At 62.2% G+C, this 228,608-nt stretch carries 199 protein-coding genes, 3 pseudogenes and 1 riboswitch (2 of these 203 running past the window's edge); of the genes and pseudogenes, 122 read left to right on the forward strand and 80 right to left on the reverse strand.

Features of this window, described 5'->3' with window-relative positions; genetic code table 11:
* The 6 genes from THIDRDRAFT_RS00300 to THIDRDRAFT_RS23455 form a co-directional block, all read right to left on the reverse strand.
* Positions 1-699, reverse strand: partial view of an efflux RND transporter periplasmic adaptor subunit gene (locus THIDRDRAFT_RS00300; RefSeq protein WP_007038773.1) — the 5' portion only. 69 nt of this gene lie to the left of the window's left edge; 699 of the gene's 768 nt are visible here — the first part of the coding sequence; it begins with the start codon at positions 697-699; the stop codon falls past the left edge of the window.
* Between the two features lie 3 nt (positions 700-702).
* Complete coding sequence (locus tag THIDRDRAFT_RS00305) at positions 703-1,677, reverse strand: TolC family protein (protein ID WP_007038774.1); 975 nt, start codon at positions 1,675-1,677, stop codon at positions 703-705.
* Between the two features lie 196 nt (positions 1,678-1,873).
* Positions 1,874-2,815, reverse strand: coding sequence for a glycosyltransferase family 2 protein (locus THIDRDRAFT_RS00310; RefSeq protein WP_007038775.1), 942 nt, complete (start codon positions 2,813-2,815; stop codon positions 1,874-1,876).
* 5 nt (positions 2,816-2,820) lie between these two features.
* Entirely contained in the window at positions 2,821-3,084 is a 264-nt protein-coding gene (locus THIDRDRAFT_RS00315; RefSeq protein ID WP_040843508.1) for a hypothetical protein, read from the reverse strand.
* A 23-nt stretch (positions 3,085-3,107) separates the two neighbouring features.
* Positions 3,108-6,338, reverse strand: coding sequence for a glycosyltransferase (locus THIDRDRAFT_RS23450; protein ID WP_007038777.1), 3,231 nt, complete (start codon positions 6,336-6,338; stop codon positions 3,108-3,110).
* Positions 6,339-6,396: 58 nt separating this feature from the next.
* Positions 6,397-7,494, reverse strand: coding sequence for a glycosyltransferase (locus THIDRDRAFT_RS23455; RefSeq protein WP_007038778.1), 1,098 nt, complete (start codon positions 7,492-7,494; stop codon positions 6,397-6,399).
* Between the two features lie 332 nt (positions 7,495-7,826).
* On the opposite strand from THIDRDRAFT_RS23455, the gene THIDRDRAFT_RS00330 reads away from it, so the two are divergent.
* From THIDRDRAFT_RS00330 to THIDRDRAFT_RS00365, 8 genes are read left to right on the forward strand one after another with little or no spacing between them, the layout of a single operon-like run.
* Positions 7,827-8,672 carry an META domain-containing protein gene (locus tag THIDRDRAFT_RS00330; RefSeq protein WP_007038779.1) on the forward strand — a complete coding sequence of 282 codons (846 nt, stop codon included), beginning with the start codon at positions 7,827-7,829 and terminating at the stop codon, positions 8,670-8,672.
* 59 nt (positions 8,673-8,731) lie between these two features.
* Entirely contained in the window at positions 8,732-8,929 is a 198-nt protein-coding gene (gene lptM, locus THIDRDRAFT_RS00335) for an LPS translocon maturation chaperone LptM (RefSeq protein ID WP_007038780.1), read from the forward strand.
* Between the two features lie 29 nt (positions 8,930-8,958).
* Complete coding sequence (gene lysA, locus THIDRDRAFT_RS00340) at positions 8,959-10,206, forward strand: diaminopimelate decarboxylase (protein ID WP_007038781.1); 1,248 nt, start codon at positions 8,959-8,961, stop codon at positions 10,204-10,206.
* Positions 10,203-10,874, forward strand: a complete 672-nt coding sequence (locus tag THIDRDRAFT_RS00345) for a class I SAM-dependent methyltransferase (protein WP_007038782.1) — start codon at positions 10,203-10,205, stop codon at positions 10,872-10,874. Before lysA ends, THIDRDRAFT_RS00345 begins: the two co-directional genes overlap by 4 nt.
* Positions 10,871-11,701 (forward strand): diaminopimelate epimerase, encoded by an 831-nt coding sequence (dapF, locus tag THIDRDRAFT_RS00350; RefSeq protein ID WP_007038783.1) that lies wholly within the window; start codon positions 10,871-10,873, stop codon positions 11,699-11,701. The genes THIDRDRAFT_RS00345 and dapF overlap by 4 nt, the downstream gene beginning before the upstream one ends.
* 10 nt (positions 11,702-11,711) lie before the next feature.
* Positions 11,712-12,413, forward strand: coding sequence for a DUF484 family protein (locus THIDRDRAFT_RS00355; protein ID WP_007038784.1), 702 nt, complete (start codon positions 11,712-11,714; stop codon positions 12,411-12,413).
* A 16-nt stretch (positions 12,414-12,429) separates the two neighbouring features.
* Entirely contained in the window at positions 12,430-13,395 is a 966-nt protein-coding gene (gene xerC / locus THIDRDRAFT_RS00360) for a tyrosine recombinase XerC (RefSeq protein ID WP_007038785.1), read from the forward strand.
* Positions 13,396-13,409: 14 nt separating this feature from the next.
* Positions 13,410-14,072, forward strand: coding sequence for a sulfotransferase family 2 domain-containing protein (locus THIDRDRAFT_RS00365; RefSeq protein WP_007038786.1), 663 nt, complete (start codon positions 13,410-13,412; stop codon positions 14,070-14,072).
* A gap of 112 nt (positions 14,073-14,184) precedes the next feature.
* Here the strand turns inward: THIDRDRAFT_RS00365 and THIDRDRAFT_RS00370 are convergent, their stop codons facing one another.
* Positions 14,185-14,973 (reverse strand): DUF2189 domain-containing protein, encoded by a 789-nt coding sequence (locus THIDRDRAFT_RS00370; protein ID WP_007038787.1) that lies wholly within the window; start codon positions 14,971-14,973, stop codon positions 14,185-14,187.
* Positions 14,974-15,269: 296 nt separating this feature from the next.
* Here THIDRDRAFT_RS00370 and THIDRDRAFT_RS00375 point away from each other — a divergent pair, with 296 nt between their 5' ends.
* A complete protein-coding gene (locus THIDRDRAFT_RS00375; protein ID WP_007038788.1) occupies positions 15,270-16,238 on the forward strand; it encodes an MBL fold metallo-hydrolase in 969 nt (322 codons plus the stop codon).
* 16 nt (positions 16,239-16,254) lie between these two features.
* On the opposite strand, the gene THIDRDRAFT_RS00380 is transcribed toward THIDRDRAFT_RS00375, so the two are convergent.
* The 7 genes from THIDRDRAFT_RS00380 to THIDRDRAFT_RS00410 all read right to left on the reverse strand — a co-directional run bounded on the left by THIDRDRAFT_RS00380 (position 16,255) and on the right by THIDRDRAFT_RS00410 (position 24,308).
* Positions 16,255-16,452: a zinc-finger domain-containing protein gene (locus tag THIDRDRAFT_RS00380; RefSeq protein ID WP_007038789.1), complete on the reverse strand. Its 198-nt coding sequence runs from the start codon at positions 16,450-16,452 to the stop codon at positions 16,255-16,257.
* 141 nt (positions 16,453-16,593) lie between these two features.
* On the reverse strand, positions 16,594-17,517 hold the full coding sequence (locus THIDRDRAFT_RS00385; protein WP_007038790.1) for a branched-chain amino acid transaminase: 924 nt from the start codon (positions 17,515-17,517) through the stop codon (positions 16,594-16,596).
* Positions 17,518-17,582: 65 nt separating this feature from the next.
* Positions 17,583-20,462, reverse strand: a complete 2,880-nt coding sequence (gene glnE / locus THIDRDRAFT_RS00390; RefSeq protein ID WP_007038791.1) for a bifunctional [glutamate--ammonia ligase]-adenylyl-L-tyrosine phosphorylase/[glutamate--ammonia-ligase] adenylyltransferase — start codon at positions 20,460-20,462, stop codon at positions 17,583-17,585.
* Between the two features lie 2 nt (positions 20,463-20,464).
* The gene (locus THIDRDRAFT_RS00395; RefSeq protein ID WP_007038792.1) at positions 20,465-21,376 is read right to left on the reverse strand and encodes a D-hexose-6-phosphate mutarotase; all 912 of its coding nucleotides are present in this window, start codon (positions 21,374-21,376) and stop codon (positions 20,465-20,467) included.
* Positions 21,377-21,561: 185 nt separating this feature from the next.
* Complete coding sequence (groL, locus tag THIDRDRAFT_RS00400; RefSeq protein ID WP_007038793.1) at positions 21,562-23,214, reverse strand: chaperonin GroEL; 1,653 nt, start codon at positions 23,212-23,214, stop codon at positions 21,562-21,564.
* Positions 23,215-23,279: 65 nt separating this feature from the next.
* A complete protein-coding gene (gene groES, locus THIDRDRAFT_RS00405; RefSeq protein WP_007038794.1) occupies positions 23,280-23,570 on the reverse strand; it encodes a co-chaperone GroES in 291 nt (96 codons plus the stop codon).
* Between the two features lie 312 nt (positions 23,571-23,882).
* Positions 23,883-24,308, reverse strand: coding sequence for an FxsA family protein (locus THIDRDRAFT_RS00410; RefSeq protein WP_007038795.1), 426 nt, complete (start codon positions 24,306-24,308; stop codon positions 23,883-23,885).
* Between the two features lie 278 nt (positions 24,309-24,586).
* Between THIDRDRAFT_RS00410 and cutA the strand changes: the two genes are divergently transcribed.
* The 16 genes from cutA (at position 24,587) to THIDRDRAFT_RS00490 (ending at position 42,096) form a co-directional block, all read left to right on the forward strand.
* Complete coding sequence (cutA, locus tag THIDRDRAFT_RS00415; protein ID WP_007038796.1) at positions 24,587-24,910, forward strand: divalent-cation tolerance protein CutA; 324 nt, start codon at positions 24,587-24,589, stop codon at positions 24,908-24,910.
* The gene (dsbD, locus tag THIDRDRAFT_RS00420) at positions 24,895-27,288 is read left to right on the forward strand and encodes a protein-disulfide reductase DsbD (protein ID WP_007038797.1); all 2,394 of its coding nucleotides are present in this window, start codon (positions 24,895-24,897) and stop codon (positions 27,286-27,288) included. Before cutA ends, dsbD begins: the two co-directional genes overlap by 16 nt.
* A complete protein-coding gene (locus tag THIDRDRAFT_RS00425; RefSeq protein WP_007038798.1) occupies positions 27,285-27,866 on the forward strand; it encodes a TlpA family protein disulfide reductase in 582 nt (193 codons plus the stop codon). Before dsbD ends, THIDRDRAFT_RS00425 begins: the two co-directional genes overlap by 4 nt.
* 205 nt (positions 27,867-28,071) lie before the next feature.
* On the forward strand, positions 28,072-28,533 hold the full coding sequence (gene aroQ, locus THIDRDRAFT_RS00430; RefSeq protein WP_007038799.1) for a type II 3-dehydroquinate dehydratase: 462 nt from the start codon (positions 28,072-28,074) through the stop codon (positions 28,531-28,533).
* A gap of 2 nt (positions 28,534-28,535) precedes the next feature.
* A complete protein-coding gene (gene accB, locus THIDRDRAFT_RS00435) occupies positions 28,536-28,997 on the forward strand; it encodes an acetyl-CoA carboxylase biotin carboxyl carrier protein (RefSeq protein ID WP_007038800.1) in 462 nt (153 codons plus the stop codon).
* 127 nt (positions 28,998-29,124) lie between these two features.
* A complete protein-coding gene (gene accC / locus THIDRDRAFT_RS00440) occupies positions 29,125-30,465 on the forward strand; it encodes an acetyl-CoA carboxylase biotin carboxylase subunit (RefSeq protein WP_007038801.1) in 1,341 nt (446 codons plus the stop codon).
* 10 nt (positions 30,466-30,475) lie between these two features.
* Entirely contained in the window at positions 30,476-31,360 is an 885-nt protein-coding gene (gene prmA, locus THIDRDRAFT_RS00445; protein WP_007038802.1) for a 50S ribosomal protein L11 methyltransferase, read from the forward strand.
* Between the two features lie 115 nt (positions 31,361-31,475).
* Positions 31,476-32,531, forward strand: coding sequence for a tRNA dihydrouridine synthase DusB (gene dusB / locus THIDRDRAFT_RS00450; protein ID WP_007038803.1), 1,056 nt, complete (start codon positions 31,476-31,478; stop codon positions 32,529-32,531).
* Positions 32,528-32,836: a helix-turn-helix domain-containing protein gene (locus THIDRDRAFT_RS00455; RefSeq protein ID WP_007038804.1), complete on the forward strand. Its 309-nt coding sequence runs from the start codon at positions 32,528-32,530 to the stop codon at positions 32,834-32,836. Before dusB ends, THIDRDRAFT_RS00455 begins: the two co-directional genes overlap by 4 nt.
* A 46-nt stretch (positions 32,837-32,882) precedes the next feature.
* On the forward strand, positions 32,883-34,442 hold the full coding sequence (purH, locus tag THIDRDRAFT_RS00460) for a bifunctional phosphoribosylaminoimidazolecarboxamide formyltransferase/IMP cyclohydrolase (protein WP_007038805.1): 1,560 nt from the start codon (positions 32,883-32,885) through the stop codon (positions 34,440-34,442).
* Between the two features lie 107 nt (positions 34,443-34,549).
* Positions 34,550-35,326, forward strand: coding sequence for an acyl-ACP--UDP-N-acetylglucosamine O-acyltransferase (gene lpxA, locus THIDRDRAFT_RS00465; protein ID WP_007038806.1), 777 nt, complete (start codon positions 34,550-34,552; stop codon positions 35,324-35,326).
* 118 nt (positions 35,327-35,444) lie between these two features.
* On the forward strand, positions 35,445-36,728 hold the full coding sequence (gene purD, locus THIDRDRAFT_RS00470; protein WP_007038807.1) for a phosphoribosylamine--glycine ligase: 1,284 nt from the start codon (positions 35,445-35,447) through the stop codon (positions 36,726-36,728).
* A 136-nt stretch (positions 36,729-36,864) separates the two neighbouring features.
* The gene (locus tag THIDRDRAFT_RS00475; RefSeq protein WP_040843510.1) at positions 36,865-38,490 is read left to right on the forward strand and encodes a tetratricopeptide repeat-containing response regulator; all 1,626 of its coding nucleotides are present in this window, start codon (positions 36,865-36,867) and stop codon (positions 38,488-38,490) included.
* 5 nt (positions 38,491-38,495) lie between these two features.
* Positions 38,496-39,167, forward strand: a complete 672-nt coding sequence (locus THIDRDRAFT_RS00480) for a sensor histidine kinase (RefSeq protein ID WP_007038809.1) — start codon at positions 38,496-38,498, stop codon at positions 39,165-39,167.
* A 104-nt stretch (positions 39,168-39,271) separates the two neighbouring features.
* Positions 39,272-41,158 carry a vWA domain-containing protein gene (locus THIDRDRAFT_RS00485; protein WP_007038810.1) on the forward strand — a complete coding sequence of 629 codons (1,887 nt, stop codon included), beginning with the start codon at positions 39,272-39,274 and terminating at the stop codon, positions 41,156-41,158.
* Positions 41,155-42,096 carry a hypothetical protein gene (locus tag THIDRDRAFT_RS00490; protein ID WP_007038811.1) on the forward strand — a complete coding sequence of 314 codons (942 nt, stop codon included), beginning with the start codon at positions 41,155-41,157 and terminating at the stop codon, positions 42,094-42,096. Before THIDRDRAFT_RS00485 ends, THIDRDRAFT_RS00490 begins: the two co-directional genes overlap by 4 nt.
* 63 nt (positions 42,097-42,159) lie before the next feature.
* Here the strand turns inward: THIDRDRAFT_RS00490 and THIDRDRAFT_RS00495 are convergent, their stop codons facing one another.
* Positions 42,160-43,827, reverse strand: a complete 1,668-nt coding sequence (locus THIDRDRAFT_RS00495; protein WP_007038812.1) for a hypothetical protein — start codon at positions 43,825-43,827, stop codon at positions 42,160-42,162.
* An 81-nt stretch (positions 43,828-43,908) separates the two neighbouring features.
* Positions 43,909-45,753 carry a PhoX family protein gene (locus THIDRDRAFT_RS00500; RefSeq protein WP_007038813.1) on the reverse strand — a complete coding sequence of 615 codons (1,845 nt, stop codon included), beginning with the start codon at positions 45,751-45,753 and terminating at the stop codon, positions 43,909-43,911.
* 403 nt (positions 45,754-46,156) lie between these two features.
* On the opposite strand from THIDRDRAFT_RS00500, the pseudogene THIDRDRAFT_RS26615 reads away from it, so the two are divergent.
* A pseudogene (locus tag THIDRDRAFT_RS26615) lies at positions 46,157-46,555 on the forward strand (helix-turn-helix domain-containing protein); the annotation flags it as partial.
* Positions 46,513-47,295 carry an IS630 family transposase gene (locus THIDRDRAFT_RS26620; protein WP_245535753.1) on the forward strand — a complete coding sequence of 261 codons (783 nt, stop codon included), beginning with the start codon at positions 46,513-46,515 and terminating at the stop codon, positions 47,293-47,295. The pseudogene THIDRDRAFT_RS26615 and the gene THIDRDRAFT_RS26620, both read left to right, overlap by 43 nt.
* Before the next feature lie 225 nt (positions 47,296-47,520).
* Here the strand turns inward: THIDRDRAFT_RS26620 and THIDRDRAFT_RS00515 are convergent, their stop codons facing one another.
* From THIDRDRAFT_RS00515 to THIDRDRAFT_RS00525, 4 genes and pseudogenes are all read right to left on the reverse strand, one after another.
* A complete protein-coding gene (locus tag THIDRDRAFT_RS00515) occupies positions 47,521-48,549 on the reverse strand; it encodes a PDDEXK nuclease domain-containing protein (RefSeq protein ID WP_007038817.1) in 1,029 nt (342 codons plus the stop codon).
* Positions 48,540-50,681 carry an N-6 DNA methylase gene (locus THIDRDRAFT_RS00520; RefSeq protein WP_342610715.1) on the reverse strand — a complete coding sequence of 714 codons (2,142 nt, stop codon included), beginning with the start codon at positions 50,679-50,681 and terminating at the stop codon, positions 48,540-48,542. The genes THIDRDRAFT_RS00515 and THIDRDRAFT_RS00520 overlap by 10 nt, the downstream gene beginning before the upstream one ends.
* Positions 50,661-50,963 (reverse strand): annotated as a pseudogene (locus THIDRDRAFT_RS27205) (type I restriction-modification system subunit M N-terminal domain-containing protein); the annotation flags it as partial. The gene THIDRDRAFT_RS00520 and the pseudogene THIDRDRAFT_RS27205, both read right to left, overlap by 21 nt.
* Before the next feature lie 76 nt (positions 50,964-51,039).
* Positions 51,040-51,243, reverse strand: coding sequence for a type II toxin-antitoxin system antitoxin (locus tag THIDRDRAFT_RS00525; RefSeq protein WP_007038819.1), 204 nt, complete (start codon positions 51,241-51,243; stop codon positions 51,040-51,042).
* Positions 51,244-52,092: 849 nt separating this feature from the next.
* On the opposite strand from THIDRDRAFT_RS00525, the gene THIDRDRAFT_RS00530 reads away from it, so the two are divergent.
* A complete protein-coding gene (locus THIDRDRAFT_RS00530) occupies positions 52,093-52,329 on the forward strand; it encodes an RNA recognition motif domain-containing protein (RefSeq protein ID WP_425358419.1) in 237 nt (78 codons plus the stop codon).
* A gap of 92 nt (positions 52,330-52,421) precedes the next feature.
* The gene (locus tag THIDRDRAFT_RS24320) at positions 52,422-52,667 is read left to right on the forward strand and encodes a VF530 family protein (protein WP_083827415.1); all 246 of its coding nucleotides are present in this window, start codon (positions 52,422-52,424) and stop codon (positions 52,665-52,667) included.
* Positions 52,668-52,759: 92 nt separating this feature from the next.
* Here the strand turns inward: THIDRDRAFT_RS24320 and THIDRDRAFT_RS00535 are convergent, their stop codons facing one another.
* A complete protein-coding gene (locus THIDRDRAFT_RS00535) occupies positions 52,760-52,963 on the reverse strand; it encodes a type II toxin-antitoxin system antitoxin (RefSeq protein ID WP_007038822.1) in 204 nt (67 codons plus the stop codon).
* 612 nt (positions 52,964-53,575) lie between these two features.
* Between THIDRDRAFT_RS00535 and THIDRDRAFT_RS00540 the strand changes: the two genes are divergently transcribed.
* The 6 genes from THIDRDRAFT_RS00540 (at position 53,576) to THIDRDRAFT_RS00565 (ending at position 59,316) form a co-directional block, all read left to right on the forward strand.
* The gene (locus THIDRDRAFT_RS00540; protein WP_007038824.1) at positions 53,576-54,910 is read left to right on the forward strand and encodes a PocR ligand-binding domain-containing protein; all 1,335 of its coding nucleotides are present in this window, start codon (positions 53,576-53,578) and stop codon (positions 54,908-54,910) included.
* A gap of 423 nt (positions 54,911-55,333) precedes the next feature.
* Positions 55,334-55,981 carry a carbonic anhydrase gene (locus THIDRDRAFT_RS00545; RefSeq protein ID WP_007038825.1) on the forward strand — a complete coding sequence of 216 codons (648 nt, stop codon included), beginning with the start codon at positions 55,334-55,336 and terminating at the stop codon, positions 55,979-55,981.
* A 192-nt stretch (positions 55,982-56,173) separates the two neighbouring features.
* Positions 56,174-56,797 (forward strand): SCO family protein, encoded by a 624-nt coding sequence (locus tag THIDRDRAFT_RS00550; protein WP_007038826.1) that lies wholly within the window; start codon positions 56,174-56,176, stop codon positions 56,795-56,797.
* Positions 56,798-56,857: 60 nt separating this feature from the next.
* Positions 56,858-57,322 carry a copper chaperone PCu(A)C gene (locus THIDRDRAFT_RS00555; RefSeq protein ID WP_007038827.1) on the forward strand — a complete coding sequence of 155 codons (465 nt, stop codon included), beginning with the start codon at positions 56,858-56,860 and terminating at the stop codon, positions 57,320-57,322.
* A gap of 304 nt (positions 57,323-57,626) precedes the next feature.
* Entirely contained in the window at positions 57,627-58,253 is a 627-nt protein-coding gene (locus THIDRDRAFT_RS00560) for a c-type cytochrome (RefSeq protein ID WP_007038828.1), read from the forward strand.
* Between the two features lie 256 nt (positions 58,254-58,509).
* Complete coding sequence (locus THIDRDRAFT_RS00565) at positions 58,510-59,316, forward strand: endonuclease/exonuclease/phosphatase family protein (protein ID WP_007038829.1); 807 nt, start codon at positions 58,510-58,512, stop codon at positions 59,314-59,316.
* Here the strand turns inward: THIDRDRAFT_RS00565 and ftsX are convergent.
* From ftsX to ftsY, 3 genes are read right to left on the reverse strand one after another with little or no spacing between them, the layout of a single operon-like run.
* Complete coding sequence (gene ftsX, locus THIDRDRAFT_RS00570) at positions 59,313-60,278, reverse strand: permease-like cell division protein FtsX (protein ID WP_007038830.1); 966 nt, start codon at positions 60,276-60,278, stop codon at positions 59,313-59,315. The two genes, THIDRDRAFT_RS00565 and ftsX, sit on opposite strands and share 4 nt — an antisense overlap.
* A gap of 5 nt (positions 60,279-60,283) precedes the next feature.
* Positions 60,284-60,952, reverse strand: a complete 669-nt coding sequence (gene ftsE, locus THIDRDRAFT_RS00575) for a cell division ATP-binding protein FtsE (RefSeq protein ID WP_007038831.1) — start codon at positions 60,950-60,952, stop codon at positions 60,284-60,286.
* Between the two features lie 12 nt (positions 60,953-60,964).
* Complete coding sequence (ftsY, locus tag THIDRDRAFT_RS00580; protein ID WP_007038832.1) at positions 60,965-62,305, reverse strand: signal recognition particle-docking protein FtsY; 1,341 nt, start codon at positions 62,303-62,305, stop codon at positions 60,965-60,967.
* A 331-nt stretch (positions 62,306-62,636) separates the two neighbouring features.
* Between ftsY and THIDRDRAFT_RS00590 the strand changes: the two genes are divergently transcribed.
* The 8 genes from THIDRDRAFT_RS00590 to THIDRDRAFT_RS00625 all read left to right on the forward strand — a co-directional run bounded on the left by THIDRDRAFT_RS00590 (position 62,637) and on the right by THIDRDRAFT_RS00625 (position 75,836).
* Positions 62,637-64,016, forward strand: coding sequence for a M16 family metallopeptidase (locus THIDRDRAFT_RS00590; protein ID WP_007038833.1), 1,380 nt, complete (start codon positions 62,637-62,639; stop codon positions 64,014-64,016).
* Entirely contained in the window at positions 64,006-65,379 is a 1,374-nt protein-coding gene (locus THIDRDRAFT_RS00595) for a M16 family metallopeptidase (RefSeq protein WP_007038834.1), read from the forward strand. The genes THIDRDRAFT_RS00590 and THIDRDRAFT_RS00595 overlap by 11 nt, the downstream gene beginning before the upstream one ends.
* The gene (rsmD, locus tag THIDRDRAFT_RS00600; RefSeq protein WP_007038835.1) at positions 65,363-65,938 is read left to right on the forward strand and encodes a 16S rRNA (guanine(966)-N(2))-methyltransferase RsmD; all 576 of its coding nucleotides are present in this window, start codon (positions 65,363-65,365) and stop codon (positions 65,936-65,938) included. Before THIDRDRAFT_RS00595 ends, rsmD begins: the two co-directional genes overlap by 17 nt.
* Before the next feature lie 258 nt (positions 65,939-66,196).
* A complete protein-coding gene (gene coaD, locus THIDRDRAFT_RS00605; RefSeq protein WP_007038836.1) occupies positions 66,197-66,673 on the forward strand; it encodes a pantetheine-phosphate adenylyltransferase in 477 nt (158 codons plus the stop codon).
* An 85-nt stretch (positions 66,674-66,758) separates the two neighbouring features.
* On the forward strand, positions 66,759-67,013 hold the full coding sequence (locus THIDRDRAFT_RS00610) for a YfhL family 4Fe-4S dicluster ferredoxin (protein ID WP_007038837.1): 255 nt from the start codon (positions 66,759-66,761) through the stop codon (positions 67,011-67,013).
* 629 nt (positions 67,014-67,642) lie between these two features.
* Positions 67,643-69,091 carry a glycosyltransferase gene (locus THIDRDRAFT_RS00615; protein WP_007038838.1) on the forward strand — a complete coding sequence of 483 codons (1,449 nt, stop codon included), beginning with the start codon at positions 67,643-67,645 and terminating at the stop codon, positions 69,089-69,091.
* 273 nt (positions 69,092-69,364) lie between these two features.
* Positions 69,365-72,367, forward strand: a complete 3,003-nt coding sequence (locus THIDRDRAFT_RS00620; RefSeq protein WP_007038839.1) for a chemotaxis protein CheB — start codon at positions 69,365-69,367, stop codon at positions 72,365-72,367.
* Entirely contained in the window at positions 72,357-75,836 is a 3,480-nt protein-coding gene (locus THIDRDRAFT_RS00625) for an EAL domain-containing protein (protein ID WP_007038840.1), read from the forward strand. Before THIDRDRAFT_RS00620 ends, THIDRDRAFT_RS00625 begins: the two co-directional genes overlap by 11 nt.
* Before the next feature lie 25 nt (positions 75,837-75,861).
* Here the strand turns inward: THIDRDRAFT_RS00625 and THIDRDRAFT_RS00630 are convergent, their stop codons facing one another.
* Positions 75,862-76,905, reverse strand: a complete 1,044-nt coding sequence (locus THIDRDRAFT_RS00630; RefSeq protein ID WP_007038841.1) for a quinone-dependent dihydroorotate dehydrogenase — start codon at positions 76,903-76,905, stop codon at positions 75,862-75,864.
* Positions 76,906-77,084: 179 nt separating this feature from the next.
* On the opposite strand from THIDRDRAFT_RS00630, the gene THIDRDRAFT_RS00635 reads away from it, so the two are divergent.
* From THIDRDRAFT_RS00635 to THIDRDRAFT_RS00675, 9 genes are all read left to right on the forward strand, one after another.
* Positions 77,085-77,672, forward strand: coding sequence for a DJ-1/PfpI family protein (locus tag THIDRDRAFT_RS00635; protein WP_007038842.1), 588 nt, complete (start codon positions 77,085-77,087; stop codon positions 77,670-77,672).
* 7 nt (positions 77,673-77,679) lie between these two features.
* Positions 77,680-78,144 carry a gamma-glutamylcyclotransferase family protein gene (locus THIDRDRAFT_RS00640; protein ID WP_007038843.1) on the forward strand — a complete coding sequence of 155 codons (465 nt, stop codon included), beginning with the start codon at positions 77,680-77,682 and terminating at the stop codon, positions 78,142-78,144.
* Between the two features lie 38 nt (positions 78,145-78,182).
* Positions 78,183-78,644 (forward strand): OsmC family protein, encoded by a 462-nt coding sequence (locus tag THIDRDRAFT_RS00645; protein ID WP_007038844.1) that lies wholly within the window; start codon positions 78,183-78,185, stop codon positions 78,642-78,644.
* A gap of 73 nt (positions 78,645-78,717) precedes the next feature.
* Entirely contained in the window at positions 78,718-79,488 is a 771-nt protein-coding gene (locus THIDRDRAFT_RS00650; RefSeq protein WP_007038845.1) for a hypothetical protein, read from the forward strand.
* A 12-nt stretch (positions 79,489-79,500) separates the two neighbouring features.
* The gene (locus THIDRDRAFT_RS00655; RefSeq protein ID WP_007038846.1) at positions 79,501-81,237 is read left to right on the forward strand and encodes a RyR domain-containing protein; all 1,737 of its coding nucleotides are present in this window, start codon (positions 79,501-79,503) and stop codon (positions 81,235-81,237) included.
* A 6-nt stretch (positions 81,238-81,243) separates the two neighbouring features.
* A complete protein-coding gene (locus THIDRDRAFT_RS00660; protein ID WP_007038847.1) occupies positions 81,244-82,065 on the forward strand; it encodes an MlaE family ABC transporter permease in 822 nt (273 codons plus the stop codon).
* A 4-nt stretch (positions 82,066-82,069) separates the two neighbouring features.
* The gene (locus THIDRDRAFT_RS00665) at positions 82,070-82,807 is read left to right on the forward strand and encodes a cell division ATP-binding protein FtsE (RefSeq protein ID WP_007038848.1); all 738 of its coding nucleotides are present in this window, start codon (positions 82,070-82,072) and stop codon (positions 82,805-82,807) included.
* A complete protein-coding gene (locus THIDRDRAFT_RS00670) occupies positions 82,804-83,919 on the forward strand; it encodes an MlaD family protein (protein ID WP_007038849.1) in 1,116 nt (371 codons plus the stop codon). The genes THIDRDRAFT_RS00665 and THIDRDRAFT_RS00670 overlap by 4 nt, the downstream gene beginning before the upstream one ends.
* Positions 83,916-84,548, forward strand: coding sequence for an ABC-type transport auxiliary lipoprotein family protein (locus THIDRDRAFT_RS00675; RefSeq protein WP_007038850.1), 633 nt, complete (start codon positions 83,916-83,918; stop codon positions 84,546-84,548). Before THIDRDRAFT_RS00670 ends, THIDRDRAFT_RS00675 begins: the two co-directional genes overlap by 4 nt.
* 6 nt (positions 84,549-84,554) lie before the next feature.
* On the opposite strand, the gene THIDRDRAFT_RS00680 is transcribed toward THIDRDRAFT_RS00675, so the two are convergent.
* Positions 84,555-89,354 (reverse strand): nSTAND1 domain-containing NTPase, encoded by a 4,800-nt coding sequence (locus tag THIDRDRAFT_RS00680; RefSeq protein WP_007038851.1) that lies wholly within the window; start codon positions 89,352-89,354, stop codon positions 84,555-84,557.
* A 354-nt stretch (positions 89,355-89,708) separates the two neighbouring features.
* Here THIDRDRAFT_RS00680 and THIDRDRAFT_RS00685 point away from each other — a divergent pair, with 354 nt between their 5' ends.
* Together THIDRDRAFT_RS00685 and THIDRDRAFT_RS00690 are read left to right on the forward strand one after the other, a co-directional pair.
* Positions 89,709-91,685 carry an SEC-C domain-containing protein gene (locus tag THIDRDRAFT_RS00685; protein ID WP_007038852.1) on the forward strand — a complete coding sequence of 659 codons (1,977 nt, stop codon included), beginning with the start codon at positions 89,709-89,711 and terminating at the stop codon, positions 91,683-91,685.
* A 29-nt stretch (positions 91,686-91,714) separates the two neighbouring features.
* Positions 91,715-93,001: a BPSS1780 family membrane protein gene (locus tag THIDRDRAFT_RS00690; RefSeq protein WP_007038853.1), complete on the forward strand. Its 1,287-nt coding sequence runs from the start codon at positions 91,715-91,717 to the stop codon at positions 92,999-93,001.
* Between the two features lie 53 nt (positions 93,002-93,054).
* Here the strand turns inward: THIDRDRAFT_RS00690 and THIDRDRAFT_RS00695 are convergent, their stop codons facing one another.
* Positions 93,055-94,800, reverse strand: a complete 1,746-nt coding sequence (locus THIDRDRAFT_RS00695) for a PIG-L family deacetylase (protein ID WP_007038854.1) — start codon at positions 94,798-94,800, stop codon at positions 93,055-93,057.
* 19 nt (positions 94,801-94,819) lie between these two features.
* On the opposite strand from THIDRDRAFT_RS00695, the gene THIDRDRAFT_RS00700 reads away from it, so the two are divergent.
* The 7 genes from THIDRDRAFT_RS00700 to THIDRDRAFT_RS00730 all read left to right on the forward strand — a co-directional run bounded on the left by THIDRDRAFT_RS00700 (position 94,820) and on the right by THIDRDRAFT_RS00730 (position 106,057).
* Entirely contained in the window at positions 94,820-97,354 is a 2,535-nt protein-coding gene (locus tag THIDRDRAFT_RS00700; RefSeq protein ID WP_007038855.1) for an O-linked N-acetylglucosamine transferase, SPINDLY family protein, read from the forward strand.
* A 97-nt stretch (positions 97,355-97,451) separates the two neighbouring features.
* Entirely contained in the window at positions 97,452-98,399 is a 948-nt protein-coding gene (locus tag THIDRDRAFT_RS00705; protein ID WP_007038856.1) for a GNAT family N-acetyltransferase, read from the forward strand.
* A 422-nt stretch (positions 98,400-98,821) separates the two neighbouring features.
* Entirely contained in the window at positions 98,822-100,003 is a 1,182-nt protein-coding gene (locus THIDRDRAFT_RS00710) for a hypothetical protein (RefSeq protein WP_007038857.1), read from the forward strand.
* 666 nt (positions 100,004-100,669) lie between these two features.
* Positions 100,670-102,034 (forward strand): sialidase family protein, encoded by a 1,365-nt coding sequence (locus THIDRDRAFT_RS00715; protein WP_139058573.1) that lies wholly within the window; start codon positions 100,670-100,672, stop codon positions 102,032-102,034.
* 144 nt (positions 102,035-102,178) lie between these two features.
* Positions 102,179-103,342 (forward strand): glycosyltransferase, encoded by a 1,164-nt coding sequence (locus tag THIDRDRAFT_RS00720; RefSeq protein ID WP_007038859.1) that lies wholly within the window; start codon positions 102,179-102,181, stop codon positions 103,340-103,342.
* 85 nt (positions 103,343-103,427) lie between these two features.
* Positions 103,428-104,576 carry a hypothetical protein gene (locus THIDRDRAFT_RS00725; RefSeq protein ID WP_007038860.1) on the forward strand — a complete coding sequence of 383 codons (1,149 nt, stop codon included), beginning with the start codon at positions 103,428-103,430 and terminating at the stop codon, positions 104,574-104,576.
* 2 nt (positions 104,577-104,578) lie between these two features.
* Positions 104,579-106,057: a hypothetical protein gene (locus tag THIDRDRAFT_RS00730; protein WP_007038861.1), complete on the forward strand. Its 1,479-nt coding sequence runs from the start codon at positions 104,579-104,581 to the stop codon at positions 106,055-106,057.
* Here THIDRDRAFT_RS00730 and THIDRDRAFT_RS00735 read toward each other — a convergent pair.
* The 3 genes from THIDRDRAFT_RS00735 to THIDRDRAFT_RS00745 are packed head-to-tail and all read right to left on the reverse strand — an operon-like array spanning position 106,008 to position 108,265.
* Positions 106,008-107,171: a glycosyltransferase gene (locus THIDRDRAFT_RS00735; RefSeq protein WP_007038862.1), complete on the reverse strand. Its 1,164-nt coding sequence runs from the start codon at positions 107,169-107,171 to the stop codon at positions 106,008-106,010. The genes THIDRDRAFT_RS00730 and THIDRDRAFT_RS00735 overlap by 50 nt on opposite strands.
* Positions 107,172-107,180: 9 nt before the next feature.
* On the reverse strand, positions 107,181-107,552 hold the full coding sequence (locus tag THIDRDRAFT_RS00740; protein ID WP_007038863.1) for a DUF2304 domain-containing protein: 372 nt from the start codon (positions 107,550-107,552) through the stop codon (positions 107,181-107,183).
* Between the two features lie 26 nt (positions 107,553-107,578).
* On the reverse strand, positions 107,579-108,265 hold the full coding sequence (locus tag THIDRDRAFT_RS00745) for a glycosyltransferase family 2 protein (RefSeq protein WP_007038864.1): 687 nt from the start codon (positions 108,263-108,265) through the stop codon (positions 107,579-107,581).
* Positions 108,266-108,507: 242 nt separating this feature from the next.
* On the opposite strand from THIDRDRAFT_RS00745, the gene THIDRDRAFT_RS00750 reads away from it, so the two are divergent.
* The gene (locus THIDRDRAFT_RS00750) at positions 108,508-110,079 is read left to right on the forward strand and encodes a hypothetical protein (RefSeq protein ID WP_007038865.1); all 1,572 of its coding nucleotides are present in this window, start codon (positions 108,508-108,510) and stop codon (positions 110,077-110,079) included.
* Positions 110,080-110,561: 482 nt separating this feature from the next.
* Here the strand turns inward: THIDRDRAFT_RS00750 and THIDRDRAFT_RS00755 are convergent, their stop codons facing one another.
* Complete coding sequence (locus tag THIDRDRAFT_RS00755; protein ID WP_007038866.1) at positions 110,562-113,060, reverse strand: trypsin-like serine protease; 2,499 nt, start codon at positions 113,058-113,060, stop codon at positions 110,562-110,564.
* A 306-nt stretch (positions 113,061-113,366) separates the two neighbouring features.
* Here THIDRDRAFT_RS00755 and THIDRDRAFT_RS00760 point away from each other — a divergent pair, with 306 nt between their 5' ends.
* The 3 genes from THIDRDRAFT_RS00760 (at position 113,367) to THIDRDRAFT_RS00770 (ending at position 119,099) form a co-directional block, all read left to right on the forward strand.
* Positions 113,367-114,476, forward strand: a complete 1,110-nt coding sequence (locus THIDRDRAFT_RS00760) for a glycosyltransferase (protein WP_040843520.1) — start codon at positions 113,367-113,369, stop codon at positions 114,474-114,476.
* Positions 114,477-114,516: 40 nt separating this feature from the next.
* A complete protein-coding gene (locus tag THIDRDRAFT_RS00765; protein WP_007038868.1) occupies positions 114,517-117,966 on the forward strand; it encodes an acyl-[ACP]--phospholipid O-acyltransferase in 3,450 nt (1,149 codons plus the stop codon).
* A gap of 179 nt (positions 117,967-118,145) precedes the next feature.
* The gene (locus tag THIDRDRAFT_RS00770) at positions 118,146-119,099 is read left to right on the forward strand and encodes a 2-dehydropantoate 2-reductase (RefSeq protein ID WP_007038869.1); all 954 of its coding nucleotides are present in this window, start codon (positions 118,146-118,148) and stop codon (positions 119,097-119,099) included.
* A 111-nt stretch (positions 119,100-119,210) separates the two neighbouring features.
* On the opposite strand, the gene THIDRDRAFT_RS00775 is transcribed toward THIDRDRAFT_RS00770, so the two are convergent.
* Positions 119,211-120,785, reverse strand: a complete 1,575-nt coding sequence (locus THIDRDRAFT_RS00775) for a bifunctional GNAT family N-acetyltransferase/carbon-nitrogen hydrolase family protein (protein ID WP_007038870.1) — start codon at positions 120,783-120,785, stop codon at positions 119,211-119,213.
* Positions 120,786-121,025: 240 nt separating this feature from the next.
* On the opposite strand from THIDRDRAFT_RS00775, the gene THIDRDRAFT_RS00780 reads away from it, so the two are divergent.
* The 5 genes from THIDRDRAFT_RS00780 to THIDRDRAFT_RS00800 all read left to right on the forward strand — a co-directional run bounded on the left by THIDRDRAFT_RS00780 (position 121,026) and on the right by THIDRDRAFT_RS00800 (position 126,470).
* Positions 121,026-122,024 (forward strand): zinc-dependent alcohol dehydrogenase family protein, encoded by a 999-nt coding sequence (locus THIDRDRAFT_RS00780; RefSeq protein WP_007038871.1) that lies wholly within the window; start codon positions 121,026-121,028, stop codon positions 122,022-122,024.
* Between the two features lie 24 nt (positions 122,025-122,048).
* A complete protein-coding gene (locus THIDRDRAFT_RS00785) occupies positions 122,049-122,687 on the forward strand; it encodes a metallophosphoesterase family protein (RefSeq protein ID WP_007038872.1) in 639 nt (212 codons plus the stop codon).
* Positions 122,614-123,423, forward strand: a complete 810-nt coding sequence (locus THIDRDRAFT_RS00790) for a PP-loop family protein (protein ID WP_040843525.1) — start codon at positions 122,614-122,616, stop codon at positions 123,421-123,423. Before THIDRDRAFT_RS00785 ends, THIDRDRAFT_RS00790 begins: the two co-directional genes overlap by 74 nt.
* A gap of 93 nt (positions 123,424-123,516) precedes the next feature.
* Positions 123,517-124,872 carry a DUF58 domain-containing protein gene (locus tag THIDRDRAFT_RS00795; RefSeq protein WP_245535748.1) on the forward strand — a complete coding sequence of 452 codons (1,356 nt, stop codon included), beginning with the start codon at positions 123,517-123,519 and terminating at the stop codon, positions 124,870-124,872.
* 89 nt (positions 124,873-124,961) lie between these two features.
* Complete coding sequence (locus THIDRDRAFT_RS00800) at positions 124,962-126,470, forward strand: hypothetical protein (protein WP_007038875.1); 1,509 nt, start codon at positions 124,962-124,964, stop codon at positions 126,468-126,470.
* 129 nt (positions 126,471-126,599) lie between these two features.
* Here the strand turns inward: THIDRDRAFT_RS00800 and THIDRDRAFT_RS00805 are convergent, their stop codons facing one another.
* From THIDRDRAFT_RS00805 to THIDRDRAFT_RS00830, 6 genes are read right to left on the reverse strand one after another with little or no spacing between them, the layout of a single operon-like run.
* Positions 126,600-126,932 carry an ArsR/SmtB family transcription factor gene (locus tag THIDRDRAFT_RS00805; RefSeq protein WP_007038876.1) on the reverse strand — a complete coding sequence of 111 codons (333 nt, stop codon included), beginning with the start codon at positions 126,930-126,932 and terminating at the stop codon, positions 126,600-126,602.
* Complete coding sequence (locus THIDRDRAFT_RS00810) at positions 126,929-127,822, reverse strand: ATP-binding response regulator (protein WP_007038877.1); 894 nt, start codon at positions 127,820-127,822, stop codon at positions 126,929-126,931. Before THIDRDRAFT_RS00810 ends, THIDRDRAFT_RS00805 begins: the two co-directional genes overlap by 4 nt.
* A 56-nt stretch (positions 127,823-127,878) precedes the next feature.
* Positions 127,879-130,254, reverse strand: a complete 2,376-nt coding sequence (locus THIDRDRAFT_RS00815) for an ATP-binding response regulator (protein WP_007038878.1) — start codon at positions 130,252-130,254, stop codon at positions 127,879-127,881.
* A gap of 28 nt (positions 130,255-130,282) precedes the next feature.
* Positions 130,283-130,747, reverse strand: a complete 465-nt coding sequence (locus THIDRDRAFT_RS00820; protein WP_007038879.1) for a peroxiredoxin — start codon at positions 130,745-130,747, stop codon at positions 130,283-130,285.
* A gap of 55 nt (positions 130,748-130,802) precedes the next feature.
* Positions 130,803-132,149: an ATP-binding protein gene (locus THIDRDRAFT_RS00825; RefSeq protein ID WP_007038880.1), complete on the reverse strand. Its 1,347-nt coding sequence runs from the start codon at positions 132,147-132,149 to the stop codon at positions 130,803-130,805.
* Positions 132,146-132,862, reverse strand: coding sequence for a response regulator (locus THIDRDRAFT_RS00830; RefSeq protein WP_007038881.1), 717 nt, complete (start codon positions 132,860-132,862; stop codon positions 132,146-132,148). Before THIDRDRAFT_RS00830 ends, THIDRDRAFT_RS00825 begins: the two co-directional genes overlap by 4 nt.
* Before the next feature lie 223 nt (positions 132,863-133,085).
* On the opposite strand from THIDRDRAFT_RS00830, the gene THIDRDRAFT_RS26350 reads away from it, so the two are divergent.
* On the forward strand, positions 133,086-133,241 hold the full coding sequence (locus tag THIDRDRAFT_RS26350) for a hypothetical protein (RefSeq protein WP_007038882.1): 156 nt from the start codon (positions 133,086-133,088) through the stop codon (positions 133,239-133,241).
* A gap of 172 nt (positions 133,242-133,413) precedes the next feature.
* The gene (locus tag THIDRDRAFT_RS00835) at positions 133,414-133,971 is read left to right on the forward strand and encodes a tetratricopeptide repeat protein (protein ID WP_007038883.1); all 558 of its coding nucleotides are present in this window, start codon (positions 133,414-133,416) and stop codon (positions 133,969-133,971) included.
* A 22-nt stretch (positions 133,972-133,993) separates the two neighbouring features.
* Here the strand turns inward: THIDRDRAFT_RS00835 and THIDRDRAFT_RS00840 are convergent, their stop codons facing one another.
* Positions 133,994-134,581, reverse strand: coding sequence for a class I SAM-dependent methyltransferase (locus THIDRDRAFT_RS00840; protein WP_007038884.1), 588 nt, complete (start codon positions 134,579-134,581; stop codon positions 133,994-133,996).
* Between the two features lie 118 nt (positions 134,582-134,699).
* Between THIDRDRAFT_RS00840 and THIDRDRAFT_RS00845 the strand changes: the two genes are divergently transcribed.
* The 3 genes from THIDRDRAFT_RS00845 to hypD are packed head-to-tail and all read left to right on the forward strand — an operon-like array spanning position 134,700 to position 137,337.
* Positions 134,700-135,875 (forward strand): nickel-dependent hydrogenase large subunit, encoded by a 1,176-nt coding sequence (locus THIDRDRAFT_RS00845; protein ID WP_007038885.1) that lies wholly within the window; start codon positions 134,700-134,702, stop codon positions 135,873-135,875.
* A 50-nt stretch (positions 135,876-135,925) separates the two neighbouring features.
* Complete coding sequence (locus tag THIDRDRAFT_RS00850) at positions 135,926-136,201, forward strand: HypC/HybG/HupF family hydrogenase formation chaperone (RefSeq protein WP_007038886.1); 276 nt, start codon at positions 135,926-135,928, stop codon at positions 136,199-136,201.
* On the forward strand, positions 136,198-137,337 hold the full coding sequence (hypD, locus tag THIDRDRAFT_RS00855) for a hydrogenase formation protein HypD (RefSeq protein WP_007038887.1): 1,140 nt from the start codon (positions 136,198-136,200) through the stop codon (positions 137,335-137,337). Before THIDRDRAFT_RS00850 ends, hypD begins: the two co-directional genes overlap by 4 nt.
* 57 nt (positions 137,338-137,394) lie before the next feature.
* On the opposite strand, the gene THIDRDRAFT_RS00860 is transcribed toward hypD, so the two are convergent.
* The 6 genes from THIDRDRAFT_RS00860 to ubiK all read right to left on the reverse strand — a co-directional run bounded on the left by THIDRDRAFT_RS00860 (position 137,395) and on the right by ubiK (position 144,721).
* A complete protein-coding gene (locus THIDRDRAFT_RS00860; RefSeq protein WP_007038888.1) occupies positions 137,395-139,896 on the reverse strand; it encodes a glycogen/starch/alpha-glucan phosphorylase in 2,502 nt (833 codons plus the stop codon).
* A gap of 96 nt (positions 139,897-139,992) precedes the next feature.
* The gene (locus THIDRDRAFT_RS00865) at positions 139,993-140,295 is read right to left on the reverse strand and encodes a hypothetical protein (RefSeq protein ID WP_007038889.1); all 303 of its coding nucleotides are present in this window, start codon (positions 140,293-140,295) and stop codon (positions 139,993-139,995) included.
* Between the two features lie 48 nt (positions 140,296-140,343).
* A complete protein-coding gene (locus tag THIDRDRAFT_RS00870; RefSeq protein ID WP_007038890.1) occupies positions 140,344-140,907 on the reverse strand; it encodes a DUF2939 domain-containing protein in 564 nt (187 codons plus the stop codon).
* A gap of 14 nt (positions 140,908-140,921) precedes the next feature.
* Entirely contained in the window at positions 140,922-142,823 is a 1,902-nt protein-coding gene (locus tag THIDRDRAFT_RS00875; RefSeq protein ID WP_007038891.1) for an ATP-binding cassette domain-containing protein, read from the reverse strand.
* A 91-nt stretch (positions 142,824-142,914) separates the two neighbouring features.
* Positions 142,915-144,438, reverse strand: coding sequence for a YifB family Mg chelatase-like AAA ATPase (locus THIDRDRAFT_RS00880; protein WP_007038892.1), 1,524 nt, complete (start codon positions 144,436-144,438; stop codon positions 142,915-142,917).
* Between the two features lie 16 nt (positions 144,439-144,454).
* Entirely contained in the window at positions 144,455-144,721 is a 267-nt protein-coding gene (gene ubiK / locus THIDRDRAFT_RS00885; protein WP_007038893.1) for a ubiquinone biosynthesis accessory factor UbiK, read from the reverse strand.
* A 406-nt stretch (positions 144,722-145,127) separates the two neighbouring features.
* On the opposite strand from ubiK, the gene THIDRDRAFT_RS00890 reads away from it, so the two are divergent.
* The 5 genes from THIDRDRAFT_RS00890 to cowN all read left to right on the forward strand — a co-directional run bounded on the left by THIDRDRAFT_RS00890 (position 145,128) and on the right by cowN (position 149,575).
* Positions 145,128-145,856: a TorF family putative porin gene (locus THIDRDRAFT_RS00890; protein ID WP_007038894.1), complete on the forward strand. Its 729-nt coding sequence runs from the start codon at positions 145,128-145,130 to the stop codon at positions 145,854-145,856.
* A gap of 73 nt (positions 145,857-145,929) precedes the next feature.
* A complete protein-coding gene (locus THIDRDRAFT_RS00895) occupies positions 145,930-146,268 on the forward strand; it encodes a P-II family nitrogen regulator (RefSeq protein ID WP_007038895.1) in 339 nt (112 codons plus the stop codon).
* An 81-nt stretch (positions 146,269-146,349) separates the two neighbouring features.
* The gene (locus THIDRDRAFT_RS00900) at positions 146,350-147,603 is read left to right on the forward strand and encodes an ammonium transporter (RefSeq protein ID WP_050984617.1); all 1,254 of its coding nucleotides are present in this window, start codon (positions 146,350-146,352) and stop codon (positions 147,601-147,603) included.
* A 198-nt stretch (positions 147,604-147,801) separates the two neighbouring features.
* Positions 147,802-149,055, forward strand: coding sequence for an ammonium transporter (locus THIDRDRAFT_RS00905; RefSeq protein ID WP_007038897.1), 1,254 nt, complete (start codon positions 147,802-147,804; stop codon positions 149,053-149,055).
* Between the two features lie 229 nt (positions 149,056-149,284).
* Entirely contained in the window at positions 149,285-149,575 is a 291-nt protein-coding gene (gene cowN / locus THIDRDRAFT_RS00910) for a N(2)-fixation sustaining protein CowN (protein ID WP_007038898.1), read from the forward strand.
* A 6-nt stretch (positions 149,576-149,581) separates the two neighbouring features.
* On the opposite strand, the gene lipB is transcribed toward cowN, so the two are convergent.
* From lipB to THIDRDRAFT_RS00965, 11 genes are all read right to left on the reverse strand, one after another.
* Positions 149,582-150,256 carry a lipoyl(octanoyl) transferase LipB gene (gene lipB / locus THIDRDRAFT_RS00915; protein ID WP_007038899.1) on the reverse strand — a complete coding sequence of 225 codons (675 nt, stop codon included), beginning with the start codon at positions 150,254-150,256 and terminating at the stop codon, positions 149,582-149,584.
* Complete coding sequence (locus THIDRDRAFT_RS00920; protein ID WP_007038900.1) at positions 150,244-150,519, reverse strand: YbeD family protein; 276 nt, start codon at positions 150,517-150,519, stop codon at positions 150,244-150,246. The genes lipB and THIDRDRAFT_RS00920 overlap by 13 nt, the downstream gene beginning before the upstream one ends.
* The gene (locus tag THIDRDRAFT_RS00925; RefSeq protein ID WP_007038901.1) at positions 150,506-151,366 is read right to left on the reverse strand and encodes a D-amino acid aminotransferase; all 861 of its coding nucleotides are present in this window, start codon (positions 151,364-151,366) and stop codon (positions 150,506-150,508) included. The genes THIDRDRAFT_RS00920 and THIDRDRAFT_RS00925 overlap by 14 nt, the downstream gene beginning before the upstream one ends.
* 38 nt (positions 151,367-151,404) lie before the next feature.
* Positions 151,405-152,547, reverse strand: a complete 1,143-nt coding sequence (locus tag THIDRDRAFT_RS00930; RefSeq protein ID WP_007038902.1) for a D-alanyl-D-alanine carboxypeptidase family protein — start codon at positions 152,545-152,547, stop codon at positions 151,405-151,407.
* An 81-nt stretch (positions 152,548-152,628) separates the two neighbouring features.
* Complete coding sequence (locus tag THIDRDRAFT_RS00935) at positions 152,629-153,579, reverse strand: septal ring lytic transglycosylase RlpA family protein (protein ID WP_007038903.1); 951 nt, start codon at positions 153,577-153,579, stop codon at positions 152,629-152,631.
* 26 nt (positions 153,580-153,605) lie between these two features.
* Positions 153,606-154,625 carry a lytic murein transglycosylase B gene (gene mltB / locus THIDRDRAFT_RS00940; RefSeq protein WP_007038904.1) on the reverse strand — a complete coding sequence of 340 codons (1,020 nt, stop codon included), beginning with the start codon at positions 154,623-154,625 and terminating at the stop codon, positions 153,606-153,608.
* Between the two features lie 64 nt (positions 154,626-154,689).
* Positions 154,690-155,826 (reverse strand): rod shape-determining protein RodA, encoded by a 1,137-nt coding sequence (gene rodA, locus THIDRDRAFT_RS00945; protein WP_007038905.1) that lies wholly within the window; start codon positions 155,824-155,826, stop codon positions 154,690-154,692.
* Positions 155,816-157,687, reverse strand: coding sequence for a penicillin-binding protein 2 (gene mrdA, locus THIDRDRAFT_RS00950; protein WP_007038906.1), 1,872 nt, complete (start codon positions 157,685-157,687; stop codon positions 155,816-155,818). Before mrdA ends, rodA begins: the two co-directional genes overlap by 11 nt.
* A gap of 3 nt (positions 157,688-157,690) precedes the next feature.
* A complete protein-coding gene (gene mreD, locus THIDRDRAFT_RS00955) occupies positions 157,691-158,182 on the reverse strand; it encodes a rod shape-determining protein MreD (RefSeq protein ID WP_007038907.1) in 492 nt (163 codons plus the stop codon).
* Positions 158,179-159,003, reverse strand: a complete 825-nt coding sequence (gene mreC / locus THIDRDRAFT_RS00960) for a rod shape-determining protein MreC (RefSeq protein ID WP_007038908.1) — start codon at positions 159,001-159,003, stop codon at positions 158,179-158,181. Before mreC ends, mreD begins: the two co-directional genes overlap by 4 nt.
* A gap of 142 nt (positions 159,004-159,145) precedes the next feature.
* The gene (locus THIDRDRAFT_RS00965) at positions 159,146-160,192 is read right to left on the reverse strand and encodes a rod shape-determining protein (RefSeq protein ID WP_007038909.1); all 1,047 of its coding nucleotides are present in this window, start codon (positions 160,190-160,192) and stop codon (positions 159,146-159,148) included.
* Positions 160,193-160,441: 249 nt separating this feature from the next.
* On the opposite strand from THIDRDRAFT_RS00965, the gene gatC reads away from it, so the two are divergent.
* From gatC to gatB, 3 genes are read left to right on the forward strand one after another with little or no spacing between them, the layout of a single operon-like run.
* Positions 160,442-160,729, forward strand: coding sequence for an Asp-tRNA(Asn)/Glu-tRNA(Gln) amidotransferase subunit GatC (gene gatC, locus THIDRDRAFT_RS00970; RefSeq protein ID WP_007038910.1), 288 nt, complete (start codon positions 160,442-160,444; stop codon positions 160,727-160,729).
* Positions 160,729-162,183 (forward strand): Asp-tRNA(Asn)/Glu-tRNA(Gln) amidotransferase subunit GatA, encoded by a 1,455-nt coding sequence (gene gatA / locus THIDRDRAFT_RS00975; RefSeq protein ID WP_007038911.1) that lies wholly within the window; start codon positions 160,729-160,731, stop codon positions 162,181-162,183. The genes gatC and gatA overlap by 1 nt, the downstream gene beginning before the upstream one ends.
* A 48-nt stretch (positions 162,184-162,231) precedes the next feature.
* Entirely contained in the window at positions 162,232-163,761 is a 1,530-nt protein-coding gene (gene gatB / locus THIDRDRAFT_RS00980; protein WP_281054750.1) for an Asp-tRNA(Asn)/Glu-tRNA(Gln) amidotransferase subunit GatB, read from the forward strand.
* Positions 163,762-163,815: 54 nt separating this feature from the next.
* Here gatB and THIDRDRAFT_RS00985 read toward each other — a convergent pair whose 3' ends face one another.
* Positions 163,816-164,673 carry a DUF6920 family protein gene (locus THIDRDRAFT_RS00985; protein ID WP_007038913.1) on the reverse strand — a complete coding sequence of 286 codons (858 nt, stop codon included), beginning with the start codon at positions 164,671-164,673 and terminating at the stop codon, positions 163,816-163,818.
* 285 nt (positions 164,674-164,958) lie between these two features.
* Between THIDRDRAFT_RS00985 and THIDRDRAFT_RS00990 the strand changes: the two genes are divergently transcribed.
* The 10 genes from THIDRDRAFT_RS00990 to THIDRDRAFT_RS01035 all read left to right on the forward strand — a co-directional run bounded on the left by THIDRDRAFT_RS00990 (position 164,959) and on the right by THIDRDRAFT_RS01035 (position 172,596).
* A complete protein-coding gene (locus tag THIDRDRAFT_RS00990) occupies positions 164,959-165,930 on the forward strand; it encodes an SLAC1 anion channel family protein (RefSeq protein ID WP_007038914.1) in 972 nt (323 codons plus the stop codon).
* Positions 165,931-165,985: 55 nt separating this feature from the next.
* On the forward strand, positions 165,986-166,792 hold the full coding sequence (locus tag THIDRDRAFT_RS00995) for an OmpA family protein (RefSeq protein ID WP_139058574.1): 807 nt from the start codon (positions 165,986-165,988) through the stop codon (positions 166,790-166,792).
* Between the two features lie 120 nt (positions 166,793-166,912).
* Positions 166,913-167,518: an imidazoleglycerol-phosphate dehydratase HisB gene (hisB, locus tag THIDRDRAFT_RS01000; RefSeq protein WP_007038916.1), complete on the forward strand. Its 606-nt coding sequence runs from the start codon at positions 166,913-166,915 to the stop codon at positions 167,516-167,518.
* Positions 167,519-167,567: 49 nt separating this feature from the next.
* On the forward strand, positions 167,568-168,311 hold the full coding sequence (hisA, locus tag THIDRDRAFT_RS01005) for a 1-(5-phosphoribosyl)-5-[(5-phosphoribosylamino)methylideneamino]imidazole-4-carboxamide isomerase (RefSeq protein ID WP_007038917.1): 744 nt from the start codon (positions 167,568-167,570) through the stop codon (positions 168,309-168,311).
* A 39-nt stretch (positions 168,312-168,350) separates the two neighbouring features.
* Positions 168,351-168,746, forward strand: a complete 396-nt coding sequence (hisI, locus tag THIDRDRAFT_RS01010; RefSeq protein ID WP_139058578.1) for a phosphoribosyl-AMP cyclohydrolase — start codon at positions 168,351-168,353, stop codon at positions 168,744-168,746.
* 16 nt (positions 168,747-168,762) lie between these two features.
* Positions 168,763-169,080, forward strand: coding sequence for a phosphoribosyl-ATP diphosphatase (locus THIDRDRAFT_RS01015; protein WP_007038919.1), 318 nt, complete (start codon positions 168,763-168,765; stop codon positions 169,078-169,080).
* Positions 169,081-169,266: 186 nt separating this feature from the next.
* Entirely contained in the window at positions 169,267-169,500 is a 234-nt protein-coding gene (tatA, locus tag THIDRDRAFT_RS01020) for a twin-arginine translocase TatA/TatE family subunit (protein ID WP_007038920.1), read from the forward strand.
* A gap of 233 nt (positions 169,501-169,733) precedes the next feature.
* A complete protein-coding gene (gene tatC, locus THIDRDRAFT_RS01025) occupies positions 169,734-170,888 on the forward strand; it encodes a twin-arginine translocase subunit TatC (RefSeq protein ID WP_007038921.1) in 1,155 nt (384 codons plus the stop codon).
* 146 nt (positions 170,889-171,034) lie between these two features.
* Positions 171,035-172,018, forward strand: coding sequence for a LysR family transcriptional regulator (locus THIDRDRAFT_RS01030; protein ID WP_007038922.1), 984 nt, complete (start codon positions 171,035-171,037; stop codon positions 172,016-172,018).
* A gap of 200 nt (positions 172,019-172,218) precedes the next feature.
* Complete coding sequence (locus THIDRDRAFT_RS01035; RefSeq protein ID WP_007038923.1) at positions 172,219-172,596, forward strand: helix-turn-helix domain-containing protein; 378 nt, start codon at positions 172,219-172,221, stop codon at positions 172,594-172,596.
* A 109-nt stretch (positions 172,597-172,705) separates the two neighbouring features.
* Here THIDRDRAFT_RS01035 and THIDRDRAFT_RS01040 read toward each other — a convergent pair whose 3' ends face one another.
* From THIDRDRAFT_RS01040 to thiC, 5 genes are all read right to left on the reverse strand, one after another.
* Complete coding sequence (locus THIDRDRAFT_RS01040) at positions 172,706-173,164, reverse strand: cache domain-containing protein (protein ID WP_007038924.1); 459 nt, start codon at positions 173,162-173,164, stop codon at positions 172,706-172,708.
* A gap of 202 nt (positions 173,165-173,366) precedes the next feature.
* A complete protein-coding gene (gene hypE, locus THIDRDRAFT_RS01045; RefSeq protein WP_007038925.1) occupies positions 173,367-174,410 on the reverse strand; it encodes a hydrogenase expression/formation protein HypE in 1,044 nt (347 codons plus the stop codon).
* Positions 174,411-174,686: 276 nt separating this feature from the next.
* Entirely contained in the window at positions 174,687-175,583 is an 897-nt protein-coding gene (locus tag THIDRDRAFT_RS01050) for a GGDEF domain-containing protein (RefSeq protein WP_245535749.1), read from the reverse strand.
* A 53-nt stretch (positions 175,584-175,636) separates the two neighbouring features.
* Entirely contained in the window at positions 175,637-176,776 is a 1,140-nt protein-coding gene (locus tag THIDRDRAFT_RS01055) for a cobalamin B12-binding domain-containing protein (protein ID WP_007038927.1), read from the reverse strand.
* A gap of 438 nt (positions 176,777-177,214) precedes the next feature.
* On the reverse strand, positions 177,215-179,107 hold the full coding sequence (gene thiC, locus THIDRDRAFT_RS01060; RefSeq protein WP_007038928.1) for a phosphomethylpyrimidine synthase ThiC: 1,893 nt from the start codon (positions 179,105-179,107) through the stop codon (positions 177,215-177,217).
* A gap of 197 nt (positions 179,108-179,304) precedes the next feature.
* Positions 179,305-179,475, reverse strand: a riboswitch (TPP riboswitch).
* A gap of 103 nt (positions 179,476-179,578) precedes the next feature.
* Here thiC and THIDRDRAFT_RS01065 point away from each other — a divergent pair.
* A complete protein-coding gene (locus THIDRDRAFT_RS01065) occupies positions 179,579-181,696 on the forward strand; it encodes an EAL domain-containing response regulator (RefSeq protein WP_007038929.1) in 2,118 nt (705 codons plus the stop codon).
* 11 nt (positions 181,697-181,707) lie between these two features.
* Positions 181,708-182,310: a hypothetical protein gene (locus THIDRDRAFT_RS01070; RefSeq protein WP_007038930.1), complete on the forward strand. Its 603-nt coding sequence runs from the start codon at positions 181,708-181,710 to the stop codon at positions 182,308-182,310.
* 166 nt (positions 182,311-182,476) lie between these two features.
* Here THIDRDRAFT_RS01070 and THIDRDRAFT_RS01075 read toward each other — a convergent pair whose 3' ends face one another.
* Both THIDRDRAFT_RS01075 and phaE read right to left on the reverse strand, forming a co-directional pair.
* On the reverse strand, positions 182,477-183,544 hold the full coding sequence (locus tag THIDRDRAFT_RS01075) for a class III poly(R)-hydroxyalkanoic acid synthase subunit PhaC (protein ID WP_007038931.1): 1,068 nt from the start codon (positions 183,542-183,544) through the stop codon (positions 182,477-182,479).
* A gap of 56 nt (positions 183,545-183,600) precedes the next feature.
* On the reverse strand, positions 183,601-184,686 hold the full coding sequence (gene phaE, locus THIDRDRAFT_RS01080; protein ID WP_007038932.1) for a class III poly(R)-hydroxyalkanoic acid synthase subunit PhaE: 1,086 nt from the start codon (positions 184,684-184,686) through the stop codon (positions 183,601-183,603).
* Positions 184,687-184,830: 144 nt separating this feature from the next.
* On the opposite strand from phaE, the gene THIDRDRAFT_RS01085 reads away from it, so the two are divergent.
* Complete coding sequence (locus tag THIDRDRAFT_RS01085) at positions 184,831-186,015, forward strand: acetyl-CoA C-acetyltransferase (RefSeq protein WP_007038933.1); 1,185 nt, start codon at positions 184,831-184,833, stop codon at positions 186,013-186,015.
* Between the two features lie 142 nt (positions 186,016-186,157).
* A complete protein-coding gene (gene phaR, locus THIDRDRAFT_RS01090; RefSeq protein ID WP_007038934.1) occupies positions 186,158-186,634 on the forward strand; it encodes a polyhydroxyalkanoate synthesis repressor PhaR in 477 nt (158 codons plus the stop codon).
* A gap of 185 nt (positions 186,635-186,819) precedes the next feature.
* Here the strand turns inward: phaR and THIDRDRAFT_RS01095 are convergent, their stop codons facing one another.
* From THIDRDRAFT_RS01095 to THIDRDRAFT_RS01110, 4 genes are all read right to left on the reverse strand, one after another.
* Positions 186,820-187,332, reverse strand: coding sequence for a chemotaxis protein CheW (locus THIDRDRAFT_RS01095; RefSeq protein WP_007038935.1), 513 nt, complete (start codon positions 187,330-187,332; stop codon positions 186,820-186,822).
* Between the two features lie 9 nt (positions 187,333-187,341).
* Entirely contained in the window at positions 187,342-189,240 is a 1,899-nt protein-coding gene (locus THIDRDRAFT_RS01100; RefSeq protein ID WP_007038936.1) for a methyl-accepting chemotaxis protein, read from the reverse strand.
* A 148-nt stretch (positions 189,241-189,388) separates the two neighbouring features.
* Positions 189,389-191,491 (reverse strand): chemotaxis protein CheA, encoded by a 2,103-nt coding sequence (locus THIDRDRAFT_RS01105; RefSeq protein ID WP_007038937.1) that lies wholly within the window; start codon positions 191,489-191,491, stop codon positions 189,389-189,391.
* Complete coding sequence (locus tag THIDRDRAFT_RS01110) at positions 191,488-191,757, reverse strand: STAS domain-containing protein (protein ID WP_007038938.1); 270 nt, start codon at positions 191,755-191,757, stop codon at positions 191,488-191,490. Before THIDRDRAFT_RS01110 ends, THIDRDRAFT_RS01105 begins: the two co-directional genes overlap by 4 nt.
* 341 nt (positions 191,758-192,098) lie before the next feature.
* Between THIDRDRAFT_RS01110 and THIDRDRAFT_RS01115 the strand changes: the two genes are divergently transcribed.
* The 9 genes from THIDRDRAFT_RS01115 to THIDRDRAFT_RS01155 all read left to right on the forward strand — a co-directional run bounded on the left by THIDRDRAFT_RS01115 (position 192,099) and on the right by THIDRDRAFT_RS01155 (position 199,366).
* A complete protein-coding gene (locus tag THIDRDRAFT_RS01115) occupies positions 192,099-192,731 on the forward strand; it encodes a 3'-5' exonuclease (RefSeq protein ID WP_040843596.1) in 633 nt (210 codons plus the stop codon).
* Between the two features lie 240 nt (positions 192,732-192,971).
* Complete coding sequence (locus tag THIDRDRAFT_RS01120) at positions 192,972-193,340, forward strand: phasin family protein (RefSeq protein ID WP_007038940.1); 369 nt, start codon at positions 192,972-192,974, stop codon at positions 193,338-193,340.
* Positions 193,341-193,502: 162 nt separating this feature from the next.
* Positions 193,503-194,243, forward strand: a complete 741-nt coding sequence (phbB, locus tag THIDRDRAFT_RS01125) for a beta-ketoacyl-ACP reductase (protein WP_007038941.1) — start codon at positions 193,503-193,505, stop codon at positions 194,241-194,243.
* A 141-nt stretch (positions 194,244-194,384) separates the two neighbouring features.
* Positions 194,385-195,137 carry a Nif3-like dinuclear metal center hexameric protein gene (locus THIDRDRAFT_RS01130; RefSeq protein WP_007038942.1) on the forward strand — a complete coding sequence of 251 codons (753 nt, stop codon included), beginning with the start codon at positions 194,385-194,387 and terminating at the stop codon, positions 195,135-195,137.
* Positions 195,138-195,343: 206 nt separating this feature from the next.
* A complete protein-coding gene (gene petA / locus THIDRDRAFT_RS01135) occupies positions 195,344-195,937 on the forward strand; it encodes a ubiquinol-cytochrome c reductase iron-sulfur subunit (RefSeq protein WP_007038943.1) in 594 nt (197 codons plus the stop codon).
* Complete coding sequence (locus tag THIDRDRAFT_RS01140; RefSeq protein ID WP_007038944.1) at positions 195,937-197,181, forward strand: cytochrome b; 1,245 nt, start codon at positions 195,937-195,939, stop codon at positions 197,179-197,181. The genes petA and THIDRDRAFT_RS01140 overlap by 1 nt, the downstream gene beginning before the upstream one ends.
* Positions 197,178-197,909: a cytochrome c1 gene (locus THIDRDRAFT_RS01145; RefSeq protein WP_007038945.1), complete on the forward strand. Its 732-nt coding sequence runs from the start codon at positions 197,178-197,180 to the stop codon at positions 197,907-197,909. The genes THIDRDRAFT_RS01140 and THIDRDRAFT_RS01145 overlap by 4 nt, the downstream gene beginning before the upstream one ends.
* A 354-nt stretch (positions 197,910-198,263) precedes the next feature.
* Positions 198,264-198,857 (forward strand): glutathione S-transferase N-terminal domain-containing protein, encoded by a 594-nt coding sequence (locus tag THIDRDRAFT_RS01150; RefSeq protein WP_007038946.1) that lies wholly within the window; start codon positions 198,264-198,266, stop codon positions 198,855-198,857.
* Between the two features lie 11 nt (positions 198,858-198,868).
* A complete protein-coding gene (locus tag THIDRDRAFT_RS01155; protein WP_007038947.1) occupies positions 198,869-199,366 on the forward strand; it encodes a ClpXP protease specificity-enhancing factor in 498 nt (165 codons plus the stop codon).
* A 29-nt stretch (positions 199,367-199,395) separates the two neighbouring features.
* Here the strand turns inward: THIDRDRAFT_RS01155 and THIDRDRAFT_RS01160 are convergent, their stop codons facing one another.
* On the reverse strand, positions 199,396-199,710 hold the full coding sequence (locus THIDRDRAFT_RS01160) for a DUF3301 domain-containing protein (RefSeq protein ID WP_007038948.1): 315 nt from the start codon (positions 199,708-199,710) through the stop codon (positions 199,396-199,398).
* 23 nt (positions 199,711-199,733) lie between these two features.
* Between THIDRDRAFT_RS01160 and THIDRDRAFT_RS01165 the strand changes: the two genes are divergently transcribed.
* Positions 199,734-200,057 (forward strand): hypothetical protein, encoded by a 324-nt coding sequence (locus tag THIDRDRAFT_RS01165; RefSeq protein ID WP_007038949.1) that lies wholly within the window; start codon positions 199,734-199,736, stop codon positions 200,055-200,057.
* Between the two features lie 43 nt (positions 200,058-200,100).
* On the opposite strand, the gene THIDRDRAFT_RS01170 is transcribed toward THIDRDRAFT_RS01165, so the two are convergent.
* Positions 200,101-200,571 (reverse strand): hypothetical protein, encoded by a 471-nt coding sequence (locus THIDRDRAFT_RS01170; protein WP_007038950.1) that lies wholly within the window; start codon positions 200,569-200,571, stop codon positions 200,101-200,103.
* 225 nt (positions 200,572-200,796) lie between these two features.
* Here THIDRDRAFT_RS01170 and THIDRDRAFT_RS01175 point away from each other — a divergent pair, with 225 nt between their 5' ends.
* Entirely contained in the window at positions 200,797-201,999 is a 1,203-nt protein-coding gene (locus tag THIDRDRAFT_RS01175) for a TraB/GumN family protein (RefSeq protein WP_007038951.1), read from the forward strand.
* Here the strand turns inward: THIDRDRAFT_RS01175 and THIDRDRAFT_RS01180 are convergent, their stop codons facing one another.
* Both THIDRDRAFT_RS01180 and THIDRDRAFT_RS01185 read right to left on the reverse strand, forming a co-directional pair.
* Entirely contained in the window at positions 202,000-202,593 is a 594-nt protein-coding gene (locus tag THIDRDRAFT_RS01180; protein ID WP_007038952.1) for a YqiA/YcfP family alpha/beta fold hydrolase, read from the reverse strand.
* Between the two features lie 45 nt (positions 202,594-202,638).
* Positions 202,639-203,556, reverse strand: coding sequence for a hypothetical protein (locus THIDRDRAFT_RS01185; protein ID WP_007038953.1), 918 nt, complete (start codon positions 203,554-203,556; stop codon positions 202,639-202,641).
* Positions 203,557-203,709: 153 nt separating this feature from the next.
* Here THIDRDRAFT_RS01185 and THIDRDRAFT_RS01190 point away from each other — a divergent pair, with 153 nt between their 5' ends.
* Positions 203,710-204,480 carry a hypothetical protein gene (locus THIDRDRAFT_RS01190; RefSeq protein WP_040843598.1) on the forward strand — a complete coding sequence of 257 codons (771 nt, stop codon included), beginning with the start codon at positions 203,710-203,712 and terminating at the stop codon, positions 204,478-204,480.
* A 136-nt stretch (positions 204,481-204,616) separates the two neighbouring features.
* Complete coding sequence (locus THIDRDRAFT_RS27045) at positions 204,617-204,751, forward strand: hypothetical protein (RefSeq protein ID WP_007038955.1); 135 nt, start codon at positions 204,617-204,619, stop codon at positions 204,749-204,751.
* Here the strand turns inward: THIDRDRAFT_RS27045 and THIDRDRAFT_RS01195 are convergent.
* From THIDRDRAFT_RS01195 to THIDRDRAFT_RS01215, 5 genes are all read right to left on the reverse strand, one after another.
* Entirely contained in the window at positions 204,748-206,211 is a 1,464-nt protein-coding gene (locus tag THIDRDRAFT_RS01195; protein ID WP_007038956.1) for a sensor domain-containing diguanylate cyclase, read from the reverse strand. The two genes, THIDRDRAFT_RS27045 and THIDRDRAFT_RS01195, sit on opposite strands and share 4 nt — an antisense overlap.
* 177 nt (positions 206,212-206,388) lie before the next feature.
* Complete coding sequence (locus tag THIDRDRAFT_RS01200; RefSeq protein WP_007038957.1) at positions 206,389-207,837, reverse strand: bifunctional 2-methylcitrate dehydratase/aconitate hydratase; 1,449 nt, start codon at positions 207,835-207,837, stop codon at positions 206,389-206,391.
* A gap of 113 nt (positions 207,838-207,950) precedes the next feature.
* Complete coding sequence (gene prpC, locus THIDRDRAFT_RS01205; RefSeq protein WP_007038958.1) at positions 207,951-209,105, reverse strand: bifunctional 2-methylcitrate synthase/citrate synthase; 1,155 nt, start codon at positions 209,103-209,105, stop codon at positions 207,951-207,953.
* Between the two features lie 129 nt (positions 209,106-209,234).
* Positions 209,235-210,125 carry a methylisocitrate lyase gene (gene prpB, locus THIDRDRAFT_RS01210; protein ID WP_007038959.1) on the reverse strand — a complete coding sequence of 297 codons (891 nt, stop codon included), beginning with the start codon at positions 210,123-210,125 and terminating at the stop codon, positions 209,235-209,237.
* 73 nt (positions 210,126-210,198) lie between these two features.
* Positions 210,199-210,885 (reverse strand): GntR family transcriptional regulator, encoded by a 687-nt coding sequence (locus THIDRDRAFT_RS01215; RefSeq protein ID WP_007038960.1) that lies wholly within the window; start codon positions 210,883-210,885, stop codon positions 210,199-210,201.
* Between the two features lie 230 nt (positions 210,886-211,115).
* Here THIDRDRAFT_RS01215 and THIDRDRAFT_RS27250 point away from each other — a divergent pair, with 230 nt between their 5' ends.
* Positions 211,116-211,412 carry a DUF3096 domain-containing protein gene (locus THIDRDRAFT_RS27250; RefSeq protein WP_007038961.1) on the forward strand — a complete coding sequence of 99 codons (297 nt, stop codon included), beginning with the start codon at positions 211,116-211,118 and terminating at the stop codon, positions 211,410-211,412.
* Between the two features lie 15 nt (positions 211,413-211,427).
* Here the strand turns inward: THIDRDRAFT_RS27250 and THIDRDRAFT_RS25415 are convergent.
* Positions 211,428-211,583 (reverse strand): annotated as a pseudogene (locus THIDRDRAFT_RS25415) (IS5/IS1182 family transposase); the annotation flags it as partial.
* Positions 211,584-213,193: 1,610 nt separating this feature from the next.
* On the opposite strand from THIDRDRAFT_RS25415, the gene THIDRDRAFT_RS01235 reads away from it, so the two are divergent.
* Positions 213,194-213,955: a thioredoxin domain-containing protein gene (locus THIDRDRAFT_RS01235; RefSeq protein WP_007038963.1), complete on the forward strand. Its 762-nt coding sequence runs from the start codon at positions 213,194-213,196 to the stop codon at positions 213,953-213,955.
* Positions 213,956-214,216: 261 nt separating this feature from the next.
* On the forward strand, positions 214,217-215,230 hold the full coding sequence (locus tag THIDRDRAFT_RS01240; protein ID WP_007038964.1) for an IS481 family transposase: 1,014 nt from the start codon (positions 214,217-214,219) through the stop codon (positions 215,228-215,230).
* Positions 215,231-215,357: 127 nt separating this feature from the next.
* On the opposite strand, the gene THIDRDRAFT_RS01245 is transcribed toward THIDRDRAFT_RS01240, so the two are convergent.
* On the reverse strand, positions 215,358-216,161 hold the full coding sequence (locus THIDRDRAFT_RS01245; protein ID WP_007038965.1) for a hypothetical protein: 804 nt from the start codon (positions 216,159-216,161) through the stop codon (positions 215,358-215,360).
* A 148-nt stretch (positions 216,162-216,309) separates the two neighbouring features.
* Positions 216,310-219,462, reverse strand: coding sequence for a CHAT domain-containing protein (locus tag THIDRDRAFT_RS01250; protein WP_040843534.1), 3,153 nt, complete (start codon positions 219,460-219,462; stop codon positions 216,310-216,312).
* Between the two features lie 336 nt (positions 219,463-219,798).
* Here THIDRDRAFT_RS01250 and THIDRDRAFT_RS01255 point away from each other — a divergent pair, with 336 nt between their 5' ends.
* From THIDRDRAFT_RS01255 to THIDRDRAFT_RS01300, 9 genes are all read left to right on the forward strand, one after another.
* On the forward strand, positions 219,799-220,146 hold the full coding sequence (locus THIDRDRAFT_RS01255) for a nuclear transport factor 2 family protein (RefSeq protein ID WP_216725600.1): 348 nt from the start codon (positions 219,799-219,801) through the stop codon (positions 220,144-220,146).
* A 68-nt stretch (positions 220,147-220,214) separates the two neighbouring features.
* Positions 220,215-220,736 carry a YiiX/YebB-like N1pC/P60 family cysteine hydrolase gene (locus THIDRDRAFT_RS01260; protein WP_040843535.1) on the forward strand — a complete coding sequence of 174 codons (522 nt, stop codon included), beginning with the start codon at positions 220,215-220,217 and terminating at the stop codon, positions 220,734-220,736.
* A gap of 620 nt (positions 220,737-221,356) precedes the next feature.
* On the forward strand, positions 221,357-221,626 hold the full coding sequence (locus tag THIDRDRAFT_RS01270) for a hypothetical protein (RefSeq protein ID WP_007038969.1): 270 nt from the start codon (positions 221,357-221,359) through the stop codon (positions 221,624-221,626).
* An 87-nt stretch (positions 221,627-221,713) separates the two neighbouring features.
* Complete coding sequence (locus tag THIDRDRAFT_RS23460) at positions 221,714-222,553, forward strand: tetratricopeptide repeat protein (RefSeq protein ID WP_007038970.1); 840 nt, start codon at positions 221,714-221,716, stop codon at positions 222,551-222,553.
* 47 nt (positions 222,554-222,600) lie between these two features.
* A complete protein-coding gene (locus THIDRDRAFT_RS27255; protein WP_425358420.1) occupies positions 222,601-223,104 on the forward strand; it encodes a zinc-ribbon domain-containing protein in 504 nt (167 codons plus the stop codon).
* Positions 223,105-223,146: 42 nt separating this feature from the next.
* A complete protein-coding gene (locus THIDRDRAFT_RS01285; protein ID WP_040843540.1) occupies positions 223,147-224,379 on the forward strand; it encodes a hypothetical protein in 1,233 nt (410 codons plus the stop codon).
* Positions 224,380-224,518: 139 nt separating this feature from the next.
* Positions 224,519-225,838, forward strand: coding sequence for a hypothetical protein (locus THIDRDRAFT_RS01290; protein ID WP_007038972.1), 1,320 nt, complete (start codon positions 224,519-224,521; stop codon positions 225,836-225,838).
* A 103-nt stretch (positions 225,839-225,941) separates the two neighbouring features.
* Positions 225,942-227,732 carry a M48 family metalloprotease gene (locus THIDRDRAFT_RS01295; protein ID WP_040843541.1) on the forward strand — a complete coding sequence of 597 codons (1,791 nt, stop codon included), beginning with the start codon at positions 225,942-225,944 and terminating at the stop codon, positions 227,730-227,732.
* Between the two features lie 507 nt (positions 227,733-228,239).
* Positions 228,240-228,608, forward strand: partial view of a transposase gene (locus THIDRDRAFT_RS01300; RefSeq protein WP_281054751.1) — the beginning only. 858 nt of this gene lie beyond the right edge of the window; only the first 369 of its 1,227 coding nucleotides appear in the window; it begins with the start codon at positions 228,240-228,242; its stop codon lies beyond the right edge, outside the window.

Below are 228,608 nucleotides of genomic sequence, written 5' to 3' on the forward strand. Positions count from 1 at the left end.
GTCCAGGTAATAGACGGCCCCCTCCAGCTCGACGCGAACCGATTGAACTCCACGACTGTAGACCCGCCCGTTGCGGATCGAGCCATTCACCTTCAACTGAACCCTTTGGTTCGGCTTGAAGGTCCGTAGAACATTGGCCGTCACCAGCGCTCGAGCCAACATCTGGCCGTCCGGCGCGATGACGATGAGCGGCTCCTGCTGGAGCGTCTTGTAGATCACCGCCCCCTTCCAGACGTGACGGGCCACGATGATGCCATCGAAAGGCGCCCGCAACTCCGTGCGCTCCAGCGCGACCGATCGGGATTCCTCGGCCGCCTTCGCGGCCTCCATCTCGGCAACGGCCGCCACCTGAACCAATTCGGCGTCCTTCAGTTCCTCGATGGCGATCAGACCGCGATCGAACAGTTCCTGGGAGCGCTTCAGCTCGCGCTGGGCCTTCTCGCCGGCAACCCGCGCGCGTGCCACGCGGGCACGGGCCTCCAGCAGCTGGGCCTTGGCTTCGCGTTGATCCATGCGCAACAGCAGATCGTCCGCCTTGACGTGCTGACCAGGGGCAACCTGGACATCCTCGACGACGCCGCTCTCGACCACGCGCATCTCGACCTCATGAACCCATTCGAGCCAGGCCTTCAAGGGAGGCCCCGCATCGGCCTCAAGGGTCACGAACAACAGCAGGCAGGCGATCGACCAATGGCGCATAGCTTACGGATCCTCGGTGATTGCTGTCCAAACCGGCTCGCCGATCAGCGCCCGGATCTCGGCCCAAGCCAGGAATCGACAATAGTCGACACGCTGCTCCTCGAATCGCCCCTCGGTCTGCTGGCTCATGGAATACCCCAGATCCGCCGTGACCTCTTGCTCATAGAGGGTACGACTTCGGTCGAGCCGAAGATCGTTCCACGACGATTCGACGCGGACACGCCGCATCGCCGCGTCCAGCAACTTCAATCGAAGCAGCAGACCGAACAACTGCTGGTCACGCTCACGCTCAATGCGCAGACGATCGACCTCATCTAGCCCATTCATCAAGGGGACGGATTCACCGGCAGCAGACACCTTGGACCGGAGTTCATCGAATGTTGGCACCGCTTCGGGGATCGGTGGCAGGGTTGGAACGGCCAGATCGCGCGGCAGTTCGCCGACGTCACCCAGCGACGCAGCAAGCAAGGCACGGGTCTGCTGTTGCCCGATCTCGCTGGCCGTACGGCGATGCAGGAATTGTTGATACACGCTTTCCAGTTCCAAGACGCTCAACTCGGAATACTGCCCCAGTTCGGCACGCGCCCTCGCGCGATCGAACTGCACGTAGGCGACGGCCATCGCCTCGCTCTCGGCGGCAAAGCGCTCATCCGCAAGCAGCACATCGAGGAAACGCTCCATCACGTCCAACTGGCGTGCCGCAAGCGGCGCCAGCACGGCGAATAGCGGCTGACTTCGAGCGGGATCGATCGCAGTTGTTTCAGCGAAGGCCAAGCGATCGCAGTCCAGATACAGTGATTGGCGACGCGGGAAAAGCGCCGAGAACTCGCTTGAGGCCGATGCTCCAGTTTGGGCCGTCACCCCCTGCAAGACGCCTCCCAAGGTGAGCGGACCAGAGCCAGCCCAAGCGGCGCCAGCTGTCCAGAACAGCAAACCCCACACGCCAAGGATGGTCAGTCGGTAGGTGCGGAGCGCCATAGGATCAATTCGTCTCCTGGAATCGAAGGATTCGGATCAAAGGCTTTTGCGACGCACGACGCGCGGAACGAATCCCACTGTCGAGCAGATGCGGAGGAATCTCCTATACCAGAGGCCGGCGCAAAAGGCGACACCCGGATACACGCGAATAGGCCAACACATCGCCGCCCGGAAGCATCGCTGGATCAAACCAGCCTTACCGATCGTGAGGGAAAGGCCCCTGAACTCCACGCAACGCATCCCAAACAGCCAAATACATCATCCTCAGATTCTCCCGACGCGGCGAAATCATCAGGCAGAAATAGAGCAGTTTAAACAGCGCCCGCGGAAAATCCTGGATCTTCCAAGCCCAAGGGGCGTAATGACGCGCATAGAGCTGGAACCGATTGCGGGTCTGGTAATACTGACGCAGTGGTTCATGTATATGGATGGGACCGATGTTATTCAGCATCGACACATAACGCGTCTGACTGCCAATCTGATGAAAAAGCACGGCATCGCACACACCAAAGAGTCGCAATCCAAAGTGCTGGGCGCGAAAACACCATTCCAAATCGATATTATCGATAAAAAGCGCATCCTCCGGCATACCAACGCGCTCGTAGACCCAGGCTGGAGCCAACAGACCGGAAGAGATCAGGAAATCGGTCCGCAACAGCCCACCAGATCCAGAACAATATCTTTTGAGCGCGGCATGGATCCTAAAGCGCACGAAGGGGATGGATTGATCGGACGGACCGCAAATCTTGCGCGGACCAACGGCCGCGACCGGCTCGCCTGCGGCGGAAAGTTGCTCATAGGCCTGCCTCAGCCGCTCGACCATGTCTGGCGCGGGCAAGCTGTCCTGATCAAGCAGAAGAATAAAATCGGCACCAGCTGCGAGTGCGGCCTGGATACCGAGCCGTTGAGCCGTTGCGAGCCCGAGATTTTCTTCGTTGACAACCAACCGCGCATCGAACACAGCTGTCTGCCGGCAAATCGCCTCTCGCTCCGACTGGCGCGAAGCATTGTCGATCACCACCACGAAATCCACTTGGAACGCGATTCGCTCCATCAGATCCGCGAACTCCTCGGGATCGGGATTGTAACTAACGATAATGGCGGCCACCGTCCCCGGCGTCGCTTTCGGCTCCACCATAGAATTCAGCGGCTCAACCGCTCGCGGATCGTCGCGATGACCATGATGAGCCCGACCGCATGGTGGAGCAGCCAACAGAGCAGCAGCTCGCTCCAGCGCGGTCTCGCCGTCACGGCCTGTGGTCGACGCCGATTGGCCAGGAGCCAGATCAGCCAAACACTGGCGTGTTGTAGCGTGTTGCAGCGAGCCAGGTCATCCGCCGGAGTGAAATAGCCACCGTAGATACCGGTCCTCTGACCTGCGGACGTATCTGTGCTGCGGAGGATCATAGGTCGCTGCTCGGTCATTTGAGTCATGGGCGCCGCCGGGCTAGATCTAGATAGCGTAAAAGCGAATTGAGCCCAGGCATTCCCGTCAGTCGTCCTGAGCCATACACCCAATTCGAGGTGCGCAACCGTCTAACGAATCGACGTGGTCTCAGCAAATCCCAAATGCGAAGGCGGTCCTCGTGCAGAAACATGACCGAGTCGTACCCGAAGTCCTCCGAATGGGTAATCTGCATCAGAGTCCGGGCCTCTTCTCGGGTCGGATGCGCAACTAAACGATCGATCAGGGTCATCACAAAGGGCCTGATCTCCTCAAACCCGTAGCCGGTCAGGCGCACCGCATGGACGAAACCGTCAGCGAATGCAAGCGCCCCGGAGCGAAAGTCCTCAATGCGCGGATTCATGTCCAACTCGGCGCGACGATCTGCGGCTGTATCCTCTTTCAAAATCGGCTCCACACGTCCGTCATTGCCTCGCACATAACCGAGCGTGGTGGCATGCAACGCACGCGCGCCTTCCTCGAAGAGCTCTTCGAAGCGCGAGACGGCGTCTTCGAGCTGATTGCCGCGCCGCACATCATAGAGCAGGCCGAAGAGACTATTGCACTCTGGGTCGAAGCTGTGCCGGATCCCATGCACCCAGCCCATGTAGAGACCGAAGACATGCGGATAATCCGGCCGTTTCGAGAAGGCGTCCTGGAAATAGCGCTGACTGGAACCATTCCAGCCGATGTCCACCAGCCCCACCCGCGCGGCCGAGAAGAAGCCCTTCTGCTCCAGATACTCTTCCAAGAGAGCGCGACGTTCGCTGCCGAGTCGCTTGACCACCGCCTGAAAATCGGGATCCTCAATGAGCGCGCGATACTGCGGCGAATGCCAATCATGGATGGGCGCGTCGAGCACATAACCATGACGCGCGGCAACCGCCTCCAGAGACTCGGGCGGAATATCAAAGGTCCGACATAGACTGGAAAGCCCACGCTGCTTCGGGTTGTAGAGCGGCGCGAGGCTGGTTTCGTAGGACAAGCCATCGGCCAGAACGGCGGGCGCGGTGGATTTGCGCGAGACGCTCAGATACTCGACCGCCGGCATCTCTTCGGGCTCCATGAGCCGCGAGGCCAAGACCTCGAACAGACGCATGAACAGCTCGCCCTCGCGCGCCAGGAAGAAGAGCCGCTCAATTCGATGCTCGCGAACCTTTTCAATCACACCCAGGGTGAAGGCGCAGAACACGGGGCCGAGAAAGGAATAACCGAGGTCGAACGCGGCCCCGCGATCCGGTCCCGGTGGGATGAGCTGCAATAGATGACGGCCGCGCCAATAGGGATTGCGAATGGCCAGCCTGGCGTGACCACGCAGAATGGTACGACGGCGATTGTTGGCCCGGTCGTCCAGCCAGAGACTGCGGATGCCGAGCCGTGACGGCACGCCGACATCCGAATGCGCGTTATCTCCGATGTGAAGCACGCGACTGGCCTCGACCCCCTGCTCATCCAAAACATGATGGAAGAGCCGACCGGTATGCTTTCCGATACCCGTGTCGGAGGAAACGTAGATACGCTCGATGAAGGCCATGAGCCCCATCTGTCCGAGCAATGTCTCCAGATGCGCCTGATCCAAATACATGTCGGACACGGCGATGAGGCGCAACCCGCGCTCACGCAACCCCGCCAGCAGCGACATGATTCCAGGCTTCACATAGAGACAATCTGACTCGGCTCGCAGCTCCTCGGCGACAATCCAATCCGCAAGCGCGCGGTCCGGTTGCCCCACCAGCAAACGCGCCATCTCGGCGGCCAAATCCGAGAAACGGCACTCGTGATCGAGCGACTCGGCAAGACGCTCACGGCGCAGGCGCCCCTCCACCTCGTCGCGCAAGGAAAGCAGCTCGGCCAAAGAGCGCTCCTGACCGTAATGAACGCTCAGATGTCTGGCCAACCCTCGCGCGCCGATGATCTTGACGTGATCCGGCGGGTCGATCAGGCGCTCAAGAAGAGTGTCGAAGATATCGAAGGAGACCAGTTCGACGCCCGCCAGAGACTCCTCGATCATGCGCCCAAGCTCGGAAACGTCGCGCGCACGCGGTGCGCGCTTGACGCGCACCAGCGATCCCGCCCGGCGAGCCGCCCGCACGACGCGGGCCGCCATGCGCCAAGCCCGAAAGGCCGGATGCCGATGCAATCGCTCCAAGTCGCCATGGGCTCGCGTCAGGGCATCCTCCCGCGCCGCGAGCAACCCGCCAAGATGCTCCCGCTCGGCGTCCAATGCGCGATTGGCCGCGTCCAGCGACTGGTTCACCCGATGCAGGTCGGCGTTGGCATCCGTCAGCGAACGATTGATCCGGTTCAGCTCTTCGTTACCCGCGTGCAACCCCTGATTGGCCGCATTCAGCGCATCGTTCGCGTCGGCCAGGCCATCGATCGTTCGCTGCATCGTCTGGCGTCTGTGCTCGCGATCGAGCTTGACGATATAGCGCTTGATACGATTGAGATACTCAATGCCGGGACGCGTCTCCTCGCCAAGCACACGCGGCAAATAGCGACGCAACAGAACATCCGTCTCCAGATTGGCCAGAAGCGGCTGCTTGAGGATGGTATTGGCCCCATGCAACCGATAGTCGAGCAAAGGCTCCCCGATGAGGAAGCCCAGCTTCAATCCCGAGGTGGTGCTGGCGCGCAGTAGATACTCGTAGTCCAGCACGTAATTCAAAGGCCGAAAACCACCGAGAATCTCGTAGGCGCGTCGGCTCATGAAGCAGTTGGAGGTCGTGATCGACCAATTTCCGCATAAGAGCGCCCGCGCCGGATCGCCCTCCTCCAGGTAACGTCTCTTGAGATCGGCATACCAACGCAACCACCAGTGACTGGGATCACGAATCTCCTCGCCCTGGGCATCGATCAGCCGCAGATCGCTGAGCACAAGATCGAGCCCGTCCGCTCGACTCGCGTCCAAGAGCCGCACCAGACGTCGAGGGTGAAAGACGTCGTCCGAATTGAGTATCGCCAGATAGTCGCCGGTCGCCAGGGAAAGCCCTCGATTAATCGTACTCCAGGCGCCCTGGTTATCCTGGGTCTCGACATGCAGCCTCGGGTCTTCGATGCTGGAGAGGATTTTCAGCGTGTCATCGCTGGAGCCATCGTCGATCGCGATGACCTCGAGCCTCACATCCTCTTGCTCCAAAGCGGAACGTACCGCCGCTTCGACATAGCGCGCGTGCTCGAAGGCGGGGATGATGACTGAGATCAGCGGCGAGGACATGTCACACTTCATAAATCGATGAATAACGTGAAGGGCTCAGGTTCATAGCCTGAATGCATCAGTGACGCGCCCGATGGCTCCGAGATGGACCTACTGGCTGATCCAGCGGGGACGGGAGCATAACGGAAAACTCAGCCGGACCACCCCTTCCTCGACGCAAATACCCGAAAAGCCAGCGCAGCGGCGCGGTCAGGCGCCACGACCGCGAGCGCGTCAGTACACTCAAGGCATCCTGACAACGGCGCGCGGCCTGGGCATGCCGCTCCTGGCTGATCGACAAGTCCCGGCAGAACTCCGGGATCTGTACCGAGGCATCCTCGGCGTTCAGCGTCGACAACCCGAGCGCCGACAGCTCCGCTTGCAATCGCTCCATAAAGCGATGCTGTCGCGCCAGCTCCATCAATTCCAAGAACGACTCGGGGCTTATGCGCACGCACCATTTGGCAGCCAGAACGCGCGCATGGGCCTCGACCTCTGTGGCCGGCGCACTCACCCCGAATCCCGCGCCCGCATCGATTCGATAAAAGGCGGTCACCACCGACCGCTCGGCGAAATCCGTGTGCTGGGCGACTTGCAGCCAAAAATCCCAGTCCTCGAAACGATCCAAATCGGGGTCGAAGCGGCAACCGGCGTCCAGCAGCGAACGCGCGAAGAGCACCGTATGGATTGGCAGAAAGTTGCCCGCAAGCAACTTCGCGCGCCCGAAGGATTCGCCAAAGCGCTGCGGAAGCAGACGACCATTCGCATCGACCACCTGGCAATGGCTATAACTCGCCCGCGCGCCACTCGCGCCGATCGCCGCCCAAAGCTCCTCCAGATGGCTCGGAGCCACATAATCGTCGTCATCGAGTAACAGAAGCCAATCACCCCGCGCTGCCATGAGCCCATGGTTTGCCGCCAGCGACCGCTGTAGCGGCACGTCAGAATCGAGCAAACGCACCCGTAGGCCACGATACCCGCCGGGAAGCGGGCGATGCCCCGCCCCCTTGGCGTTGACGACCAGGCACTCGATTCGGGGATACGTCTGGGCGGCGATGCTGTCCAGTGCCTCGACAAGGGTATCTCGATCGATGCTGCGAATGACGACGCTGATCAGGGGCCGATGGAACCCGTCACCCTCCGATGTCGACGCCGCTGGATCTGAGCAATCAGTCACGCGAAGACGCCCTATATCGGAGCACGACGGCGAATGAGAAAGCGGCCAACGGCCGAACCCGAATTTTCTCCACCCATGCGCCATCCATAAGGAAAAGGAGGGCAAGTCTAGAGATCGGGCGGCCGTAAGACAAGCCAAGCGTCGACCTCTAACAACATCCGCCTGGGGCTGCTGGGGGCTCTCAATCACGCATTCCTGCAATAGACTGAATCCAACACTCGGCCAAGCTCAAAAATCGACTCGATCGTCGGATGCCTATCCGTCAACCAAACGTCTTGAGGCGCACCAACGACGCCTTGATCGAGCCCAACCCACAATAAGGAATCCGTCTCATGCATCGACCCTCATCTCACCTACTCATCGCCGCCGGTTTAACATGGCTCGTCCAGACCGCGCTCGCCGCCCCCCATTCAGCTCCGTCTCCTGCCCTTACCGAGTCGGCACTCGCGAACACCGCCTGGCAGCTGGTCGGCTATCGCTCGGATGATGGTTTCACCCAGATACCAGAGGACGCCAAACCGGCACTATTCCGTTTCGAGAAGCGCCGCATGTCTGGCAACATAGGCTGCAATCAGATCTCCGGAGCCTATAACGCAAACGGAGAGGACATGAGGTTCGATATCGGGATGGCCGCAAGCCGACGCGGCTGCTCCAAACCGCTCATGCGCCAGGAACGAGCCATCCTCTCCGCCTTGCCACAGGTCGTCTCCTACCGCATCGAAGGCGATCGGCTCCTGATGCTCGACGCCGCAGGTCAGGAGCTCCTGAAATTCCATGCTGCAAGCCACTCGCCATTGGTCGGGCACGTATGGCAACTGAAGGAGTACGACAACGGCTCTGGGAACCTCATCGCGCCACTCAAGGGCGCCGGAATCGACCTGACCTTTCTCGACACCGGAGTGCTGGGCGGCTCGGATGGATGCAACCGGTATATGAGCGGCTATCTCTCGGATGAGACCCATCTCCACATCGGACCCATCGCCACGACCCGCGTCGCCTGCCCCAAGACCGATGGACGGGCCGAGCAGGCAAGCGCCTACGCGGCGGCACTCGGCAAGGTGGCCGGATTCGAGATCGATGATGAACGCGGACTCACCCTACTCTCGACCGCGAGCACGCCGCTCGCACGCTACCGTGCGTTGGAGGCGAGTCCGTCCGCGACCAAGTCCAACCCCTGACCGCGTCTCGGGATGTATACTGCCGCCTTCGGTCACAACCCTCCAGCACGAGGTGCCCCATGTTCTGCTGGGCTCGTTACCTTTTCATCGCCCTCGTCACGGCGCTCGGAATCCTGAGCATGCTTGGCGCTTGCGGTCAGAAGGGACCGCTTTATCTGCCCGAGGACGCCCCCGCACAAGACGGCGGGAAGGAATCGGACGTCCCGGCCGCGCCTGCGGCACCAAGCACGTCCGAATCCCAGCCCGATCAACCTTAAGCCCAACCTTTGCTCCGACTCGACGCCGAATGGATCACTTCAACGAACGCGATGGCATCCTCCACGCCGAGGACGTACCACTCACCGAGATCGCCGAACGCTTCGGCACGCCATGCTACGTCTATTCCAAGGCCACGCTCGAACGCCATTGGCGCGCCTTCGACCGTGCCTTCCGCGACCATCCGCATCTGGTCTGTTTCGCCGTTAAGTCGAACTCCAACCTGGCCGTTCTGAATGTTCTGGCCCGACTTGGTTCGGGATTCGACATCGTTTCGGGCGGTGAACTGGAACGGGTCCTGGCCGCCGGTGGCGACCCAGCCAAGGTGGTGTTCTCAGGCGTCGGCAAGCGCGAGGACGAGATCCAGCGTGCGCTGCAGGTCGGCATCCGCTGCTTCAACGTCGAGTCCGAGTCCGAGCTGTTGCGCATCGACCGCATCGCCGGCGAACTCGGGCTCAAGGCGCCAATCTCGCTGCGCGTCAATCCGGACGTCGACGCCCAGACCCATCCCTACATTTCCACGGGACTGAAGGAGAACAAATTCGGCATCGACATCCGCGTCGCCGAATCCGTCTATACCCAGGCCGCATCGCTGGCGAACATCCGCATCTGCGGTATCGACTGCCACATCGGCTCCCAGCTGACCGACCTGGCACCCTTCGTCGACGCGCTGGACCGCGTGCTGCTCCTAGCCGACCGGCTGTGCGCCGCCGGCATCGCCATCGAGCATCTCGATCTCGGCGGTGGTCTCGGCATTCGCTATCGCGATGAGCAGCCGCCCGAACCGGCCGCCTATGCCGCCGCCATGAGCTACCGACTCGCCGAGCGTCCCTACGAGGTCATCCTGGAGCCCGGACGCGCCATCGCCGGCAACGCGGGTGTCCTTCTGACCCGCGTCGAGCATCTCAAGCACACCGATCATCGCCATTTCGCCATCCTGGACGCGGCTATGAACGACCTGCTGCGACCGGCGCTCTATCAGGCCAATCAGGACATCGTCCGGGTGGTCGGCGCAAGCGATGCCGAGCCGGCCCGTTACGACCTGGTCGGCCCCGTGTGCGAGACCGGCGATTTCCTCGGCAAGGAGCGCCTGCTCCCGCTGAACGAGGGCGATCTGCTGGCGGTGCGCGGCAGCGGCGCCTACGGCTTCACCATGAGTTCCAACTACAACAGCCGCCCTCGGGTGGCCGAGATCATGGTCGACGGCACCGAGGCCCATCTGGTGCGCGAGCGCGAGACGATCGCCAGCCTCTTCGCCGGAGAAAGGACACTGCCGTGAAGCGCCGCCCCGAACCCGAGCTGATGGACTCTGCCGAGCAGGCGCTCGCCTATGCGAAGGCCGATTTCGCCGCATCCAACAGCCTCTTCATCAAGCTTCTGAAACGTCTCGATCCGGGCGCGCTCAAGGGGGCGACCGCACTCGATATCGGCTGCGGCCCGGCCGACATCGTCACACGCTTCCTGCGTGCCTACCCGCACGCCAGATGCGACGCGCTCGACGGTTCGCAGCCCATGCTCGACCTGGCCCAGGAGACGCTCGACAAGCTGCCGGGCATCGCCTCGCGCTGCCGTCTGATCCACGACACCATCCCCTCGGCACAACTGCCGAGCAGGCATTACGATCTGGTGCTCTCCAACAGCCTGCTGCACCATCTGCCCGACCCCCAGGTGCTCTGGCAAAGCATCAAGGAAACCGCCAAACCTGGGGCGCCGGTCTTGGTCATGGACTTGATGCGACCGAGCTCGGCCGCCTGGATCGAGGCATTGGTTGCAACCTACGTCGACGGCGAGCCCGAGATCCTGCGCGCCGATTTCCGCAATTCGCTATTCGCGGCCTTCGAGCCCAAGGAAGTCACCGAGCAACTCGAAGAGGCGGGATTGCCTTGTCTTGAGGTCGCCGTCGTCAGCGATCGTCACCTAGCCGTGATGGGGCGACTGCCGGCATGAGACTACGTTTCACCAAGATGCAGGGGCTGGGCAACGACTTCGTCGTCTTCGACGCCATCTCCCAGACGATCGATCCGGATCCGACCTGGATTCGCCACCTCGCCGACCGCCGCTTCGGGGTCGGCTGCGACCAGATCCTGCTGGTCGAGTCGCCACGACTGCCCGACACTGATTTCCATTACCGGATCTTCAACGCCGACGGATCCGAGGTCGAGCAGTGCGGCAACGGCGCGCGCTGCTTCGCCCGATTCGTCCGTGATCGGGGCCTGACCGACAAGGACGAGATCCCGGTCGGCACGGCTGCAGGCGCCATCCGCCTCTATCTAGGACCCGACGATCAGGTCCGAGTCGACATGGGCGTACCAATCCTCGAGCCGGCGAAAATCCCCTTCGTCGCCGACACCCAGGCGAGCACCTATGAGCTGGAGGTCGATGACCACCAGCTGACCGTCGGCGCCGTTTCCATGGGAAACCCGCACGCGGTTTTGCTGGTGGAGGATGTCGATCGGGCTCCGGTCGAGCACCTAGGGCCGCTGATCGAGGTCCACCCGCGTTTTCCGCAGCGCGTCAACGTGGGCTTCATGCAGATCCTGGATCCGGGCCATGCCCGTCTGCGCGTCTTCGAGCGCGGTGCGGGCGAGACACTCGCCTGCGGAACCGGCGCCTGCGCAGCCATGGTCAGCGGCCAGCTGCGCGGATTGCTCGAAGACCGGGTCCAGATCAAATTGCCGGGCGGGACTCTTGTGATAGAGTGGTCCGGCCCCGGAGAGACACTCTGGATGACCGGACCAGCCGAATCCGTCTTCCACGGCGAGATCGAGCGATAAGAGGCCAAGCGTGAATCGTCAGCAAGCCGAGCATGCGGCACCGGAAAATCGTGACCTCGAACCTCTAGTCAGCGACTACCTGCTACGCAACCCTTCCTTCTTCGAGCGACGAACGGACATCCTCGCCGCGATCCAAGTCCCGCACCTCATCGACGGAGCCACCTCGCTCATCGAATATCAGGTTCGCGTCCTGCGCAAGCAATTGGAGGCCGACCGCAACCATCTGGCGCATCTGATCGCGCGTGCCCGTGAATACGAGACGCTCGCCAGCCGCCTGCACGCACTCGTGCTGCAACTGATCTCGGCCAAGGATTCCGACCATCTGTGCGATATCATCAAGGATGCCATGTTGCGCGAATTCCATGCCGAGGCGGTATCGATCCGTCTGTTCGCGATCGCCCCGAACGCGGAGGATGCGCTCCCGGATCCACTGATCGCGGCCTTCCATGAGTTTCTGGACTGCGAGCACGCGCTCTGCGGTCCAGTGGACACTGAGAAAGCGACCCTGCTCTTCGGCGAAGAGGCCGTCGACATCCAGGCGGCGGCCTTGGTCCCGATCCAAACCGCAACCCAATCTGGCGTGCTGGCGATCGGCAGCTCGGACCCGGAGCGCTTCCACCCGGACATGGGAACCGACTTCCTCGATCAGCTCGGCGAAATCGTCAGTCACAAGCTCCGCTCGCTGCCGTCCAGCGACACCGATCGACACTGAAACCAGCGACCCGCGCATGACTGCGCCAGACGTATCCAGCACAGGCCCCTCCGAACCGGACGATTCGACAGGCTCTCCAATTCGGGCGGAATCGCTCAACCGCATTGACGCCTTCATCGGCCATCTCGGCAGCGAGCGCCGACTCTCGCCCCATACGCTGACCAACTACCGGCGCGACCTGGAACAGATCGCGGGCTGGTCCGCCATCCATCTCGACCGACCGATCGACCATCTGCACGAGCCCGACGTGCGCCAGTACGTCGCCTGGCGTCACCGCAATGGCGTCTCGGGCAAGACACTACAGCGCGAACTCTCAAGCCTCCGCAGCCTCTACCGCTGGCTGCTGCGCGAAGGGCTCGCCAAGATCAATCCGGCGATTGGCGTACGCGCGCCCAAGACACCGCGCAAGCTGCCCGCCACGCTCGACGCGGACCAGCTATGCGCCCTGCTGAATCGTCCCGAGGACGAACTGCTGGCGATCCGCGATACCGCCATGATCGAACTGCTCTATTCCTCCGGACTGCGCCTGGCCGAACTGGTCGCCGTGAATCTCGGCGAGATCGACATGAACGAGGGCGAACTCTCTGTCCTCGGCAAAGGCAGCAAGACGCGCCGCCTTCCGGTCGGCGCCAAGGCGCGCGAGGCGATCCAGTCCTGGCTACGCGTGCGGGCCAACCTCGCGAATCCGGACGAACCGGCGCTCTTCGTCAGCAGTCGGGGAACGCGGATCAAACCGCGCACAGTGCAGAAACGCCTGGAGCAGTGGGCGCAGGAACGGGATGCGACACGCCATCTGCATCCACATCTGCTCAGACACAGCTTCGCCACCCATCTACTCGAATCATCGGGAGATCTGCGCGCCGTGCAGGAACTGCTCGGCCATGCCGACATCGGCACGACCCAGATCTATACCCACCTGGATTTCCAACACCTGGCGCAAGTCTATGACCAGGCTCATCCGCGCGCTAAGAAAAAGACCTGAACGAACCCATCCGCATGCTGCTGTCACCCAAACACCAATTTCTGTTCGTCCACATCGCCAAAACCGGCGGCACCAGCGTCCGCAAGGCGCTCGAAGGGATGCGTTGGCGCGATCCCTGGTACTACCCCATGTTTCTCTGCAGCCGGTTCAGCCATCTGAGCGGACATCGCCTCGGAACCAAGCTGCCGCGTCACGCCAAGATCATCGCCGCCCAGGAACTGCTGCCCAAGGACTACTTCGACGGCCTGTTCAAGTTCGCCTTCGTGCGCAATCCCTGGGACCTACAGGTCAGCTCCTTCCACCACATCCGGCGCGAGCGCCCGCATTATCTCGGCGGACGGGAAACCTTCGAGGATTTCCTGCGCTGGAAGCTGGATCCCAAGCGTCCCTACCAGTACCACATCGACACCTCCATCACCCTGCAAACCGACTATCTGATCGATCTGCGCGGACGCATTCTGGTCGACTTCATCGGCCGCTACGAGAATCTGCATCAGGATTTCGAGACCGCCTGCGCACGCATCGGCATCCAGCCACCCGCCCTACCCCACGCGCGTCAGGCCAAGGACCGCAAGCAGGACTATCGGGGCTATTACAATAACGCGACCGCCGAACTGGTCGCCCAGCACTTCGCCCGCGACATCGAGTTGCTCGGCTACCGCTTCGATCCGGACTGATGTCGAGTCGGACGATTCGGAATATCTGCACCGCAAAGGCGCAAAGAACGCGAAGAATATCAATGACTCCCCTTTGCGCCCTTCGCGCCTTTGCGGTTCTAATTCCACTTGGTCAGTCGCTCGGGACCAGATCCCGGTAGGCGTGCCAGGTGGCGTGCCCAACCAGCGGAACGGCGACGAACAGACCCAAATAGAAGGTAACGAGCCCGGCACCCACGATCAGCACGATCAGGCTCGCCCACAACAGCATCGCCGCCCAGTTCTCGCGCACGACCTCGACGCTCTTACGCATCGCGGTCAGCACATCGACCCGACGGTCGATCAGCATGGGGACGGTGATAGCGCTGATGCAAAAGACGCCTGCTGCGAACAGTGCCCCGAGCAGGGTCACCGCCAGCAGGATGAGATTGTGCTCACCCGAGAGGAAGAGCGCGGGAAAGAGATCGTCCAAGGTCGGGAAGGTGTCGTCATAGAGCATGAGCACCAGTACGACCGAAACCAGCATCCAGGTCTGAAGAATCAGGAACTGGATCCCCATCAGCATCCCCAACTGCCCCTGATTGCGCCTGAAGGCGTCCAGCGCCTGACAACGCGTCAGCGGTTGCCCGCACTCCAGGTTCGCGCTCATGCGATAGAGACCGATCGCCAGCAGTGGAGCGACCAGGAAGAACCCAGCGGCCAGGAACGGCACCAGAAAGGTCAGATGCCCCAGGACCATGACCGAGGTCAGCGCGATACTGAGCAGCACGATCCCAGCGCCATAGGTCAGACTGTAGACGGGAGCCGACTTGAGATCGCGCCATCCCTTGGCAAGCCATTGCCAGGGATGATCCAGACCGATGCGAGCGGATCTAGAAACACGAGAAAAAACGGGACGATAGGCGAGCCCGAGGCTGCTCATGATGGGTTTCCTCCTAACTGTATCTGCTTATTGTTGGAACTGCGGCGGGATGGGATCGAGCGCGACGGCTGCCGACCGCATTCTCAATCCTCAAGATTGAAGCCTAGAAGCAATCCGGAAAATAGCAAAATGAAAACGTCGGGTTTGCGCGACCAAGGAACCTTCTAGCCGGGAGTCACTCTCAAACGCCGCCGGAAAATGCCGCCGCCCCCATTCTTCGTTTAGACTGGCCGGCCCATTTCGGATGACCTCAGGGCGATCGCATCGCATCGCCCACACGCCTTGGAGCCATCGTCATGCAGCACGCACCTTTCGAGCAGATCGCCGACGGCATCTATTGCATCGAGACCGGTCTCTACCGGCACGGTCTCGCGGCCTGCTATCTCATACGTTCGGAGGATCGACTGGCCTTCGTCGACACAGGCACGGACCACACGGCCCCGGGCCTATTGGGCGTCGTCGCCGCGATCGGGCTAACACCCGAGCACGTCGACTATGTGATCCCAACTCATGTGCACCTGGACCACGCCGGAGGCGCGGGACGCCTGATGGCGGCCTGTCCGAACGCCCGCTTGGTCGTGCACCCCAATGGGGTCCGGCACATGGTGGATCCCAGCAAGCTGATCGCCGGGGCGACCGCAGTCTATGGCGAGGACGGCTTCAAAAAGGACTATGGAACGCTGATCCCGGTACCCGAGGAACGGGTGATCGCCGCCGAGGACGGCCAGACCTTCGCGCTCGGAAGCCGCACCCTGACCTTCGTCGACACCCCGGGACATGCCAATCATCACGGCTGCATCCTAGACTCGGTCACGCAGGGGTTCTTCACCGGAGACACCTTCGGCATCGCCTATCGCGAATTCGAAACCGCCAAGGGACCCTGGATGTTCGCACCGGCAACCCCGGTCGCCTTCGATCCAGACGCCTGGATGGCAAGCCTCGACAAACTGATGGCCTTCCAACCTCAGGCGATGTACCTGACCCACTATGGCCCGGTCAAGAACCCGGCTGCTCTGGTGGACAATCTGCGTCAGAGCATCCGCGATCTGGCGAGCTTGGCGCTCGTCGAGGAGGGTCGGGGCGACCCCGAACGCAAGGAGCGGCTCAAGACGGCCATCACCCAGTATCTGATCAAGGGCGCACAGGCGCACGGCGTCGACTACGAGAACGCACGGATTCGCGAACTCTTGACGCTCGACACCGAGCTCAATTCACAGGGATTGGAGGTCTGGCTGAAACGGCGCGAGAAACGCGCCGCAGCCTGAGCCGAATGACGGAGGCTCAGTCGACCAGCTGATACCGTGCCCCGCAATAGGGGCACACGCAGGTCTGGTCGACCTCATCCTCGATCGGCAGATAGACACGCGGATGCATGTTCCACACAGGCGCATCGGGCCGTGGACAGGACAACGGCAGATCCTTGCGGGCGACCTGGATCGGCGACTGCTCGGACTGCGTGGCAATGGCTGGATTGGTCATGGTCTTGGATCTCCCTCGTGTGTGCTGATGGTCGAACCCCCGAGCGGAACCGGCGCCGGCCGCATGCGGCGAACGGCGTCGATTCGGCATCCCGGAGGTATCAGTCGCGGAACAGGGCACATCCCACGATTCGGCATGGCGTCAGACCAGCGCCAGCCACTCCGGATGCTGATCGCGCCGGCCGTGGACCTGATCGAAATAGAGGGTCTGCAAGCGCTCGGTGATGGGACCACGGGTACCAGCGCCGATCGCCCGACCGTCGATCTCTCGGATCGGCGTCACCTCGGCGGCCGTTCCAGTAAAGAAGGCCTCGTCCGCGATATAGACCTCGTCGCGCGTAATACGCCGCTCGACTACCTTCAGGCCCAACTCCTCGCACAGCGTCATCACGGTTCGACGGGTAATGCCGTCCAGCGCCGAGGTCAGGTCCGGGGTGTAGAGAACGCCGTCGCGCACGATGAACACGTTCTCGCCACTGCCTTCCATCACGTATCCAGAGGCATCGAGCAACAACGCCTCGTCATAGCCATCGCGCTGCGCCTCTTGGAGCGCCAGCATGGAGTTCATGTAATTGCCGTTGGCCTTGGCCCGACACATGGTGATGTTCACATGATGACGGGTGAAAGAGGACACCTTGATGCGGATACCGTTCCGCATGTTTTCCTCGCCCAGATAGGAGCCCCAGGACCAGGCCGCCACCATGCAGTGGACGTTCAGGTTGTCCGCGCGCAGCCCCATGCCTTCGGCACCGTAGAAGCACATGGGACGAATGTAGGCCGACTCGAGACCGTTCTCGCGCACCACGGCACACTGGGCCTGGTTCAGGGTCTCGCGGTCCCAAGGCATGGGCATGCCCAGAATGTGCGCCGAATTGAAGAGGCGATCGGTATGCTCCTGCAAGCGGAAGATGGCCGCGCCCTTCGGCGTCTGGTACGCCCGGACTCCCTCGAAGACGCCCATGCCATAATGCAGGGTGTGGGTGAGTACGTGGGTCTTGGCTTCACGCCAGGGCACCATTTCACCGTCCAGCCAGATGAGGCCGTCACGGTCAGCCATCGTCGCCATTGTTCAACTCCACTTTGCCCGAGTCACTCTCGGGCTCGATAATTTCGAGAGGTTCTGCGGCGCAGTCACGCGTCCAGTACCGATCCGTCTTCCATCAGATCATGCCATAGGGTTCGAACCCGCTCGCGTTCGGCCAGCAGTTGGTCGACGGGGATGGTCTTGGGCTGCTCCTGCAGCGCGCCCCGATGATAGGCCGCGCGCAGTGCCTTGTAAGCCTCAGCGAGATCTTCGGCGGACTGACCCGGCAACAGATCGAGCTGCGCCAGTGTCTCCAACAAACGGATATTGTCGGTCCAGTCCACAAGCGCTGGGTACGCCGCCGCCCAACGCAGGACAGCGTATTGAACCATAAACTCGATGTCCGCAATACCTCCAGCGCCCTGTTTCAGGTCGAAACGGCCGTCGCGGGTCTTGTCGAGATTGGCGCGCATCTTGGCACGCATGTCGCGCACCTCGATACGCAGCCGCTCCGGGTCGCGCTCGCGACAGAGGATCGCGCGACGCACCTCGGCGAAGCGCCGCATCAGCGCCGGATCCCCCGCCACCGGACGCGCTCGGATCAGCGCCTGATGCTCCCAGGTCCAGGCCTCCGACTCCTGATAGGCGGCGAATGATCCGATCGAGCGCACCAGCATGCCCTTGGCGCCGTCGGGACGCAGACGCATGTCGACCTCGTAAAGGGCCCCAGAGGCCGTTTGGGTGGTCATCATGTGAATCATGCGCTGACCGAGCCGGGCATAGAACTGCTCGTTGCTGATCTCCTTTTGCCCGTCGGTCATAGCATTGATCGACTCGGTACCATGCAGGAACACCAGATCCAGATCGGACCCATAGCCCAGCTCGATCCCGCCGAGCTTGCCGTAACCCAAAACCAGGAACCCCGTTGTCTCGCCCAGGATGGACGTCGGATGGCCGTGGCGGACGCTCAGGTGCGCATAGGCCTGCTCCAACACACGCCCGACCGCCACCTCGGCAATCTCGGTGAGATAGTCGCTCACCACCATCAGCGGAATGACCTCGGTCAGATCGGCCGCCGCCACCCGCAGCATGTTGCCCTGGGCGAACTGATGCAGACGCTCCATCTGCTGCTCCAGATCCTCCGAGTCGACATGCGCGAGCAAGGCATCGAGTTCGGACTCCAGCTCATCGCGGCGCAGTGGCGCGTAGAGACGGCGTGGGTCGATCAGTTCGTCGAGCAGCAACGGATGATGCTGGATCTTGTCGGTGAACCAGGGGCTCATGCTGGCGAGACGCGCGAGCTGCGAGAGGATGCTGGGATGCTCGATCATCATGGCCAGATAGGCGGTCCGGCGCGCCACCGCCTCCAGCACCAGCAGCACGCGACCCAGCGCGGCATCGGGCAGATCGCATCCGGCGACGATCCGCAGCACCTGCGGCATCAGCTGGGCGAGACGATCGCGGCCGCGACTGCTCAAGCCCTTGCGCGCCGTGCCGTCGCGGAAGTGCTCGATCCGGGTACGCGCCGCCGCCGGGTCGACGAATCCGGCGTCCTCCAGAATCGACAGCTCCCGCATCTCGTCCTGATCGCCGTTCCAGAGCGCCACCCAGGCGGAACCGCCTCTGTCCGGCTCCTGGACGGGCGCGGCGAAGACATGATCGAAATGCCCCTGCACCACACGGCGATGCTCCTCCAGGACCACCGCGAACGCGGCCCAGTCGGAGAATCCCATGGAACGCGCAAGACGCGCCCGCCCCTGATCGTCCTCCGGCAGCGTATGGGTCTGCTTGTCGCGATGGGCCTGGAGGCGGTTCTCGACCAGACGCAGAAAACCATAGGCCGTATCGAGTTCGACGACCGCCTCGGCCGGCATCAGCTCACGCTCCGCCAGCAAGGCGAGCACCTGGAGGATGGGGCGCACCTGGAGATCGGGGTCGCGACCGCCGCGTACCAGCTGGAACGCCTGACCGATGAACTCGATCTCGCGGATGCCGCCCGGCCCGAGCTTGATGTTGCCCTCCATGCCGCGCCGATTGAGTTCCTTGACGATCATCTGCTTGAGATCGCGCAAGGATTCGAAGGCTCCGAAATCCAGATAGCGACGATAGACGAAGGGCCGCAGCATCCCCATCAGGGCGTCCACATCGTCCGGATCGCCCGCCACCGGACGCGCCTTGATCATGGCGTAGCGTTCCCACTCGCGCGCCTGAGACTGGTAGTAATCCTCCATCGCCTGGAAGCTCATGGCCAGCGGACCGACCTCACCGAACGGGCGCAGACGCGTATCGACGCGGAAAACGAAACCGTCGATGGTCTTGGTCGCCAGCGCCTGGACCAGACGCTGGCCCAACCGCACGAAGAACTGCTCGTTGCTCAAGACACGCGGACCACCCTCGACCTCGCCGCCATGAGCGAAGGCGAAGATGAGATCGATATCCGAGCTGAGATTGAGTTCGCGCGCGCCCAATTTGCCCATGCCCAGCACGACCATCCGCAGCGCCCGCCCCTCTGGATCGCGCGGGGTTCCAAGCTCGGCACAGGTCCAGTCGTGGAGCAGATCCAGTGTGCGACGGATGCAGACATCGGCCAGCTCGGACAGATCCTCCAGGGTTTCGGCGAGCGGCGCCAGCTGACCGATGTCGCGCCAGATGATGCGAACCATCTCGCGACGCCGGAACAGCCGCAGCGCCTTGTGCAGCGCGGGCTCACCCTCGACCTCGGCCAGAGCCGCCGCCAGACGCGCATCCAGATCGCCCGCCCCATAGGAGCGCGCCAGATCGCCACTCGCGATCAGCTCGGCGAATTCATCGGGATGACGCTGCACCGAGACGGCGACGTACTCGCTCGCATCCCACACCCGCTCACGGATTCGAGCGAAGTCACCGTCTGCGGACACCATGACGCCATTCTCATCGGCCCAAGCCAGCCAATCGCGCCAATGGGATTCCATCATCGGATCGACTGGATTGGTCTCGTTACTGGACATCTTCAGAGCTCCTCAATGCGGTAGTCGGCGGCCAGGGTGAAGGCGCCCTCGGGTGGAATCGCGATCACCTCGGACGCCGCATTGACCGTCTCGACACAGATAAACCGTCTGTAGTCGTCATCGTCCAGGTCCTCCATGGCGCGCGCCGATTCGATCCAGGGATTCCAGACCACGCAGGTACGGCTGTTGTGCCCCTGGATCCAGATGCGCCGCCCGAGCCCGGGATCCAGGATGCTCAGACGCGATGGCACCGACTCATAGATGCGATTGACCTCGCCCGTCACACCCAGATCGCCGGCCTGAACGACAACCCGCTCCCGAGCATCGGCGGCATAGTCCAGGTAGGAACAGCCGTCCAGGCCCTCGACCCGCAGCCGCGCCAGATCGCCGATCCGGAAATAGGCATGCAGCCCCTGGGTGACGTGCAACACCGAGGCGTCGAGATTGTGTGTGGTCAGCGCGACCGAGAGCGTCGCCCCAACCCGGATCTCCACCTCCAGCGCGAAGTCATGCGGCCAAGCCGAGCGCGTCCGCGCGTCCGAGACGAGCCGCATCCGGACCCGGGTCGATCCATCCGCGCATGTCTCGCAGAGCGTCGGCGACCACTCGAATAGACGGGCGAACCCATGAATGACCCGTTCGGGATCCGCCGGATCGCGACCGAACCAGGGCCAGCAAATGGGAACACCGCCCTTGATCTCCAGCCCAGGAGTGCGATGGGCGCGCTCGCCGACAAACAGCAGATCGTTCCTCGCCGTCCTCGGACGATAGGCCAACAGCTGACCACCCTGGGTCGTGAGCGTCGCCGTCGCCAACGGGTTGGCGATTTCGATCATCGTCAAACCACCCCGCCCTTCGACGAAGCGTAGCGTATCGGGGATGCCGAACTCGGCATTCAAGGCGGAGCAATCCAAGACGCCTCCTCGCGGCATGACTGCACGGTGGATATCGATAAGGAATCTCGATCGAGCGATTATAGGGTTCGGACGAAGACTCCCGAGTCGAGGAGAAGGCTCGAAGCGATCGATCGCCGTCGACATTCAAACAAAAAAGCCCCGCCGAGGCGGGGCTTTTCGACTTCAGGCCGAGAGACCTGGGCTTACATCATGCCCATGCCGCCCATGCCGCCCATGCCGCCCATATCGCCGCCCGGCATTGCCGGGGCGTCTTCCTTGGGCTCATCAGCGATCATGGCCTCGGTGGTGATCATGAGACCAGCAACCGAAGCGGCGTTCTGCAGCGCGGAGCGGGTCACCTTGGTCGGATCCAGGATACCCATCTCGACCATGTCGCCATACTCGCCGTTGGCGGCATTGTAGCCGTAGTTGCCGGTACCCTCGGAGGACACCTTGTGCATGATGACGGACGGCTCTTCGCCGGCGTTGGAGACGATCTGACGCAGCGGCTCTTCCATCGCGCGACGGGCGATCGCGATGCCGACGTCCTGATCGTGGTTGGAACCCGTGAGGTCCTTGACGGCAGCGATGGCGCGCACCAGGGCAACACCACCACCGGGGACGATGCCTTCCTCGACTGCGGCGCGGGTCGCGTGCAGTGCGTCCTCGACGCGTGCCTTCTTCTCCTTCATCTCGATCTCGGTGGCTGCGCCAACCTTGATGACGGCAACACCGCCAGCCAGCTTGGCCAGACGCTCTTGCAGCTTCTCACGATCGTAGTCGGAGCTGGTCTCCTCGACCTGGGCGCGGACCTGCTCGCAACGAGCCTGGATGTCCTGCTCGGAGCCGGCGCCATCGATGATGGTGGTCTCGTCCTTGCCGACCTGAACCTTCTTGGCGGTACCCAGATCGTTGAGGGTCGCCTTCTCCAGCGACAGACCGACTTCCTCGGAGATGACGGTGGCGCCGGTCAGGATAGCGATGTCCTGCAGCATGGCCTTGCGACGGTCGCCGAAGCCAGGAGCCTTGACGGCGCACACCTTGACGATACCGCGGATGGTGTTGACGACCAGGGTCGCCAGGGCCTCGCCCTCGACGTCCTCAGCGATGATCAGCAGCGGCTTGCCGGCCTTGGCGACGGCCTCGAGCACGGGGAGCAGATCACGGATGTTCGAGATCTTCTTGTCGAACAGCAGGATGTACGGAGCTTCGAGCTCGGCGCTCTGGCTCTGCTGGTTGTTGATGAAGTAGGGCGAGAGGTAGCCGCGATCGAACTGCATACCCTCGACGACGTCCAGCTCGTTTTGCAGAGAGGTGCCATCTTCAACGGTGATGACGCCTTCCTTGCCGACCTTCCCCATCGCCTCGGCGATGATGTTGCCGATCGAGTCGTCCGAGTTGGCGGAGATGGTACCGACCTGGGCGATCGCCTTGCTCTCGGTGCAAGGCTTGGAGAGCTTACGCAGCTCTGCGGTGGCGGCCTCGACGGCCTTGTCCATGCCGCGCTTGAGGTCCATCGGGTTCATGCCGGCGGCGACCGCCTTCAGACCCTCGCGCACCATGGCCTGAGCCAGAACGGTCGCGGTGGTGGTACCGTCACCGGCGATGTCGGAGGTCTTGGAGGCGACTTCCTTGACCATCTGGGCGCCCATGTTCTCGAACTTGTCCTTGAGTTCGATTTCCTTCGCGACGGAGACGCCGTCCTTGGTGACGGTCGGCGCGCCGAAGGACTTCTCCAGCACCACGTTGCGGCCCTTGGGACCCAGGGTAACCTTAACGGCGTTGGCGAGGACGTTGACGCCCTCCATCATACGGGCACGGGCATCGCCGCCGAACTTCACGTCTTTTGCGCTCATTCTCTAAATTCCTCGATTGGATTCGTTATCAGTGGGTCGGTGAATGTCAGACCGGGCGGAGGGCTTCAGCCCTCGACGACACCCATGATGTCTTCTTCGCGCATGACCAGGAATTCCTGGCCGTCGAGCTTGACCTCGGTGCCGGAATACTTTCCGAACAGGACGCGATCGCCGACCTTGACGTCGAGGGGACGGGCTTCGCCGCTCTCAAGGATCTTGCCCTTGCCGACGGCAATGATCTCGCCCTGAATCGGCTTCTCGGTTGCCGAATCGGGGATCACGATGCCAGCAGCGGTCGTGCGCTCCTCTTCCATGCGACGGACGACGACGCGATCATGCAAAGGACGGATATTCATGTTGGATCTCCTCGTAGCGTTGAGAAGTGGTTGGTATGGGTGCCCAAGATTTTAAAGACTTCGCAGCCCGACCTTGTTAGCACTCACCTGAAACGAGTGCTAATGGTAGAGCGAAATCTTCAGGTGTCAAGGCTTGAGTCGACGGACAGGTCGAGGGACTTGCAGAAACCGGCAAGGGAAGTAGGGAAGGAACGACGGCTCGGCACGCGCCAAGAGCCCCCACCGACAGCGACGTCGACGGAAAACCGCCGTGCAAACAAGACGAGGGAGCCGTCCACACTCGACGGCTCCACGTGCATCAGCCGCGAAACGTCAGTCCTCGCGGCGATAATCGCCCTCGATGACGCGCGGCCCCCGATCGGGACCCTGTCCGGGATAGCGCGAGGCGGGAGCCACTCGAACGAAACGAGCGACCACCCAGCGACGCAAAGGCGGTACGAGCAGAAGGAAGCCGAGGGCGTCGGTCATAAAGCCCGGCAGCAAGAGGAAGAGACCGGCGGCCAGAATGAGTGCGCCGTCCATGACCTCGAGCGCCGGCACCTCGCCCCGGTCCATCATGTCGCGCACGCGCAGCAACAGACCGAAGCCCTGGAGACGCACCAGCCAGGTGCCGATGATGGCGGTGAGGATTGACAGCGCGATCGTGGGCAGCGCCCCGATTTCGCCGCCGACCTGGATCAGGAAATAGAGTTCGATCAGCGGCAGACCGATGAACAAGGCTAAGATGATGAGCGGCATGAATGTCTCTCTAAACGATAGATTCGGCCGTGGAGGCCGCCGTTCCTTCAGAGTCGATCCGTCCGAAACCGTTCCCAACCCTCGGTGACGGAGATCGGGGTCGACCCGATGCATGATTGAGCCGAACCATACCCATCCGACCTGATAAAGTCCAAGGGCCGTCTCACAACGAAACCTCTCGCGGTGATCGCCATCAAAGCCCTGGTCGATTCTCGACTCATCCGAACAGGCGGCAATCCAGCGCCCACCGACAGCGACTCGAAGGAGGCTCACGGCCCATGCACTCACGACATCGCCTGATGCTCTGCACCTGTCCCGACCCGGAAACAGCGCGGACACTGGCCGAGCGACTGGTCGAGGAACGGCTCGCCGCCTGCGTCAGCCTGCTTCCCGGCGTCACCTCCGTCTACCGCTGGGAGGACACGATTCAGCAGGACACCGAAACGCAGATGCTCATCAAGACCTCCTCCGTGCGGGTCGCGGAGCTGACCGCACGGCTGCGCGAGTTGCATCCCTACGAGGTACCCGAGATCATCGCCATCCCGATCACGGAAGGACTCTCCGACTATCTGAGCTGGGTAGATTCATGCACAACACCCTGAACGCACGCCGCAGACATTCCGACACTCAGGCGTCAGCCCACCTGCCCGCCTGGGCCCACATCAGGAACTGGATTCCGGTCCTGCTGCTGACCGTGGCGCTGATGGCATCGATGCTGGCGCGAACCGCACTCGCCGACGAAGAGTTCCTTCAGCCCGACCAGGCGTTCAAGGTCTCGGCCCAGGCGGACGGACCGGATGCCGTCCTGATCCGTTGGGACATTGCCGAAGGCTACTACCTCTACCAGAGCAAATTCCGCGTCGACACCGACACGGTCGGCATCGCGCTGGGCCAGCCGCAGCTTCCGGAGGCCGAGATCAAGCAGGACGAGTTCTTCGGCGCCGTTCCCATCTATCACGAAACGCTCAGCGTTCGAGTCCCGGTCACACGCGATCCGGGCGCAGGGAATCGACTCGACCTCAAGCTGATCTCGCAGGGGTGCGCGGAGGCGGGGCTCTGTTATCCGCCGCATCGCCAGACGCTCTCGGTCGAGCTACCGCCCATGACCAAGGCGCACACCACGCAGCAGCCCCCCGCCCCTGCCCAGACGACCAAGCCCTTGGCCGCCAGCGCTCTCGGGCTGAACGACGCATTCGGCGTCGCGCGTGAAGACGCGCTGCCGACCGTCGAGGAGGCATTCCGCTTCCAGGCCGAGGTCGCCGCGCCCGACCGGCTGCAACTGACCTGGGACATCGCCCCCGGCACCTATCTCTATCGACATCTGATCCAGGTCGCCCTGGAAGACGAGGACGGCGTCCGACTCGGGGCCTTCGAGCTACCGCAAGGCGAGACCAAACGAGACGCCGTGCTACCGGACGGAAGCCTGGGCGACATCCAGGTCTACCACGATCGCATCGACCTGACGCTGCCTCTGTTGCGCGATACGCCCGAGCCGACCGAGATCACCCTGGTCGTCAAGTATCAAGGCTGCGCCGAACTCGGCGTCTGCTATCCGCCCCAGACCCAGCGGGTACGCCTCGAACTGCCAGCAGCCAGCACGACGGCATCGGCGCCAACCGCCACCACTCGCACAGCCGCATCCAGCGTGCCCGAACCGACCGACAGCCTGCCGGTCGCTGAGCAGGACCGGATCGCCGCCGTCCTTGCCGAAGGCAGTCTCTGGGTCATCATCGCCGCCTTTTTCGGCTTTGGACTGCTGCTCGCCTTCACGCCCTGCATCTTTCCCATGATCCCCATCCTCTCGGGCATCATCGCCGGTCAGGGGGCACAGATCACCACCCGCAAGGCCTTTATCTTGTCGCTGGTCTATGTCCTGGCGATGGCCCTGACCTACACGCTCGCGGGCGTTCTAGCCGGGCTGTTCGGCGCCAACCTCCAAGCACTGTTCCAGAACCCCTGGATCCTCTCCGCCTTCGCCCTGGTGTTCGTGCTGCTGGCGCTGTCCATGTTCGGCTTCTACGATCTGCAGTTGCCGTCGAGCCTGCAGACCCGACTGGCCGCGCTCAGCAATCGCCAGCAGGGGGGCACCCTCATCGGGGTCGCCATCATGGGCCTGCTCTCGGCGCTCATCGTCGGCCCTTGCGTGGCACCCCCGCTGTTCGGCGCGCTCATCTACATCAGCCAGACCGGCGACGCGCTGCTCGGCGGACTCGCCTTGTTCGCGCTCAGCCTGGGCATGGGCGCGCCGCTCATCGTCATCGGCACCTCGGCCGGCAAGCTGCTGCCGCGCGCCGGAGTCTGGATGGACGCGGTCAAGGCGATCTTCGGGGTCGCCCTGCTCGGGGTCGCCATCCTGCTGCTCGAGCGCATCCTGGCGCCCGCCATCGCCATGGTGCTCTGGGGTCTGCTAGCCATCTGCTCGGCGGTCTATCTCGGCGCGCTCAGCCAACTGCCGCCCGACAGCAGCGGCTGGAGCAAACTCTGGAAGGGGCTCGGCATCACCCTGCTCGTCTACGGCACACTCATGCTGGTCGGCGCCGCCGCCGGTGGCAAGGACACCTTGCAACCGCTGCGCGGACTCATGACGGGAATGCCCGCACAGGTCGCCGAGCACGCCCTATTCCAGCGCATCAAGACCACGGACGACCTGGAGCGGGCACTGGCCGAGGCACAGTCAGCGGGCCGTCCAACCATGCTGGACTTCTACGCCGACTGGTGCGTCTCCTGTAAGGAGATGGAGCGCTATACCTTCAGCGATCCGGCCGTGACGGCCGAGATGGCGCGCTTCAACCTATTGCAGGCGGACGTGACCGCCAACGACCCAGCCGATCGCGCCCTGATGCAGGAGCGATTCGGCATTCCCGGACCGCCGGCCATCCTCTTCTTCGATCCCAGCGGGACCGAGCAGGCCAACATGAGACTGGTCGGTTTCAAGCCTGCCGAGGATTTCGCCAAGCATCTCAAAAGGATCCAGCCATGAAGCCGATCAAGGTCGTTCTCGTGACTGTCCTCGCCGGCGGCATCAGCATCGGTACAGCCATCTTCGGGCAGAAATGGTTGGGCGAAACTCCGCTGGTCGAGGGGCTCGCGGATCACAGCCGCAACCGTCTCGAAACACTACCCGACTTCCGTCTGCCAGACCTCGATGGACGTGAGGTCCCGAGCAACGCCTGGGCAGGGAAGGTGCTGGTCCTCAACTACTGGGCCACCTGGTGCCCTTCCTGCCTGAAGGAACTGCCGCTCTTCGTCAGCACCCAGAAGGCACTCAAAGACTCGGGAGTTCAGTTCGTCGGTATCACGGCAGACCAACCTCAGGACGTCCGAGATTTCGTCGCGGAGCACCCCATCAACTATCCTCTGCTCATCGCCGATCCCGAGGCGATCGAGCTCTCCAAACGGCTTGGAAACCGGCTTGAGGGACTGCCCTACACCGTTATCTTCGACCACCGTGGCCGCAAGGTTTTCAGCCAGCTCGGCCCCATGAACGAAACCGAGCTGCAGACACAACTCGCGGCCCTCGTCGTCCCATCCGCCCGGCGCTCGACCCGCACCGACTGAGGCGATTTCCGGGTAGATAGCGATCGCGCATCAACGACCCCCGGTTGACCGACCGCTGGGGTCAGTCAATCGGCGCCGGATCGACTCTCACTCTACGACTGGACAATTTCTGGGGAAATCAGCACAATTCGATGCGATTTACCGCCGATTCCGACCGGACCGGCAAGCCCACGAAATCGACATCGTCTGGAAGACAATAGGCGCCATGGCCTCGATCCTGGTCCTCAACGGACCCAACCTCAATTTGCTCGGCACCCGGGAACCGGGACACTATGGTCACGCGACCTTGGCGGACATCCAGCATCTTCTGGAGTCGACCGCACGGTCCGAGGGGCATGAACTCGAATTCATACAGAGCAACGCCGAGCACATCCTGATCGAGGCGGTCCATCGCGCCCAGCAGCGCGGGGTAGATTTCATCATCATCAATCCGGCGGCCTTCACCCACACCAGCGTCGCTTTGCGCGACGCCCTGCTTGCCGTGGCGATCCCCTTCATTGAGGTGCACCTGTCGAACGTGCACGCCCGCGAGCCATTTCGCGCCCACTCCTATTTTTCCGATATCGCGGTGGGCGTGATCTGCGGGCTCGGGGCCGAGGGATACGCACTGGCATTGCGCGCCGCGCTCAGCCGACTGGCGCAAGGCACTAAGAACGAGAACAACTGACAATGGATATCCGCAAGGTTAAGAAGTTGATCGAGCTGTTGGAGCAATCCGACGTCGCCGAGATCGAGATCCACGAGGGTGAGGAATCCGTGCGCATCAGCCGCCACGGCAGCGCCTCCATGCCCGTCTACATGCCTCAGCCCATGGCGGCAGGGGCCGCTGCGGCCCCCGTCGCGCCAACGTCTGCGGCGGCCCCTGTTGCCGCCGATGAAGAAGATGAAGAGCTCAGCGGCGACATCGTGCGCTCACCCATGGTCGGCACCTTCTATCGCGCACCTGCGCCCGGCTCCAAGCCGTTCGTCGAGGAAGGGCATGCGGTCAAGGCCGGCGATACGCTCTGCATCATCGAGGCCATGAAGATCCTCAACCAGATCGAGTGCGAGCACTCGGGCACGGTCAAACGCATCCTGGTCGATAACGGTCAGCCGGTCGAATACAACCAGCCGCTGTTCATCATCGAATGACCACCGGATTCCGATTCCACTCGGATCGGAACCCGCGTTACCGCGCCCGACCGAAACCGCGCCGCATCTGGCACGGTTCCGGTCGAATCCGCCGTCCCCAACAGAAGACATTCCCATCATGGCTGCAATGATCGAGAAGGTTCTGATCGCCAATCGGGGCGAGATCGCGCTGCGTATCCTGCGCGCCTGCCGCGAACTCGGGATCAAAACCGTCGCTGTCCACTCCGAAGCCGACCGCGACCTGAAACACGTGCTGCTGGCGGATGAATCCGTCTGCATCGGACCGGCGGCCGCCCTTCAGAGCTATCTGAATGTCCCGGCCATCATCAGTGCGGCCGAGGTCACGGATACGGTCGCGATCCACCCAGGCTACGGCTTTTTGTCCGAAAACGCCGACTTCGCCGAACGCGTCGAGCGCTCCGGATTCATTTTCATCGGCCCCAAGCCCGACACCATCCGCATGATGGGCGACAAGGTCTCGGCCATCGCCGCCATGAAGGCGGCCGGCGTGCCCTGCGTCCCAGGCTCGGACGGACCGATCGACGACAACAAGAAACGCACCCTGGAACTGGCGCGCGAGATCGGCTATCCGATCATGATCAAGGCGTCCGGCGGCGGCGGCGGTCGCGGGATGCGCGTGGTGCACTCCGAGGCGACCCTGCTCAACGCCATCTCCCTGACCAAGGCGGAGGCGGCTGCGGCCTTCAACAACGACATGGTCTACATGGAGAAGTATCTGGAGAACCCGCGCCACATCGAGTTCCAGATCCTCGCCGACCAGATGGGCAACGCGATTCACCTGGGCGAGCGCGACTGCTCCATGCAGCGCCGCCACCAGAAGGTCCTGGAAGAGGCCCCCGCACCCGGCATCACCGAAGAGGAACGCAACGAGATCGGCGAGCGCTGCGCTGCGGCCTGCCGCGCCATCGGCTATCGCGGCGCAGGCACCTTCGAGTTCCTCTACGAGAACGGGCACTTCTATTTCATCGAGATGAACACCCGCGTCCAAGTCGAGCATCCGGTAACCGAGATGGTCACGGGCGTCGACATCGTGAAGGAGCAGATCCTGATCGCAGCCGGCGAGCCGTTGCGCTACACGCAGCAGGACATCCAGCTACGCGGTCACGCCATCGAGTGCCGCGTCAACGCCGAAGACTCCGAGACATTCATGCCGAGTCCGGGCAAAATCACCGAGTTCCATGCGCCGGGTGGACCGGGCGTGCGGGTCGAGACCCATATCTACTCGGGCTACACGGTCCCCTGCCACTACGACTCCATGATCGGCAAACTGATCACCCACGGCGAGGATCGTGAGGCGGCGATCGCGCGCATGTGCAACGCCCTGCGCGAAACCGTGATCGACGGCATCAATACCAACATCAAGCTCCAACGTTCCATCCTGCGCGACGGCGCCTTCCTCGCCGGTGGGGCGAACATCCACTATCTCGAAAAGAAGCTCGGGATGTAACGGCGATCACATGCCCTGGTTACAGCTTTCATTCAACGTCCCGCGCACCCAAGCGGAAACCTTCTCGCTCAATCTTGAGATCGCCGGCGCACTCTCGGTCACCCTCGGGGACGCGGGCGACGAACCGCAGCTGGAACCGGGTCCGGGCGAAACGCCGCTCTGGTCGGAGGTGACCCTCACGGCCTTGTTCGACAATGACCCCGAGAACCAGGCACTGGTCGAGCGGCTGGCGCAGCACATTGGCGGGCAGCTGGGTTCGGCCCCGCGCATCGAGCGGATAGAGGATCAGGTGTGGGAGCGCGTCTGGCTCGACACCTTCAAGCCGGCCCGCTTCGGCCGGCGTCTCTGGATCTGTCCGCACGGCCAGCCTCCGGAGGCCGACGACGCGGTGGTGGTCAACCTGGATCCCGGACTGGCCTTCGGCACCGGACACCACGCCACCACGGCGCTCTGTCTCGAATGGCTGGACGGGGCCGATCTCACCGGCAAAACCGTCCTCGACTTCGGCTGTGGCTCGGGCATTCTGGCCATCGCCGCGCTCAAGCTCGGGGCCGCACGCGCCATCGCCGTCGACCACGACCAGCAGGCACTGGACGCCACCCACGACAACGCGACCGCCAACGGCGTCTCTGAGCGCCTGGAGGTCTATCTTCCGGAACAGGCGCCCGAACAGGCGGTCGACTGCGTGCTGGCGAACATTCTCGCCGGTCCGCTGGTCAGCTTGGCACCGACCCTGATCGCGCGCCTGGACGTGGGAGGCGACCTGGTTCTCTCGGGGATCCTCGCCGATCAGATCGAGACCGTCAGCAGCGCCTACGCAGAGCGGATCCAGCTCGAACCCCCGCGTCTGCGCGAGGATTGGGCGCTGATCTGCGGACGACGCCCCCGCACCTGATCCGCGCCGAGGCACCACATCGGTCATCGCACCCTCGCCATCGGTCGCAGCCGGCTCGACCGCGACCGACCGATTCGTCATCATAGAGACACATTCCAGCCGCCCGTCGTTTGCCGTGGTCGAAACCCAATCTCCCCTGATCCGTCCGTTCAGCATCGGGCCCTACCGGCTTGCGAACAATCTGATCCTAGCCCCCATGGCCGGCATCACCGACCGCCCCTACCGCTCGCTCTGTCGACGCATGGGCGCTGGACTCGCCGTGGCCGAAATGGTCTCGTCCAACACCACGCTCTGGGGCCAGCGCAAGTCGCTCAAGCGACTCGACTACAGCGGTGAGGACGGACCGATCTCGGCCCAGATCGTCGGCTCGGATCCTGCCGAGATGGCCGAGGCGGCGCGCGTCAACCTTGACCTTGGCGCCGACATCATCGACATCAACATGGGCTGCCCGGCGAAGAAGGTCTGCAAGGTGGCGGCGGGATCGGCGCTGCTGCGCGACGAGCTGTTGGTCGGACACATCCTGGAGGCTGTGGTCGGCGCCGTGTCGGCACCCGTCACCCTCAAGATCCGCACCGGCTGGTCGCCCGAGAGCCGCAACGCGGTGCGTATCGCCGAGATCGCGCGCGACTGCGGCATCGCCGCGCTCACGGTGCACGGACGCACCCGGGCCTGTTCCTATGGGATCGCGGCCGAATACGACAGCATCCGAGCCATCCGCGAACAGGTCTCGATCCCGCTGATCGCCAACGGCGATATCGCGAGCTCCGAACAGGCACGACACGTCCTAGACTACACGGGCGCCGATGCTATCATGATTGGACGCGCGGCCCAGGGACGCCCCTGGATCTTCCGCGATATCGCCGCCGAACTGGCCTCGGACAGCCACGCCTCCGAGGCGGCGCATGTTGGAATCCACCGCCCGGACCGAATCCCGCCCGCCAGCTGGATCAGAGACATTCTGAGGGAGCACCTAGAGGCGCTCTATCTGTTCTACGGCCACCATGGCGGCGTGCGCATCGCGCGCAAACACATCGCCTGGTACTGCCGTCACCTGCCTGGTGCGGCAAAATTTAGAGACGACATCAACCGAACGGAGACCCCGTCCGAGCAACTGTCTCGGGTTCTCGCGTTCCTCGACCAATGCCCCGACACGGAGACGAAAGCAGCATGAAGACAGCGGCTGCGAAAGACGCATCGGCACACGAATCAACGGGGCTCCAACTCCTGGAGGCGAACCGCGCCGATCCGCTTGGGGTCTGCGTGCGCAACGCACTCAAGTTCTATCTCGAAAACATGGCGGATCACGAAGCGACCGGGCTCTACAGCCTGGTCATGGAGGAGGTCGAGCGGCCTCTCTTCGAAACCGTCCTCAATCACACCAACGGCAATTTGAGTCATGCCTCGCGGATGCTCGGCATGACGCGCAGCACCCTGCGCAAGCGGCTCACCGACTACGGGATCGAGCGCGACCTCTGAGCGTCGAGTTACCGCCCTTCAAGCACACAGAATCCGGACCATATAGATGCAAGCCATACAACGCGCCCTGATCAGCGTTTCCGACAAGACCGGCCTGGTCGATTTCGCCAAGGAACTCGCCGCCCGTGGCGTCGAGATCCTCTCCACCGGCGGAACCGCCCGTCTGCTCGCCGACCAGGGCATCCCGGTGATCGAGGTCTCCGACTTCACCGGCTTCCCGGAAATGATGGACGGACGCGTCAAGACGCTGCATCCGCGCATCCACGGCGGTATCCTCGGCCGTCGCGGCATCGACGATCAGGTGATGGCCGATAACCAGATCCAGCCGATCGACCTGGTCGTGGTCAACCTCTACCCCTTCGAGCAGACGGTCGCCAAGCCCGATTGCGATCTGCCGACCGCGATCGAGAACATCGACATCGGCGGTCCCACCCTGCTGCGCGCTGCGGCCAAGAACCACGCCAGCGTGACCGTGGTGGTCGACGCCTCGGACTATCCGCGCGTCCTGGCCGAAATGGCCGACGCGGGCGGCGTGAGCGACGCAACCCGCTTCGACCTGGCGGCCAAGGTCTTCGAGCACACCGCCCGCTACGACGGCGCCATCGCCAACTATCTGGGCGCGCGCGCCGAGGGCGAGAGCGAGAGCGGCTTCCCGCGCGTCCTCAGCCTCCAGTTCAAGCGCAAGCAGTCGATGCGCTACGGCGAGAACCCGCACCAGAACGCGGCCTTCTATGTCGAGCACGCGATCAAGGAGGCCGGCATCTCGACCGCCGAGCAGACCCAGGGCAAGGAACTCTCCTACAACAACATCGCCGACACCGACGCCGCGCTCGAATGCGTCAAGCAGTTCGACGAGGCCCCGGCCTGCGTCATCGTCAAGCACGCCAACCCCTGCGGCGTCGCCTTCGGCGCCAACCTGCTGGAGGCCTACGACCGCGCCTACTCGACGGATCCCGAATCGGCCTTCGGCGGCATCATCGCCTTCAACCGCGCGCTCGACGCCGAGACCGCAAGCGCCATCGTCGAGCGCCAGTTCGTCGAGGTCATCATCGCGCCCAGCATCTCGGACGCGGCCCGCGAGGTCGTGGCGGCCAAGAAGAACGTGCGTCTGCTCGCCTGCGGCGACTGGTCCAGCGAGTCCGTCCATCGCTTCGACTTCAAGCGGGTCAACGGCGGTCTCCTGGTCCAGGACGCCGACCTGCGTCTCACCGGTGACGTGCGCGTGGTGACCGAGCGCGAGCCGACGCCCGAGCAGATGGACGACCTGCTCTTCACCTGGCGGGTGGCCAAGTTCGTCAAGTCCAACGCCATCGTCTACGGCCGCGAGCGCATGACCATCGGCGTCGGCGCCGGACAGATGAGCCGGGTCAACTCCGCGCGCATCGCCCGCATCAAGGCCGAGCAGGCGGGCCTCGTGGTAGCCGGTTCCGTGATGGCGTCCGACGCCTTCTTCCCCTTCCGCGACGGCATCGACCAGGCAGCGGAGGCCGGCATCACGGCGGTCATCCAGCCCGGTGGATCCATGCGTGACGAAGAGGTCATCACCGCCGCCAACGAGCACGGCATGACCATGGTCTTCACCGGAATGCGCCACTTCCGTCATTGAGAGCGGTCAGCTTCCAGCCCCCAGCCTCCAGCTGTCGAGCCATTAGAGTGGCGAGGTTCCAGACAGCCACCGCTGGAGGCTGAAGGCTGAAAGCTGGAGGCTATCCCATGTCCATCCATCCCACTGCCATCGTCGAGGACGGGGCCGAGGTCGACCCCAGCGTCGCCATCGGCCCCTACTCCATCGTCGAGTCCGGCGCCGTCATCGGCGAGGGCTGCCGCATCGAGAGTTGCGTGCGCATCTTTGCCAATACCCGCATGGGCCGCGACAACCGGGTCTGCCACGGTGTGACGCTCGGCTCCGAACCGCAGGACCTGACCTTCACGCCCGAGAAGGCGCGCCCGCTGGTCATCGGCGACCGCAATCATTTCAAGGAAGGGGTGAACATCAGCTGCGGCGTCAAATCGGAGGAAGGCACGCGAATCGGCAGCGACAATTTCTGGATGGCCTTTTCGCACGCGGGCCATGACTGCGTCGTCGGCGATCACAACATCTTCGCCAACACGGCGACTCTGGCCGGTCATGTCGAGGTCGAGGACCGCACCTTCATCTCGGGGCAGGTCGCGGTGCATCAGTTCTGTCGCATCGGTTCACTGGCCATGGTGGCCGGGGTCACCGGCGTCGCCCAGGACGTACCGCCCTATGCACTGGTGGATGGGCACCGCGCGCGCATGCTCGGACTGAATGTCGTTGGACTGAGACGCAACGGTTTCACCCAAGAGCAGCGCAGCCGCATCAAGGCGGTCTACCGCCTGGTGCTGCGTTCGGGCCTGAAACAGGCCGAGGCGTTGGCCCGAGCTGAGCAAGACTATCCCGGCCCCGAAACCGACCACATTCTGAGCTTCATCCGATCGAGCCGACGGGGACTCGTCTCCTTCGACTAGGAGCGCCTTGTCGCACCCGACTTTCGCCAGCCGCCAGACGCGGCCGGCTCCCGATATTCGGCATCGGCAATGCCGACCCTCTTCCAAGTACACTAACGATTCAATCTGGAGACGTTCGATGAAGATTTTGATCATTGGCAGCGGTGGGCGCGAGCACGCACTTGCCTGGAAGGCTGCTCAGTCCCCGCTGGCGGAGCAGATCTTCGTCGCCCCGGGCAATGGCGGCACGGCATGCGAGCCCGGAGTCCAGAACCTACCGATCTCGGCGACAGACATTGCGGCGCTCGTCCGCTTCGCCCGCGAGGAATCCATCGGTCTGACCATCGTCGGCCCCGAGGCCCCGCTGGTCGCCGGCCTGGTCGATGCTTTCGAGGCGACCGGCCTACCCTGCTTCGGCCCCACGCAGAGCGCCGCACAGCTCGAAGGCTCGAAGGCATTCACCAAGGACTTCCTCACCCGTCACGGCATTCCGACCGCAAGCTACGGGGTCTTCACCGAGATCGAGCCCGCGCTCGACTACCTGCGGGTGATCGGCGCACCGGTCGTGGTCAAGGCCGATGGACTGGCCGCCGGCAAGGGCGTCATCCTGGCCGACGACCTGGCGACCGCCGAGGCCGCAGTGCGCGACATGCTTGACGCGGGCCGTTTCGGCACGGCCGGCGCCCGCGTGGTGATCGAGGAATTTCTCACCGGCGAGGAGGCGAGCTTCATCGCCATGGTCGACGGCGGCAACATCCTGCCGCTGGCCTCCTCTCAGGACCACAAGGCACGTGACGACGGCGACCAGGGTCCCAATACCGGAGGCATGGGCGCCTATTCGCCCGCCCCCATCGTCACACCCGAGATCCACGCACGCATCATGCGCGAGGTCATGGAGCCAACCATTGCCGGACTCGCCAGCGAAGGCATCCGTTATTTGGGTTTTCTGTACGCCGGCATCATGATTGACGGGGATGGCACCCCGAAGGTACTGGAATTCAACTGCAGAATGGGCGACCCCGAAACCCAGCCGTTACTGGTACGGCTCAAATCAGATCTGGTCGAACTCTGCCTCGCTGCGGTCGAGGGCCGGCTCGATACCGCGACCGCCGACTGGGATCCACGTGCCGCGCTCGGTGTCGTGATGGCGGCCGGCGGCTACCCTGAAGACTATGCGACGGGCGATCGCATCTCGGGGCTCGACGCGATTCCAGCGGATGAGGCCAAGGTCTTTCACGCCGGCACTGCGCTGGACGGCGATGAGGTCGTCACCAACGGCGGACGCGTACTCTGCGTGACAGCACTTGGACAAGGCGTTTACGAGGCGAATAAGCTAGCCTATAGAGCCGTTGATCGGATTCACTGGGACGGCTGCTTCTGTCGCCGGGACATTGGGTATCGAGCGATCGCACGGGAAGGCTGAGAACCCTCGCCGACCGCGACGTATCATGCTGACACGAGGAATCGGTCGCGCCGTGCGACCGGCTCACTGAGTCGACTTCATGTCCCGCGAGGAGCGCGCGGCTTCGATCATTCTCAGGGGCGTGGAGAACACTAGAATGCCAGCAGGACTTTTATCCAAGACCTATCTCGTCATCGACGATTTTCCGGATATGCGCGCGGCGATCCGCAGCATTATTCGCTCAATCGGCGCAACCCAGGTCGACCAGGCGCGTGACGGCAAGGAAGCCATCGATCTGATGCAGAAAACCCGCTATGACATCATCCTCTGCGACTACAATCTCGGCCCAGGCAAGGACGGACAACAGATCCTCGAAGAAGCGCGTTATCGTCAGCTGATCGGCGTCGACACCATTTTCGTCATGATCACGGCTGAAAATACACGCGACATGGTGATGGGCGCGGTGGAGCACATCCCCGATAGCTATCTCTCCAAACCCTTCACCAAGGAACTGCTGCAGAAACGGTTGGAGAAACTCTACGCACGCAAGGCCGATCTGCAAACGGTCAACAAGGCCCTGATGGCCAAAAACTATAACGCCGCGATCGCCGAGCTCGACCGCCTCATCTCCACCAACCCCAAGAACCTCTCCGAGCTTCTGAAGCTCAAGGCCGAGACCTGTATCACGACCAGCCGATATGATGACGCCAAGGAGATCTACGACCAGGTCCTCGACGCGCGCGAGATCCCCTGGGCGAGACTGGGCCTGGGGAAGGTTCAGTTCTACAAGACCGACTACCCTCAGGCCCGGGAAACCTTCGAGCAACTGATCGCCCAGGACCCGAATCTCATTCTCGCCTACGACTGGCTGGCCAAGACCCAGTCTGCGCTGAAGGAATTCACGGTGGCGGAGAAGACGCTTCAGACCGCCGTGAAGCTGTCGCCGCGCGGGCTTAAACGCCAGCAGCTTCTCGGCGACCTGGCACTTGGAAACGGCGACAGCGAGCAGGCCGAAATCGCCTACGAACACGCCGTGACGCTGGCCAAAAACTCCGTCTTGAATCATCCCGCGCTATTCGCCGGACTGGCGAAATCCAAGTCCGCGAACAACAAACACACGGAGGCGCTCAAGGTCATCGCCGACATCGGCAAGAAGTTCCAAGGCAGCGATGAGGCAGCCTTCTATGTCGCCAGCACGACGGCCTTGGTGAAACACTCACAGGGGGATACCGAAGGCGCGCAGGAGGCCATGCATGCCGCCGAGGCGGCCATGAAGGATCTTGGAGCGCGCGCCCAGGATCATCTGTTCGCCCTCGAAATGGCGACGACCTACTCCGAACTCGACGAAACGGACAAGGCCGCAGCCCTGCTTCATCAAACCATCGCCAACAATCACGACGAGCACGAATGCCTGGCGCAAATCGTTCAGATCTGCAGCAAGGCCGGCATAGAATACGATGCCGAAAAGGCCATCCGCGAAATTCGGCAGCACGTCGTCAAGACCAACAACGCGGGCGTTCGACTGATCAAGCAGGGCGACTTCGATGCCGCCATCACACTGCTACGCGAAGCGGCCGAAGAGATGCCGGCCAACAAGACCATCAACCTCAATGTGGCCAAGGCCATCATCATGAAGATGGAGCAAGCCGGCGCCACCAGCGAGGACATCCTGGCGGTGCGTCATTACGTGGAGCGCGTACAGGGGCTTGCACCCGGAGATTGGCGTGTGGCAGACATCCTCCTACGCCTTAGACAGCTTGCCCCCAAGGCCAGCGGAGAGTAGACACGATGGATTTTTCCGACATCCTCGCCTCATCCATTCACGACATCAAAAACTCGCTGGGGATGATCCTAAACAACCTCGACGACCTGATCACCAGCCCGGAAAACCACATCAAGGATCCGCGTCAAACCCGGTTGCTTCAGGATGAGGCACGTCGCGTCAACAGCAACCTAATCCAACTCCTGGCCCTCTACAAATTAGGCCACGCCGAACTGGTCGTACATGTCGCCGAGTACAACCTCGAGGACTTCCTCGATGAGGTGATCGCCGACAACCAGGCGGTCTGCAACGCGCTCGACATCCAACTCGATCAATCTTGCGCCCCGGACCTGAGCGGCTACTTCGACTCCGAACTCGTCAGGAGCGTGCTCGACAACGCGATCGGCAATGCCCGCCGTTACGCCAAGAGCCGTATTCTGTTGAGCGCCGATCACGAGAACGACGGCCTGGTGATCCGCGTCGAGGACGACGGAACGGGCTTCCCGGCACGATTCATCGGCCGATTGGACCCAACCCACCCGCTGCAACAAGGAGAGGGCGCCGGCCGCACCAAGTTGGGACATTATTTCTCGGCCCAGATCGCCAGCCTGCACAAGACATCCGACCATCAGGGATACATCCAGCTCAAAAACGGACACCAACTTTCGGGCGGCTGCCTCGAACTCTGGCTGCCCTAACGGCGTCTGGAGGAAATCACCGGCAGTGCACATCGAGTCGCCCGGCAGCTCCTCTGCCGTGCGAAAGGACTCAAGACAATGGACTTAGGTCCGAGACACTCAGTATGTTGCATCCGTTCAATTCGGCACGCTCCTTCCGTCTGATTCATGGATTCATCGTATCCAGCCTGCGACAGATCACCGGGCAGCGCGCCCTCCTCCTGATCCTGCTGGCCTGGTTCGCGGCAGCCGAGGCGAAGACCCCGGATATCCGCATCCTGATCGACGTCTCCGGGAGCATGCGCCAAACCGACCCCAAGAACCTGCGGATCCCCGCACTTCAACTGGTCAACGAACTGCTGCCAGTGGGCGCGAAGGCGGGCGTCTGGTTGTTCGCCGAAAAGACCGAGGTCCTGGCGCCCCCGGGAAACGTCGACGACAAATGGAAAGCCAAGACCCGCTCGCGACTGGACCGCATCCATTCGCGCGGTCTATTCACCGACATCGAGCGCGCGATCGCGACAGCGACCCTTGGGTGGGAGGCCCCCGACGAGGCCTACGACCGTCATCTGGTGCTGCTCACGGACGGATTGGTGGACGTCTCAAAGCAGCAGGAAAAAAGCACGGCCTCGCGTGAGCGCATCATTTCGAATCAGCTCATCAAACTACAGAACGCACGGATCCGGGTCGACACCATCGCCCTCTCGGACAATGTCGACAAGGATCTGCTGAAAACACTCGCCGAACAGACCAATGGCTGGCAGGAAACCGCCAAAGACGCGGATAGCCTGCAACGGGTCTTCCTGCACATGCTGGAGCAGACCGCAGCGCCGACGACGGTGCCAATTCAAGGCAACAAGTTCGGGATCGACGACGGGGTCTCCGAGTTCACCCTACTCGCCTTCCACGATGCCGATGTCGGCACCACCCTGATCGATCCCGACGGGAACAAGATCTCGGCCCGCCAGATGGCCCCAGGCGTCGTCTGGCGAGCCGAAGCTGGACACGACCTCATCACCATCGCCAACCCGAAGCCTGGCGAATGGTACCTGCAAGGCGTTTCGGACCCGGATAACCGTGTGGTCGTCATCACGGATCTCGGAATCGAGGTCGGCGAACTCGCAAATCGGGTGAGCGCCGGGACGGCCCTCAGAGTCGAGACCTGGCTGACCGACCACCGCCAACCCGTCACCCGACCGGATCTGCTCAAGCTGCTCTCGGCCACCGTGACGCGCACCGCAACCGGGACTCAGGAGAATGCCGCTCCCGCTCAACCGAAGATCGCCATGGAAGAGGTCGGAGAGATGCCCGAGACACGCGAGGTCGTGGACGCCCCCAAGACCCTGGAGGCGGCGCCACCGCCGTCGAATGAGGTGGAGATGGCGCTGGATTCGAAAACAGGTCGCTTCCAAGCCGCGCTGAGCACCAACAACCTCGCGCCCGGCGACTATCAGCTCGAATGCGTCATCGACGGCGGGACCTTCAAACGCCAGGCGGTGCGGCACTTCAAGGTCAGCGGACCGCCGATTTCGGTCGAATACAAGCAACGTCCGCCATCGGAGGAATTCCCCGCCCACAACATTGAGGTCACGCTCAACGCCGAGGCGGATCTGGTCGACCCCAAGAGCCTCGGCGGCTATCTTCTGCTGAAGGACCCCAAGGACAAAACGTCGGTACTCGAACTCAAGGGCACACAGAAACTTCCCATCGGTTTCCGTTTCCCGGCACTGCAGCCAGGGAGTTACGAACTATCGGGTAAGGTGTTCGCCCGCACCCCGAGCGGCGAACCGATCGTCTTCAAACCGGAGACGGGGCACTTCGATTTCGAATTCGAGGCTCCGCCCACTGCCGAAAAGAAAGAGCCTTCGGATTTCTCCTGGTTGGACCTCTCCATCGTGCTGGCCGGCGGCAACGTCATCCTGGCGCTCTTCATCGGGCCGACGCTCTGGTTCCTGAAACAGCCCAAGAAGACATCGAAGAAAGCAGCCAAGACGAAGGATAAGAAGCAATGACGGCCATCGAGCTCGGCAGCCTCATCCTCGCGGTGGAGTTCGGTTTCATCGCCTGGGGAACCCTTTTCCTGCTCCTGCGGCGCAATCGCAACCAACGACACACCGATCAAGACCATGCCAGCGCGGTCCTGGAAGAGCTGCAAGAGCAGGAGCTAGACCGCCGCGACGCCTTGTCGAACCTGTTCGCGGACACCTACAAACTGGAAGGAAACGAGCTGAGCTCGAAGGTCGACGAATATGTCGAGCGCGAAAAGGCCTTCTACAGCGCCATGCTGAGTCTCTACCTGGAGCGCGACGGCGCCAAGCTAAGGGATCTTCCGGCCGAGTTGACCAAGGTTCTGACCCCCTGGGCGCACATCACGCCGAGCGGCATGGTAGATGCCAGCGAAGTCGGGAGCCTTGAGGAAGAAAAGGCTGCACTGGCACTGGAGCTGGAAAACACCCAGCATACGCTCGAACGCCTCATGGACGAATACATGGCGGCCTTCGACAAGAACGAAGCGCCCGACGAACAGGCACCCAAGCCGGCGCCGCAACCCGAACCGGAAGAAGAGGAGGAAGCGTTCGAGGAGACATTCGAAAATATCTCCGAGGAAGCGAAGACTCAGACACCACCCACGGAGGACGTGGAAGAGGAACAACAGTTCGACGTGCTCGAAGAACCGGAGGATTTGGACGACATTGCACTGAGCGCGCTCGGAATCGAGCCCGATGCCCCGGCGACCGACACGCAGACGACGCCCCCCGATCAAGACGCGGCAGCGGTCGAGGAAGAGGATGCATTCGAACTCCCGCCCGCGCCAGTCGAGAAGCAACCGGCGGATGACGACGAACAGGCCGACAAGCCGCCAAGCGACGCCGACCTCGATGATGAGCAGGCGCGAGAAGAGCTGGAAGGGTTGGCCGACCTCTTCGGCGGTCCCTCCGATAAGAAATGAAGACGTCGAAACCGAGGCCGATCCCACCGGGAAAGGCCGATGAGACCCGAACCCCGGTAACGCTCAGAGTGTCGGCTCGGCGACACCGGTCGGCTGGTTCTGGATCAGCGACTCATGCACATTCTGCGGCGGAACGACCGTCGCATCCCGCCCCTGTCTGAACGACTGTTCCTCGACGATGACCCGATAGGCCTTGTCCAGCATCAGGGCCCGTTCGGCGGAAGGAAGAATCAGCGTCCCCATATCTTCGTGCAAGGACTGGATTGCCTCGGGACGCAAGGCCCCTTCGGCATCGAAGAAGCGCGCCATCACCTCGGTATTGGCGCGAAACTCGTCACCAGCCCCGTTGATCTCCAGATAGCGACTGTATTCATAGCCGCCGTCCTCCAGACGCGGTTCAGGAAGACCGGCCAGTCCGCGCTGACTCCAGTGGAACCAGCCGCCCTGATCGGTCTCGTGCCCGAGACGGCGCGGGAAGGAGAAAATGGTATCCGTGGTGGCACCGATCCCGCCATGACAGCCCATGCAAAACAGCGTCTCTTCCTGAGACTGCGGACGCAGACGACCGACGCGGTCCTCGATGAATCCCTGATAGACCCAGCCCTGAGTGAACATTCCGCGCTCGAAGTTTCCCGGCACGGACTTGAGGATGTCGGGATCCAACGCCCGCTCCGCCCCCTCGCGGTCATTGATACCCTTGAGCTCGGCATAGCTGTACCAGGTGTTCTTGCGTGCGTATCTGAGCTCCTTCATCCGCGCGGCTAGACGCGGCGCGCCCTCTTCATCCAGATCGATATAGCGGACGCTGTGCAGGAACTCGGTGCCCTCTGGGAAGAGACCGGCCGCCAGATGGACCTCGCCCCGCGCTTGCGACCTACCCGCCCGTCCGACATAGGACATGGTGCGACCTTCCAGCGGCGCCCAGTCGAAGACGATCCTGGTCGCCGTGCCCAGATGTCCGTCCTTGTCCAAATCCACCCCGAGGCCAATTTCGTCGACCGGATCGATGTGCACATCCTGACGCCGGACCAGCGACTCGACGATCGCCAAATTGATGTCATAGATGCGCGGATCGAATCGACCCTCGGCATCCTGCTGGAAGGCGTTCGCCAAACGGATGAGGACGTCGTCCGTCGACCCGTTGGTGGGCCAGAAGGTGCCGGGAAAGGGCGCGTAGCCGAACGCCCGCCAGCCGCTATATCCCTGCTCCGGGGTTCGATCGAATCCCTGGTCGTCGAACGCAAAATAGGCGTCTGGCACATAGCCGTCCCAGCGTCCGTTCTGGTCGAGATCCCAAGTCTCGGGAAGACTTTGGGTCAGGGTTTCGGCCAGGATCGGACGGCCCGAATCGTCGCGATAGTTGTCGGTACGAACATAGTCGAGGATCGCCATGTCGCTGATCGCCGCCACCTGGGCGCTGCGATCGACCCGCAGATTGCTCCAGGGATTCTCCAGCGCATCGCCCGGCAGGCTGTAGCTGAGCTGTAGATCGTTGTCGTCGAGATAGGTCGGAATGCGACCGCGCGTATGACAGACGAAACAGGGATTGAAGATCCGCCCAGCCGCATCCTCGGTCTTGGTATAGCACTGGGGGCTGATATAGGCGGTCAGATTGCCGATCCGGGCGTCGCTCAGGTCGACGATCGAATCGCCGGTCGCGACATCGTCGGCCAAGGTGGCGCCAACCAACACCAGGCCACAGAAACCGCTGGCATAGATCATATTTTTCATCGCAAGTTGCTCCATGAAGCGCACGAACGCACGGGAGCGCATCTATTCTGGATGCGCTCCCGTCGAGCTCGAGATCGCCGATCAGTCCAGCGGTGGGAAGGGGCCGATATAGCCGACGTGCGATTCCTTGTCGTCTGGGCTCAGAGCCTGATCCGCGTCAGACTCGCCGTAGGGATGCTGAGTGACCAGGGTCAGATAGCCGTGACCCTGGATGTTTGCAGCCCAGAAAGGCGAGGTCGTCTCCGCACCATAGGGCGTGGTGGCGATGCGGGTCAGTGCCTTGGCATCGATGTTGTAGCTCCAGACATAGTCGTTCTGGTGGGCGCTGGTGTCCTCGCCGATGACCAGAGTCCGATACTTGGGCAGATAGGTCAGGTTATCGGGCGAGGCGATGCCCTCTACGTCACAGGTGTTTGCGGACAGGTCGGTGCCGCTGTAGTCCTTCGCCTGACCGGCAATCAGGCCCCACATGTTGTGAGCGACATAGTCGCTGTCGATCGCATTCCCCTCGGTATCCGAGATCGCCCCCTGGACGTTCATACCGTAAACGGCACCGCACTTGTTCTTGGTGAGACGAATATGATTCGGCCCGCCTACGTCCTGAGAAGCACCGTCCTCCATGCCCTTGGCGACCTCGCTGATAGCGACATAGAGCACCTTGTCGTCGGGGTTGTAGGTCAGACCTTCCTCCTTGCGGAACTCGGTCGTTGCCCCCTTGTGCGCCGCATAGAGACGGGTTTCTAGACGCGAAGCGATTTTGTCCATGCCAGACTTGACACGTGTGCAGAGCAGACCCTCGTCGTAGGTGTTGGTGCTGGTGAAACCGTCCGGGCAGGTGCCGGCCTCGGCGTCGAGCGGTTCGACGCGCTCGAACATATCGGCGAAGGTGGTCTTGCCCTCGATGGCGGCACGAATCTCGTCGTTGCTGGCATGACCGAGATTGATCCATTCGATATCGGCGCGACCGGAGCCCTCCCCCGAGGTCTGAATCCAGCGCGCAGCATAGAGGGTGCCGGAGCTCAGCACCTTGGCGCGATCGGCGACGAAGAGGAAGAGACCCACGTTGGTGCCGTCGTCGGAGAGATAGACGGTCCGCGCGTCGGGCATCACGTAGGCCAATTCATGGGCGAAACGGCCCATGGCGAAATGCTTGGCGACCCGGTTCCGACCATTCGCCGAGGTGACCTTGATCTCGGGAATCCAGCCGAACATGTAGCCGAAATAGGCTGCGTTCTCGGCGGTATTCTCGATCTTGTTGTAATCGGCGATGGCCTGCATGTGAGCGTCGTGCCAAGTCGGATCGTCGAACCAGGCCTGGTTCTTGGCTTCGGCATTGAACACGGCCATCGGCGGCTCGTATTCCTCCGAACCAAGATGGCTGTTCCAGGGCGTAGTCACGCCGGCACAGTTGACGTAGGTCCCGTAGACCTCGGAGAAATCCACCGGGCGGGTGGACAGCGCCGTGAGATTGCCCTCGGCATCCTGATCCAACTTGGTGACATAGGCGCCACCGACACTGCATTCGAGCTGGGTCACCGCAAACAGACTGGTTCCATAGCGCAGCAGCGAGGTGTGATCCGGCCCCGAACCATTGGTGCAGACCCAGGGACTGGCGTCCTCTTGAAGCATCGGCTGACCGTCCTTGTCCTTGAGCAGCCCGAAGACGGCGGTCTCGCTGCCGCGACCGTCGAGCTTGCTCAAGGTCTGGTTGGTGCGCACCAGATCGTGATAACCAATGGGATAGGTCGTGCCGTCGATGGTCACACTGTCCGATGCGCGAATCGCTCGCTTCTCGTCCTGAGTGAGCGGAACCGAGACCTCGGAGAACTCAAGCGTTCCGAAATCGGCGGACGTCGTCTGGCTGCAACCGAGCGCCAGCATCAGCACCGGCAGGCTGCACATGGCTTTACTGAAGGCATGGGTCATGGGTCAGGCTCCAAAATCCTATAGTGGCGCCGAACGCCCTGGAGTCGTCATAGCGGACGTCGACGGAGGAGCGACGAGATTAAGGAAAAACCTTAGACCCTGGATCAGGGGAACATGAAGGTTGAATGAACACGAGATGACGATCGATCTCCATCGGTGCTCGCCGTCAGGCTTACCCCAGGAACGATCGCTGATACATCGGCATTATGCGCTTACTGCACGTGGATACCTGCCGCTCGGCTCGTTTCAAGAGGTGAAGCAAGCGCCCTAGGAGTTGACGCCCGTCTCATTGGTGCAAGCGACTTCTACACACGGATTGCGTGTCAGATTATACCCCTCTCATACGAATTTTCGGCTCAGGCTCCCTCGTTAACCGTCTGCTCACCATGGTAATCTCCAGCGCATGAACGACTACCGACTGAGCGATGAAGAGCTAGCTGAGCTGCGTGCGGTCCACCGCAGGGTGCGCGACATCCGCGAAGCTTACCGCATCAATGCGGTCATTCTGCTTGGTCAGGGTCGTGGGGTGAAGGACATTGCCGATGCACTGCTGCTGGACCCTGAGACGGTGCGCAGCTATTTCAAGCGCTACCAGAAGGGCGGCCTTGATGAGCTGCTGCGCATGAGCTATGTGGGCAGTGAAGCGTTGCTCGATAGCACCCAGTTGCGTGAGCTGGATGCGCATCTGCAGAGCACGCTGTATCAAACTGCAGCGGACGTGGCGCGCTACGTCGAGCAACGCTGGGACGTGCGCTACACATCCAGCGGCATGAACGCGCTGCTGCATCGCCTCGGCTACGTCTACAAGAAACCGACGCTGCTGCCAGGCAAGCATCAGCCGGTCGAGGTTCAGGAGGCGTTTGTCTCCAAGTACCAGGATTTCAAGGACAAAAAGTCCGAAAGGACGTGATTGTCTTCATGGACGCGGTTCACCCGCAGCACAATCCGGTGCTTGGCTGCGGCTGGATCAAGCGCGGGAAACAGCAGGCGATCCAGAGCAACACCGGACGGCAGCGGCTGAACATCAACGGCGCGATCAACATTGAGACGCTGGAACTCACGTACCGCATTGACAACACGATCAACGCGGTTTCTACGATTGCCTTGCTCAAACAGTTGGAGAGCGCTTACCCAGCGGCCTCTCGCATCATCGTGATTTGCGACAACGCCCGCTACTACAAATCCAAGCTCGTCGCGGAATATTTGAAGAACTCCCGCATTCAACTTGAGCCATTACCGGCGTATAGCCCGAATCTCAACCTGATCGAGCGATTCTGGAAATTCTTCAAGAAGCAAGTGCTTTACAATCGTTATTACGAGCGGTTTGCCGAGTTCCGAATAGCCTGCAAAGAGTTTTTGCGGAGCTGGATCTCTATGCGCCCCAACTGCGCACGCTGCTTGCTGAGAACTTCCAGATTATCGGTAATTGAGAACCGAAATCCTGCATTCGCTAGGTATAATAGCACTCTGATATGGGCGCTTCCCAAATTGCTGCTCGTCCAATTTCGCCACCCTCACAGACGAGAATATCGCCCTCGCTGAGGCGGTATTTTTCAATATCCGTGCGAGACAGAGGCACTGTAGGTAGCTCTGTGATGTCGATTCGATCCCACTGAACTGCTCTATTTCCGAGGTATGGTTTCGGAATCCCTACGTTCTTTTCGGCATCGAGCATCTTGCCAAGTTTGATCTCAAACTCCTGGCCGACCGTCGAAACCGCCCAATCCTCCGGAATAACTCCAACCTCGGTCTGCTTGTACCCCGTCTTCATTCCGCCACCCCTCCTTCCGCCGCTTCCCGCAAGGTGATCTCCAGCTCGCGACGCAGGTCCTCGCGCTCCGGCAGGTAGAGCTGGTACTTCTGGACGAAGAGCTGGCTGCTCATGCCGTAGGTGGCGTATTCGACCAGCAGCTCGTCCTTGTGGCGGCTGAGGATGATGCCGATGGGTGGGTTGTCGCCCTCGACGTTTTCCTCGTTGGCGAAGTAGCCCAGGTACAGATTCATCTGACCGATGTCCTGGTGACGCACCTCGCCCAGCTTGAGGTCGATGAGGACGAAGCAGCGCAGGATGCGGTGGTAGAAGACCAGGTCGACCCGGTAATGGGTGTTGTTGACCGTGATCCGGTATTGCCGCCCGACGAAGGTGAAGCCCTTGCCCAGCTCCAGCAGAAAGGGCTGCAGGTGATCGCAGAGGAGGGTTTCGAGCTGGGTTTCCGAGACCCGATAGGGCTCGGGGATCTTGAGGAATTCCAGGACATAGGGCTCGCGCAACAGGTCGGCGGGCTGCTCGAGGATCTGGCCCTGGGGCGCCAACTGCCGGATGCCCGCCTTGTCCTTGCTGGCAGCCAGGCGCAGGAACAGGGCGTTCTCCTTCTGACGGATGAGCTCTCGAACCGACCAGCCCTCGCGCACGGCCTGCTGCGCATAGAAGCTGCGCTCCAGCGGGTCGTCGATCTTCAGGATCTCGACGATATGGGACCAGGTCAATTGGTGCGACAGCGTCGCACCTTTTGGGTACGCCAGGTAGAACTGGCGGATTCGGATCAGGTTGCTGCGGCTGAAGCCCCTGCCGTGGCGTCGTCCGAGATCGGCGGCCAGATTGCCGATGAGCGCCTTGCCGTACTCGGCGCGGAGATTGCCCGCCTGCTCGTATTCGACGATATGCCGTCCGACCTGCCAGTAGGTCTCGATCAGCTGGGTGTTGACGGCCTGGGCCGCACGCGCTCGGCCTTGAGTGTAGGCATCGGAAATGGCTTCGAGCAGTTGCCGGTAGCCGTCGCCGTCGATCAGTTCCACGCGAGCCCCATCGTCTTCAGATGCGTCTCCACCCGCGCGGCGAGGCGGTCCACCTCCTCGGTCAGTTGCGGCAGCGGCTTCTCATACCGCTCAGCCAATTGCCGGACCCGCCCCGTGAGGGTCTGCGACACGCGGTCCAGCTCACCCCGCACGGCGTCGGACAGGTGCGCCATCCATTTGTCATCGACGACCAGGGTCTTGATTTCGGCCTCGCCGAGTTTGGGATACTTGGCGTCGATCTTGGCGTCCAGCGCCTCCTGAGCCGTCTTACGCTCGGACTTGGCGCGGGTCTGCCGGTCCAGCAGCTCGGCATAGGCTTGGAGCGCCTCGCGCTCTTCGGCGTAGAGCGGGTTTTTGCCGATCTCCCTGAGCCGTGCCTTCACCGCCTTGGCGGTGATCTTCTGCCTGTCACCCTCGCCCTCGATCACCTCGGCAAGCGGTCCGTCCTCGCCACCCTGCTCCTCGCGCCGTTCGTCGAGCTGCTGCTCCAGGGTGGCGATCTGGTTGTCCAGTGCCTCGATGGCGTCCCGCTCGGCGGTGAAGTAGCGCTCGACCAGGAGCGCGGCGGGAATCAGGTCGGACTTGAAGCGCCGCTTGCCGATCAGATAGTCGTGCAGTTCGGGCCAGACGAGCTTGTTGTCCCTGTTCTTGATCCGCACGATCTCGCGCGGCTGCGCGCCCTGCGTCCAGCCGTCGGCGCCGACCAGATAGCAGTCGTCCTGCATGGTCTCTGCCCAGTAGTCCATCAGGTGCTGATAGATGTCGTAGGGGTCGAGCAGGGGGAGCCGCTTTAAATCGGCGAGCAGGGTCTCGGAAAGGGCCTCGATCAGCTCCTTGGGCCGACCGTCCCGGTCGAAGCCGGTGAGCTTCGGCGTGCTGGACTGCCGCCACTGCTCGAAGCGCTCCGTCACCCGTGTCCTGAAGCCGGCGAACTCGGCATGGTCGAAGATAGCGGAATTGACCTCGGTCACCGGCATCTTGAGCTGGACGTAGCCCGCTCGCAGCGGTTCGAACAGGGCGGCGCGCACGCCGGGCAGGACCTCCCAGTAGTCGGCTAGGGCCTCCAGGTCGCGCTCGGGGATGCCGCCGTTGAGGTGGGCGTCGATGTCCTGGATGTCCTCGGGCTCTGAGGTGTCGATGTAGCGCGGCAGGTTGAGGTTGAAGTCGTTCCTGGGATCGGCGATCTCGTCGAAGGGCACCAGACGGGCATAGCGCGGCACGTCGACCTGCTTGCGGAAGGTGTCGACGAGGCGATGGATGTCCTGCTCGCGCAGCCGGTTCTTGTTGCCGTCCTTCATGAACCCCTGGGCGGCGTCGATCATGAAGATGCCTTTGCGACCGGCGGCGTTCTCCTTGTCCAGCACCAGGATGCAGGCGGGGATGCCGGTGCCGTAGAAGAGGTTCGCCGGCAGCCCGATGATGCCCTTGAGGATGCCCGAGCGCACCAGCTTCTCGCGGATGACGGCCTCGGCGTTGCCCCGGAAGAGCACGCCGTGGGGCAGGATGCAGGCACCCTTCGCGGTGCTCTTCATCGAGCGGATGATGTGCAGCAGATAGGCGTAATCGCCCTGCTTGGCCGGCGGTTCGCCCCAGGCGAAGCGCTGCCAGGGATCGTCCGAGGGCGTGAGGCCGGTACTCCATGTCTTGTCGGAGAAGGGCGGATTGGCGACCACGTAATCGTAGGTGCGCAGGTGCTCCCGGTTCATGAACTTGGGCGAGGTCAGGGTGTTGCCCGAGCGGATGGTCGCGGTCGGGAAGTCGTGCAGGATCATGTTCATGCGGGCCAGACCGGCCGTGGTCACGTCGCGCTCCTGTCCTTCGAGCGTGATGCGCCTCTCGCCCGCCTCGGCGGCGACCTTCAGCAGCAGCGAGCCCGAGCCGCAGGTCGGGTCGTAGGCGGTCGTGGATGCCTTGGCCTGCTCGGGCGAGATGCCGATCACCTTGGCGATGATGCGGCTGACCTCGGACGGGGTGTAGAACTGGCCTTTGCTCTTGCCCGAGTCCTGGGCGAAGTAGCGCATCAGGTACTCGTAGGCATCGCCCAGGATGTCGTCGTGCTCGGCGCGGTTCTTGGCGAAGTTCAGCTCGGGCTTCTGGAAAATGCCGATGAGGTTGGACAGGCGCTCGACCATCGCCTGGCCTTCGCCGAGCTTGTTGGGGTCGTTGAAATCCGGGAAGTCGCTCTTCGACAGCCGTTCGTTGCTGTCCACCAGGGGCGCGATGATGTGCTTGTTGATCCGGTCGCCGATGTCGCTCTTGCCCTTGAGCGCGACCATGTCCTTGAAGCTCGCTCCCTTGGGGATGGTCACCGGCGGGAAGAGATCGTCGGAGTCGGCGTACTTGTCGCTGATGTACTTGATGAACAGCATGAAGAGGACGTAGTCCTTGTACTGACTGGCGTCCATGCCGCCGCGAAGCTCGTCGCAGGATGCCTAGAGAGAGGAGTAAAGGTCGGACTTCTTGATCGCCATGGGGAATGTTCTGCTGTCGTTAGGATCGGGGTGCCTTGCCTTCGGGCGGCCCCGGCGGGCTTGGTGCTTGGATCGCGATGCCATTGCGTCCGCAATGGTCCCGGATCAGGACCTCGACCATGTTCGAGATGGACCGATGTTCCCGCTGAGCCGCGGTACGCAACGCCTCTTTCAGCGCTGGGTCGATACGGAAGGTCAGGGTGGCGGTCTTGGTGCTGGGCATCGCTCACGCGACGATTTGCTGAGGATGTACTGCAAGGTACAGCAAGGATAGGGTTCGACCAATCCTTTTGGTTTCAGGGGAAAGGATAGCTCCGTCGATTCAGATAATCACGCGGGACTTAATGCCTGTGCTAGAGCAACCATGAGTCACTGCAGTCGGCGGATCTCAGTAGCCTGCAAAGGCTCTGGCTCCACACCATCGATACGGTCGACCTTGTGCACGCGATGGTTCTGCGCATCAAGGCGCCGCTTCTGGCGATCCAGATTATGTGCTGCGGCGGGCGTTGATACGGCAAGCCACGGCCGCAAGGTCAGACGTACACATCAAGCATCAATGACACCAATATCCTGCGGCGGCTGGCCCAGGTATGACTCTGGCCGGGTCATGTCACCGATGCTTCAGCGAGAAGCCCTGTGCAAGGAGTTCAAGATGAATAGAGCGGTCGGATTTTCCTTACTCGCCTTGGGTCTGGCTTTCACCGCAGTACCCGCAAACGCCGTTGTGTATTGCAAGGCCGTGGGTGTACCGAAGGGGTGCGTAGTTCGACCTGCCAGGGTAGCGCCGGTCGTGTATTGTAAGAGCGCAGGCGTTCCTAAAGGCTGTGTGGTTCGACCGGTTGCGAATCCGCGTGTTGGTGTCGGTCCAACCAATCGAAATGGTGGACTAAACCGCCTTGGTCCGAATCGCTGAGGATTGTCGTCCTCAGGACCGCCCCAGCTCGGCCTTCGTCGCGTCACCAGCCAGCCGAGCCTGGCTGGATCAGAACAACATCCAGGATGCGCAAAACAGAAAATGAATGTTTGCGCATTCACTTGAAACTTAATGGCTTATTAACTGATGAAATTGATAGTGCGTAATCTTGACCGCAGTACGACTGAAGACGAGCTAAAGACCCTTTTCCAGGAATATGGTGCCGTACAATATTGTGATTTAGTCTTGGACAAGGCTACTGGCGGATCCAAGGGGTTTGCGTTTGTGGAAATGCCGAAGCCTGGAGAAGCCAAGGCCGCGATGAAAAACCTGAATAATATGACGGTTGCCAGCAACAAGATTCGTGTCAAAAAGGCTGAAAATAAAATGGAGTAATATGACCGTCAAAATCGATGCCGCAAGCGGCACCTTTTGTTCTCGCGTTATCGGTCAAAAACACTCAGCGTAATGTCGGTGCATTGAAAGTTATGAGTCGTCAACAATCGAATAATCCATTGCATGGTATCACGCTTGAGAAAATTGTAACGAGGTTGTTGGAGCATTACGGTTGGGATGGGATGGCTCGGAGAATCGACATAAATTGTTTCAAAAATGATCCGTCAGTGAAATCGTCGCTAAAGTTTTTGCGAAAAACTCAATGGGCTAGAGATAAGGTTGAAGATTTATATATTGCAACTTTTGAAAAGCAATCCCCCTGGGGGAATACCAAATAAACGGTAACGAACTCCAGCGCAGCCGGGTTGTTCAGCTTCGACAGCCGCGAAAAATGCCGATTCACCGTTGCCGGGGAGCACGCGGACTTGATCTATGACCGGGGCTCATCCCCTTGGGGCGGCCCCGATGGTCCAAGGGGCGGAATCGCGATGCCATTGCGGACGCAATGATCTCGGATCAACACCTCGACCATGTTCGAGACAGAGCGGTGCTCGTGCTGGGCGGCGGCGCGCAGCGCTTCCTTTAGTGCTGGATCGATCCGGAAGGTCAAGTTGGCGGTTTTGGTGCTGGCCATCGTTCGACTCACTGGCTGACTAAGGTGTACTGCAAATTACAGCAAAGGCCGCGTTCGACCAACGCATATGATTTGGCGAGTGCGTAAGAGGACGCGAGAACCTTGTGCCCTCGTTTCTTGACGGTGTCCCAATAGCTCATTAGGGGCAGACTCATATCTTTACCCATAAGTCGGACTGATCTGCTCGTTCAAGCATTTACGGCACCTATTTTCAATCTACTGTGTTTTCCTGATTCTCGCGGACAAGGAGCAACTCCCTCGGCGGTTCACCCTGCGCTAGATCAGGTTCTGAGCTGGGCTAGATGGCCAGGGCTTTGAAAGCGCGAAAACATAACATTATTAATCATTGTCTTACGTCAATTTCTCGCCGTGGTTTTGGCGCCGTTGACGAGATCAATGCCTCGTCGGTTGAGCCAAGTCAGAGTGTTGCGCGTGAGCACTTAACGTGACCTTCAAAGCCCTGGGCTAGATGGCTTAGAATCGTTATCGGAAACGGTTTCCGGGCGGTTTGCCACTGACGTTAGTGGTTTGGTGCCTTGTTCAGTCAACCCGAGGCTGTTCTTCTCCAGGATGGCGATTCAGTACCTTAAGCATGCGTGTGTAGAGGTCGAGATGAAATTCGTGGACCTGGTCGACATTGATGAGTTGCGGGGTCTGTGCGAGAGCTTCACGGCTTTGACTGGTGCGGTGACGGCGATTCTGGATCTAGAGGGTACGATTCTCGTTGCCACGGGCTGGCACCCGATCTGCACTCAATTCCACCGCGTGAATTCGCGGACGGCGAAGCGGTGTCATGAGAGCGATGTCCAGCTCGCTGTGCGCTTGAGCCGCAAGGAGTCCTACAACGTCTATCGCTGCAAGAATGGTTTGGTCGATGTTGCGGTTCCAATCCTCGTGAGCGGCAAGCATGTCGCCAATTTCTTTACCGGACAGTTTTTCTTCGAGCCTCCGGATATCGAGTACTTCCGAGGGCAGGCGCAGGAATTTGGCTTCGACGAGCAGGCCTATCTAGCTGCATTGGCTGAAACCCCGGTTTTCAGCGAGCAGCATGTACGCTCGATGATGGTCTTTTTGACCCGACTCGCGGAGATGGTTGGCGAGATGGGGTTGGTCCGTTTGCGTTTACTGGAAGCCAATCAGGAATTGCTGCAGCACCGCGAGCATCTCGAAGAGCTGGTTCAGGCCCGTACCGAGGAATTGCTCTTGGCCAAGGAGCAGGCCGAGTCGGCCAGCCGGGCCAAAAGCGCCTTTCTGGCCAATATGAGCCACGAGTTGAAGACTCCGCTCAATATTATTACTGGCATGTCCTATCTACTCCGCAGCTCTAGTCTCACGCCCCAGCAGTCGAAGCGGGTCGATCACATTGAAGATGCCGGATGGAACTTGGCCGGGATGGTCGATTCCGTGCTCGAACTGTCCAGGATCGAGTCGGGGGACGTCAGGCTCGATAAGCGGCCTTTCAGTGTGGCCGATGTTGTCGATCAGGCGTTCGACGAGGCCGCCTCCTCGGCCAGTGAGAAGGGCCTCTTGATGAAGGTCGAGATCGATTCGGTCCTGTCGCCCGCCCTGCTGGGCGATCCGTTTCGCTTGAGGCAGGCGTTGTCCAATCTCGTCTCGAACGCGGTCAAGTTCACCGAGCAGGGAGAGGTCCTCGTTCGGGTCGGTATCGAGAGCGACGCGCTCGATGAGGTCATTTTGCGCTTCGAGGTGGAAGATACGGGAATCGGTATCTCGCAGGAGTCCCTTGGACGGTTGTTCCGCCTCTTCGAACAAGTGGACAATTCAATGAACCGTCCGTTTGAGGGCTGCGGCACGGGCATCTTTATCACCAAGCGGCTTGCCGAGCTCATGGGGGGGACGGCCGGTGCCCGGAGCACACCAGGCGTCGGCAGCACCTTCTGGTTTACGGCCCGATTTGGGAAGCGATCCGAGGCGGTCGCCGGTTGAACGACAGGGACCGAGCGCTCCTGGTCTAGATCGATCGCTCCAGGGCAAACGGCACCTTGGCCTTGAAGTTTCGTCGGGGCCGCAATCTTTCGGTTGAGTGGCGGTCTGCGTCTGGGGTGGGGAATCGGGCCCCAAGGAGCCAACGATTTTGTCTGGTTGGGAGTCTGAAATGACCGGGCCGCTTCCCCGAGCGTTACCAGTCCAGTATTCTCAAGGCCATGGATCTCTGCGCGCTCAAGCGCATGGCTGAAACGTCGCCGCACTTCGCGACAGGAATCGACCGGTGCAATACGGTCCGGCCTGTGTCGCGGCCGTTGCCAGGTGGCCCTTCTGGTGCGAATGGCGCGCGGTGGTTCGATTCCCGTGAACTCCACCCTTTGGGGTGGTCATCTTCCAGCCAATTCGGCAAGCATCGGTATTTCCATGGCAACTTCTCTTTCCGCTATCGAGGCGCTGAAGCGTCTGCGCGATGGCAACCGTCGCTTTGCGAGCAACTCGAACACCTTGGACAGTCGCCTGTCGCATCAGCAACGCGCGGATCTTCTGGCCGGGCAGGAGCCGTTCGCCATCATTCTCGGTTGCTCGGACTCTCGCGTCCCGGCCGAGATCATCTTCGACCAGGGGATCGGCGACCTCTTCGTGATCCGCGTCGCCGGAAACATTGTGGCTCCGTCCCAGGTCGGGAGTGTGGAGTTCGCCGTATCGCGCTATCACACGCGTCTCGTGGTGGTGCTGGGACATTCGCGCTGTGGGGCCGTCTCGGCCACCATCGAAACCCTGCTCGACGGTGGGGATGCCGGTTCGCGCAATATCGACTCCATCGTCAATCGGGTGAAGCCCTCGGTGCAGGGACTGCTGGACACCGAGCTTCGCAATGATCGGGCGGCGTTGCATCAGGCGGCAGTGCGGGCGAACGTACGGGCCTCGGCCGATCATCTGCGGCATGGCTCCGAGATTATCGAGTCGATGATCGAGCAGGAGGATCTCATGGTGGTTGGAGCCGAATATGCGCTCGAAACCGGGCTGGTGGATTTCTTCGACGGTCTGACGGGCGAGGCTCTAAAGGTCTGACCGGGTTTTTTCGAGGCCGCAACGGGCGGGGTTCGTCGCGTGAAGTCGCTCGCCCGTTGCGGAATGGGGTTCGGTGTCGTCCAGATTCACGGCGTCTGCTGGTCGGAATGCGACCGGCGTACTCCGCTCAGGGTCTCGACACGAGCGGATTTCAATAGTTTCTGATCTCAACGGGTGTCTGTTTTCGGTTCTATGAGGCTTCGACCCTTCATCGCGATTCTGGTGTTGGCCCTGCTTCTGGCGGGATTCCTTCTGTTGTGGTTTTCGGGGAATTCCTTGCTCGGGCGTTTGGGTCTGGGAGCGGGTGCGTTGGACGTGGCGTCCCGGCCCACAGGGGGCGATTTCACCCTGCACTCGGCGAACGGGCCGGTGCGTCTGGTCGATCTGCGTGGGCGGGTTGTGCTCATCTACTTTGGCTATACCTCCTGTCCAGATATCTGCCCGACCAATCTGGCCTATCTGGGGTCGGCGCTGCAGGATCTGACCCCGAGGGAGCTGGATCGGGTGCTGGTGCTGTTCGTCAGTGTCGATCCGGCACGCGACAGCCTGGGCCATCTGGCCAGCTACGCCCGGTATTTCCATCCGAACATCGTCGGTGTCACCGGCACTCCGAAAGAGGTCGCCCATGTCGCGGCCCTTTACGGGGCCGCCTATCGGAAGGTGCCCCAGGGGAATTCGGCGATGGGCTATCTGGTGGATCACTCGGCCTATACCTACGTCGTCGATCCCAAGGGGCGTCTGGTGGAGACCTTGGATCATGCGCCTTCGCCCCGTTTGGTGACGAAGACGATTCGCGCATTGCTCGCGGAGGACTAGCAGGTCGTCCTCTTGTCCGTGTTCTTGTCCGTTCACAATCACACTGAGGAGACGTCGTCCATGTTTCGATCGCTGAGATCCATCACCGCCCTACTGGCCGCGAGTCTGTCATTCGCTGTTTTCGCCGCCGATGTCGAGGTGGCCGATCCCTATGCCCGAGCCGTTCCGCCCGGGCAGCCCAACAGCGCGATCTTCATGACCCTGAGCAATCCGTCCGAGCAGGATCGCGCGCTGGTCGGGGCGGAAAGCCCAGTCGCCGAGACCGTCGAGTTGCATACCCACATTAAGGCGGACGGCATGATGCAGATGCGGCGCATCGAGCGGATCGATCTGCCCGCTGGTCAGTCGGTCGAACTGGCTCCTGGCGGGCTTCACATTATGCTCATCGGTCTCCAGCATCCGCTCGATCCCGAGACCACCATCGATCTGACGCTGGTCTTCGATGACGGCGAGCGGATGGCGCTCAAGGTTCCGGTGCGTCGGATCGAGATGGGACAGATGCATCATTCGAGCATGGCCCACTGAGTTAGTGCCGCCGTGCGCGCCGCGTGTTCAAACCGGGTATTCGGCGCCTGTTGTCCCTGCCCGTTTCAGACCTCGGGTCCGCGATCGAAGCGACCTTGAGGTCGTTCGGGATATTTCCGCAAATATGCCTGTCTATGGCTCGGTGCGCGATCGGGTGGACGCGGTCATCAAAGGGGCATGCGGTTTGACCGAGATGCCAAATATCTGATATATATCGCCAGATTTTATGCACCCTCACTCCATCGGCCTTTCGTCAACGGATCAGGACGAGGCCCCGAACACGATTTAGATTTAGGCATTAGCGATGATGAAGACTTGGCTGGTAACGATTTCAGTGGCGGCTGCGTTGGCTGGTGGCACGGTTCAGGCTGCCGAGCAGCTCAAGCCGAACCCCGAGGCTGGCGCGGCAAAGGCCAATAGCATCTGCATGGCGTGTCATGGTCCGCAAGGCAACAGTATCGTGCCCACCTGGCCGAAGCTCGCTGGTCAGCACCCCGAGTACATCAAGAAGCAGCTGATGGACTTTAAGGCGGGCGATCGCTACAACGTTCAGATGACGCCTATGGCGTTGCCTCTGACCGATCAGGAAGTCGTGGACGTCGCGGCCTATTTCTCCAGCCAGAAGCAGACCGGAGGCAAGGCTGATCCCGAAGCGGCCAAGCTGGGCGAAAAGCTCTTCCGCGCTGGTAACCCGACCACCGGCGTTCCTGCATGCAGCGGCTGTCATGGTCCCGCCGGCATGGGGCAGGGCTTGTCCAAGTTCCCCCGTCTCTCCGGCCAGCATGCGGACTATGTCAAGCAGACCCTCGGCTATTTCCGTGACCAGGAGCGCGCCAACGATCCCAACGGCATGATGCGTATCATCGCCGCCAAGATGAGCGACGCCGAGATCGCGGCTGTGTCCCAGTACATTCAGGGTTTGAGCCAGTAAGACCGCTCGGCGCACTGATCGCGCCGAAGCGAGTCTAAATGACGCAAAAGGCGGCTTCGGCCGCCTTTTGCGTTGATTCGAGCGTGTGACCCTCACATCGTTGGTTCTTGGCGTTGCCCGCGTCTCCTGATCTTGGGTTTCGCTGCGCACCGGCTAGCCTGTTGTCGTTCCGTCTGGGCTTGGACGCTGGATGGGGCTGTGCTAGGGTCGCCGGCATTTGAGGGTTGACGATCCTCGGGGGATCGGTGTCTCCAGCATGCGGCAACTGAATCTGTTGAGCTATAACGTGCAGGCCGGGATCTACTCCCGTCAGTACAGCGACTATCTCACCAATAGCTGGAAGCACCTTCTGCCGCATCCTGAGCGTTTGGTGAATCTTTCCCGGATCGCGCAGGTGCTGCGTCAGTTCGATCTGGTGGGTCTGCAAGAGATCGATGCAGGCAGTCTGCGCAGCAACAACATCGATCAGGTCCAATATCTGGCCCGTCTCGGCAGTTTTCCCCACTGCTACCGTCAGATCAATCGCAATCTCGGTCCCTTCGCGCGGCACAGCAATGGCTTGCTGAGCCGGCTGAGGCCGGCGCGTATCGTCGAGCATCGGTTGCCTGGGCTGCCTGGGCGTGGTGCGGTGACCGCAGAGTATCCGCTGTCGAATGGCGAGCATCTGGCGGTGGCGATCGTGCATCTTGCCCTGGGCTGGCGCGCCCGCCGTCGCCAACTGGATTATCTCGCCTGCCTGGCCGAGCAGCATCCTCTCATGGTGGTGATGGGCGACTTCAATTGCGGCTGCGATTCGAAAGGACTGAACAACATGGTCCGTAAGGCCGGGATGCGCGGTCTGGATTGCGAACTCAAGACCTTCCCGAGCTGGCGTCCGCGCCACAATCTCGATCACATCCTCATCTCGCGTCCGCTCAAGCTGGTGTCCGCGCGGGTCATCGACTACGCCCTATCGGATCACCTCCCGCTCAGCATGACCATCGAGCTGCCGGATGGGGTACGTTTCGCCGAGACCATACCGAGCGCGCGCCCCGCTCCGGTTTCCACCGCGAGCTCGAGCTAGCTGAGCTCCGAAGTCTCCAGGTGCCGGTTCACCGCGACCCAGCTGCCGATCAGGCCGAGCAGGATGCTGCCTCCGAGGATGACCCCGGTCGCGGAGAGCCCAAGCCCGCTCAGGTCGAATTCGCTGCGGTAGAGGGTCGCCAGGCGCGAGACCGGTCGCTGGAGCAAGAGCACGGCGATGCTGACCAGGAGCCAGGCAGTGAGTCCGCCGAGCAGGCCGTACCAGGCGCCGGTGTAGAGGAAAGGGCGGCGGATGAAGGCGTGGGTGGCCCCGACCAGCTCCATGATCTCGATTTCGATCCGCCGGTTGAGGATCTCCAGCCGAATGGTGTTGCCGACGATCAGCAGTACTCCGAGCCCGAGGAGTCCGCCCAGTAACATGGATGCGCTCTGGACCAGATCCAGAATGGCCTGAAAACGCTTCAGCCAAAGCGTATCCATGCGGGCGAAATCCGATTCGGGCAGATTGAGCAGGCGTATGCGCAGTCGCTCCAGGTTCTCGGGCGATGCGTTGAAGTGATTGGGGTAGATGGCGAGCACGACCGGTAGCGGGTTGCTCTTGAGCTGCTCCAGCGCTTCCTCGAATCCTCCCAGCGCGCGAAATTCGGCCAGCGCCTGGTCGCGCTTGATGAGGTGAACCTGCGAGATCTCGGGCCAGGCTCTCAGTCGCGCGGCGACCTTTTCGGCGTCCTTGTCGCTGGTTTCGAGCTTGAGGAAGAGCGACACGGCCGCGCTCTGGTCCCAGCCGCCGGCCATGGTGCGGAGATTCTCCGTCATCACGTAGAGCGACGCCGGCAGCGAGAGCGAGATGCCGATGACGGCGATCGTCATTCCGGTCGGGAGCGGTGTATCCATCAGGCGCCCGAGCGTGGCGATGATGCTCTGCAGATGATGGTTGAACCAGATTCCCGGCCGGTCGAGCAGGCGTGGGCTGCGGTTACGAACGGCGCGCTTGTTGGCCATGGGTGTCACCAATCTCCGCTGTCGTCCACCACCCGTCCCTCGTCGAGTGTGATGGTGCGATGGCGCATGCTGCTGACCAAATTGAGATCGTGGGTGGCGATGAGCAGGGTGACGCCGACGTAATGGAAGCGCTCGAAGAGCACGAAGATCTCGCGTGAGAGGTCCGGGTCGAGGTTACCGGTCGGTTCGTCGGCGAGCAGTACGGGCGGGCGGGCGACCACGGCTCGGGCGATGCCGACCCGCTGTTGCTCCCCGCCTGAAAGCGCGACCGGCGTGGCCCGCTCGCGTTTGAGCAGACCGACCTGATCGAGTGCGGCGCGTACGCGCCGGCCGATCTCTTTGTGACCGAGTCCCATGACCACCAGCGGCAGGGCGACATTGTCGAAGACGCTGCGGTCCGGCAGCAGGCGGTGATCCTGAAAGATCATGCCGACCTGGCGGCGGTGGAAGGGGATCTGGCGTCGCGGCATGCTCGCGAGGTTGCGTCCGTTGACGAAGATTTTGCCGCGCGAGGGTCGCTCCAGCAGGCCGATCAGTCGTAGTAGGGTGCTCTTTCCCGCGCCCGAGTGGCCCGTCAGAAAGACCATCTCGCCGGGGCTCATCTCGAAACCGATATCGCTCAACGCCTCCCCGCGCTCGGGATAGCGTTTGAAGACATGCTCGAAACGAATCAAGGGTCGACCTCGCTATCCGAGCAGCGCGTCGAGGAATTCGTCGGGATCGAAGGGGCGCAGATCCTCGATCGACTCGCCGACGCCGATGAAGCGAATCGGCACCTTGAGTTTGTCGGCGATGCCGAAGAGGATGCCGCCCTTGGCCGTGCCGTCGAGCTTGGTCAGGGTGATCCCGGTGATGCCGACCGCACGATGGAAATGTTCCGCCTGGCTCAGGGCGTTCTGACCCGTGGTGGCGTCCACGACCAGCATCACCTCGTGCGGGGCCTCTGGGTCGATTTTCTTGAGGACGCGTGCGACCTTGGACAACTCGTCCATCAGGTTGCTCTTGGTGTGCAGCCGACCGGCGGTGTCCGCGATGAGCACGTCGGCCCCGCGCGCCGTGGCGGCCTGGAGCGCATCGAAGATGACCGATGCCGAATCGGCCCCGGTGTGCTGGGCGATGACCGGGATCTGGTTGCGCTCGCCCCAGGTTTCGAGTTGCTCCACGGCGGCGGCGCGGAAGGTGTCGCCGGCGGCGAGGATGACGCTGTTGCCCTCTTCTTGAAGACGCTTGGCGAGTTTGCCGATGGTGGTCGTCTTGCCGGCGCCGTTGATGCCGACCATGAGGATCACCTGGGGGCGTCCCGGCTGGGGTTGGCGGACCGGGCCGTCGGCCGTGCGCAGGATGTCGCGCAGTTCGTCCTTCAGGGCCTTGAGCAGGGCCTGGGGATCGGAGAGCGACTTGCGCTTCACCCGCTCGGCCAAGTCCGAGATGATGCGGCTGGTCGAGTCGACGCCGAGATCGGCGGTGATGAGCAGCGTTTCCAGCTCCTCCATGAGCTCGTCGTCGATCTTCTTGCGCCCGAGAAAGGCATTTCCGAGTCCGTCCCCAAGCTGGGTTCGGGTTCGGGTCAGTCGATCGCGCAGCCGGTTGAAGACGCCGCGCTTGCCGACTTCGGGCTGGTCGTCCGCCGGTGGTTCGACCGGGGTCGCCGAGGGTGCAGGCTCTGGCTTGCGCTTGATCGGCTCGGGACGTTTGGCCTCGACGGGGCGTGGCGCCGGAGTCGGAGCGGGTGGCGGTGTCGGTCGAGCGGTTGGCGTGGCGGGTTGAGTTGCCTTTGCCGATGTCGGATCGGCCGGCAGGGTCTCGGCTGGAGACGCTTTGCTCGGCGGCGCGTCTGCGTCGGCGACAGGTGTCGGCTGCGAGCGGAAGAGCTTGCCGAACCAGGGCTTCTTGATCTTGCCTGGGGCCTCCGGTTCCGCCGTGGGTTCCTGGGCTGGAGCCTGGGCCGAAGGGGCCGCGACCGGTTCGCTCTGTGGCTCCTTTTCAGGCTGGTCGGGTGCCTTGTTCTTCTTACCGAAACCAAACATAGAAGGATCGCTTGCGAGAGGTTGAGGGTCAGTGTTGGAGGTGCGTTAGGGAAACCGATGGATGGCCATAGATGGCGAATGCCAATGCTAACAGATCACCCGAGTGCGCGTCCGCGCTCATCGGGATCGGCCCCGAGGGAACTTACGGCGCTTTCGGCTTGCCCATAGAGGGCCCGTACCGCATCGCTCTGGGCACCGGCTCTCGCTTCGAGCACCTCGCGCCGTCCGCCTGGGATGCTGTCATCCGTTCTCTTCCGTGAGATCATCCGCGCCCATTTTCGTGGAGCGCAATCGGCCAGCCCTTCGCGCGGTCTAATGATTCGGAGTCTTCATGCAACGACGCTTCATTCCACTCCTGTTCTTGAGTCTTTTGCCGTTCGGTGTGCCGGCCGCTCCAGCGGTCTATGAGCACCAGCTTGCGAATGGACTCAAGATTCTGGTCAAACCCGATCATCGCGCGCCGATTCTGACCTCGCAGGTCTGGTATCGCATCGGTTCGAGTTACGAGCATGGCGGTATCACCGGCGTGTCGCACGTGCTGGAGCACATGATGTTCCAGGGCACGAAGCGCCATCCGTCCGGCACCTTTTCGCGCATCGTTGCCGAGCAGGGCGGCGAGGAGAACGCCTTCACCGGGCGCGACTACACCGCCTATTACCAGAACCTCGCCAGCGACCGGCTTGAGGTTGCCTTCGAGCTGGAGGCGGACCGGATGCGTAACCTGACCCTGGGCAAAAAGGAGTTCGCCAAGGAGCTGGAGGTGGTGAAGGAGGAGCGGCGTACGCGCACCGACGACGATCCCCAGTCTCTGGTGTACGAGCGTTTTTCGGCCGTCGCCTACGATGCCTCGCCTTATGGCAATCCGGTCATCGGCTGGGCCTCTGACCTGGATCAGCTGAAGGTCGAGGATCTGCGCGCTTGGTACCGTCTCTGGTACGCCCCGAACAACGCGATCCTGGTGGTGGCGGGCGATGTGGAGACCGAGAAGGTGTTTGAGCTCGCGGAGACCTATTTCGGTCCCTTGAAGGCGGAGTCCATTGCCCCGCCCAAGACCCGTGGCGAGCCCGAGCAGCTTGGAGAGAAGCGCCTCACGGTCAAGGCGCCGGCCAAGGAGCCCTATCTGCTGATGGGCTACAAGACCCCGTCGGCGGCGGATGCCTCCGAGCCCTGGGAACCCTATGCGCTGGAGATGCTGGCATCGATCCTCGACGGTGGCGACAGTGCCCGTTTCTCGCGCGATCTGGTGCGCGGGCGTCAAATCGCCGCCTCGGTCGGTGCCAGCTATAGCGCCTTCGAGCGTCTGCCCGGTCTGTTCCTGTTCGATGGTGTGCCGGCCAAGGGGCATGATCTGGACGATCTGGAGCGGGCGATTCGTGCCGAGATCGAGCGCATCAAGCGCGAGCCGGTCGCCGAGTCCGAGCTGGAGCGGATACGCACCCAGGTGGTCGCGGCCAAGGTCTACGAGCGCGACGAACTCTTCCATCAGGCGATGCAGTTGGGTCTGTTGGAGACCATCGGCCTCGACTGGAAGCTGGCCGAGACCTATGTCGACCACCTGGCGGCGGTGACTGCGGATCAGATCCAAACGGTCGCCAAGAAGTACCTGAACAGCGACCGACTCACGGTCGCCGTGCTGGATCCGCAGCCGCTCGATGGGCGGTCGCGGGTCACGACTCCGATGTCTCTGGGAGGACACGGCAATGTGCGTTGATCGGACATCCCTCCATGCCGCTCGAGAGCGCCGTCTTGTGTGGCCGCTGTGGATAGGGCTCTCGTTGCTGCTGGTCGGTGGTCTGGCCCAGGCGACCCCTGAGATCCAGTCCTGGCAGACCGCTAAGGGTGCGCGGGTGCTGTTCGTCGCGGCGCCCGAGATCCCAATGCTGGACGTCAAGGTGGTGTTCGACGCGGGCAGTGCCCGCGACGGCGATCGACCGGGTTTGGCATCCATGACCGCCTCGATGCTCGACGAGGGCGCAGGCGACTGGGACGCGGATGACTTGGCGGATCGGCTGGAGAATATCGGCGCCTCGTTGTCCGCTGGAGTCGATCGCGACATGAGCGCCGTCGCGTTGCGCACCCTGACTCAGCAGCCGGCGCTCGATACCGCCGTCGAGACCCTGGCTGGTGTGCTTGCCCAGCCGACCTTCGATCCCGACGCCCTCGAACGGGTGCGCAGGAACCGTCTGATCGGACTGCGTCAGCAGCAGGCGTCGCCGCGCAGCGTGGGACGTAAGGCACTCTATCGCGCCATCTATGGGACGCATCCCTATGCCTCCGACCCCTCCGGCACCCCAGAGTCGATCGGCGCGCTGACACGGGAGGATCTGATGTCCTTCCATCGGCGTTACTACAGTACCTCGAACGCCCTGATTGCCATGGTCGGCGATCTGACCCGGACCGAGGCCGAAGCGCTTGCCGAACGTATCACCGCCGATCTGCCGGTCGGCACGCCTCCCGCTCCGCTGCCCGAGGTCTCGGATCTCACTGCCGGTAGCCTGGAGCCGATCGCCTTTCCAGCGAGCCAGACCACGATTCTGGCCGGTCAGCCCGGTATGCGGCGTGGCGACCCCGACTATTTCCCGCTCTATGTCGGCAATCACATCCTCGGAGGCAGCGGGCTGGTTTCGCTCCTGATGGACGAGATCCGAGAGAAACGCGGTCTCTCCTACAGCACCTTCAGCTTTTTCATGCCGCTAGCACGATCGGGTCCCTTCATCCTGGGCCTGCAAACGCGCAACGATCAGGCCGAAGAGGCCCGAATCCTGATGATTCAGACCCTGAAACGCTTCATCGACCAGGGGCCGACCGAGGATGAGCTGACCGCGGCCAAGAAGAATCTGACCGGAGGCTTCCCGCTGCGTATCGCGAGCAACGGCGACATCATCCAGTATCTGGCAGTGATCGGTTTCTACCATTTACCGCTCGACTATCTCGATCGCTTCAATGATCGTATCGAGTCCGTTACCCGCGAGCAGATTCGCGACGCCTTTGCGCGGCGCGTCCATCCGGATCGGCTCGCCATCGTGACGGTGGGCGGCCAGACTCAGCGGGTGTCCCTTGCCAGCGAGCGTTAAAACCAATCAGCTGCGCATCATCGGCGGCCGGCATCGCGGTCGTCGTCTACCCTTTCCCGATCAGCTGGGGCTGAGGCCGACATCGGACCGGGTGCGCGAGACGCTCTTCAACTGGGTCGCGCCCATCATCGAAGGCGCGCGCTGTCTGGACGTCTTCTCCGGTAGTGGCGCGCTCGGGTTCGAGGCCGCCTCGCGCGGCGCGGGCGAGGTCGTGATGCTCGAGCGCGCGCCGAAGGTGGTGCACCAGCTGCGGTGCAATGCCGAAACCCTCGCCTTGGAGGCGGTCAGCGTCCATCAGGCCGACAGTCTGGAGTGGCTCGAAGGCTCGGGTCGTCCATTCGATCTGGTCTTCCTGGATCCGCCCTTTGCCGACGACCTGCTCGAATCGGCCTGCGCGCGTTTGGCGGGCAATGGCTGGTTGGCCCCTGGGTCCAGGGTCTATCTCGAATCAGCGGCCAAGCCGGGCTTCCCGGATCTGCCGGCCGATTGGGATTTGGTGCGAGAGAAGACGGCGGGACAGGTGCGTTATGGTCTCGCCATCGTGGCGGATAGGGGCTAGGGCGATAAGGCGATGCCCCCGTTGCTGGATGTCGCATGACGGACGCAGCGTTTCACTCGGGTTTGTGCTATGGTGCGCGCCGATAGTGGGACCGTAGGTCCTTGATGACGTATGTTGGTGTCATGCCTCGGTTGTTTGGGCCTACCGCAAGTCGGCTCGAATGTCTGATCGGGCCGCAAGGCCGGTCTCGCCGTGATCGTTTCCGGCTCCTGCGGGGGAATGGCGCGGCCGGTTTTTCATCGCAAGAGGATCCTAGATTTGCGTAGCGTGGTCTATCCGGGGACATTCGATCCCATCACCAACGGTCATGTCGATCTGGTCCATCGGGCGGCGCGTCTGTTCGACCGGGTCGTCGTCGCCGTTGCGGCCGACACAGGCAAGGCGCCCCTGTTTTCGACCGAGGAGCGCGTGGATCTGGTGCGTAGCAGTCTCGGGGACCAGCCGAACGTCGAGATCGTTCCGTTTTCGGGATTGTTGGTCGAGTTCACCCGCAAGCTGGGCGTGAGCGTCATCATGCGTGGTTTGCGGGCGGTGTCGGATTTCGAGTACGAGTTCCAGCTGGCTGGGATGAACCGCCACATGGCGCCCGATGTCGAAACGCTCTTTCTGACCCCGGCCGAGAAATACACCTATATCTCGTCCTCGCTGGTTCGGGAGATCGCCCGTCTCAAGGGTGACGTGTCTGCCTTCGTGACGCCGACGGTGCAGGCTGCATTGAAGGAGCGGTTTGGATAAGATCCGCGCGCTACAACATCATCACTGAACGAGTTCGTCAGCTCACGAACTCATCACTGAACGAGCAGATTTAAGGAGTAATTCCATGGCATTGATGATTACCGATGAATGCATCAATTGCGATGTGTGCGAACCCGAGTGTCCCAACGGCGCCATCTCCCAGGGCGACGAGACCTATGTGATCGAGGCGAGCCTTTGCACCGAGTGTGTCGGTCACTACGAGACCTCGCAGTGCGTCGAGGTTTGCCCGGTCGACTGCATCATCAAGGATCCGGATCACGAGGAGACCGAAGAGGCGTTGCGCGCCAAGTTCGAGCGCATCACCGGCGAGCAAGGCTGACCTCGGCTCGCTTCTGGATCTCGATTCGAAGGCCTCGACCTCCGCACGGTGACCCGCCGAAGGTGGTACCCTGCAGGTTCGCGGTATCGCCGATCGACGCGAGCGGAACGTATCCGTAGCCGTTCGTCGATCGGCCTCTTTCGTCAGTCCTCGTCTTACGATCGCGCCTGACCATCATTCTGGACCCAACGAGGCGACCGCTTTCTGTCACACGGGTGAGCGAGTCTCGATGGATATGGTGGAAACCGAGGTGCTTGCGCGCTGACGACGGACGAACCAGTTGCTACATCGCGCCATGGACGGCTTTATTCTTCGCTTGGCGCCGAGGCATCTCTCGGTTTCGTCGCCGACCCCGGCCCCTTCGCGGCCACCCTCCTGCATGCGCCTCGTTTTCGGGCCGCGAGCGTGCGGGATTCCGCTGTATATTCCCTCATGAGTGAGGGGGCTTGCTGTGCATATCGCACGGCCCTATGCTGTCACGCCTGTGATAACGCGCGGCATCGCAATCCGGCACTCGGAATCCGGCTCCAACTCGCGTTTCCAACTACCTCTCCGTTCAATGCGGCGCCCTGTTCGCGGTCCAGATACCCTCCTTCAACCATCTATTCAACTATACGGACACGCAACTCATGCTTGCGGCGGAACCTTCGATCGAGCTTTTCCTCACTTTCGGTCTCGCCATCTTGGCGATCTTTTCACTCAACCTTGCCTTGCTGACGCTGATTCGGCTGCTGGCGCCAGCGCGTAAGCTTCCCATCGCGACCCCAGCCGAATCCGATCTGCCCAAGGTTTTGATCCAGCTCCCGCTCTTTAACGAAGGAGAGCTGGTCGAGCGGATTCTGGACGCCGTCGTGGCGATCGACTGGCCGCGTGACCGTCTGGAGATCCAGGTGCTGGATGACAGCATCGACGGTTCGCTCGCCCTGAGCCGCCACGCCGTCGCCGAGCTGCACAAAGAGGGTGTGCAGATCGAACTGCTTCACCGTGTCGACCGGACCGCCTTCAAGGCCGGTGCGCTCGCCGCCGGGCTGGAGCGTTCGGACGCACCCTTCGTTGCCATGTTCGACGCCGATTTCATCCCGCCTCCCGATTTTCTGCGCAAGACGGTGGGCGCTCTGGTCGCCGGATCCGATCTGGCCTATGTCCAGACCCGCTGGGCTCACATCAATCGCGAAGAGAGTCTTCTCACCCGCATTCAGGCACGTCTGCTCGACTCGCACTTCTGCGTGGAGCAGGAGGCGCGCTGGCGTCTGGGTCTGCCGGTTCCGTTCAACGGGACCTGCGGCGTCTGGCGCCGCGCCGCCATCCTAGATGCCGGCGGTTGGGAGGGCGACACCCTGACCGAGGATCTGGATCTCAGTTTGCGGGCACGGCTGCGCGGCTGGCGTTCCGGCTATATGAAGGATGTGACGGTTCCCGGCGTGCTGCCGGTCTCGACGCGAGCCTGGCGGGTCCAGCAATTCCGCTGGACCAAGGGCTTCGTACAGTGCTCGATCAAGCTGACGCCCCGAGTCTGGCGCGCCAGTCCGCTTCCCTTCTGGCAGCGTCTGATGGTGAGTCTGCAGATGGGGCAGCCGCTCGCCTTCGTGATCGGCTCGGCCTGTTTGTTTATGGGGCTACCCTTCATGGCGGGTGCGGCGGTCGGTGGCGAGACGCTCGGACGGGTCGCTATCGTGACCTCGATCCTGGGCTTCGCCGCTCCGATCGGTTTCCTGGTCCTGGCCGGCCCGCGTAGCTCCCTGCGGCGCACAGCGACCGAGGTGCTGGGCGCGCTGGTTCTGACGAGCGGTCTGCTGCTCTCGAACGCGCGCGCCGGTGTCGAGGCACTGATGGGGCATCAGACCGAATTCGTCCGCACCCCCAAGGTGCGTCCTCGGCAGGGAGGGCTGGTGAAGATGCGCTGGCGCAACGGCGCCATCGAGTTGGGGGCCGGACTGGGTTTGCTTGGATTCGCGCTTCTGGAGCAGCCCCTGGCCGTCATCTATTTGGCGATGCTCATTGGCGGCCTGCTCGGCGTCGGGGCGATGCAGATGCTGGACGGCGTGCTGTTGTCCAAACCAGTCGAAACTCGCCACTGAAGATAAGGTAACGGCATCTACCGGATTCCCTGTGGTTCGGGGATGCCTCTTCCTCCATGGTTCGACGCGCGATCCCGCTCTGTTCTCTGCGATCTCCGCCTCGACTGGCTTGCGGTCGCGGTCGCGTTTGGCTAGATGATCTGGTTTTCACGCCATGCGTGTCCGAAATGCGGCCATGGGATTCTGGATCCGTTATGCTTTTATCTTGTCGCGGCGCCTAGCGCCACGCGTCCTATCGGCCCTAGATCAAGCAGTCACTGCGGAATTCATCCTATGTCAGAGGCGACAGAGACAGATCATCTTGAGGTGCAGCCTTCTGGGAAGGTGTACAACTCGTTCGATGGCTATGTCGTGGCCATCGGCGCATCGGCCGGCGGGCTGGATGCGCTAGAGCGCTTTTTTCAGGGGATGCCCGAGAAAACCGGGGCCGCCTTCGTGGTGATCCAGCATCTGTCACCGGATCATAAGAGCATGATGGCCAGTCTGCTCGCGCGCCATACCTCGATGCCGGTGGTCACGGTTGCGCACGATATGCGGATCGAGGCCGACCGGGTTCATCTGATCCCACCGGCCAGCCTGATGACCGTCTTGCGCGATGCGTTGCGGTTGAGCCCCAAGAATCCGCGCGGACTGACGCTTCCGATCGATCTCTTCTTCTGTTCGCTCGCCAAGGAGTTCGGCAATCGCGCGATCGGCGTGATTCTGTCCGGTACCGGATCGGACGGCACGCGCGGGGCCGTGGCGATCAACGACTCCGGCGGCTTTCTGCTCGCCCAGGATCCGGAATCGGCCAAGTTCGACGGCATGCCCAGAAGCGTGATCGCGACCGGTTTGGTGGATGCCATCATGGCTCCGGACGAGTTGGGACCGCGTCTGGTGGCACACATCCATCAGCTGCCCCAGGCCAAGACCCACACCCCAGTGCTCTATCACGAGATCGACAAGGAAAATGCCCATGAGGAGATCATGCATCTCCTCCAGCACTCGGGCGGTATCAACTTTCGTGACTACAAACCGGCGACGGTCATGCGGCGCATGGAGCGGCGCATGCAGGTGCGACAGACTCCGGATCTGCTCAGCTACGCCCGACTGCTGGAGTCCGATCGGGCTGAATTGGCCACCCTGCGTCGCGAGCTGCTGATCCCCGTCACCAGCTTCTTCCGCGATCCCGAGACGTTCGATACCCTCGCCGAAACGGCCATCAAGACCATCGTCGACGAGCGTGGAGACAATCAGCCGATCCGGGTTTGGGCTCCAGGCGTTGCGACTGGTGAGGAGGCCTATACCTTGGCGATTCTCTTCGCAGAGGCCTTCGAGCAATGCAGGCGCTGGCCCAACTTCAAGCTGTTCGCCACGGACGTCGAGCCTCAGAACATCGAGACTGCGGGAGCCGGCGTCTTCTCCGAGGCGATCACGACCGAACTCTCGCCCGAGCGTCTGGAGAAGTTCTTCACGCGTCGAGGCAACCACTTCATGGTGCGCCCAGAGATTCGCCAGAGCATCATCTTTGCCCGGCATAATGTGCTGGAGGATCCGCCGTTCACTCGGATGGATCTGGTGTCCTGTCGCAATCTGCTGATTTATTTTCGCTCAGAGGCACAGGAACGCGTCTTGCGGAGGCTGCAATACGCCATGGCGCCCGGCGGTTTTCTCTTGCTCGGACCGAGCGAGACGATCGCCAATCTGCAGACGGATTTCACGGCCGTCAGCTCGAAGCACAAGATCTATCGCATCCTGCGGCACGTTTCGCTTCCGCTTGACCTCGCCAACTCGCCACTGTCGCGCCATGCCATGAGCGATTCCAAGCCGCGCGCGTCGGTCCACCCGCCCTCCACGGGTAGCGATGCCGCCGTGATCGACGCGGCCCAGTCACTGTTGCTGCACACCTATGCGCCCACGAGCCTGTTGCTCAATCAGCGGCACGATCTGCTGCACGTCTTCGGCGACGTCGGCCACTACCTGAGGATCGGGGAGGGCAGCGTCAGCCTGGATCTCGGCAAGCTTCTACCCAATACCCTGGTATCGATTGCCAAGGCACTGCTCCACAAGGCGGCCCGCGATCGGGCGCCGCTAAGTTCGGATCTGCTCGGGGTCACCCTGTCCGAGCGTGGCGTCGAGCGCTTGCGTCTGGTGGCACGGCCGGTCGAGCCATCGTATGGCGAACTCCATCTGCTGCTCTCGTTCGAGCCGGAGGAGGGGGAGCTGGATGTCAAAGGAGAGGGTGGGGCGCGCGTTCAGCGCGGTCCCGTTGAGGTGGAGACCAAGAAGTCTCCAGCCGACATCGAGGTCATCAGTCTCGATCGCGAGACCGCCCAGCGTATCGAGAACCTGGAGCGCGAGCTGGCGGCGACCCGCGAGAGCCTTCAGGCCACGATTGAGGAGCTGGAGACGGCCAACGAAGAATTGCAGGCGACCAACGAGGAGCTCATGGCCTCGAACGAGGAACTGCAGAGCTCGAACGAGGAGCTGCAGTCCGTTAACGAGGAACTCTATACGGTCAATGCCGAGAATCAGGAGAAGATCGAGATTCTCAACCGGCTCAACGCCGACCTCGACGGCATGGCCAAGGCGGCCTCGATCGCGACCCTATTCGTGGATTCGAAGCTGCGTCTGACGCGTTTTACCCCCGAGGCCACGGCGCTCTTCAAGATCCGCGACTCCGATCTGGGGCGCCCGATCGACGACTTCAGCAATCTGCTGCAGTCTCCCGCTTTCATTTCGGAGTTGCGCCGCACCATCGACTCCGGCGAGATGCTGCAGCACGAGATCGAGGCCGCGAACGGTCGGCATTATCTGGCGCGGGTCCTGCCCTATTTCATGCGCTCCGGCGAGTCGCGCGGTGCGGTCGCGACCTTCGTCGACATCAACAGCCTGCGCGATGTGGAGCGGCTACAGGCAGTGCTGGACTCGCTGCCGGAGCATGTGGCGGTGCTCGACCGCGAGGGCGTGATCACGCTGGTGAACAGTGCCTGGCGCCGGTTCGCCGCCGAGAACGGCGATCCCGAGCTGCTGCGTTCGGGTGTGGGAGTCAATTATCTCGATGCCTGCGATCTCAATCTGGCGTCCGAGGATTCCAAGGCGGGCGAGGCACGCGAGGGTCTCATGCGGGTCCTGAGCGGCGAGGCCCCGTCGTTCTTGATGGAATATCCCTGCGATTCGCCCGAACAATCACGCTGGTTCCTCATGCATGCGGCACCGATCGCGCATTCGGCCGGTGGGGTGGTGGTGAGCCACATCGATGTCACCAAATGGGCGGGTGAGTCGCATGCGCAATGATCGCGTTGCGGCTCCGGACGACTTGGAGTCGCGCACGGCGCCCGATACCGACGATATGACCGAGGCGTCCGCCGAGCAGGTCCGTCGGCGCGCGGCGGAACTCCTGCGCGAGGGTCGTTTCAAGTTGGCCGACGCCCTGCTGGAACAGGGCGATCAGAATCTGGCATCGCTGCTCGAGAACCAGCGCATCTACCTGGCCGAGCTGGAGATCCAGAACGAGGAGCTGCAGCGCGGTCAGCATCAGATCCAAGAGGCGCTCGCGCGCTTCGCCGCCTTCTTCAACTCGCTGCCGGTGGCCGAACTGGTGATCAATCGCAAGGGGCTGGTGCTGGAGGCCAATCCGGCCGCCCAGTCGCTGTTTGGGCTGGCCGGCAACCATCTGCGGCAGCACTTCTTCGCTCGCCTGATCGAGGAGTCCGACCGAGCCGCCGTGATCGATGCCTGGTCCAATCTGCACGCCGACCATGGGCTGGAGCTACCGGAGACCCGTTTCCGCAGCGGTCGTCAGGGTGGCTTCATCGGGGATCTTCATATCGCCCCGCTGAGAACCTCGCTGGGCGAGATCGAACAGTATGTCTGTGCCGTGATCGACCGCACCGATTCGGTCGCTCAGCGTTGTGCCCTTGACGAGTCGAGCGCGCGTCTGCGTCGCAGCGAATCCAAGCTGCGTGAGCGCCTGAAGGAGTTGTCGGCGCTGCATGACATCTTAGCCGAGACCTCGCGTCTGGAGGCGCCGGTCGAGGAGGTTCTGCAGCGGGTCGTCGAGCGCTTGCGTTGGGCGTGCCGTTTCTCCGATATCGCCGAGGCTCGGATTCGGTTGCCGGATGGCGACGTCCAAACGGCCGGGTTCGTCGAGACCGCCTGGGAACGGCGAGTCGATCTGGTTCTGCCGGACAGCACCCGGGGCGACATCCGGCTCGTCTATCGCGAACGGCCGCCGCTCGTCGATGAGGACGTGCCCTTCCTTGACGAGGAGCTCCGTCTACTGGATGCGGTCGCGGCCCATATCGAGGGATTTCTCGGTCGTCGGTACGACGAGCGCCGATTGCGCGAGACCCGCGAGCGTTACCGCGTACTCGCCGAATTCAGCTCCGAATGGGAGTACTGGCTTGGGCCGAACGGACGCTATCTCTACGTCTCGCCGGCCTGCGAACGTATCACCGGGTACGCGGCGGCCGCGTTCGAATCCGATTCCTCGCTTCTGTCCCGACTGGTTCATCCAGACGATCGCACGCACTGGGAGGCCAAACGCGCGCGTCTGGAGCTCGATCATGGCGCGACCCAGGACGGATTCGAGTTCCGTCTGCTCGCGCGCGACGGCAGCGAGCGGTGGATCGAACAGATTTTCAATCCGGTCTTCAACGACACAGGCGACTTTCTCGGCTGGCGTGGCGTGAATCGCGATATCACGGAGCACAAGCGGGCCGAGGAGGCGCTCAAGCGTAGCGAGGCGTTCCTCAATGCGACCGGTCGCATGGCCAAGATTGGTGGTTGGGAGCTGGATCCGGCGAGTCAGGAGATGCGTTGGACGCGCGGGACCTATGAGCTCTTTGCGCTGCCGGAGGGGAGTGCGCTCTCGGTCGACCGCTGTCTTGAACAGTTCCATCCCAAAGATGCGGCCGTGCTGTGCGCCGCGCTCGACCGTGCCTCGAACGAGGGAATCGCTTTCGATCTGAGCGTACGCCTTGATGCCAGCAGCGATTCGCAGCGCTGGTTGCAGATCACCTGTCAGCCCTTGCAGTATGCCGGTTCAGTGGTCCGGCTGTTGGGCGCCATCCAGGACATCACTGCCCGAGTTGAGGCGGAGAAGGCGCTGCGTCAGGCCGCCCGCGTCTTCGAGAGCACCGCCGAGGGCGTCATCATCACCGATCCGGAGGCCCGCATTCTGGCGGTGAACCGCGCCTTCACCGAGATCACCGGATACAGCGAGGCCGAGGCGCTCGGCGGCACACCGAAGCTGTTGCGCTCCGGACGCCAGGGGGACGACTTTTACGACAGGATGTGGCGTGGGCTTTCGGACCATGGGCATTGGCGCGGTGAGCTTTGGGACCGCAACAAGAACGGCGAGATCTTTCCGGTTCTGCTGACCCTGAGCTCGGTCTTGGACGATGCGGGAGAGCTGACCCACTATGTCGGCGTCTTCAGCGATATCAGCCATATCAAGCGCGCGGAGGAGAGGCTCGAGTTCCTGGCCAACCACGATCCGCTGACCGAGCTGCCGAATCGTGCCCTGTTCCAGAAACGTCTGTCGGAGTGCATTCAGCGCGCCGAACGCTATCAGCGCCAGTTCGCCCTGCTGTTTATCGATCTGGATCGTTTCAAGGACATCAACGACACGCTCGGGCATCTATTCGGCGACGCGCTGTTGAAGCAGGTCGCCGCCATTCTGGGGCATCAGGTGCGCTCGGTGGACACCATCGCGCGTCTGGGTGGAGACGAGTTCGTCATTGTCCTCGAGGACATTCCCGCGCCCCGATTCGCTGCTCGATTCGCCGATCGCCTGATGGAGATCTTCGCCCAGCCGCTATCGGTCGAGAGTCAGGAGCTCTTCATTACCGCCAGCATCGGGATCAGCCTCTATCCGCAGGACGGTTGCGACATCGAGAGCCTGGTGCGTCACGCGGACATCGCGATGTACCAGGCCAAGAATGCTGGGCGCAACGCCTTCAGCTTCTTCGAGCCGCTCATGTCCGAGGGGGTCGCTCAACGTCTGAAACTGGAGCATGAGCTGCGCGGTGCGCTGAGCCGCGAGGAGTTCGTCCTCCATTATCAGCCGCAGCTGACGTTGGATGGCCGACGCCTGCGGGGCGTTGAGATACTCTGTCGCTGGCGTCATCCCGAGCTGGGTCTGCTTCCGCCTGAGCGCTTTCTGCCGATGACCGAGGAGTTGGGTCTGATCGATGCGCTCGGCTATTGGATCCTGGAGCAGGGCTGCCGGCAGCTCGCGCACTGGGACCAGAGCGGTGTGAAGGTGCCGCGCCTGGCCATGAATCTCAGCGTGCGCGAGCTGTCGAACGAGGATCTCGTTCCCCGTATCCGGGAGACCCTGGAGCATTACGGCATTGCGCCCGAGCGTCTGGAGCTGGAGGTGGCGGAGTCCAAACTGGTGCGCTGCTCGGAGGCGTCGCTTGCCAATCTCTCCGCTCTGAGCGCCATGGGCGTCACATTGGCGATCGACGACTTTGGGGTCGCAAGTCCGGCCCTGGCGAGTCTGCAGCGCCTGCCGCTCAAGAGGCTCAAGATCGATCGCTCCATCGTGGAGTCCCTAGCGGCCGATTCGGGTGGACGAATCCTGGTGCGCGCCATCTCCGGGCTGGCTCGCGGCCTGGGTCTGGAGATCTTCGCCGAAGGCGTCGAGACTGCCGAGCAGGCGGACATACTGCGTCTCGAAGGCTGTGACGAGGGACAGGGTTTTTTCTTCTGTCACCCGCTTCCGCCCAAAGATCTGCACCTGGTCTGGCCGCTCTGACACGCCGTCACGCCGCGCCTCGGGTTCAGCGGCCTTGTTGGGCCAAGGCCGAGAGCAGTTCGCGAACGAATCCCGGTCCTCCATAGATTAGACCCGTATAGACCTGAATGAGGTTGGCGCCCGCGTCGAGCTTGGCGGCCGCGCCCTCCGGATCCATGATGCCGCCGACGCCGATCAGGATCGGATCCGGCCCGATCTCGGCGCGCACCCGCGCGAGCAATTGGGTGCTGCGTTCCTGCAGCGGGCGTCCCGAGAGCCCGCCGCTCAGTCCCTCGGTCGCGCTTTTGAGTCCGTCGAAGCGAATGGTGGTGTTGGTCAGGATGAGTCCGGCGCAGCCGGCCTCGAGCGCGGCTCGGGCACAGGCGATGGCGTCGGCGTCGGCCAGGTCGGGCGCCAGTTTGACCAGGAGCGGTCGCGGTTGGCTCAGGCGCTGATTGGGCTCCTGGATGGCGCCGATGATGCGCTCCACCTCATCGACCCGTTGCAGATCGCGCAGTCCGGGCGTGTTGGGGCTGGAGATATTGACGACCACGTAGTCGGCCAGCTCGCCGAGGCGCTCGAAGCTGCGGCGATAGTCCTGGGCGGCCTCCTCGGCGGGCGTGACCTTGGACTTGCCCAGATTCACCCCGAGCGGAACCTGCAACAGCCCGCGTGCGCGCACCCGTTCCAGCCGGCGTCCCATCGCGTCGGCACCGGCGTTGTTGAAGCCCATGCGGTTGATGATCGCCCTGTCCTCGGGCAGTCGGAACAGACGCGGCTGCGGATTGCCCGGCTGTGCCAGCGCCGTGACCGTGCCCACCTCAATGAAGCCGAAGCCGAGACTCTGCCAGGCCGGGATCGCCTCGGCGTTCTTGTCCAGTCCGGCGGCCAGTCCGATCGGGTTTGGGAAACGCAATCCCATGGCCTCGACGGCCAGCGAGGGGCGACGGGCGATGTCGGTGTCGCCAAGTTTGCCGTCGAAGAGGTTCGACCAGCGTGACAGCAGTCCGAGCGCGTGCCGATGCGCGCGTTCGGGATCCATCTGGAAGGCAAGCGGTTTCAGGAGTGGCCAGAGGTCGGGTGTTTTCATGCGTGATTTCTGTCCGGAAGCGGGTGTTCGATCGTGCGTTCAAGGGGGGCGGTTAGCCCGCGTGTCATGGAGGCGGGAGATCGCGTGGGTGGCACTGCGATATCTTGTCCAAGCCTTCAGGGACTAAATGCTATAGTTTTGCCTTTCCAATCGATGCGATCCGATGGAGGCCTCATCCCATGGCTGCAAAAAAGATTCTGATGCTGGTCGGCGACTACGTCGAGGACTATGAGGCGATGGTGCCCTTCCAGATGCTACAGATGGTCGGGCACAAGGTCCACGCGGTCTGTCCGGGCAAAATGCCCGGCGACTTCGTGCGTACCGCGATCCATGACTTCGAGGGCGATCAGACCTACAGTGAGAAGCCCGGTCACCGGTTTGCCATCAACGCCGATTTCGCGACGGTCGATCCGGCCAAGTACGATGCCCTGGTCATCCCCGGCGGACGTGCACCCGAGTATCTGCGTCTGAATCCACACATCATTGAGATCGTGCGTCATTTCGCGGCTGGCGACAAACCCATCGCCTCCGTCTGTCACGGTCAACAGATCCTGGCTGCGGCCGGTGCGCTCGAGGGCCGCCGCTGCACCGCCTATCCGGCCGTGCGTCCAGAGGTGGAATTGGGGGGGGCGACCTGGTGTGAGGTGAACGAGACCTTCTCCAACGCCTATGTCGACGGTACCCTGGTCACCGCCCCGGCCTGGCCGGCACATCCCGAATGGATGCGCCGATTCCTTGAGGTGCTCGGCACCCGTATCGAGCCCTGAGTCGACCGTGCATCACCGTGTCTTCGTCTACGGCACGCTATTGCGTGGCGATGTGAACCACTATCTGCTGGATGGGGCCGAATTCCTTGGCCCGCACCGCACGGTCCCCTGTTTTACGCTCCATCTGCTCGGGGCCTACCCAGGTCTCGCGCGAGGCGGCTCGACGGCGGTCCATGGCGAGGTTTATCACGTCGATGGGGCCGGTTTGCGCCGCCTCGATCGGCTGGAGGACTATCCGCGTCTCTACGACCGGCGGCCGATTCCGACGCCTTATGGTCGAGCTTGGGTCTATGTCTATCGCGGTTCCTTAGAGGGGCGGCCACTGATCCCAAGTGGAGACTGGCGCGCCTTCGTGGCGGATCCCGACTCGTTTCGTGCCGCTGGTGTGCGCGGCGCTCGGGACTCCAAGACGCTCCATCGTCGCCAGGAGCGTTTGCTCGCCTTGGCCGACGCCGGGTCGTATCCATCCTGATCGATTTTATCGTCCAGGACCCGAATTCAGGAGGTCGCATGTCCGAAGAAGGTCGTTTCACCATCCATCTTGAACAGGGTGAAGGGTTCCAGATCAAGGCCGCGTTCGATTGGAAGCGGGTCCCGGATCTGCTGATGGACGAGCCACCTCCGCTCGGCGAGCAGCAGGGGCCGAACGCCTCGCGCATGCTGGCCGCCGCAGCGGCCAATTGTCTGAGCGCGAGCCTGCTCTATTGCGTCTTCAAGGAGGAGCCACCGGCCGATTGCCTGACGGCCGAAGCGACCTGCATCCTGGTGCGCAACGAACGTAAGCGATTGCGCATCGGCAGCCTGGAGATCAAGCTCATCGTCGCCGATGTCGTCAAGGAGGCCGCGCGTTTCAAACGCTGCAAGGCGTTGTTCGAGGACTTCTGCGTGGTCTCGGCGAGCATCCGCGAGGGGATCCCGATGCGGGTGAGCGTGGTGGATCGGCAGGGCGAGATCCTTCACGTCTCCGAATGATGTATCCGATTCCAGCGTTGTCCGCGATCCGAATGGCTCCATCCCGAATGGTCCCATCGAGGCGATACGCCTGATGGATGCGCCCCGCCAGCCCTCCGGCGATGCCGTCGCGGCCGAATGCCGGCCCGACCGCTCCGAGTTGGCGGCGGCACTCGCCTCGCTCGGTCTGGCCGGGCCGATGCCGGTTCTGGTGCTGGTCGGCGGCGCGGCCAATCTGGATCCGACGGTCGCGGATCCGCTGCGGCGGACGTTCGAGTCGATCCTTCCCTGTCTCGACCGTTTGGGCGCTGCCCTGGTCGACGGTGGCACAGCCTTCGGGGTCATGCGTCTGATCGGCGATGTGCGTCGACGGCACGCGGCACGTTTCCCGCTGATCGGGGTCGCTGCGTCCGGCACCATCGATTCCGAAACCCTGCCCGATTCGGCGCGGGTCCAGCATCTGTCCGCCACAGCCCCGGATCCGCGTCTGAATCCAGGCGCGCGGCTCGATCCCTACCACTCGCATTTCATCCTGGTGCCCGGCGTGCGCTGGGGCGACGAGTCCGCTTGGATCGAGGCAACGGCATCGGTCTTGGCCGCCGGTCGCCCGGTTCTGACCCTGGTCGCTGCCGGTGGACAGATCACCCGGCTGGATGTCTCGGTCGCGCTTCGCGCCGGGCGTTCGCTGGTGGTACTGGACGGCAGTGGCGGCACCGCCGACCTGCTGGCCGATGCCTGGCGGAGCGGTCGCGATATTCCAGAGATTCCCTCAGGTCCGCGTGAGCGGGCCCTGGTCCAGTTCCTGGATCTGGCGCAGGCGCCACGGCGTCTGCCCGAGATCCTGGCGCGCGCCCTCGGCGGTTGAGCGGGGCCTAGCGTGTTCGGCCCGCCCCCCATCCATGTGCTCGGCTCCGCCCCGCTGGTTGACCAGGTGGTGAGCGGACTGCGTGAGGGTGAGCGCGTGGCGGTCCAGATCCCCCAGGATCAATTGGAGACCATCCGTCCGAGACGCATGCGCACCCTGGTCCTGGCCGAACCGTCCGATCCGGCGGCGATCCTCGCGTGTTGCTCGGAGCGTCGGCGCGTTGGGCGCTGGTCTCGTGGCACCCCTCTGCGGGTCATCCTCATGCATCGGCGTGATCCGTCGCCCGAATTGCCGCCGCTCGATCCGCATCATTCATTGCGTTTGGAGACCTTCTCGGTCGAGACCCGGGCGGCGCGGGCCTTGCTGACGGCCTGGCCGTTGCACCGTGGCATGGATCCGCGCTTCGGACAGGTTCCGCATCTGCTTCTGGCTGGATTCGAGCATCCGGCGCCTGCCGTACTGCTCCAGGCGTTGCGCCTCATCCAATATGGCGAGGCCAGGCCGACCGTGACCATTCTCGACATCGATCCGCAGCGGGTGGCGGCGATCCTCTCGAAGGACTATCCCCAGGCCGGACAGATCGCCGAGCTGAGGTTCGACCGGCTCGATCGGCCCGCGCTGGAGGGACTCCCACCGGTGACCCAGGCGTTCGTCTGTCTACCGGATTCGCTGTATCGAGTGGTCGATACGGCCCGGTCGTTGGCGGCGACCATCGCCCAGGTTCAGGGTGTCTCGCCCGCGATCCTGGTCGAGATCGGCGACTCTGTTGCGGATGGCGAGGTGGGCGATTGGGACGGACAGATCGTCCCTGTGTCCAGCATCCGCGAGGTCTGTCGCCCGGGCGTCCTGCTCGATGGTGTCGGCGACGAGATGGCCCAATCCATCCATCGGCACTATCGCGACAGCATCGCCGCGCAGGGGCGGGATCCGGACCGCGAACCGGCCGGCCAACCCTGGGAGACGCTCCCTGTCTCCTATCGTCAGGCCAATCGGCACCAGGCGGATCATCTCTGGGCCAAACTGGCGCTCACGGATTGCGGTGCGGTGGCCGAGGAGATGGTCGAGTCGTTCGCCTTCACCCCGCTGGAGGTCGAGCGGCTCGCGGTCATCGAGCACCAGCGCTGGGCGGCCGACCGTTATCTGGACGGCTGGACCCATGCGCCCGAGCGCGACAATGCACTCAAGCATCATCCGCAGCTGATCCCTTACGCCGAGCTGTCGGAGTCCATGAAGGATCTCGACCGTTTCGCCGTGCGCGGTGTGCCGAGCCTGCTCGCGCGCTCCGGGCTGGGTGTGGTACGCATGCTCATCCTGGCCATTGCGGACGCACCTGGAGCGGCGCTCGACCGGCGCGGTCAGCGCCGTCTGCTGCGTCCGCTGTTGGAACGATTGGTTCGGCGCTACCCCGACCGGGCACTGGTCTGCGCCTCGACGCTCGGGTCTGCGTTGGCACGCCAACTGGTGCGCGCGGCCATGGAGCGCGCCGGGGCCGGGCTTTTCTGGCTTCTGCCCGAGCCGATTCCCGATCTGCTTGCGCGTCAGGCGGACAGCGCGTCCCGCGTGGATCTGCTCGACCTCGCCGCGCGGGCCGAGCGGCGCATCGGTTTCTCGGGTCCGGTGGAGCTCGAGCGCTGGCAGGCCGAGCGCGCCGAGATCCTGGTTGCGCTGGATAATCGGCCCGAGACGCCAACGCCCGCGAAGCGGGTTCGGATCGGCCGGCGCAGTCTCGTCTGGGATTTCGAGTACTGATCCGCGATGTTCATCCGCAAACGCCATGCGTTTCTGCGTCCAGATCGCGAGCCAGCCCCGCCGCTGAGCGGCCTGAACGGTTGGATCGAGCAGCTGGGACTGGCCTTTCTGGCGCTGGCGTCCTGTCTCGGGCTCTATGCGCGCATCCTCGTCGGTCGGTCGCGTCTGGATCTGCCGGCCTTTGCGATCGCGCTGCGTCAGGCCGGGCTGTCCATTCTGCCGGCGATGACGCTGGTGGCGGGTGCCGTCGGGATCATTTTGGGGCGCCAGGCCCAGTCCTTCCTGGCCCAGTTCGATCTGCCTGGGCTGGTCCTGCTTTCGGTCAGCTACGGTATCGTGGTGGAGGTGGTCCCCATTCTGGTCGGTATCCTGGTGGCCGGGCGGGCCGGTGTCGCACTGGCAGTGCGCCAGGCGACGCTGGCGGCGAGCGGCGAGATGGATGGGCTCCTTGTCAACGGCATCGATCCGATCCGCTTCACCCTGGGGCCGGTGCTGCTCGCCATGCTGCTCATGAGTTTCGCCTTCACCGTCTGGGGATCTCTCGTCACCTTCGGCGCCGCCGGGATCTGGTTGTGGGCGATGTCGGGCCTGCCGCCCGTGCTCTTCCTCGACGCGCTGGAGCGCGCGCTGAGTTCGGGTGATCTGGTCGAGGCGCTGCTCAAGCCCGTGCTGTTCGCCGTGCTGATCGCCTTGATCGCGACCGTCCACGGTACTGCCGCCGGTCGCGATCCGCAGGGGATCGCCCAGGCCGCGACCCGTACCATGATCGGCGCGGTGAGCGCCATCCTGCTCGCGGATCTCGCGGTCGTGCTGCTGGTCGGGGACTGAGGCCATGGCCGATGCACTGGATCTGGACGGGATCTTCCAGCATGTGAAGGGACGCGCGGCCCTGAGCGATATTCGCTTGCGGTTGCCGCAAGGCGACTGGCTGCTGATCGTCGGACCGAACGGCGCCGGCAAGTCGCTGCTGATGCGACTCGTCCTTGGTCTGGATTCGCCTTCGGCGGGTACAATCCGGGTTCTGGGGCAGGACCTTGCGGCCTTGAATGGGCGTGCGATGCGGGCCTTGCGCGCCCGCATGGGCGCTGTGCTCCAGGGTGGATCGCTTCTCGCCGGATACAGCGTGCTGGAGAACCTGCTGCTGCCGCTGCGCGATTCGCCCATGAGCCGCGATCAGATGGCCTACGAGGCGCGGCTGGTGATGACGCTGCTGCAGCTCGACGGCTTGGAGAATCATCCGCCGCGCGCACTCTCGCTCGGCCAGCAGCGCCGGGTGGAACTGGCGCGGGCGCTCATCCATCGGCCGAGCCTGTTGATCTGGGACGGCTTCTCCGATGGATTGGATCCGGCCGCCATTCAAGAGACACTGGCCGTTCTGGCCACCTTGAGGGAGAACACTAAGCTGACCCTGATCGCCACCGACAATCGACCCGACATCCTCGCCGGCGCCGACTATCGGGTGGCGGTGCTGGATCGCGGTCGTCTGCTGTTCGAGGGTTCCGCCGAGGCCGTGATCGCGGCCAGCGCGAGCCGGCTCGATCTGCGGGCGGCGCTCTGGGGTGGGATGTGAACGGCTCCGATCGCTCGACCTCCGGTCGGCTCGACCGGCTCTATTCGCCGCCCGAGATCGGCGGTCCGGGCAAGCGCCGGGCACGGGCGCAGCATCGCGATCTGCTCCTGGCCGGCGGATTCGTACTGGCGATGGTTCTGGTCGTGGCCGGGGCCTTCTATCTCGTGCTGCCGGGGCTCTTCGGCCGTGCCTATCATCTCGACGCCTATTTCCTCGACGCCGAGGGCCTGGACGCCGGGATCCAGGTGGTTCAGGAGGGGTATGTCATCGGCATGGTGGATCGGGTGACGCCCGTCTTTCCGCAGCGGGATCCGGATGCCGTTCGCTGTCCCGCGCCGCCGCAGGACGCCCCGCGTCGCCATGCGGCCCTGCCATGTTTTCGCGCCCGGCTTCGGATCAAGGACGGCTGGCCGGTGCCGCGCGACAGCCGTGCCCAGTTGGGGGCAGCGGGGCTGCTGTCGGGCGATGTCATCCGCATTACGCCCGGAGCCGCGTCCGCGCTGCTTGCCGATGGGGCCGTCATCGAAGCCGATGGGCGCGAGGTCGATCTGGCGGGTCGGCTCGGTCAGCTCACCGAGACGATCACGGCCCTGGTCGAGGAGACCATCGCCCCGACATTGGCCAGCATCCGCGACCAGATCAAGACTATCGAGTTGCTGATCGGCACCGGCGACGACCAGTCCGGGAATCGAGACCGGCTGGCCGGCGCCTTCGCCAATCTGCAGGCGCTCTCAGCACGGCTCAAGGAGTCGGTCGATCCAGCGGCCATCGCTGCCATACTGGGGTCGGTTCGGGTCATGTCGGACAATCTCGCCAGCATGACGACCGCGCTGAAGTCGAGCACCGGCGACATCCAGGGTGCCGTGACCAACTATGGGGCGCTGGCGTCCGACATCCGAGGACTGGTGCGCGAGAACCGGCCTGCGCTCCAGAAGTCGCTCGACGACACCCAATATCTGCTCCAGGAGCTGTCGGCGGCGCTGACCCCGATTCTGGCCAATATGGAGGAGGCGACGCGCAATCTCTCGGCCCTGTCGCGCGAACTGCGCGACGATCCCAAGGCCCTCCTCAAGAGCCGCGAACAGGAGGACAGGACACCCTGGTTCCAATGAGCCGTCTCATTTCGCCACTGTTACTCCTTGGCTGCGTCCTGTTCGTCGTCGGATGCGGATCCGCTCCGCCGGTCGAGCCCGATCGCTATTACCTGCTCGAATCCCCGACCCAGGTTCCGCAGGCGCGAACGCAGACCCCGGCCATTCTGCTGGTGAACGATCTGGCTGCGCGCGGTTTCCTCGGCGGACGCGAGATCCTCTACCGCACCCGCGAACAGCCCTTGATGATCGAGCGCTACCGCAGCCTGCTCTGGGCCGAGCCCGTGCCCCAGGCGATGGTCGGAGTGCTGGTCGGCGCCATTCGCAAGGCCGGACTCTTCCGCTATGTCGCCATCCCTGCGGATCGGGTCAGGGCCGATTATCTGCTGAACGGCGAGGTGGAGCGTTTCGAGCACTGGCCGACGGACCGTCCGCCCCGGGTGACTGCCACACTGAATCTGTCGCTGGTGGCGGCGGACGATCGGCGCTCGCTCTGGGCGCGTCAGTACAGCGGCGAGGAGATCGTGGAGGTCAGTACCCCAGATGCCATGGCTGCCGCCTTCGGTCGTCTCGCCGCGCGCCTGGCCGGGGAGGTGGTGCGCGATCTGGAGCGGGTCCAGCCTGTGCTGGTCTCCACCCCTCGGTCTTGATCGGGCTCAGGGTGCGTGCTCCTCGGCGTAGCGTATCGCCTCTTCGATCAGGGCCAGTCGGGCGCGGTCCCGACCCCAGGTTCGCGTTAGCCCCTTCGCGGGTTTCTCTCCCTCGTTCCACAGTCGCCAGAGCAGCGCGGCGTTTTCCCAATAGCCGGCGGCGATCTGACGGCCGTCCGGGCTGAAGGCGGCGTGGGTCACCCCGCCCAGATTGGCATCCAGCTTGAGAAAGGGCGCGAGGGTTTGATGCCGGGAGCCTGTCGGCGTTCTCCAGAGCCGTAGTATTCCGTCGCCCGAGGCGGTCAGGATCCAGCGTCCGTCCGGGCTGAACTGGGCCGATGAGACCCAGTTTTGGTGGCCGCTCAGCTCGGCGATCAGAGTCCCGTCGATCGACCAGAGCTGCGCCTTGGCCTCTGAGGCCGCCGTCACCAGACGCCGACTGTCGGGCGCGAACTGGACGTCGTAGAGACTGCCGGCCCCGGCGTCGAGATAGCTGGGCTCGCCGCATTCGGACTCGGTGAGTGTGATCAGCGCGGCGCGACCGTCCCGGCTCACGGAGGCGAGCCATTTGCCGTCCGGCGAGAAGGCCAGCTCCGTGATGCTCGCCGTATGCGCCTCCAGGCGACAGCGCCGCGACCAGTCGCCGCTGGCGTTCTGGCGCAGAACCTGGATGACCCCACCCTGGCTGCCGGTCGCCACCAGTGCTTGGTTTGCGTCTCCGTCTTCATGCAGCGTCAGGGCGCGGATGCGGCCCGCGAAGTGTGACAGTGCGTTCGGCAAGGGGAGCGCCGTGCAGCTTGCCGGGTCCCAGAGCCTGACGGGCTGGGCCGAGTCGCTGGAGGCCGTCATCAGCCAGCTCGCGTTTGGGGCGAACAGGACGCGATAGACATCCGGGCAGTCGGGGTCGCCGGCCGTTTGGCAGGATTGGATCTTGGATGCTGCGGGCAGGGCGCAGTCGTGATCGTCGGTGAGATCCCAGAGATGGCCGAAGCCGTCCGACCCGGCGCTCGCAAGCCAGCGGCCGGATGGCGAGAAGGCGACCTGTCTCACCCGGGCCTGGTGGGCGATCTGTGAGAACTGGCGCGTCGGTGGGTTCGATTCTTGGCCCCGTGCCTGGCGCCACAGCTCGACCCGGCCATCGTAATCGGCTGTGGCGATCAGCAGATCTGTTGCGGATTCGGCCATGGCGAGATGCCGAACGTGGTCCTCCTGATCCATGTGGAAGGCGAGGCGGTTGTTGGCCGCGACCGACCAGAGCCGCGCCGCGCCATTCTTGGACGAGCTGGTCATGAGGCGCTGGCCGTTACGGCTGAAGGCGGCCTGGGTGATGGCGGTCTGCTGGCTGAGGGTTGCGAGCTGGCGACCCGTTTCGAGCGCCCAGAGGCGTGCCGTGCCGTCCAGGGACAGGCTCAAGACCAGATTCTCGCCCAGCGTCGGGTCGACCTCCTGCGTGACGGCGATCTGATCGATCCCCTGCTCCTGCTGACCCAGGACCTCGGCCCTGCCGTCGAGCAGATCCCAATGCACCAACTGACCGGCCGAGTCGCCCGCGATCAGACCGGAGCCATCGGAGGTGAAGACGAGGGCGCGGACGGAGGATTGATGGATGCGCACGGTGCGTTTGCCGCGCTTGACGGTCCCCAGTTCCTGGGTCTTGTGGCCCTGGCGATCGTAGAGATGGATGCGCTCGTCGAGCGCGGCGACGGCGACGCGCTCGCCCTTGTCGTCGAAGATCGCTCGAATGACGGGACGGCCGAGGCGGCCCTCGGACGGCAGTCGCAGCCGTTCCTCTCCGGTCTTGGTGTCGAGCACCTGGGCGAATCCACGCAGGTTGGCGGCGACCAGGCGCTGGCCGTCCGGCGCGAAGGCGAGATCGCGGATGGTGCCGACGGACTCGGTGCTCCGCCACAGAGGTTCGCCCGGATGTTCGAGGTCGATCATGCAGAGTTGGGCGTTCTCGCTCCGATAGGCGCTGACCAGGGCGAGATGACGGCCTTCGGGATCTAGGATCAAGGGGGCGTCGGCGTTTGTGCCGCAGTCCCAGTCGGGCGGTCGATCGGACGCGATCGGCAGGCGCCAGACTCCGCCGGTGCCGATTCCGATGATGGTTGGATCGGCGTGCGTTCCGGCGAAGCGGACCCGATCGATCCGGTTTCCGGGTGCGGCGAGTTCGGCGACCTGTTCGAATTCCTGGTTCTCGCGTCTCCAGAGACGGATGCCTTGCTTCTGGGAACCGGTGATGAGCGCATTGCCGTCGGGGCCGAAGACCGGGGTGATCCAAGGCCCTGCGGTCGTTTGGTTCGGCGTTAACATCGCGAGAAGCCGGTTCGATGAGAGTGCGCGGCCGAGCGTATCGGTCGCCTCCTTGGGCAGATAGCGGCCGGCCTCGAGCGCGCGCGCGACGGCGGTTGGCGTGTCGCCGCGCCGGATGGCGAGATCGGCCTCCAGAAGGCTGCCGCGCACTTGGTTGATCTTGGCCTGATGGTTCGCATCCCAGAGGCCATAGAAGGCGATGCCGGCGAACAGGGTCAGGGCGGCGGTGATGGAGCCGATGGTCCAGCGATTGCGGCGTCGCTGCGTGCGCAGATGAATCCAGGAATGGTCCAGATAATCACGTTCGAGCGGGTCCAGTTCCTCGGCGTGGCTCTCGACGAACAGCCGTGCGGCGGCGTGGCCCAGTTCTCCGAGCAGATATTCCCGGTTGAAATCGGTCCGCTTCCAGAGCGCCGCTTGCCGTCCGATCTGATAGCGCAGATTGAGGTCGCGGCGATTGTTCGGCTGTGAGAGCCAGTCGCGGATCGGTTGCCACTGTTCGATCAAGGCCGGGTGGACGAGGGTCGCCACGGCTCGGTAGTCCTCCCAGCCCAGATCGGATTCGTCCTGGGTTGGTGTGGGGACCTCGTCTTGAATGAGCGTATCCAGCCCGCCCTTGGAGCGGCGCAGACGGCGCTTGGCCCGCCACTCCTCGCGCGTTTGGCTCAGGGCGTGACGGAGATAGGCGATGACCCCCTGTTCGGGCGGGGGCGGCTGGGTGCGGCTCGTCGTGTCCGGGACGGATTCCAGTACGATCAGGCGCGCCTCGGTGAGCGCTCCGATGAGGGCTGCGCATCCGGGATCGCGCTCCAGGGTCGCGAGATCGGCCGCGCGCGGGGTCGGGCGCGAACGCGGTCCGGCTTCGAGCGACAGCAGTGCCCTGCACAGTCTGGGCAACGCCGCGCGCGTTCGATCCTCAAACCCGTTCCAGAGTGCATCGGCGCGGTTCACCAGCGTTCCCGAGATGCCGCCGAGCTGGCGGTAGTCGGCGAATCGCAGCAGACGGCCGTGGCGGGTGCCCGGCTCCTCGCGTTCGGCGGCGAGTCGATAGAGCGCCTCCAGCGCAGGTTCCAGCAGTGTCGGCCAGTGTTTCAGGTCGCTGGCCTCGGATTCCAATGCATCGACCAGTCCGCCGCTGGCGCCTCGGCCCGCCTCCTCGTATTGGATTCCGGCGACGCGCCCCGGGATCTCCATCACCTGGCGGATCCGCGCGGGGGCGGGCGGCTCGACCCTGTACCAGCCTCGCTCGTCGAGCAGCGCGTTCAGCGCAGGCAGATGGGCCAGGCTTGGCAGCAGATGACTGCGCAGCGTGGCGATCACCCACACGGATGCGTGTCGGGCGAGCGCGGCGAGGATCGCGACGAACGCTTGGATCTCGGGTGTATCGATGCGCTCGGGCTGGAGGTAGGGATCCAACGGATCCAGGATGATGATCAGCTGGGTTCGGCCCGCGCGCGTTCCGGCGTCGCGGTCCGTTCTGCTGGCACGCTCCAGCGCTGCGCCGATCTGCTCGACCCCGACGTCACAGTCCGTTGCCAGGAGTCGGGCGAGGCGTTCTCCATCCAGCCCCTGTTCGCCGAGCGCGCCGCCCAGCACGCTTGGCGTGGCAAGCTTTGCGGCCAGCGCGACGAGCGGATCGTTGGGCGTGGGTTCGAGGAGACACCAGCGGCAGGCGCCGATGCTGGTGAAGAGAAAGGGGCGCAGCAGGTGTGGCAGCAATCCACAGCGGACCAGCGAGCTCTTGCCGGTCCCGCTCGCTCCGCTCAGAAGCAGCAGGCCGGGTTCGGATTCGCTCAGACGATCGAGCCGTGCGACTAGCTCGCGGCTCTCGGTCTCGCGCCCGGTGAAGATACGGTCGTCGCCGATATCGTATGGCGCGAGCGCGCGAAAGGGGCTGCCGAGCCAGTCCTCGCTGCCGGCGGCGAAGCGGCGCTCGGCGCTGATGCGGCGGTTGAGCAGCTTGCGCAGCTGGGCCTCGACCAGATCGCGAAAGCCCGCGTCGCTGTCGAACTGGCGGAAGGCGCGGCTGAAGCTGCCGTCGGGATTGTAGAAATGGCGTTGGAAAAAGGACGCGAGTCGCTCCCGATCCGCCATGGCGGTGCGGATCGCATCGGCGTCGTTGATGTCGATCAGACGCGGCGAGGTCTTCTGGTAGACCAGGACCTCGGGCGTGCCCTGCTGGGCCGATGCCTCGACCGCGTCCACGAACTCCCATTCGGTTCCGGTCATACCGCCGTAGGGATCCTCGGCGAGCGGCGTGCCCAGCCGAGTCCAGAACATCACCAACACGATCTCGCACTCGGCCGGTCTCAACAGGCCGGCCTGGAAGCTCTGGGCTGCGGTCAATGCCTCCTCTTCCCAGAGGACGGCCTGGAGCTTGAAATAGGGCAGGTACTCCTGAGCGAGCTGTTCGATGATGTCCTTGACGAGCGCGCGCTCGTGCTCGACGTCGGACGGCGATGAAACGAAAATGCGTACCTGGGGTTCGGGCATGGCGCACTCAGAGGATCGGCGGTGGAGATGGGTAGGGTGAGCGGCCGGGGCGCGAACCGCAAGCCTCCCGCGTATCGATGGGTTGCGGCCATAGCCGCGCTCTCGGGCGTCTGGCGACGTTGTGAAACGCGATGTCGGTCGCACTGGCGATCGACACAAATCGCGGGTCGCGCGGTACAATGACGTTTCCTGTGCGCGATGGTGCCCGTGTACTGCATGGATGCCGATCGGATCCGTTCGAGCGGAATGTTCCCGTGCTTGTTCGGGCCCGTGTGACTCGGGTCATTCGTCGACACTGATTTGCCGAGGTGGCCGGGCATTGCGGCGGCCTCACTATGAGCGGAGGAACCCGCTATGTTCCACCATGAGACCGTCGACGCCGAGCGTTTCGAGCAGGTCATCGTGCAAGCGATCCGTCAGATCCTGGAGCGCCCGGATCCGGAACGCTTTCTTCATTGGGCCAGGTCCAATATTCCGGGCATTCTTGGCCTCTCCGACGACTTTCTGAGCGATTTCGAGGCCCATCGCTTGGCGACGCTGCTTGGAACCGTCATCTGGAACGCCACACCCCAACAGGGTAACGGTTTTCGGCCCCTGCCGATCGATCCGCCCGACGCCGAGGCGGCCTGTCCCTGTGGCTCCGGGCTGCGTTACCAGGATTGTTGCGGCAATCTCGGTGATATGCCAATTCTTTCGACCGATCTCATCTGGGAGATTCTGCTCGACGAGATCTCGGAGCGCTCGTTGCGCGAGGCGCTGTCGCTGAACGCGATCCCTGGCCCCTTGTTGGCCAAGATCGCCGATCGCTGGCTCGACGAGGACCGTCCGGGGCGCGCGGTCGCCCTGCTCGAACCGCTCTTCTCCGGTTCGCTCGCCGACCTCGGTGCCGCATACGAGCCGGCGCTCGATATCCTGTGTGATGCCTACGATCGGCTCGATCACTGGCGCAAGAAGCTGCATTTTCTCGACCGCGTCTGTGCCGAGGGCAGTCGGTCGCTCCAGGCTGCGGCCTGGCAGCGCCGCAGCACCATCCATATCGACGAGGGTGATTTTGCCCAGGCCCAATCGGCCTTCACCTCGGCGTTGCGCTGCGACCCGGACAACCCCAGTACCGCCTTGCTCGAAATCACCCTGCTCGCAGCCCAGCACAACGATCGACTGGCCCGCGAGCGCGCGCGTTTCTGGTTGCATCGATTCCGCAGACAGGGCTATCGGGACGAGAGCTTCATGGATTTCCTGGAGCGGGCGGTCGCCGATCCTCAGGAGGCGATGGTCAACAGCCATGCCGATGCACTGGATCCGCAGTTGGTGGATTGGCACGATTGGGTGGGGGTGGTGTTGGGCCGTCCATTACCCGATTATGGTCTGGCGAGCGCTCGGATCGAGAGTCCGGGTCGCGACTCCACTCAGATGGAACTCTTCGTCGCGATCGAGGACGACTCATCCGACGCTGACGAGCCGGACGCTTCCCGAACTCCCGCTCCGGATCCCACCACGGTGGTGCCGGGTCTGGCGGTCGAGCTGCGTCCGTCCGCCGCGCTGCGTCGCATGGAGGCGATGTGGCGGGCGCTCTATCCGGGCTCCAAGCCCCTTTCGACACACCTGTCCCTGGTCGAGGGCGCCGATGTTTGGGGCGAGCCCGGATGGCTCGATTATGTTCTGGCCCACCCGGAGGTGACGGATAGTCTGGATGTTCTCGACGATCTGGCCACCGCGCTCTACGAGCATCCCGAGAGCGCCTTGCCTTGGGTCGCGCACGCGCTGATGCGTCCGTTGCTGGACCGTGCCTGGGCAATCTTGGAGCAGTTGTTGCCGCCCGAGGATCCGCGCATTCTGCCCTGGTCGGCACCGGTCAATCGTCCGGCCCTCAGACTCTTGTTTCGGCGCTACCTGAGCCAGGTACAGGAGGGCGAGCCCAAGGCGGCAGCCTTCACGCTGGAGACGCTTCTGCGGCTCAACCCCCAGGACAATCACGGTGTGCGCGCCGAACTCATGAACCATTATCTGCGTGATGGCGAGGACGAACAGGCGCTGATTTTGGCTCGGCGCTTTCCCGGCGATCTGCTTGCCGACCTTGCCTACGGCGAGGTGCTGGCGCTCTATCGACTGGGGCGCGAGGAGCGCGCGCGCTTCGTACTGAACACGGCGGTTCGGCGTTTGCCGAGAATCCCGTATTATCTGACCCGCAAGCGTATTAAGCAGCCTCGGCTGAATCCGCTCGGCATCACGCCGGGTGGCGACGATCAGGCATGGCTTTATCGCGAGGCCATGCGCGATGTCTGGGAAGCAGAACCCGGCATTCTGGCCTGGCTCAAACGATTCTCCGCGTAACGAACTCGGCCGAGAGGGGAGGCCAATCGATGGAAGCACAGTATCGGATTCTGTTTTCCGGCAAGCTGATGCCTGGCCAGGAACTCAATGATGTCGCGGCGCGTTTGGCCAAGAAATTTCGCATGCAGGAGAAAACGGCGCGCGAACTCATCCTCAAGGGCGGTGGGCGTGTGCTCAAGCACAATGTCAACGCCTCGGCCGCCGAGCGCTATCGGGCTGCTCTGACTGCGGCTGGTTTGGTGATCACCATCGAGCCGCAGGAGACCGACGCGGAAACCGAGGTGGAGTCCTTGCTGCGGCCCTATTCGATGCCGTCCACCGTGACCGCTCCTCCGCCTAGCCTCGCGAAGGCGAGCAGTACACCCAAGGCCCGAGACCCTGCAGAGGGCTGGTCGCGCTGTCCCAAGTGCGGAGCGCCGGAGGTGTCGGACCTCACTGGCGTCTGTCAGGCGTGCGGCGTGGTCGCCGAGCGCTATCGGGCGAACCACGGCATGGAACCACCTGAGCCGCCGGAGCGTCCGACTTCAGTCGACAACCCCTATGCGCCGCCGCGGGCCGACCTGACTCCGCCGCCTCTGGACGATTCGGGCGATGCGCTGCAGCCGCCCCAGTCGGTTTCGGCCGGGCGTGGTTGGAGCTGGATCCTGTCGGGCTGGGACCTGTTCAAGGATCAGCCGGGTCCCTGGATCGGGTCTGTGCTGCTGTTCTATCTCATGATGATCCTGCTCAATCTGGTCCCTGTTGTCGGTGGGCTCGCGACGACGATCCTGGGCCCGATGTTCACCGCCGGACTCATGATGGGCGCGCATGCCCAGTTCAAGGGGGAAGGTTTCTCCCTGAACCACCTGTTCGCCGGGATCTCGCGCAAACCGGGTCCATTGGCCCTGGTCGGTTTGGTCTATCTGGGTGCCGCGCTGGCGATCGGGCTGATTATGGCCGGATTGGTCATCGTCATGCTGGGCGCCTCCGGGGCCTTGATGAATTCCGCCTCGGGAGGTCCGGGCAGCCTGGATGTGCTGAGTCTGTCGAGCATCGCGCTGCCGGTGCTGGTCGCCTTGTTGGTGGGGATCCCGCTCGGCATGGCGATGTTTTTCGCGCCCGTGCTGGTTGGCTTGAACGATGTGCCCGTCCTGCGCGCCTTTAAACTCAGCTTCCTCGCCTGTATCAAGAATATCCTGCCGTTCCTGGTGTTCGGGCTCATTGCCATGGTCATGGTCTTCATGGCCATGCTGCCCTTCATGCTCGGTCTGCTCGTGGCGATGCCGATCCTGACGATCGCGGTCTATTTCTCCTATCGCGACATCTTCTATCGCTGAGAGCGTTCGATCGCTCGGGGCCGCGTTCGCGGACCCTGAGCGTCGGGCTTGTCTCACTTCGGCGTCGCGCCTCTGCGGAGGCGCGTGACCATCCAGCGGAGCGGGGCGGTGAGTCGCCAGGAGGTCGAGCGATAGATCGCCTCTAGCGCCAGGCGTAACGCTTCGCGTTCGGCGGTATTCCGTTGCGATGCCGCCTCCATGGCGGCGATCCGCGCCTGCAGTTCCTGCCGCTCCTGGTCCGTCGAGTCCAGATCGGATCGGAGTCGATCGCGTTCGACGCTCAAGGCGGCACATTGGTCGTCGCGTTCCGTAAGCTGGAGACGCGCCTCGTCGAGCGAGCCGTTCAGGCGGCGAGCCAGCGCCAGCATCTCCCGCCCGCCCCAGCGCGAACTCCATTTTTCGTAGGCTTGCGGCGAGGCTCCCCACGGGCGCGGGTCGTTCCGATTTCCCGTCTGTCTCGGTTGACGCCAGGTCAGGGTGGCTCGGTCCAGGTGGATGGGGTCGATGTGCTCGTGGATCTGAGCTGTCAGGTCCCAGACGTCCAGCGTGTCGAGTTGTTCGTCGAATCGGCAGTCGGCGGCGACCAACTCGCGTGCGAATAGCGCGGCTGGCATGGGGAGTCCGGTTCCGGCTTGCAGATCCAATCGGTCCAGTCGTTCGTTCTGGATGCGTGATTGGCCGGTGGCGTCGTCTCGGATGCGCAGGCCGCTGTAGACGCATTGGCCTACCGGGTCGCTGTTCAGTTGTTCGAGCAGCAGGTTCAGATGATCGGGATCTGGAAGGCTGCGGTCGTCGATGAGACAGATGTAATCGCCCCGGGACTCTTCCAGGGCTTGGTTGAGCGTCTTGGCTGGGTGCTCTTCGGTGTCGGCGAGGAGGGTTCGGACCGGAAAACGTCCACACCAGTCGGTCGATCCCTCGGCGATCTTCTGGGTTTGGGCGACGATCAGGATCTCGATGTTCGGGTGCGTCTGGAGCGCGAGCGCGTCGAGCGTGTCGGCCAGGCACTGAGCGTCCTCGGCGAGCAAAATGGCCGAGATCAATGGCGGCTGCTTGACGGTGTCCCTGTTGGTGCGTGTGTAATAGTCGCCTGGACGGATGAGGCGCAGCGGGTCGCGTTGCAGATCTGCTCGGCGCATCGTGCGCAATGCCTCCGCCGCTTGGATCTCCTCCGGCAGGGTGTAGGTCCGGAAGCGGTTCAGGGCCGAGACGTGCCGGTCGTAGGACTGCTGGCTCATCTGGCTCGCGAAGCAGGCCATCGCCGCCGATTTGCGTTCGAGCACGGGGGTGATGTCGACTAGATGCGAGGGATGCAGTGGCACCCCGACCTCGTACATGACGAGCAGAATGTCTCTCGGGCAACGTCTCACAGCCTCGGCGGCGGCGAGCGCGAGCACCAGATGATCCGGGTGGACCTCCCACCAGGAGGGTGCGTAGAGCAGTTCCGCGCGGTTGTCCTCAATCGCATCCAGGATGCGGCGGATGAGCGCCTCACCGTATTCCAGCCCTCGGTCCGGCAGTTCCCAGAAGTCTGGCTCGCCATAGCCGAGGAGGGTGCCGGCGTGGCGGCTTTCCGACTGGCGGGTCAAGGCGTATGTCGCCCGATCGCGATCCTGGCCGAAGGCGCCGTCGGTGACGATGACGACCCGCACCGGGTCTCCCGCCTCCAGATGACGCATAATGGCACCCCCACAGCCGAACACCTCGTCGTCCGGATGCGGTGCCAAGACCAAAACGGGTCCACGGCCGACCGAGCGTACCGCTTCATAGGGAACGAATTGGTGTTCCGAGAATTTCATTGATAGAAGGCCAATCGCTGTGAGCAATTATTCGATTTCATGGTCGTCCCAGGATACCGCACCGGTCGCACCCGATCCCTTCGCCACCGGGCTCGCCGCGCATCGGCGGGGCGATGTCGAGGAGGCGATCACCCAATACCTGAAGGTCTTGGGGCAGCATCCGAATCAGGCGGTCAGCTACTACGATCTTGGCGTCGCGCTCATCGATGCCGATTTGACGCTGGTCTCCATGCCCTTTCTGCGGCGTGCCTCGCTGCTGATGCCTAACTCGGAGACGCTGTGCTACGCCGTGCTGTTCGCGTTCATCCATTCGGGCCGGTTGGACGAGGCGGAACGCTTGATCGCCGAGGGCGAGGACACGGGGCTCTCTCCCGAGACTTGTGCACTTTGGCGCTCCTGGGTGACCGGCTGCAAGGGCGGGCGCGATCCGGCCGATCTGGGGCTGGCGTCTCCGCTTCCCGCGCAGGCGAACTCGCGTCTACCCGAGCAGCCGCCGACACCCATTATGTCCACCCTCGTTCACGCACGGCTTCAGGAGCCGTTCGCCAAGGCCGTGCAAGCGTATCAGGCCGGGCGGATGGAGGTCCTGATCTCCGATCTGGGGTGCCTGGTCGAAGAAAATCCCTCTTGGGGAGAGGGTCATCATCTGCGTGGTCTGGCCTTTCTGGCGCTCAACCGCATTGAAGAGGCCGTGGCCGCGTTGCGCCGGGCGAGCGAGCTGCTGCCGGGACGGGCCGAGCTTTGGGATCATCTGGGTGTTGCCGCCGTCCGTCTCGGGGACGAGGCGCTGACTCGATATGCCTTCGAGCAGGCGCTCTTGCTGAATCCGCTGCGCCCCGAGACCTGGAACAATGCGGCCGATACGGCCATGCGTCAGGGGTGGCTGGGCGCGGCCTATCAATATGCCTTCATGGCCCTGCAGCTGAAGCCGGATTTGATCCAGTCCGTTTTCTGTCTGTTGCAGGCGGCCTACAAGATCGAGGTCGAGGCCGGCTCGGTCGATTCGGATCGCGGCTTGCTCGCGCGCGCGACGCGTCTCGTCAAGCGCGGTGTTGGGACTTCGCAGCAGGCGTTGGAGGTTTCGGAGCTCTTGTCGCAGATCGGGCGCTATCCGGATGCCTGCGAACTGCTGGAGTCGAGTTTGGAGCGTTTCGGCGATCATGAGCCGGCCACGCTTGGAAGGCTCGTCATCAACCAGCGCCGAGTGTGCGATTGGCGCGCCTTGCCCGAACGGCAGGCGCGTCTCGTCGATCGGCTCCGGCAGTCGGATCTGCCCGTTGTTTCGCCTTTCGCCGCCATGAGTCTTCCTGGTCTCAGCCCTGAGGATCTGCGCAAGACCGCGCGCTGGCGTGCGAGCCGATTCCAGAAGTGGGAGAACCAAGCCGCAAATCTTCGGCCTGGTCCGACGAAGGCTACCGCTGCGCGGCTGCGTATCGGCTATCTGTCCGATGATTTCCAGGACCATGCCACCGCCTATCTGACCGCCTCGGTTTTCGAGCGGCACGATCGCTCGCGTTTCGAATGCTTCGCCTATTCGACCGGCGCGGACGATGGCGGGTTCATGCGCCGTCGCTTGAGCGATGCCTTCGAGCATTTCGTCGACATTCGCTCGCTGGGACATCTGGAGGCGGCCCAGAGGATTCGCGACGATGGCATCGATATCCTCGTCGATCTCAAGGGCTACACCAGCAATGCCAGGCTCGAGATTCTGGCATTGCGGCCAGCGCCCATTCAGGTCACCTGGCTTGGATTCCCCGGAACCCTTGGCACGTCCTTTATCGATTACATGATCGTGGATCCCGTCGTGGTGCCGCCGGAGCGTGCCGCTTGTTACGACGAGAAGCTCGCCTATATGCCGGGCGCCTATGCGCCGGTCGACGAACGTCGTCTGGTGGCGGACAGGCCCAGTCGGACGGAGGCGGGACTCCCCGAGCAGGGCTTCGTCTTCTGCTGCTTCAACGATCCCTACAAGATCACCTCCGAGATCTTCGAGCGCTGGTGCGCCATCCTGAATGCCGTGCCCGGATCGGTGCTGTGGCTCTATGCCAAGACCCGAGTGGTGGCCGACAATCTTCGGCGCGAGGCCGAACGGCGGGGGCTCGATTCCGAGCGGCTCTATTTCGCGAGCAAGGTTTCGCAGCCCGAGCATCTGGCGCGACTTGCGCTTGCCGATCTGGTGCTGGATACGCTGCCCTATAACGCCCATACGACGGCCTCGGACGCACTCTGGGTGGGAGTGCCTGTTTTGACCTGTCAGGGCGAAACCTTTCCATCGCGGGTCGCTGCCAGTCTGCTGCGTGCGGCCGGTCTGCCGGAACTCATCACGGGCGATCTCGCCGGTTACGAGGCTCGCGCCGTCGCTCTGGCCAAGGAAGCTGGCACGCTGTCCGCGCTCAAGAGCCGCCTGGCCGAGGCCCGCCGAACGGCGATCTTCTTCGACAGCGCGCGTTTTGCCGCCGATTTGGAGACACTCTATCGAGAGATGAGGGAGCGGCAGATTCGTGGATTGCCACCTTCGCATCTTGGTATGCCAGGTTCGGAACTGGGCGAGTGATCCCTATTTATCCGATGATAGGTTGCCGATCGATTGACCGCCGATGTCTCCTGGCCATAATGCGGTGTCATTGGGTGCACTAGGGTTTTTCTGAACGATGCTTGACTACAGAATCCGTGTTTGCGAGCCGGGCGATGAGCCCGAGTTGTGCGCGCTGTTCCGGCACGTATTCGGTAAACCGCGCTCGCTCGAAGAGTGGCACTGGAAGTTCGAGTCCAGTCGAGAACTGGGCGCCTCCCCTGTGTCGCATTCGCTGGTCGCCTTGACGCCGGATGGCGAGATCGTCGCTCATGCTGGCGCGGTCGTCTTGCCGGGCTGGTTTCGTGGACGATCGATCCCGATGGTTCAGGGATGCGACGTGATGATTCACCCGGAACATCGCGGCGGCTTTGGGGCGAACAATCTGTTCACGCTGCTATTGCGTGAATTGCTCGATCGGATTGCGGAGCAGCTTCCCAGCGCCTTTCGCTACGGTTTCGCCGGACAGGGACCCTGTCTGGTCGGTGAGCGAGCGGGAGTCTACGAGCGCATGGAACTTGCCTTGGACATCGACGTCGAAACCGGTTCATCCTCGTTGTCGCCTTGGCAAGCCGTGCCCTTGGGTTGGGACGACCCGAGACTGGATCGGCTTTGGGCGCGTCGGCGTCGCCAGTTATCGCTGGCCGTGGTCCGTGATCGCGCCTATCTGGATTGGCGCTATGGTCGTAATCCCTCTTATGTGTATCATCTGACCGGAGTCGCCTTCCTGGGGCGTTTGGTCGGTTGGGTCGTCTCGCGTTCGGACGGCAGTCGGCTGCTCTTGGTCGATGTGCTGCTTCCCACTTTCGGACTGAAAACGGCTCTTAAAGTGGCGGCGTCGAATGTGGTGACTGGCGATGCCTCGGCGGCAGTCGTTTGGCTGCCGGCGCCTCTGCGCGATAGACTCGGGTCGTCGGCGCGCGAGACGCCGGTGATGGCGACGGCCATGAGTCGCAAGAGTCCGATTCCAACGGCCGAGGCGCATCGGATGCTCTATTACACGATGGGCGACGTGGATATCTTTTGAGGGTCGCTTGTCTGGAGCGGATTTGCCGGGTGGCCGGTCGTTTGCTCGATGCAAACCACGGCAACCGTAGCCGGCCGTTTCGATGGAAGGAATCGGTTCGCGAGGTTTTTCCGCCAAATGTTGTTGTGGCGCAACAGTGGTGGCGGAGCAGGCTTCCGAAGCCGGTTGTATCAGGACTTTTGCGAGATTTTCTAATCTTTTGGCGTGGTTCGAAAGACGCCGCGAGGCGGCTCTTGCTCGTCAGATGTGGGTTGACAACAACAATTTGTGGTGTAGACTCCTGATCGAGCCGCGAGCCAGCGTGGCATGCGTTTCGGATGGGTCAGCGCCCCGCTTAAGAACCATCCCGGGTAGTCCACGAGATCCGGAATACTCAGTAATCTGTTAGTTTATCACGTGTGAATCACAGGAGAACTCCAGCGATGTTTGCAAAATCCACACTCGCATCCGCGGTCGCGGCAGCCATCGGCGTTTCTGCGGTCGGTATTGCCCAAGCGGACAGCGTCCTCTTCCCTCAGGTTGTGCTGAGTGACACCGTCACCACCATTGCCAGCGTTATCAACACCAGTGGCAATAACTGGACGAATGACGGAGCCCGTAACGGGTCTAATCTGCATTATCGTTTCTTCTACAAGGGCGCCAGTAACACTGATCCCTGCCAGGAATACAATGAATATCTGCCGACCAGTCAGAACGATATCCAGACCATTGATCTGAGCGGTTACTTCGGTTCTGACACCAAGGGCGTCCTTTTCAGCGATCCTAGCACCAATAACGATTGGAGTACTGCTACAGATTATGCTTTCGGTCGCTATGTTTCCCCTGCTCGTGGTTACCTCTACGTAGATAACGCCGACGACGCCAATGGCGCTGTAGGCGATGCAACACTCTCCGGTGAGGCTTTCGTTTTCGAGTTTGGTAGCGGTGCGGCTTGGGGTTATCAGGCCTATAGTAACGACACGACGACTGCCAACATGACGTCAGCTGATATTGGCAACAGCGCCGATTATCGGTTTGCAGCGTCCGCGAGCCCCTCTCAGGTTGCTTTGATGCCGTTTGATGAGATCGAGACGGCCTTCTTCGTGACTCCGGTGAGCTCCAACATGGCTTCCGATGTCAGCAATCCCTATGCTGCCCGCGTCGAGTTCTACACCTCAATGAATCGTGGCGATCTCTTTGATCGTGACGAAAATCTCATCTCCGGCGCCGTCCCGCAGGATGTTGTTTGCGTTGCTCGCGTCAATGCTAAGAGCTTGATGAGTGACGGTACGATGAACCGTGTCACGCATGGTGGCTGGGCACGCCTGCTCAACTATCGCTTGGACAAGGTGGGCGGTAACCCCGCTTATTCTGTTCCCTCGTCCTCAGTTGATGCTAATGGCTGGGCGCCGGCTTATGCCGACGCTGGCTCCACTGCCGATGCTTCAAGTGTCGAATTTAGTGAAGCTTTGGTGACCAAGGCAACTTCAGGTGGTGCTGGAATCTCCAAGACGACAGCTCCTGCTGGCGCAATCGTGATCAAGCTTGAGTACAATGTTGGTGGAACCTTCAATGGCGAAACCGTTGGTGGAGTCTACAACAATGCTGTTCTCCTTCAGCCCTAGCCCTGATCGCCTTCGCGATTTTGTTGGAAAGAGCTAACAGCTGGTGAGCGAATCGAATTCGCACTGATTTTATTCGATCAGCTCATCTAAAAGGCCGCCTTCGGGCGGCCTTTTTTCATCGTTATCATCTCTTCATTCCGTATTGGTAGGGTGTGTCTCCTCTTGCGGATCCTCTTCGAATAACGGGAGCCTTCAGTGAACCCCTTTTGGCTTGATTTTATCCGTCGTGTCGGTGCATCGGTCTTAGCTCTGGCCTCTTTTGGTGTTGGAATCGCGCTAGCCGCCGATGTTATACCCGACCCGTCTGTGTCCGGTATTCGGCTATCCTCTCAGCCTATGGATATTAATGGGTCCTGGGATTATGCCTTGGACAATGAGGGGCGGCTTTGGCTGGCATATTATGACCAAGCGCAGTTGCTTCATCTGATTGATCCTTCCCGTCAAGAACGCCTACTGGCCTCAGAGGGTCGAGGGAAGGCTCCCTCTGGTCTGGATTTGGTCTCCTTGAGGCGGGGCGTAGGCGTGCTGTGGCGTGACAAACTTCCATCTAAAGAACTTTATCTGCTTGATCTTGATGCGGCGCATGAGAATCAAGTTCCTTTAGGGGTCGGTGGAGATACGGAGCCCTTAGCTCGGTTCGTTGCCTCCGAGGACAAGGCAGGCCGTTTGCATTTGTTGTGGTACGGTGAGAAGAAGCTTGACGAGTCGAGCGAGCTGCACAACCTCTATTATCGCCAATTGGATTCCAAGACCCAGGAATTGTCACCGATCGAATGGGTGACGCCTGGCATCTATCCCCTGCTTTCGGTCGGCGACTCCGGGGACATGGTCTATAGCTGGATGAAGACGGCGCTGGGGAACCAGATCGTTTCGCGTTTCCGTCCCGAGAACGGCACCTTTGCCGAGGCAGTCCCGGTCGCGACCGTGCCTGAGATTTCACCTGTCTTCGAGGCGTTCCGTAGCGGTTCTCGCTGGTTTACCGTCTGGCTCGCGCAATATGGCGCGGATAAGCGCGACTTCCGGCTGGAGGGTGCGCATTCCGACGATGATGGTAAGACCTGGACGCGCTTCGAGATCTCTGGTCTTGCCGGTCGGGATATCGGGAGCCTACAGATCGTGTCTGACGAGGCCGGTCATATCCTGATGGCGGCGACCGGCCGTAAGCGTTTGCCGGGCGTTGAGACGAAGCAGGATGTCTTCCTGGTGCGCTCATTCGATCGTGGCGACACCTGGGAGACCATGTCTGAGATTCGTGGCGGAACGACGCTTGGCAAGACGGTTCCCGCCAAGATGGATCTGAGCCAATTCAGTGCGCGCAATCCTGTCGTCGCCTTCGGTGAAAAGCCTGGAGAGGTGCTCTTCGTGTGGGAGGATTGGCGCGACATTCGTGGCAAGCTCTATGCGAGTTTGTCGAATGACTATGGTCGTACCTGGGCGCTCAGCAACGTGCCCTTGACCGCCGATGACGGGAAGAGTTACGGATTGCGTTTCGAGCCGAATGCGCTCTTTTTCTCCGAGGGCAAATTCCATGTGATCGCCGAGCGCGCTGTTGATGACACCTTCACTCAGAAGGAACTGGTCGAGTTGAGCGTTACGGCGGAGGATCTGACGCGATTGGCGAAGGCCGGGCAGTCTCGGACTAGCTTGGACACGAAGGATAACCAGGACGCCTTGCGCGAGCGCGAGAAAGGCTTCTGGAAGGCGATGGAAGACAAGGATTTCGAGGCGACCTATGCCTATCTGGATCCCTTCTTCCGCGCACGTGTGCCGCTCCAGCGCTATCTGTCCATGATGGGCAAGATCAAATATGACGCATCCGAGGTCGAATCCGTCTCCATCGATGGATCGCGTGCCGAGGTCGTCGCCAAGATCAAGGCATCCATCCCCGCCTTCAAGGCGCCGACCACTGGCGAGACACTCAGCCAGCCGGAGCGCGAGGCGTCGGTGAAGAGTCACTGGCTTTGGGTCGATGGAAACTGGTACCGCGAGTTCCTGGTCGAGTCGAGAGGAATCGTCTTCTCGCGTTATTGATCGCGCCCGGAAGTGTCCGCCAAGGTCCATGGGTCGGCCTTGGCGGGCATGTCTCTCCAGGGGGAGATCGAGTCGCCACCCCACCGCGGATCGTCCTCCTGTCGTTTCGAGTCTGATTCGGACTCCTTGTCGAATGGAACGCCCATGCGACTCCTGATTTTGCACCTTGCCTCCGTCTTCGGCGGCGCGGAGCGTACGACGAGCAATCTGCTTCGCTATCTCGATCGCGATCGGGTGACACACGTCACCCTGGCCTCCACGGCGGCCCTGCGTCCCTTCCTGCCGGATCGTTTCGACGACTTCATCGATACTGCGCCCCACCTGCCGCGTGGCTGGTTCACCGACTCGAAGGATCTTCTCCGAGATGTTCGAATCGCGGGAACCTTGATCCGCGAGGCGGAGCCCGACCTGGTGCTCGGGATGATGCACTATTCGGCGGCACTCGCCGTTTTCGGCACCCGTCTGAGTCGCGTGCCTGCGCGCACGATCGGGAGTTTTCGTGGACCCGTCTTCGAGCATATGCGCCATTACGAGCGCGGTCTGCGTCGCCGGACCTTTCTGCGGTTCGCCGTCGGGGCGACGGCGCGCTTGGCGGACCGTATGATCGTGCCTTCGCAGGGCACGGCCGACGAACTGAGGCGCCATTTTCTGGGGTCGATAGAACGGACGGTCGTCATTCCGAACGGCATCGACAATGATGAGGTCGCGTTGCTCGCCGAGGAACCGATCTCCGGTCTGGAGCGTTTGGATCCCGCGCTTCCCTTGCTGTGCGTGGCGGCCCGTTTGTCTCCGGAGAAGGATATAGGTTTGCTGCTGGAGGCATTTCGCCGCGTTCAGGATGTCTGTCCGTCCGCCTTGGCCATCGTCGGAGACGGGCCGGAGCGTACTGCGTTAGAACGTTTGATAGACCGTTGGGGATTGGGAGGGCGCGTAGCCTTTGTCGGTCACAGGGAGAACGTTTATCCTTACCTCCGTCGGGCCGATCTCTACGTGCATACCTGTAAGTTCGAGGGATTCGGCTACACCATGCTGGAGGCGATGAGTTGTGGAACCCCGGTTGTCGCCACCGATTGCCCCTACGGACCGCGCGAGGTGATCGGAGACGATCGTTATGGGCTTCTGGTTCGCCCCGAGGATCCGGCCGCCTTGGCCGAGGCGATCCTGGCGCTGCTCCGCGATCCGGCTCGACGCCAAGGGTTGCGGGATCGTGGGCTGGAGCGCGCTCGGGACCTCTCCACGGCGCGCATGGCCGAGCGTTATCGGGCCGTCTTCGAGGATTTGATGCCACCTTCGGTTCAGGGTCTTTAGCGTCCATGTGATCGATCCGACTCCCAATCTATCCATTGTGACAACCGCGATTCGACCGAAACCACTGCGTCAGGCAGGGACATGGATGCTGGCCTTCATCGGCGCCTCGGTACTGTTGATTCTGGGCGTCTGGGGCTTCTATCGCTCTGGAGATCCAGTCGTCGCTCCAACCCTGATGTTGTCTGGCGAGTCGCTAAGTCTCACCAATGGCGAGGGGGCCCCGACGCCAAATGGCGTGCGTGTCGATGCACTCGCCCCGAATGGGAACGCCATTGTGCAGGCGGCCATCAAACCGTTCGATGCCGCGCTCTATCGCGACCTTCGCTGGCGAGTCGATGGTCTGGGTGCGGGGCAGGAGCTGCGTTTGATCTGGGCCAGTAAGAGTGATCCCAGATCCATTCAGGCGCGCCCGCTGTCCGGTGTCGTCGATGGAGAGGGCCGCATCGACTTGCGGACGGATCCTCACTGGCGGGGGCAAATCGTTGCGCTCGGACTGGTTGTGCTCGGTGAGCTGCATGGTCCGATTCTGGTGCGAGGCATGGACTTGCGCCCGCGCCTGCTGTCTTTTTCTGCCCTACGCGATGCCTTTCTTGCCGATTGGACCTTTTTCGAGGGCTGGACAGGTCGGTCGCCCCATTTCAATCGCGGCGCGCCCTTGGGCACGGCCTTTTCCCCGGTGGTCTTGGTCTTCCTTTGGGTCGGTCTGGCCTGCGTCCTCTACCTGGCGATCAACCCACCCTGGCGTTTCAAGCCGGGGATCCTGCCCTATGCGGCCTTTTTTCTGATTGGTTGGATCGTCTTGGATCTGCATTGGCAATGGGATCTAAGCAAGCGGCTCGATATCACCAAAGAGACGTACGCAGGCCTGTCCGATGCGGGTAAACAGGCGGCTGGGTCGGATAGCAGCTTCTATCCCTATTTGATGGAGCTTCGGCGTCGTCTGCCGGAGCAGCCGGCCCGGCTCGTTCTGGTCTCCGCCGATCCCTTCGGTTATGCCGCCATGCGCACGCGTTATCATCTGGCACCGCATAATGTGTTTGCGGGATTGAAAGGATTGCCCGAGCAATCGCAACTGAACCCCGGCGATTACGTTCTGCTCATGTATCCCTTGCCTCGCATTCGGTATGACGCGACGCGTCATCGGCTCATCGAGGGGAATCGGGCATTGCCCGTCGAGTTGATCGATGGGCGATCGAGTCTCGGTGCACTCTTTCGCGTCGGGAAGGAGGATTGATCGTGGGCTGGTGGGGTGTTGCGCTGGCGGTGATGATTCCCTGGCTCGCCGCAGTCGTGTGGCTGAGGTCGGCCTGGCCCGATGCGCGTCCGGGTGCCGGGGCCGCAATCCTGGGATATGCCTATCCACTGGCTTGTCTTGTGGTCGCTGCGGTGCTGTGGGTTAGCGGGCGGCTGGGTCTCCCCTTCGCGCTCTCCGGTCCGCTCATCTTGGCGATCGCCGCGCTCTTGCTGCTGATCGGTGCTCGCCGAATCTGGCCGTCCAGGATCGATTTCGAGTCGGTCAGGCCGGTCCGACCCGATTGGCGTCATCTCCTGGCGGCGATTCTGCTGATCTGGATGCTGGCCCGCTTCATCGATCTCCTGCTCGAACTCTGGTGGCAGCCACTTTTCCCCTGGGACGCCTGGACGACCTGGTTGCTGCGGGCGCGTGTCTGGTCCCAACTCGGGCATTGGGTGCCCTTCGTCGCCTCTTCGGAATGGCTGGCCGATTCCACCACCCAGGCCCAGACCATCGCGGCCTGGAACTATCCTAACGCGGTGTCTCTGATCGGGCTTTGGTCGACGTTGGGCTATGGCGAATGGAATGAAACCGCAGCGAAGATTCCCTGGATCGGTTGTGCCCTGGCGTTGGCTCTGGGCTTCTATGGTCAGGCGCGACTTTGGGGTGCCTCTAATTTGACCGCGCTGTGGTTTCTGTGGCTCCTTGCCACCTTGCCGCTGCTCGATAGCCATCTCGCGCTCGCCGGATATGCCGATCTCTGGTTGTCGACGCTGCTGCTGCTCGGCCTTGCGGCCGGGCTGCACTGGGCTCGCGACGGAGACCGTCGGCAGGGCCTGATGGCTCTCGGCTGCATCGTCGCCTGCGCCTTCATCAAGCAGGAGGGGATAGTCTGGTCGCTGCTCTTCATCCCGGCGTTCCTCGGCGCCCGATTGTCCAGGCGCTGGATGCTGGCGCTGGTCGTTGCCTTCGGTCTGACGGTTGCGGGTCTATGGGTCTCGGGAGGATTGGTCGCGGAGTCTCCTTGGGGGCATGTTGAGCTGAGTCTGCGTGCGATCGAGCTTCCTCTGATCGGGCGATTTGAGATCGCCTACCACGCCAGTTGGGCCGGGATCTGGCGCAACCTCTTCCTCTACGACAACTGGCATCTCTTCTTCTTCGGGTTCATTCCCGTTGTGGGCTGGGGATGCTGGAGGGTGGTTCGCCATTCCGTCGAGCCGTGGGAACGGGCGGGGCTGGTCTTCGTTCTGAGTGCCTTGGGTGCGCTCTATGTTCTCTTCTTCTGGACCGGCGCCTATCGCTGGGCCGAGGACTCGACCAGCGTCGCTCGGCTCTTCATGCATTTCATACCGGCCTTCACCTTCTGGGCGCTGGTCCTGTGGTCGGAGCAGTCCGCTCGGGCCGATCTCTCGGTTGCAGCCGAGGAGGAGCCTATTCACCAAACAGGATACGACGGTAAAGGTCTGCAGTCGCCGAGCTGATCGCCTCGATTCCAAATCGTTCTGCCAAGGCCAGACGTCCGCGCGCTCCCAGATCCTCGCGCAGTCGGGCATTCGATTGGAGTCGTCCGATCCGTTCGGCCAACTGAGCGGGATCCCCAGGCGATGTCAACAGTCCGTTCTCCGCCTCGCGTACCACCCAGCCGGTTCCCGATCCCGCGATATCGCTGACCACGACCGGTTTTCCAAAGCGCATGGCCTCCAGTTGGACCAGACCGAATGCCTCGGTGCGCTCCAGCGACGGGAGACAGAGTAGGTCGCAGCTTGCCACCAATGCTTGAAGTACGGCGTCGGGCTGGAATCCGGTCAGGGTGATTCGCTGCTCCAGTCCGAGCGCGGCGATCTTGGCCGTGAGCCGATCTTGTAGGTCGCCTGTTCCGACGATCAGGATCCTTGAATCGGGCAGGCGCGCGGCGGCATCGATCAGAACCTCATGTCCCTTGTAATAGGTCAGGCGTCCCACGGCGAGGATGCGTGTTCCGGGTTCGGCCCAAAGGCGTTCCGCCTGACCGAGCGTGTCGTGGTCTGGATTCGGGATGCGCTCGGCATTCAGGCCCAATGGGATGACGTGACAGCGATCGCGCCAGGGGCGGAGGGCGGTACTCGATTCGAGATAGTCCGGCGAGGTTGCGATGACGGCCTGCGCGCGCGCGAGCAGGGCCTGCTCGAAGGGGCGATAGAGTCGGTAGGCCAGGGCCAGTCGGCGATCGATATCCGAGGTCACCACATCCGAATGCCAGTGAACGACCCAGGGGATTCGGCGCGCTGAGGGCAGTGCGAGCGCGGCGAAGGCCGAGGTGTTGGGAAGATGCAGATGCAGCAGGTCGGGGCGGAAGTCGCGGATGAGTCGATTCAGCCAGATCGGGAAGGCGGGGCTGATAGGGGCGTAGAGGAGCCGACCGAGGCAAGGGGCTCGATAGACAGGGATCGGATCCCCGAGCGTCGGTTTTGGTCCCGGTGTCGACCTTCCATCCGCATGGACCAGTGCGGCGACGGCAACGCCCTGCGCATGCAGGGCCGGCAGCAGATCGCCGAGGAAATACTCCATACCTCCAGCGAATGGAGCGAAATACTTTCCGATATGCAGGACGCGCATCGACGGGACCTAGGACTCTTTGGGTGCCTGCGCTTCGGTCGTGGCCTCGGCCGGGGGATGGTGCGCCTTCATCATGGCGATCTGTTGCGCCAAACGCCGGATCTGACGCTCCTGGCGCGAGCGCTCCAGATCCATGGTCAGGATCTTGATAAGCAGCATCGCGAATCCGAGCAGGATCGCCAGCATGGGCGGATAGCTCACGCCGAGGTAGTGGGCGATGAGATCGAACAGATGTGGGAAGAATCCGAGCAGGGTGACGGTCGCGGCGGACCCGATCCACCAGAAGGCGTAGGGGCCGTGCAGATGATCGCGCCGAACCAGCCACAGGATGGTGGCTGCGAGCGCCAGCCCGATCGCCATTGAGGTCATTTGATGCGTCATGTCGACTCACGCGTCATTGGAAGAGATCACTCCTGATCGGATCGCGAGCCGCGCCCGTGTCCCACCCTGGCGATGCATAGAAGACTGGTCTGAAGCATGTATTTTCCCACTGTCCACCAGGAATTGAATACCCGGGACACGCCCTGAGTCCTCGGCTTCATGGGCACGGCGACCTCCAGCGCGCGCAAACCGCGACGGCGCAGGATCAGCAGCACGCCGACGTCCTGATAGTCGAGCAGGCTGGCGACGGGGGAGGCGAGTACGGTCATGGCTGCGCGATTGTAGGCGCGGAAGCCGGAGGTGATGTCCTCCAGTCGCATTCCGGTCAGACCCCGGAAATAGCCCCAGGCGATACGGCGCAGTGCGCTGGCCCGTTCCGGGAAGGCGCCGATAACGACATCCGCCTGCTGGGCCAGAACGGGTTCCAGAACGGCATCCAATGCCGCCGGCTCATGCTGTCCGTCGGCGTCGAGCGTGACGGCGAAGGGGCTGTTCGTCTGTAGCGCATAGCGCAGTCCGGTTTGAATCGCCCCCCAGGCACCCAGTTGGAGCGGAAGGGGAAGGACGATGGCACCAGCCGCGCTTGCCTCGGCGATCGTGGCGTCCGTGCTGCAATCGTCGATGACGACGACCGGCAGGTCGTAGCGTCGACGAACGTCTCTAACGACGGCCCCGACCGTGGCGGCCTCGTTGTGGGCTGGAATTAACACCATAAGGGGAGTGGAGCGCCTGCGAGACCTGACCCGATTCGCTGTCGCAGCATCGGTCGCAGGTCGGAGAAATTGGACGAATCTGTGAATAAGTGCGTTGCGTGAAGAACGAGACTGGGTTGTCTGCTTGATCGGTGCGTTCGTTCGGCTAAACTTGACCAGCGCCCGTTATCGGTACAGGTGTTCCGGCTGTTTCAACACGTGATTCAGGCCCCCTGTTGCGTCAGTCTACCAAGGAATGAAATATGAAGCTCCTCTTCCGTACAGCCCTCGCGTCATTGATCCCCATAGCCGCCGCCAACGCGCTCGGGCTTGGGGATTCCACCTTGGATACCACCTGCGAGTCCTATTGCGAGAGCCAATATGGCTATGGCTTCGCGGACGGAAGGACCGCTGGCATCGAGGTCGGTTTTGGCCAGGGTGTCGCCGCCTGTGTCGCCGATCCACTCGCCTATGGCGTGACCCTCGCGTCCTGTATCCCCGCCGCGACCTACGGCGAGACCGAGCCGAACGACAGTCTCATCACGGCGGATCCCTTGACGCTGGGGGTGGCTTTCTGGGGGCAGAATTACAGTAACGCCGACCAGGACTGGTACTACACCCAGTCGACGGCCGCAAACCAGAATCTGACTCTCAGCTTCGCCGTGCCGGATTGGATCGAGGGGGCCAATCTCGCAGATGGAACTCCCGGTATCTGGAACGTCTCGGTGCGGGATGCCGCAGGCAATGTCTTCGCCAATTTCAATACCGACGTGGTCGGTGCGCTCTCCTCCAACCCGAATGCCGCGACCTATACGGTGACCCTCGGGTTGGTCGGAACCTATTACGTCCTGGTCCAACCGGCGGATAAGGCGACGCCCAATCAATTTGCCTATTCGATCACGGCCTTCTTGCAGGACAGCTCGCTGGATAACGAGCAGCCTGTCGCGGGCTTCTATGACTCCGAGATCGAGCCGAACAATGTGCCTTCGGCGTCCAATCCGCTCGCTACTGGCGTGGCCATGTACGGACTCATCAACCTCACCTTCAGTAGCGTTGTCACCGATCCCGACGATGACACGGCCACTGTCTGGGGGCAGGGTGAGAACGATTGGTATGTCTACTACACGGACGGTAACGAACTGGTGACCCTGACCTTCTGCGCGCGCGAGGGCTGCGCCAACGGAGACTGGAACGTTCAGGTCTACGACAAGCCGACGGCCACTGCCTGGGAATCGCTGACGGGCGCGGGCGCGTTGACGACCAGCCTGACGCCTCTGTTGTCCTTCAACACGGATACGGCAGCGGACAAGTCCATCACCTACAGCCTCGGTTTGAAGGATCCCGGCTATTACTTTATGAAGGTCAACCACAAGCGTCTCTTCACCGCGCCCTGCAACGAGTATCGCTATGTCACCGATTCAGGGGTGTTCGGCGATGCCTGTACCTGCGATTCCGACATCGCCTCAGGCCGCAGCTCGACCGGCAACGCCTGCTACATCCCGACCGACAGCTGCAGTGACAGCGCCAGCAGTCTGCTCTGTCGTAAAGTGACGGAGGACTGTACCTTCGGCAGCGATCCGGGCTGTCTCTTCAACACGAGTTCGCCTCCCGGGTGCGTGACGACCAAACCGGACGCGGACGCGGAGGAAGAGCTCTGTTCGACCTATGTCACCCAGGCGCGCTGTGCCTGCTCTTCCTACGGTGGGGTCGTCGAGGTGCCTGAGAACGACACCAGCAGTCCCTACAACTTCACCTGGTATGGAACCAAACTGCCGACCAACACCATCGACACGGATGCCTATGAGGACTACCTGAATCGCCCCAGTCCTTACTGATCCATCCCAAGTCGCATGACCACGAGGGGCGACCGGCGCGTTACGCGCCGGTCGCCCCTTTTCATTGATGCTGTAGATGTGAGGTTTAGGTCGGGGACCAGTTGTGACCCCGCGTAGGGCGCAATAGCGATAGCGTATTGCGCCGCATGGCAGGCAGCGGTGAGGTTTCGATCCCGCTCGTCGCTCGCATACGGCGCAATACGGCCGCTCCAAGATCGAACGCTGGCCGTTCATGGAATGTATTTCCAGTGGGCTGCGGTGTAGCCACCTGTTCAAGGCGGCCTATTGCGCCCTACCTGAGGTCGGGCATTTGTCTTCGGTGGGTTTGGCTTGGTATCGAAGTGCTTGGAAATCGTCCAAGCAGGGAGGCAATCGATCGACGATAACTGCTGCGGAACAGCAGATAAATCGCTAGCGGGTACTGGATTTGGCTCGGAGCCCGAGTTGCGCTCGGGCTCCGTTCGCTTCGAGTGGTGATCGGATCAGGGCGTGCAGATCGATTGGCTGCTTGCCTGGGGCGCGTTGAAGATCGCCCTGACATTGCTCGCCTTGCTCATGGTCAGCTCGCAACTGCTATCCGTTCCCGTACAGTCGCCCTCCCAGCCGGCGAAGACCGATCCGGCCGATGCGCTTGCGGTCAGGGTGACCAGCGTGTCCTTGGCGTATTCCGCGCGACAGACGCTGCCGCAATCGATGATTCCGGGGCCGACATCCGAGGTCAGATCCAGGTCCGTCATCCGTTCCATCCAGCTCACATAATTGGCGACCCGCGTGTAGGCGGTCGGGGCGGATTGGTCGTCGCAACCATTGCCGAAGCTCACGATGCCGGCCTGGGCATAGCCGCCACGTCCGTTGCCGACCGCAAGCGGGCTGCCGTCGTCCGACTGACATTCCGTGGTATCCGTCGCCGCCGAGGAGGTGCAGATCATGTTGTTGCTGAGCGCGCCATAGACCGTGCCGCAGACGCTGGGCAAGACGATGGTGGCATCGACCTTGGAGAGCACTGTCGCCAGATTGCCGCAGGCCGTCGTTGCCGTCCAACCGGTGACCGCGCCCGCTGTGCCCAGACAGGCCAGCGTTTCTTCACGTTCCAGGGTGACCGGGCGGATCGGGTCGGCGTACACCGGGCTCTTGAGCTCGATGAGCGCGATATCGTTGTCGCGGGTCAGCGGATCGAAATCCGGGTGCTTGACGATCCGCTTGACCTTGGACTCCTGTCCGCCGTATTCGAAGCGGTTGGATCCGGCCCGAATCTGGATGTTGGACGGCGAGACCGTGCTGTAGCGTTCGGTGCTGTCGTCGACGATGCAATGGGCCGCCGTGAGGATCCAGTAGGGATCGATCACGGATCCACCGCAGGTCCAGGAGCTATTGATGCTCCAGGTTGTGACCTTCAAGGCCGCCTGCCATGACCAATCGCTCTGGTCGATCTCGGAGCCGCCCAGAAGCTGCGGCTGTGCGGTGCCGGTGCTTTGGCTGGCGGACTGGCTCGTGAGTGAGGACACCACGCGTCCCTCGCCGGTGCCGCGTTTCTCTAGCGTCAACGGCAGAGCCTCCTCGTCCGGGCTCAGCCATTTGGATACATCCGTGTAGTAATTGGCGAAGGCGCCGTCCACGGTGACGTTATTGGCCGAGTCGCAGACGTCATTGAGGTTGCTGCCACAGGCCCCGAACAGTTGACCGACCACCTGTCCGTTTTCCTGCATCACGGGGGAGCCGCTGCTACCGCCCTCCGTCGCCCCGATAACGTCACGACTGAAGATGAAGGCGCCGCGTGGCATGGTCGTGGTGCCGCAATAGAGCACTGGACTCACATAGGCGTCGATCTCTTGGGTGGAATAGGCCTGCGGCGAGCCCAGGGGGTGACTCAGCCGATAGAGCGGTGTGCCACCGATATAGGCGACTGGCGTGCTGCTCCAGCCGAGGAACCAGGCCTCGGCCGGCGGATCCTCGTTGAGGACCATGAGGCTGTGGTCGTCCACCGCCGAATGATCGAGCAGCGTGGCCCCGAGCGTGGCCGTGTTGTCGGAGAGCGACGGGCATTCCGCGCCGCAGGATTCGGTCTGGTAGTTGAACCAGGCCTCCACCGTGGCCGCGACCTCGGGGGTGCTGATGCAATGGTTCGCGGTGAGGAAATAGGGGATGGTGCTGGAGTCGTCGGTATCCGCGAGCAGACCGCCGGTGCACATATAGCTTCCGTCGCCTTCGACGAAGTTGATGTGGGCGATGGCCTTGCGGACCTCATCGATGTGCTCCCAATCCGAGCTGTCGTAGCAAGAGCCGTCCTGGATACAGGGGGCGTTGTCCGGGCAGAAGGCCTCGGTTTCGGAGTCGATCAGCATCATGGCGCCGACCTTGAAGCTGACTTTGTCGGAGTCCGTGCCGGTGGTGTCGACCTGGACGTAAAGCCTGTCGCCTGGGAGCGAATGGCTCCAGAAGCTGCGGGCCTTGCCGCTATAGGGGCCTCGAACCTCGCCAGCGTCGTTGTAGACGTAGAGGGAGGATCCCTCGGGCAGACTGACATCGTCGAAGCGGACCCGAGTCGCGAGAGAGCCGACCGTGTCCAGTCGAACCGTCCAGGCCAGCCGATCGCCGCTGCTCTTGACCGTGCCCTGCTGGAAGGAATAGGTCTGATCCTTCATGGCCGCGACATCCAGGGGCTGCAGGTCGACACCGAGCGCAACCGACTTCATGAGACCGATCTTCAGCGGCGTGCCGCTCGCGGCGCTTGCGTTCGCCTCCGCGATCTTCTCGCGATCCTCGGCAGTGAATTCCACCGTTGCCGCCGCCGAGGCCGGACGCTGGCCGATCATCCGCTCCAGGTGTTGCAGCGTCGTCTGCTGCGCCACCTGCCGAGCCTGATGCGTCATGCCCGTGGTTTTGGGTTGAGGTAGCACCTCGACCGCAGACACCGTACCGGACCAGGCCAGCAAGCACAGCGGAAGCATAACCAGTCTTGCGGTCAGCCGACTTCTCTCCATCGCGATGACTCCTGTAAGACAATCATTATCTTGGGGTTTGGAGAATAAAGCAGTGGTCGCCGATCGGCCAACCCGGTCGTCGACTAATGAGTGCGTCCGGATCCCGGTCCGGGGCCGGTTCGAGCGCGTCGAGTTTGCGCCGCCGATCCGCGCTAGCAACGGAGCGCTCACCGCTCTATGTCCCTCGAATCGCATTCTATTCTAGTTGTCGTGAAGGTTTAGGATACGCTTGTCGCTATCTGGGCGTTCGCTGTCGTCGCGCGATGGAGTCGCCTCCCTTGCAATCCGCTGGTATCCCCATCGCTCATGTCCCGATCCCAAGCCCCGCTTGCCGTCTTCGCCTCATTCTCCGGGACCGGAGGGGTCGAGCGTATGCTCGTCAATCTGCTGAGAGGCTTTGTCGATCTGGGGCAGTCCGTCGATCTGGTTCTGGTGCGCGCGGATAGCCCGCATCTCGCGCGGGTTCCAGCCGAAGTTCGGCAGGTGCGCCTGAATGTGAAGCACAGCCTGCTCGCGGCCCCGGCGCTGGCCCGTTATCTGCGCGCGCGTCGGCCTGCGGCGCTCTTGGCCGCCAAGGATCGGGCGGGGCGCGCGGCCGTGATGGCGCGTACGCTTGCCGGGACCGGGACTCCCATCCTGCTGCGCCTCGGTACCAATCTCTCGACCGCCATGGAAGCGCGCACGGCGCTCGAACGCTGGCTGCGGTATGCCCCCATTCGTCTGCTCTATCCTAAGGTCGATCGCATCGTCGCCGTGTCCGAGGGGGTCGCCGAGGACACCGCCCGGATCGCCCGTATTCCACGCGAGCGGATCGGGGTCATCCGCAATCCGGTGATCACGCCTGAGCTCTCGGTCCAGGCCTCGCAGCCCTGCCACCATCCATGGCTTGCACCGGGCGAACCGCCGGTTGTCATGGGTGCGGGCCGGCTGCAGCGACAGAAGGATTTCCCGACCCTGATTCGTGCCTTCGCCCGGCTGCGCGCCGAGCGCGACTGTCGCCTGATGATCCTGGGCGAGGGCGCCGCTCGACCCAAGCTTCAGTCGCTGATCCAAGAGTTCGGTCTGGATGATTCGGTGGATATGCCCGGTTTTCAGACCAATCCCTATGCCTTTCTGGCACGTGCCTCGCTTTTTGTGCTTTCCTCCGCCTGGGAAGGGTCGCCAAACGTGCTGACCGAGGCCATGGCCCTGGGTGTGCCCGTGGTCTCGACCAATTGTCCGAGCGGACCCTACGAGATTCTGGGCGCCGGGCGACAGGGGCGGCTGGTGCCGGTCGGTGACGCGGAGGCGCTGGCCGAGGCGATGGCGGCGACCCTGGATGCGCCGATGCCGGCTGAACGCCTCCGGCAGACGGTCGCCGAATATGAGCAGACGACGAGTGCCAGACGCTATCTGGAGGCGCTCGGTCACCTTTAGGTCCCATTCAGACGACAATCCGCCGAACGAGGGTGAACTCATGGGTCAGCTGTTCCGCATCACCGGCTTTCTGTCCTACGTAACGATGCTCTTCCTCAATGCCTTCGTCGATCTGGGACACAAGATCGTCATCCAGAACACGCTGTTCAAAACCTACGATGGCGAAGCCCAGATCCTGCTGACGGCGATCGTCAACGCCTTCATCCTGCTTCCGTTCGTCCTGCTGTTCACGCCCTCCGGGTTTATCGCCGACCGTTTCCCCAAGAACCGGGTGATGCGCACGACCGCCTGGGGTGCGATCGGACTCACGCTTGGCATCACGCTCTGTTATTACCAGGGCTGGTTCTGGCCGGCATTCGGCATGACCCTGCTGCTGGCGGCCCAGAGCGCCTTCTATTCGCCGGCCAAGTACGGCTATATCAAGGAGCTGGTCGGCAAGGAATCGCTGGCTGCAGCCAACGGCTGGGTTCAGGCGACCACGAGCAGCGCCATCCTGGCCGGCATCTTCTTCTTCTCGGTGCTGTTCGAGCGTGCGCTCGCCGGAACCGCCGGTCTGTTGGATCCGGACGCGATCATGCGTTTGGTGGCGCCGCTCGGTTGGGTGTTGGTGTTCTGCTCGGTGATCGAACTCCTTCTGGCCTATCGACTGCCCCAGGTCAGCCCACAGAGCCCATTGAGCTTCGACTGGCATCAGTACCGCAGCGGACGCTATCTGGTCCGCAACTGGCGGGCCGCTTGGGACAATGAGGTCATCTGGCTCTCGATCGTCGGACTCTCGGTGTTCTGGGCCATCTCTCAGGTGATCCTGGCCGCCTTCCCCGCCTTCGCGAAGGAGAGCCTGGGCGAGACCAATACCGTGGTGATTCAGGGCATGCTCGCCTGCGCCGGGGTCGGCGTCATCCTCGGGTCGGTCATCGCCGGGCGCGTCTCGCGCAACCATATCGAGACCGGCCTCATTCCGCTCGGTGCGATCGGAGTCGCGGCGACCTTGTTTCTGGTGCCCGGTCTGGATTCGGTCTGGGCCCATGGTCTGAACTTCCTGCTGCTCGGCGTGCTGGGCGGATTCTTTCTGGTGCCCCTGAACGCACTGATTCAGTTCCATGCCGGCGAGGCCGGACTGGGGCGCGTGCTGGCGGCGAACAACTTCATCCAGAACCTCACGATGCTGGCGTTCCTGGGCCTGACCGTGGCGGCCGCCTATGTCGGAATCGACGGTCACGTCCTGATGTTGGCGCTCGCCGTCGTCGCGTTGTTGGGGGCCGTCTATACCCTCTATAAGCTGCCGCAGTCGCTGGTGCGTTTCATTCTGGCGCGGGCCATCTCGACCCGTTACCGCCTCAATGTCATCGGTCTGAAGAACATGCCGGCACAGGGCGGTGTGCTGATGCTCGGCAATCATGTCAGCTGGGTGGATTGGGCCATGGTCCAGTTGGCCAGCCCGCGTCCGGTGCGCTTCGTCATGGAGCGCTGGATCTACGAGCGCTGGTATCTGCGCTGGTTCCTCGACTTCTTCGGGGTCGTGCCCATCTCGCGCGGCAGCAGCCGCCAGGCCATCCAGACGGTCTCGACGCTGCTCGACGCGGGCCAGGTGGTCTGTCTCTTCCCCGAGGGGACGCTGAGCAAGAACGGTCAGCTCTCCGAGTTCAAGCGCGGCTTCGAGCTGGCCGCGCGGGCCGCCAAGTCGGGCGTGATCCTGCCCTTCTATCAGCGCGGGCTGTGGGGCAGTCGCTTCTCCTATGCGAGCGATAAGCTCAAATCGAACCGGCGCGAGGGACGGATGCGCGACGTGATCGTGGCCTTCGGTCCGACCCTGCCGCTGGATGCCAGCGCCGAGCGTGTCAAACAGGCGGTCTTCGAGCTATCGGTGACCTCTTGGCGGACCTATGTCGAGACGCTGCCGACTCTGCCGCTGGCCTGGCTGCGGACGGTCAAGCGCGATCCGGGCGCACTGGCCGTGATCGACTCGATCGGCACTTCACTGACCAATCGCCGTCTGCTGACGGCCGTGCTCCTGTTCGCCGGGCGGATGCGACGTCTGGTGCCCGAACCTGCGGTCGGGATTCTGCTGCCGGCCAGCAGCGCCGGGGCTATCGCCAACCTGGCCGGGTTGCTGTGCGGCAAGCGGGTGGTGAACCTCAACTACACCGCGAGCGCCGAGTCGTTGCGCGCAGGCGTCGAGAAGGCTGGGATCCGGCACATCGTCACCGCCGACCGCTTCCTGGCCAAGCTCGACCAACGCGGCATCGATCCGAGGAGCGTGCTGCCAGGGGTGACGCTGCACGCGATGGAGTCGATGCGGGCCGAGTTCGGGCTGCTGCGCGCGTTCTCCGCACTGGCCATCGCCACACTCCTGCCCGTCGGGATGCTCCATGCGCTCTTCTGTCGCGCCGGTCGGCCTGACGACACGGCGGCGATCCTCTTCTCCAGCGGCAGCGAGGGCGCGCCCAAGGGGGTCGAGCTCACCCATCGCAACATCATGGCCAACGTGCGCCAGATCTCGGACGTGCTCAATACCGAGCGCGAGGACGTGGTGCTGTCCAATCTGCCGCTCTTCCATGCCTTCGGGCTGACCGCGACCACCTTCCTGCCGCTGCTCGAAGGCATTCCCATGGTCTGTCATCCGGATCCGACCGACGCGGTCGGTGGCGCCAAGGCCGTCGCCCGCTATCGGGTCACGGTGCTCTGCAGCACCTCGACCTTCCTGCGGCTCTATGTCCGCAACCGACATGTGCATCCGCTCATGCTGCAGTCACTGCGCATCCTGGTCGCCGGGGCCGAGCGTCTGTCGCCCGAGGTGCGCGAGTCCTTCGCGCTCAAGTTCCACAAGGCTATCTTGGAGGGCTACGGTGCCACCGAGACGACCCCGGTGGCCAGCGTCAATGTGCCCGATGCACTAGAGACGGATACCTGGAAGATCCAGTCCGGCTCGCGTCTCGGCACGGTCGGGATGCCGCTGCCGGGCACCAGCTTCCGGGTGGTGGATCCGGTCTCGCTGGAATCGCTGCCGCCCGGTGAGGACGGTCTCATCCTGATCGGGGGCGTTCAGGTCATGAAGGGCTATCTCGGCGACCCCGAGAAGACGGCGGATGCGGTCGTCGAGCTGGACGGCACGCGTTGGTACAAGACCGGCGACAAAGGCCATCTGGACGCGGACGGCTTCCTGAGCATCGTCGATCGCTATTCGCGTTTCGCCAAGCTCGGGGGCGAGATGATCAGCCTCAGTGCCGTCGAGGAACAGGTACGCAAGGCACTCGAACAGGATGACCTGGAGATTGCGGCGGTCAATCTGCCCGATGAGCGCAAGGGCGAGCGTATCCTGCTGTTGACCACCGAGTCGATCGATCCGGATGCGCTGCGTCGGCGCATGATGGAGCAGGGGGCCAATCCGCTGAGCATCCCCTCCGAATTGCGCGAGGTCGCCGAGATCCCGAAGCTTGGCAGCGGCAAGACCGACTTCGGCGCGCTGAGACGCTTGGCGATGGCCGGCTGAGCGGCGCTCTATCGGGCGGAACTTGTGCCCTTTGACCGACCGGGCATGAGTCCCCACATTCTCACCCTTAGCCGATGAAGCGGAAACGCTGGTCTAATCCTTCCGCTGGCCGCTGGCCGCTGGCCGCTGGCCGCTGGCCGCTGGCCATCCTCGAACATCCCAACCGCATTCCAGATTCCATGACCCTGAATACATCGACTCCGCACGACCTCAGTTTCACCATCTTCGGTACGGGCGCCCTGGGCGGCTTCTATGGCTCCAGACTCCTGGCGGGTGGTTCCACTGTCCGTTTCATCGCCCATAGCGATGTCGACTTCATCCGCCGCGAGGGGCTACGCGTCGACTCGCCCCTCGGTGACCAGCATCACCAACCGGTCGAGGTCTATCGCGATTCGGACGTCATTCCGCGCAGCGATGTCGTCTGTGTCGGTCTCAAGAGCACCCAGAACCATCGTTTGGTGGAATTGCTCGAACCCTTGATCGGAGAGGGAACCCTCATCCTCAACCTGCAGAATGGGCTGACCATGGAGGAGGAGCTGGTCGAGGCCTTTCCCCAGGCCGTCGTGGTGGCGGGCCTGTGCTTTCTATGCTCGAACAAGGTGGGGCCGGGACATATCACCCATCTCGATTATGGCCTGGTCAGCTTTGCCCCCTTCGATGAGCGCGGACGCGAGCAGATCCCGGCGCTGATGGCGGCCTTCTCGGCCGGCGGCGTGAAGGTGGAGTCGCAGCCTTCACTGCCCCAGGCACGCTGGCGCAAGCTGGCTTGGAATATCCCATTCAACGGTCTGTCCGTCCTGCTCGACGTGGATACGAATCGCATCATGGCGGACCCGGACGGTCGTGTGCTCGCCGAGCAGCTCATGGCCGAGGTTGCATTGGGGGCCGAGACCTGTGGTGTCCCCTTCGACGAGGGCTTTATGCCCAAGCTGATGCAGATCACCGAGGCGATGACGCCCTATGCCCCCAGCATGCGTCTGGACTATCTCGCCAAGCGTGAGCTGGAGATCGAGTTCATGTACGAGCGGCCCCTGCGTGAGGTGTCCAAGCGGGGCGTGCGGCTGCCGGCTGTCGAGGCCGTTGCGCGCCAGCTGCGTTTCGTGGATCGGCACAATCGCGATCAGGCACGTTGATGTTGGGGTAGACGGCCTGCTCGTGTGTCGCCGCAGATTTCGCGGAGGGTCGTCGCGTGCGCCATCCGTGGCACTCCGTTCGATCCAACTAACGTTGGTCCTCAGTGCGCCTTATTTCTCACGCCAGATGGTGGTGTAAAGATCGTGTCTGCGGTCCTTGAGGTTCTGCACCGTGCCGCCGTTGCGGGCGGCGCGCAGCGCCTCCAGACGCAGGTCGGCGAAGGCGACCGTCTCGACGTTGGGTGTGGTGTCCGCAGCAATGCCGTCGCGCGCGAATGGGAAGTCGCAGGGCGTCAGGACGCAGCTCTGGGCATATTGGATGTCCATGTTGTGCACGTTCGGCAGGTTGCCGACGTTGCCCGACATGACGACATAGCATTGATTTTCGACCGCCCTTGCCTGGCCGCAATAACGCACGCGCAGATAGGACTGGCGCTCGTCGGTGCAGAAGGGGACGAAGATGATGTTTGCGCCTTGATCGACCAGATGACGGCCCAGTTCCGGGAATTCTGAGTCGTAGCAGATGAGTACGCCAATGGGGCCGCAGTCGGTGTTGATGGCGTTGAGCGACTGACCGCCTTCGATGTTCCACCAGTAGACCTCGTTGGGCGTCGGGTGGATTTTGGCCTGCTCGTAGACCTCGCCGCTGCGCAGACAGACGTAACAGATGTTCTCGACGCGCTCGTTGGGCATGCGCGTGGGGTGCGAGCCGCCGATGATGTTGATGTTGTAGCGCACGGCCATGTCGCTCAACGCCTGTTTGAGCGGTTCGGTGTGTTTGGTGAGCGCCTCGATGGATTCGGCCGGCGAGAGCTCCTCGCCCTCCATGGACAGAAGCTGCAGCGAGAAGAGCTCGGGGAAGACGACGAAATCGGCCCGGTAGTCGGCGGTCACGTCGACGAAATAGCGAACCAGGTCGATGAACTCCTCGAACGAACTTACGCGCCGCTGCATGTATTGCACGGTTGCGACTCGGACGGTGTCGGGAAGTCTGGCACCATAGGTCTTGGCGCGCTTCTCTTCCTGCTCGTCCGGTGCGTTCGGGTTGCGCCAAAGCAGATGCACGCCGTAGCCGAGCGATTCCTTGTCCTCGGGCAGATAATCCGGAAGAAGACCCACCACCTCGAAACCATTGCGCATCTGGAAGGTCAATACCGGATCGCGCTGGCGATTGGCGCGGACCTCCGTCAGATAGTCTTCCGGTCCGTCGAAGCGGCGCAGGCGCTTGGCGAGCGTCGGCAGGCGGCCACCGAAGACGATACCCTTGGCACCCCAGGAACGGGCCAGTTTCTTGCGCTCGTCATAGAGCCTCTGGCCGATTCTCAATCCGCGATAGTCGGGATCGACCACGACCTCCATGCCGTAGAGATAGTCGCCGTCCGGGTCGTGTCGAGAGGCGTAGCCGCCGCCAGTGATCTCTCGCCAGGTGTGGGATTTGAGCGCATGCTGCCCGTCGATCAGAAAGGTGGCGCAGTAGCCGACGATGTTTCCCTGGTATTCGGCGACGAATTGGCCTTCGGAGAAGTTGTTGATCTGACCCCGTAGCATTGCCGGGGAGTAGGTGCCCATTCCTGTTGGCAGGTAGACTTTCGACACCAGCGCACGAATGGCGGGGATATCCTCGATACGTGCATTGCGTACCAGCAAGTGCGGTTTGCTGGAGGTGGTCTTGTGGTCTGAAGGCATGCTGGAAGACTCCGGGATTCGAGGTCGCTGTTCGGCCGGTCGCATTCGGCGGTCGGTCGCGCGCGGACTGTGGGGGTGGACGGTTGAAGGCCAGTCTGAAGACTTGCGGCTTGTGTCGCTAGAGGCCACGCCCCCACATGCTAAAGCATTGGCATTGCGCTTGAACCCTTTCCACTCGTTCGGTTCGATCGCCTGGCGCATGCCGGGCATCTCATCTGGCGATTACATGCGGAGCAACCGATGAAATCAATCGAAATACGCGAGACCGGAGGTCCATCCGTTCTCCAACTGGCTGAGCGACCCTGTCCGGAGCTGACCGGTCCGGACGATATCCTGGTCAAGCTCGCGGCGGCCGGGGTGAATCCGATCGACACCAAGATCCGGTCGAACGGGCCCATGCTGCCGGCCGGGTTCCCGGCCGTTCTGGGGTGCGATGGTGCCGGCGTGGTCGAGGCCGTCGGCGAGGCCGTCACCCGCTTCAAGCCGGGTGACGAGGTCTGGTTCTGCTACGGCGGGCTCGGCGGTCCGGTGGGCACCTATGCCGAGTACATCGTACTCGACAATCATCTGGCCCAGGCCAAGCCACGCTCCATCGAGATGGTCGAGGCCGCCGCCGCGCCCTTGGTGCTGCTCACCGCTTGGGAGGCATTGCATGATCGTGCCCGTCTCCACGAGGGCCACAGGGTCCTGATCCATGCCGGCGCCGGCGGGGTGGGGCATGTCGCCATCCAGTTGGCCAAGGCGGCGGGCGCGCGCGTCTGCACCACCGTGAGCAGCCCGGAGAAGGCCGCCTTCGCTCACGCCCTCGGCGCCGAATATTGCATCAACTACCAGGAAGAGGATCTGGTCGGAGCGGTGATGGAATGGACCGGTGGCCAGGGTGTCGACATCGCGTTCGACACGGTGGGCCCCGCCGTCTTCCGACAGACCATTCCGGCCATGGCCCACTATGGCGATCTGGTCACCATCCTGGATCCGGGTCCGGAACTCGACCTCAAGGAGGCGCGTATGCGCAATCTGCGCATCAGTCTGGAGCTGATGCTGACACCGATGCTCAGAGACGTGCCCAGGGCGAGGGTGCAGCAGGGCGAGATTCTGCGTCGTTGCGCCAAGCTCATCGATCGTGGCGATCTGCGCATTCATGTCTCCGAGACCTTTCCGCTCGAACAGGCCGCCGCTGCGCACGCCCTGCTCGAACAGGGCCATGTAACAGGGAAATTGGCCCTGACATCGGCCTGACCGGTGCGCGGGCACGAGGCTATCGTGGACGAAGTTGCAAGCATGGATCTGATTCGTATCGCCGTTCTGTCCGACACCCATGGGGCGATCGATGCCCGCGTGCAGGAGGTGGTGGCCTCCTGCGACCTGGCCGTTCACGGTGGTGACATCGGCGGTGCCTCGGTGCTGGCCCAGCTCCAGCCCCGCCTCGGGCGGGTGCTGGCCGTGTCAGGCAACAACGATGTTGCGCGCAAGTGGCCAGAGGAGGACCGCCGTCTCCTGGTCCATCTGCCCGAGTGGCTGGAGCAGCCCCTGCCTGGGGGCATCCTCGTTCTGATCCACGGCCATCAGACCGTTGCCCGCGATCGTCATCGGGTGTTGCGAGCGCGTTTTCCACAGGCCCGCGCCATCGTTTACGGCCATAGCCACTACATGGTGCTCGACGACGAGCACGAGCCCTGGGTGCTGAATCCGGGCGCTGCGGGGCGCTCGCGCACCCATGGCGGGCCATCCTGTCAGGTGTTGATCGCGACTCCGACCGAGTGGCGGGTCGAGTCGTATCGCTTTCCGCTCTCGGTGTCGAAGCGGGGCCTGAGATACACTGGCGCCCATGACGACGCCCAATCACTCCCCACTCAAACCGCCCAAGTCGCTGTTACGCCAGGTCGGACGCGCGATCGCTGATTTCCGCATGATCGGAGACGGCGACCGCATCCTGCTCGGCGTCTCCGGCGGCAAGGATTCGCTCTCGCTGCTGCAGGTTCTGAGTCATCTGCGCACCTATGCCCCGGTCCGTTTCGACCTCGCCGTCCTGACCGTGGATCCGGAGGTGCCCGGCTTCGATCCCCAGTCGCTCAAGGACTATTACGATGCCCTCGGCGTGCCCTGGCACTATGAGCAACAACCGCTGATGGAGCAGGCCAAGGTCCACATGGATGGCGATTCGTTTTGCGCCTACTGCTCGCGTATGAAGCGCGGCATTATGTACCGCATCTGTCGCGAGCAGGGCTATAACGTACTCGCGCTCGGACAACATCTGGACGACCTTGCCGAGAGTCTGCTGATGTCACTGTTCCACGGCGGTCAACTACGGACTATGAAGGCGCACTACATGAACCAGGAAGGCGACGTGCGCATCATCCGGCCGCTGGCCTATTGCCGCGAGCGCCAGACGGCGGACTTCGCGACCAAGGCGGGTCTGCCCGTGGTACCGGACTCCTGTCCTGCCTGCTTCACCATGCCGAGTCGCCGCGAGCACATGAAGGCGCTGCTGGCACGCGAAGAGGCCGATCACTCGCATCTTTTCGCCAGCATCCTGCACGCGATCCGCCCGATCATGACCGAGGGCGATCTGCCCCAACCCGGCTGGCCCGGAAGCGAGGAATCGAGCGGGATGCGCTATCTGGACGCCGAGCGCTGAGGAGGCGTTCCAGCACGCAATTCCCGCTTGTGTCCCACATCTCTTTCATCCATCCGGAGTGACCGCGATGCCGCGATTCAACGATCTGCCGCCGTGTCGGCCGCTTACTCCATTCCTTCCGGGATGCGGGCTGGGGGCAAGGGATTGATCCCGACCGGCCGTGCGACCTCGGCCCTTGCGATCTGGACGGGGCTTGGTGTCGCCATGGCCTGGCTGCCTGTGCTGGAGACCGTCTGGCCGTTCATCGGGCTGGCGCTGCTGGTGCTTGCCGGAGGCGATCTGCTTCTGTTGCGGGCGATCCCCTCGCCCAGCGTGTCCCGTCGCGTGGGGCGCGCCTTGCCGCAGGGTGTCTGGAGCCCGGTTCGGCTCCAGGTCGAGAACAGCGGGAAGGCGGTTCTCCGGCTCCGGCTTCACGATCTGCATCCCTCCGATTTCGCCGTCCAGGGGCTGCCCAGGGACCTGCGTCTGGAACCGAGCGCACGGGCGACTCTGGAATATCGGCTACGGTCGCATCGACGTGGCGACTTTCCCATGCCCGGTTGCGATCTGGCAATCTGGTCGCCGCTCGGGCTTTGGCGTCAGCGGCGCACTTTGGCGTTACCGGATCGGCTGCGGGTCTTTCCCAACTTCTCCGAGATCAGCCGCTACACCCTCCTGGCCACGCACGACCAGCTGGCCCAGCTCGGGGTGAGGCGGTTACAGCGGCGCGGCGTCGGTGCCGAGTTCCATCAGTTGCGCGAGTACCGCCAGGGTGACAGTCTGCGCCAGGTCGACTGGAAGGCGACCTCGCGGATGCGCAAGCTGATCTCGCGCGAATATGAGGACGCGCGCGACCAGCGGCTGGTTTTTCTGCTCGATTGCGGTCGTCGCATGCGTCACCAGGACGCCGGACGCGGTCATCTCGACGAGGCGCTGAATGCGCTGCTCCTGTTGGCCTATGTCGCGGTGCGGCAGGGTGATGCGGTCGGTCTCATGACCTACGGCGGCGTGCGGCGCTGGTTCGCTCCGCGCAAGGAGCCGTCCACCATCAACCGCCTGCTCGAAGCGGTTTACGATCTACAGCCGACCCTGGAGGCGTCCGACCCGCACTCGGCCGCGCGCGAGTTGCTTCAGGCGGTTCCGCGCCGCGCCCTGGTCGTCATCGTCACCAACAGTCGCGACGAGGATCAGGGCGAACTGGAGCAGGCGGCCGCATTGCTGCGCCGACGTCATCTGGTGGTGGTCGCAGATCTGCGCGAGTCCGTTCTGGATCGCTCCTTGGAGCGGCCGATTCGGGATCTGAAGGACGCGCTGCAATTCCATTCGGTCCAGGATTGGCTCGGTGAGCGTGCCCGCCATCAGGAGCGGCTGCGTCACATCGGGGTTCAGGCGCTGGATCTTCTTCCGTCTCAGCTGCCCATCGCGCTCGTCAATCGCTATCTCGCCATCAAGCGTTCCGGCGCGCTCTGATTTTCGGCTTCGGCGGCCGCTGGATTCCTCTCCTGACATGCCCTAGCCTAGCGTGGCTAGAGCAACGCCACCCAACTAGGATTTCTCTCATGCGTAAGCTATTGGGAGCGGTCGCGCTCCTCGCGTCCGCCAATCTCCAGGCCGCAATCCCCGCGACGCCGGTGATGACGGTCTACCAGTTCAACGGCCCGGACGGGCTGCCCTATTACGATGCCGACCGTTTCGCCCGTTCTGGCACCTCCAGGCCCGCAGGTACCCTGTTCCAAGGGACCTCGGTCATCCCCTGTCTCATGATCCGCGACGGCGAGCCCCTGACCGACAAGAGCGGTACGCCCTATGTCGGCTTCGAGGTCGTTGTGGATCCGCGCCGGGCCACGCGCTCGGCGATCGATCTCTTCAAGCGTACGGTCGCAAAACGTCAATCGCTCAAGGTCGAAAATCATCATTGTTCGTCCCGGGTCAAGAATGTCATCAGCGTCCGCAACCTCTATGCCCTGGAAAAGGCGCCCTTCTTCGATCCGCCGCGTTCGGGTCGGGGGCGTGGCGAGCGCGGAGTCAGCGAGCTGGACCGGATCGTGCGCTCCTTTCATGCCTCCAGCGATTGCGAGGACGTCAACGCTCGCCTGACCCAGCGACGCGAGGCACTGGAGCGGGCTTGGAACGCCTTCATCGGCAAGCACTCGGAGCTTGGATCCCTGACCACGCTCGCGCGCGCCAAGCACCTGGATTACGCGATGCGCACCGCGCTTTACGAGGGGCACATCGGTCGTGGATGCAGCGCCTACGGTGCCTGCGAGCGCAACATCATCGTCCTGTCCATCCGTAACCGTGCGGTCGGTCAGTGCTACTCGGGGCGGGGTTGCGATTTCCCGGGCGATTTCCAGGGGGTTTCCTCCAAGCCTTCGCAATACAACATCTGGGACGAGTACCTGACCCAGATCTCCGGCCTGACGTCCTGCTATCTCCGTCCCGACCTGGCCGGTAACGACTATTACGCCAAGATGCAGGCCATGTATGCCCAGACGGTTCCGGACGCCGAGCGCATCCTCTATGGGAACGACTCCGATCTGCGCGAGATCTTTCCGGGCAACAGCCTCTCAAACCTGAAGGAGATGCGGCATTACTACCATGCCCCGGCCATGGGCAAGTGCTTCCCGAATCACGACCGTGTCGAGTACATGTCCGGCGCCGTGGCGCGCAAGGGGCGCGATTTCGCCCTCATCGCCAACACCCGGATCCAGGTCGGCGCCAAGCGCGGCGACGGTTATCTGTTCAAGGAGTTCTTCTTCGACGAGAAGCCCGATCGGGATGTGGTGCGCACCGAGAACCGCTATCCGGGCTTCGTGGTCGATGGGCGTAAGGTTTCTCTGCGGATGCCCAGCTCCTGCCCGGCCTATGGCATTCCACCGGGTTGTCGCTTTGGCTCAGTCGGCCGCTATCGTAAGGTCCCGAACTGGCTCCACGATGGTCGTCCGATCGAGATCAACTGCCGACTGTCCGATCGGGGCGAGTCCTGTCGTGGTGGCGGCAAGCAAGTCCGCGTTTCGGTTGGCGGGACCTGCGACAAGGAGATGCGTCCGGTGACCGGGGTGCGTTGAGGCTGGACGCGTGATTGGAGCAGCAAAGACGCGAAGGACGCGAGGGAGCGCGTGGTTTCGCCAATCATGGAGTGACTGGCGTTCTTCGCGCTCTTTGCGGCTCGCTGTTTTCTGTCCGGATCGGCTGTTTCAGATCCGGTCGTCGAGGTTGGCGGGGCAGAGCACCTCGCGCATGATGCCGATCAGCTCCAGCAACTGGGGGTTGCGGATTCGGTAGTAGATGCGGTTTGCCTCCTTGCGCGCGACGACGATGTTCTTGTTCCTCAGCTGTTCCAGATGCTGAGAGATGTTGCTCTGCGAGGTTCCCGTGCGCTCGACGATTTCGCCGACCGACAATTCGTTCTTGCCGAGCGAGCAGAGGATCTTCCAGCGCAGTGGATGCGCCATCGCCTTGAGGGCGTTGGCGGTCAGTGTCGTGTCTTCCTCGTCCGAGAGGTCCTGTTGGCGTTCCTCGGTCATCATCCATTCTCCTGTGAAGCTTCATGCGCGGTCCGCTGAGGGATTGGGTCCGCGTCTTGTTCGATTCTGACGTAACCCGTCATGTCTTTTGCAATGCAAATGATATCGCTGATGTCGCCCTCGGCGTCCTTGATGGCGGTTCTGGAGAAGAGGATCGGTACGCGCCGGCCATCGCGGGCGATGAATCGCGCCTCGATCTTGTTCAGCGCGCCGGTGCGGATCAGCGCCTCCAGCCAGATCCCCATGAAGGCTCCGGCCTGTTCGTCGCCCTCCTCCTCGAAGACGTCGCCGATCGACATACCGCGCAGATCCTCCGCGCTGTAGTCCAGCATGCGTGAGGCCGCCGGGTTGGTCAGCGTGATGACGCCCGCTGGATCCAAGACCAGCAGTGCCTCGCCCATGTGGGAGACGATGTTCTCCAGATACTGGCGCGCCTCGGCGAGTTCTTGAGTGCGCTCCTCGACCTTGTGCTCCAGGACGCGATTCAGGTCCCGCTCCTTGGCGATCAGTCTGAAGTAGGTGCTGATCTTGTTGATCAGCTGATTGTCTTCGATCGGCTTGAGCAGATAGTCCGCCGCGCCCACCGCGAATCCGCGCTGCTGGAACTCCTCCGATTTGAAGGCCGCAGTGAGGAAGATGATGGGGATGTCGCGGGTGCGCTTACGCAGTTTGAGCAGGGATGCGGTCTGGAAGCCGTCCATCTCCGGCATCTGGACGTCGAGGATGATGAGGTCGATGTCCGGGTGCTGATGGGTCAGATCGATCGCATCCTGGCCCGAGATCGCCTCCAGCACCTGAACGTCCATGTGGGTCTCGATCAGGGTGCGTAGGGTGAAGAGATTGTTGGCGTGATCGTCGACGATCAGGAGCTTGAATCCGGCATAGCGACTCATTGCGTCCCCCTGTTTCGCTTCTTGTGAGCGCTCGATTCCATACCTCCGGTCCGCGGTTACCCTGTGGGCCGGTCAGGCTCCTCGGCCGGTTCGGACTCCTTCGTCAGGTCGTTCAGCAGGACTGCGAGCTGGGCCGGATCGATGGGTTTGGAGATGAGGTTGACCGCGCCGATGCCCGGGCAGCCATCGAGCTGGAGATCCGACCCGGGATCATGAAGGACGGCCACCGCAGGCGGAGATCCCTCTGTCTGATCCAGCAAAGCGCGGATCGTATCACAGGTCATCTCGGCGGACATCTGGGCCGCCAGCAGCACCAGCCGGCAGCCTTCCGACTCCTCCTGCAGGGTCTCCAGCGCCTCGTCCAGATCGACGGCGGTCTGGACACGCAGCCCGCGGTGGGTGAGCTCGGAGGTGAGTTGCACCAGTGTCTTGACGTCTCGCTCGATGACCAGCACCCAACCCTGTTGCGGATCCGTCGCGGTCTGGGTGTCGATCGAAGGGCTGTCCTCCGTGCCCATGTCCTCGGAGTTGGCTGAAGCGGGTGGCATGTGGTGATTGATGCAGGCATCGGTCGATTTGGTCGGCGTCGCCTCCGGGTAGAGCGGCATCGCCAGGGTGAAGCGCGCGCCGGCCCCCTGGGTGCTCTCGACCTCGATGGTGCCGCCGAGGAGTCCTGCCAGCTCGCGACTGATCGAGAGTCCCAGTCCGGTGCCGCCATAGCGACGGCGCGTGGATCCGTCCGCCTGCTGGAAGGCCTCGAAGATGATCTCCTGCTTGTCAGCGGGAATACCAATGCCGGTGTCGGTGACGCACAGCGCGAGCGGTCGGGTTGCGTCCTCGTGGACCTCGACGCTGACATCGACATGGCCCCGGTCGGTGAACTTGACCGCGTTGGACAGGAAGTTCTTGAGGATTTGGCGCAGTTTGTCGCGATCGGTGTAGAGCCGGGTCGGGGCGTTCGGTTCGACGGTGAGCGTCAGTTCCACGGGCTTGTCGGTCAGCAGTGGGGCGACCATCTCGATCAGTTCTTCGAGCATGGGCCGGACATCGACCCAGTCGAGCTTGATGCTGACATGCCCGGCCTCGATGCGTGAGATGTCGAGGATGTTGTCGATCATGGCGCGCAGATCCCGGCTGGCCTCGTGGATCACCTGCGCCTGGCGCCGCTGGGTCGGATTCAGCCCGCCCGTCTCCGAGCCCAGCATCTTGGAGAGCAGCAGGATGGAGTTGAGCGGCGTGCGCAGCTCGTGGCTGACGTTGGCCAGGAATTGGGACTTGTAGCGATTGGAGCGTTCCAGCTCACGGGTATGCGCCTGGGCGGCCTGAAGATGCTCGGCGTGGGTTTCGGCCAATGCGGTGAGCTGTCTGGCCAGCTCGCGGATCTCGCGCGGTCCGTGCCAGCTGAAGCGCAGTGGACGCCCCTCTCGCAGGATGAGGCCGATGCCTCCGGTGAGCTCCTGTCCGAAGTGCTCCAGCCGCGCGGCGATCCAGCGCGCCAGGACCATCACCACCACGACCAGCACGAAGATGATGGAGAGCACGCGCAGCATGAGCGCGTTGCGAAAGGCGTCGATCGGTGAGGGGTCCACCGGGCGTCCGACCCAGAGTGGGACACCGTCCTCGGTCATGAACATGGGCACCCAGAGCATCTGGCGCCCCTGCGGGCCTTTCCAGAGCGCCAGCTTGCCCTCGGCGAAAATCTCGGCCAGTCCGGGGAAGTTTTCGAACGCCTCGGGTTCGCCGCTCGCCGGCTGACCTGGACGCAGATAGCTTCCGCTCTGATCGACCCAGAGCGTGTCGCGATAGAACTGGGCCAGACCGCCGACATCGATGGTGAGTGCGACGATTCCACGCGCGTTCGTGGGGGCCTTCTCGTTACCGATAGGGCTCACCAGATTCAGCGTCATCAGTTGGCGCGGATCCTCGGTGCTCGGGTCGATGCGGATTGGGCTGACGATGACCGCGCCTGGCTGCAACTCCTGGCCTGCGGCCAGAAACTGGCGGTTGGGCGTATGGCTCAGACGCTCGGTGGCACGCCATTGATCGGTGTGCGGATCGCTCTCCAGCCAGAAGCGTTCCTTACCGTCCGCGCTGATGAAGAGGATCTGGATGAGGTCGCGTTGGCCGGCCAGGATCTGATTGATCCAGGTCGTATAGCGCAGACGTGCGGCCTCGATTTGGTCCGACTCGCCCTGTGCGCCGAGGATGAGTCCGGGCTCGGGTAGCTTGGCCAGCAAGCGGATCATCTCGTGACGGCTGGCCAGGTGCTGGTCGAGGTCGCGGAAGTCGGCTCGCAGGTTCTGCAGATAGGCCCGCTGGTAGAAGAGCGTCGTGCGTTCCAGCACCAGCGGCAGATTGATGACGACGGCCAGAATCAGCGGCGTGAGGCCGAAGACCAGCAGAAAAACCAGGATGTAGGCGCGCAGCTTCACGCCAGACCTGGGTGCCGTCGCGGCGTCCTCACAGGGCGCGGATCAGATCGAGGATCCGCGCTGCATGGCCCTTCGGCTTGATGTCGTAGAGCGCATGGCGGATCAGTCCGTCCTTATCCACCACGAAGGTCGAGCGCATGATGCCCATGCGTTTTTCGCCGTGAGCCTCCTTTTCGCGCCAGACACCGTAGGCCTCGCAGGTTTCCCCGTCGGTGTCGGCCAACAGCTGCACGCTCAGACCGTGCTTGTCGCGGAAGGCGCCGTGGCTGGCGCAGGAGTCCTTGCTGATACCGATGATCTCGGTGTTGGCGGCCTCGAAGTCGTCCTGCAGGTCGGAGAATTCGAGCGCTTCCATGGTGCAGCCGGGGGTGTCGTCCTTCGGATAGAAGTAGATGACACAATGGCGGCGATGCGTGAGGTCTTCCAGGCTCACCCGCTCCATGTCTGCGTTCGGCAATGAAAAGAGGGGGGCTTGATCGCCTGGTTGAAGCATCGAGTAAGGCTCCCGTCATTGGTGGATGTCGAGCGGGAATGTAGGCATCGCTTGGCTAGCCGTCAACTGTTGCGCCAGAGGACGCATCGGCGCGGCCCCCATCGACCACTCGGATGCTGGCGATGGTGCCGCCTCCGGGTCGCAGCCCGAGCCGCAACTCCATATGGTTGTCCTGGGCCAGCTGATGTGCGACGGCGAGCCCCAGTCCGCTGCCGCCCGCTCGTCGGCTGCGCGAGAGCTCCAGCCGGTAATAGGAACTCCGTATCGCCTCCCGCTCGGCCAGGGGGATGCCAGGGCCGCGATCCAGGACCGACACCCTGGGGGATGGAGGCCCTCGGTCGAGTCTGACTTCGACCAGACCCGAACTGTAGGTTAGTGCGTTCTCGACTAGATTTCCCAGAATGCGTCGCAGCGCCAGGGTATCGACTCGGCATGGGCACGGGTTCCCTCTGTGCCAGAGGACGCGAGCGCGTCCGGCGGTCACGTCCTCGACGATGGCGTTCAGATCGATCTCTTCGCGGCGTCCGGCGCCGAGGCTTTTGCCGAACTCGATCGCCTGGGTGATGAGTGCGTTCATCTCTTCGATGTCGCGTTCCATGCGAGCGACCAGCGAGGGCGGTCTGTCCGCCGGAAGCATGGCGACGGCGAGTCGCAGTCGTGTCAAGGGGGTTCGAAGGTCGTGTGAGATTCCGGTGAGCAGCAGTGTCCGGTTGGCGAGCAGCTCACGGATCTGACGGTCGGTTTCGTTGAATTGGCGGGCGAGGTTGGCGAGCTCGGCCGGACCGGTCTCCGGAAGCGGATGCGGAGATAGGCCGAAGGCGACCTGCTCGGCCGCCTCGGAGAGTCGCTTGAGCGGTGAGGCCAGACGTCCGGCCAGAACGATAGTCGTGCCTAGAATCAGCAGAACGGCGAGGGCGACGATGACCATCAGGCCCTGAAGCGGTCGGGTTCCGAGCCGGCCGCGCGGAAAGCCGGTCCAGAGAATCTGTCCCTCGACGTCGATTTCGACCCAAAACCAGCGGTCGCCGTTCGCCAGGCTGGTGATCATTTCGGCCGGACGACCGAGTCGCTCCGAGAGCGCCTCCTCCACCAATGACTGATAGGGGAAGAAATAGCGATGGACATCCGCGACAGGTCGTTCTTCGGCGAGCCGGATCTGGTATTCCCCGGCCAGTTTGGCCCGGTAGTCCTCGCGTAAATGGGGCGGGAGCTGCTGTAGCGTGCGTGCCGACAGCACCATGATGCTTGCCAGATCGGTGGCCGAGCGTTGTGCCACCGGGACCAAGGCGTAGATGGCGATGACGCCGAAGGTGATGATGGCATAGAGCCCGAAGGTGAAAATGAGCGTCAGCAGCGCGCGGCCGAACAGGGTTCCGGGAACCAGTCGTCGGCGACGGCTCATGCGTCTCCCATGGGCGTGAACATATAGCCCTTGCCCCAGATGGTGCGGATGTAGCGAGGATGCTTGGTCTCGGGCTCGATCTTGGCCCGCAGCCGAGCGATCTGGACGTCGATGCTGCGGTCGAACGGCGAGCGTTCGTAGCCCTTGAGCAGGTCGAGTAGGCGGTCGCGATCCAGGACTCGGTCGGGATGTTCGGCGAGTACGCGCAAAAGCTCGAATTCGCCGCTGGTCAGTCCGACCGGCTGGTCGTTGCGGCGCAGTTCGTATTGGTCCGGGTCGAGCCGATAGGGTCCGAATTGAATGACCTCGTGATCCGGCGTCCGCTCGGCGCGCTCGCTCGGGCGGTTGCGGCGCATGACGGCGCGGATGCGGGCGAGCAGTTCACGTGGATTGAATGGCTTGGACAGATAGTCGTCGGCGCCGACTTCGAGTCCGACGATGCGGTCGACGTCGTCTCCGCGCGCCGACAGCATGATGATCGGCAGGTCGATCTTGGTGCGCAGTCGACGGGTTAGCGTCAGCCCGTCCTCGCCAGGAAGCATGAGGTCCAGAATGATGAGGTCGGTCTCATGTAGGGCGAGCCAGGCGTCCATGGCGTGCCCATCCTCTGCGGACGCGACGTCGAACCCTTCTTGCGCCAGGTAATCGCTCAACAGGGCGCGTAAGCCAGGGTCGTCGTCGACAATGAGGATTCGCTGGGGCGTGTCGGACATGTCGTGGGCGCGTTCCGGAGAGGCCGAGAAGGAGGGCGTGAGTCTTGGATACAACTTGTTACAACATTAGCAGATACCGAAATACTCTGTTAATGCTCTTTCGCCATGATGGAGGCAGACCCATGAAACCATGGTCGTCCCAGATGGCCTGATTTGCTGCACAGGTTCGTGTTCGGAGGGTCAAGGAGCTGTTTTTCCACCCACGGATTATGGAGACGAACGCATGAGTTTCGATGCCTTGACTATCTTGGGAATCTTGTCCGCTATCCTCTGCGGTGGTTTTCTGGTCGCACTGGTGAACCGTAACGACGCCAGTGCGCGTTCCGCCCGGCGTTTGTCCGATTCAAAGGACGGGAGTCCAGTCGAATCCCGTCCGTGACAGGATTCGGCAAACCGAGCAGTAAGCAGCCTAGCAGCAAGCAGTTGGGTCGTCGCGGCAGTTGCACACCCTGCCGTCGCGGCCTCTTTTTCGCGAGCGAACGATGGTTTGACAGGCGTCGATCGGATTTCTAGGATCGCTCGATCCTCATACCTTTTTGTGATATCCGCTCATGCCCAGACTTTCGCCGCTGCACTGGATTGCGCTCGTCGTCTTTCTCTTCTTCTACGGTTTCACCGTTTTTGCACTGACCCGCGACTATTATCTGCGCCACCCTTCTCGGCCGGTGGCCGCCCAAGGCGCGACCGCCACGTCTGGCTCCATGCCCAAGGTCGCGACCAGCGCCATTCCCGAGACCATCACCGAGACCAACCCCGAGCTTCTGCATCAGCGCGCCGACGAGCTCTTCATGCAGCGGCACTATGCCGAGGCGGCGCGTGTCTACCAGCGGATTCTCGAACTGAATCCGGACGACGCCGAGGCCCATAACGACCTTGGACTGGCGCTTCACTATACCGGCGATACCGCCGGTGCCATCGCCCATCTCAAGGTAGCCGTCGCCAAGGGGCCACAGCTTCAACGTCCTTGGCTGACCCTGGGATTCGTCAATCTGCAGGCCGGCAATCGGGACGAGGCCCAGAAGGCGCTTGAGCAGGCCCGAGACCTGGATCCCGACAGCAACATCGGCAAGGAGGCTCAGCGCCTGCTTGGGGTTCTACAGGGCTCCTGAACCGGGTCGCACGCGTCTTCTGTCAGCGCAGCGCCAGGGCCACTGTGTAGTGTGGCCCCTGCTTGAGCTTGTCGTAGTTGCCGAAGACCTCGGTCAGGTTGCGCTTCATGTACTGCCGCAGTCCGTTGACGGTCACCAGGTACAGTCGACCGCCCGGCTTGAGGCGCGCATGGGCGTCGTGCAGCAGCAGTGAGAGGAGTTCCTTGCCGACCTTGGCCGGGATGTTGCTCGCGATCAGATCGAACCTGCGTTCTGGCTCGATTTGGTCGAAACCGTTGCTGAGCTGGGCCTCGGCATGGTCGAGCCGGTTGAGTCGCGCGTTGCGGTTGGCGTAGTCGACCGCGACGAAGTCCTTGTCGACCATCAGGGTTCGACCCTGAGAGGCCATGGCCGCCAGGGTCAGACCGACCGGACCGTATCCGCACCCCAGGTCCAGACAGTCGGCGTCGGGCGCGACCTCGATGTAGCTGAGCAGGAGCCGGGTTCCCTCGTCGATCTCGCGTGGAGAGAAGATGCCCCAGGTGCTCTGGAAGTTCAGGATGCGTCCGCCAAGTTCGGCGGAAAAATGGATGTCTCGACGCAGTCCGTCGAGTTGTTCGGGTGTCAGCATGATGAGGCGGCGAATGGCTCGGGGTTGGGGAGTCGGAAGGAATGGTTGAAACGTCGATCGCGGCCTGGTCGCGGCGTGAAGCCTTGAATTCGATCCAGCGAGCGTTAGCTAGACAAGCATGTCCGATCCGGCCGGAAGGCTCAACATCCAGTTAAGGCGAACCCCCCATGGGTTCGCGTGCGACATCGCCTCGACCCGCCCGGTCGCCGCGTCCGGGCTCTTTCGCGGTCGCGCCCCGACCGAAACCGCCTCCCTGCTCCCGCTGCTCTATTCCATCTGCGCCAAGGCGCAGGCGTCGGCCTGTGTCGGCGCGCTGGACCACGCCTGTGGCATGGATCCGGATCCCGAGGCGAGACGTCTGCGTCAGTCCCTGGTAGCGGCCGAGACGGTGCGCGAGCATCTATGGCGGATCCTGCTCGATTGGCCCCTGCTGTTGGACGAGGAGCCCGACCGTCACGCCATGATCGGCACCCAGTCCCTGGTCAAGCGGATCTTCGGCGCGCTGGATTCCGATGGCGTGTTGTTGTCGCCCGGATGCGAGAAACCGACCTCGTCTCGGTCCGCCTTGGCAGAGGCGGCCTCGGCACTCGCGGATCTGACGGCCGAGCGTGTCCTGGGTCTGGCCCCGGACGCTTGGCTGGAGCGCGTGACGACACTGGGCGCGTTCGACGATTGGTGTCGTTCGGTCGAGACTCCGGCGGCACGCCTGTTGGCCGATCTGCACGATTCGGGCGATGGTCGGCTCGGACATACGGAGGCATCCCCGCTGCCCGATCTCGACGATGGGACGCTTGCGGCCGAGCTGCGCGGCCCTGAAGCGGCGGCCTTCGTCGCTCGACCCCACTGGCGCGGCGTCCCGCGCGAGACCACCCCGCTGACGCGATACGCCGACAGCGCCTTGGTGAGCGCCCTGGTCGCCGATCAGGGGCGGGGGATCCTGGCGCGGCTCGTGGCCCAAATCCTGGAGACGGTGTCGCTGCTTCGCGCGATACGGACGGACGAGTTGGACGCGGGCTCGACGGCGCCGTCCGATACGCTGCTTCCCGCCGGGGTCGGGCTTGGTCGGGCCGATGCGGCGCGCGGTCTGCTCGTGCATCTCGCCGAGGTGGATCGGGGACGGGTCGCCGAGTACCGCATCCTGGCCCCGACCGAGTGGAATTTTCACCCCGATGGCGTTCTGTCGTCCGCGCTCGCGACGCTGCCGGACGCCGAGGAGACTCTCCTGCGACGACGTGTTCAACTTTTGGTCATGGCAATCGATCCTTGCGTCGCCTTCGATCTCGTGATCCCGTAGGTGCTCGCAGCCATCCCTTTTCATTCACGATTTCCAGCCGAGGCATCCCCATGTGTCTAGCCATCCCAGCCGAAATTATTGAGGTCGACCCGGACAGCGACACCGCGCAGGTCGCGCTCGGCGGCGTGGTCAAGGAGATCTCGCTCGCACTGGTCACGGACGTGACCGTCGGTGACTATGTCCTGGTGCATGTGGGTTATGCACTGAACAAGATCAGTCAGGACGAGGCCGAGCACACCTTGGCGCTGATTCGCGAGATCGGCATGCTGCAGGATGAGTCGGGTGCCTCCGATGCGTCAGACGCGGGCGCGGGGCGTTCGGCATGAAGTACGTCGACGAATTCCGCGATCAACACTTGGCCCGCCAGTTGGCGAGTGCCATCGCCTCGGCGGCCCGTTCGGACCGCGAATATCGGCTGATGGAGTTCTGCGGCGGCCACACCCACGCCATCTTTCGCTACGGCGTCCAGCATCTGATGCCGCCCAACGTCCGCTTCATCCATGGTCCGGGCTGCCCTGTCTGCGTCCTGCCCATGGCGCGCATTGATCAGGCGATCGCGCTCGCCACCGAGCATGGCGTGACCCTCTGCACCTATGGCGATCTGATGCGCGTTCCGGCGAGCGAGCGCAAGAGCCTGCTCAAGGCCAAGGCCGGGGGTGCGGATGTCCGCATGATCTACTCCACCCAGGACGCGCTGCGCATCGCTCGTGACAACCCGGAGCGTCAGGTCGTTCTCTTCGCCATTGGGTTCGAGACCACCACGCCACCGACGGCGGTTGCCATCAAGGTGGCACGCGCCGAGGGGCTCGCGAATTTCTCGGTCTTCTGCAATCACGTCCGGACCCCGGCCGCGTTGCGGACCATCCTGGCCACGGCCGGGCCGGATGGCGTGCGGCTCGACGGCATCCTGGGTCCGTCGCATGTGAGTACCCTGATCGGGAGTCGGCCCTATACCTTCGTGCCGCGCGAATTCGGCGTGCCGGTGGTGATCGCGGGCTTCGAGCCGCTGGACGTGATGCAGTCCACGCTGATGCTGATCGATCAGATCAACGATGGGCGACATGAGGTCGAGAATCAGTATGCGCGCGCCGTCACCGAGGGCGGGAATCCCAAGGCATTGGCCCTGATGGACGAGGTGTTCCAGGTGCGCGAGCGTTTCGAGTGGCGAGGGCTCGGTGAGTTGCCCAACAGCGCACTGGCATTGTCCGAAGACTATGCCGATCTCGACGCCGAGCGGCGTTTTCCGGTAGAGGTCCCCGAATCCAAGGAGGCGCGCGGCTGCGAATGCCCGGCCATCCTGCGCGGAGTCAAGGCGCCGACCGACTGCCGTCTGTTTGGGACCATCTGCACCCCGGATAATCCAATGGGGTCTTGTATGGTGTCGTCTGAGGGTGCCTGCGCTGCCTATTGGAGCTACGGGCGTTTTAGAGAGCCTAAGCCGTCCCCTTCGGTCGTGGCCTAGAGCCTGTTTTTCCCTCGTCCCCAAGCGCCGAGCTTGGGGACGAGGGGTAGGGTCGCGTTAGCGGCTCGGTTGGATGGTTGGAAGGTGCCAGATGTCCTGGTTGTATTCGGCGATGGTGCGGTCCGAGGAGAAATAGCCGCTGCTGGCCGCGTTGAGGATGCTCATGCGCAGCCAGCGTTCGCGATCCCGATAGGTTGCGGCGGCCTGTTCCTGGGCCTCGACATAGCTGGCGAAGTCCGCCGCCGTCATCCAAGGGTCGTGCGGGTTGCGGATCGAGTGGATGATGGCGTCGAAGATGCCAGGCTCGAACTGATTGAAGTGCCCGCATTCCAGCAGAGTGACGACGTTGCGCAGGGTCGGATCCGAGGCGATGATGCCGTTGGGGTCATAGTGGTTCCGCAACGATTCGACCCCGGCGGCCGTCAGCCCGAACAGGAAGAAGTTCTCCTCGCCCACCTGTTCGCGGATCTCGATGTTGGCGCCGTCCAGTGTGCCGATGGTCACGGCCCCGTTCATCATGAACTTCATGTTTCCGGTGCCGGACGCCTCCTTGCCGGCGGTTGAGATCTGTTCAGACAGATCGGTTCCGGGTGCGATCACCTCCATCAGCGAGACGCGATAGTCCGGGATGAAGGCGACCCGCAGCAGACCCTCGGTGGCCGGATCCTTGTTGACTACCTTCGCTACATTGTTGATGAGCTTGATGATCTGCTTGGCCATCACGTAGCCGGGCGCGGCCTTGCCGCCGAAGAGGACGCAACGGGGTGTCCAGTCCTGAGTGTCGCCCTGCTTGATTCGGCTGTAGAGATGGATGACGTGCAGGATGTTGAGCAGCTGACGCTTGTATTCGTGGATACGTTTGACCTGGACGTCGAACATGGCATCGACCGGGAGGTCGACCCGGCAGATCTCGGCGACCTGATCGGCGAGGCGCTGCTTGTTCTCCCGCTTGATCGCATGCCAGCGTTCGCGGAAGGAGGCGTCGTCGGCATGGGGGGCGAGGCGGGACAGCTGGTCGAGATTGCACACCCAGTCGCTGCCGATGGTCTCGTCGAGGAGACCGCGCAACCCCGGGTTGCATTGGGCGAGCCAACGACGCGGCGTGACCCCGTTGGTCTTATTGTTGAACTTGTGCGGCCAGAGTTCGTGGAAATCTCTGAAGAGACCCTCGACCAAGAGTTGCGAGTGCAGCGCTGCGACCCCGTTGATCGAATAGCTGCCGACAATGGCCAGATAGGCCATGCGGACCTGGGGATCGTCTCCCTCCTCGATCAGCGACATGCGCCGCAGACGGTCGGTGTCGCCCGGCCAGTGCTGCGAGACCTCGTCCAGGAAGCGGGCGTTGATCTCGTAGATGATCTCCAGGATGCGGGGTAGGAGCAGTTGGAACAGCCGCACCGGCCAGCGCTCCAGCGCCTCGGGCAGCAGGGTGTGGTTGGTGTAGGCCATGGTGTGGCTGGTGATCGCCCAGGCCTCGTCCCACTCAAGATGCTGTTCGTCGATCAGCTGGCGCATCAGCTCCGCCACCGAGACCGCCGGATGGGTGTCGTTGAGCTGGAAGCTGTTCAGTTCGGCGAATTGGCTGAAATCGCGCCCGTGCAGTCGGATCCAGTCGCGCAGCACGTCCTTGATGCTGGCGCTGGCGAGGAAGAACTGCTGGCGCAGGCGCAATTCCTTGCCGTTCTCGCTCGCGTCGTTGGGATAGAGCACCATGGTGATGTGCTCGGCGTCGTTCTTCTGGGCAACCGATTCCGGATAGCTGCCGGCATTGAATTCACCCAGGTCGAACTCGTCGGTGGCCGCCGCCTTCCACAAGCGCAGGGTGTTGACCGTGTTGTTGCGATAGCCCGGCACTGGGATGTCGTAGGGGACCGCCAGCACGTCGTGGGTGTCCACCCAGCGTATCGCGAGCCGTCCGCTATGGTCTTTATAGGACTCGGTCCGGCCGTAGAACTGGATGCGTTGGGTGAACTCCGGGCGTTCTTGCTCCCAGGGATTACCGTCGCGCAGCCAATGGTCCGGTTCCTCGATTTGAGCGCCCTTCTCGATCAGCTGACGGAACATGCCGTATTCGTAGCGTAGGCCGTAGCCCCGCACCGGCAGTTGCAGGGTTGCACAGGAGTCGAGGAAACAGGCCGCGAGCCGACCGAGGCCGCCGTTGCCGAGCCCGGGGTCGGGTTCGTTCGATGCGATCTCTTCGAGGACCCGGCCCAATTGATAGAGTCCCTGCTCGGCGGCCTGGTTCAGATTCAGGTTGAGCATGGCGTTCGACAGGGCGCGTCCCATCAGAAATTCCAGGGACAGGTAATAGGTACGCTTGCACTTGGAGTCGTCGTAGGCTCGGCGCGTCTGATTCCAACGTTCCATCAGACGGTCGCGCAGGGTCATCGCCAGCGCCTTGTAGGGGTAGTAGGCCGACTGGCAGTCTTGGTCGCGTCCGAATGTATAGGCGTAGTAACGACTGAAACCCTCCGCGATGCCGTCGGCGTCCATCGGTAGCGGCGGAAGGTCGAGGTGAGCGTTCGAGGGGTTCTGGGGTGAATTGGTCAGAGAAGACATGCGCCGGGAATCCTTCTGTGTTCGTGGGGAACGTCAGCCGATGATACGCGTTTCGGGTGACAGGAGAGGGTATGCCGCCAGCGGCGACTTCATCCTTTATTTTGTTCTTCTTTTCACCGACCTCAAGGTACCCATGGGGGAGCGTTCGACCTGGAAGACCTGGCGCAACTGCTTGAGCAGCTCGATTTGTTCATCCTGCGGCGAGACCATGAGCGCGGTGAAGGCTGCCCGCCATTGGGCCAGATATTCGCGATCCTCGTGTGATTCGGTGTAGTTCATGACCGCCGTGCAGTAGTCGGCGGCCCTCAAATAGTCCTTGAAGGGGGCCTCGCTCGGTACGAGCAGCGGGGCGATGAGCTGTCGTGCGCGGGGCGAGGCGGTGAGCTTGGTGACGGGCATGCGAGGCTTCCAGGATCCGTGTGTCGCCCGATGGGATGGGCTTCGCTGTCAGTAATAAAGCATGACGACCCGCCAGCCAAGCCCCTGAAGATGCATTCGCATAATCACGGGGTCGGCATCCTTCGATCCGATACGGACGTCGAAATCGCGCGGCCCCCGAAAGAAGGCGTAGCTCAGGGCAGAGAGAATGCCTTGGTTTGCCGGTGATCTTGCGTTGATCTGGTTGCGCATCCAGTCGAGTGTGACGCGTTCGTCGAGGAGCAGGTCTGGGCCGCTCTGGCGCAGCCCTGCTTCGAGCCAGGCGATGAAGGTTTCGGACACTGGACCGATGTCGCTCTCTCGATTCTTGTTCAAACGGTGTCCTATCTGCTCGCGCACGGCCTCCAAGTCGACCAGCTCGGAGAATGTCCGGCGGTCTCCGTCGACGAGCGCTCGGTCCAGCCGCCACAGCGTGGCGTAGGGCCAGGCGGCGAATATGAGCAGCAGCGCTAGGGCGGCCAGCGACCAGCGCTTCAGTGGGCGCTTCCAGCGCTTCCAGCGCCTCCAGGCCTGCGGCCAGTTGAGGCGTGGCATGCCTGGCGTGGGGCGTGCGCGTCGCATGATCTGTTTCACCGACGGGGGCCTCCTCAGCCAAGCTCGCTCTGTAGCCGCTCGATCGATTCGCCGACCTCCAGCCAATCCTCCTCAGCGGCCTCCAGGTCGGCCGCGACCTGGCGCTGTTCGGCCAGCATTTGCAGCAGCCGATCCTTGTTCTCGGCCTCGTAGAGTTCGGGGGCGCTCAGTGACTGTTCGAGTTCATCGCGACGCGACTGCAGCGCGCTCATGCGGCGGTCCAGCTCACGCTCGCGGTTGCGCAGCGGTTGCAGCGCCTTGCGGACCTCGGCGGCTTGACGTCGCTGTTGCTTGCGCTCATTGCCGTCGCGGGTTTGTGTTTCCGCGTCCGATTGCCGGCTGGCCGTGTCATGTCCTGCCAACCAGGCGGGATAGTCGTCCAGATCGCCATCGAATGGCGCCACCTGACCGTCGTCCACCAGCAGCAGCGTATCGCTGGTGACCCGCAGCAGATGCCGGTCGTGCGAGACCAGGACCAGCGCGCCATCGAAATCCTGCAGCGCCTCGCTCAACGCCTGACGCATCTCCAGGTCGAGGTGATTGGTCGGCTCGTCGAGCAACAGCAGATTGGGACGCTGACGGATGATGAGGGCGAGCACCAGCCGCGCCTTCTCGCCGCCCGAGAGTGGTGCGACGGGCTCCAGCGCGCGGTCGCCGGCAAAGCCGAATCCGCCCAGATAGTTGCGTAGCGTCTGCTCGGTCGCCTCGGGATCCAGCCGCCGCAGATGGTCGAGCGGGGTGTCTTGCGGGCGTAACTGGTCGAGCTGGTGCTGGGCGAAATAGCCGATCTTCAGGTCCTGGGCACACTCGCAGCGGCCGGATTGGAGCGCCAGTTCGCCGGCCAGGACCTTGATGAAGGTCGATTTTCCGGCGCCGTTGCGTCCCAGCAGTCCGATGCGTTCTCCAGGTTCCAGGCTCAGTCGGACCCCGGACAGGATGGAGCGATCACCATAACCGACCGCCGCCTGGTCGAGCCGCATCAGCGGGCGCGGCAGGTTGAGCGCGGGTTCGAATCCGAAGCGGAACGGCGAGTCGACGTGTGCCGGAGCGATCAGCTCCATGCGCTCCAGCGCCTTGAGTCGGCTCTGGGCCTGGCGCGCCTTGCTCGCCTTGGCGCGGAAGCGCTCGACGAAGCTATGCATGTGGGCGATTTCGCGCTGCTGGCGTGCGTAGGCCGACTGTTGCTGGGACAGTCGCTCGGCCCGTTGGCGTTCGAAGGCCGAGTAGTTGCCGGGGTAATGGTTCAGCCTTTGATGCTCCAGATGGAGGATGTGGCTGGCGACGGCGTCCAGGAAGTCGCGGTCGTGCGAGATGAGCACGAGCGTGCCCGGGTATGACTTGAGCCAGCCTTCGAGCCAGATGACCGCGTCCAGGTCCAAGTGGTTGGTCGGTTCGTCGAGCAACAGCAGATCGGATCGACACATGAGGGTGCGCGCCAGCGCCAGGCGCATCCGCCATCCGCCCGAGTAGCTGTTGACCGCCCGACGCTCGTCGCCCGACGCGAAGCCCAGTCCGTGCAGCAGGCGGGCGGCGCGGCTTTCGGCATCGTAACCGCCGATGGACTCGAAGCGACCGAGCAGTTCGCCGTGACGGAGACCCTCCCCTGCGGCATCGGCCGCCGCCAGGTCGCGCTCGATCTCACGCAGCTCACGATCGCCGTCCAGCACGAAATCGATCGCCGAACGCTCGGTGTCGGGCGTGTGCTGGGCGACGTGCGCGATCTCCCAGCCAGAGGGAATGGAGACCTCTCCTGTATCGGCGTGCAGGTTGCCGAGAAGTAGGGCGAAGAGGCTCGATTTGCCGCAGCCGTTCGATCCCACCAGACCGACCTTTTGGCCGGGATAGATGGTGACCGAGGCACTCTCCAGTAGGAGGTTGGGACCGCGACGGAAGCTCAGATCTTGGAGTTGAAGCATGATGATCTGCTGGTGGTGCGGTGTTGAACCGCGACGTTTGCACGAAAAAGGGTGGGGTACTGGGGGCCGAGTGTTGCGCGCGTGGCTCGGTTCATCCGTCGGCGGATGCACCGCGATCCAGCCGTCGATAGCCAATTGCCTCGCCGAGGTGCACCTGGGTGATGGTCGGTGCGCCCTGCAGATCGGCAATGGTGCGTGCGACCTTGAGGATTCGATGATACGCCCGCGCGGACAGCGCGAGACGCGTCAGTGCCTGCTCCATCAGCCGTTGGCAGGCGTCGTCCAATACGCAGTCGCGCTCGACCTCGCGAGGAGCCAGGAGTGCGTTCGAACGGCCCGCGCGGGCGAGCTGACGCGCGCGCGCGGCGGCGACACGCCCACGCACGAGGGCCGAGTCTTCGGGTTCGGCCGGAGCCGATCCGGTCAGATGGGAAATCTCCAGGCGCGGAACCTCCACATGCATGTCGATCCGGTCGAGCAAGGGGCCAGAGATCCGTGCGCGATAGCGCGCGATCTGTTCCTTCGAGCAGCGACAGCGTCCGGTCCGATCCCCGAGATAGCCGCACGGACAGGGGTTCATGGCAGCCACCAGTTGGAACTGGGCTGGAAAGCGTGCCTGGCGGGCTGCGCGCGCAATGTCGATCGAGCCCGACTCCAACGGCTGCCGGAGTACCTCCAGCACCTTACGGTCGAACTCGGGCAGTTCGTCGAGAAAGAGCACGCCATGATGCGCTAGCGAGATCTCGCCCGGGCGCGGATTGCTGCCTCCGCCGACCAGCGCGACGCCGGATGCCGTGTGGTGTGGCGATCGAAAGGGTCGCCGATTCCAGTCGACCGGGTCGAACGGGGCGCGTTCGCTGACCGAGCGGATGGAGGCCGTCTCTAGCGCCTCGGACTCGGTGAGCGGCGGTAGCAGCCCCGGCAGGCGGTTGGCCAGCATCGATTTACCCGATCCCGGTGGTCCCAGCATCAATAGGTGATGCTGTCCTGCCGCCGCGACCTCCAGGGCGCGCTTGGCCTGTTCCTGTCCGCGCACCTCTGCGAGATCCGGGTAGCCCGGGTCGTCGGTGGGTGAAGGTTCAGCTCGATAGGTTGCGAGCGTCTGGCCATTGTTGAGGTGATCGCAGACCTCCAGCAGATGGCGTGCCGGGCGCAGGGTCAGTCCGCCAACGAGTGCCGCTTCGGCGGCGTTGGCGAGCGGCAGGACGAGTTCGCGTCCCGCGTCCCGTGCCGCGAGGGCGGCCGGGAGTACACCCGCGATGGGGCGCAGCTCGCCCGAAAGGGCCAACTCGCCGACGAACTCATGCCGATCGAGCGCGTCTGCGGCGATCTGTCCCGATGCGCCGAGAATACCAAGCGCGATCGGCAGATCGAACCGCCCCCCCTCCTTCGGCAGATCGGCTGGGGCCAGATTGATGGTCACGCGACCATCGGGGAACTGGAACCGTCCGTTGAGCAGGGCGCCGCGCACGCGGTCCTTGCTCTCCTTCACCGCCAGTTCGGGCAGGCCGACCATCGACAGCGACGGCAGACCGTGCGTGAGGTGGACCTCGACCGTCACCTGGGGCGCGTGGATGCCGACCCGGGCGCGGCTATGGAGGACGCAGAGGGCCAAGTCGCCTCGCGCGCAGTCAGTGGCTGTCCGGCCGATTGGCCGCGAGCGTTTGCTCGAGCGCGGCCACCTGGGCCTCCAGCTTGGAGATCTTGGCGCGCGACCGGGCCAGCACGGCGGTCTGGACGTCGAATTCCTCGCGCGTCACCAGGTCCAGTCGTGCGAGTCCTGACTCGACCGAGGTGCGGACGTTGCGATTGATATCTTCGTGCAACATCTGCAGCCCTTTCGGCATGGCCGAGGACAGGCGGTTAACCAGGTCCTCGAAGTGTTTTGGATCCAACATAGGAATGACCTCTCCGGGGGGCCGATAAGGCCCATGAATCGATTTTGAGTGACTTCCGTCCAGGGCGCGCGCGGATCAGGCCGACTGGATGCCCGGCGCCCTGTGCGAGGGGATTGAGTGTCCATTATAGGGACCCGGGGTTGCGGCGTCTGCGCCTAGAGAATCGCCTCTTTTTGGTGCTCGGCTGGAGTTGGTCGTGCCTCGGTGCATTATTTTGGTGCGTTCGTCTGTTGTGGCTTTGGTACATGAGGTCGAAAACGTCGCGTCTCCACCAAAAATATGCTTCTGGCATGCTACCTGCAATTGACGGCATTACGACATCAGGGGCGGCCGGGTTTTTCCGGGCTCTGGCTTGCCTTACCGACATCCTCGAACGCTGCCCGGATCATCGAGAGGTAGAGACCCAATGAACCCAAATCGTATCCGCGCCACCGCTGTCATCGGCGCGTTGGCCATGAGTGCCGGCGCTTTCCAGGCCGCTCAGGCCGAGGATCCCAACTCGGTCAGTGCAAACATCGGCGTGGTCAGCAACTACCTCTGGCGTGGCCAGACCCAGACCGACAATCAGGCGGCGGTCCAGGGCGGGCTCGACTATGCGCATGCCAGCGGTTTCTCGGCCGGGACCTGGGTGTCCAACGTCGATTTCGGCGACGGCGACGAGACCAACTACGAGCTCGATCTCTACACCGGCTTCGGCGGTGCCATCAACGATGACATGAGCTACGCGCTCAGTCTCATCTACTACGCCTATCCGGATGCTCGCGATTCCGACTTCGCCGAAGTCGGTGCCAGCGGCACCTTCAAGTGGATCACTGCGGGCGTCTCGTACACCTTCTATGGTCAGGCCGACGACGCCAGTGGCGTGCCCGACGACGAGGCAAACTATATCCAAGGCGACCTCTACTACCACATCAGCGCGGATGTGGATCTGCCGTATCAGCTCGCACTCAGCGTTCGCGGCGGCTACTACGACTTCAAGTACAACGACGGTGGCAACGACTACGCCCACTGGGGTGCTTCCATCAGCCGTGACGCCGGCGATTTCGGCACCTTCAGCCTGAACTACGACCAGATCGGTCGTGACACCTACGACGAGGATCCGAAGTTCTGGGTCGGTTGGAACAAGGAATTCTGATCAGGGCGCAACCGCGCGATTCGAAATCTGGCCAGGGATGCTCGATCCTGGTCCAACTAGGAGCTAATACGCAATGAAATTGGTTGCAGCCGTCATCAAACCCTTCAAGCTCGACGACGTGCGCGAGGCGCTCGGAGATATCGGCGTCTCCGGCATCACCGTCATCGAGGTCAAAGGTTTCGGTCGACAGAAAGGTCATACCGAACTCTATCGCGGCGCCGAATACGTCGTGGATTTCCTTCCGAAGATCAAGGTCGAGATCGCTGTCGACGATTCCATGGTCGACAAGGTCATTGAGGCCATCAGCACCGCCGCCCGTACCGGCAAGATTGGCGATGGCAAGATCTTTGTGTTCGACCTGAATCAGGTCATCCGCATTCGGACCGGCGAGACCGGCTCCGATGCGCTCTGATACGGATTGGGAGACGTAACGGTGAAATCGAATCGCAACCTGAGCCTCGCAAAGCCGCTGTCCGCCGTTTTGCTGACCTTCATGCCCTTGTTGGCCTTCGCCCAGGACGAGCCGGCGCTGAGCAGTGGCGACACCGCATGGATGTTGACCGCGACCGCCCTGGTGCTCTTCATGACCATCCCGGGTCTTTCGCTCTTCTACGCCGGTCTGGTGCGTTCCAAGAACGTGCTGTCCGTGCTCATGCAATGCTTCGCCATCACCTGCATGATGAGCATCCTCTGGGCGGTCTATGCCTATAGCATGACCTTCACCGACGGTGGATCCATGAACGCCTGGGTCGGCAGCCTGGAGAAGATGTTCCTCTCCGGGGTCACGGTCGATGCCATGTCCGGGAGCATTCCCGAGTCGGTCTTCATGACCTTCCAGATGACCTTCGCCGTCATCACCCCGGCGCTGATCGTCGGTGCCTTCGCCGAGCGCATGAAGTTTTCCGCCATGCTCATCTTCATGGCACTCTGGGTGACCCTGGTCTATGCCCCCATCGCCCACTGGGTCTGGGGCGGCGGCTGGGTCGGTGAGATGGGCGCGCTGGACTTCGCCGGCGGTACCGTCGTTCACATCAACGCGGGCATTGCCGCGCTCATGGCCGCGCTGGTGCTCGGCAAGCGCAAGGGCTATCCGACCACCGCCATGCCTCCGCACAACCTGGGCCTGACCGTGATGGGCGCCTCCATGCTGTGGGTCGGCTGGTTCGGTTTCAACGCGGGTTCCGAGCTGGCCGCCGACGGCACCGCCGGCATGGCCATGGCGGTCACTCAGCTCGCCACTGCCGCTGCGGCTCTGACCTGGATGTTCGCCGAGTGGATCAGCCACGGTAAGCCGTCCGTCCTGGGCATCGCCACCGGCGCGGTTGCCGGTCTGGTCGCCATCACCCCCGCCTCCGGCACTGCCGGCCCCATGGGTGCTATCGTCATCGGCTTCGCCGGCGCGCTCTTCGCCTTCATCGCCTCGACCAAGGTCAAGCACTGGCTCGGCTATGACGACTCGCTCGATGTCTGGGGCGTGCACGGCGTTGCCGGTGTCGTCGGCGCCATCCTGACCGGCGTCTTCGCCGATGCCAGCCTGGGTGGCTCGGGTCTTGCGGAGGGTATGACCATCGGTGGTCAGGTCTGGATCCAGTTCCTGTCGGTTATGGCGACCCTGGTCTACGGCGGCGGCGTCAGCCTTGTCATCCTGCTGATCCTCAAGGCCACCATCGGCCTGCGCGTGACCGAGGAGCAGGAGACCGAGGGTCTCGACCTCTCGCAGCACGACGAGCGCGGCTACATCCTTTGATGTGACGCACATGTCCGCTGTGTGACCTGAGTGGCGATCGAGTATCCTCGATCGCCACTTTTTTTTGGGCGGCCGTCAGCGCGGGGCAGGGCACGCGGTTTACCCGGTCGCGGGCGGACGGACATGCCCTGTTCGTTGGGCGGCATCCTCATCACGCAAGGCGTTCCGGCAAACCGATCACACCGACGGGAGACATCCGTGGAAGCGACCATTCAGCTCACCTACGCGCTCGACACCTTCTATTTCCTGGTCACGGGGGCCTTGGTCATGTGGATGGCCGCCGGCTTCGCCATGCTCGAAGCGGGGCTGGTCCGGGCCAAGAACACCGCCGAGATCCTCACCAAGAACTTCGCGCTCTTCGCGATCGCCTGCATCATGTATATGCTGGTCGGTTACGGAATCATGTATCCGTCGGAGGGAAACGGGTTGATTCCGGTCGTCGATTTGGGCTTCATGTTCGGTGGCGATCATGCTTTGGCCGATGTCGCTGCCGGCGGCATCAATCACGCCAAGATGTCCGATTTCTTCTTCCAGGTCGTCTTCGTCGCAACCGCCATGTCCATCGTCTCGGGCGCCGTGGCGGAGCGGATGAAGCTCTGGTCCTTTCTGCTCTTCGCCGTGGTCTTGACCGCCTTCATCTATCCGGTCCAGGGCTATTGGAAATGGGGCGGCGGCTGGCTGCAGGAGTTGGGGTTCAACGACTTCGCCGGATCCGGCGTGGTCCATCTGTGCGGCGCCTCGGCCGCCCTGGCCGGTGTTCTGCTGCTGGGCGCCCGCAGGGGCAAATACGGCAAAGACGGCTCCATCAACGCGATTCCGGGTGCCAATCTGCCGCTGGCGACGCTCGGCACCTTCGTGCTCTGGCTCGGCTGGTTCGGCTTCAATGGCGGTTCTCAGCTGGCGTTGACCGGATTCGAGAATACCAATGCCGTGGCGGCGGTGTTCGTCAACACCAACATGGCTGCGGCCGGCGGGACCTTGCTGGGCCTCGTCACGGCCCGGTTGCTGTTCGGCAAGGCGGATCTGACCATGGCGCTCAACGGGGCGCTGGCCGGTCTGGTCGCCATCACGGCCGAGCCGCTCACCCCGTCGCCATTGCTCGCCACCGCCATCGGCGGAATCGGCGGGATTTTGGTCGTTTTCGCCATCGTCGCGCTCGACAAGCTGCGTATCGACGATCCGGTCGGGGCCATTTCGGTCCACGGCGTAGTGGGCATGTGGGGGTTGATGGCCGTTCCACTCACCAATGATGAGGCGAGCTTCGCCGCTCAGGCCATCGGACTCGGCGCCATCCTGGGATGGGTCTTCACGACCTCGCTGATCGCCTGGCTCATCATCCGTCTGACACTCGGGCTGCGGGTCACCGAGGACGAGGAATACGCGGGGGTGGATCTCGCCGAGTGCGGGCTGGAGGCCTATCCGGAATTCGTGGGCTCGCGCCGTCCGACCTGATCTATCGTGTTGCGGGCGGCGTCAGCGGATGCCGCCCTCATGCTTTCGTTCCATTCTGGCAAATATCCTGCATGCCTCACCTGTGTCGAGCCATCCTGGTTTGGCAGCATCCATAAATTACATCTAAATCAGCTGTTTGCATTGTCTGCCCGCCGATCGAAATGGACGCGTCGCGGGGGCCTTTGTCGGGTCTCTGACATGACAGCTTCCAAAGGAAGAGGTATCCGAAGTGCAACCCACCGCCGCAAAAGCCGATCGCTATATCAGTTTCGAGGGGATCGAGTGTGACGATTTCGCGCGCCAGGTCGTGAGCTACATCCGCGACTGTATCGCAGAGGGGCAGAACCCCTCGGATTGGCAAGCCTATTTCGAGCGGAAACTGGTCGAGATCGCCGGGATCGGTCAGGACGAACTCTTCTTCGTCGGCAGTCAGGTCAACTATATCCGCGAGCTGTTCGAGCACCACGAGCATGCCGATGGCTTGGCCCTGCTCGACAAGATTGAGGACGAGTGCTGCTGAGCGCACTCACTTCATGCGGATCTGGCTCAGCATGCGCAGATTGAAGACCTTGCCGAGGGTTTCGATCAGTGTGTTGCCGGCGTCCGCGACCGAGACCCCGGACGCCAGGTCCGAGACCTGGGTCATCGCCAGTCCGGCATAGCCGCAGGGATTGATGCGCCGGAAGGGCTCCAGGTCCATGGCCACGTTCAGTGCGAGTCCGTGATAGCTGCAGCCGTTGCGGACTCTCAGTCCCAGCGAGGCGATCTTGGCGCCCGCTACGTAGACCCCAGGCGCATCCTGGCGCCGAGCGGCATCGATCCCGTAGGTATCGAGCAGATCGATGACCGACTCCTCCAGCAAATTCACCAACCGCTTGACGCCGAACCCGATGCGTCTGAGATCGAGCAGCAGATAGGCGACCAGCTGTCCCGGACCGTGGTAGGTGACCTGTCCGCCGCGATCGACCTGGATGACAGGAATGTCGCCGGGATCAAGCAGATGCTCGCGTCGTCCGGCCTGGCCCAGCGTGAAGACCGGCGGATGTTCGAGCAGCCAGATTTCGTCCAGCGTCTCCCGGTCGCGATCGTCGGTGAAGCGGCGCATCGCTTCCAGCGTTGCGCTGTAGTCCTGGAGTCCGGGCAGTCGCCGGAGCAGGAACGGATGCGGCGCGATGGCCTGTGCCTCCGTCACAGCGCCCATACCACCAGTTCGTGGGCCGTGAGTTCGCCATAGATGGCGTCGAGCTGAGGCTTGCTATGGGCCTCGATCACCACCGTGACCGCAATCCACTTGCCGCCCCGGCTGGGTCGGGTGCTCATGTGTTCGGGTTCGAAGCCTGGCGCGTGCCGGCTCAGGATTTCGGCCACCGCCGACTCCAGTCCACTCTCGGCCTTACCCATCGCCTTGATCGGGAAGCGGCAGGGGAACTCGAGTAGGGTCTCCTCGGTTTCAGATTCGGCCATTGCGCACCTGCGTCTTGTAGTCTTGATAGAGTGCGTCCATGCGTTGCCACATCGGCCCAGGGCGCCCGCTACCAACCGCTTGGCCATCCAGCCGAGTGACCGGAAGGACCTCTCGGGTCGAGCTGCTCAGCCAGATCTCGTCTGCCTGTCTCAGGTCCTCGATCGGGAAGGGTTCCTCGCGGAAATGCATACCGTGCCCCTCGGCCAGCGTCAGTGCCAGCTGGCGCGTGATCCCAGGCAGCAGCAGATGACCCGTGGGCGGGGTGACCAGATTGCCATCGCGCACCATGAAGACGTTGGAGACCGCGCCCTCGGTCACCATGCCATCGCGCACCATGATGGTTTCTAGCGCGCCGGCCTCTTCGGCCTCGCGGCGCATCATGACCGCCGCGATCAACGAGATGGATTTGATCTCGCCACGCAGCCAGCGGATATCGGGGCGCGTGATGCAGGCGACCCCGTGGGTCGCGATCTCGGGTTTGCGTGGTTTGAGCGGTTTGGCGACGGCCATGACCGTCGGCTCCACGCCGTCGGCGCAGAGATGATCGCGTTCGGGCGCGACGCCGCGCGTCACCTGCAGATAGATCGACTGATCCGGCGCGGGCGGCGTACCGATGAGCCGCTCGAATACCGAACGCCATTCCTCGCGGGTGAGCGGATTCGCGATCCCGGTGGCGGCGAGACTCGCGTCCAGACGGTCGAGATGGGGGTCGAGTCGCAGACAGTGACCGCCGTAGCTCGGGATCACCTCGTAGACGCCGTCTCCGAAGAGAAACCCCCGGTCCATGACCGAGACCTTGGCCTGATCGGAGGGCAGGAATTGACCGTTGAGATAGATTTCGTTCACTGGGGATACCGCATGGGTGCGATTGGCTTAGGCCGATCTCAGAACATCTGCAAGACGCTGTCTTTGGCCTTGCGCCAGAGACCGCCCTCGGGCATCTCCTGGAGCGCGACCAGGGGCACCCGGACGATCTCATTCTCGCCCAGGGTGACCACCACGTCGCCGATGCGCGCGCCCTGGGCGATGGGCGCCTTCAGCTGCTCGTTGGATTTCTCCAGATGGGCACTCAGCTTGTTATAGGCGCCTCGCGGAATGGTCGCGACGACATCCGTCGCGGGTCCAACCGGCAGCATTTCCTGTTCTCCGAACCAGACGCGCAGGTTCTCGATCGGCTGGTTGGCCGGGTAGAGCTGATGGCTCTCGAAATAGCGGAAGCCGTAGTTCAGGAGCGCCAGACTCGCCTGGGCGCGTGCGTTGGGACTCGTGGTGCCCATCACTACCGACACCAGTCGCATGTCGTCGCGTTTGGCCGAGCCGACCAGGCAGTAGCCGGCCGCATTGGTATGGCCGGTCTTGACACCGTCGGCGGAGGGATCGCGTTTCAGCAGGGGATTGCGGTTGGGTTGGGTGATGTCGTTGTAGGTGAACTCGCGGGTTCCGTACCAGGGGTAGTACTGGGGAAATTCGCGGATCAGGGCCATGGTGACCTTGGCCAAATCGCGCGCGGTGGTATGCAGGTCGGGATCCGGCAGGCCGTTGGGGTTGGTGAAGTGACTGTTCGTCATACCCAGCCGCTTGGCGTTCGCGTTCATCAGTTTGGCGAAGGACTCGGTCGTGCCAGAGACATGCTCGGCGAGGGCGACGCTGGCGTCGTTGCCGGATTGGATGATCATGCCCTTGAGCAGATCCTCGACGCTCACCAGCGTGCCGACCTCGATGAACATGCGCGAGCCCCCGGTTCGCCACGCCTTCTCGCTGACCATGACCTGATCGGTCAGGTTGATGCGCCCGGCCTCGATCTCGCGGAAGATCACGTAGGCGGTCATGATTTTGGTCAGGCTGGCGGGTTCGAGCAATTCGTCGGCGTTCCGCTCGGCCAGCACCTTGCCACTGTTGAAATCGAGCAGGATGTAGCCCTTCGCGGGCACTTCGGGTGCCATAGGAGTCGAGGTCGCGGCCATGCCCGAGAGCGGTAGCAGGCAAATGAAAAACGACAACAGCTTAAGCTTCAATGCTGATTTCATGGGCGATCCGGGGGTTGGTATGGCGGGAAAATACGGGGCTATTCTAACGCTCCGACTAGGGGTTTGGCATCCGGGGCGGCGTCAGTTGCCGATCCAGTGCGGCGATTCGAGCCCGAGACTGGTGATTTGCTGGGCCAGCCGGTTCGCGTCGTGCGCTGAAGGGATGGGGCCGATGCGCACTCGGTACAAAGGAGGGCCGTCTGACTGCGGGCTCAGTATGCGGATCTTCTCGGTGACCAACTGGCTGGTGAGGCGTGTGCGCAATTTCTCGGCATTCTTGGGATCGCCGAAGGCGCCGATCTGCAGATAAAGCGGTTGCCTGGTGCCGCGCGAAGCGGTTGTCTTGGTCTGGCTCGTCGGTGGCCGGCGTGTCGTCGAGACCTTCGTAGGCTTGGGCGTTGCGGCTTGCTCGGCCAGGAAGGGACCTCGATCGGAGTCGCGGTCCGATTTCGGGTGTCTCGGGTCGATGGCACGCACCTCGACCATCGCGGTTCCCTTCTTCGTTACGCCCAGCTTGACCGCCGCCGTGTAGGAGAGATCGATGATGCGCGACCCATGGAAGGGGCCACGGTCGTTGATACGGACCACGACGCTACGTCCATTCTCCGTATTGGTGACGCGGGCGTAGGTCGGTAATGGCAATGTCTTGTGGGCGGCGGTCATGGCGTGCATGTCGTAGATTTCGCCCGAGCTGGTCTTGCGTCCGTGGAAGGGCTCGCCGTACCAGGAGGCGAGGCCGCGCTCGACGTGACCAAGGCTGTTGCGGAGGGGGAAGAAACGCTTGCCGTGGACTACGTAGGACTCTGGATTGCCGGACTTGGCGAGCGGCTCGACCTTGGGAACGGCATCGGGGATACGGGCGATCTCGGGTGGGATCTCGTCGCCGTCGACCAGCTCGCCCTTGCTGGCACATCCGCCGAGCGTGGCAAGGATCGTGAGGCCGAGTAGCCAGAGCGTGAGTCCCGATCCGAATCGGCTAGCGGCGCTTTTCCTCACCGGGTTTCGCTGTATGGCGATTGCGATGTCTTGCATCCTGGTCTCTTTCGGTCGTGGCACGATCAGGATCCGTCGAGATGGCGGGCGCGGATCGACTCGCTCAGTTGGTGCACGGCCATTGCGTACAGATTGCTGTGGTTGTAGCGGGTGATGACGTAGAAATTTGTGAGTCCGATCCAGTATTCATCGCCATCCTCGCCATGTCGGCCGTCCCCATCGAGTCGCAACAGGGTCAGCGGCGTCTCCGCTGGCAATGTGGCGTCCCATTCGACCCCGGCGTTGCTGAGTGCTCCGGCGGTCAGGTTGGGGGCGAGCGGGGCCTTCTCGGCGATCGCCAACGTTTGCGGCGAATCCTGTGGTGATCGGGCCGGGTAGGCGACGGCCTCGCCGGAGCGCCAGCCATGTTGGCTGAAATAGTTGGCGACGCTGCCGATGACGTCGGCGTCGCTGTTCCAGAGATCGCGCCGTCCATCCCCATCGAAATCGACGGCGTAGGCACGATAGCTCGATGCGATGAACTGGGGCTTGCCCATGGCACCGGCATAGGATCCGACCGCGCGGAGCGGATCGATCTCTTCCTCTCGGGTCAGCCGCAGGAAATCCTCCAGTTCTCCACGGAAGAAGTCCGCGCGCGGCGGATAGGCGAATCCGAGCGTGCTTAGGGCGTCGAGCACCGGATAGGTGCCCACATTGGCCCCATAGTTGGTTTCGACTCCGATGATGGCGACGATGATTTCCTGCTTGACCCCGAAGGTGGCCTCGGCGCGCTCCAGTGTCGCTGCGTTCTCGCGCCAGAAGCGTGCGCCACCGCGAATGCGTTCGGGGGTGATGAATATCTTGCGGTAGTCGCGCCAGGGCTTGGCCTCGTAGGGGCGCTGGATGGCGTCGATGATGCTCTGGCGGTAGCTGGCCTGGGACAGCAGGCCCCGAAGCGTCTCGGCGTCGAATCCCTGCTCGCCGTCCATGTCGGCGACGAAGCGTTCGATGCCCGTCCGGTAGGCGTCGGGTGGCTCGGCGCTCGCGGCGAAGGAAAATCCTATGGCCAGTGCAATTCCAGCGACTGTCTTGCAACGCGGGGACATGAGGGCTCCAGGCAAGGCGCGATTCTAGAATTCACTCGCAGTATATGTGCAAGGCGATGCAAATTCAGCGCGATTGCGTCCGTTTATGGGTCTCGATCGACATGAGTATCCCGAATCCGGCCAGCAGCGTCACCATCGAGGTTCCGCCGTAGCTGATGAGCGGCAGGGGCACCCCGACCACCGGCAATAGACCCGAGACCATCCCGGTGTTGACGAAGACATAGACGAAAAAGACGAGCGTCAATCCGCCAGCCAGAAGTCGGCCGAAGTTGTCCTGGGCCTGGACCGCGATGAAGAGGCCGCGCAGGACGATGAAGAGATAGAGCGCCAAAAGGGCCAGGATGCCAGAGAATCCGAACTCCTCGCCGATGACGGCGAAGATGAAGTCGGTATGGCGTTCGGGCAGGAATTCGAGATGGGATTGGGTGCCGTTGAGCCAGCCTTTGCCCGAGATGCCTCCGGAGCCGATGGCGATCTGCGATTGGATGATGTGGTAGCCGGTACCCAGGGGGTCGGACTGAGGATCGAGGAAGGTCAGCACGCGCGCCCGCTGATAGTCGTGCATCCCGAACCACACCAGGGGGGCGATGGCGGCGGCCAGGAGCGCGAATCCCAGGATCATGCGCCAGCTCAGTCCGGCCACAAAGAGCACCAGGATTCCGGCGCTGGCGACCAGCAGCGAGGTGCCCAGATCGGGTTGTTTGGCGATCAGCACGACCGGAATCAGGGTCAGGGCGAGCGCCAACAGGACGTTCGTCGGTCGCGGCGGCAGGGGTCGCGAGGAGAGCAGCCAGGCCAGGGTCATGGGAACGGCCAGCTTGAGCACTTCCGAGGGTTGAAAGCGGAACACCCCGAGATCGAGCCAGCGTTGCGCGCCCTTGCCGATCTCGCCGACGATGAGGACGGCCAGCAGCATGAGGACCCCGGCCACGTAGAGTCCGGGCGACCAGCGACGGAGCGTTTCTGGTGAGATCTGGGCGATGGCGACCATGATGCCGAAGGCGAGCCCCAGTCGGGCGAGCTGGCGCTCGATGAGGCCCGCGTTCTGATCTCCGGCGCTGTAGAGCACGACCAGGCCGAAGCCGCAAAGCGCCAGCAGGGCGACCAATAGGGTAAGGTCGATGTGCAGACGTCGGAAAAGCCCGACATCCGGTATTGCGGTGTCGGCGCCGAGTCGCGACGAAACGGGTTTAATCGCCACCTTCGGCGTCTCCGGATGTCGTCAGGCGCGAGCCGCCCAGGAGGACGTCCATGACCTGCCGTGCGATGGGCGCGGCGACGGAGCCTCCGTGTCCGCCGTTCTCGACCATCACCGCTATCGCGATGCGCGGATCCTCTACCGGAGCGAAGGCGATGAAGAGCGCATGGTCGCGCATGTGCTCCGGCACCTTCGAGCCCTGGTAGGACTCCTTCTGCCCGATGCTGAAGACCTGTGCGGTACCGGTTTTGCCCGCGATCCGGTACTCCTTCGATCGGATACGCTTGGCCGTGCCTCGCGGGCTCTCGACCACCAGGCTCATGTCCTTGATGAGTTCGTCCCAATTGTTTGGCTCTCCGGCATCGATCTGTCGCGACACCACTGGAAACTCATCCTCGCGTGTCTCTCCCGGCAGACGCTTGGCACGCGCCATACGCGGCTCGATATAGTGACCGCTATTGGCCATGGCGGCCGTGGCCACGGCAAGCTGAACCGGTGTCGCCAGGAAGGCCCCTTGGCCGATGCCGACGATGAGCGTTTCGCCCGGATACCAGGGTTTATGGCGCACCCGCTCCTTCCACTCGGGCGAGGGCAGCAGTCCGGGCAATTCGCCCGAGATGTCGATGCCGCTGCGCTGCCCGAAGCCGAACTCGCTCAGGAACTCGTGCAGTCGTCGGATTCCCATGTGGTTGGCGAGCGCATAGAAATAGACATCGCAAGACTGCACGATCGCCTGCTGTAGGTTGGTGCTTCCGTGCCCGCCGCGTCGCCAGCAGCGAAACTTATGGCTCTGGCCAGGGAGCGAGAAATAGCCGGGGCAGAAGGTATTTTTTTCGGGCGAGGTCATGCCGGTCGCCAGTCCGCCGAGTCCGATGAAGGGCTTGACTGTCGAACCGGGCGGATACTGACCGCGCACCGCGCGGTTATAGAGCGGCTTGTCCGGGGCGTAGAGCAGTGCGTCGTAATCCTTCTGGCTGATTCCCTGCACGAAGAGATTGGGGTCGTAGCTCGGGTTGCTGACCAGCGCCAGCACGCCGCCGTTGCGCGGATCGATGGCGACCACCGAGCCCTTGAATTCCCCGAGCGCCTCGGTCGCGGCCCGCTGCAAGTCCATGTCGAGGTAGAGCAGCAGGTCCTGTCCGGGCACCGGCGGGGTGCTTTCGAGCGTGCGCAGGATACGTCCGCGCGCATTGACCTCGACCTGCTGATAGCCGACGCGTCCGTGCAGCACGTCCTCGTGCGCCTTTTCGACCCCGCCCTTGCCGATGAAGTTGGTGCCGGCGTAGTTGCCGGCGTCGATGTTGTTCAGGTCGCGCTCGTTGATACGTCCGACATAGCCGAGCGGATGCGCCGTCAGATCGGCGAGCGGGTAGGTGCGGATCAGCTCGGCATGCACCTCGACGCCTGGGAAGCGGTGGGCATCGACGGCGAAGCGCGCGACTTCGGTCGGAGTCAGGTTGAGTCGAATAGGCACGCCCTGAAAGCGCATACGCTGGCGCTTGAGTCGCTGGAAACGGGCGCGATCCTTGGCGTCGATCGGGATCAGTTCCGCGAGCGCCTCGATCGTTTCATCGAGGTTCGGGACCTTCTCGACCGTGATCTCAAGCGAGAAGCTCGGGTGGTTGTCGGCCAGCAGTCGCCCCTTGGCGTCGTAGATGAAGCCGCGCGTCGGTGGGACCGGAAGGATCTTCACCCGGTTGCCCTTGGAGAGCACCGAGAAGTGTTCGTACTGCTGGATCTGTAGATGCGCCTGGCGTAGCAGCGTCACCCCCAGTCCGAGGGTCACCAGCACCCCGGCGACGATGGCTCGTGCCTTGACGATACGCTGATCGCGCTTGCGGTCCTCCAGGCTGCTTTCGAGCATGGCTCAATCCGATCCGATGCGCCGCCCGGTGATCCGCAGCACCAGGAACAGCCAGGGCCACACCAGCAGGCTGCCGAAGGTTGCGCTCCAATAGCTTAGTGGCGGCATGGGCTGGCCGGTGGCACCGATAACCCAGAGCGACAGCAGGCGCTCGACCAACAGCAGAACCCAGATGAAGAATGCCTGCTGCCAGAGCGGGAACAGCAGGATGCCCGAGCGTAGCATGCCTGTGAGATAGGCGACCACGGACAGACCAAGGGCGTGCTCGCCCAGCAGGGATCCGGTGAGGACATCCAGCGTCAATCCGGCGAAGAAGGCCCAGAAGACGCCGATGCGTTGCGGCATGGCCAAGCACCAGAAGATGATCGCCAGCGTGACCCATTGTGGACGGTAATCTCCGATCGACTCGGGCAGCGGCAGGATGGTCAGCAGCATCGCCAGGACCAGGCTCAGGACCACGGGCCAGAGCCTGAGCGGTCGCCTCGCGCGTTTCACTCGGCGCCTCGCCTTTTGGGCGGTGCACCGGCCAACGCCTTGGGTTGGGCCTGGTCGCCGAGGGTCCATACCAGCAGGACCTCGCGGCTGCGGTCGATCTTGGCCGTTGGTGCGGCGATCACGGTCGTGAAGGGGTTCGCTGGATCTTGGCGGACCTTGGTGACGCACGCGACCGGATAGCCGGCAGGGAAGCGGCCGTCGAGGCCGGATGTGACGAGCAGATCGCCGACTCGGACGTCGGCGTTCTTGGGGATGTAGAGCAGCTCCAGTTCATCGCTCAGCCCGGTGCCTGCCGCGATGGTGCGCAGGCCGTTACGATTGATCTCCACCGGGAGCGCGTGGTCCACGTCCGTGATGAGGAGCACGACCGATGAGAAGGGTGTGGCCTGGATCACCTGGCCCATGACGGCGTTCGCATCCAGTACCGGTTGTCCGACGAAGACCCCGGATTTGGTTCCCTTGTTGACGACGACCTGCTGGCGATAGGGCGCCAGCTCGACTGCGCGAATCTCGGCAATCAGGACCCGCTCCCCGACGTCGAGCGAGGAACCGAGCAGATCGCGCAGACGCGAGTTCTCGGCCTCCAGCGCCTCGAATTGCTGCAGCTGGGCCTTGAGCACCAGATTCTCGCGATGCAGTCCATTGATGGTGTGGCGCAGCTCGCTGCCACTCGCCAGGAGGCCCTCGACCGTTTCGAGCAGCTGGGCCGGTTCGCTGGCCGCGATCAGCATCGGATGGATGGCGACCGAGACGGTGGAGCGGATCTGGTCGAGACGGTGATAGCGGTGGTCGGCGATGATCAGCCCAAAGGCGAGCAACACCGCCGCGATGACGCGGAAGGTGGGAGAGGGTCCTTTGGCGAACAGGGGTTTGATGATGTCCTTCCTCGACTCGGTCTCGGAACGAATGGGTGCTGTGAGGCTGCTGGCAGCTGGCTAGATGCCGTGCCGGCTCCCCCTCTTCTCACTCGGTGGCGAATAGACCCGTTTCCTGGGCGTCGAGCAGTTCCAACGCTCGTCCGCCGCCTCGCGCGACACAGGTCAAGGGATCATCGGCCACCACGACCGGCAGTCCGGTCTCTGCCTCGATGAGCCGGTCGAAATCGCGCAGCAGCGCCCCGCCGCCGGTGAGCACGATGCCGCGCTCGGCCACGTCCGCGCCGAGTTCGGGAGGCGTCTGTTCGAGAGCCATCTTCACCGCCTCGACTACCACGGACAGGGGTTCCTGGAGCGACTCCAGGATCTCGTTGCTGTTGAGCGTGAAACTGCGCGGAACCCCTTCGGCGAGGCTGCGTCCCTTGACGTCGATCTCAAGCACCTCGCTGCCGGGAAATGCGGAGCCGATGCAATGCTTGATGCGCTCCGCCGTCACCTCGCCGATCTGGGTGCCGTAGTTGCGTCGGACGTAATTGATGATGGCGTCGTCGAAGGTATCGCCGCCCACGCGCACCGATTCCGAATAAACGATGCCGTTGAGCGAGATGACCGCAACCTCCGAGGTGCCGCCGCCGATATCGATCACCATGCAGCCACGCGGTTCGTGAACCGACAGCCCGGCGCCGATCGCTGCCGAGATGGGCTCCTCGATGATATAGACCTCGCGGGCGCCGGCTCCAGCGGCGGACTCCTTGATCGCGCGTCGCTCCACCTGGGTCGATCCGCAGGGCACGCAGATGAGTACGCGCGGCCTCGGTTGGAGCATGCGCGACTCGTGAACCTTGTGAATGAAATATTGGAGCATCTTTTCGGTGACCGTGAAGTCGGCGATGACGCCGTCCTTCATGGGCCGGATTGCGGTGACGTTCTGCGGTGTGCGGCCGAGCATCTGCTTGGCCTCCTCGCCGACCGCTAGCACGGTTTTGCCGCCGCCGGTTTTGTCATGACGAACCGCGACAACCGAGGGCTCGTTTAGCACGATACCTTGTCCTCGGACGTAGATGAGCGTGTTGGCGGTTCCAAGATCGATCGACAGATCGTTGGCAAACATTCCGCGAATGCTTCGGAAAAACATCTGGTAGTAACCTTCCAGTTGGAGGCGGACGCCAGGCCCACGGTGGCGTCCGGGACCAGCTTGGGAGTCGAGATGCAGGAACGGCAAGGCAATTGGGCCGTTAATCTAACAACGCGGCTGAGGATCGGCAAGGAGGAGGGAGCGCGGCATACCAAATGGGTGGTGGCGTGCGGCGCCTGAGTGCGTGAGTTTTCGCCTTCCTCGGCCCTATGCTATTTTGACCGGATTTCAGCACACGGCAGGATCGCAATGGCATTGGACCGTTCCGACATCGAGAAGATCGCCCATCTGGCACGTCTGGCGATCGCACCCGAGCAGACCGAGCGTTACGCGTCGGATCTGAGCAACATCTTGGATCTGGTTGCCCAGATGGACGCCATCGACACCAGTCATGTCGAGCCCATGGCGCATCCATTGCACATGGCTCAGCGGCTGCGGCCCGATCAACCCACCGAATCGAACCAGCGCGAGCACTTCCAGTCCATCGCCCCGCTCACCGAAGACGGACTCTATCTGGTTCCGAAGGTCATCGAATAATGCAGAACAAATCGATCGCCCAATTGGCCGCCGACCTGCGGCTGCGCACCTACTCCAGCGTCGAACTGACCAAGCACTATCTGGAGCGTATCGCGCGGCTCGACCCGCGTCTGAACAGCTTCGTTACGGTCGCGGCCGACTCGGCCCTGGTCGCCGCCGAGCGCGCCGACCAGATGTTGAAGTCCGGCGAGGCCGGCCCGCTCACCGGCATCCCGATCGCCCATAAGGACATCTTCTGCACCCAGGGCATCAAGACCAGCTGCGGCTCGCGCATGCTCGACAACTTCGTCGCGCCCTATGACGCGACCGTCGTCGAGAAATTGGCCGCCGCTGGCGCCGTGGTGCTTGGCAAGACCAACATGGACGAATTCGCCATGGGGTCGAGCAACGAGACCAGTTTCTACGGACCGGTCAAGAATCCCTGGGACGAGACCAAGGTGCCCGGAGGCTCCTCGGGCGGTTCGGCGGCAGCCGTCGCCGCGCGTCTGTGCGCCGTTGCCACCGGGACCGACACTGGAGGCTCGATTCGTCAGCCGGCGGCGCTGTGCGGCATCACCGGCATCAAGCCCACCTACGGGCGTTGCTCGCGCTGGGGCATGATCGCCTTCGCCTCCTCGCTCGACCAGGCTGGCGTCATGGCGCGCTCCGCCGCCGATGCGGCCTTCCTCCTCGACGAGATGGCCGGCTTCGACAGCCGCGATTCCACCAGTGCCAACGTCCCGGTGCCGGACTATGTCGATGCGCTCGACGACGGCATCAAGGGCCTGAAGATCGGTCTGCCCAAGGAATACTTTGGGGACGGACTCGACAGCCGCGTCGCCGCCGTCATCCAGGATGCGATCAAGGAGTACGAGCGACTCGGTGCCGAGATCGTCGAGATCAGTCTGCCCAACAGCCCGCTCTCGGTTCCCGTCTATTACGTGGTTGCGCCGGCCGAGTGCTCGTCCAACCTGGCCCGCTTCGATGGGGTGCGCTACGGGCATCGCTGCGAGAATCCGGAGGATCTCGAAGACCTCTACAAGCGCAGTCGCGCCGAAGGCTTCGGGGCCGAGGTTCAGCGTCGCATCATGATCGGCGCCTACGTGCTGTCCGCCGGGTACTACGATGCCTATTACCTCAAGGCGCAGAAGATCCGTCATCTCATCGCCGACGATTTCAAGCGCGCCTTCGAGCAGGTCGACGTCATCATGGGACCCACCAGCCCCACCACGGCCTTTCCTATCGGCGACAAGATGGACGATCCGGTGTCCATGTACCTCAACGACATCTACACCATCGCCACCAACCTCGCGGGCCTGCCGGGGATGTCGATCCCTGTCGCGCCGGTCGACGGCATGCCGGTCGGATTGCAGATCATCGGCAACTATTTCGACGAGGCCCGGTTGCTCAACGTCGCGCATCAGTTCCAGCACGCGACGCATTGGCACCAGGCTGCGCCGGCTGGGTTCGAGTAAGGATTCATCGCTGTAGGGCGCAATAGCGCAGCCTATTGCGCCGTATGAATGCCGCTTCGGCGGCTTCAATTCGGCCTTTCGACTCCATGCCTTGGCGCACTTCGCGTCTTTGCGGTTCATTTTCAGATTCAGGCAGGCCAAGCCATGCAATGGGAAACCGTCATCGGTCTCGAGATCCATACCCAGCTCGCGACCCAATCCAAGATCTTTTCGGGTGCCCCGATCGCCTTCGGTGCCGAGCCCAACACCCAGGCATGCGCCATCGATCTGGGGCTGCCGGGCGTGCTGCCGGTGCTCAATGAGCAGGCGGTGACGTTTGCGGTGCGCTTCGGCAAGTCGATCGAGGCCGAGATCGCGCCGCGCTCCATCTTTGCGCGCAAGAATTACTTCTATCCGGACCTGCCGAAGGGCTATCAGATCAGCCAGTACGAGTTACCGGTGGTCGGTAAAGGGCAGGTCGAGATCGTCCTCGACGACGGCACGGTCAAGACCATCGGCGTGACGCGCGCCCATCTGGAAGAGGATGCGGGCAAGTCGCTGCATGAGGATTTCCAGGGTTTCACCGGCATCGATCTCAATCGTGCCGGCACGCCGCTGCTGGAGATCGTCTCGGAGCCCGATATGCGTTCGCCGCAGGAGGCGGTGGCCTACGCCAAGAAGATCCATCAAATCGTGCGTTACATCGGTATCAGCGACGGCAACATGCAGGAAGGCTCCTTCCGTATGGACGCCAACGTCTCGGTGCGTCCGGTCGGTCAGGAGGCGTTCGGCACCCGTGCCGAGATCAAGAATGTCAACTCGTTCCGCTTCCTTGAGAAGGCGATCCAGTTCGAGGTCGAGCGTCAGATCGACCTGATCGAGGGCGGCGGCACCGTGGTCCAGGAGACCCGTCTCTATGATGCGGACAAGGACGAGACGCGCTCGATGCGGACCAAGGAAGAGGCCAACGATTACCGCTATTTCCCCGATCCGGACCTGCTGCCGGTCGAAATCGACGCGGACTTCCTGGCGCGTGCGATCGCGGATCTTCCAGAACTGCCGGACGCCAAGCGGGCGCGTTTCCAGGCCGACTATGGTCTGTCCGAGTACGACGCGGGTCTGCTGACCGCGAGCCGCGAACTGGCCGACTATTTCGAGACGGTCGCGCGCGACAGCGGCGAGCCCAAGCTGGCGGCGAACTGGGTCAGCGGGGAGCTGATGGCGGCCCTCAACAAGACCGAGGTCGAGCTCGATGCGAGTCCGGTGAGTGCGTCCATGCTGGCTGGTCTGATTCGTCGCATCCAGGACGGGACCGTTTCGGGCAAGCTGGCCAAGCAGGTGTTCGAGGGGATGTGGAACGGCGGTGGCGACGCCGATCAGGTGATCGAGTCCCAGGGGCTCAAGCAGATCACGGACACGGGGGCCATTGAGGCCATGATCGATGCCATCATCGCGGCCAATCCGGCCCAGGTGGAGCAGTATCGCTCGGGCAAGGACAAAATCTTCGGTTTCTTCGTCGGTCAGACGATGAAGCAGAGCGGCGGCAAGGCCAATCCGGCCCAGGTCAACGAGATCCTCAAGCGCAAGCTGCAGCGGTGAGGTCGGACCTGGATGCCGCAGCGATTTCGTCTGCGGCGTCCAGGTCACGAGTGCTCAGGGTGCGAACTTGTAGAGAACGTCGGTGAGTTGTCCGCGCCAGTAGGCGTGGCGACCCTCGGGCAGCATCCAGGCCGCCTCGGCACGTGTCGGGACACGGATCCCGGTGCGGGTCTCGTAGTCCCAGAAGCGGGCTTCCCAGGGCGTTTCGATCATGTCTCCATGATCGAAACGATGACGCGCCTTGGCCCGCACGCTGCGGATCATTCCGTTTTCGTCGAATTCGAAGACCAGCGACACGCAGTTGTCGCCGTCGGACAGGGTCGCCTGGGCCGATTCGTCGTCGATCGGTTCCCAGGTGACGCCCTGGCTGGGCAGCAGCTTGGTCGGGTACCAGGCCGCTTCGGCCAGGAAGCGCATGAGTTCGCCCTGCGCCATTCGGGGGCTGCCGCCTTGTTCGTTGACCTTGAACAGTCCGAGGACGGCAGCCTTCATGAGGCCTTCGCCGGCGATGTAGGCGTCGTGCACGAAGACTTGGACGCCGGGTGCGCGGCGGATGCGGGCGTCCCAGTCGAATCCCGGCCGGTGGGTACTGACGACCTGATTGGATCTGAATGGAGCCCAGCGTTCGCCATGCTCCGCCATGTTGAATTGGCCGACGTGGCCGAGTTCGGCGACCGCGATCAGGGGTTGTCCGGGCATGAGCACCGTATCGAAGAAACGCTGCACGGGTGGCGGCAGGCCCTCCAGTTCGTCGGGGCTGAAGACCCGGCTGGGCAGTTGGGATCGCGTGCCTTCGAGACGGTTGCGCAACAGGCTCGTTTCCGATTGCCAGCGTGTGATCCCGTAGAGCAGGACCACGACCGGGACGAAGGTGAGGACGAAGAGCAGTGGTAGAACGACGCTGAGTAACATAACCGCTCCTTGGATCGAATGACTGCTTGAGGCCGCATTCGAGCCGGCTGGGTCTGTGTCTGGTTTGAAAGCGGGCAGCCTAAAAGACGAAACGTTCGTCCGTCCAGTCCTCGACGCGATCCTTGGGGGTCGGTTTTGGCGCCCCGATCCGGGGTCGCGAATTCGCATGCAAGCCGCGCCTGCTCGGGATTACACTCTCGTCCATCATCCAGCCGTTTCGGATCGCTGGCGGCGTCGGCTCTATCGAGCGTCGCTCAGGCGGAGGGCGGCCGCATCGGAGTCAACATGACAGCGCAGATCGCCAGCCGTTCGAGGCTGGAACATTTCCCCATCGCCTTCTTCGCGATGGTGATGGGGTTGACCGGGCTCACCATCGGCTGGGAGAAGGCTCAGGTCATACTGGGACTCGAATGGCCGCTCGCCGATGGACTGCTCGTCTTTGCTGCGACTGTCTTTGTCCTGCTCGCGACCCTCTATCTGGGCAAGCTGCTGCTGCGCCGTGCGGCCGTACTCCAAGAGCTGCGGCATCCGATCAAGCTCAATTTCTTTCCGACCATTTCCATCGGCCTGCTGTTGCTCGCAGCGGCCTTTCTCGACCGTCAGCCCTCGGTGAGTTTCGCGCTATGGGGTGCTGGCGCGTCGCTGCATCTGGCCTTGACCCTCTACATCATGAATGTCTGGATTCATCGCGAGCATTTTCAGGTCCACCACATGAATCCGGCCTGGTTCATTCCGGTGGTCGGAAATGCGCTGGTTCCGATTGCCGGGGTCGGTCTGGGGTTCGTCGAGGTCTCCTGGTTCTTCTTCAGCATCGGGATGCTGTTCTGGATCGTCCTGTTGTCGATTATCTTCAATCGGGTGCTGTTCCATCATCCGATCGAAGAGCGCCTGATGCCGACCCTGTTCATCCTGATCGCGCCGCCATCGGTTGGGTTCGTGGCCTACATGCAACTGGTTGAGGGGCTGGACAGCTTCGCTCGGGTGCTCTATTTCAGTGCGCTCTTCCTGACCCTGCTGCTTTTCACCCAGGCGCCGCGCTTTTTGCGCCTGAGTTTCTCGCTGACCTGGTGGGCCTACTCCTTCCCGCTCGCGGCCTTCAGCATTGCCAGTCTGGTGATGTTCGAGCGCACTGGCGTCGATTTTTACCGCTATCTCGGGGTCGGGATGCTCACCCTGTTGTCCGGCATCGTGCTGTGGCTTTTGGCCGCGACCGGGGTCGCGGTGCTCAAAGGCCGGGTTTGTCTCCCAGATCAATGAGCGCCAGCGCGGAAACCCCATTCATCCAAATGGGTCGACGGAAATCACTATGTCCATGACCAATCGGCCAGCCAGATCGAGAACCCTGTTTGCGATCGGCTATCTTTTGCTGACCTTCTGTGCGGGGCTGCTGCTCGTCTATCGCGTTGATCATGGGCGGGGCACGGATGCCGAACCAGCGCGGTTTCCGGAGCCTGCTCGGCCCGAGATCGTCGAGCCGATGGCGAAGGTGACAGTGCCGCCCGCCGCCGCTTCCAGGAAGGATGGCGGGTCTGTTGCTTCCGACCCTTTTGGTGAGATGCAGCGGAGACTGCAGCGCCTGGAGGATGAAATGGCCTCGCTGCGGCGTCAGCAGACCGCTTCCTTCGAGCGCGAGCATGCGCTCATCCTTGAAGAGCTGACCTCCATCGCCAAGGCGCACCAGGATCGACTGAACCGAGCCCGCGCACTGTTGCGCGAGACCAAAGACAATCAGGCCCGGTTGGACGCGGACCTCGCCTTCCTGCAGGCCCGTTACACGGAGGAGGGCTTGCGCGTCTCTGTGTCGGAGGCCGAGCTCGAGGCGGGGCCGGCGGGCGGCGTTTCCGAGCGCATCGCCCGGCTCGCGGATGTCCTTGCCCACAATCCGCGTCTGCGGCTGTCGTTGCGGGGGCGGGTCGATGGCGCTGGTTCAGCGTCGGGCGATCCGGTCGCGTTGGAGGCTGCCGCACGCGGGCTCCGCGATCGGCTGGTCGCCCAAGGGGGCGAGGCCGATCGGATCGAGCTGGAGACGTTGGGCGAGGGCCGACCGAATGCCGGGGACTCGGTGTCCGAGGGGCGTGCGCGCGGTGTCTCGGTCGATGTCTATTTCATCTCGCCCTGAGCGGTGCCTCTGTTGGGCGGGTGTCAGAGGGGAAAAAACGCGAGCCCTGGTGGCGCGGGTCTTATGATCGTCGGCCCGGCTGTGGTTTAATGCCGCTTTAAGGCCGCAGACGATCAACCGATGGCTTCCGAAATCTCCAGCCGCCAGGCTCGGATCGAACGCAATACCTTGGAGACCCAGATCCAGATCGAGATCGATCTCGACGGTAGCGGGTGCTCCCGTTTCCAAACCGGGGTTCCCTTCCTGGACCACATGTTGGATCAGGTCGCGCGCCATGGTCTGATCGATCTGGATATCCATGCCGTCGGCGATCTTCATATCGATGCGCATCATACGGTCGAGGACATCGGCATCACGCTCGGCCAGGCCTTGGCCAAGTCGCTGGGCGACAAGCGCGGGATCCGTCGCTACGGTCATGCCTACGTCCCCTTGGACGAGGCGCTGTCGCGCGTGGTGATCGATCTCTCGGGCCGCCCCGGGCTGGTCTACGAGGTCGACTTCAGTCGCGCCATGATCGGGGCCTTCGACGTGGATCTGTTCCAGGAGTTCTTCCACGGCCTGGTCAATCATGCCGGTATGACACTGCACATCGACAATCTGCGCGGCACCAACGCCCACCACCAGGCCGAGACCATCTTCAAGGCCTTCGGGCGTGCGCTGCGCATGGCGGTGGAGCCCGATCCGCGCATGGCGGGCATGACGCCATCGACCAAGGGGGCCTTGTAGGCCCATCCACACTGATCCGATTTTTCACGAACCGCGAGAGACCCATCCGGTGCTGTTGATCCCCGCAATCGATTTGAAGGACGGGCGCTGCGTGCGCCTGCGTCAAGGCCGCATGGACGACGAAACCATTTTTTCCGACGATCCGGTCGAGATGGCCGGTCGCTGGGTGCGCGAGGGCGCGCGTCGGCTGCATCTGGTCGACCTCAACGGTGCATTCGCCGGCGAGCCGGTGAACGGCGAGGCCATCCGTGGCATCGCGGCGGCCTATCCGGATCTGCCGATCCAGGTCGGCGGGGGCATCCGCGACGAGGCCACCATCGAGGCCTATCTCAGTGCCGGCGTGTCCTACTGCATCATCGGCACCCAGGCGGTGAAGGAGCCCGAGTTCGTCGCCCGCGCCTGTCGCGCCTTCCCCGGGCATGTGATGGTCGGGCTGGACGCCAAGGACGGTCAGGTCGCCATCAAGGGCTGGGCCGAGATTACCCCCTATCGGGTGGATGAACTGGCCAAGCGTTTCGAGGACGATGGCGTCTCGGCCATCGTCTATACGGACATCGGACGCGACGGCATGCTGAGCGGTCCCAATGTCGAGGCGACGCGCGCCCTGGCCGAGGCCATTCGTACGCCGGTGGTCGCTTCTGGAGGCATTACCGGTATCGAGGATATTCGGGCGCTCGCCGAGGCGGCTTCGAGCGGTATCTCTGCTGCTATCACCGGGCGCGCCATCTACGAGGGTACGCTCGATTTCGCCGAGGGTCAGCGGCTCGCCGACAGTCTCCGTCAGACCGGCTGAGCCCACCTGCGATCGATCCCATCAGGAGCTTCCATGAGCATGACTGACACCTGGCTCGATGCCATCAAATGGGACGCCGACGGGCTGGTTCCAGCCATCGCCCAGGAGGAGGGGACCGGGGTCATCCTGATGATGGCCTGGATGAATCGCGAGTCGCTATGTCTGACGCGCGAGACCGGTCACGCGGTCTATTGGTCGCGCTCGCGTGGGCGTCTATGGCACAAGGGCGAGGAATCGGGCCATCAGCAGATCGTGCGCGCGCTCCGTGTCGACTGCGATGGGGACGTCGTTTTGTTGCGGGTGGAACAGAAAGGCGGGATCGCCTGTCATACCGGGCGCCACACGTGTTTTTTCCGCGAACTGGATGCGAACGGCGACTGGGCGGAGGTTTCGCCCGTGCTCCAGGATCCGGATAGCATTTATCGCAACCCCTGATCGGAATCCTCAGAATATGACAGATGTCTTGACGCGCCTGGCCGAAGTCCTCGAAGAACGCAAGGCTGCGGACCCGGAGTCGTCCTATGTCGCGAAGCTCTATGCCAAGGGCTTGGACGCTATCCTCAAGAAGGTGGGCGAGGAGGCGACCGAGACGGTGATGGCGGCCAAGGATGGGGTTCCTGATAAGATTGTGTACGAGGTCGCGGATCTCTGGTTCCACACTTTGGTACTCTTGGCCCATCAGCAACTGGGGCCGGAGGCGGTGCTGGCCGAGTTGGATCGCCGCTTCGGGTTGTCCGGCTTGGAGGAAAAGGCGAGTCGGACCAAGTAAACTTGGATGCCTGTGGCGGTTCGAATCGCGAATAGAGTAGTATTACGCATTGGCTGCGGAACGCTTCGGTCGTCTCTGCGTGCCCGAACCCGCAAAAATGCGCCGGCGGGCGTGACCGACCAGTCTTCCAAAATCGACACTGAACGACAATCGACCGCCGTTTGCCGGCTGGTCTGGAGATAAAGCATGGGTGCGGGTGGAATCAGTATCTGGCAGCTTTTGATCATTCTGGTGATCGTGGTGTTGCTGTTCGGCACCAAGCGATTGAAGGGTATCGGCTCGGATCTTGGTAGTGCCGTCAAAGGTTTCCGCAGCGCCATGTCTCAGCAGGACTCTGAGGAAGAGAGCGCCCCGCGTGCAGAGTCCTCGGTGCAGGGGGATTCCGCCAAGCCGAAGACCGAGGACAAACCTCACGTCTGAGCACCTCTTGGAGCACGCGGGCATCGATCGGTTTAGGCCGTCGACGCCTACGGTGTCGCGATGAAGTCGTCTTTCCGGCGACGGTCGACGGAATGCCGTATCCGGCACGATCGCCATCCGGCGATGGTTGCTGACCGGCGTCTCGTTCGATACTCCCGGCTGTTCCGGCCCACCGTCTAGCGCGTTCCAGAAGGTTCCGCGTCCACTGCTTCCTAATCGAAAGAGCGACACCCATGCCCTCTGCGATGCAGCCCGACGATCCGGGCGCTGAACAGCCCTTCCTTTCCCATCTGGTCGAATTGCGTGATCGCATGATCCGCATGTCGATCGCGGTCGGCCTGGTGGTGCTGTTGGTGTTTCCCTTCGCCAACGACCTCTACTCCTACGTAGCGGCACCCTTGCTGGCACAGCTTCCGGCCGGAAACACCATGATCGCCACTCAGGTGGCCTCCCCCTTCCTCACGCCGTTCAAGCTGGCGTTGGTTGGGGCCGTGTTTCTTTCCATGCCCTATCTGCTCTATCAGCTCTGGGCCTTCGTCGCGCCTGGGCTCTATCAGCATGAGAAGCGCCTGGCCGTGCCGCTGCTGATTTCGAGCATCCTGCTTTTCTACGTCGGTATGGCGTTCGCCTACTTCGTGGTGTTCCCGCTGGTCTTCGCATTCATGGCCGGGACTACGCCCGCCGGCGTCGAGATGATGACCGACATCTCGTCCTATCTGGATTTCGTGCTGACGCTCTTCTTCGCCTTCGGTCTGGCGTTCGAGATTCCCATCGCGACCATCCTGCTGGTGGCCATCGGCGCCGTGACGCCTGATGTGCTCGCCAGCAAGCGGCCCTACGTCGTCGTCGGCGTCTTCGTTGTCGGCATGCTGCTGACCCCGCCCGACGTCATTTCTCAGACCCTGCTGGCCCTGCCCATGTGGCTGCTGTTCGAGCTCGGAGTCTTCTTCTCGCGCATCCTGTTACGTCAGCGCGAGAAGGAGGGGCGGGGGCCGGGGCCGGACTCGGGTGGAGCCTTGACGACTCCCTCGGTGTCCACGTCTAAGCCTGGCGCGACCTCCGGGCCGGCGGCTGGCGGTGCGGGTCAGTCGGTTGCGGCCGGATCTTCCGAGGGCTGGCATCCTCTGAGCGAGGACGAAATGGAGGCCGAGCTCGACCTCATCGATGTCGCCGAGGGCGAATCCCGCGATCAGGACGCACCCGTCGCCGCACCGGCTGCTGGCGGATCCGTCAATTCAATCGAGGAGAAGATTCGTCGCGCGAATCGGCTGCGAGAATTGGACAACGAGTTCGCCGCCCGCCAGGTGCTCTACGAGGTCTTGGAGGAAGGGGACGCGGATCAACGCCGGGTCGCGCGCAACATCCTGCTTCAGCTGGATCAAGGCTGATTGGATGTGGCTCGACCCGTTGATGGCTATTTCGGTGCCCCAGGTCGCACTTTCGCCACCTGTTTCCTGAACCTATGTGCGTATTGCTGTTATCAATGTCTTTGCTGGGATACTATCAATCGTCATTATTGGGCGAAAGGTAGGGTATGACCGTGGGAGCTGGATCTCAGATTCATTACAAACAGAACCGGTTGAAACAACTGCGGGCGTTCTGTCATGCCGCGCGGACTGGTAGCGTCAGTGCCGCAGCGGAAAAGATCTTTCTCAGTCAGCCGACCGTGTCCCTGCAGATCCAGGCCTTGGAGCGTGAATTCGGGACCGTGCTCTTCGAGCGCCGTGGACCGAAAATCAAGCTGACTCCAGAGGGCGATCTGCTGTTCCAGATGGCGGAGCCCCTCGTCGAGGGTATGGATAAGCTCCATGAGACCTTCGCGACCCAATGTGGTCGCGTGGATCAGGGGGTGCTCAACATCGCCGCCGGCGAATCGACCATTCTCTATATCCTGCCCGACCCAGTGCAGTCATTCGTCGACCAGTATCCGGGGATCGAGCTCAAGCTTCACAACGTGACCGGGCGCGATGGTCTGGCGATGTTGCGGGCGGATGAGGTGGATCTTGCCGTGGGCTCCATGCTGGAGATCCCGGATGACATCACCTATCGGCCCTTCGTCACCTATCAGCCGACCCTGATCACGCCCAAGGACCATCCGCTCGCGGAAAAAAAGTCCGTCACCCTCGATGAGATCACGCCCTATGGGCTCATCCTGCCTCCGCGCCATCTGAGTACCTGGAGAATGGTGGATCTCGTCTTCAAGCAGCACAATCTCGGCTACCGGGTCACCATGGAAGCGGGTGGCTGGGAAGTCATCAAGAAATACGTCGAGCTTGGTCTAGGCATCTCGATCGTGACCGACGTCTGTCTCACAGGTGACGAAAACCTGGGAGTCATCCCCATCGGACAGTATTTCCCCAAGCGCAGCTACGGTATTGTGCAACGCCGAGGGAAATTCCTGTCACCTCAGACCAAGTGTTTTATCAAGACGCTTGATCGGGCCTTTGCGGACCGGATCGTGGAGCCGCAACCCCAAACCGTCGGCGATGCCGAATGGGAAGATGCCTTTCTGGGCTGAGAATCTCGGAAGTCATCTCTGAAGCCAACCACCGGAGACACGGATCGAGCGTTCCGTGTTTTGCGCCGGACGGCAAACCGACGGTTAAGTTCCCGCATATCGGACGTGTGGCCTGCTTGCGCTGGCGAACTTAACCGCCGCCTATTGTACTAACTCTTTGTACCACCAACGAAAGAAGGCTTTTTGAAACCTTACCTACTATGGACCTGACAAAACAAATTGGCCAACGTCTGCGTGCGGCCCGGCAGGAGCAGAAGCTCAGTCTTTCTGACCTTTCCGGTCGTACCAACTCCCTCTCCAAGTCTCGCATCAGCAACTACGAGCAAGGAATTCGCCGGATGGGGCTAGAGGAGGCCCATGAGTTGTCGGTCGCCCTCGGAACTGTAACGCCAACCTATCTGTTGTGCCTCGACGACAAGGATCCGCTGTCGCCGCAGGAGCGTCAGCTGGTGGAACTCTGCCGCCAGACCGACGATCGTGGACGGGAGACGCTCATCAAGCTTGCCGAAGCTGAGGTCGTACTCGGCGTCGTGTCGGAGGAGCCCGTCAGCGAGGACTTCGAGGTTTCGGAGTCCTGATCTAGCGCGCGATTTCGGGCGCATCCGAGTGAGAAGCGTCTGGGACCGGCATCTGAAAACACCCGTCGAGTCGACGGGTGTTTTTTTGCCCTTTTTCCAGTCAAGGTGCTTATTTGTAGGCGCCCACACCGCAGAAGAAGCCGCCGTCGTTGGTCATGACGTAACTGGTCTTTTCGCGAATCTCATCCGAGCCCGGATAGGGCCACTTGTAGTCGACCCAGCCTTCGCCGGAGGTTTTTGCGACCTCGATCATGTTCTTGAACAGGGTATCGCCGTATTTGTTGAAATCCAGCAGGTTCTTGCCGACCAGTTCGGGTTTCATGGCGTGCGAGAGCATGACGCCGTCCATATCCATGCAGAAGACGTAGAGATCCTTCTCCTTGAAGCCACCATCGTCCGCCGCGAAGGCGGCGAACGCCTTGTCCTGTCCCATCGTGTTGACGGCGGTTTGTGCCTTCTGTGACATGGCCTTGGCTTCGTCGGGGGTTGCCATCTCTCCGGCCAGGGCGAGGTTGAAGGTGCCGCACAGGAGCGCGCCGGCCGCAATAGCGGTCAATCTTGAGATCATGCCTGGTTCTCCTCGTCGTTCTTATGTGAGTTCTTTGATGCCCGAAGGCAGAGCGACCTTAGTATAAAAACCGGGCCAGATCTAGCCCGGTGGGGACGCTCCGTGTCGGGGATGGGCGCATTGCTTCCCGCTATCTGGGTGCCGCAGACGTTTCGGAAACAGGGCCGCTACGAAAATCGGACAGCTGTTGTTGGACGATTCCTCAGCAGATACGCGGCAGCTGCTCGCCTGCGAGCCAGTCGACGATTCGGCTTCCGCCGAATCCTGTCTCCATTTGCACGAAGTGCAGATCGTCCTCGACAACCGCGCCGATGATCGCGGACTCAGAGCCCAGGGGGTGAGCGCGCATCGTTGCCAACAGATGTTCGGCGCGGTCGGCGGGACAGATGGCGATCAGCTTGCCTTCGTTGGCGACGTAAAGCGGGTCGAGTCCCAGCAGCTCGCAGGCCGCAGACACCTCCGCCTTGATCGGAATGCACTCCTCGCGGATCTGCATGCCCACGCCGGACTGGAACGCCAGTTCGTTCAAGGTCGTTGCCAGTCCACCTCGGGTCGGGTCGCGCAGACAGTGGATTTCGGGCACGCTGGCGACCATGGCTGCGACCAGATCGTGCAGGGCGGCCGTGTCGGAGTGGATTTCGGTCGCAAATCCCAGATTCTCACGTTTCGAGAGGATGGAAACGCCGTGGTCGCCGATGCTGCCGCTGACCAGGATGGCGTCGCCTGGGCGTGCCAGGTCGCCGGATATCTGGATCCCGTCTGGTACCACGCCAATGCCTGTGGTGGTGATGAAGACGCCATCGCCCTTGCCGCGCTCGACGACCTTGGTGTCACCCGTGACGATCGGTACGCCGGCGGCCTTCGCCGCCTCGCCCATGCTCTGGACGATGCGGACCAGATCGTCCAGGGGGAACCCTTCTTCGATGATAAAGCCGGCGGACAGATAGAGCGGTCGGGCGCCGGCCATGGCGACGTCGTTGATGGTTCCGTGCACGGACAGACAGCCGATGTCGCCGCCGGGAAAGAACAGGGGAGAGATGACATGGCCGTCGGTGCTCATGACCAGTCTTCCGGCGGGCGGAGAGAACAGCGCCTGATCGTTGCCCTGGGCGAGTAGGCCGTTGTCGAGCGCGGCCTGGAAGACCTCTGCGATGAGTTGCGCTGTGGCTCGGCCGCCGGCGCCGTGACTCATGTCCACGGTGCCGCGTTTCAGGTCCAGTCGGAGAGGGAAGCGTCGGTCTGTCATGGGTGGAAATGTGTCGCCGTGGTCTGGGTGAAGGAGGCTCGCCAGTTCGGTCGTTCTGATCGAGCGCATGCGTTCGCCGTGGGGCGATGGTTCGGTTCAGGGGCCGCGTCGGGGTTTATGGTTTGAGCGATGGCCGTTCAAGGCGAGCGCTTCCTGTCGTCGAACGCGACGATCGCAATCTGCCAGCCGCTTCGCAACCGCGCAAGTCGAGTCCGGGAATCGGGGGCGCCGCTTGCTGGCATGATGCCTTTGGCGCGTTGGGGTCAAGACCTTCGGTCAGCCTTTCGGCTCGGCGATCACGCGGTTGCGTCCTTCGGATTTGGCGCGGTAGAGCAGTTGGTCGGCGCGCTGGATCAGGGATTCCGCCGTGTCGTCGGGCACGAGTTCCGTTACGCCGATGCTGGTCGAAATCCTGCATTCCTCTCCGCAGGGTCTCAGTGTGCCGATCTCTTTGCGCAGACGTTCTGCGGCGTCGGTCGCGGCGAGGAGCGGGGCGTCCTGCATGTAGAGAATGAATTCCTCGCCGCCGAAACGCCCGGGCAGGTCCGCGCTGCGAACCTTGGCGACCAGCAGTGCGGCGACCGCGATCAGAACTGCGTCGCCGCCGGTATGTCCGAACCGGTCGTTGATGCTCTTGAAGTGATCGAGATCCATCATCAGCAGCGACAGTTGGCGGTTGCGCGTCTGCGCGTGATCGATGCTCTGACGTAGCCGTTCCATGAAATAACGCCGATTGGCGATTCCGGTCAGCGGATCCGTGCGCGCCAGTTTTTCTGCGCGCGCGTTGGCCATGAGCAGATCCTGATTGGTCTTGCGCAGATCCCGCACCAGTCTCGACATCTCGATCGCGAGGTGTCCCATCCGCTCGATGATGTCGCTGTCCTCGGCGTTGGCGAGTTCGCCGATGAGCAGCGCCCCGTCTCCAAGCTGGTAGGCATGGAACAGAAAGGTTTCGCCCGATCTGCGGTCGATCAGGACGTGCGTGATCGCCGTGCGTTGAGCGATACCGGCCTCGATATCCGGCGATTCACCGCTCGTGCTGGTGAAGAAGCTTGCGACCGTTTCACCGTCGGGCCGGTTGAAGCCGGCGAAACGTGAACGAAAGGCGATATTGGATTCTCGGATTCGGCCCTCCGCGTCCAGCTCGATGACGAGCAGGCGACCGGAGCTCATCACGTGGCGCTTCAGCGCCCACAAAAGATCCTTCTCGTGAGCATGGTCGAGATTCATGCGGCGGAGGGCAGGGTGCGAGCCCAGTCGACAGCCGACTCGCAGTCCGGGAGTGAAAGGTCGGCGCCGAGCCATTCGGCCAGTGACGGTGCCGTGAGCAAGGCGCGGCCCCCGACCAGGATGTGGGTGTTCGAGTCCGCCGGGAGCGACGCGCGCAGAGTCTCGATGACCTTGCGTGCGATCGGAACGTTGCTGGGCAGGCTGATCGACAGGGCAACGAAGCGCGGGGAGACGCGCCGAGCCGCCTCGGTGATGCCCTCCAGCGTGGTGTCGCCCGGGAGCAGGGTGACGTTCCAGCCATCCAATTCGAGACAGGCCGAGACCATCCAAGCGCCCAGTTCATGGAACTCGTTGGTGACGGGGGCAACGATCGCCTCGCCTCGGTGGGCCGCCGGGAAGGGCTGGGCGTAATAGAGGGTCGATAGCATCAGATAGGCTGTGGATGTTGCCTGGTGCTCCATGGCAATGGAGACGTCGCCGTTCTCCCAGCGCTCGCCGATCTCGAACATTGCGGGGTAGACGATGTATTGGAGCAATTTGGGAAAAGGCAAGCCGTTGTCCAGCAGACGATGGCAGTGCTCCAGTGCGTTGAGGTAATCGCCCGCGATCAATGATTCGAGAATCGCGGCATAGGCCTCGTGCAATTCCTGCGGAATTCCTGGTCCTTCGATGCGATAGGCCTCGGCGGCATGGATGATGTCTTGATGCGCACCGAGTATCCAGTCGTAGAGGTCGAGCAGGCAATGGGCCTCAAGCGCGGGCAATTGCGCCTGAATCGCTTCCTTCCAGGCCAGGTTCCGGGCGAGGAAATATTCGTAGGGAACGCCTTGCCCATGGTAGGCGTGGTAGGACCAGGACAGAACCTTGGCCAGGAGTTTGAAATCGTTCGTGCGAAGGATTCCCGCAATGAGCGCGGCGTGATTGCGGTGGTTGATTTCGAGCAGACGGAAGGGATTGCCGTTGAGAAAAGCGGCGATCTTCGGGTGGTGTGCCAGCCGGCTCGAAACCTGAGAGGCCAGTGCATCGGCGCGTTCGGCGTAAAGTTGCGCGGCGACCGGTGGACACGGGATCAGGGCCGCGATTCTGTTGGTGAGCGCGTTGGTCCGATCGGTGTTGATCGAGTTTTGAGTGGGCATCGTAAACGCGGATCATACAGATGAGAGTTCATATGGGATCCCTCCAGCGGCGTGTCACGACGGCGCGACTACTGCGCAGCTCAATCCATTCGTTTCGTTTTGGCACATCCTGATGTCGCGGACCGGATGTCGGTCGAGCCAGCGGCATGATCCTTCCACGATCGGCTTCAAGTTTCGTTGCCGTGAGCGACCGCCAGCTTGCAATTATGCGCCGAGTTGTCGGATCGCCAAAACCGTTGGTCCTATCATCCGGTTCCAACGGCGTCTTCCCGATGGTGCGAGGAATAGGCTGTTGTCCATGCTGGGAGGCTGGCTGGGATCCCCAAGTTGCAGTGGGCCACAGCGCCGCGAGGATAACGCAAGCCACTCCGGGCATGTTCTGTCCGGGAAACGCCGACGTACGTCGGCGATCCCAGGTTACATCCAATTTTTCGGCGACTAGACGGCTCGGTAGATGGCTGCGCCATCCTGCCGGAACTCCCGCGCCTTCTCCTTCAGCCCCTCTTCCACCGCCGTCTCGACGTTCTCGATCCGATGGCTCTCCGCATAGTCGCGCACATCCTGCGTGATCTTCATCGAGCAGAAGTGCGGGCCGCACATGGAGCAGAAGTGGGCGACCTTGTGCGACATGTGCGGCATGGTCTGGTCGTGGTATTCGCGAGCGCGTTCGGGATCGAGCGAGAGGTTGAACTGGTCCTCCCAGCGGAACTCGAAGCGGGCCTTGGACAGGGCGTTGTCCTGGATCTGGGCGCCCGGCAGGCCCTTGGCCAGATCGGCGGCGTGGGCGGCAATCTTGTAGGTGACGATGCCGTCGCGCACGTCCTGCTTGTCGGGCAGACCCAGATGCTCCTTGGGCGTGACGTAGCAGAGCATGGCGGTGCCGTACCAGCCGATGTTGGCGGCGCCGATGCCCGAGGTGATGTGGTCGTAGGCCGGTGCGATGTCCGTCACCAATGGCCCGAGTGTGTAGAAGGGCGCCTCATAACAGTCGGCCAGTTCCTTGGTCATGTTGTCCTGGACCATCTGCAGCGGGACGTGGCCTGGGCCTTCGATCATGACCTGGACATCGTGCTCCCAGGCGACCTTGGTCAGCTCGCCCAGGGTTTCGAGTTCGGCGAACTGGGCGCGGTCGTTGGCGTCGGCCAGCGAGCCGGGGCGCAGTCCGTCGCCCAGACTGAAGGCTACGTCGTAGGCCTGCATGATCTCGCAGATCTCGGCGAAATGGGTGTAGAGGAAGTTTTCCTGGTGATGCGCGAGACACCACTTGGCGAGGATGGAGCCGCCGCGCGAGACGATGCCGGTGAGGCGGTCGGCGGTCAACGGCACGTAGCGCAGCAGAACCCCGGCATGGATGGTGAAATAGTCGACGCCCTGCTCGGCCTGTTCGATGAGCGTATCGCGCACGATCTCCCAGCTCAGCTCCTCGGGCTTTCCGTCCACCTTCTCCAGCGCCTGGTAGATGGGCACGGTGCCGATCGGCATGGGCGCGTTGCGCAGGATCCACTCGCGCGTTTCGTGGATGTTCTTGCCGGTAGAGAGGTCCATCAGGGTGTCGCCGCCCCAGCGCGCCGACCAGACCATCTTCTCGACCTCCTGCTCGATCGAGGAGGTCAGGGCCGAGTTGCCGATGTTGGTGTTGATCTTCACCCGGAAGTTGCGCCCGATGATCATGGGCTCGACCTCGGGGTGGTTGATGTTGGCCGGGATGATGGCGCGTCCGCGCGCGATCTCCTCGCGCACGAATTCGGGGGTGATGGTTTCGGGGAGCGCGGCACCGAAGGATTGGCCGGGGTGCTGGCGCAACACCTTGGCGTAACGCGGGTCGGCACGCAGCTCGTCGAGACGCATGTTCTCCCGGATGGCGACGTATTCCATCTCGGGCGTGATGATCCCCTGACGCGCATAGTGCATCTGGGTCACGTTGCGGCCGGACTTGGCGCGGCGCGGCGTGCGCAGATGTTCGAAACGCAGATGGGCCAACTCGGGGTCGTGCTGGCGCGCGCGTCCGAAGGCCGATGAGGGGCCGTCCAATAGCTCGGTGTCGCCGCGCTCTTCGATCCAGGTGGTGCGAACGTCCGCGAGACCGGCGAGCAGGTCGATTCGGGCGTTTGGATCCGTGTACGGCCCCGAGGTATCGTAGACGAACACCGGCGGGTTCTCTTCCTCACCTTCATTGGTGTGGGTCGGGGTCAGGGAAACCTCGCGCATGGGCACGCGCAGATCGGGTCTGGATCCGGTGACATGGATCTTGCGCGAATTAGGGAAGGGCCGCGTGACCTCCTCTGAGAGCTGGGTGGTCTTGCGGACGAAGTCTTGCGGAATGGCGCTCATCTGGTTTCCTCAATAACGAATCGGGCGCGTCATGGCGCCAGGGGCCCATCGGTGGCTCGTTAACTGCCGGATGTCGGGGCGGAGGCCAGGCGCGGCGAGCGGGCGGGGGAGAGTCGATCGGGCGGAACGCGCGAGGATGGCGGGGACGATGCCGTGCGGTCCGGCAACGATATGTCCCGCGATCCCGATCATCTGGGATGCGCGTCCGTCTGCTTTCCTGCGCCAGCATGACCCGGATCAGGTTCGAAGGGTCTTCTCTCAGCCCTGTATCGGTGCGCCTTCTCGCGAAAGGGTCGGCTGAACGTGGAATGTTCCGCCACCGACCATCCGCTGATGGCGGGTCGACACGGACACCCCCAGCAGTATGACGAGTTTTGAAACTAGCGAAAGGAGGCGGCGATTTCAACCGCAAATCGAGGCGTGTGATTTGCGAAACGGCAACGTGCACATCATGATGGGTTTGGGTGTGGCATGACACTGACACAGGTTACCAAGGACATGAAACCGCCAGAGCAAGCGCAACCAGAGACGGCCATCCTCTTTCTGGGCATCGATTCCCAGCTCCTGCAGGAGCTGAAGCCCATGCTCGAGCCCAAGGGGCTGAGCCTGACGGACGTCGACGATCCAGAGGGTCTAGCCGCCCTGCGCGCCCGGATATCGCCGAGCGTTCTCGTCGTCGATCTTCCGTTCATCGGCGGGACCGAGAGACTTCCCGGCCTGATCTCCGGGTTGGTTTCGGAAGAAGGAGCCTGCCCGGTCGTGCTCTGTCTCTCCCGCCGCGAGCGTGGCGACGACACCTTGGAGCGCCGTTTGGCGGCCTTGCGCGCCGGGGCCGACAGTTATCTGCCGCTGCCGGCTTCCTCGCGTCGACTGGCCGACCGCATCGTGCGCCTGAGTGGTGTCTTCGACAGCCGCCGATATCGGATCTTGGTTGTCGAGCCTCAAGCCGATCAAGCGAAGAATATCGCGATCACCATCGCTGGCGCGGGCATGGACGTGCTGGTAGTTGAGGATCCCATGAAGACCCTGGATCGGCTCCAGGCATTCCGGCCCAATCTGATTCTCATGAGTCAGGACATGCCAGCTGTCTCCGGGGCTGAACTGGCGGCCATCATCCGCGATCATGATATGTTTTTTGGGTTGCCTATCCTCTTTTTCTCCGCTGAGGACAATCTGTCGGGACAGTTGGATGCGCTTCGGGCGGGGGGCGATGGCTTCATTCCCAAACCGGTTCGTCGTCACCAACTGATCGCTGCGATCGAGCAGCGCGTGCGCGGATCTCGCTGGTTCCACGATCGGCGCACCCTAGAGAACCGGCGCGAAAGCACCAAGGGGTTTCTGCCGCGCGATGTCTTTTTGCGCTATCTGGAGGTCTTCGTCGACTCGGGGAAGGTCGCGCGGGATGGTGTCGGGCTGGTGGTTTTGGGGCTCGATCAGCATGCGCGGGCCTTGGAGCGCCTGGGTATCGGCGGCTTCGAGCGCCTGCTGCGGCAGATGGAGGTGATGATCGCCCAGTGCATGGGACCCGATGAGGTTGCGGCTCGGCTGGACGAGCACCGTTACGGCGTACTCGCCTCGCGTCAGCAGCTCTCGGAGATCGAGTCCTTCGCCTCGGAGCTTTGCGCGCGCCTGTCCGAGGGGCTGGGGTTTCGCGGTGGCTCGAAGCTGACGGGTGTGACCGTCAGTATCGGCGTGGGGTTGCCGACGCCACCGCTGGAGGATGCGGGGACCTTACTCGCACGTGCCGAACAGGCGCTGAAGTGGGCCGATGAGGCCGGTGGCAACCAGTTTCGGTTGTGGTCGTCCACGGGCGGGCAGGACGAGGTGCCTGGAGGCTTCGGGGTGATTCGGCGATTGGTCAATGCCGCGCTCAATCACGATGGTCTCCTGCTGCTGCATCAACCCTTGGTTCCGGTCGCCAAACAGGGCGAAGAATTCTACGAGGCCCAGTTACGGCTCAAGACCCTGGATGGTGAGCTGGTGACGCCCACGGGGTTTCTCGCCTCGGCCGAGCGCGGTGGTCTGATGGTGCGGATCGATCGTTGGGTGCTGGCTCAGGCGCTGGAGGTGATGAACCAGCATCGCGCCAGTCATCCCCGTATGCGCTTGCTGGTTCATCAGTCGGTCGAGACGCTGACCGCTCCAGACTGGTTTCCCTGGTTCCGCGAGCAGATCGTGCAGCGCAATCTGGTGCAGCTCTATCCAGTGCTTCAGTTCCAACTCGCCGATGTACGCCAGAATCGCTTGGAGGCCAAGTCGCTCATGGATCGACTGGGAACCTATGGCATCCATGCCTGTGTTGCCAACGTCATGGGCTCGCGGGAGGATCTCGCGCTCCTGCCGGGGCTTGGGGTCAAGTACGCCAAGCTCTCGATGCAAGTGCTCGCGCGGGGCGATCAATCCGAGCTGATGGGGCTCATTCAGGGGCTGCAAGAGCGCGGGGTGATCGTCATTGTGGCCGGTATCGACGATAAGGAGAGCCTGGAGCGTGTCTGGACCTGTCGCCCGGACTTCATCCAGGGTAGCTTCATTCAGTTGCCGGGGGCGGATCTGAATTTCGACTTCAGGCGAGCGACCGCCGAGGTTTGAGGATCGATTCCATGGATAGATCCATGATTCTCGACGGAACGGACGCCACCTCAGCGGCGCACACGGGACGGCTGGTCCTGACGCCTTCCGATCCGCATGTCTGTCCCCATGCCCCACTGTTGATCGAGGCGTTGGTCGAGGAGGGCTTCATCGGCGAACGCTTGGGCGATGAAGGGGGCGCGTCCTTTCGCACCGGGCCGGGATTCCTGAGTCTGGTGGCCTTTACCGGCTGCGCGGTTCAGATCCGCGATGTGCCGGGCTCACGAGGGCCCTTCTGTCACGTCCGCATCTCGTCCGCCTTCGAACATCCGCGTCTGCTGTACGGGCGCAATACGCGTGCACCGCGCTGCAATGCGTGTCGGCATCGATTGGGCGATTGGCGCGATCATGTGAGGCATTGGATGTCCCATGCGCATGCGGGCGTGACCTGTCCGAGTTGCAGGGAAACGCGTCCGCCTTGGCTGTGGGATTGGAAGCAGCAGGGTGGATTCGGACGGTTCTTCGTCCTGATCGAGGAGGTGTTCCCGGGAGAGGCGACTCCCTCCCATGCGTTGCTCGACGTCCTGACCCGCGCGAGCGGGATGGGCTGGCGTCACTTCTATGTGCAGGATTAGGCCGCCAGCCGCCAGCCGCCAGCCGCCAGCACTATAATCTAGCTGGTAGCTGGTAGCTGGTAGCTGGTAGCTGGTAGCTGGTAGCTGGTAGCTGGTAGCTGGTAGCTGGTAGCTGGTAGCTGGTAGCTGGTAGCTGGTAGCTGGTAGCTGGTAGCTGGTAGCTACATCAACCCCGTTCGTTCAGCCATTTGCCGATGGCGGGGGTGACTTCCTTCTGGGCCTTGCCGCTGACGTAGATGCCGATGTGCCCGCCGGGGAAGGCGAGTTCGGTGTAGTCCTTGGAGCTGATCAGAGACTTGAGCGGTTTGGATGCATCCGGCGGAACCAGGTGGTCCTGGAGCGCATAGATATTGAGCACCGGGCAGGTGATGTTTTTGAGGTTCACCTCCTGTCCGCCCAGCATGACGCCGCCTTCGATGAAGCCGTTCTTCTGGTAGAAATCCTTGGTGAACTGGCGGAAGGTCTCGCCGGCCTGATCCGGGCTGTCGAAGATCCACTTTTCCATGCGCAGGAAATTCTTCACCTTGTCCGGGTCGTCCAGCAGATCGACCATGTTGACGTACTTCTGGCCGGTCAGGCTGAAGGGCTTGAGCGACAGGAAGGTCCAGTTCAGCAATTCGCCCGGGATATTGCCCATGGTGTCGACGGCCAGATCGACGTCGATGTTCTGCACCCAGGAGGACAGCATGTTGTCCGGGGTCTGGAAGTCCACTGGCGTGACCATGGTCACCAGGTTGTTCACCTTCTCCGGGTGCATGGAGGTGTACATGAGGCTGAAGGCACCACCCTGGCAGATGCCGAGGATGTTGACTTTGTCGACGTCGTGCGTCTCGCGCAGATGGTCGACGCAGCGGTCGATATAGCCGTTGATGTAGTCGTCCAGGGTCAGGGCGCTGTCGGCCTGATCCGGATAACCCCAATCGATCAGATAGACATCCTGGCCTGTTGCGAGCAACCCCTTGATGGTGGAGCGGTTCTCCTGGATGTCGGTCATGTAGGGGCGGTTGACCAAGGCGTAGACGATCAGCAGGGGCGTTTCCTGCGTTTCGACGCCCTCGGGGGTCTCGTAGCGATAGAGGACTAGCTTGTCCTCGCTATAGACGGCTTGCTTAGGGCTGACTCCGGTGTCGATGGCCTCTGCGTTCAGCAGGTTCTCCATGCCCTGCCCGAGCTTGCGGCTGTAGTCGAACATCTCCTGGGCGAGCCTGTCCGGTCGGATATCGATGGGTAACATGTGTGTGGTCCTCGCGGTGTTCGTCTCTGTTGCGGTGCCGGATATCGCCATTCAGCTCATTCGCTGGGCGTCGTCTTGGCGGTCGTCTTGCGGCGCGTGGTCGTCTTGGTGGCCGGGGCCGTGCTTTTGAGCGCCGTGGCCGGCTTTGCGGTTGCCACCTTCGCGGGCGTCTTGCCGGCGAGTGCGTCGACCTGCTTCTCCAGCGCCCGCAGTCCCTGGGACAGCCGCTTGTTTTCGCGACGGGTCTCCTGGAGACGATCCTGGAGGGTGCGTACCTCGCTGCGGGTGGGCATGTTCATGGCGCCGAGGTTCTCATCGACGATGAGCGCGAGGCGCTTCTTGAGGGCCATCTGAGCATTGACCAGGCGTCCGTGGATCCGGGCGTACTCCGGGGTTGCGACCTCGTCGGCGTAGACGGATTCGCAGCAGCTCACCCAGTTGTCATAGAGTGCGCGGGCCGAGTCGATGGTCTTGCCGCTGTCGACGACGCCTTGGATGTAGTCGCCCATGCGCTCGACCGATTTCATGCCGAGCTTGGAGTAGAAGGCGCTGTATTCCTGGAGCGCGGACTGATACTCCATGGAGCTACGCATCAGCTCTTGATATTGGCCCTGTTCCTCGCGAGTGTAGCCGAGTCCGGGCGCGGAGAGCGCGCGGTCCAGATTGCCCTTGAAGCTCTCGTGCGGCATGTTGCGCAGCATGTCGCCAGGCATCGGCGACATGGAGGACACCATGCGCTGCCAGTTGTCGAGCGGCATCTCCCAGAAGGACATCATGCGCTGTAGCGTGTTATCGCCGTCGTTCAGATTGCCCGAGAAACGCTGTTGCATGTCTTCCAGGGCCTTGGTCCAGAAGGTCATGCCGTTGGTGGCGGAGCCGTCGTTGGACTGGGTCGAGAAGGTCTCCGCCATGCGGAAGAACGTCTTGCCTTGCTCCATCATCTTCTCCATGAACGACTTGGAGAGGTCGGGGGCTGCGGGGGCGAAGGCCTTCCACCAATGGTCGAGCGCACCCTCCCAGGGCGCGGTCATCTTGGCTTCGCCGTCGAGCCCCATCGCTTTGCGGCTCATGTCGGACCAACTGTCCCAATACTTGCGCTGGAGATCCATCCAGTCGTTGTTGAAAAAGCTGTCATTGCTCATGCTTTTGCCCTCCTCGGGTTGGTATTGTGCAGACGTTAGCATGCCGATTTGTGCACTGCAACAAAGGTGCGTAGAATCCCGTTCAAATAGGCTTCGATCTATACTCGACCACTCCCCAATGATGCCAGAGAGGACATGCTTAACATGAGCGAGAACATCGTCATCGTCGATGCTGGACGCACCGCAATCGGAACCTTCGGAGGTTCCTTGTCGTCCCTTCCCGCGACCGAGCTGGGTACCACTGTGCTCAAGGCGCTGCTGGCGCGTACTGGAATTGCGCCCGACCAGATCGACGAGGTTATCCTCGGTCAGGTGCTGACTGCGGGTGTCGGCCAGAATCCCGCTCGACAGACGACCCTCAAGGCCGGTTTGCCACATGCGGTTCCGGCCATGACCATCAACAAGGTCTGCGGCAGCGGTCTCAAGGCCGTTCATCTGGCGATGCAGGCGGTCGCCTGTGGGGATGCCGACATCGTCATCGCCGGCGGCCAGGAGTGCATGAGCCAGTCCAGTCATGTGTTGCCCCGCTCGCGCGATGGTCAGCGCATGGGCGACTGGAAGATGGTGGACACCATGATTGTCGACGGCCTCTGGGATGCCTTCAATCAGTATCACATGGGTGTTACGGCTGAGAACATCGCCAAGCAATTCGGCTTCACCCGCGAGGCCCAGGATACCTTCGCCGCCGAGTCCCAGCAGAAGGCCGAGGCTGCGATCAAGGCCGGTCGCTTCAAGGATGAGATCGTTCCCGTCTCCATTCCGCAGCGCAAGGGCGATCCGCTGGTGGTCGACACCGACGAATTCCCGCGCGCCGGGACCACGGCCGCGGGTCTGGGCAAGCTGCGTCCGGCCTTCGACAAGGAGGGCACCGTGACTGCGGGCAATGCCTCCGGCATCAACGATGGCGCCGCCATGGTGGTGGTGATGAAGGAGTCCAAGGCGAAGGAGCTGGGTCTCAAGCCGATGGCGCGTATCGTCGCGTTCGCCAGCGCCGGCGTGGACCCAGCTATCATGGGCACCGGTCCCATCCCGGCCTCCACCAAGTGCCTTGAGAAGGCGGGCTGGACGCCGGCCGATCTGGACCTGATCGAGGCCAACGAGGCGTTCGCCGCTCAGGCCATGTCGGTCAACAAGGAGATGGGTTGGGATCTGAGCAAGGTGAACGTCAATGGCGGCGCCATCTCGCTCGGTCACCCGATCGGTGCCTCCGGCGCTCGCGTGCTGGTGACCCTGCTCCACGAGATGCAGCACCGCGATGCAAAGAAGGGTCTCGCGACCCTTTGTATCGGTGGTGGCCAGGGCGTCGCCCTCGCCGTCGAGCGTCTCTGATCGCGGTGGTGGCGCGCCGAGTCATCGGCGCGCCACTCGTCGCCTTGCGTCACGAACGCGCCTCGTCGGCGACCGCCGACGAGGCGCGTTCGTGAGTGGAGTACACTTGCATCATTCCTCGCCCACGCAGACCCAGGTGCCCATGAACAGCGAGCGCATCATCAAGAAGTATCCGAACCGCCGCCTCTATGACACCGAGGTCAGTCGTTACATCACGCTGTCCGACGTGCGCGAGCTCGTCATGGGGCGTGTCAGCTTCAAGGTGGTCGATACCGCCAACGACAACGACATCACCCGCTCGATTTTGCTGCAGATCATGCTGGAGGAGGAGGCCGGCGGCGAGCCGCTGTTCAGTGCCTCCATGCTGGCGCAGATCATCCGTTTTTACGGCGGCACGCTGCAGGGGATCTTCGCTCGCTATCTTGAAACCTCGCTCAATCTCTTCGCCAAGCAGCAGCAAGAGGTGACTCAGGCCTGGACCGATACCCCGTTCGACACCGTGACGCGTCTGACCCAGAAGAACGTCGAGATCTGGGCCGAACTCCAGGACGATCTCCTGCGTGCCGCTGGATTCGGTCTTTCAGGCGAGCGCAAAAAGAAGGATGAGGATCCGTCCTGATCTGAGCCCTTCGGTTCATCCGTGACGTTTTGACTGCGTTCAGCCAAAAATGAGCTGCATCCGGGGCCAGCCCCGGAGCCATTGGCAACCGCGATCTCCGTGTGAACAGATCGGCGCTCGGCGTTTCCTCTTGGTCGTCAGGGCGATGCGTGCAAGGTTGGTACGGTGCTGGCCCGTTCTTTCCTTCACGCCATCTGAGTGTCCTCGACCAAGGCGGCGAGCTGATTGATTTCCTGCACCGACAGCACCCGCGCCTGGTCGAGCACGATCACGAAGCGGTCTTGGGACTTCCACATGCCCTGGATGAAATCGACCCGGATCTTGGCGCCGAACTTCGGTGGCGGTTCCAGGTCGCTCGCCGGGATATCGCTGACGGCGTTGACGCCATCGACCACGATGCCCATGTCCTGTACGCCCGTCTCCTCATGCAGTTCAACGATGACCACGCAGGTGCGCTCGCCGATGACGGTGGGGGGCTCGCCGAAGCGCGCTGCCAGATCGATCACCGGCACCACCCTTCCGCGCAGGTTGATCACTCCTCGAATGAACTCCGGCATGCCAGGGATAGGGGTCACACTGCCGTATTCGATGATCTCTTTGACCCCGAGCAGGGGGATGGCGAATGGTTCTCCGCGCAGATTGAAGATGAGGTACTGAGCCTTCTCCTGTCCGCTCTCGGTTGAGGTTTCACGTGTCATGAGCGCCTCTCAGAACGGGATGAATTCTTCATTGCCCGATTTGTGCTCGTCCGCTCCGACGCGCAACGCGGGGGCGGATGCGGTCGAAGCCCTTGTTGGAGCCGGTTTCGTCACCATCGCGTGCGTGCCCGCGACCTGGAAGAAGTCCATCAGCTCTTGCAACTGCTTGGCTTGACCGGTCATCTCTTCGGCTGTGGCGGCCAGCTCCTCGCTTCCAGAGGCGGTGCTTTGGGTCGCCTGATTGACCTGGCTGACTGCACTGTTGATTTGGGACACTCCAGTCGTTTGCTCGTTGCTGGCCGCCGCGATTTCCTGGACCAGATCGGCCGTCTTGATGATGGAGGGAACCATCTCATCCAAGAGTTTTCCGGCACGCTCGGCACGGTCCACGCTGCTGCCGGCCAGATCGCCGATCTCCTGAGCCGCACTTTGGGAGCGCTCGGCCAGGTTGCGCACCTCCGCCGCGACCACCGCAAATCCCTTGCCGTGCTCGCCCGCGCGGGCCGCCTCGATGGCCGCGTTGAAGGCCAGCAGATTGGTCTTGTAGGCGATGTCGTCGATGATCTTGATCTTGACCGCAATCTCGCGCATTGCCTGCACGGTATCGCGCACCGCCGTGCCGCCTTCCTCCGCCTCCCGCGCGGCCTGGGTCGCGATTCCATTGGTGATCTGGGCGTTTTCGGTGTTCTGGGCAATCGAGGCCGACATCTCTTCGACCGACGCCGAGGTTTCTTCCATGCTGGCGGCCTGTTCGGACGCCCCTTGCGAGAGGCTCTGCGAGGTTGCGGATACCTGCCCCGCCGCGCTGTTGAGGGCGTCGGCCGAGGTGCGGACCTGACCGATGGTCTCACCCAATTTGTTCACGGTGGTGTTGAGCGCGTTTTTGAGCTCCTCGAAGTCGCCCTGATAGCGCGCATTGATGGTCTGGCTCAGATCGCCCTCCGACATTGCCCCTAGCACGCGCCGGATTTCAGTGATCGGAAGGACGAAGGACTCCATCGTTTCGTTGATGCCTTGAACCATGGCGCGGAAGTCGCCTTGATGGACCTCTGCGTCTGCGCGCGCGCTCAAGCGTCCCTCGGCCACGGCTTGATTCAGCAGCCGGGTGTCGGCGGTCATGGCTCGCAGACTGCTCTGCACCGTCTTTAGCGCCGCCAATAGGCTGGCGTTGTCATTCTCCCGCGTCTTCAACTCCTGCGACAGATCGCCCACCGCGAAGCGCTGGGCGACTGCTGCGGCCTCAGACGGATCGGCGCCGAGCTGTCGCATCAGGCTGCGCACGATGACGACGCCGATGATAATACCGAGCAGGGCCGCGATCAGGATGGCACCTATGATCCAGTTCCTGGCCTGCGCGTACATGACGTCGCCGTTCTCGCTGGCGGCGTTGCCTCCGGCGATGTTCAGTTCCACCAGCTTTTCCAGAGTGGCCGAGTAGGCGTCGAACAGCGATCGGGATTCGCCGTTCATGATGGCCATCGCCTCTTCGGTCCGCATGGCGCGCGACAGAGGAATCATGCGCGCGTTGGCATCCATGTAGGCGTCGAACTGATTTGCGAACGAGTCGTAGAGCGCTCGCTCCTCTTCGGAGGAAATGAGCTTGGCATAGGCGTCGCGATCCTTGAGCAGGGACGCCTTAATGTCGCTCATCTGCTTTTCGAGGTCGTCGAGCTGGGTCGAATTCTCCGAGATCACGTGCATGAGTTCGGCGATGCGGAAATCCGAGGTCTTGGTGTTCATCGACTGGATATAGCGGATGCTGGGCATCCAGTTGACGGTGATTTCGGTGGAAGCCTCGTTGACCTTGCCCATTTGGAGGATGGCAAATCCCCCCGTGGCGGCCGTCAGCAGAATGAGTAGGCCAAAGCCGATCGCGAGTTTGGTGCGTAGTTTCATCGTCTTGAACATGGGGCTTTCCATTCCTCTAAAAGGCGCTGAATCAAAGCGTGTTTTGGGAGTCTGTTCGTGGTCCCGTTCTTGTCTTGCTGCCGGCTAGGTCAGGTGTTTGCTGTCCCGTCAGCCTGTTTGCGTTTCGACGCGCGTCGTCGTTACCTAATCACCTCAAAGCGGCCGTGAGATGGCCACTCGTCGCTTCCCTGCGCTCCGCCTGATCGACCAAGACGGGTACATCCAGAATCAGGCCGACCTGTCCGACATCCAGGACGGTGCAGCCACTGATCCACTTGAGCGCGGAGAACACCTCTCCCAGCGGTTTGATCACGGTCTGCAATTCGCCCAACAGCCTGTCGACCACCAGGCCGGCCTTCTTGCCCGCGTAGCTCACCACCACCACGCTCTGGCGCGCGGGCGTCTCCGTGGTGTCGCGCAGCAGGTCTCGCAGACGCAGGAATGGCAGAACCTCTCCCCGCAGATCCAGATAGTCCCGCCGCCCCACCTCGCCGAGCTCCATGCATTCCTCCACCGTATCCAGAGGCACCACGTAGCGTGCGTCGCCCACGGACACCAGGAACCCGTCGATGATGGCCAGGGTGAGCGGCATGCGCAGACGCACCGTCGCACCCTGTCCGGGCCGGTTTTCGAGTTCGACCGTTCCACGCAGGTCCTCGATGGTGCGCTTGACCACGTCCATGCCCACGCCACGTCCGGAGAGGTTGGAAACCTGCTCGGCGGTGGAGAATCCTGGGGCGAAGATCAGCTGGAAGACATCCTGATCCGAGAGTCCGTCGGCGCTGTCGATGAGTCCGCGCTCGATCGCCTTGTTCGCAATGCGTTGTCGGTCGAGGCCGCGCCCGTCGTCCGAGAGTTCGATGAGGATGCTGCCGTTTTCGTGATGGGCGTTGAGCTGCAGGCGTCCCAGTGGATTCTTCCCAGCCGCCTGGCGCTCCTCCGGGGACTCGATGGCGTGATCGATGGCGTTGCGCACCAGATGGGTGAGCGGATCTCCGATGCGGTCGACCACGGTTTTGTCGAGTTCCGTCTCGCCGCCGCTGATGACCAGTTCGATGTGTTTGCCCAGCTCTTGCGACAGGTCATGGACCACCCGCTGGAAACGGCTGAAGGTGCCGCCGATCGGTACCATGCGCAGACCGAGGGCGGCGTCCCGCACCTCTTCGATGAAGCGGGAGCTGGTGGCGACCGCTTCCTGCAGGGCGCGGTCGTTGGAGTGGCTGGCCCTGAGCGTGGTCACGGTGCTCGAGATCACCAGTTCGCCCACCAGATCGACCAGGCGGTCCAGCTTGTCGGCCTCCACCCTCACGTAGCGCTCTCCGGCGGTTCGACCGGCATGCATCTGTCGGCCCAGCGCCGCATTCACCGCCTCGCGCGGGGCGAGTCCTTGTTCGACCAGAATGTCGCCGAGCGGCTTGGCCGGCGAGTCGATCACCTGGATCCCCATGGCGGCAGCCAGTTCATGGCGGGTCAGCACCCCGGTGCTCACCAGGATTTCGCCGAGCTTGTCGTGGCCCTCGGGCAGCGCCTGGATTAGTTCTGCCCATTGCGCCGGCTTGCTGCCGGGGGGGATCAGGTGGACCTGGCTGCTCTCGCGGATGAACTCGAAGGCGGAGTCGATCTCCTGCTTGTCAGCCTCGGTCTTGAGGTCGATCTCGAATCCCAGATAGCAGCTCGTGGGATCCATCCGCTCGGCGTGTGGAAGGGCGTCATCAAGCGTGGTGACGCTGATCAGCTCGCCGAGCGTGCCGAGGTAGCGCAGGATGGACAGCGGGTCCATGCCGTCGCGGAAGAGTTCTTGGCCGCAGCGTAGTGAGATGTGCCAGGCATCGTCGCTGGTGCGGTTGTCGCCAGGAGCGCCGCCGAGCCACGCGTGCAGCTGTGCGGTGAGGGCGTCTCCTTGGGCCAGAAGATCGGCAGGTGCATCCTCGTCCAGCGTGCTGTGCACCAAGGCTGCGATATGGTCGTGGCATCGCAGCAGTAAGGTCACCAGTGTGGCGTCAATCGGTTGTTGGCCTGAGCGCACCGCTTCGAGCAGGGTCTCTACCTCATGGGCGAAGGCGACCACTGCGTCCAGCCCGAACATGCCGCTCGATCCCTTGATGGTATGAGCGCTGCGAAAGATCGCGTCGATCAGATCGGGATCCTCTCGCCCTGCCTCGAGCGCCAGCAAGGCGCGTTCCATCTCCTCCAGAAGTTCTTGGCTCTCGACAGTGTAGGTTTGCAGGGCTGCGGTCAGGTCCAGGGTCATGACGGCTCCTCGGCCAGATGGGACAGGCCGCACAGGTGCAGGATGTCGGTGACAGCATCGCTCGGAGCGGTCAGGCGGGTGCCGGCGTCGCGATGGATGAGCATCAAGAGCTGTAGGCCAGATCCGTCACATTCCGTGACGCCCGAGAGATCGAGTGTGACTCCGGGCTGGGCCAGCAGGCGTTCCTTCACCTCGTCCACCTCGTAGATGGTCAGCGGTCCGCTTAGATGCAGCCGATGGTGTTCGTCGTCTTCTAGGATACTCATCACGTTCCCTTTTTAAGATGGCCTCAATTCGCCTGGGAAGCATGCGAACTTTCGGCCTGGTCGCTGATGTGCGATCCGAGATCTGGGGTATGGCTTGTCGGGTGGTTGCGGTGGCCAGAATGTGTTTTCAGCCGCCGATCTATCCGTGATTTTTGGTCATGTTTCGTGTTCGTCCATTGTGGATAAAAATTTGGGTGTGTGCCGAAATCGCGACGGTAATTCCATTGGGGGAGGACTTGGTGTTTGGGCGGTCGGTCATCAAGACCCCTGTTGGTGGAGCAGGCCATGGCGGGTCATAATCGTCGGACGCAAAAGGCCTGTTCGACTGGGGGGTGTTGGGCGTGGATACCGTTGCCGTGATCGATTTCGAGACGACTGGACTGTCGCCAGCGCGGGGTGATCGACCGACCGAGATCGCGGCGGTTCTGGTGGCGGAGGGGCGGATCGTCGACCGCTATCAAAGTCTCATGAACGCGGGGCTTTTTGTGCCGCCTTTCATCGAGCGTCTGACCGGTATTTCGACCGCCATGCTGCGCCGTGCGCCACCGGTCGAGCAGGTGATGGCCGAAGTGGCCGATTTCGTCGGCACGGTTCCGCTCGTCGCGCACAATGCTGCATTCGACAGCAAGTTCTGGGATGCCGAGCTGAGCCGGCTCGGCCGTCAGCGCAGTCAGTCATTCGTCTGTACCCTGCTGTTGGCGCGGCGGGTTCTGCCTCGGGCGCCGAGTTACAAGCTCGGCGCCCTCGTCGACTCATTCGGTCTGCCCGCTGCGGAGCCCGCTCACCGGGCGCTGGCCGATGCGGAAATGGCCTCCCACCTGATGCTTCGTCTGGAGCAGGAACTGATCGAGCAGTTTCAGTGCGCTGCGGTGACGCACGACTTGCTGAGACGGATCCAGCGCATGCCCAAGAGTCAGTTGCAGACCCGTTTGGCCGGAGAGGGCAGGGGGCTGCCGATTCGCGCAGAGCTTTAGCGGCCGGGCACGGAGGTGCCATGAATGATGACGCACATCCTAAGGTCTCCTCGTCGAGACAGTCAGACGTCTTTACTGAGCGATGGTCGTCTTCATCATGGTTGGGAATGCCTTGATTCGGATCCTTATATTTTGGTAGCTCAATGAAAAAAATTGCGAAATCGCTGTTGACTCGGCTGGTCTAGACGAATATTGTGCAACGCAACATTGCTGCACTGCACAAACCACGGAGAGATTGCGATGAGCACCAACGATAGCATCAAGACCATGAACGATTTGACCAACAAGACCGTTGAGCGCTTGACCAGCCTGGGCGAGCTGAACGTGCGCATCTTCGAGAAGATGGCTAGCCGCCAGATGGATGTCGTGAACCTGTACATGGATCACTCCATGCGCATCATGAACCTGGCTACCGAGTCCAAGGGTTACAACGACTTCTTCAAGGGCCAGGTCGAGGCGACCAAGGAATTGAGCGAGCGCGTGATGGCTGAGGGTAAGACCACCATGCAATTGGCCAATGAGGCTCGTGATGACTACCGCGCTTGGTTCGAGAAGAACCTGGCCGAGGTCAGCTCTGACCTGCAGAAGAGTGTTCCTGCGAACGCTTAAGTCAGTCGTGGTACCGACGTCCAGGGACGGACTGTCATTTGCAATGACTCCTGTTGACAGGAATCATTGCAAATGGATGAGGGGCTTCACCCTGTGTAGGGGTGGTAGTAAGGTACAGCTCTCGTCGTTTCAATCGTAAACGGTATCTTCTGGAGGAATTGCATGGCTCGCATCGCTCTCGTCACTGGTGGCATCGGCGGTCTCGGTACCGCGATTTGCACGCGCCTCGCGAAGGAAGGCTGCACTGTTGTGGCGAATCATCATCCGTCGGAGGCCGAGGCCGCCGAAGCTTGGAAGAAAGAGCGGGCTGCTGAGGGCGTCGACGTTGCGACCATCGCCGCTGACGTTTCCTCCTACGAGGATTGCGTCCGCATGATCCAAGAGATCAGCGAGCAGCAGGGACCGGTCGACATCCTGGTGAACTGCGCGGGAATCACGCGCGACAAGACTTTCAAGAAGATGGAAGCAGCGCATTGGCAGGCTGTGATCAACGTCAACCTCAGTAGTGTGTTCAACGTCACACGTCCGGTTTGGGAGGGGATGTTGGAGCGCGGTTTTGGGCGTATCATCAACATCTCTTCCGTCAATGGGCAGCGCGGGCAGTTCGGCCAGGCCAACTACTCGGCAGCCAAGGCGGGTATGCATGGCTTTACCATGGCCCTCGCTCAAGAAGGCGCGGCCAAGGGCATCACGGTGAACACCGTCTCTCCGGGCTACACTGATACGGCCATGACCTTGGCGATGGACGACAAGGTCCGTAACAGCATCATCAGTGGCATCCCGATGCGTCGCATGGCTCAGCCGAGCGAAATCGCGGCTGCGATCGCCTTCCTGGTGAGCGATGACGCGGCTTACGTGACGGGTGCGAACCTGCCCGTCAACGGCGGTCTCTTCATGCACTGATTTGCCGGTCGGTCAGTCCCTGAGGCTGGCCACCAACAGAACGTTTTTTCGAGTCCTCCTCGTCTCTCTCATCATGAGACGTTTCCAGCCCGGCTCCCCGCCGGGCTTTTTTTTGCTTTTGTTTTGCCCGAGATTCCGAAGATGATCGAATCCCATGATTTGGTCGCCTATTGCGACCGTCTGCTCGATGCCGGACGTTTCTCCGACTACGCCCCCAATGGCCTGCAGGTCGAGGGGAATCGTCCGATACGCTCTCTCGTGACTGGCGTGACCGCGAGCGCCGCGCTCATCGACGCCGCTATCCAAGAGGGCGCGGATGCCATCCTGGTGCATCATGGTTGGTTCTGGAAGAATGAGAATCCCTGCTTGACTGGAATCAAGGGGCGGCGCGCACGTGCCATACTGGAGGCCGGGATCACTCTGCTGGCCTACCATCTTCCGCTCGATGCCCATGCTGAACTTGGCAACAATGCGCGGCTTGCGGTCGAGCTCGACATCCGTGGTGCGGAACCATCGGGAGTTGGTAACGGTCTAGTGTGGGTTGGTCGGCTATCCGCTCCCATGACCGCCGAGTCGTTCGCCAGCAAAGTGACGCAACGGTTGGGGCGGGAGGTCGTGATGGTCGGTCGACGCTCGGGGCAACTCGAGCGAATCGCATGGTGCTCCGGCGGGGGGCAGGGATATCTGGAGCAGGCGGTCGCCTTGGGGGCTGACGTCTTCTTGAGCGGCGAACTCTCTGAGCAGACCGCGCATGTGGCGCGCGAGTCGGATGTCTGTTATCTCGCCGCCGGTCATCACGCTACGGAGCGTTACGGTGTTCAGGCGCTCGGTACACATCTAGCCGAGCATTTTGGTCTGCGGCATCGTTACATCGAGATCGATAATCCAGCTTGATTGGCCACGGTAATAGCCTATAGACCTACAGTTTTTAGGTTTTTCCCTTGACCTATCCTGCTGGAATCGAAGAGAATGCGCGGTCGATTTTATAGTCAGTCGTCATATTCTCAACCCTTTCCACCTGAACGTTTCATCCAAGCTGCGTGGGGTGCTTGCCTGGGATGCCTTGGGCAGTGCTCGCATCAGCCGGGGGATATTGGCCTATGAGCGCGCAAGGCGTGAATACAAGTAGGCGACGAGTGCTCGTCGCCGCGACCAGCGTGGTCGGTGCCGTGGGTGCCGGTTACGCGCTCGTACCGTTCGTCGCATCAATGAACCCGAGCGCCCGTGCTCGGGCAGCCGGTGCGCCGGTTGAGGCGGACATCAGTAAACTGGAGCCGGGGGCGCTGCTGCGCGTCAAGTGGCGCGGCAAGCCGGTCTGGGTGGTGCACCGTACGCCAGAGATGATCGATGCGTTGCCGAGCAACGATCCCAGACTGGTCGACCCCACGTCCGAAGTGGATCACCAGCCGTCCTATTGCAAGAACCCCTCGCGCTCGATCAAGCCAGAATATCTGGTGGCCATCGGTATCTGTACCCATTTGGGCTGTTCGCCGACCTACCGTCCCGAGTTCGCTCCCGATGATCTCGGACCCGAATGGAAGGGTGGCTTCCACTGCCCCTGCCATGGTTCGCGTTTCGATCTGGCGGCTCGCGTGTTCAAGAACGTGCCGGCACCGACCAACCTCTGGATTCCGAAGCACGTCTATCTCAACGATAACACCATCCTCATTGGTGAAGATCGAGGAACGGCCTGATGAGTGCTGAAAAGACCGAAAACCTCAGTTGGATCGACAAGCGATTCCCGCTCACGGAGACCTGGCGCGCCCACCTCTCCGAATATTTCGCTCCGAAGAACCTCAACTTCTGGTCCTTCTTCGGCTCGCTGGCCATCCTGACGCTCGTCATGCAGATCGTCACCGGTATCTGGCTGGCCATGAACTACAAGCCGGATGCGACCCTCGCCTTCGCATCGGTCGAATACATCATGCGTGATGTCGACTGGGGCTGGCTGATCCGCTACATGCACTCCACCGGTGCCTCGGCCTTCTTCATCGTCATCTATATGCACATGTTCCGTGCCTTGCTGTGGGGTTCCTACCGCAAGCCACGCGAGCTTTTGTGGATGATCGGTGTGGTCATCTATCTGGCGATGATGGCAACCGCCTTCTTCGGCTATCTGCTGCCCTGGGGGCAGATGTCCTACTGGGGGGCGCAGGTTATCGTCAACCTCTTTGCCGCAGTGCCGGTGATCGGCGATGACCTCTCGGTCTGGGTGCGTGGCGACTACGTGATCTCCGACGCGACCCTGAACCGCTTCTTCGCGTTCCACTTCCTGCTGCCCTTCGTGCTCGTCGGTCTGGTGTTCCTGCACATTGTCGCGCTGCACCACGTCGGTTCGAACAACCCCGACGGTATCGAGATCAAGCAAGGTCCGAAAGGCAACCGCTGGAGCGACAAGGCCCCGGCCGATGGCATTCCCTTCCATCCCTACTACACCGTCAAGGATCTGATGGGCGTCGTGGTCTTCCTGGCGCTGTTCTCGGTGGTCATGTTCTTCATGCCAACCTTTGGCGGCATCTTCCTCGAAGCTCCGAACTTCCAGCCTGCCAACCCGATGCAGACCCCGCCGCACATCGCGCCGGTCTGGTACTTCACGCCCTTCTACGCCATGTTGCGTGCGATTCCGCCGATGTGGAACTCCCAGTTCCCGGGCGTCGTCGTCATGTTTGGCGCGATCCTGATCCTGTTCGCGTTGCCTTGGCTCGATCGCAGCCCAGCGAAGTCGATGCGTTACAAGGGGCCGATTTTCAAGGTGGCTACCGCCGTCTTCGCCGTGTCCTTTGTGATGTTGGCCTGGCTGGGTATGCAGCCTGCATCGGACTTCTATACCCTGCTTTCGCAGATCTTTACTGGGCTGTACTTCGCCTTCTTCCTCTTGATGCCGATCTATAGCTCGATCGATAAGACCAAGCCCGTCCCAGAGAGGGTGACCTCATGAGAAAAGTGATCATCGCCGCCCTGTTGCTCTTGGCTCCGGGCTTGTTGCTGGCTTCAGAGACCGCTCACCTCGAGAATGCCGACATCGATCTGCGCGATCAGGCCTCGTTGCAGCGTGGCGCGAAATATTTTGTCAACTACTGCATGGGCTGCCATTCGCTGCAGTACATGCGCTACAACCGTCTGGCAAAGGACTTGGGGATCGACACGGTCTCGCTGCGTGAGAATCTGCTCTTCGGCGACGCCAAGGCGGGCGACCTCATGACCAAGTCCATGCGTGACGAGGACGCACTCAAGTGGTTTGGCGTGGTTCCGCCGGATCTGACGCTGGTCACCCGCTGGCGCTCTCCGGATTGGGTCTACACCTATCTGAAGAGCTTCTACTTGGACGATACCCGTCCGTACGGCGTGAACAACGTCCTCTTCCCTCTGGTCGGTATGCCCGATGTGCTGGGCGATCTCCAGGGCAAGCAGGAGGCCATCATGTCTCCGCCGCACGAGCCGGGTGGCGAGCCCATGGTGACCGGCGTCAAGCTGATCGAGCAGGGTTCGCTGTCGCCTGAGGAGTTTGACTCCATGGTGCGGGACATTACCGCCTTCCTGACCTACGCGGGAGAGCCGATCCAGCTCGAACGTCAGCGTCTGGGCTTCTATGTCCTGCTGTTCCTTGGTCTGCTCTTCATCCCTGCGTATCTCCTGAAGAAGGAATTCTGGAGAGACGTTCACTGATTGGATGAGCCCTGACACGGCCCTTGTTTCGGCAAGGGCCGTTGTGTGTGTGCCGACCTTTTTTCAGCGTTTGATCCTGGTATTTCCGCATCTCAATGCGGATCGCGCGTAAAATTCTTTATGCGCTGTCGTCTTGGAAGGTATATCCTCCAGCCCCGAGTGGCCTGATCGAATTGACTGGTTCGGCATCGGATCGGGGATCCTCGACCAGTGTTGTACCGCCGTACCGAACGGCGACTTTTTCGAAGGCCGACAGGGATAGATCGGCATCAGCAATCCAATCGAGCCCTGCCGGGCTCAGCCTCAGTGCTGGAGAAGGGACGAATGGCAGTGGCTGCAAGCAGACGAGCTGTGATGACCTTATTTTCTGATCCCGTTTGTCCCTATTGCCATCGGGTCAGGATGGTGCTTGCCGAGAAGGGAATTGCCGTCGAAGTCGTGGATGTCGACGCGCACGCATTGCCCGACGAGGTCATGGACTTCAATCCCTATGGCACGGTTCCGACCTTTGTGGACCGGGATCTGCGTCTCTACGAGTCGCGGATCATCATGGAATATCTTGACGAGCGTTTCCCTCACCCCCCCTTGCTTCCGGTCGATCCGGTCTCGCGCGCCAACGCGCGGCTCTTCATGTACCGCGTCGATCGCGATTGGTACTCCCTGATGGGACGTATCCGCATGGGCAGCGACGAGGAGGCGGCTCAGGCCCGCAAGGAACTTCGTGAGAGCCTGACTGTGACGGCCCCCATTTTTACCGCTCACTCCTTCTTCATGAGCGACGAATTCTCGCTAGTCGATTGTTGTGTGGCCCCCCTTCTGTGGCGGCTTCCCTTGCTCGACATCGAGTTGCCGCCTCAGGCGGATGCGGTGCGGGCCTATATGAAGCGGATCTTTTCCTGGGATGCCTTCCGTCAGAGTCTGACCGAGGCGGAAAAGGAGATGGTTTAGGGTCCGAACTGATGATTGACGATACCGATAGCATGACTTCCAGCAAGCCTTATCTGATCCGGGCGATCCACGAGTGGATCCTCGATAACCAGATGACGCCCCATCTGGTGGTGGATGCCAACTATCCGGATACCTGCGTGCCTGTGGAGTTCGTAGATGGCGGGCGTATCGTGCTCAATATCTCCCCGGGTGCGGTTCGCGGTCTCGTGATCGGTAACGATTGGATTCAGTTCAACGCGCGCTTCAACGGTATCGCCCGCGAGATCATGGTCCCCTGCGAGGCCGTGGTCGGGATCTTCACCCGCGAGAATGGTCAGGGAATGGTGTTTCCCGATCCGCACTATCCCGCAGAGGGCGAGGACGCTGCGACTGATGCGCCACCCCAAAGCGCCGGTCCGACGCTCAGGCCGGTCGAGGCATCCACCAGCGTGGAGTCCAAGGGCGGTCCGGATGACGACGGTGGTAAGGGAAAAGGCAAGGGCGGGCCGACGCTCAAGCTGGTCAAGTAATTCGCCGAAACGGATCGGATCGCGCGCGATCAGGCGTCGCCGATCCGGGTTGGCAGCCCGAAGCTCAGCTCCTCCAATTGCAGGCCTCGCATCACCAGATACCCGTTGCGCCGGCCGGTTCCTTCCTCGCTGAAGTCGAAGCGGTAGACACGGCGTAGCCGCAGTCCCTCGGATCTCCAGGATAGACCCAAATGGCGCAGTGCGATGGCCTGGTCGAGCAGCTGCACCTCGTGTCGCGCGCAGGCCGCCTGGCAGATTCCCACCGCGATCTCACGCGCCCGCAGACTATCCAGCCAGAACCAGCCGATTAGCAGTAACAGAAGAATCGCGAACAGGTTATCCATATCGGCAGCATTGAGGGGGGCGAATGAGTCGGACCAGCCGTGGTTTGTTGTCGCTTTTCATCACTTTTGCCATTTCGGCTTGCAACCAGGGCGATGAGGCGAAGCCGACGTCTTCGTCGGCTTCGGCCCTTTCTTCTTCCCATTCGCTGGGCAGCGAGACCAACGCCGATATCCGTGCCATCAAGGACGCGATCGCCGAGGAGCGTCTCGGGCATGCGGAGGGCCTTCTGAACGCGCTCGAGCGTCGCTCCGGCATGCTGTCCGAGGACCAGAGGGCCGAGTTGGAGCGTGTCTCGGTCATGCTCTCCACGGAGAAAGAGATCAGGGGCATTCCGGGCGCCGACTGACCGCCTTGGCTGGGTTCGGGCACCCGGTGGCGCGATGTCCGCGTCACTCGAAGGCGGGGAGTCCGGATGTGAGCCACCAGGTCTTCTTCTCCGCGTCCCAGCGCCAGATCTGACGGTCAATGAGTGATTTGACGACCTGTCGATCCTCGTACAGATACTCGATCTGTACGATCTGGGTGGCGATGGCGGCGTCGTCGTCCTCGTCATCGTCGTTCTTCTTCTGGACGCCCGGTGGCTGGACGACGTCGTAACCGGTGAGACGCAAGCCGGTCAGACTGGGCGGCATTGAGGTGTTCTCGCGCTGATCCGGGTCGACGAAGGCATAGGCGTTTTCGAAATAGCCCCAACGCAATGCCGACTGATAGCCGTGGGTGGCCGCGCTGAGAGCGATCGCCATTTTGTCCTTTTTGATGCTCCCGCAGCCGGTTGTCACCAGCAGGATCGCCAGCGCGCAAGTGCCGACGGTCAGGGCGTGACGGCGTAGGCGCGCCGATCTAGGTGTCGGTCCTTTCATCGAGACCTCTGTGAAGGTATGCGTGGCGTCAAGGTGAAACAGCATGCGGCGCGATGATACGGCATCCTCGCCGGAGCACCAACGCGGGAGGCGGGCGGCCTTCGTTCGGTCGCGTCAGGGCGATCGATCGCGATGCCCGTCCGCTCAACCGTTCGATCCGTGGGGTATGATGCCGCCCTTTGTGTTCCAATCCCCGCACCGGGGATGCCAAATGACAGGATTTTCATGGCTGAGTCAATCGAACCGCGGCGTGAAATCGTCCTCGACGACGTCCATTTGACCCTGCTCGGGACCGCTCATGTGTCCCGTGTCAGTGCCGATCAGGTGAAAAAGCTGGTCCAGACCGAGAACTTCGACGCCATCGCAGTCGAGCTCTGTCGCAGTCGCTTCAATGCGCTGATGGACCCCAAATCCCTCTCTCAGATGGATCTCTTTTCGGTCATCCGCCAGAACCGGGTCTACATGGTGGTGGCCAATCTGGCGCTGTCGGCCTACCAGCAGCGACTCGCCGACCAGTTCGGCATCGAGCCCGGGTCGGAGCAGCGCACGGCGCTGCGTCTTGCCAAGGAGCGCGATCTGCCGGTCATGCTGATCGACCGCGAGATCGGTATCACGCTCAAGCGCATCTCGGCCAGCCTCGGATGGTGGAAGCGCTACGGGCTCTTCGCCGGTTTGGTCAGCTCCATGGTGACTGCAGAAGAGGTCACGGAGGACGAGGTCGAGCGGCTGAAGGAGGGAGACGTTCTGGAGACCACCTTCGCCGAGTTCGCGAGCGATCGCCGCGACCTCTATGTGCCACTGATCGAGGAGCGGGACCAGTACATGGCAGCGAAGCTGCGGCGCGAGGCGGCCCGGATCGGTGCCCACCGGGTGCTGGCGGTGGTCGGCGTCGGTCACCTGAAGGGAATCGCCGATTCTCTGGAGTCGGAGCGCTCGGATCCTGCCGTCGTCCTAGAGCGGCTGGAGGAGATTCCTCCGCCAAGCCGCTGGCCCCAGGTGCTGGCCTGGGGCCTGCTCGCGCTGATCATGGCGGGGTTCGCCTACGGTTTCGCCATCAGCCCCTCCTTCGGATTCGACCTTCTGGTCTCCTGGGCGCTGATCACGGGCAGTCTGTCGGCCCTCGGGACCCTGCTGGCAGCGGGACATCCGCTGACCATCGTCTCGGCCTTTCTGGCAGCGCCCCTGACCACACTGAATCCGACGTTGGGCGCCGGAATGGTTACCGGGGCGGTGGAACTCTATCTGCGCAAGCCGAGCGTCGGTGACTTCAGTCGCCTGCGCGCCGACGTTTCCAACTGGAGCGGCTGGTGGCGTAATCGGGTCTCGCGCGTCTTGCTCGTGTTCCTGCTGAGCACGCTCGGCGCTGCGATCGGGACCTATGTCGCGGGCTTTCACGTTGCCGGACAGCTGCTGCACTCCGGATCCTGATTATTCCGCGTCGTGGCCCTTCGCGGTCGCTGTGGAGCTCAGATGGTCGCGGAGGATCTCGATGGCCGCGTCCATGTGCTGGAAGGCGTGATCGCCGCCGTCCCAGACCAGCAGCCGCCCACAGTCTGCATAGAGCCGTTCGGCAATGCGGTAGTCGATCACCTCGTCGCCCCGGTCGAGGAAGAGGGTCGTCGGCGTGCCGTCGCAGGGCGTCTCGATCCCATACGGGCGAAGGCGTTCGGCGAGATCGGCTGTAAGCACATAGTCCTCGCCGTTCGCGGTGGTCTGGGTCTCCCCGAGTCGCTCGCCGATGAAGGTCCAGGGGGTGAGCGCCGGATTGATCAGAAATAGGTGGGAAAACGGGAACCGGCGCGCGAGATACTGTCCATAGAAGCCGCCCATGGAACTGCCGATGACGGCGGGCCGTTGCGGTCGCAGATCCTCGAAGAAGCTCGACAGCCGTGCGATGGCCTCGTCCGGTCGGTGAGGCCTGTAGTCCACCGCCAGAACCTCGAACGGGGCGAGATGTTCCCTCAATAGGCCGGCCTTGACGGATCGGCTCGAACTGTTGAGGCCGTGAAGATAGACGAGCACGCGGGTCTCCTGGGCAGGTCTCTGAAATGGACGTTGTTTGGACGTTTAGGGTTTCCTGGATTTCGCGAGGAAGGTCCGGTGAAACTGTTCGCAGCGGTCGATGAATTCCCGGGTGCTTTTGGGCATGGGGACACGCGCGCGGACGATGAAGCTCACCAGGTCCGTGCCCTCACCGAGCAGGCGCGTGCCCTCGACCGCCTCGCGAATGTCCTCCGTTCCGTGGTTGGCGGGAAGGATGGGCTTGAGGTTGCGGAGTCGCTCGCTGGCGACCACATAGGCCGGCCAGACGTCGAATACGGCCGGATCGGTCCGCAGGATTTCGCACTTGCGTTTCGCGGCGTCCGTGAGTTCGTCGATGCGCGCGTCCAGGCCGACGATTTGGGTGCTGTCGGCGAAGGTGACCTTCAGCGCCGAGGCGATGCGATCGACGTCTCGCATGGTCATGGCGATCTTCAGATAGCGGCTGGCGTAGAAATCCTCGATCGGCATCGAGAATGCCTTGAAGGGTTCGCCCCAGAGTTCGTCGATTCCCTCGTCGCCACCTCGGTGACGCACCATCTTGCCCAGTTCCAGCGCCTCCATCAGACAATGACCGCACTCGCGCATGAGTGGGTGCTCCGGTGTCACCTCGAGACCGGCGGTCTGCAGATCCACCAGACAGCGGAAGAGGTCGGCGGCGCGGTTGAAGAGTGCGCCGGCCAGCATAGCGCCGTTGACCCGCTTGCGTTCGGTATCCGTCTCGGCCGCATAGGCGGCTCGGGCCTCCTTGAGACGGGATCCCGGGATGTTGATTCCGTGCTCGACGTGGTTGAACAGCCGGATCGTCAGAGCCTGGATCAGTTGACGTCGGACCTCGAAGGAGTCCTGAGGCGGGTCGTAATAGTTGATCCAGTACCCCTCATAGTAGATCTGAGGGACGCCGTCGAAGACGCGTTTGGCGCCGTTGCTTGGGGGTTGATGCATAGGTTACATCGAATTCGCGCACGCGATTGAATGTGGCAAGAGGTCGATGGGTCGATGGCCTCTTGTGCCCACCGAGCCCGATGGCATGGATCCGGCTGGTCGCGGACGGGTTAGACTATGAGCCACTGACCACCGAGTCGTTGGAAGATGCGCATGTTTACTAAGGATCAGTTTGCCGCGATCGTGATGACTGTCTTCATCTGGGGATTCGCGGGTGCCCTGTTTGGAGCCCTTTTTGCTGGTCTGTATCAAGTGCTTGGGATGCTCGGGCTATCGGGATGGCAGCCGCTCATCATCGCGGCTGCGGCTGCAGCCATGACGACATCGGCTTTTTATAGCGCGATGCCGGTCGCTCTGGTAGGCGCTATGGCGGGTGTGCTGGCGTCTATCGGCTATTTGATTGCCTCGGGTCAAGAAGTCGAATTGGCGATGATCGTTTCCATTGCGGGGGCGCTAGGGGTGATCGCCGGCGGATTCTACGCCTGGATCGTCAAGGGAGGGGGACGTCCGCTGGCCGAAACCCTGACCGGGTTGATCGCCGGTCTGCTGGCGGGTGGTTCGCTGGCCTTGATCTTATCCTTTACCGGGCACCGGGTCGGCATGTTCGTGCTGGCCGCAGGTGTCGTCGCCCTGGTGGGGACCTTCTTTCAGATCTCCGAGCGCTGGCTGGTGACGCGCAGCGCCGGTTGGCTGCCTGGCGCGCTTTCGGCCCCGATGGTGGCGGGGCTCATCGCCTCGGTCGTCGGAGCCAGCATCTGGATCGTCGGTGGAACCACGGCCGTCATGCCGGATGGGAACGCACGCGGAATCATGGAGGCTGTGGTGCACGACATTCCTCCGGGTCTGCTCGGCGGTCTGCTCGGCGGTGCCATGACCGGCATTTTGCTCGAACTCTTCGGCTTCCATATCGAGGAGCACCCCTGATCCGGACGCAAAGCCCTCGATTCTGGAACCGGTAAAAACCCTATCGTCGACTCATGTCTTTAGGCGAATGGTGGCGGTCTCTGCCGGGAGGATCGCTGGGTACGTTTGTCATCAACTCCAACTGGAGGTAAGACACATGCTCGTATTGCTGTTTGGGGTCGTCATTGGAGTCCTGATTGGTTGGAACTGGCCACAGCCCGAATGGGCGCGAGACATTCAGCGGCGTTTCGTGAATTTCGTCCGCTCGACGGCCAGCAAGACCGACCGTTAGCCGGATTCCGCCCGCCCCTCATCGTCCAGCGCCTCGGGCGGGACGGAGGCAGGCGCGGGCGGACTTGCCGAACGTGCCGTGTCCCAGGCCTCGACACGGTTTCGTCCATTCTTTTTCGCGACATACAGCATGCGGTCGGCATAGTCGAGTAGGGTTTCGAGCGTCAGCATGCTGTCGGGTGTCAGCGCCGCAATGCCGAAGCTGGCTGTCATGGAGATGGATCCCGGCTCGGTCTCGACGGCTTGTGCCGCCAGGCCGAGCCTCAACCGTTCGGCCGTGCCCTTGGCCGTGGCCAAATCCGCTTCAGGCATTAGGATCGCGAATTCCTCGCCGCCGTATCGACAGAGGATATCCGAGCTGCGTAACTGCTCGCGCATGACCTTGGCCGAGGTTTGCAGCACCGCATCGCCCGCTATGTGACCGAAGGTGTCGTTGATCCGCTTGAACTGATCCAGGTCGACCATGAGGGCGGCGACCGGATACCGATAGCGACGGACGCGTTCCAATTCCTCCTCGGCCAACTGATAGAAATGACGCCGGTTGAGCAGTCCGGTCAGCGGATCCGAGATCGCCAGATCATGTAGGGCGGCCTCCATGCGCTTGCGGTCGGTGATGTCGGCGGCCATCGCGAGCAGACCATTGGGGCGTCCGTTTCCATCGGTCAGTGCCTTGACGGAGAGCAGGGCCCAGATTTGGGTGCCGTCTTTGCGCAAGAGGCGCACGTCGTGCTGCTCGGCTGCGTCTTGCAGGCCCCGCCCGAAATTGTCCCGGGTCGTTTTTCGCCAGTCTTCGGGCATGAAGTCGTAGAGGTCGTTGCCCAGCATCTCCTCGACCTCGTAACCGAGCATCGCGGCCATGCGCGTATTGACGAAGGTGGTATGGCCGTCTGTATCGAACATCCAGATCCCTTCGTGACTGCTCTCGACGATGTGTCTGTAGCGCTGTTCGCTGTCGCGCAGTGCCTGTTCGGTGGTCTTGAGGGCAGAGATGTCGGTGATGAATCCCTCAAGCATGAGGATCTCGCCGGCATCCGAGTAGATGCCCCAGCCACGCTCCCAGACCCATTTGATGGCACCTTGGCGTGTGCGGATGCGGTAGACGAGCTCGAAGCAGCGATCGATATCCAGTGCCGCTTGGACGTGCTTCCACACCCGTGCGCGATCCTCCTCCAGGATGAGGTCGGCATAGGCGAGCCGCTGGTATCTGAGGTTGTCGGGGTCGTAGCCGGTGAGTCCTTCGGCACCCGCACTGACGTAGTGCATGCTCCAGCTCGGATCGTTGCGGCAGCGATAGACCATTCCGGGAAGGTTGTCGAGCAGGAGCCCGATGTGCGGCGACTGCTCCGGGGGCGGGGCGATCTGAGGGGCGCGCTGCGCGGCGCATGCTTCCAGTTCGTTGATGCGCTGCTGAAGGGCCGCGTTGGTCGCGACCAGTCGTTCGAACGCGGCTGAATGGGTCATCGAGAAGCGCTCACTGATGGGTCTGCTGTCAGCCGTTACGGCCTCTGAGAGCATACACCAAGTGAGTCGACCGATTGGCGGATGGATCGCAAGCGGCGACCTGGTTCACGCACTCGGGGCACTCGTTTCGGACGAGGCCCCGGTTGCGTGATGGATGGAGCGGTCCCCTATGAGGGATCAGATCATGAAGAGATCCATGAACTGGTTGACCGGGGTGGCCATCAGCTTCTGCTCATCCTGGCAGAGGTCGTAGATGCGCTGGGCCTGCCCCTTGGGGAAGCGGGTCTTGAGCGCGTCGATGAACTTGGCCTCCAGGACCGGGATGCCCTCGGCGCGACGGCGGCGATGGCCGATCGGATACTCGACCTCGACCTTGTCGGTCTTGGAGCCGTCCTTGAAGTAGACCTGCACCGCGTTGGCGATGGAGCGCTTGTCCGGATCCAGGTATTCCTGGGTGTAACGTGGATCCTCGGTCACGGTCATCTTCTCGCGCAGGGCGTCGATGCGTGGATCCTGGGCGACCGAGTCCTCGTAATCGTCGGCGGTGAGACGGCCGAAGATCAGCGGCACGGCGACCATGTACTGCAGACAGTGATCGCGGTCGGCCGGGTTGTAGAGCGGGCCGTCCTTGCTGATGATGCGGATCGCCGACTCCTGGGTGGTCAGCTCGATGCGCTCGATCTCGTCGATGCGGTCCTTGACCTGGTCGTGCAGGGTCATGGCGCACTCGGCGGCGGTCTGGGCGTGGAACTCGGCCGGGAAGCTGATCTTGAACAGGATGTTCTCCATCACGTAGCTGCCGTAGTCGCGCTGGAAGGCGAACTTCTCGCCCTTGAACAGCACGTCGTAGAAGCCCCAGCGCGGTGCGGTCAGGACCGAGGGCAGGCCCATCTCGCCCTTCTGCACCATCATCGCCAGACGCACGGCGCGCGAGCTGGCATCGCCCGCCGCCCAGGACTTGCGCGAGCCGGTATTGGGCGCGTGACGGTAGGTACGCAGCGACTGGCCATCGACCCACGCCTGCGACAGGGTGTCGATGACCTGATCCTTGTCGGCACCCAGCATGAGCGCGGACACGCCGGCGGAGGCGACCTTGACCAGCAGCACGTGGTCGAGACCGACCCGGTTGAAGCTGTTCTCCAGCGCCAGCACGCCCTGGATCTCGTGCGCCTTGACCATGTAGTGGAGTACGTCACCCACGGTCAGGGGCGCGGCGCCGTCGGCGACGGCCTTGCGCGAGAGATAGTCGCCCAGGCCCAGGATGGCGCCCAGGTTGTCCGACGGATGACCCCACTCGGCGGCCAGCCAGGTGTCGTTGAAGTCGAGCCAGCGCACCATGGCACCGATGTCCCAGGCGGCCTTGACCGGGTCCAGGCTGTGCTGGGTGCCGGGCACGCGGGCACCGTTCGGTACGCTGGTTCCCGGAACGATGGGGCCGAGGTGCTTGGTGCACTCCGGGTACTGGAGCGCCAGCATGGCACAGCTCAGCGAGTCCATCAGACAGTGACGTGCGGTGGTGATCGCCTCCTGGGAGGTGATTTCGTAATCGCAGACGTAGTCGGCGAGTGCGGCCAGTTCCTGGTCTGGTTCGGGACGCATGTTGGCGTCGGCGATATGTGCGCTCATGGTTTGGATCTCGTTTGGTCGTTAGAGGAAACCTCCAGCGTCCAGCGGTCAGCGCTCCAGCGCTTTGGCGGAGTGCTTTCGCTGGCAGCTGGGGGCTGGAAGCTGAGCGCTGTCTAGCGCTTTTCGATCGGTGTCCACTTGAGGTTTTCGACGCCGACATAGTTCGCGCTCGGGCGGATGATCTTGCCGTCCTTGCGCTGCTCGATGACGTGGGCCACCCAGCCGGAGGTGCGTGCGATGACGAAGATGGGCGTGAAGAGGGCCGTCGGAACGCCCATCTGGGCGTAGGACACCGAGGAGAACCAGTCCAGGTTCGGGAACATCTTCTTGAGGCCCCACATGACGGTTTCCAGTCGGTCGGCGACCTCGAACATCGTCATGTTGGCGTTGGCCTCGGAGAGTCGCTTGGCGACCGCTTTGATGACCTCGTTGCGTGGATCGGCAATGGTGTAGACCGGGTGTCCGAACCCGATGATGATCTCCTTGCGGCCGACGCGCTCGGTGATGTCGGCCTCGGCCTCGTCGGCGTTGGCGTAGCGCTGCTGGATCTCGCAGGCCACCTCGTTGGCGCCACCGTGTTTGGGACCGCGTAGCGCGCCGATCGCACCGGTGATGGCCGAGTACATGTCCGAGTTGGTGCCCGCGATCACGCGCGAGGTGAAGGTCGAGGCGTTGAATTCGTGCTCGGCGTAGAGGATCAGCGAGGTGTGCATGGCGCGCACCCACTCGGGACGGGGCGTGTGGCCGTGCAGCAGGTGCAACAGGTGTCCGCCGATCGAGTCGTCGTCGGTCTCGACATCGATGCGCCGTCCGTTGTGCGCGTAGTGATACCAATAGAGCAGCATGGAGCCGAAACTGGCGATCAGCCGATCGCCGATGTCACGCGCCGCAGCAACCGGCATGCTGTCCTTTTCGGGTTCCAGTGCGCCGAGAACGGAGCAGCCGGTGCGCATCACGTCCATCGGGTGCGCCGAGGGCGGCAACTGCTCCAGGGCCGTCTTGAGCGCGGCCGGAAGGCCTCGCAGCGACTTGAGCTTGTGCTTGTAGGCGACCAGTTCGCTGTGGCTCGGCAGACGCTCGTGGATCAGCAGGAAGGCGATTTCTTCGAATTCGGCCTGATCGGCGAAGTCCAGGATGTCGTAACCGCGATAGTGCAGGTCGTTGCCGGTGCGGCCGACGGTGCAGATGGCGGTGTTGCCGGCGGCGGTACCCGACAGGGCGACGGATTTCTTCGGCTTGGGCAGTTGGCTTGCTTGATTCTCAGCCATCGGATGTTCTCTCCTCATGCTCGAGTGGATATCGAGGAATCTGGCCTCGGCAGTGACCGATCGATCGGGATGCGTCGGGGTCCGCGATCCGTGCGTTCGCGGCGCGGATCGGGACGGACGCGTTCGACGTTAGCTCTCGGACTTTTCCTGGGCGAACAGCACGTCGAGCTTCTTCTCGAAGCTGTGATAGTCGAGGTAGTCGTAGAGATCCATGCGGGTCTGCATGGTATCCAGCACGTTGGCCTGAGTGCCGTCGCGGCGGATGGCCTGGTAGACGTTGAGCGCGGCCTGGTTCATGGCGCGGAAGGCCGACAGCGGATAGAGCACCAGCGAGACGCCGACATCGGCCAGCTCGTCGGTCTTGAACAGCGGCGTGGCGCCGAACTCGGTGATGTTGGCGAGTACCGGTACCTGCACCGCAGCGGTGAACTGCTTGTACTGAGCCAGCTCGGTCATGGCCTCGGGGAAGATCATGTCGGCGCCGGCCTCGACGCAGGCGATAGCGCGCTCGATCGCCGCGTCCATGCCCTCGACGGCGAGCGCGTCGGTACGGGCCATGATGACGAAATCGTCGGTGCGCGCGTCCACGGCGGCCTTGATGCGATCGACCATCTCTTCCTTCGAGACCACGGCCTTGTTCGGACGATGACCGCAGCGCTTGGCCGCGACCTGATCCTCGATGTGGCAGCCGGCTGCGCCGTTGCGGATCAGATGCTTGACGGTGCGCGAGATGTTGAAGGCGCTGCCCCAGCCGGTGTCGGCATCGACCAGCAGCGGCAGATCGCTTGCGTAGGTGATGCGGCTGACGTCTTCCAGCACGTTATCCAGGCTGGTCATGCCCAGATCGGGAATCCCGTAGGAGCCCGCCGCAACGCCACCGCCGGACAGATAGAGCGCGCGATAACCGGTGCGCTCGGCCATTCTGGCGTGATAGGCATTGATCGCGCCCACCACCTGCAAGGGATGTTCTTCCTGAACGGCAAGGCGCAGCTTGGCGCCGGGGGTCATGGTGTCGGTCATGGTGTTGCCTCGTCTATGGAATCCGACGCCCTGCGGCGGGGATTCACTCTGTTTGAAACTCGGTGTCGGCCGTTCAATCCTTCATGGCGGCGAGCCGGCGCTCGGTCGCTCGGCGTGATGTGCGGATGTGGCGGCGCATCAGCCATTCCGCCAATTCTCCGTCGCGCTCCGCGATGGCGTCGACGATCAGTTCGTGTTCCTTGAGCGCGTCACGTGCGCGGTCGCTCTTCATGCCGAACTGGCAGCGGTACATGCGCGCCAGATGGTAGAGATCGTTGCAGAGGATGTTGTTGAGCCGCCCGTTTCCGCTGCCCTGGACGATGCGGAAATGGAAGTCCAGATCCCCTTCCTCCTGGAAATAGGCCTGCCAGGCCTCCTGCGCGACCTCGTTGCGGTGCTGATCGAGCAGGCGCTTCAGGTCCGCGATGGCCGCATCGGACATCTGCTCTGCGGCCAGGCGCGCCGCCATCCCCTCCAGCGCTTCGCGGATCACATAGATCTCAAGCAACTGCGCGCTGGTGAGTGTGATCACGCGCGCGCCGATGTTCGGCTTGCGCTCCACCAGGCTGCTCGACTCCAGCCGGCGCATCGCCTCGCGCAGCGGGCCGCGACTGATGCCATAGCGGGCAGCGAGGGCCGGTTCGCTGATCTTGCTGCCGGGCGCGATCTCACCGACCACGATGGCGTGGCGGATCTGATCGAACACACGATCGGCGATCGTACCGTTGGCGTCGGAAAGCGCTTCAGCTGGAACAGGCATGGAGACTGTCGACACATTTGGCTTCGTTGACCATAAATTAGCGCCTTTGACGCGTAAGTCAAGCTTGGATTGTCGACAATGTTCGGCGTGAAGCCGGGTAACGCGTTCGAAAGGTCGGATGGTCGAGCGGACGGAAAGGCCGTCTATAATGCGCTGGGCGCGCGTTGGCGTTTCCTCGTGCCGCGCGCGGGTAGGGTCTCGACCTCCTTCATCATCAAGGACATCTCTCAATGGATATTCCAGCCATGCTGCAGCAATGGCCGATGGAGGCGGTGGTCGCCATCATCGCCGGAGTCGTCATTCTGCTGGTGCCGCGCGTGCTCAACTACGCCGTCGCCGCCTATCTGCTCCTCATCGGCGCGCTCGGTCTCATGCACTACTTCCACGGCCAGCCGATTTCCCCCATGGCGGTGATCTCGATCGTCGCCGGCGCCCTCATCCTCATCAAACCGGCGATCCTCAACTATGTCGTGGGGTTTTATCTGATCCTCGCAGGTCTGTTGCAGGCTGGAATGCTCAGGTTTTAGAGGGTGTTTACAAAATTATGTCGTTAATCGCCGAGCCAGCAAGCGCGCTTCTGCGAGCCAACCCCAGGTCTCGGAGACCTTCAGCAATCGATCGTGATGCATGATCAGGCGTCGAGCATGCTCGTTCCAGGCATGGGTGCGTTCGACCACCCACCGCTTGGGGAAGATGACGACCGCTATTGACCACAATGGCCTCCGGCGGCAGCGGGACGGGCGCCGGGACAACTGCTCCCAAAACGCCTCGACCTGCGCGCTCAGTCGCGTTTGGTCGCGCTCAATCGTCTGCTCCGATTGGCGCACGCCCAACAGGTGCTCAAGGAACTGCTCGGCCTGGGCATAGGACATCGCCTGCATCAGTCGGGCATTCCACTCCTGCAGCAGATAGGAGGTGCACTGGGCGGGGGCAGCTGCAGGCGTGCATCCAAGGGGGGGCGCCTCCAACGTCTGCTCCTCGCGCTGGCCATAGACGAACCGCTCAATGGTGTACTCGCCAAAGAGGTTGCGGTAAGGACGTGGGCGCGACGCCAAGCGCGTGACTGTGCGCCCATCCTCCAGTTTCAACGGTTCCCCGACATCACCCGGACCGCTCAGGGTCAAGAAGCTCTGAAACAAACTGTGGCCGAGTCGCAGCAACTGGCTCAACAGCCCCTCCCTGCTCTAGGTTATGCGCCGCCGTTCCCGTTTCCACCGCCGCCTGCACCATCGTGATCATGGCTTCGAATTCGCGACGGACAGGGGGGGAATCGCTTCAGGGACAGCAGGCAGCAGACGCGACATCGCAAGATCCTCAAGGCAGCAAAACCGTGCCGATCAACACCGACCAACGGGCTCTGTTACGCTCGCTCTGACGCGCAGACTTGCCACGTCACCCAGATCAATTATGCCTCCTTTGTGTACGGCTCGGGGCGCGCTCGGCAGGTTGCACCCACCATGGACGGCTCGAATATCAGAAGGGTCGCATTATCTTCGTCGATCACAGCACCAATGGAGCCCCGGTTCAGGAGCAAACCTCCGCCGAGTCTGTTCTGGTCCATCGTGAACAGCGCTGGTTGCGTGGCGAGGGATGGTTGCGTTTCGGCTGCCGCGAGGATGCATCGGGAGAGGTGACGGTGGGCTATTGCTGCGAAAATTCAGAGCATAGCCTGACCTAAAAGTCGGATCCGCCAGCCTGATCAGGCACTTGAGGTGCCTGTTTTCGCTCTCTCCGAGCAAGACATTTCTGGCGGCAGGTCTCTCGGTCTGACACTCGAGTAAGAGTCCATCAACTATTTCGCGATTGGATTTGCAGAGGGTTCCTGGGATGACCGAATTGCAATCGGCCCATTGAGGCCAAGGGTCGTGGTGAGATGTTTCGATTGGACTCCGACCATGGCGGCATTGCCAAGTACAATTCGGCGATCCTGGGAACGACCGGCCGAGAAGTTGATGGTAGAGATTTTCTTGCGTCAACGCACACCAGTATTCGCTCGAAATATTTTTATGTGCGACAAAATGTCTGAATCCTCCCGTCTGGAAGAGTGAATGTTTCCTGGAGACAGAATTGGCCGGTCTGATTTTGCTCCTTTATTAACTCTGAGCTTGGAGAGATTCAATCCAATGACAGTCAGTGTAATGATTCGGGAAGAGGCTTCCTTGGGGACCGATCATGACAGGATTTGCTTAGGGCAGAGTGTCGCAACGGTCGTCAACATCTTGCAGTCGCGATCCTTTCTGTTTGGTATCACGTTCGTCGTGGTAGTGGTTGTCGATTATGTAAAGAGAAGCTGTCGAGTAAAGGCGCTATGAAAATGAATACAATGCTCGATGTCAAAAGATATTCTATTTTCATTGTCGCTGCCAGCTTGTATGTCTTAGTGCTGCCTGCACTTCTATCGTATCCTGTCACTTCTGTTGCAGCTCCGACAGTAAGGGAGTTCAGCCGGCTGGCTCATTTGGATGTGCCGAATGGTACTCGGCTGGAGGAAACTATCGTTCCAGATATCTACGCCTTTCGTTTTCGAAGCAATGTGCATCATAAATGCGCCCAGTACCTTTCAGGTGATTATCAGTTCATCGCGAATCAGGGAGGTAAGGGATGGAGATACTTGAAGACACGTTCGCCTGTCTCGCAAGCTGATGCAGCGACTATCGGAAAACGGATCGCCTCGGCAGCGCGTCCTCTTACCATTAAGATGGGGCCTGCAGGAAAGAGGGATGCATTCATTTTGATTAGCGGTGTGGATTGCGGTTTTTGCCGGAATCTGGAGAGGCAGCTCCACCAAGAAGATATCGCTTATCGTGTAGTACCAGTCATGCTATCGGATGAGAATCGCGATCTGGTTGAAGCTGTATGGTCTGCGGTTGATCCAAGCGTGGCTTGGTCGACGATCATGTCAGGTAAGGAAGCCAATTTTCCCAAATCGATGGAACACCGAAGATACCCATGGGAGGCATTCCATGATATGAACTGCATGATGGGCGGTGGGGCTCCGATAGCCATATTTCCTAACGGTGACATGGTTTTCGGCAAAGGGATTTTGCCGCGTATCGCGCATCAAAGGTAGACGTGAGCGAGTCGGTCTGGCCATTGGGTCCAGCCGGCTCGATATCGGATCGAAGACGATCTTGTGTTGAATGAGGATGAACCCATCAATCCCAGGGCGTTGAAGGTCACGAAGGGTGCTCACGCGTAACAGTGTTACGTCCCGTGTGATTATCTGCCTCGACGGAGCTATCCTTTGTTCCGAGCCCGCGAGGTGCTAGAGCACGTGGTCCACAAAGCCAGCGCTCGCGGAACAGCCCACAGCCCGGGAGCCTGATTGCCGATGGAAATCCGCCTGCACAAGAATGCCCGCACCACCCCAGCGATTCGTCGCGATTTGCAAGCATCCACGTTGCCGAACAAGGTCCTCGCCGCCCAGTACAACCTCTCGGTGCAGACGGTGAGAAAGTGGCGGCGACGCACGGTGGTCGAAGATGCTTCGCACCGCCCACACCGGCTCTCAACGACGCTCTCGCCCGAGCAGGAAGTCCTCGTGGTGGCCCTGCGTGAAACGCTGTTGCTGCCGTTCGACGATCTGTTGGCGGTTACCCGCGAATTCATCCACCCCGAGGCCTCGCGTTCGGCACTCGATCGGTGCTTGCGGCGCCACGGGATCTCCAACCTCAAGTCCCTGATCCCGCAGGAGGCGGACACCGCGAAGCGTCCGGTGAAGACCTTCAAGGACTACGCCCTCGGCTTCGTCCATGTCGACGTCAAGTACCTGCCCCAGATGCTCGATGAAGACCGCCGAAAATACCTCTTCGCGGCGATCGACCGTGCCACTCGCTGGGTCTACGTCGAGATCCTCGACGACAAGTCGGCGGCCTCGGCCAGTGGCTTTCTCGAGCGCCTGATCGCCAAGGCGCCGTTCACCCTCACCAAGATCCTCACCGACAACGGCAAAGAGTTCACCGACCGTTTCTGCGCCACGGGCGAGCGCTCGCCAACGGGGCAGCATCGCTTCGATCAGGTTTGCGCCCAGCACGCTATTGTGCATCGCCTAACCAAACCCAGAACTCCACAGACCAATGGCATGGTCGAGCGTTTCAATGGGCGCATCGCCGAGGTGCTGGCCACCACACGCTTCGACTCTTCACAGAGCCTGGAGCAAACCATCACCCGCTACGTCCAGGTCTACAACCAGCACATTCCGCAAAAAGCACTCGGGCATATCGCTCCGATTCAAGCCCTCAAGGATTGGGCCGAGAAGCGCCCCGAATTATTCAAAAAGCGTGTATATAATCTTCGGGGACTTGACACAAGAAATGTGTACGAAACTGGTTCGAGATATGGGTAAAGGGATGGGCTCAACATGGCGATGTCTTGATCTCGTCAACTGCACCAAGAGCACGGTGAGTAATGAGCGTAACTCGCTGATTGTAAATGTTATATTTCCGCGCCTTCAAAGCCCTGCCCATCAATCCCTAATCAGAACGACCCTGGCTCTCCTCCGGATCAATCCATTCGGATCCATTGAAGATCAATACGGTATCGAAATCGCAGATTAAATCGTGATACCCGTTACTGATATGAGGTAGAATACCAACCCTCCTGCACAAACCGAAAAAAGACTGAGTTTTCCCGTCAGGAAGCGGCAATTCACAACTGGAATAGTAGCCCCAACTCCAGTCCTTTTCGCAGGCGATACGTTCTTTATGGCCGTCGCCATTGAGGTCGAAGGCTAAGATTTCGTATCGTTGATCATCTATGTAGCTATATACATGAGTCCTAATATCTTTAAGGGTCTTGGGTGATACTATCCTCTTGGTGACACTGATTTCATGGCCGTCGAACGCATAATAGAGCTTGTGATCGATTTCCTGTTCGACCAGGAGAAGACGTTTTCCATCTTGTTCCATCTCGGGGTTGGTGATCTCTGGCTTGGGATCTGCGACGATTATCTTGCCATCCTTGAGGGCGGCGATTCGATAGTAGTCTAGGCATCTCGATCCAGGACATTTGTTGTATATCAGTAGCGCCTCCTGCTTTCCGTCGCCGTCGAAATCCTCGGTGAGATAGATGCGTCCTTGGATAGGACCACTGCGATACTCCCGTCCAGACTCGGTATCCTGGACGACAAGTATTTTCTTGTGGAAGTAGTTACTTTCATCCTTGATGTCGGTTTCAACCTCGGAATAGATGTGGTCGGCGAACAGTGCGGAGTTGTGAGCCATGAAGATAATCGGGGCGATTTTTGGCAGGATTCGCGATATCAGTCGCTGGGTCATGCTTCGTGGTTCCTCAACCGTGTTGTCTTCATCGGTTCCTTTTCAATCGTCATCATGGCGATGATGGTTGCCGGTGATGTGTAAATCTCGATTGGACGGCCAAATGACTGGATCTCGTCGTTTAATCCTCGTCGTTGCTGGTTGCAGCTCAGAGCCAATCCCCCATTAGGATGAAGGGAGCCCAATAGTAGGGGTGACGATAATCGGCTTGCCTCGACGTCAGTCCGTCTTCCGATGGTCGCAAGCCGAGTGGCACGCGTTTCCGCACAGCGGCATGCACCAGCTTGCCGCTGGTGTCGATCAATTCCATTTGGGCACGACGCAGGGCTTCCGCCTTGTCGAGCCCCTGCTCCTGGCGCAGCGCATAGAAGCGCTGCATCAACCAGGCGGTTGAGGTATCGGCGACGGACCAGAGGCTGGCGATTACACCGTGCGCCCCTTGGCGTTGGATGATGTCAGCGAGACCCTCGATTTCGATTCCGTCGGCATCCGGCCCCCCAAGCGCGGTCTCGCAGGCGGAAAGGGTGAATAGATCGACATGGGTGAGATCGAGAGCGCTTCTGCGCAGCTCGCTCATGCTGAGGAGCTCGCCGGTACCAAGCAGCAGGGCAGACTCCAGCTCATTGCCCGGTTGGAGGTTGAAGTGACTGGCGATGTGCACGATGGCATAGTCGCCGGCGGCAGCTTGGCGTAAGGCCTTTTCGGTGAATGCCTCGTTCAAGTGCACCGTGCCGGGGAGCAGTCCTTGATCGTTCGGGTCGTCCTGGCGACGCACGATGCTCTCCAACTCCTCCTCGACCGCTGGGAGCGCCGCAAATGCCCCGTGAGGCCTACTGGTGCCCAGACCTGCGATCCGTCGCTCTCGTCGATCCGTGGCAGGTGGTGGCGGCGTTGAGATGGTCGTGTCACGGACTACCGCGAGTCGTTCGGCTAGCCATCCCTGTCCATCGTGCAGCGCAGCGAGGGGAAGATAGCGCAGACGCCCGTCGAGCTGGCTCATCAGTGTCTGGATACCTTGTTCGGACAGGGTCGCTTCGAGTGGGCCAAGAATCCGCTCGTAGACAGCTTTGGCGGGTGGTTTGGGGTCTGTACCCGGATCGCGCAGCGCCTGGACGAGCGCCGAGATCAGCTTGTCCAAAGTCGATGCGTCGAGCGTTGAGACCGCTGTGCTCCAGCCGGACGGCGTCGTCAGCAGGAGTCGCAGGTGATCGCGTAGGATCAGCGTCTGGAGCAGGGCGGTCGGGCGACCGCTGCGGCTCGTGAGTGAGGCGAGTCGATGCGCTTGGCCACCATGAATTTCGGCCATCTGAGCGTTGATTCTAGCCTGCTCTGTGGGTGTGATCAGGGCTAAACGTGCTGGAAGCGCATCTAGGGCGGATCGGAGATCGGATTCGAGGGCCTGATGCTGTTTGGTCAGCACATTGATCGCAACCTGTTCTGTATCTGAGCGGACCTGCTCCAAGATGCGCTTCAATGGGATCAGCTTCGCTTCGACCGCCCGCAGATCCGCGGTGGTCTGATCGACCGCTTGGCTCCAATCGGTTTCGACAGGATTGAGACTGGCTCGCGTGCGTCGCGGATCGGACGCTGGATCTTTCACGAGCAGGTAGTCGTAGAGTTCGACCTCCCTGAGCATCTCCAGGATCTGCTGTGCTTCGGCATAGCGTCCCTGCTGGATCAGTCGCTCGGCGGTATCTCGGTAGACGAAGCGTCGACTCGTCAGGAGACCCTCCTGCATTCGTTGGTCGAGCTTGCGATTCGTGGCGCGCATTTCCTGGAGGAGATTCACCGCCAGCTTGCCCGCGGCGATAGCTGCGCGGTTTTGATTCCGGGCTGCGTAGACGTTGCTCACGGCTTGCCATAGGCGCCATGACAGCTCGGGCGTATCCAGCGTGGCGGTCAGGGTCAGGCCTTGGTTGAAATGCGCGAGTGCCTCCTCGGAGTCACCCTCTATCCAATGCACCAAGCCGAGATTGAGCCGGTCACTGGCCTCGGCTGCGCGGTCGCCGACCTCCCGGTCGATCGCAAGCGCCTGCTCCAGATAGCCCTGGGCTTGGCGGTTGCGGTCCATGGCACGGTACAGGTTGCCGATGTTGGCTAGGCTCGTACCCTCTCCAGCGCGGTCTCCCATTTCTCGGTGGATGGCGAGTGCCTCTTTGAATCGGCTCAGCGCGTCTTGATGACGGCCTTGGTGTTGGTCGATATTGCCAAGGTTGTTGAGACTGGCGGCTGCAGTGTCGCGATCGTCGATGCGCCGCTGGATGGCCAGTGCCTGTTGGAGATGATCGCGCGCCTCTTGTATCAGACCGAGATCGAATTTGACGGCGCCGATGTTGGTGAGTGTCTGACCCTCACCTCGAAGGCTGCGGAGTTTTCGATGAATGGCCAGCGCCGCTCGATAATGCTTTAGGGCATCCTGATAGCGGCAGCTGAGCTGGAAGACCAGGCCCATCATGGCGAGTGTCGCACTCTCACCCGATGGTTTTCCGATTGAGTGGAAGATGGTGCGTGCTCGGCCAAGCTGCTCTAGCGCCACGTCGTAACGACCTTGGATCTGATTGAGGATGCCGAGGTGGTGGAAGCTCAGGGCCTCACCCCTGCGGTCTCCGATCTCGTGGCGAATGGTGAGCGCCTGTTGGAAATGGCTCATTGCCCCCGGTATGTCATCAATCCGGGTCTCGACGATGCCAATGTTGTCGAGATCATTGGCTTCGGCGGCGCGCGAGCCGAGTCTGCGGTGGATGGCGAGCGCCTGGCGGTGCAGAGTCAATGCCTGAGGGTAGCGTCCGAGTCGCAGATAGACGACTCCGATGTTCGTGAGCGTGTTTGCCTCGCTGTCCAGGTCTCCAGCCTCACGCAGCAGGGGGAGCGCCTGATCGTAGTGGTCCAGGGCGTCCTGGTAGCGGTCGAGCTTCTCCAGCACGATTCCGAGATTGGTGAGCACCTTCCCCGCCTCGCCGAGCGCATCGAGTCGCCGGTTGATGGCGAGCGCCTGTTGCAGATGGCTCAGTGCCTCAGGGTAGCGGTCGAGTGCTTGGTACAGATTGCCCAGATTGCTGAGGTCCGCCGCCTGGCCCCACTCGTCGTGGATGCGGCGGCGAATTCCGAGCGCCTGCTCGTGGTGCTCGAGTGCCTGGGAATATTGGCCGAGGCTTTGCTCGACCAGGCCAAGATCAGACAAGAATGCCGCGATGGACCATTCATCCCCCCGCTGCCGCGCCAGCCCGAGCCCCTCCTCGAAGCAATCGCGCGCCTCGGGGTAGCGGTCGTGATTCAGGGCATCCATACCGCTGTCGAGCAAGAGCCCAATCCGTTGCCCTACCTCGTCCGTTTCAGGCGAGTCTGCGGCCGGGGCGTCGCCTAGCACACAGAGGGTCAGGCAGAGGCATACGGCCAGATAGATTCCCTGCGCCCTCACTCGATCCCAAGCAACACAAGCTGCGACAAAAATTCTCGGCATGTCCGTCTCTTCTGGTTGTGGTCGTTTGGAAGTCTGGTCAGCGTATCGGACTCGGCACTCGTTCCGGATCGGTCCCGATCGAGTCCTTACGACTATTCTGCAGGCTACTCGTGACTCGGCGGGCAGACTTGGGCAGACCTTCAAGACATACGACTGATCAATTCAAGGGTAAGCATGATGTCTCGAATCAAATATGGTGTCGTTTCGTTGCTGATGTGCGGCTTGACTGCCTGTAGCGATGGTCCAGCGGATACGGCCGAGCAATTTCTATTTGAGCTCTCCCATTGCAATTTCGAAAATGCAAAGAAATTGAGCACAGACCTGACGGGGCAGATGATCGACGTCATGAAAATGACAGGATTTCCTTGTGATCCAAATGCTGAGTTCGAGATTGTCGAAAAAAAAATCGACGGCTACCAGGCGGTCGTCTCTTTCAGGGAGGGTACCAATAAGGATTCGGAGCTCCAGGTCATTCATCTCGTGAAACACGATGGAGTATGGAAAGTCAACGAACAAAAACGCTAGTTGTTGCGACGATACTGCTTTTCGCCTCTGTTCTCCTGCTTAGATGGTATCACCTGACGACGAGACCTGTGGGCACGGTAGTCACATTCGATGTGAAAAGTGTTTCCGTCGGAGATCTCATTTTTCGGCGCGGCCGGGGATTGGCTTCCGATGTTGCAAGAAGATTCTCCCTGCAGGAGCAGCGTTTCTCGCATGTCGGCATCATCGTGGAGACCGAGGATGGTCTGGGAGTGGTTCACTCCATTGCCGATGATGCGAAAGGGTTCGACGGGGTGGTCGTAGAATCTATTTCGGGTTTTCTGGAGGATGCGCGTGATTGGTCGGCCTATCGACTCGCCGTGTCTCAGGAAGAGCGGAATGAAATTGGTAACGTGGCGTTGAGTATGGCGACGAAAGGTATTCGATTCGACAATGAGTATGACCTGTCGACGTCAGATCGACTCTATTGCACAGAGCTTGTCAGATCCGTCGTCAATAGCGCGTTGAGGGCAGAGTTCTTCACGGCAAAGACACACAGAATGGGACGGGATTTCGTCTCGATCAGTGATCTTTATGTCGATATGTCTGTGCAGGTTCTCAAAGTAAAGTGATGATGTCCACCATGAGCGTCTTTCAAGATGCCTGGCTAACGTTATCTAATGTCACGATCTCTATAGATATTGCCGTGGATTCAATTAATGGCGCATGAAAGATGTGGAAACTGCGGAGGCAATGGCCGCTTTCGTTGCAGTAACTGTGGCGGACAAGGTCAAAGTACTTGTTCTAATTGCGGAGGGCGCGGCCTGCAGGGTTATGGCGCCGATGCTACACTTTGCAGTACCTGTGGCGGCGGAGGAACGATCAGGTGCAGCTCCTGCGGAGGCAGCGGTGAAGTTAATTGTGGCACTTGTGGCGGTTCGGGAATGGTCTATGTTGGCTAAATCAGTACTGATTCAAAGGTCAAGGTTGCTGTCATAACCTGTTTTTAGGTGTTGCAATAAGGTAGGGAAACGCTGATTTATGGCGTTTCCCGTTCGGGCCAAGGATGGCCCGACATTTCCAGGCACGTAAGTGCTTGAAAATGGAGCGAACCGGAAACCGCATTTTCGGCCCACGAGCTGATTGAATGCCAGGAAGGCATTTAATCAGCATTTCCCTAGAGGTCGGATTACTATCAGCTATATGCGAAATTAAACAAAATTATTCCAAACTCTGAACGGAGATGATTCTTATGGCTGGTTCTGACCAATTATTCGCTGCTATTTTTGCTTCGGTTGGCGCTTTGCTATTCGTGATAGGGTATTTCGGAGACCACTGGGTCGATAGACGTCAGTTTTATCGAAGAAACGACAACGGAGTAGAAGAATTCAAGAGTTATGGCTCGGCCGTGGCGACAAGCTATATCGAAGGAATCGTTGGCTTCTTATCCAAAATTATAAAAATAATCGGGGGGATGCTCTTTGTCTTGGGGACGTTGGGTTTGGTGTCCCCTTATTTGTAGAAAAGAACAGCAGTTGGGATAGGGCTGGCGTCACGATACTGTGCTATGCCCAATTGACACGCTTAATGAATATGTGAGACGAAGACTATGATCGGATATCAGGAAAATACGCTGCCAGTAAACAGAAAGCGAATCGGTGTGGATACGATGTTCGCTCTGTCATGTGTAGTTGCAATCGTAATGGCCGGCATTTCCGGAGAGGCGGAGTCCGCTTCAGGAAAGGATCGGCGCACAATGGCCGAAAAACGCTGCGATGCCCTTGCTGCCTCGCCTGATGCCCCAGGAGTACGTGGTGAACAGGTGAATTTCGAGCGGATTAACGTCGCCGCCGCCTTTTCTGCGTGTAAAGAGGTCGTTCAGGATACATCCAAGCCGAGATACTGGTATCAGATGGGTCGCCTGCTTGATAAGGGAAAGTATTACAGAGAGGCTCTGCCCTGGTACCTCAAGGCCGCAAGGCAGGGTTTTGTTCCGGCGCAATATAATTTGGGTGTCAAGTACCGTGATGGCCAAGGGGTACAGAGAGACGATTCCATAGCAGCTGCCTTGTTTAGAAAGGCAGCTGAGCAAGGTGATGCGGATGCCCAGTTCAACTTGGGGTTATTCTACGCGGATGGGCAAGGTGTCCCCCGAAACGACGCCAAAGCGGTCGCTTGGTATCGTAAAGCTGCATCCCAAGGGTTGGCTGTTGCCCAATCTAATTTAGGATTTATGTACGAGCATGGTCGAGGGGTTCCCCGGAGCCTTAGAGAAGCGGCTGCTTGGTACGGCAAGGCTGCCGCCCAGGGAAATTCTATCGCCAGACGCAATTTGGCAAACCTACAAGGGGGCGGATCGTCCTATTCCTATGACGATGAACTGATGCAGCGCCAACAGACGCGTGATCTATATCGGAACGCCGGCGACCCTAATTGGAACATGCGGTAACAAGGTTTGACATGAGCGCTGAGAAACCGATGCTTTGATCGAAAGGGATGCTGATTGGCTGCCGCCATGGAAGGCAATCAGCTTACCGAATAGGAAGCCAGCCTCTCGGCTCGCACAACAAATGTGCTAAGAGATATTGTTTTTCGATTTTTATACTCTCGTGGGGAACCATTCTTCACGCTGGGATTTCTTTGAGGATTATATTTGTGGCTCTCGTTAAGTGTAAAGAGTGCAACTCCGACGTATCCGATTCTGCAGTTTCGTGTCCCAAGTGCGGTGCACCCGTAATCGGAGCTGACCAATCGCAATGTCCCCACTGCAGGACAGTTATCCACGAGAAAGCGACTAAGTGCCCAGGATGTGGCGCAGTGAAGGGCTACATTTATGACTCGAGATGGGGAGCTCTCGGGAAATTTGGCATGATCTTCTTTGGGTTCATTGTTCCTCCAATTGTGATTTTGTTCTTTCCGCCTGCAATGATTATATTTATCCCCTACGCTCTTTACTTTGCGTACCGTTATTTCGTTACCGGGCCACGATGGTTTGTGTAAATTCGTTGATCGCCTAGGTAGGTATCAGTGTCGGGTGAGCGCTTGCAGCTCAAGCGGTTCATCAATCGTCATCCATGTCTCGTTGAGTCCCTTCAGCGCTATTGCCCATTCGACGAGGAATTGATCGGGCGATTTTGCCCAAGCTTCGATTTGCTCTCGTCAAACAAGGCGGTGGAATGGACTCCTGAGCTGATCGATCGCTTCATCGGCGACTGGGATTGGTATGAGCTCTCGGCGAACCCAGGCTTGCCATGGAGCACTGAACTGATCGAGCGGTTTGCCGACCGCTGGTGCTGGGATCGGCTTCCCTCGCCCGCAACGCGAGCCCTGGATTGGGATTGGATCGGCCATCGTAATGATCCAGAGCTGTTCCGGTCTCTCTCCAGAAACTGGAGTTTGCCTTGGACTCAGTCGCTGATTGCAGGCCATGCGAATCAATGGGATTGGGATGCCTTGTCCTCTAATCCCTCGCTGCCCTGGACCAGCGATCTCATCGCAGATTATGAGAATCGGTGGTGTTGGGGGCGGAGTTGCAAACCTGAGTCTGCAGATGGTGGGCTCTCCGTGAATCGAGCTCTTCCCTGGAGTCTCGAGCTCATCGAGCAATACCGCGACAAATGGTGCTGGATTGACTCGGGGCTCTCGTCAAACCGTGGATTACCCTGGAACGATGAGTTGCTCGAGGTTTACGCCAGCCGGTGGGGCTGGGGTTGTTATGGACTCTCGCTCAACCCGGCTTTGCCCTGGACCTCTGACTTGATCGAGCGTTACTCCGAGCGCTGGTGCTGGGGAAATTGGGGGTTATCCGGTAATCTCGCCTTGCCATGGAGCATTGAGTTGATCGCGCGCTATGAGGATCGTTGGGGGTGGGAGGATCTGGTTGGCCGCTCCCCAAGCTATGGAGATGCATATTGTGTGTCGCTTTCCAGCAATAGCGGCCTTCCCTGGAGCATCGAGCTAATCGAGCGTTTTGCCTCGCGCTTTTGCCGGGTAGATCTGGCGACGAACCCCTCGCTTCCTTGGAGTTTCGAGTTTATCGAGCAGTTCGAGCGCTATTGGGGACGCAGCGATCCCGGTTCGTTTACCACCGAGACTGATGGCAAAGCCAGCCGTTGGCTCTGGTTCTTCTTGACGCAGAACCCGGCTTTGCCCTGGAGCACGGATTCGTTGCTGTATTTCGAGGATCGCTGGAAATACGATGATTTGTGCCTGCCGTCTGATCTCTGTCGGCTGCTACGGCGCGAGGATCTCATGGATTTTGCACTGGCTCGTTGACGATCTCAGCTGGTATCAACCCACTTCCATTCAGATCCGGTCGTCGGTTGTGGCGCGAGCCAGTGCCGCTTTTGTTACAGCAGAAGGCCCGTTGACCTCGATCGTGCTGGATTCGTGAGCTCCTCTACCAGGAGTCGAAATGAACAATACAATCATCGCCCTAACGTCTCTGGCACTGGTTGTCGGTTGCTCAAATAGTCAGGGTGTCACTGACGGCGATGCCGAAAAGGCCGCCGGTTCAAGCGTGGCGATCCAACAGTTGCCGTCCGATATGTGCGAGCGGCCAGCCTTGAAGGTGCGCGAGGTGCGTGGTCGGACCCTGATCCTAGATGCTGGTCGATTGGCCGGTGTGACCGTCGGCAGTCTCTATCTGTCATCGACGAACGGGGTGCGGGTCCGAATTCGAGAGACCGGTGCGACTTGGAGTCGCGGTGAGATCGAGTCCGGCTCTGTGGGGGTTGGCACCCTGCTCGTAGAGCACAGGCATGTCTACGAAACATTGCCGCTGAGGCTCTTCGTCATGCCGGTCTCTGGTGTCGACGACCAGCGATGGAAGGAGGAACTAGGCTCCAGGTTAGGACGCGTCCCTGGTTACCGCTGGACGAATTCCCGTGCCGATGCGGATCTGCTCCTGGCTCTGGTCAGTCCGCGACGGACGGAGGCCGTCATCCAAGACTGCGAGGGTCAGCGGAAGCATGATCGGCGATCAGTCGAGGATTCCGCTGTGGCCTCGGAGCTTCGGGTTCTGATGCCCGACGAACGCCTGTTGCACGAGGGATTCGTGATTTCTCCGGCGTCCGGTCAGGACGAGTGGGAGCGTCTGGCGCTGAGTCTGACCCGCTACCGGCATCTCATCGAGCTCAGGCGCCTCGTGAGCGATGCGAAGGGGCGGGCTGAGGTGAAGGTTTCCCTCATCCAGTTCGAACGCTGCGATCCCCAGCTCGATGGCGCCTTCCGCTTACCGGCAACCGGCGACTGGTATCGGCGTCTCCCCGGCATCCTTCCCATGGAGCAACTGGGCGCGCATTCCTGGCCCCAAGGAACGCTCATGAGCTTCGTGTTGGAGAGTTCAGCCCCTGGTGATCGTTATGTTTCATTGATCGAACTCGCTGCAAATGGAGCGGTTCGGCCGATTTTTCCGCTACCCGCCGATGATCGGTATCTGAAAGGCGGGGGCCGGGTCGATCTCACCGCCCAGGACATCGGGTTGTTGTTCGATGAGCCCGGCGACAATTCCTTGCTGATTCTAGTGACCCGCGAGGCGCTTGATCCCCGCCTAATGAGCCAGGAGGGTTACGGGCAGCGACGCGGTCCTTCGAACCCTGGCGGGCCAGGGCTCGGTCGATTCGCGTCGGTCCTCGAAGCGACCATGCAAGATCTCGGCACGGTGGGGTGGGCGGGGAGATTGATCGACTATCACGTCGATCCGGTAGGGACGAGACATGCGGATCTGCGTTGAGTCACTACAAATGATCTGGTTCCAGCAGAATACTAGGGCGTGGCGACGCCGACTTGTCGGGAGGTGCCGCAAGAGGAGCTGGCTGGCGTGCCAATATCTGATCGTGGCGCTCTTTTTGGTTTTCGAGGTACGCGCGGCGGATGATAGGCTCACCAATCATGCGGCCTTTTTCGTCGATGCCTATGGTTTGGCCGACGCCTCCACAGAGCCGCTGGTGGCGCGCGCATACCAGATCTTCTCGCAAATCAAGGCTGTGGCTGCTGTGCAGGGACGGCATACACCCCGGCTCAAGGTCCTGGGCACATCAGGCTCGCCCTGGGCACTGGCGCTTCCGGATGGCGCGGTCTTGCTCTCGCGGGGGGCGCTGGACATCTGCTATCGCGCGGCCGATGAGGATCTTGGGGACACGCGTTTGGCCTTCGTGTTCGGTCACGAGCTGGCCCACCTGGCCGACAACGATTTCTGGAGCGCTGAGGTCTATCGTTCCTTGGCCGACGACCAACTTGCGCCGCTCAGACGTCTATTGCACCAAACGACAGAAGTCGGTCCCGGGCGCCTGGCCGAAATTCAGCTCAAAGAGACCAAGGCCGATGATGGGGGCTTCTTTTATGCGGCGGTCGCAGGCTACCCGGTGCATCGGCTGTTGGGCGATCCTGCCTCTGATCGGTCGGATTTCTTCCAGTTCTGGAGCGAGCAGACCGAGGCCGGTTTCGTGGGGGATGGCACCCACCCGCCGCCGGAGGAGCGTGCCGCCTGGCTGCGTCAGCGGCTGAGCCAGATGCTCGGGGCCATCGAGCTGTGGCGTTTCGGAGTCAGGCTGCTGCAGGCGGATCGCTTGGACGACGCACGCTATTTCCTCGATGCCTTTCAGGAGCATTTTCCTTCTCGAGAGGTGTACGGCAACTTGGGCTATCTGTCGCTGCGTCAAGCCATGCAGCGCATGCCGCAGAAGGTGGCGACACGTTTTTGGATGCCGATCCAATTCGATCTCGATACCCGCGCAGACTCGTTGGGTGGAGCGTCGGTCACCCGCAACGCCGCAGGACTGACCTCCGAGGTCATCGATCTGCTTGAGACCGCCAGGAGTGCCTTGGAGAGGTCGGTCGAGCTCGATCCGGATTACATGCCCGGCTGGAGCAATCTTGCGGTGACCCATTTCTTCCTTGGCGATATCCACCTGGCGCGTGATGCCGTCGATCGAGCCCTGGCTAGGCGTCAAGAGAATGGCGCACTCTCGGCCTTGCAGGCCGCCATCATCGCCGAGACCGACCCGACCCTGGATCTCTGGCCTCAGGCGATCGAGCGTTTGGAAACACTGCTCGCACATCAGCCGCAGGCAGCGGCCGCTCATTACAATCTGGCGCGTTTGCTCGATGAGCGCGGCCGCGCGGCCGCAGCCGCGCCGCACTGGGCTTGGCTGCGCGCTCGTGCGGGTGAGCTACCCACTATCTATGCCGATGTGGTGTGCAGGTTCGAAGGCGGGGCGCGACACGCGGAGTGTCCAGCCACGAGGCCGAGGTCCAGGGGTCTGTTCCCCTGGCCGTTACCCATACAGCCTGGCGTGGATCTATACCAGGACACTGAGGTGGCGGAGCAGCTCACAGATTCAGCCTGGCAGCGGCTGACGCTTCGGTTTGGCACCGCGAAGATGGATGGGGCACTCTTTTGGCAGCCGGATCGTTTTGCAGTGCTCGTGCTCGGTGGCTATGTAGATACCTTCGTCCTCTATGGCGCCGATCTAGGAACGGCGGTGGAGCTGCGAAAACGTGTGGGTGCGCCTCACTCGATCCGGACGCTGCCGGGCGCGGAGATCTGGCAATACGGCGGCTGGGCCGCTGTGATCCGGAGCGGGCAGGTGACCGAGGCTTGGGCCATGAACGCGTCGCCGTACTGAGGTCATGAGTCCTGGAATATGCAATCCATCATCGATCGGGGGGCAAAATGAGAGACTATTGCGGCCTGTGCTATGAGGGCTATGACGAAGGCAATCTCGGTACCTGCAAGCAGTGCGGAGCCAGCTACTGTTACCGCTGCGGGAGTAACGGGCTCTGCGATCGTTGTGCCTCGTCCCTCAAGCCGTCGGTCGTGAAGGATATGGCAGGCGACGCGTCGCCATCGATCATTAAGAGGATCTGTACACGTTTGTGCGGCAAATAAGGAATAGTCGGGCTGAGGTTATGCACTGCTTGGGTGTGGGCGGCTCTTCATCGAGAGGGGTATTCCTAACTGCGGGGGAAGTGAAAATATTACTCGATCTTCGAGTTTTTATTTCAAAAGGGCGAGAATGGTTGTCGTTACCTGATAAGTAACTGCCGCCATTTTTTCTGCTGCTCTGCCGTTCATTGATGGCTATCTCGAAGACTTGGACACAGCCCTGAGGGAGCATGCGCCTGGGCGGGGCTTGACCTGCAGCCAGCGGCGCTGGCTGACGTTCTGTCTGAGGGGTCTGTTGCTGACCAATACGGTGAGCTGGGCACAGTTTGAGCGCTGTGGCTTGGGGTGGTATCGGTTCAGTGCCTTGTCGTGGATGTTTCGCCACACCAAGCTCCTCTGGGAGGGACTGTGGCAGGCCAGTGTCAGCGTGGTCGTTGCGCAGTATGGCGTGAGCGAAGGCGTGTTGGGCATTGATGACAGTGACCATCGCCGCGCCAAGCGCACCAAGCGCATTCACCGTAGCCACAAGGTCTACGACAAGAAGACGGGCGGCTATTTCAATGGGCAGGCGCTGGTGTTTCTCGTCCTGATCACGCCGCAGCTGACCCTTCCGGTG

The organism is Thiorhodococcus drewsii AZ1 (genome assembly GCF_000224065.1).
Lineage (GTDB): Bacteria > Pseudomonadota > Gammaproteobacteria > Chromatiales > Chromatiaceae > Imhoffiella > Imhoffiella drewsii.

What these genes read in the sequence shown, in the direction of transcription:
- THIDRDRAFT_RS00475 (WP_040843510.1), top strand. Translation starts at nt 36,865, where the DNA reads ATGCCAGCAGGACTTTTATCCAAGACCTATCTCGTCATCGACGATTTT.
- THIDRDRAFT_RS00615 (WP_007038838.1), top strand. Translation starts at nt 67,643, where the DNA reads ATGCTTGCGGCGGAACCTTCGATCGAGCTTTTCCTCACTTTCGGTCTC.
- THIDRDRAFT_RS00745 (WP_007038864.1), bottom strand. Translation starts at nt 108,265, where the DNA reads ATGGTGTTAATTCCAGCCCACAACGAGGCCGCCACGGTCGGGGCCGTC.
- THIDRDRAFT_RS01130 (WP_007038942.1), top strand. Translation starts at nt 194,385, where the DNA reads ATGATCGAATCCCATGATTTGGTCGCCTATTGCGACCGTCTGCTCGAT.
- THIDRDRAFT_RS00630 (WP_007038841.1), bottom strand. Translation starts at nt 76,905, where the DNA reads ATGAAAACACCCGACCTCTGGCCACTCCTGAAACCGCTTGCCTTCCAG.
- THIDRDRAFT_RS00780 (WP_007038871.1), top strand. Translation starts at nt 121,026, where the DNA reads ATGAAATCAATCGAAATACGCGAGACCGGAGGTCCATCCGTTCTCCAA.
- hypE (WP_007038925.1), bottom strand. Translation starts at nt 174,410, where the DNA reads ATGACAGACCGACGCTTCCCTCTCCGACTGGACCTGAAACGCGGCACC.
- THIDRDRAFT_RS00490 (WP_007038811.1), top strand. Translation starts at nt 41,155, where the DNA reads ATGACGGCCATCGAGCTCGGCAGCCTCATCCTCGCGGTGGAGTTCGGT.
- hisB (WP_007038916.1), top strand. Translation starts at nt 166,913, where the DNA reads ATGGCTTCCGAAATCTCCAGCCGCCAGGCTCGGATCGAACGCAATACC.
- tatA (WP_007038920.1), top strand. Translation starts at nt 169,267, where the DNA reads ATGGGTGCGGGTGGAATCAGTATCTGGCAGCTTTTGATCATTCTGGTG.
- accC (WP_007038801.1), top strand. Translation starts at nt 29,125, where the DNA reads ATGATCGAGAAGGTTCTGATCGCCAATCGGGGCGAGATCGCGCTGCGT.
- THIDRDRAFT_RS00845 (WP_007038885.1), top strand. Translation starts at nt 134,700, where the DNA reads ATGTCCGATCCGGCCGGAAGGCTCAACATCCAGTTAAGGCGAACCCCC.
- THIDRDRAFT_RS00835 (WP_007038883.1), top strand. Translation starts at nt 133,414, where the DNA reads ATGCCCAGACTTTCGCCGCTGCACTGGATTGCGCTCGTCGTCTTTCTC.
- THIDRDRAFT_RS00720 (WP_007038859.1), top strand. Translation starts at nt 102,179, where the DNA reads ATGCGACTCCTGATTTTGCACCTTGCCTCCGTCTTCGGCGGCGCGGAG.
- THIDRDRAFT_RS23450 (WP_007038777.1), bottom strand. Translation starts at nt 6,338, where the DNA reads ATGTCCTCGCCGCTGATCTCAGTCATCATCCCCGCCTTCGAGCACGCG.
- THIDRDRAFT_RS00760 (WP_040843520.1), top strand. Translation starts at nt 113,367, where the DNA reads ATGTCCCGATCCCAAGCCCCGCTTGCCGTCTTCGCCTCATTCTCCGGG.
- THIDRDRAFT_RS01110 (WP_007038938.1), bottom strand. Translation starts at nt 191,757, where the DNA reads ATGAGTATCCTAGAAGACGACGAACACCATCGGCTGCATCTAAGCGGA.
- THIDRDRAFT_RS00620 (WP_007038839.1), top strand. Translation starts at nt 69,365, where the DNA reads ATGTCAGAGGCGACAGAGACAGATCATCTTGAGGTGCAGCCTTCTGGG.
- ftsX (WP_007038830.1), bottom strand. Translation starts at nt 60,278, where the DNA reads ATGGCCAACAAGCGCGCCGTTCGTAACCGCAGCCCACGCCTGCTCGAC.
- THIDRDRAFT_RS00990 (WP_007038914.1), top strand. Translation starts at nt 164,959, where the DNA reads ATGACAGCGCAGATCGCCAGCCGTTCGAGGCTGGAACATTTCCCCATC.
- THIDRDRAFT_RS00380 (WP_007038789.1), bottom strand. Translation starts at nt 16,452, where the DNA reads ATGACCAATCCAGCCATTGCCACGCAGTCCGAGCAGTCGCCGATCCAG.
- THIDRDRAFT_RS01185 (WP_007038953.1), bottom strand. Translation starts at nt 203,556, where the DNA reads ATGCATCAACCCCCAAGCAACGGCGCCAAACGCGTCTTCGACGGCGTC.
- THIDRDRAFT_RS00500 (WP_007038813.1), bottom strand. Translation starts at nt 45,753, where the DNA reads ATGACCCATGCCTTCAGTAAAGCCATGTGCAGCCTGCCGGTGCTGATG.
- THIDRDRAFT_RS01155 (WP_007038947.1), top strand. Translation starts at nt 198,869, where the DNA reads ATGATTGACGATACCGATAGCATGACTTCCAGCAAGCCTTATCTGATC.
- THIDRDRAFT_RS00710 (WP_007038857.1), top strand. Translation starts at nt 98,822, where the DNA reads ATGTTTGCAAAATCCACACTCGCATCCGCGGTCGCGGCAGCCATCGGC.
- aroQ (WP_007038799.1), top strand. Translation starts at nt 28,072, where the DNA reads ATGGCCTCGATCCTGGTCCTCAACGGACCCAACCTCAATTTGCTCGGC.
- THIDRDRAFT_RS00680 (WP_007038851.1), bottom strand. Translation starts at nt 89,354, where the DNA reads ATGCCCGAACCCCAGGTACGCATTTTCGTTTCATCGCCGTCCGACGTC.
- THIDRDRAFT_RS00590 (WP_007038833.1), top strand. Translation starts at nt 62,637, where the DNA reads ATGCAACGACGCTTCATTCCACTCCTGTTCTTGAGTCTTTTGCCGTTC.
- xerC (WP_007038785.1), top strand. Translation starts at nt 12,430, where the DNA reads ATGACTGCGCCAGACGTATCCAGCACAGGCCCCTCCGAACCGGACGAT.
- glnE (WP_007038791.1), bottom strand. Translation starts at nt 20,462, where the DNA reads ATGTCCAGTAACGAGACCAATCCAGTCGATCCGATGATGGAATCCCAT.
- THIDRDRAFT_RS01255 (WP_216725600.1), top strand. Translation starts at nt 219,799, where the DNA reads ATGTCTCGAATCAAATATGGTGTCGTTTCGTTGCTGATGTGCGGCTTG.
- THIDRDRAFT_RS00920 (WP_007038900.1), bottom strand. Translation starts at nt 150,519, where the DNA reads ATGGCCGAATCTGAAACCGAGGAGACCCTACTCGAGTTCCCCTGCCGC.
- THIDRDRAFT_RS00900 (WP_050984617.1), top strand. Translation starts at nt 146,350, where the DNA reads ATGCCCTTGTTGGCCTTCGCCCAGGACGAGCCGGCGCTGAGCAGTGGC.
- THIDRDRAFT_RS00770 (WP_007038869.1), top strand. Translation starts at nt 118,146, where the DNA reads ATGACCCTGAATACATCGACTCCGCACGACCTCAGTTTCACCATCTTC.
- mltB (WP_007038904.1), bottom strand. Translation starts at nt 154,625, where the DNA reads ATGTCCCCGCGTTGCAAGACAGTCGCTGGAATTGCACTGGCCATAGGA.
- phaE (WP_007038932.1), bottom strand. Translation starts at nt 184,686, where the DNA reads ATGAGCAATGACAGCTTTTTCAACAACGACTGGATGGATCTCCAGCGC.
- THIDRDRAFT_RS00565 (WP_007038829.1), top strand. Translation starts at nt 58,510, where the DNA reads ATGCGGCAACTGAATCTGTTGAGCTATAACGTGCAGGCCGGGATCTAC.
- THIDRDRAFT_RS00635 (WP_007038842.1), top strand. Translation starts at nt 77,085, where the DNA reads ATGGCTGCAAAAAAGATTCTGATGCTGGTCGGCGACTACGTCGAGGAC.
- THIDRDRAFT_RS00860 (WP_007038888.1), bottom strand. Translation starts at nt 139,896, where the DNA reads ATGTCTTCTCTGACCAATTCACCCCAGAACCCCTCGAACGCTCACCTC.
- THIDRDRAFT_RS00520 (WP_342610715.1), bottom strand. Translation starts at nt 50,681, where the DNA reads ATGGTCGAGCGCCTGTCCAACCTCATCGGCATTTTCCAGAAGCCCGAG.
- THIDRDRAFT_RS00935 (WP_007038903.1), bottom strand. Translation starts at nt 153,579, where the DNA reads ATGCAAGACATCGCAATCGCCATACAGCGAAACCCGGTGAGGAAAAGC.
- THIDRDRAFT_RS01035 (WP_007038923.1), top strand. Translation starts at nt 172,219, where the DNA reads ATGGACCTGACAAAACAAATTGGCCAACGTCTGCGTGCGGCCCGGCAG.
- purD (WP_007038807.1), top strand. Translation starts at nt 35,445, where the DNA reads ATGAAGATTTTGATCATTGGCAGCGGTGGGCGCGAGCACGCACTTGCC.
- THIDRDRAFT_RS01150 (WP_007038946.1), top strand. Translation starts at nt 198,264, where the DNA reads ATGACCTTATTTTCTGATCCCGTTTGTCCCTATTGCCATCGGGTCAGG.
- THIDRDRAFT_RS00555 (WP_007038827.1), top strand. Translation starts at nt 56,858, where the DNA reads ATGTTTCGATCGCTGAGATCCATCACCGCCCTACTGGCCGCGAGTCTG.
- lysA (WP_007038781.1), top strand. Translation starts at nt 8,959, where the DNA reads ATGGATCACTTCAACGAACGCGATGGCATCCTCCACGCCGAGGACGTA.
- THIDRDRAFT_RS01165 (WP_007038949.1), top strand. Translation starts at nt 199,734, where the DNA reads ATGAGTCGGACCAGCCGTGGTTTGTTGTCGCTTTTCATCACTTTTGCC.
- THIDRDRAFT_RS00875 (WP_007038891.1), bottom strand. Translation starts at nt 142,823, where the DNA reads ATGCTTCAACTCCAAGATCTGAGCTTCCGTCGCGGTCCCAACCTCCTA.
- THIDRDRAFT_RS01240 (WP_007038964.1), top strand. Translation starts at nt 214,217, where the DNA reads ATGGAAATCCGCCTGCACAAGAATGCCCGCACCACCCCAGCGATTCGT.
- THIDRDRAFT_RS01120 (WP_007038940.1), top strand. Translation starts at nt 192,972, where the DNA reads ATGAGCACCAACGATAGCATCAAGACCATGAACGATTTGACCAACAAG.
- prpB (WP_007038959.1), bottom strand. Translation starts at nt 210,125, where the DNA reads ATGACCGACACCATGACCCCCGGCGCCAAGCTGCGCCTTGCCGTTCAG.
- THIDRDRAFT_RS27255 (WP_425358420.1), top strand. Translation starts at nt 222,601, where the DNA reads ATGCTGATTGGCTGCCGCCATGGAAGGCAATCAGCTTACCGAATAGGA.
- lipB (WP_007038899.1), bottom strand. Translation starts at nt 150,256, where the DNA reads ATGGGCGCTGTGACGGAGGCACAGGCCATCGCGCCGCATCCGTTCCTG.
- THIDRDRAFT_RS01190 (WP_040843598.1), top strand. Translation starts at nt 203,710, where the DNA reads ATGTTTACTAAGGATCAGTTTGCCGCGATCGTGATGACTGTCTTCATC.
- THIDRDRAFT_RS00810 (WP_007038877.1), bottom strand. Translation starts at nt 127,822, where the DNA reads ATGAGTCGCTATGCCGGATTCAAGCTCCTGATCGTCGACGATCACGCC.
- gatC (WP_007038910.1), top strand. Translation starts at nt 160,442, where the DNA reads ATGGCATTGGACCGTTCCGACATCGAGAAGATCGCCCATCTGGCACGT.
- THIDRDRAFT_RS00610 (WP_007038837.1), top strand. Translation starts at nt 66,759, where the DNA reads ATGGCATTGATGATTACCGATGAATGCATCAATTGCGATGTGTGCGAA.
- THIDRDRAFT_RS00540 (WP_007038824.1), top strand. Translation starts at nt 53,576, where the DNA reads ATGAAATTCGTGGACCTGGTCGACATTGATGAGTTGCGGGGTCTGTGC.
- THIDRDRAFT_RS00965 (WP_007038909.1), bottom strand. Translation starts at nt 160,192, where the DNA reads ATGTTTTTCCGAAGCATTCGCGGAATGTTTGCCAACGATCTGTCGATC.
- purH (WP_007038805.1), top strand. Translation starts at nt 32,883, where the DNA reads ATGCAAGCCATACAACGCGCCCTGATCAGCGTTTCCGACAAGACCGGC.
- gatB (WP_281054750.1), top strand. Translation starts at nt 162,232, where the DNA reads ATGCCGCTTCGGCGGCTTCAATTCGGCCTTTCGACTCCATGCCTTGGC.
- dapF (WP_007038783.1), top strand. Translation starts at nt 10,871, where the DNA reads ATGAGACTACGTTTCACCAAGATGCAGGGGCTGGGCAACGACTTCGTC.
- hypD (WP_007038887.1), top strand. Translation starts at nt 136,198, where the DNA reads ATGAAGTACGTCGACGAATTCCGCGATCAACACTTGGCCCGCCAGTTG.
- THIDRDRAFT_RS01065 (WP_007038929.1), top strand. Translation starts at nt 179,579, where the DNA reads ATGACACTGACACAGGTTACCAAGGACATGAAACCGCCAGAGCAAGCG.
- THIDRDRAFT_RS00740 (WP_007038863.1), bottom strand. Translation starts at nt 107,552, where the DNA reads ATGACGCATCAAATGACCTCAATGGCGATCGGGCTGGCGCTCGCAGCC.
- ftsY (WP_007038832.1), bottom strand. Translation starts at nt 62,305, where the DNA reads ATGTTTGGTTTCGGTAAGAAGAACAAGGCACCCGACCAGCCTGAAAAG.
- lpxA (WP_007038806.1), top strand. Translation starts at nt 34,550, where the DNA reads ATGTCCATCCATCCCACTGCCATCGTCGAGGACGGGGCCGAGGTCGAC.
- THIDRDRAFT_RS01175 (WP_007038951.1), top strand. Translation starts at nt 200,797, where the DNA reads ATGGCTGAGTCAATCGAACCGCGGCGTGAAATCGTCCTCGACGACGTC.
- THIDRDRAFT_RS00995 (WP_139058574.1), top strand. Translation starts at nt 165,986, where the DNA reads ATGACCAATCGGCCAGCCAGATCGAGAACCCTGTTTGCGATCGGCTAT.
- THIDRDRAFT_RS27045 (WP_007038955.1), top strand. Translation starts at nt 204,617, where the DNA reads ATGCTCGTATTGCTGTTTGGGGTCGTCATTGGAGTCCTGATTGGTTGG.
- THIDRDRAFT_RS00410 (WP_007038795.1), bottom strand. Translation starts at nt 24,308, where the DNA reads ATGCCGCTCATCATCTTAGCCTTGTTCATCGGTCTGCCGCTGATCGAA.
- THIDRDRAFT_RS24320 (WP_083827415.1), top strand. Translation starts at nt 52,422, where the DNA reads ATGAGTCGTCAACAATCGAATAATCCATTGCATGGTATCACGCTTGAG.
- THIDRDRAFT_RS00305 (WP_007038774.1), bottom strand. Translation starts at nt 1,677, where the DNA reads ATGGCGCTCCGCACCTACCGACTGACCATCCTTGGCGTGTGGGGTTTG.
- THIDRDRAFT_RS00660 (WP_007038847.1), top strand. Translation starts at nt 81,244, where the DNA reads ATGTTCATCCGCAAACGCCATGCGTTTCTGCGTCCAGATCGCGAGCCA.
- THIDRDRAFT_RS00735 (WP_007038862.1), bottom strand. Translation starts at nt 107,171, where the DNA reads ATGCGCGTCCTGCATATCGGAAAGTATTTCGCTCCATTCGCTGGAGGT.
- THIDRDRAFT_RS00550 (WP_007038826.1), top strand. Translation starts at nt 56,174, where the DNA reads ATGAGGCTTCGACCCTTCATCGCGATTCTGGTGTTGGCCCTGCTTCTG.
- THIDRDRAFT_RS00310 (WP_007038775.1), bottom strand. Translation starts at nt 2,815, where the DNA reads ATGGTGGAGCCGAAAGCGACGCCGGGGACGGTGGCCGCCATTATCGTT.
- THIDRDRAFT_RS00485 (WP_007038810.1), top strand. Translation starts at nt 39,272, where the DNA reads ATGTTGCATCCGTTCAATTCGGCACGCTCCTTCCGTCTGATTCATGGA.
- THIDRDRAFT_RS00385 (WP_007038790.1), bottom strand. Translation starts at nt 17,517, where the DNA reads ATGGCGACGATGGCTGACCGTGACGGCCTCATCTGGCTGGACGGTGAA.
- THIDRDRAFT_RS01245 (WP_007038965.1), bottom strand. Translation starts at nt 216,161, where the DNA reads ATGACCCAGCGACTGATATCGCGAATCCTGCCAAAAATCGCCCCGATT.
- THIDRDRAFT_RS00650 (WP_007038845.1), top strand. Translation starts at nt 78,718, where the DNA reads ATGGATGCGCCCCGCCAGCCCTCCGGCGATGCCGTCGCGGCCGAATGC.
- THIDRDRAFT_RS00840 (WP_007038884.1), bottom strand. Translation starts at nt 134,581, where the DNA reads ATGCTGACACCCGAACAACTCGACGGACTGCGTCGAGACATCCATTTT.
- THIDRDRAFT_RS01085 (WP_007038933.1), top strand. Translation starts at nt 184,831, where the DNA reads ATGAGCGAGAACATCGTCATCGTCGATGCTGGACGCACCGCAATCGGA.
- THIDRDRAFT_RS01235 (WP_007038963.1), top strand. Translation starts at nt 213,194, where the DNA reads ATGAAAATGAATACAATGCTCGATGTCAAAAGATATTCTATTTTCATT.
- THIDRDRAFT_RS01140 (WP_007038944.1), top strand. Translation starts at nt 195,937, where the DNA reads ATGAGTGCTGAAAAGACCGAAAACCTCAGTTGGATCGACAAGCGATTC.
- THIDRDRAFT_RS26350 (WP_007038882.1), top strand. Translation starts at nt 133,086, where the DNA reads ATGAGTTTCGATGCCTTGACTATCTTGGGAATCTTGTCCGCTATCCTC.
- groL (WP_007038793.1), bottom strand. Translation starts at nt 23,214, where the DNA reads ATGAGCGCAAAAGACGTGAAGTTCGGCGGCGATGCCCGTGCCCGTATG.
- THIDRDRAFT_RS00685 (WP_007038852.1), top strand. Translation starts at nt 89,709, where the DNA reads ATGTTCCACCATGAGACCGTCGACGCCGAGCGTTTCGAGCAGGTCATC.
- THIDRDRAFT_RS00535 (WP_007038822.1), bottom strand. Translation starts at nt 52,963, where the DNA reads ATGGCCAGCACCAAAACCGCCAACTTGACCTTCCGGATCGATCCAGCA.
- THIDRDRAFT_RS00800 (WP_007038875.1), top strand. Translation starts at nt 124,962, where the DNA reads ATGCGTAAGCTATTGGGAGCGGTCGCGCTCCTCGCGTCCGCCAATCTC.
- THIDRDRAFT_RS00850 (WP_007038886.1), top strand. Translation starts at nt 135,926, where the DNA reads ATGTGTCTAGCCATCCCAGCCGAAATTATTGAGGTCGACCCGGACAGC.
- THIDRDRAFT_RS01070 (WP_007038930.1), top strand. Translation starts at nt 181,708, where the DNA reads ATGGATAGATCCATGATTCTCGACGGAACGGACGCCACCTCAGCGGCG.
- THIDRDRAFT_RS01055 (WP_007038927.1), bottom strand. Translation starts at nt 176,776, where the DNA reads ATGCCCACTCAAAACTCGATCAACACCGATCGGACCAACGCGCTCACC.
- phaR (WP_007038934.1), top strand. Translation starts at nt 186,158, where the DNA reads ATGAACAGCGAGCGCATCATCAAGAAGTATCCGAACCGCCGCCTCTAT.
- THIDRDRAFT_RS27250 (WP_007038961.1), top strand. Translation starts at nt 211,116, where the DNA reads ATGGATATTCCAGCCATGCTGCAGCAATGGCCGATGGAGGCGGTGGTC.
- THIDRDRAFT_RS00865 (WP_007038889.1), bottom strand. Translation starts at nt 140,295, where the DNA reads ATGCCCGTCACCAAGCTCACCGCCTCGCCCCGCGCACGACAGCTCATC.
- petA (WP_007038943.1), top strand. Translation starts at nt 195,344, where the DNA reads ATGAGCGCGCAAGGCGTGAATACAAGTAGGCGACGAGTGCTCGTCGCC.
- THIDRDRAFT_RS00455 (WP_007038804.1), top strand. Translation starts at nt 32,528, where the DNA reads ATGAAGACAGCGGCTGCGAAAGACGCATCGGCACACGAATCAACGGGG.
- tatC (WP_007038921.1), top strand. Translation starts at nt 169,734, where the DNA reads ATGCCCTCTGCGATGCAGCCCGACGATCCGGGCGCTGAACAGCCCTTC.
- THIDRDRAFT_RS01075 (WP_007038931.1), bottom strand. Translation starts at nt 183,544, where the DNA reads ATGTTACCCATCGATATCCGACCGGACAGGCTCGCCCAGGAGATGTTC.
- THIDRDRAFT_RS00805 (WP_007038876.1), bottom strand. Translation starts at nt 126,932, where the DNA reads ATGATGACCGAGGAACGCCAACAGGACCTCTCGGACGAGGAAGACACG.
- mrdA (WP_007038906.1), bottom strand. Translation starts at nt 157,687, where the DNA reads ATGCTCGAAAGCAGCCTGGAGGACCGCAAGCGCGATCAGCGTATCGTC.
- THIDRDRAFT_RS00645 (WP_007038844.1), top strand. Translation starts at nt 78,183, where the DNA reads ATGTCCGAAGAAGGTCGTTTCACCATCCATCTTGAACAGGGTGAAGGG.
- groES (WP_007038794.1), bottom strand. Translation starts at nt 23,570, where the DNA reads ATGAATATCCGTCCTTTGCATGATCGCGTCGTCGTCCGTCGCATGGAA.
- THIDRDRAFT_RS00625 (WP_007038840.1), top strand. Translation starts at nt 72,357, where the DNA reads ATGCGCAATGATCGCGTTGCGGCTCCGGACGACTTGGAGTCGCGCACG.
- THIDRDRAFT_RS00775 (WP_007038870.1), bottom strand. Translation starts at nt 120,785, where the DNA reads ATGCCTTCAGACCACAAGACCACCTCCAGCAAACCGCACTTGCTGGTA.
- THIDRDRAFT_RS00480 (WP_007038809.1), top strand. Translation starts at nt 38,496, where the DNA reads ATGGATTTTTCCGACATCCTCGCCTCATCCATTCACGACATCAAAAAC.
- THIDRDRAFT_RS00790 (WP_040843525.1), top strand. Translation starts at nt 122,614, where the DNA reads ATGACGACGCCCAATCACTCCCCACTCAAACCGCCCAAGTCGCTGTTA.
- THIDRDRAFT_RS01215 (WP_007038960.1), bottom strand. Translation starts at nt 210,885, where the DNA reads ATGCCTGTTCCAGCTGAAGCGCTTTCCGACGCCAACGGTACGATCGCC.
- THIDRDRAFT_RS01290 (WP_007038972.1), top strand. Translation starts at nt 224,519, where the DNA reads ATGAACAATACAATCATCGCCCTAACGTCTCTGGCACTGGTTGTCGGT.
- THIDRDRAFT_RS00330 (WP_007038779.1), top strand. Translation starts at nt 7,827, where the DNA reads ATGCATCGACCCTCATCTCACCTACTCATCGCCGCCGGTTTAACATGG.
- THIDRDRAFT_RS00985 (WP_007038913.1), bottom strand. Translation starts at nt 164,673, where the DNA reads ATGTTACTCAGCGTCGTTCTACCACTGCTCTTCGTCCTCACCTTCGTC.
- lptM (WP_007038780.1), top strand. Translation starts at nt 8,732, where the DNA reads ATGTTCTGCTGGGCTCGTTACCTTTTCATCGCCCTCGTCACGGCGCTC.
- ubiK (WP_007038893.1), bottom strand. Translation starts at nt 144,721, where the DNA reads ATGTTGGATCCAAAACACTTCGAGGACCTGGTTAACCGCCTGTCCTCG.
- THIDRDRAFT_RS00665 (WP_007038848.1), top strand. Translation starts at nt 82,070, where the DNA reads ATGGCCGATGCACTGGATCTGGACGGGATCTTCCAGCATGTGAAGGGA.
- THIDRDRAFT_RS00895 (WP_007038895.1), top strand. Translation starts at nt 145,930, where the DNA reads ATGAAATTGGTTGCAGCCGTCATCAAACCCTTCAAGCTCGACGACGTG.
- THIDRDRAFT_RS01105 (WP_007038937.1), bottom strand. Translation starts at nt 191,491, where the DNA reads ATGACCCTGGACCTGACCGCAGCCCTGCAAACCTACACTGTCGAGAGC.
- thiC (WP_007038928.1), bottom strand. Translation starts at nt 179,107, where the DNA reads ATGAGCGCCATTCCGCAAGACTTCGTCCGCAAGACCACCCAGCTCTCA.
- THIDRDRAFT_RS01170 (WP_007038950.1), bottom strand. Translation starts at nt 200,571, where the DNA reads ATGAAAGGACCGACACCTAGATCGGCGCGCCTACGCCGTCACGCCCTG.
- THIDRDRAFT_RS00695 (WP_007038854.1), bottom strand. Translation starts at nt 94,800, where the DNA reads ATGAAATTCTCGGAACACCAATTCGTTCCCTATGAAGCGGTACGCTCG.
- THIDRDRAFT_RS00375 (WP_007038788.1), top strand. Translation starts at nt 15,270, where the DNA reads ATGCAGCACGCACCTTTCGAGCAGATCGCCGACGGCATCTATTGCATC.
- THIDRDRAFT_RS01050 (WP_245535749.1), bottom strand. Translation starts at nt 175,583, where the DNA reads ATGAGCTCCGGTCGCCTGCTCGTCATCGAGCTGGACGCGGAGGGCCGA.
- THIDRDRAFT_RS00370 (WP_007038787.1), bottom strand. Translation starts at nt 14,973, where the DNA reads ATGAGCAGCCTCGGGCTCGCCTATCGTCCCGTTTTTTCTCGTGTTTCT.
- accB (WP_007038800.1), top strand. Translation starts at nt 28,536, where the DNA reads ATGGATATCCGCAAGGTTAAGAAGTTGATCGAGCTGTTGGAGCAATCC.
- THIDRDRAFT_RS00690 (WP_007038853.1), top strand. Translation starts at nt 91,715, where the DNA reads ATGGAAGCACAGTATCGGATTCTGTTTTCCGGCAAGCTGATGCCTGGC.
- THIDRDRAFT_RS00755 (WP_007038866.1), bottom strand. Translation starts at nt 113,060, where the DNA reads ATGGAGAGAAGTCGGCTGACCGCAAGACTGGTTATGCTTCCGCTGTGC.
- THIDRDRAFT_RS01145 (WP_007038945.1), top strand. Translation starts at nt 197,178, where the DNA reads ATGAGAAAAGTGATCATCGCCGCCCTGTTGCTCTTGGCTCCGGGCTTG.
- THIDRDRAFT_RS01095 (WP_007038935.1), bottom strand. Translation starts at nt 187,332, where the DNA reads ATGACACGTGAAACCTCAACCGAGAGCGGACAGGAGAAGGCTCAGTAC.
- THIDRDRAFT_RS00930 (WP_007038902.1), bottom strand. Translation starts at nt 152,547, where the DNA reads ATGAAATCAGCATTGAAGCTTAAGCTGTTGTCGTTTTTCATTTGCCTG.
- THIDRDRAFT_RS00820 (WP_007038879.1), bottom strand. Translation starts at nt 130,747, where the DNA reads ATGCTTCAACCAGGCGATCAAGCCCCCCTCTTTTCATTGCCGAACGCA.
- THIDRDRAFT_RS01030 (WP_007038922.1), top strand. Translation starts at nt 171,035, where the DNA reads ATGACCGTGGGAGCTGGATCTCAGATTCATTACAAACAGAACCGGTTG.
- THIDRDRAFT_RS01270 (WP_007038969.1), top strand. Translation starts at nt 221,357, where the DNA reads ATGGCTGGTTCTGACCAATTATTCGCTGCTATTTTTGCTTCGGTTGGC.
- THIDRDRAFT_RS00495 (WP_007038812.1), bottom strand. Translation starts at nt 43,827, where the DNA reads ATGAAAAATATGATCTATGCCAGCGGTTTCTGTGGCCTGGTGTTGGTT.
- THIDRDRAFT_RS00825 (WP_007038880.1), bottom strand. Translation starts at nt 132,149, where the DNA reads ATGAGCCGTCGCCGACGACTGGTTCCCGGAACCCTGTTCGGCCGCGCG.
- gatA (WP_007038911.1), top strand. Translation starts at nt 160,729, where the DNA reads ATGCAGAACAAATCGATCGCCCAATTGGCCGCCGACCTGCGGCTGCGC.
- dsbD (WP_007038797.1), top strand. Translation starts at nt 24,895, where the DNA reads ATGCACAACACCCTGAACGCACGCCGCAGACATTCCGACACTCAGGCG.
- prmA (WP_007038802.1), top strand. Translation starts at nt 30,476, where the DNA reads ATGCCCTGGTTACAGCTTTCATTCAACGTCCCGCGCACCCAAGCGGAA.
- THIDRDRAFT_RS00890 (WP_007038894.1), top strand. Translation starts at nt 145,128, where the DNA reads ATGAACCCAAATCGTATCCGCGCCACCGCTGTCATCGGCGCGTTGGCC.
- cutA (WP_007038796.1), top strand. Translation starts at nt 24,587, where the DNA reads ATGCACTCACGACATCGCCTGATGCTCTGCACCTGTCCCGACCCGGAA.
- THIDRDRAFT_RS01160 (WP_007038948.1), bottom strand. Translation starts at nt 199,710, where the DNA reads ATGGATAACCTGTTCGCGATTCTTCTGTTACTGCTAATCGGCTGGTTC.
- THIDRDRAFT_RS23460 (WP_007038970.1), top strand. Translation starts at nt 221,714, where the DNA reads ATGATCGGATATCAGGAAAATACGCTGCCAGTAAACAGAAAGCGAATC.
- THIDRDRAFT_RS01200 (WP_007038957.1), bottom strand. Translation starts at nt 207,837, where the DNA reads ATGAGCGCACATATCGCCGACGCCAACATGCGTCCCGAACCAGACCAG.
- prpC (WP_007038958.1), bottom strand. Translation starts at nt 209,105, where the DNA reads ATGGCTGAGAATCAAGCAAGCCAACTGCCCAAGCCGAAGAAATCCGTC.
- THIDRDRAFT_RS01100 (WP_007038936.1), bottom strand. Translation starts at nt 189,240, where the DNA reads ATGTTCAAGACGATGAAACTACGCACCAAACTCGCGATCGGCTTTGGC.
- THIDRDRAFT_RS00595 (WP_007038834.1), top strand. Translation starts at nt 64,006, where the DNA reads ATGTGCGTTGATCGGACATCCCTCCATGCCGCTCGAGAGCGCCGTCTT.
- THIDRDRAFT_RS00675 (WP_007038850.1), top strand. Translation starts at nt 83,916, where the DNA reads ATGAGCCGTCTCATTTCGCCACTGTTACTCCTTGGCTGCGTCCTGTTC.
- THIDRDRAFT_RS00705 (WP_007038856.1), top strand. Translation starts at nt 97,452, where the DNA reads ATGCTTGACTACAGAATCCGTGTTTGCGAGCCGGGCGATGAGCCCGAG.
- THIDRDRAFT_RS00545 (WP_007038825.1), top strand. Translation starts at nt 55,334, where the DNA reads ATGGCAACTTCTCTTTCCGCTATCGAGGCGCTGAAGCGTCTGCGCGAT.
- THIDRDRAFT_RS00315 (WP_040843508.1), bottom strand. Translation starts at nt 3,084, where the DNA reads ATGATCCTCCGCAGCACAGATACGTCCGCAGGTCAGAGGACCGGTATC.
- THIDRDRAFT_RS00725 (WP_007038860.1), top strand. Translation starts at nt 103,428, where the DNA reads ATGCTGGCCTTCATCGGCGCCTCGGTACTGTTGATTCTGGGCGTCTGG.
- phbB (WP_007038941.1), top strand. Translation starts at nt 193,503, where the DNA reads ATGGCTCGCATCGCTCTCGTCACTGGTGGCATCGGCGGTCTCGGTACC.
- THIDRDRAFT_RS01040 (WP_007038924.1), bottom strand. Translation starts at nt 173,164, where the DNA reads ATGATCTCAAGATTGACCGCTATTGCGGCCGGCGCGCTCCTGTGCGGC.
- THIDRDRAFT_RS00560 (WP_007038828.1), top strand. Translation starts at nt 57,627, where the DNA reads ATGATGAAGACTTGGCTGGTAACGATTTCAGTGGCGGCTGCGTTGGCT.
- THIDRDRAFT_RS00830 (WP_007038881.1), bottom strand. Translation starts at nt 132,862, where the DNA reads ATGTCCGACACGCCCCAGCGAATCCTCATTGTCGACGACGACCCTGGC.
- THIDRDRAFT_RS00525 (WP_007038819.1), bottom strand. Translation starts at nt 51,243, where the DNA reads ATGCCCAGCACCAAGACCGCCACCCTGACCTTCCGTATCGACCCAGCG.
- THIDRDRAFT_RS00750 (WP_007038865.1), top strand. Translation starts at nt 108,508, where the DNA reads ATGAAGCTCCTCTTCCGTACAGCCCTCGCGTCATTGATCCCCATAGCC.
- THIDRDRAFT_RS01015 (WP_007038919.1), top strand. Translation starts at nt 168,763, where the DNA reads ATGACAGATGTCTTGACGCGCCTGGCCGAAGTCCTCGAAGAACGCAAG.
- hisI (WP_139058578.1), top strand. Translation starts at nt 168,351, where the DNA reads ATGACTGACACCTGGCTCGATGCCATCAAATGGGACGCCGACGGGCTG.
- THIDRDRAFT_RS00765 (WP_007038868.1), top strand. Translation starts at nt 114,517, where the DNA reads ATGGGTCAGCTGTTCCGCATCACCGGCTTTCTGTCCTACGTAACGATG.
- THIDRDRAFT_RS00365 (WP_007038786.1), top strand. Translation starts at nt 13,410, where the DNA reads ATGCTGCTGTCACCCAAACACCAATTTCTGTTCGTCCACATCGCCAAA.
- THIDRDRAFT_RS01195 (WP_007038956.1), bottom strand. Translation starts at nt 206,211, where the DNA reads ATGACCCATTCAGCCGCGTTCGAACGACTGGTCGCGACCAACGCGGCC.
- THIDRDRAFT_RS00425 (WP_007038798.1), top strand. Translation starts at nt 27,285, where the DNA reads ATGAAGCCGATCAAGGTCGTTCTCGTGACTGTCCTCGCCGGCGGCATC.